The sequence below is a fragment of the Solimonas aquatica genome (genome assembly GCF_900111015.1).
Lineage (GTDB): Bacteria > Pseudomonadota > Gammaproteobacteria > Nevskiales > Nevskiaceae > Solimonas > Solimonas aquatica.
On the sequence record NZ_FOFS01000001.1, the window covers coordinates 57,672 to 284,110 of the forward strand.

Consider the following 226,439-nt stretch of genomic DNA (forward strand, 5'->3'; position numbering starts at 1 on the left):
CTTGTTGATGGCCTGCGCCGGCACATTGCCGGCGCTGCCGCCGCCGTAGCGATAGCCCAGCACGCGCACCCGCTCGCCCAGCTGCGGGAAGCGTTCGCCGAACATCACCGTGCCGGCTTCGGCATCGATCATGAAGTGACGATCATCCGCGCCGCTGGCGTCGAGATCGTCCTGCTGCTGCCAGTCGGTCCAGACCTTGTTCTCTTCCACCTGCAGCTGCACGGGATGCAGTGCGTCGCTGAGCAGCGGCGTGTTGGCGAGCTGGAAGCCCTGTCGCGGCTGACCGTTGCCGCTGCCCAGCAGCTCGGCGCTGGCCGGCGTCACCGCGCTGAACTGACGGCATTGCACGGCGTTGACGCAGATCAGCCGCGTGGCGCCGATGCGGCTTTCATCGCTGCGCCAGACGCGCAGCCAGAACCACAGCTGCTTGGCGCGGGCCTCGTCCAGCTGCGGCGGGAATTCGCCGCTGCCGGCCAGCGCCGGATCGTCGGCCTGCGGCACGCCCAGCAGCGTCAGATCCTCCGGCAGCTCCACGCGCACCACGCCCTCCTGCGTGAAGCCGGCACTGGAATCACCGGACACGCGCAGGTTCAGATAGCGTGGCTGCTGCTGCGCGTCGAGCGCCGCCAGCGAGGCGCGCCATTGCAGGCCCGGACCGCGCGCCGATGGGCCATCGCAGGCGCTGATCTGCGCCAGCGTCGGCGTGACGGCCGCCGGTGAATAACCGATGTTGAGCCGCACCGCGCGGCCCTGCGGCGGCGTGAGCGTCAGCGCCGGGTCCTTGAGCACCGCGATCCACACGCAGCCATCGACGCTGGCGGAGAAGTCCAGCGCCGGCGAGCTGCCGTCGGCTTCCAGCAGCACATTGCGGTAGGCCGCCACCTTCTTGAGCTGCGCATCGCGCTGTGCCAGCGCATCGATGCTGGCCTGCACGGCCGCGTGCAGCTCCGGCTCGCTGGCCTCGTCGGGCAGGGTGTCGGCCTGACGCGAGACGCTCACGCAATCCACCGGCCAGATCTGCGTTTCGGTCTCGACGGTGAAGGGCAGCTTGCCGGCCTTGAGCTGATCGCCCACGGCCAGCGCCACGCCGCCGGGCAGCTTGCCCGTGCAGCGCAGCAGGGCGCTGGCGGCCTGCGCCGGACGCAGCGGCAGGTTCAGCAGCTTGAGGAAGGCCAGCTGCGTGGCTTCGGGAATCTGGTTGAAACGGAACTGCAGGCCCTCGCCGAGATAGGCATACAACTCCAGCAGCGTGATCGCGGGATCACTGCGGTTGTAGTCAGTCCACTCGGGGTTGTAGACGCGGATGCGATCCACCAGCTCCTGGCGGAGCTGATCGAAGCTGCGGTCATCGAGGACTGGGGCGATCAGCGGCATGGGCGCATCACTCCAGGTAGAAGGGGTAAACCAGGGAATCGCGACGGCCGCTGTAGACGTGCAGGTACTGCACATCGATCTGGATCAGCGCGGCATCCGCGCCGGGCAGCACGTCCACCTGCTCCAGCTGGATGCGCGGCTCCCAGCGCTGCAGGGCCAGACGCACCTCGCGCTCGATCTGCGCGCGCGTGGCGCCGTTGTTGGGCTGCATCAGGAAGCGGCGCAGGCCGCAGCCGAACTCCGGCAGCATCACGCGCTCGCCGGGCTCGGTGTCGAGAATGATGAAGATGGACTGGCGCACCTTCTCCGGTCCTTCCACGCGCGCCATGCGCCCGCCTTCCAGCGGAAACAGCGGCAGGCCCTGGCCGCGGCCGAGCAGTTCCAGACGATCCCCGGCGCTCATCCGCGGCCTCCCGGGTTCAGCTGCCACTGCGCGATGCGCGTCGGCTCGTAGATCAGCGGCTCAGGCGTGCCCAGGCTCGCCGGCGCTTCTTCCGGCGCAGCGGGCAGACGCGCGGCATCGTCATAGCTCTGTGCCAGCGCCGCCAGCTGCGCGTTGTCCACGCTGTCCAGGCCGCTGCCGGCTTCGGCGCCGGGAAAGCCTTCGGCGATCAGCTGCAGCTTGAGATCGTCCTTGAGCTGCGCATGCAGATCGGCGGCGCCGACCATCACGCCATTGATCTCCACGCCGAGCGCGGCATTGAAGTCCACGCCCGGCGGCTGCGCGGCGATGTCGGCGCTGATGCCGCCGCCCACCTCGATCTGCGGCGGGATGCAGAAGCGCAGCGCCAGCAGGAACCAGAGATTGAAGATCAGCACCACGATGGGCAGAAACAGATTCAGCACGAACATCGCAATCAGGGTGATCAGCGGAATCGAGAAGAAGCAGATCGCCGCGCCGCCCATCATGCCGCCGCTGGCGGTGCCGGCTTTGACGGAGGGCGACAGGTGCTGTGGCTGCAGGAATTTCACCGGCGAGAACTTGCCGCGCGGCCGCGAGGCCACCTGCGCCGCCAGCTCGCGCAGATCCGGCATCTGGATACTGATCGGCCGCTGCGAGCTGCCGATCAGATCGAAGGGCGGGGCCAGGCGATACGGCTCGCTGGGCAGGCTCCAGGTGACGCTGCCGCAGCAGTCCGGCACCCCCTTGCGCAGGCGCGTGACATCGTGACGGCGCACGAAGCAGCGGATCTCGTAGGTGCTGTGCGAATCGAAGCAGGCCTGGCCATCGGGGTCGTGCTCGGCCAGCACCGTGGGCACCACGCCGAAGTAGATCGTGCGGCCGGCCGCATCGTGCGCGGCATCACGCGGGTCGGGCACCAGCGGCAGCAGCGGATAGAAGCGCTCGCCCAGATGGTGCGTGCTGTCGGCGTGGATCTGCTCGGGCGAAAGGGTCTGCCAGCGCATGCCGCCATGCTCGGCATCGGGCAGCCAGGCCTGCAGCTGCGCATCGAGCTTCTGTTCGATGAACCATTGCTGCAGCTCCTCGCGCTGCTGCGCCAGGCTGGCGCGCTGTGCCTCCAGATACTCGCGCCAGTCCTGCGCGCCAGCCAGCGCGCGGCGCCTGGCTTCGCGATTGGCTTCTTCACTCGCGCGCTGCGCGACACTCGCGGCATAGCGCGCGGCATCGCTTTGCGCCGGCACCGGCGGCAGCGTCTCGTCCAGCGCTTCCAGATCGGCGAGCGCGGCCTCGGCCTGGATCAATGCCTCGTTCTTCGCTTGCGCCTGCGCCTGCAGCGCGGCGGGTATCGGCAGCAGGCGGCGGCGGATCACGAAGCCGGCCTGACAGACTTTCTGTCTGGGCACGCTGGGAAAGCCGGCGCTTTCGCAGTGCAGCTCGCAGACGATCAGGTAATGCCGGTCGTGCGCGGGCAGGAACAGCTTGCGCAGCGCACTCGGCGCCAGGCGTGCGGCCGCGATTTCGGCCTTGGCCTGCGCCTGCGCCGCCGCGTCCTGTGCGGCCTTGCCCGGCGCCGCTGCAGCCGGCACGGCGGCCGGCAGGCCCAGCACTTTCTGCAGGGGCAGGGCGAAGCGCAGCTTGCTGGCCAGGCGGCTGGCCCAGCGCGTGGCATTGCCGGCGGCGTCCAGGCGCGAGACCACATCGGTCTGCGCATCGAAGACCAGGGAATGCTGCGGCCGCGCCAGGAAGCTTTCGATGAAATCGGTGCCGGCGAATTTCTGCAGCACCGGCGCGCTGCAGCGTCCGTCGCCGGGCAGCGCGGCACGCGTCCAGCGATACCAGGGCGCGACCAGCTGCCAGCGATGGCTCTGCGTGAGGGGCGCGTTCACCAGATGTTCCCCGCGCCCGGCGTGTAGCTGGAGGACACCACCGAGTTGGCGATCAGGGTGCTGCACTGAACCACGCTGTCGGCCTTCACCATCGGCGACTTGAGATTGATCAGCGGCGCGGTGACATCCACCGAGACATTGGCATTGAGCGTGACCTGGCCGGCGGCATTCATCTTCAGGATGCAGCCATTGCTGTGCGTGAAGGTCACCTCCTGCGCGGCATCGTCCAGCACCAGCTGATGCCCGCTCTGCATCGACAGGGTGATCCTGGCCGCGCCCTCGGTATCGTCGAATTCCAGCTGGCTGCCGCTGCGGGTCTTGAGCGTGCGCTTGTTGTTGGCGGCCTCGGCGTTCTGCGGCAGCGTGGCCTGGCCGTTCCAGCAGGCGCCGACGATGTAGGGCCGCATCGGATCGCCGGCCTCAAAGGCGATCACCACCTGGCTGTCCACCTCGGGAAGAATCTGCAGGCCCTGATCCTGATCGGCATAGGGCGTGAGCAGCGTGGCCCAGGCGAACACTTCCGCGCCGGCCTCGCCGAAGCCGGGGAAGCGCACCTTGATGCGGCCACGGCCATCCGGATCGACCAGATCGGCGACCAGTGCCGGATACAGGCCGAACCAGCGCTTGCGTTCCACGGCCAGCGGCGCATTCATGTCGCGTTCCCCAGATAGCAGCGCTCGGCGCAGAACTGCGTGCGAAAGCCGCTGCTGGTGTCGTACTGATGGCGCAGCTGGGTGACGATGTAATCGCCGCCTTCGAACAGCGCGCCGACGCGCTGCAGTTCGAGCGTCGCGCCCACGGTCATGGTCGGAGAGCCCGTGGTGATGCCGCGCACCTGCACGAAGCTGCGTGCGCGCGCCTGCAGCGCGGCGCGTGCCCAGCTCTGCGCCTGCTCGCCGGCGAAGGGCACGTCGTTCACGCGGTAGCTGTCGCGCGTGCCGAAGGCGCGCTCCAGCACCTCGATGCCATGACGATGACCCGCCGCCTCGCCGGCGATGTCGCTGGCCTGTGCCGACTCGTCGATCTGCGCCTTGGCGATCTCGTCGTAACCGCTGGCATGCACGCTGCTGCGCTGATGCGCGAGGTCGGCGCTGATCTCCAGGGCCAGCAGCTCGTTGCCCTGCACCAGGGTCAGGCGCGGTGCGCTGGCGGCGCGCTGCGTGCGCGAGGAGAAGTGCAGGGTGCCGTCGTCGATCCAGAGCTGCGCGCCGATGCGCTGCGCGCGCTCGCGCAGAAAGGCCAGGTCGGTCTGGTTCCACTGCTGCACCAGCGCGTGCGTGGGGCCTTCGGCATCGGCGGCCGCGCGCAGGCCGTGCTCGCTGGCCAGCTGTTCGGCGATTTCGGCATCGCGCAGGTTTTCGTAGGTCTTGAAGCGCCGGGTCATGCGAAAGTCCATCAGCGCGTCCTCGGCGCAGATGCGCACTTCCGGCACGCTGCCCTGCGTGGCGCTGAGCGCCAGACTGCTGAGCCGGCCCTTGAACACGGTGCGCGATTGCGCGTGCGGGCCCATGGACACCTGAATCTCGGTGCCGTAGTCGAGAATGCGGCCATCGAGATAGAGCAGGGTTTCATCCGGCACACCGCGCTGCGGGCCGATGGCGCCCAGCGACAGGCGCAGGCGCTTCAGGCCGCAGCCGTCCTCTTCGATCTCCAGGCTCTGCGCATCGCGGGCAAGCTCCTCATGCTCGCGGCCGGCGATGAAGAACTGCGGACGGGTACTGTCGTAGAGCGGGCTGCTGGCGTCGGCCATGGCTCAATCGTCCTGATCGTGGTCGGCGTAGCGCGCCTGCAGCTGCCGGCGCAGCTCCCGCAGCAGCTGCGCGCGCTGCTGCTCGCTGAGCGCCGGCAGCGGCGCGGCCGCCGCGCCGCCCGCCGCACCATCACCGCGCGGCGCCTCCACGCTGATGTCTGAATTCACCTCACCGATATGCACGGGCATGGTCAGCGGCTCCGTTCAGCGCTTGGGCTTGTCGCTGCAGCGGCAGCGGCAGTTGTCGCGCGGTTTGCTGCTGCCGGGCGCGCGCACGGGGCTGCTGCGGCGCGGCGGCAGGGCTTGCCAGGACGGCACGCTGGGATCACTGCTGCTCGGTGCGCTGCTGCCGGCGGCGCCGCGTGTGGCGCGCAGCGGCACGCCGCTGCCATAGGGACGCAGATTGGCGCCGGCATCGGGATCGCTGGCGGGCGCGCTCTGCGCGATGCCGAAAGCCTGGAAGCTGGCGCCCACCGCGCGGGTCTGTGCGGCGCCCCGGACCTGCGCGATGCTGGCGTTCACACCGCCCTGACGCGCGAGGCTCTGCGCGCTGCCCAGGGCATCGCTGCTTTTCCGGCTCAGCGGGGCATTGCCGGCGTCGGGCAGGGCCGCGCTCTGCACCAGGGGCAGACCGGCGCTGGGATCGGGCCGCGCCGCGGCGCTGTTGCTTCTGGCCACGCCGCTGCTGCCGCGCAGTGCGCCGGGCAAGGCCACTTCCACACCGTCTGCGAGCGACAGCGGATTGGCGATGCCATCGGCCAGCGCGCGCCAGGCATTGGGGTCCAGGCCCTTGCGCGCGGCGAGCTGCTGCAGGCTTTCGCCGGGCAGGGCCGGCACCACCTGCGAGGGCGTGGGGGCGCCGCCGCGCGTGCCGGGCGCGCCGGGTGGCGAGTCCCTGGGCCCGGGCGGTGGCTGCGCGCTGGGGCCGCCGCCGGAGACGATGGGATCGTAGCGATAGCTCGGATCCTGGCCCTTGATCGAGACCGCGACCTTGGCGCGCAGCGGCGTGCCGTCCTGCGCGAACAGATCCAGATCGATGTTGGCGCTTTCCATGATGCCCTGCACCAGGAAGCTGCCCCATTTGAACTGCACGCGCGGCGGTGCGGCGGAGGCACTGCCGCCGCTGGGCGGCCGCACGAACTTCTCCACGATCTGGGTCTTGCGGGTGACCGGCACCGGCGTGTCGGTTTCGCCTTCGTCGGCGCTGTCGAAGACCAGATCGAAGCTCACCGAGATTTCGCCGGTGCCCGGACTCTGCCGCGCCTGGCTGCCGCCCTGCTGACCACCGGCGGACTTGTTGCTGATCGCCACGCGCAGCGTGGTGGGATTGAACTGCACATCGATGGGCGTGCCGATCTCGCGGCCGCGATCATCGCCGGAGACTTCGCAGAGCTGCGCCTTGACCAGACCGCCGCTCATGCGCCGGCTCCCGGCAGCAGCAGATGCAGGCCTTCATGCGCGATGCTGAGTTCTTCGATGGCCAGCTCGCCGGTCTTGCCATTGAGTTCCGGGCCCTTGATCTTGGCCGGCAGGCCGCGCTCGAACACCCAGGTGGCGCGCACCTCGCCTTCGGCGCTCTTCACATAGATCAGGCCGTCGTAGCGCACGATGGGCCGCACGCCGCTGATGGTGGCCTGCATCCAGCGCCACAGCTCGACATTGGCCTGGCCCGCGTCTTCGAAGAACATGCCGCGCTTGAGCACCAGCAGCGGAAACTTGCCGCGCCCGGCGCGCTTGATCACGCCGTTGTTGCGTCCGCCTTCCTGGTATTCCTGCACGTCCATCTCGATCTCCAGACCCGCGCATTCCTGGAAACCGCCATTGCCCAGCAGATCGCCGCCACTCGGTGCCGGTGGCGCCGCGTCCAGGGCCTGCGCGCCGGAGACCAGCGTGGCGGCGCGGATCAGGCTCACTTCAAACTTGAAGGCGGGCAGCAGCTGTTCCACCGGCTATTCCTCCAGGCTCAGCGTGCCGTCGCCGCTGCGGCGCAGGCTCAGCAGAATGAATTCGATGGGTTCGGCCGGCGCCACGCCGATCTCGGCGATCAGCTCGCCGCGATCCTGGTTGCGCGTGTCATGGCGCAGGCGCACGAAGAAGGATTCGGCCTCGGTGGCACCGGCAAAGGCGCCCAGGCGGAACAGCTGGCGCAGCAGGTTTTCGATGGCGCGCTGCAGATCACGCCAGAGCTTGGGGCCGTTGGGTTCGAACACCGCCCACTGCGTCTCCTGCAGCAGGGTCCGGCGCAGCATCAGCACCAGGCGCCGCACCGAAAGCTGCCGCCACTGCGGGTCCTGCGAGAGCGTGCGCGCCGCGATCAGATAAATGCCGTCGCACTCGCGGCGGTAACAGTTCAGATGCAGGGGATGAAAGACCTCGGCGCGCTGCGCGGGCACGCTTTCCGCAAACGACACGATCTCCGCCGCCAGCTCATTGGCCGGACCGTGTGCGATGCCGCGCGCCAGCTCCTTGCGCGCAATCAGGCCGGCGGCGGTGGCGCTGGGCGGGATGCGCCGCGGCGTGTCGCTGCCGCCCTGCGGCGTCAGCAGCCAGGGGTGATAGGCGGCGGCCCAGGCGCTGTCGAAGCGCGCGCGCCAGCGCTCGGCCTGCTGCTGCGACAGCCCCGGCGGTACATCCAGCAGGGCAATCAGATCATGCGTCTGCTCGCAGAAGTCGATGATCTGCTGCTGGCGACGGATGATTTCATCCAGCTCGGTGCTGTTGCGCGGATCCAGCACCAGCTTCTGGAGCAGGGCCGGCGCCGCGGCGGTGCTCACGGTCTGGCCCACACTCACGCAGCTGGCGAACACGCCGCCGGCACTGGCGGGATCGGCCTGCGCGGTGCTGCCCTGCCGCGCCCATTGCGCGGGCAGGTACAGGTCCGGCACCAGCAGCTGCGTCAGATCGCTCAGCTGCGCCAGACAGCAGAGGCCTTCGCCCGGCTGCTCCTCGGCGGCCGACCAGTTGGTATCGAAGAAATCATCGATGACGATGTTTTCGTAATCATCGACACCGGCTGTCTGCAGAACCGCCGTGCCGCGCAGCGCCTCGCAGTTGGCGCTGGCCGGCAGCAGTTCGGCCGCCGCCCAGTCGTAATGCGGCCAGACCAGCTCCGACTCATTGCAGAGCACATCGGCCAGATAGCGCGGATGCGCGGGCGTCAGGCCCAGCTGCGAGTGCGTTTCGCGATAGCCGGCGGCGTCGCGCAGCATGAGGCTGGCTTCGATCACCTCGACCCGCTCGGGCGTGAGCGCCAGCGGTGCGTCGAACTGGATCAGCCAGCGTGAACCCGGACCGTCGGCATCGCGCCGCTGGCTCAGGCCACGGCACCAGCGCAGCTCCGGATCGGCGCCCGCATACCAGAGCCGCAGCAGGCTGCCGGCGCAGAGCTGGGTGTTGCGCGCCAGGCTCAGCCCGCCGGCTTCATTGCGGCAGGCCAGGCCGCGCGCGGCGAAGCGCAGCTCGATCTGCAGGCCGTCGCCCCAGCTGCCTTCATTGCGCGCGTAGAAGCCCAGGCTGCGGTTGGCGGCGAGCAGACCATCGAGACGATGCAGGGCGAGCTTCTGCAGATGATCCGGTGCGCTCAGCGGCGGCGTGGCTGGCGGCTGCGCGTGCACGATGCGCACGATGTAGGCGCGCTTGCCGCCCTGCTCGAAGAAGCTCGCCACCGCATGAGGCAGAAAGCCCGGCCCTTCGTAAGTGCCGTAGAGGCGGCGGTACTCATCGAAGCTGTTCACCGCCACCGCCACGCTGCGTTTTCGCGGGCGCGCGAACTCGCGCATCATCGCTGCGCCATCGGCATGCGACTGATCCACCAGCGGCACATAGGCCGGGCCGCGCGGCGCCACGCCGACGAAGGCGCAGACATCCATGCGCTGCGCGGACAGGCGCGGTGCGCTGCGCTCCGGCAAGGTGTAGATGCCGGGCGCGCCGAGCGGCAGGCGGGCGGAGACGAGCATGAGCGGCAGGTTCTTATTCGTAGGTGATGCCTTCGTGCACCAGATGCAGCTCTTCCATCGCCACCTCGCCGCCGCCCTTGGCGGCCAGGGTCGGGCCCACCCATTTCTTGGGCTGGGCATTGCGCAGACGGAAGGAGGCCACCGGCGCGCGTGCCTCATCGAGCAGGGTGATGGTGACCTGGCGCTTGTCGTCGCCGCCTTCACGCACCTTCTTCATCCAGGCGAACAGGTCGGTGGAGCCCACCAGGCCGCGCTTGAGCGTCACATCCTCCTGCTTGAAGGTGTTGGCGATCTTGCGCACGGTGTTGAAGGACTCGTTGCCGTTGCGGTATTCGGAGTAGTTGATTTCCGTGCCCAGACCGCTGGCATCGGAGAAACCGGCGACCACGCTGGTCTCGTCGCCGCTGCCGAGCGAGACCAGGAAGTTGAAGGCGCCGTAAGGGTTGTCGCGTTGCGTGGCCATTGCGTCGTGCTCCTAGCAGTTGGTAAGCCTCAGGCCTTGGCGTCGGCGGTCCACTGGCCGACGCGGAAGATCACGTACTCGGCCGGACGCGAGGGCGCGATGCCGACCAGACAGATCATGCGACCGTTGTCGAGATCGTTCTGGGTCATGGTGCTGCGGTCGCAGCGCACGAAGTAGGCCTGCTCGGGCTTCTCGCCGATCAGCGCACCGTCACGCCACAGCACCAGCAGGAAGTCCTCGATGGTCTGGCGGATGTTCTTCCACAGGCGGTCGTTGTTGGGTTCGAACACCGCCCATTGCGTGGCCTTGTCCAGCGAGTGCTCCAGGTAGATGAACAGGCGCCGCACGTTCACGTACTTCCATTCCGGATCGGAGCTCATGGTGCGTGCGCCCCAGACCCGCGAGCCGCGCCCTTCGAAGAAGCGCAGGCAGTTCACGCCTTCAGGGTTGAGCACGTCCTGGCGCGGCTTGTTGATGTTGGCCTCGAAGCGCGTGAGGCCGCGCACCACCTCGTTGGCCGGCGCCTTGTGCACGCCGCGCTGGATGTCGCTGCGCGCGTAGATGCCGCAGACGAAACCCGAGGGCGGCAGCAGCAGCTTGCGCGGCGGAATGCCCGGTGCGGTGGGCACCAGCGGATCGAGGATTTCGATCCAGGGGTGATAGAGCGCGGCATAGCTGCTGTCGAACTTGCCGCGGAATTCACGGATCTGGGTGATCGAGCTGTTCTTCGGGCCGTCCACCACGGCGATGCGGTAGCGCGCGGTCTCGGCGTGCGCGATCAGGCGGCCGGCGGCGTCGATGATCAGATCGTCGCTGGCAAAGCCGGACATGTCGGGCATGGCAACGATGGCGATGTCATCGATCTCGCCCAGGGCCTTGAGGCCGGTGGCCTTGACCTCGGCGTGATCGGGATCGGCATCGGCGCCTTCGAAGCTCGCCGGGCCCGGCACCGCCGTGCCGTCATTGCCGCCGGCGAGGCGCTTGGGCGCGTCGCGCAGTGCCTTCATCAGCCGCGCCGGTGCAAACGGATCGGTGGTGAGATCGGGCGTCCAGTCCAGCCAGACGATGGCGTTCTCGTCCTCCGGATGATCGGCTTCCAGCACCTTGCCGATGTGGCGATGCTGATCGGGATGCGCCGCCAGTTCGGTGTAGCTGTCCAGGCGGCCGTTGTCGGCATAGACCTGCACCGCCATCTCCACCAGATACACCTGCATATTGCCCAGGTCATCGGGCAGCGCCGCCGCCGGTCCGCCGGCGCTGCTGTAGAAACGCTGCTGGCCATTGCTGTCCACGCTCACCACATAGAGCCTGGATTCGGTGAGCGGGTCATTGCTCTTGGGCAGGGTGCTCAGGTCCGCCGGCAGCGGCCGGATCAGCTCGATCACCGAGCCGTTCTTCACACGCTGCAGCTGCACGCCCCAGCTGGCGCGGTTGAGGATGTCGCTGGGATCGGCCGAATACTTGAACGCCAGATTCTTGCTGCGGCTCAGGCGCACATCCACCAGTGCATTGCCGTAGGCGCCGGGCCAGCGCGCGCGCCAGGTGGCCTTGCTGCCATCGGACAGCGTGACCTGCAGCGAGGCGGTGTGGGCGCTGGCCGGGTCCGGCGTGGGCGGCGAGTTGTTGTCGGTGAAAACGCGCGAGACGTAGAGGCGCTGTCCGCCATTGGCGAAGAAGGCGCGCGCGGCATGCGCCAGATAATTCACGCGCTCGTCGCCGGCGATCTGCAGCGGCTCCAGGCCGCCGTAGACGCGCTCGAATTCCGTGAACGAGGTGATCAGGCGTGGCTCGGTGCTGGAGGGGCCGCCCGCGTACTGCACCGGGCCGAAGCGGGTGAGGCCGGCAAAGCCGGTGGTGCTGGTCGGTACGCCTTCGATCGACTTCGAGCGGAAGCTGACTTCTTCGACGTAGACGCCAGGGGCAAGATACTCAGGCATTGCGAATCTCCTTAGGTAAAGCCACGGCGAATCAGGTGAACAGAAGCGTGGTCCCGTCGCCGCTCAGGCATTCGCCCAGACGCAGCTGCGGGATGACGCGCGAGATGTTTTGCGTGTAAGCGGGCGGATCGCTCAGGCCGCGCAGCAGATCGCTCTGCGCGAAGCTGCCGGCGTCTTCCACCGGCAGCAGGCTGTCGAGCGCGGTGCCGGGCGCGGCGGGCGGCGCGAAGAAGGCCCACAGGCGCGCCGCGAAGGGACTGTTCAGCGCCGCGCCTTGTGCGGCCTTGCGATCCACGCAGAGCAGGAACTCGCCGCGTTCATCGCCATGACCGCGCGCAATGATGGTGGCGGCGGCAAAGCTGGCCTGCGTATCGGGCTGGGTCAGATACACGCGCGGCCAGGGAATCGGCTTGGCGCTGTTCAGGCTGGGCCCGCGCAGCACGCGGCCGCGCAGGGCGGTGACGCCGGGCGACAGCGGGTAGTCGGCGCCTGGCCAGAGCCAGGCTTCGCGGATGTTGGCGCCGCTGAGCACCGGCTGCTGCGCGGCGAGCAGCGGCGCGATGCGCAGACGGCGCGGCACGTAGCGACGCTGGCCCGGCGCCTCGATGCGCAGCAGATGCGCGTAGCCCAAGCCCTTGGCGATGGCGTGATCCAGCAGCTTGCCGGCGCGATCCCGATAGAGCAGGGCGTGGCGGTCGGGACCATGCGCCATCAGGGTCTGATCGCAGGCGTAATCGCCGATGCCTTGCAGCTGCACGCGCAGCGCACCGCCGGCACCGGCGCCGCTCTGCGCATCGATCAGGCGGATGCCCAGGGCCAGACGCTGACGCCAGTCGCCGACCGCGACGGTGTTGTCCTCGCTCAGCAGCGGCGTGGGCGGAATCATGCGCTCACGCGCTCCTGGAAGCGTGCGTCGATCACCGGCAGCGCGGCGCGCGCACGCGGCGTGTCGATGCGCACCACGCGCGCGACATAAGGCACGGTGAGACGGTAGTCGGTGGGCAGCGAGTCGAAGGTGCGCATCAGCGCTTCGGTGGAGATTTCCTCCAGCAGCACCTGCACCGCTTCGGTGGTCGCGGCCTGCGGCTCGTCGGCCAGATGCGGCGTGGCCTGCGCGTAGAGCAGGGGCCCGGACAGTACCGGCGTGTACTCCAGTGCCTGCATCGCGCGGCCGAGAATCATGTGCTCGTGTTCGGCGTTGTCGGCCCAGGCGGTGAGCAGGTAATGCAGATCCAGCGCCAGATGTCCCTTGCCGTCGGCGGTGCCCACCGCCGACCAGGCCGCGCGCATGGCCTTGTTGAAGTCGATGCGATAGAGAAAGATCGACAGCGCGTAAGGGCCGATGGCGGTGTGCGTGTTCTTCGGCATCAGATCGTCGGTCTTCACCAGCACCGCGCGCGTGGTCTTGCCTGACACCGGCGGACGTTCGCTGAACGCCTGTGCGAGCAGGCGCTCGATGCTCTTGCCGACATTGGCGATGGCGTCGTAACCGGACATGGCGATCAGGACTTGCGGCGCGCGCGCGCCGGCAGCGCTTCGTGATCGCGCAGGCTTTCGCCGAGCAGGCTGTGCAGCTCGCGCGCCGATTGCGGCGTCACCACCAGGCGCGCCACCAGCTGCGTTTTGCCGCCGGCCTCGTAGCGTTGTGCGAACTCGATCATGAATTCACTGGCGTTGTGTCCAATCCGGAAGTGATTGGCATAGCGCGCCACGGACTCGTCTGATAGCGCCACCCTCCACCCCCGGGTCTTGTGATTTGCAATACAGCGCCGCAAGCCCGGGGCCAGGTGCTTGCTGTCAATGCACTCAAGCACTTGCGTCTGCCGTTACTGGCATGACTTTGGCTCGTGTTACAGCGTGGCGAGACACATCCGCCAGAACTGATGATGGCGGCGGTACAAGGCGAGACACGTCGTTACGGTGCGGGTTTCAGTTCAAGTGAGACACAGGACTTACCGGGCGCTCGCCGATTGCGCTATGTTCGCCCGGCGCTTTGGTTCATCAGGGGATTAACGGCCGGCAAAGACCGGCAGCGGCATCAAGGCGCAGGGTTGGGGGCAGTCCAATACAAGGGGAAAGCCCATGAACGCGCAGCACCGGTCGGGAGGAGTGACGCTGCTGGCGGCCTCGCACAGCGACGCCGTGATTGCACAGGATGTGGCCAGCGCGCTGCGGCATCGGCGCGGTGGTGGCGTGAAGGTGATCTGCGAACCGGCGGGACGGCTGTCGGCCTGTGATGCACTGGTGACCGCCAAGCCGCCGGAGGAACTGGCGGATTTCCTGCTGACGCGGCGCGGCACGCGACAGCTGCCGGCCAGCGCGCTGCTGATTCATCCGGATCCGGATGCGCGTCTGTATGCCACCGCGCTGCGCGGCGGTCTGGCCGATGTGCTGGCCTGGCCTGCCGAGCGCGAACGCGTCTGCGAGCTGATCGTCGGCGGCGCGGCGGTCAAGACCGCGGCCGGTGCACAGGTGCTGCAGCCTTCGCCGCTGTGCGGCGAGTCACCGCGCATCCGCGAGTTGCGCCGGCGTATCGAGCGCGTTGCCGCCTTCGACAGCACGGTGCTGATTCAGGGCGAGACCGGCAGCGGCAAGGAATGCGTGGCACGCGCCATTCACGCCGGCAGCCGTCGCGCCGCACAGGCGATGGTCAGTCTCAACTGCGCCGCGCTGCCGGAGAACCTGATCGAGGCCGAGCTGTTCGGTCATGAGCGTGGTGCGTATACCGGCGCGCACGCCAGCGCCGCGGGCAAGTTCGAACTCGCCGACGGCGGCACGCTGTTTCTCGACGAGATCGGCGAGATGTCCAAGGCCGCGCAGGCCAAGGTGCTGCGCGTGATCGAAGGGCAGGAGTTTTATCGCATCGGCGGCACGCGTCCGCAGCGCGTCGATGTGCGCCTGATTGCCGCCACGCACCGCAATCTGGAACAGCTGTGCGCCAGCGGCGAGTTCCGCAGTGATCTCTACTTCCGGCTCAATGTCGCGCCCGTACAGGTGCCGGCGCTGCGTGAGCGCAGCGGCGACGTGCCCTTGCTGGCCGAATATTTCGTCGCCGAAATCTCGCGGCTGATGCAGCGCCCCAAGCCACAGCTGGGCGAGGACGCGCGCGCCGTGCTCTGTGCCCACGACTGGCCGGGCAATGTCCGGGAGCTGCGCAATGCCATCGAATCGGCATTGATCAATTGCGAAGGCGGTCAGCTGCGCGCCCACGATCTGCCGACGCAGCTGATGCGCTGGCGGCAGAGCCAGGTCAGCGGGCTCGACGAACTGCGCTGTCTGGAATCGGCGCTGCGGCGTTGCGGCTGGAACAAGTCCGAGGCCGCGCGGGCGCTGCAATGGTCGCGCATGAAGCTGTACCGCAAGCTGCGCGTCTACGAATCACAGCTGGGTACGCAGCACGAAACCTGAACGCGCACGACCGGGCTTGCGTGGCTTGCGCAAACCCGGTCGCGGTCCTGAGTGCTTCAGTGGTTCTGCAGCGAGCGCAGCAGGCAGAAGGGATCCACGCCGCGTTCATCGATCTGCTGCGGCTGATAGCCGGGCAGGCTGGCGGCCTCGAAGCCGAACACGAAGATGCGGTTCGGATTCTCGGCGCCGGCGGGATGGTTGCCGTCGGTGACGCTGGCTAGATAGTCGTTGTCGTTGGCGACGTAGAGCGTGTGCAGCGTGCGGTTGCCCGACTGCAGGTCCGGGCCGAAGGCGATGCCTTCGATCTTGGCGGGAATGTCCTTGACGTCGAAGCCGTGCGCCGTGAGCGCCGCGACCACATCGAGGAACAGGGTCTTGGCCGGCGCCTTGCCGGCCAGCTGATCGGCGCCGACCAGCTTGTCCACCGTGACCGCGCCATTGAGATCGATCAGATAGATGCGCTTGTAGGCGGCGCTGGAATCATCGCCCAGGCCCTTGCCGTCGCGCTCGTCCACCAGCAGCTGGTGATCGTTGACCGCCAGCACCTCGCTCACCGTCGGGTACTTGGGCTTGTTCTGGCTGCCGATGTTGCTCAGCTCATAGGCGTATTCCTGCGTGGCGCCGGTGAGGGTGTCGATGCGCACGATGCGCGTGTAGGCGGCGCTGGTGCCACCGTCCTGCAGCAGCGGGCTCTGCATGGCGCCGAACAGATAACGGCCATTGGGCGAGATGGCCAGGCCTTCCATGCCCTTGTTGGCGACGCGGCCGGCGCTGTTGCCGGCGATCTCGGTGTCGCCCTTGGCGCTGAGCGTGCGCACCGCAAACTTGGCGGGCAGCTTGAAGGCGCTGCGACGCTGGCCGCTGTCACGATCGAATTCGTAGACATAGGGGCCGTACTCGTCGGAGATGAACACGCTGTTGCCATGCGCCGAGACGCGGATGCCTTCCGGATCCAGGCGCGCGTTGTCGGCATTGCTGGAAGGCTGCGCGGGATCGTAGTTGTCGGAACGGCCGCTGAAGTAATAGTGCCGCGCATCGTTGAGCACCGGGGCGCCGTTGCCCAGGCCGTAGGCGCTGCCGCTGCCATAGACCAGGCGCGTGCGGCTGTAGAGCAGCGTGGTGTTCTGCAGCATCGGCGTCAGCGTGTAGGGCAGGGCCGCGCCGGCATCGCTGGGCGAGAGCGCCAGGTTCAGGGTATGGAAGCGCGGGATGTAGGAGGCGGTGTCGTCCACGCCGCTGTTGTAGGCCTTGGCGTTGGGGCCGCGATCCGGAAGCATGAGGAAGGTGCTGCCGCCGGCGTAGGCCAGGCCCGAGCCCATGCCGCCGAGGCGGTTGCCGGGAATGCCGTTTTCCAGCGCCGTGGCGCTGTCGCGGGCCAGGTCTTCATAAGCGCCGCTGATGCTGCCCACCGCAAGCAGATCGATACCAGATGCCTGTGCCGCACCGCCGCCGCCGAGCAGCATGGCGCCCAGCAGCATACGAGTCCCGTGCTTCATGAAAGATTCCCCCGTGTGAATTCATGCCGGAGTGCATGAGCCGTTCAGTGTCGGGGACGGTGATGACGGCAATTTGACGGGCAGCCGCATTGCCGCGCCGCTGCCGCATCGCGCAAGGAGGAGCAAGGGGAGAAAGCGGACGAAAAAAAACGCCACTTGAAGTGGCGTCCCCACGGGGATTCGAACCCCGGTACTTACCGTGAAAGGGTAATGTCCTAGGCCTCTAGACGATGGGGACGAGGCGAACCGCTTGCGAATGTCCAGTGGACATTCGCGTTTGCCGAGTCGCCACGCCATGGAGGGCGTGGCAGGCGGAGGCGCCAAGGACGGCACACCACCACTGCACCCGACAAAAACCAGAACCAACTAAAGAACAACATTTGGTGGAGCTAGTCGGGATCGAACCGACGACCTCTTGCATGCCATGCAAGCGCTCTCCCAGCTGAGCTATAGCCCCACACGCTAGGGGCGCGCATTATAACCAAAGCCGCCGGCTTGGGAAGGGTTTTTTTGGCGGCGCGCGATATTTGTTTTATTCGATGTTGCGACCGGGGCGGATGGTGATCTTGTCGCGGCATTTGTCCTCGACGTCGCGGCCACAGGCACGCGGTTCCAGATCGGCGTTGAAGCACACCCGCACCTCCCGCAGGAACTTGCCGTGGCACTGCAGCACCAGCGACTGATCGTCGAAGCTGGGGTTCACCGCCAGGAAGGCCTGCTTGATGTTGAAGGCGCTGTCGACCTGATACTGCTCCGGCGCCTGATACTGCTCGGGAATGGCGATGGCGCGCCGTGCCCGCTCCAGCTGCATGAAATACTCTTCCTGCGACAGGCCGGAGCAGCTGCCGTGCTTGTTCCATTCATACTGAATGAGCTCGCGCGTGGGCATGATCGGCTGCAGGCGCAGGACCATGTCCTCGGGCACCTGTTCACGCGGCGCGCAGTAGGCCGGATAGCCGCGCTCATACTGCGGCCAGAGGCCGTGCACATAGAAGCCATTGCTCGGGTATTTGCACTGCGAGTCGCCGGGTTCGATCTTGCAGAACTCCGGAATCCAGGACAGCGACAGCACCCAGTAGTCGAACTGGCCGGGCGTGCCGCCGGCCTCTGCGCCGCCGCCGGACGCGAGCCCGGCGGCGAGCAGCATTGCGGAACAAAGCTTGCGCATGAGGCGTGTTTTTAAGACTTCTGGCCGGCCAGGAACAGCCAGGTCTCGACCACCGTGTCCGGATTCAGCGAAATGGTCTCGATGCCTTCGTCGAGCAGCCACTTGGCCAGATCCGGATGGTCGGACGGTCCCTGACCGCAGATGCCCACGTACTTGCCGCGCTTGCGGCAGGCCTGGATGGCCATGTGCAGCATGGCCTTGACGGCATCATTGCGCTCATCGAACAGATGCGCGATCAGGCCCGAGTCGCGGTCCAGGCCCAGGGTCAGCTGGGTCATGTCATTGGAGCCGATCGAAAAGCCGTCGAAGTGATCGAGGAACTGGTCGGCCAGCACGGCGTTGCTGGGCAGCTCGCACATCATGATCAGCTGCAGGCCGTTCTCGCCGCGCTTCAGGCCGTTGGCGGCGAGAATCTCGCCCACCTGCTGGGCTTCGGAGACCGTGCGCACGAAGGGGATCATGATCTTGACGTTGGTCAGGCCCATTTCGTCGCGCACGTACTTCAGCGCCCGGCATTCGAGTTCGAAGCAGGGGCGGAAGGAGGCGGCGATGTAGCGCGAGGCGCCACGGAAGCCGATCATCGGGTTTTCTTCGTGCGGCTCGTAGCGCTTGCCGGCGATCAGGTTGGCGTATTCGTTGGACTTGAAGTCCGACATGCGCACGATCACCGGTTCCGGCGCAAAGGCCGCCGCCAGCGTGGCCACGCCCTCGGCCAGACGCTTGACGAAGTAGTCCACCGGGCTGCCGTAGGGCGCGATCATCGGGTCGATGATGCGGCGCAACTCGGCCGGCTGCTGCTCCAGCTCCAGCAGGGCCTGCGGGTGGATGCCGATCTGGCGGTTGATGATGAACTCCAGGCGCGCCAGGCCCACGCCCTTGTTGGGCAGGGCGGCGAAGTCGAAGGCCTGCTCGGGCGTGCCGACGTTCATCATGATCTTGACCGGGATATCCGGCATCTTGTCGAGCGCGATTTCATCGACCGAGAAGTCGATGTTGCCCTCGTAGACGTAGCCGGTGTCGCCCTCGGCGCAGCTCACGGTCACGGCCTGGCCTTCCTTGAGCGTCTCGGTGGCGTCGCCGCAACCGACCACGGCGGGAATGCCCAGCTCGCGCGCGATGATGGCGGCATGGCAGGTGCGGCCGCCGCGATTGGTGACGATGGCGCTGGCGCGCTTCATCACCGGTTCCCAATCGGGGTCCGTCATGTCGGTGACCAGCACATCGCCGGCCTGCACGCGGTTCATTTCCTCGATGGACTTGAGCAGGCGCACGGCGCCGGCGCCGATCTTCTGGCCGATGGCGCGGCCTTCGGCCAGCTTCTTGCCGGCCTTGCCCTTGAGCTTGTAGCGGCGCAGCACATTGGCGCTGGCGCGCGACTGCACGGTTTCCGGACGCGCCTGCAGGATGTAGAGCTGGCCGTCGACGCCGTCCTTGCCCCACTCGATGTCCATCGGACGCTGGTAGTGGTCCTCGATGATCAGGGCTTGCGCGGCCAGGGCTTCGACTTCGGCATCGCTCAGGCAGAAACGGTTGCGCTCGGCCTGGGTGACGTTCTGGAACTCGATGGTCTTGCCCACCGTGCGGTCGGCCGAATAGACCAGCTTCTTGGCCTTCTCGCCCAGGCCGCGCTTGAGGATCGCCGGGCGCTTGGCGCGCAGGTTCGGCTTGTAGACGTAGAACTCGTCGGGGTTCACCGAGCCCTGTACCACGGCCTCGCCCAGGCCGTAGGAGGCGGTGACGAACACCGCGTCGCGGAAGCCCGATTCGGTGTCCATGGTGAACATCACGCCGGAGGAGCCCTTGTCGGAGCGCACCATGCGCTGCACGCCGGCGGACAGCGCCACCACGGAATGCTCGAAGCCGTGGTGCACGCGGTAGGCGATGGCGCGGTCGTTGTACAGCGAGGCGAACACTTCCTTGATCGCGTGCAGCACGTTCTCGATGCCGTCGACGTTGAGGAAGGTTTCCTGCTGGCCGGCGAAGGAGGCGTCCGGCAGGTCCTCGGCGGTGGCCGAGGAGCGCACCGCCACCGAGATCGCCTGGCCGGATTCGGCCACCAGCTGCTCGTAATGGCTGCGGATCTCGTTTTCCAGGGCCACCGGGAAGGGCGCCTTGAGCACGGCCTCGCGGATCGCCTTGCCGGTCCTGGCCAGGGCGGTGACATCCTCGATGTCCAGGCTCTTGAGCATGCCGTCGATGCGCGCGGACAGGCCCTCATAGGCCAGGAATTCGCGGTAGGCCTCTGCGGTGGTGGCGAAGCCATTGGGCACGCGCACGCCGGACTGGGCGAGGTTGCGGATCATCTCGCCGAGCGAGGCGTTCTTGCCGCCGACGATCTCGACATCATGCATGCCGAGTTCGGAATACCAGAGGACGTTGCGGGTCACGATGGTCGCTTCTCTAATGGTCTATTGATGGGGTGTGTCTTGTGGCCCCGGCCGGCCAGTGCCGGCAGGGGGCGCTATTCTGACAAAAAAGCGAGCAAGCTTCGCGCCTACCCGGGCACACTGGCCAGCGGCGGCAAAAAAAACGACACTGCGCGCATGGCACAACGCATGGTCTTTTTCGTCTCCGACGGCACCGGCATCACCGCGGAGACCCTCGGCAACACCCTGCTCACCCAGTTCGACGGACTGGAAACCGAGAAAAACACGCTGCCGTTCATCAACTCGGCCGAGCGCGCGCGCAGCATCGTCGATTACATCAACTTCGTCGCCTCGCAGAGCGAGTACCGGCCGCTGGTGTTCAGCACCACGGTCAACGACGAGGTGCGGCAGATCCTGCGCGGCGCCAACGCCCTGTTCCTGGACCTGTTCGATCATTTCGTGAACATCCTGGAGACCGAGATCGGGCAAAGCTCCACGCACGCCCAGGGCCGCGCCCACGGCGGCGCCAACACCGCGCGCTACAACGCGCGCATCGCGGCGATGAACTACGCCATGGAGCACGATGACGGTGCCTCCACCCGCGATCTGTCGCGTGCCGACGTGATCCTGATTGCGCCGTCGCGCTGCGGCAAGACGCCCACCTGCCTGTATCTGGCCCTGCAGCACGGCCTGTTCGCCACCAATTTCCCGCTCACCGAGGACGATCTGGAAAAGCTGGTGTTGCCCAAATCCCTGCAGGAACACGCCGGGCGCTGCTTCGGCCTGATCGCCGATCCGGAGCGCCTGCACCAGGTGCGCACCGAGCGCCGTCCCGGCTCGCGCTACGCCTCGCTGGCGCAATGCTCCTATGAATTGCGCCAGGCCGAGCGCCTGTATCAGCGTCAGGGCATCCCTTACATCGACTCCACCAATATGTCGGTGGAAGAGATGGCCTCGGTGGTGATGCAGGAAAAAGGTCTGCGTCGGCAGACCTTCTGAGGCAGGCGCTCATGAGCAGCTACAGTCCGCGCCTGCAGCGCCTGATCGACGCCCTGCGCCGTCTGCCCGGCGTGGGCCCCAAATCGGCGCAGCGCATGGCCTTCCACCTGCTGGACCGTGACCGCGAGGCGGCGCAGCTGCTGGGCGGCGCGCTGGGCGAGGCGCTGTCCGGCATCGGCCGCTGCCCGCAGTGCCGGATGTTCTGCGAGGACGAAAGCTGCCGCTACTGCAGTGCGGCGCGTAGCCAGGCCGGCCAGCTCTGCGTGGTGGAGGGGCCGGCCGATCTGATGGCGATCGACGCCGGCACCAGCTATCGCGGCCGCTACTTCGTGCTGATGGGGCGGCTTTCGCCGCTGGATGGCATCGGCCCCGAGGAGCTGGGCCTGCCGCAGCTGGAAGCGCTGCTGGATCAGGGCTGGGTGCAGGAGCTGATCATCGCCACCAATCCCACGGTGGAGGGCGAGGCCACGGCCTATTATCTCGCCGAGCTGGCCAAGTCGCGGCAGATCCGCGTCTCACGCATCGCCCATGGCGTGCCCATGGGCGGCGAGCTGGAGTACATCGACGGCGGCACCCTGGCCCACGCCCTGAGCGATCGCCGCGTCCTGTAGGCGCGGGGCTGCCCGCACGCGGGCCTTCACTGCAGAGGCAATCAAGCCAGCAGGGCGTCGATGCGCGCTGCGCAGATGAAGTCGTTCTCGGTCAGGCCGTTCACCGCGTGCGTCCAGTAGCTCACCGTGCAGTTCTTGTAGCCGAAGCTGATTTCCGGATGGTGATCGCTGGTGTGGGCGATCCAGACCACGGCGTTGACGAAGGCACTGGTCTGGTAATAGTTGTCGAAGGCAAAGACGGCCTCGATGGCCTTGCCCTCGCGGGCCCATTTCCAGCGGCCATCGAGTTGTTCCTTGAGCTTGGCGGCGGCGCCGAGATCCAGCGCCGGCACTCCGCCTTCACAGGGCTTGCAGCGTCGCGTGGCCAGTTCGCTCATGGTGGGCTCTCGCTCCGGTCTGATATTTGGGCCGGCATTCTAGCCGGCATCCCGCGCGTCCGTCGGAAGCCGCTACCATTGCCGGTCTTCAAGACCGGAACGGGGCACTGGACATGGCGGCGAGCGAGACCAATCTGATCTGGATCGATCTGGAAATGACCGGATTGATTCCGGAGCGGCACCGCATCATCGAGATCGCCACCATCGTCACCGATGCCCAGCTCAATGTGCTCGCCGAAGGGCCGGTGATGGCCCTGCATCGCAGCGAGCAGGAGCTGGCGGCCATGGATGACTGGAACACCCGGCAGCACGGCGGTTCCGGGCTCACCCAGCGCGTGCGCGAGAGCCGCATCGACGATGCCGCCGCCGAAGCCGCGACCCTGGCCTTCCTGCAGCGCTGGGTGCCGGCCGGCAAGTCGCCGATCTGCGGCAACTCGATCTGCCAGGACCGCCGCTTCCTGGCCCGCTGGATGCCGCAGCTGGAGCGCTACTTCCACTACCGCAATCTGGACGTGAGCACGCTCAAGGAGTTGTGCCAGCGCTGGGCGCCGGAGATCGCACGTGGTTTTGCCAAGGAGTCACGGCATCTGGCACTCGACGACATCCGTGATTCGATCGCCGAATTGCGCCATTACCGGCAGCACTTCCTAAAAGTGCCGCCGGTCGCCGCTTAGCGCTCAAGTCCTCGAACCATTCCTAGCATACGAGCGCGCAGCAAAGCTGCGGGCTTGGGGTCGGTTCGTCCTCGTTTTCCTGTCCTTGGGATTCCGGCGGTTCTGCGGAGTCAGCAGGCTGATGCGTCAGGCAAAGGCGGCAGGCGAGACACGGCCTCTCATATGCAAGGACCAGCGACAGGAAATTTCATGATCCCCCCGAAATCGCATCCCAAATGGGCGGCACTCGCAAAAGGCGAGGTCAAGGTGCAGTTCCGCGTGTTTGCCGGAAACATGATGCTCAATCAGTGCCAGCGCAAGCTGGCTGAAAACGGCTCGGCCGAGACGCTGCGGGCCTGCATCGACGAGGTGCACGCCTTTTTCACCAAGTACGAACGCATCTACGCCGCCGAGCTCGAGACGCTCTTCTAAGGATCGGAAAAGGAACCACGAACATGATGATGAAACCTGAAGAAGTGGCGGCCCGCCTGCGTGCAGGCGAGTGCCTGTACCTGGCCGGCGACGAGAAGCTGCTCGCACAGCTGCCGCAGGGCAACTGGATCGGCGGCACCATTCCCTATTTCATGGACGAAGCCGGCGGCTGCTTCAGCCGCGAACTGATTTTCGTGCAGCAGCAAATGCCACAGGTCAGCGGCGTGAGCATCCGCAGCTACGGTGTCGACCAGCTCAGCCAGATCGTCGCCGACTCGCCGGAGCACGGCTTCACCGTACTGATCATTCCGGGCATGAGCCAGGCGCATCTGCGCTACGGCCAGCATGCACCGGAGTTCCCGGGCCTGTTCATGAAGCAGATCATCGGCTGGATCGCCGGCATCGATCTCGCCGACCTGGGCAAGGCCGCGCCCAAGGTCTTCAACGGTGCCACCGGTGAGGTGCTCGGCGAAGGCGCCGTGGCGCTGCATGCGACGCTGCCGGAAGACAAGTTCGCCTGCATCGGCATCCTCAACCTGTTCAAGCAGGGTGACGGCGATGCGCTGCGCTTCGAGGACGAGGGCTTCACGGTCGGCGCCTGCACGGTCAACGGCGCGCCCGACAACTTTGCGCAGTACCTCACGCGCAACAAGATCGACACGCGCCTGCCGCTGGTCGCCAATTACCACGGCGAGATGATCAACGTCAGCGTCAAGAGCATCGACGCCGCCAGCGGCAAGGTGGAGCTTTATGCGCCGGTGTTCCGCAGCGTGGAATATCGTTTCGCGCAGCCGGTGGCGGACTATGAGCAGGCTTTTGCCCGGCAGATTCCGGAAGGCTTGGTGAACCCCGAGTTCTCCTGCAACTGCATTCTCAACTACCTGTACTCACAGCTCGAAGGCAAGAAGACCGGCACGCTGACCGGCCCGGTCACTTTTGGCGAGATCGCCTATCAGCTGCTCAATCAGACGCTGGTGTATCTGAAGATCTACGACGCCTGAGTCCTTGCGTGCTCGCCGGGTGACTATCCGGCGAGCATCTTCACCCGTTTCTCCCAGATCGCCAGCACCACGCAGCCGTCCTCGCTGTAAAGGCGGTGCTCGCTGCCGGGTTCCTGAATCAGCAGCGTGCCCACGCCGTGCCGGCCGCGCTCGTCGGTCTGGCTGCCGGATAGCACCAGGATGTGTTCGAAGCCCTGATGCAGATGCGGCGGCGCGTGCGCGCCGGCCTGGTAGCGCAGCAGCATCGCCGCCGGGCCTTGCTCGCCCTCGGCGTAGATCGGGTAGCAGTCGATGCCGCTGTGGAACGGCTGCCAACCCTGCGCCTCGGCCTGCGCCAGCAGTTGCGGCAGATTCAGCGGCGCGATGCGTTTCTTTGCCGCAGGGTCTGCACTCACGACAGCGCTTGCAGCAGCTGCTCGGACGTGGCCACCGCGCCGAACACGCCGCCCTGCATCTTGATCATCTTGATGGCATGCAGATGGTTCTGATAGTCCGTGGCGCCGCAGCAGTCCTCCAGCATCAGGCACTCGAAGCCACGGTCATTGGCCTCGCGCATGGTGGTGTGCACGCACACGTCCGTGGTGATGCCGGTGAGAATCAGATTGTCGATGCCGCGCACACGCATGATCAGTTCCAGATCGGTGGCGCAGAACGAGCCCTTGCCGGGTTTGTCGATGATCGGCTCGCCGGGCAGGGGCGCCAGTTCGGGAATGATGTCCCAGCCCGGCTCGCCGCGCACCAGGATGCGGCCACAAGGCCCGGGATCACCGATGCCGGCGCCGATGCGCTGCGAACGCCAGCGCTTGTTGGCCGGCAGATCGGCGAGATCCGGGCGATGGCCTTCGCGGGTGTGGAAGACATGGAAGCCCAGCTTGCGGAAGCGCGCCAGCACGCGGCCGATCGGTTCGATCGGCGCGCGTGTGAGTGAGAGGTCATAGCCCATCTTGTCGACGTAGCCGCCGGGCCCGCAGAAATCGGTCTGCATGTCGATGATGATCAGCGCGGTGTTCTCCGCACGCAGATCGCCGTTGTACGGCCAGGGATAGGGTTCGGAAACCAGATGACGTGAACTCATGAGTCTCTATGCTCTGGGAAAGATGAGGACGGCTTTCAGGCCGGCTCGGCGCCGCTGGGCATCGCCGGTCTGGGCGCCGCAGCCGTGGCCAGCGAACGTGCGCAGATCTGCAGGGCGACGGCGACGATCAGATAGGCGCCCGCCACCGGCAGGGTCTTGGCGATGCCGATGGCCTCGCCGTGCATGAAGCCGAAGAAGGTCAGCACGCAGCCGGCCAGGGCGAAGGCCGCCGCCTTGCTGAACTGGCGGTCGATCACCAGCGCCGTGATCGCTGCCAGGATCAGGCTCACCAGAATGGCACCGCCACCCAGCAGTTCCAGGCCGTGGTAGAGCACACCGGTCTGGCCGAGCTTGTCGAAGCCGACGGTCGCGGCATTGGTGCCGGCCGCGCCCAGGGCATTGTCGATCTGCAGCTTGCCCCAGGCCGCGACCTGCGGAATCAGCGCCACGATCACCGCCGGGGCGTGATTGCGCGGCGTTTCCTGGAAGGCCTGTGCGCCGATCAGCATGCCGATGTAGAGCAGGATCGGTGAGATCGCCACCACCGGAATCAGCGCCATCATCACCGCCAGGATGCCGAACCAGGACAGGATCAGCACCATCACGCCGGTGGCGGCGGAATAGCCGATGCGCCCGCCGATGGCCTTCCAGCCGGGATGGCCGATGTACACGGCATTGATGAAGGGATTGCCGAGCAGGCAGCCGACCAGACTCACCACGCCATCGGCGGTGAGCACGCGCGTGGTGGGGAAATGATCGCCGCCGGCCTCCGCGCTCTCGACGTTATCCATGGCCTCGACCAGGTCATAGATGCCGAAGGGAATGGCGGTGACCAGAATCACACCCAGGTATTCAAAGCCGCAGAAGACATGACTGACTGCCGGCAGCGGCACCGAGAAGCCGAAGCTGGCGAAGGAGCTGCCGAGCTTGTCCAGGCTCATGCCGCCGAAGGAGAAGCCCAGCGCGCTGCCGCCCCAGGCGATCAGGCTGCCCACCGCAATCGCCACCAGTCCCGCCGGCATGCCCTTGAAGTAGCGCATGCCGCCGAACCAGCTGGCAATCAGAATCGCAAAGCAGACCAGGCCGATCACCGGATCCAGATACATGTCCAGCGCCGGCTTGAGCGAGATGAAGGCGATGGACACGCCGGCCAGCGCGCCGAGCAGGGCCACGCGCGGCGTGATCTTGCGGATCGCGGGGGCGATGAAGCCGCCGGCCATCAGCACGAAGCTCTGCACGAACACCCAGGTGAGGCCAGCCTCCCAGCCCTTGATCGGATCGCCGCTGGCAGCGGCGATCGGCATCATGATCACGAACACCACCACGAACATATGCGGCACGCTGATGCCGGAGGGCAGGGCGCAGACATCGTTGCGGCCGGTCTTCTTCGCCAGCTGGTAGGCCAGATAGGCGTAGTAGATCGTGGATAGAAACAGCATCAGGCCGGTGGCCGGCAGGATGCGTCCGAACACCAGCGCATCCGGCAGCTTCAGCACATAGCGCAGCAGCGCCGTGAGCGTGAGCATGTTGACCAGGATGTTGGTGCCGAAGCCGAAGAAGGCATTCCAGTCGCCGGGCACCCAAAGCTTGGGCGTGGCGCTGACCGTGTTGCTGCTCGTCATGATGACCCCCTTATCTCAACTCAATGCGGCGATGACTTTGGCCGAGTCGGACACCCAGCCGAAAATGCCACCCTGCGCCTGAATCATGCGCAGCGCGACCTCGTGGAACTCCGGGAAGTAGGAGGCCGCGCAATCGCTCGGCACCAGGCATTCGAAACCGCGGTCGTTGGCCTCGCGCACCGTGGTGTGCACGCAGACCTCGGTGGTCACGCCGCACACGATCAGGGTGCGGATGCCGCGGTTCTTCAGAATCAGTTCCAGATCGGTCTGGCAAAAGGATCCCTTGCCGGGCTTGTCGATCACCGGCTCGCCAGGCAAGGGATACAGCTCGGGAATGATGTCGTGGCCGGGTTCGCCACGAATGAGGATGCGGCCCATGGGGCCGGCATCGCCGATGCGCTGGGGGCCGCCGCCACGGCTGAGCTTGGCAGGCGGCGCATCGCTCAGGTCCGGGCGATGGCCCTCACGGGTGTGCAGGATGAACAGGCCGGCCTTGCGGGCGGCGGCGAGCAGCTGGCGGATCGGTTCGATGGCCACGCGCAGCTTGCCGACATCATTGCCCAGCATCGCGCCAAAGCCGCCGGGCTCCACGAAGTCGCGCTGCATGTCGATGATCAGCAGCGCCGTGCTCTCCGGCGCAAAAGCCAGGTGGTAAGGCTGTGCCTCGATCTGCCGCGCCATGGCGCCCCCGCTGCCCGTTTTCTTGTATACAAGCAGCATTCATGCCGCCCCCGGCGGACGCGGCGGCGGCACAAAACCTTGGGATTTGCTCAGCGGGAGGGCAGCACCAGGCTGATTCTTGCACCGCCCAGGGGCGAGTGGCCGAAACGCAGCTCGCCGCCGTAGGCCTGCACGATTTCGTGCACGGCGGCCAGACCGATGCCCTGGCCCGGCTTGCGGGTGTCGGCGCGGACGCCGCGCTGCAACAGCTTCTGGGGTTCATCCGGCCAGCCGGGACCATCGTCGTCGATGTGCAGCAGCGTCAGACGCGCCTCGTTCTGCGCGGACAGGCGCACGCGCTGCTGACCGTACTTGGCAGCGTTCTCCAGCAGATTGCCGAGCATCTCGTACAGATCACCTTGATCGGCGCGCTGGCGCAGATTCACATCGAGTTCGTTCTCGAAGCGGATCGCGCGTTCGGAATAGACCTTGGCCAGCGCCTGCATGATCTTGTCAGAAAGCGGCTTGAGCGCCACCGGCTCGGTGAGCGTGCGGCTGCCGACGGCGGCCGCGCGGCGCAGCTGATGATCGACGATGTGGTGCATGCGGCTGAGCTGCTCATCGAGCTGCAGGCGCTGCGGATCGGGAATCTCTTGATCGCTGCCCAGGCCGCGCAGCACGGCCAGCGGCGTCTTCAGGGAGTGGGCGAGATCGCCCAGAGCATTGCGGTAACGCGTCTGCTGGCTGCGCTCGCTGACGATCATGGCGTTCAGATCGCGGGTGAGCGGTTTGAGTTCGTCGGGGTACTCGCCCAGGATTTCGCCTTGCTCGCCTTTCTCGATGCGGTGCAGCTCATCGCCGATCCGGCGCAGCGGCAGAAGGCCCCAGCGCAGGATGACGAGCAGGCCGATGGACAGACTCGCGGCGGTGGCGCCCAGCCATCCCCAGAGCGTGCGCCGGTACACCTGGGCCTGACGCTCGTACGAGGCGGTGTTGTCGATCACGCTGACCGTGAACAGGCGCGGCTCGTTGCCGTCGCTGTCGATCCAGCGCAGGCCGAAACTCAGGCGAAAGGCGTCGGGCTTGCGCAGGTGTTCGAAGCGCCATTCGCCGACCGCCGGCTTGCTCGGCGGAGTGGCCTGCAGCTCCTGGGTGGAGGCCCAGACCATCACACCGCGCTCGTCGAACAGCGCCGCCTGCAGGCCGGAAAGGGGTTCGCGCAGGCGCCGGTCCGGCACCGCGTCGAGGGTGATGGTGAGTTCCCCCTGGCGGTTGGTGGAGGCGGCGGCCAGCAGGGCGTAGATCAGGCCTTCGAGCTTGTCCTGCTGCGACTGCAGCAAGGCGCTCTCGAAGGCTTTTTCCAGGGCCACGCCGCCCAGGACGACGAAACCCAGCAGCAGGGTCGCGGTGGCGGCCAGCAGCCGCGACCGGAAGGAGCGCAGCTGGACTCGCGGCAGCGCCGCGATCAGGCGCGCGGCAAATCCCACCGGTAACCGGAGCCGCGCAGCGTGGTGATCGGGTTGTACTGGCTGTCCGGGTCGAGCTTGGCGCGCAGACGACGGATGAAGACCTCGATCACATTGCTGTCGCGTTCTTCGCTCTCGGTATAGAGATGCTCGGTGAGCTCGCTCTTGGAGATCACCTTGCCGGCGTGGGTCAGCAGGTAATCCAGCACGCGGAATTCATAGCTGGTCAGTTCCACCGGCTTGCCGTCCACGCTCACCGACTTGGCGCCGATGTCGACGATGTAAGGTCCGCTCTGCAGCTGCGACTGCGCCCAGCCGCCGACACGGCGAACCAGGGCACGCACGCGCGCCAGCAGCTCTTCCTTGTGGAAGGGCTTGACCAGGTAATCGTCGGCACCGGCCTCCAGGCCCTCGACCTTGCTCTGCCAGCCATCGCGGGCGGTGAGAATCAGGATCGGGTATTTGCGTCCGGCCTTGCGCACCTGGCGGATCAGCTCGATGCCGGACAAGCCCGGCAGACCCAGATCGACCACCGCGATATCGGCCGGATATTCCTGCGCGATGTAGGCGCCGTCCTTGCCGTCGGCGGCACTGTCCACGGCAAAGCCTTCCGCACTGAGAAAGCGGCTGACCTGCTCGCGCAGATCGGGATCGTCCTCAATGACCAGAGCCCGCATGCTTGTTTCCCCTTGGTGACCGGATCAGATGCGCATGCTATCAGGGGTAGACCTGATAAATGCGCACCTCGCCATCCTTGAGCGTCTTCACCCGGTAGCCGGAACCGTCCGGCTGCACCGACAGCACGCGGCCGCCGTGGCGCGACTGCACTTCCCGTGCCGCCTGATCGGAGTTCATGCCGCCGTAGCCGTCCTGGCGCGAGTCGCGCTGGCGCGGGGCCAGCAGGCCGGGCAGCAGCGAGCGGCTGCGATTGTCATCGACGGAAGCGCGCGGTGCGGCGTAACGCGGATCCTGATAGCCGCGACCGTCATTGTCGTAGCCGCGGGCATAGGGATCATTCCGGTAGCGGCCATCGTTGCGCGGGTCCTGCGGCGTCTGGGCCTGACCGTAGCCGCCATAACGCGGATCGGCATAGCGCGGCTGCGCGTAGCGGGGCTGGGCGCGCGGATCGGCCTGCGGATAGCCGTAGCCCTGATAACGGCGCGGGTCCTGGCCGTAGTCCTGGTAAGCGCGCGGTGCGTCCTGGCGCTGCTCGTATGGTGGCGCGGCCTGCTGACGCTGCTGCGACTGTGGCGGCAGGATGCCAAACAGGCGGCGCTGCTGCGGCTGGTCCTGATTGTCACGCGCCCATGCAGCATGGCCGGCGAGCATCAGCGCGCCGGCCATGATGAGCGTCGTGATTCGGGTCAACCTGGACATCGCTGCGGACTTTAGTAGGCCCTCGGCTGCACGTCCACATCCACGGCGATGTGGTCGCCCGGGTCGTAGGGCAGGCGGGTGGTGTAGCTGCGGCCGCCGTAGCGATAGGTGACGTCGTAGCCGATCACGCGGTCCTCGACATGCGAGTTGGGCACCACGCGACAGCGCTGCTCGTAACCTTCGTGCGCCACGTACGGCGTGTTGGCGGCGGCGGCACCGGCGCCGACATTGGCGCCCACCACCGCGCCCAGCGCGGTGGCCGCCACGCGGCCCGCGCCGCCGCCGAACTGGTTGCCGATCACGCCGCCGGCGATGGCGCCGATCAGGCCGCCCGCGGTGACGTTGTTCTGGTAGCGCGGGTCGGCGTAGGACACCGGTTCGTCCCAGCACTCCTGGCGCGGCTCGTCCACGCGCACGCTCTGGTAGACGGGCTGGGTGCGGATCACCCGGGCATATTCGGGACGATCATTGCCGTCGTCGTAGCCGTAGGGCTGCGCAAAAGCCGGTCCGGCGAGCAGGCCGGCGCAAACACCGGTGACCAGAAGAGACTTGTACATGGCGGGCTCCACCCCTGCCGGCGGGATGCCGGCTTCGTGATGCCTGAAAAACTACGCCAAGTAACTGAATTGACCCTGAAGACAGAGCCCGTGGCGGTCGGGCAAATCCTGACTTTTCGCGTTTCAGTTGGCCTGCGCGGTAGCGAAGCGCTTGAGCGTGGCCGGGGTGTAGTCACCGGGTTTGCCGGCCAGGTCGAACTCCATCATTTTCGGCTCTTCATTGCTCATGTTGATGATCACGTAACGCCGCGACTGCAGGTCGTAATGCACCTGCACGCCGTTGATCATCACCGGCAGGTTGGCGAAGTTGATGGAGTGCGATTCGGCGCAGCGCCAGAACTGCTCGCGCTCGTCGTAGATGTCCTCGGCGTGCACGATCCAGGAGTCCTCATCCAGATAGAAGCGCCGGCGCTTGTAGCGGTGCGCAAAGCCCTGCCGCACCTCGGCGTCGATCACCCAGACACGGTGCAGCTCGTAGCGCGCCAGCTCCTGGTTGATGTGGCCCTTGGCGACGATGTCGCGGTACTTGAGCCTGGGATCGTAGAGCTTGTAGCTGTTGTAGGGGATCAGCATTTCCTTCTTGCCGATCAGCTTGATGCTGTAACGGTCCAGCGGGCCGTTGAACATGTCGAGCTGGTCGTGCGTCATCAGGCCATCGTAGAGCGGGTTGTCATAGCCCACCTCCCCGATGCGGCGCGCGCGGCCGACGGTGTTGTTGTAGACCCAGACGCCGGTCTGGTCCTTGATGCGGTCGATGGGCACGTGCAGCAGATGTGCCTCGCCGGCCAGATTCGGCGGCGCGACGGTTTTCTGCAGGGCGTAGAGATTCATGCCCTTGAGCGAGTCCACCGTGGCCTCGCGGTCGTTGTAGACGAAGCTCAGCTGCACATAGTCGCGCTGAATCACATAGCTGCCGTCGGCAGCGGTGGCGGCGGAATCCAGGTAGCCGCGCAGGCCGCGCGTGTTGTAGCGCATGATGTGATTCCACATCACCTCGGTGCCGTTCTTCGGAATCGGAAACGGATAGCCCTGCGCGGCGCAGCAGAAGCCGTAGCCTTCGTTGGTCAGTTCCACGCGCGTGGCGTTCTGCCTAGTGGCCTCGTAAAACCAGGGCGGGTAAGAGGCGCTGCGCCGGGTCGGATAGACCTTCATGCGGTAATCCGGGAAGGTGGCGAACAGCGCCTTGTGGCCTTCGCTGAGGATGTCCGCGTACTTGGCCATGTTCTGCGCGGTGATGGTGTACAGCACCGCATCGGCGGCGTAGGGGTTGTCGCCGCGCTGCATGCTCTGCTGCGAAAGGCCGCCGCTCCATTTCGGAATGGTGCCGGCGGCATTGCCCGCGACTTCGGCGCCGATGGGGCTGAGGTTCTGGCCCAGCTGCGCGGCTTCCGCCGTCGGCACCTTGGCGGCGGCGGAAGCCAGTGGCGCCAAGGCCAGGACGGTGAGCAGCCAGGATGCGGAGGTCTTCATCGGTTTGGCTCGTCTAGATACTTTGGACGCCGTCGCGCGGGCCTTGGTTCAGTGCTCGATGCCGGAGCAGCAGCCAGGCCAGTGCCGGCAGCAGCAGTATCGCGCCGAACAGATTGGCGCTGAACATGAACAGCAGCAGCAGGCCCATGTCGGCCTGGAACTGCAGGCTGGACCAAAGCCAGGTGCAGACGCTGAGCAGCAGCGAGGCAGAGGTGAAAATCACCGCCTTGCCGGTATGGCAGAGCGCCTGGAAATAAGCCTCGCGCAGGCCGTGGCCGGCGCTCAGTTCGCGTGCGAACACGCTCCATAAGTAGATGCTGTAGTCCACGCCGATGCCGACACCGAAGGCGGCCACCGGCAGCGTGGCCGGTTTCATGCCGATGCCCAGTTGCGCCATCACGCCATAGGTGAGCAGAGAGCACAGTATCAGCGGCGTGAGAATGCTGCACACGGCCACCAGGCTGCGAAACGAGAGCCAGGCGAACAGGCCCAGCGTGGCGTGCACCCAGATGATCACCAGCAGCTCGCGGGCGCGGATTTCGGCATTGGTGGCGGCCATCACGCCGACATTGCCCGAGGCCAGTTCGAACTTCAGGCCCGGCGCTGGCGGCGTGCGGTTCACAGTGGCAATCACCTGATCGATGCTGTCGGCGCGATGGTCGCGCATGAACACCAGCAGCGGCATCACGCTGCAATCGGGGTTGGCCAGGCCCAGGGAACCGGGAATGGGGGAGACCAGCTGGCCCAGGGCTTCGCGATTGCGCGGCAGCACCCGCCACTTCGGGGCGTTCTCGTACCAGCCGGCGCGCACCTGCTTGGCGAGCTGCGGCAGGGCCAGCACCGATTGCACGCCGGGCGTGTTGCGCAGGCGCCAGGCCAGATCGTCCACGGCTTCCATGCTGGCGCTGTCCACGCAGGCGTAAGGCGCGCCCACCGCCATCACCTTGAGCACATCCACGCCGATGGCGAAGTTCTGCACGATGGCGCGCGAGTCCTGGTTGTAGCGGCTGTCGGGGCGCAGCTCCGGCACGCCGGCCTGACGATCACCGACGGTCAGCTGCGGATACTCGATCAAGGCCCAGGCCAGGGCGAGGCCGGCCAGCAGCAGCGCGGGGATTGCGCCGCGCGCGCTGGCGAATACCGACAGCGGTCGCCACAGGCGCTCGCCGAAAGTCTCGCGCCGGCACTGCGCGGCGACGAAGCGGTTCACCGAGGGCAGGCGCAGCCAGGACAGCACGATGGGCAGCATCAGCTTGTTGGTGACGATCACCGCTGCCATGCCCAGCGCCGCGTGTATCGCCATCTCGCGCACGATCTCGATCTGGATGAAGGCCAGGGTGGCGAAGCCGATCACATCGGTGAGGATCGCCACCGTGCCGGGGATGAACAGCTGGCGGAACGTGGCCAGCGAGGCGTCCAGCGCCGAAGGCGAGCCGCGCGCGATCTCATGGGCCCAGCTGTTCACGTACTGCACGCCGTGTGAAACGCCGATGGCCAGAATCAGGAAGGGCACCAGAATCGCGAAAGGGTCCAGGCCAAAGCCGGCCAGATGCAGCAGACCCAGTTCCCACACCACGGCGGTGAGCGCCGCGGCCAGCGGCAACAGCGCCAGGCGCAGCGAGCCGCAGAACAGCCAGAGCAGCAGCAGGGTGGCCAGCAGCGCGATGGCAAAAAAGCCCAGCACCTCGTGGCTGGCCTCGGAGACATCGCCCAGCACCTTGGCAAAACCGATGATGCGCACTTCGAAGGCCTCGCTCTGGAAGCGCTGACGGATCGCTTCCAGCTGTTGCGCCACCTGCGCATAGTCGAGCCTGGCTCCGGTCACGGGGTTGTGCTCCAGCAGCTCGGCCACCACCAGCGCGCCGCGCTGGTCGAGCGATACCAGACGGCCGATCAGGCCCGCCTTGCCGACATTGCTGCGGATTTTTGCCAGCATCTCGGGTGTGGGCGCGTAATTGCGCGGCACCACATCGCCGGCGGCAAAGCCGCCTTCCACCACTTCCAGATAACGCACGCCGGGCGTGAACAGGGACGTGACCCGCGAGCGGTCCACGCCGGGTAGAAAGAACACCGCATCGCTGAGCGCATGCAGCGCGGCCATGAATTCCGGGGTGTAGATATCGCCCTGTGCATCCTTGCGCATCAGGGCGATCGAGATCAGGTTGGCGCCGCCGAAGCTCTGCTCATAGCGCTTGAACACCTGCATGTAGGGATGATCGAGCGGAATCTGCTTGTCGAAGCCGGCATCGGGCTTGAGCTGCGCGGCCTGCCAGGCCATGAACAGCGTGAACAGTGCCAGCACCGTGAAGCTCAGCGTGCGGCGCGCATAGACCAGCGGGATGACGGCGTGAAGGATGCGGTCGGTGGTGCGCGTCACGAAAAGGCCTGGGATCCTGGTGAGGGCCGGTCCGCAGCGCGCGGCTCAGACGCTGCGTGCCAGTGCCAGCAGTTCTTCGGAGCGCGCGTAGGCGCGGAACAGGGTGCGTGCCAGCGCCGCGAGGATGCCGCGCATCTCCTCGGGTGTGTACTGGCGCATCGGCACCACGCAGGCTTCGATCAGGGCGATGATCGCGCGCGCCATCGGCTCGACTTCGCCGGCGATATCGAACTGACCCTGCTGCTGGGCGCGCGCCAGCGTCGCGCTCAGGGTCTCGATGCAGTTCTGTTCGAAGGCGCGCTGCGCGGCCATCAGCGGCGCGGTTTCGGGACGCGAGGGGATCAGCCAGTAACCGGCCACGCCCTTGCCGATGCGCGGGTCCTGCATCAGCGTCTGCAGGCCGGTGAACACATGCAGGACGCCGCGCACCGGATCGGTCTCGCTGCGCATCGGGGTGAACACATACTGCTCGAAGATGGCGTGCAGCTGCTGCAGGCAGCTCAAGTACAGCGCATCCTTGCCGGAGAAGTGCCAGTACAGGGCGCCCTTGGACAGACGCGCGGCCTTGGCGATATCGCCGATGGACACGCCTTCGTAACCGAAGCGGCCGAACAAGGAAAAGGCCTGCTCCTCGATGACTTTCTGCGTGTCGAATTGTTCGTGGGCGGGTTTGCGCGGCATGGTGGTTGGCGATTTTCCTTGAACTGGCTGCGACACGCCAGCACAAAGAAAAAAAGCCGGCGTGAACGCCGGCTCTTTCTTCCACGGTCGGGGCTGTTTTCAGGTTTCCAGATTGCGGAACTGGCGGCGCAGATCCAGCTCCTCCTGCGTCACACAGGCTTCGATCTGCTGCAGGCGGCGTTCCAGTTTTTCGAAGCGTTGCCGCACGTCGCCGGGGCTGATGTTCAGGGTCGCCAGACGCACGCCGTCGCTGCGATGCGAAGGCTGCTGCTCCGGGCGGCCATCGGCCGGATCCATCAGGAACCAGAGCGCCAGGTACACCACGCCGGCCGGAAAGAAACCGGTGAACACCAGCGCCAGCACCCACAGCACGCGAATCAGCTTGAGGTTCCAGCCGAAGTAGTCGGCGATGCCGGCGCAGACACCGGCCACCCAGCCGGCGCCCGGATAGCGGCGGATCTTCGACAGCGTGCCGTCGCTGTCACGCGGGGCGTTAGGCTTGCTCACGGTGCTTCTCCCGCCAGCCCGGGACTTCCACGTCCAGCAGCTTCTCCAGGGCCTCGATGCGCTGTTCCATGCGCTGCGCCAGTTCCAGCAACTGCGGATCGGCGACCTGCGGACGATGCTTGAGCTCCAGCTCGCGCTTGTGCGCGGCGTGGCGCAGGAACAGATAAGGCAGGACGACGAAGAGGCCGATGATGGCGGTCATCGGAACCAGAATGTCGGTCAGGGCTTCCACCGTTTACTCCCGATTGCTTTCCGGCTTCTGTTGTTTGCCGGTCTTTATTTTCAATTGTGCCAGCTCGGATTCCAGCTGGTCCTCGGACAAGCGTGCGAACTCGTCGCGCAGGCGATCCGCGCCCAGATCATAGGCATCGACGCGCGCTTCCAGCTCATCGGTGGCGCGTTCGGCCTCGTCCAGCGCCGCGCGCGTGCTGGCGAGGCGGCCATCGTCCATCTGCTCGCGCAGTTTCAGGCGCGAACTGGCACTCTGGTTGCGCACGCTGATCGCCTTCTGGCGCTGGCGGGCCTCGCTGAGCTTGGCGCGCAGGCGCGCGATGTCACCGTCGAGCTTGCCGATTTCCTCATCGACATGCTTGAGCTCCTGCCGGGCTTCCTGGCTGCGCGAGACGGCGCGGGCCTTGGCGGCCAGGGCGCCGCGCGCCAGGTCCTCGCGGTCCTTGCGCAGCGCGAGCTCGGCCTTGGCTTCCCAGTCGGCGGCTTCGGTGTTCAGGGTCTCGCTCAGGCGTTGCAGCTCGCGCTTGCGGGCCAGGAAGCGCACCGCCGTCGAGCGCACTTCCACCAGCGTGTCTTCCATTTCCTGGATGATCAGACGCGCCATCTTCGCCGGATCGTCGGCCTTGCTGAGCAGGCTGCCCAGGTTGGCGTCGATCACATCGCGCGTTCTTGAAAAAATACCCATCCATTGGTCCTCGGTTGAGCGGGTTTGGCGGCCGGCCGTGCTCATCGGCCTCGTTTTCAGCGCTGCGCCACCTGACGCTGCTGGGCCTCGATCGCAAACTCCGGCAGCTGCGCAAGCGTCTGCGCCAGCATATTGTCCTTCAGTTCACGGCGCTCGTTTTCCAGTGCCTGGCTCAGCTCGTTCTGGAAGCCGGCTTGCGGCGCGGTCTGCGTGCTGCCCTGCAACGGCGTGCGCGCCAGATTGGCGGCATAAGCCTCGATACCGGTGAACAGGGCGAGCGTCAGGCTCAGAGAGCTGGCGGCGCTGATCAGATGCTTGTTGAACATGGTGAAACTCCCGTGTGAGTGATTGACGGGAGGGATATAGCCAGGGCCGTGCCAGGCTAAAAAATTTAAATAACATCATGATTTGAAAGATATTAAATTTTCTGCGTTCGGGCCTTGGTCCGGCTTCCCCGGGTGATTAAGCCAGGTATTGGTATAAATCGCCACTTTCTAGCAGAATGCCGCCATGGACCTGCGCGAAGCACCCGATGCGATTCTCGGTGAATCCGATAATTTCCTGTCGGTGCTGGAAAAAGTCTCGCGCATCGCGCCCTTGCGCAAACCGGTGCTGATCATCGGCGAGCGTGGCAGCGGCAAGGAGCTGATTGCCGCGCGCGTGCACTATCTCTCCGAGCGCTGGGCGCGGCCCTTCGTGAAATTCAACTGCGCGGCGCTGAATCAGGAGCTGCTGGAATCCGAGCTGTTCGGCCATGTCTCCGGCGCCTTCACCGGCGCGGCCAGGGCACGCACCGGCCGCTTCGAGCTGGCCAGCGGCGGCTCGCTGTTTCTCGATGAGCTGGCCTCGATGTCGCTGCAGCTGCAGGAGAAGCTGTTGCGCGTGGTGGAGTACGGCGAGTTCGAGCGTGTGGGCTCCAGCGAGACCATCAAGGTCGATGTGCGCCTGATCGGCGCCGCCAATGTCGATCTGCCGGCGCTGGCGCAGGCCGGACGCTTTCGCGAGGACCTGCTGGATCGCCTGTCCTTCGACGTGATCACGGTGCCGCCGCTGCGCGAGCGGCGCGAGGACATCCTGTTGCTGGCGCAGAAGTTCGCCGAGGGCATGGCGCGTGAGCTGGGCCGCGAATACTTTGCCGGCTTTGCGCCGGCGGCCGAGCGTGCGCTGCTGGCGCATGAATGGCCGGGCAATGTCCGCGAGCTGCGCAATGTGGTGGAGCGCGCGGTGTATCGCCTGGAGAACGAAAAGCGCGTGGTGGAGGAGATCGAGTTCGATCCTTTCCGGTCACCGTTTCGTCCGCGCGCAGCACTCTCGCCGGGGCTGGCGGGCACGGGGGTCAGCGCGCCGGTCCTGCGTGAAGCGCCGCCCGAGACCCCGGCGAGCAAGCTGCCGCAGAACTTCGAGAATGCGGTTTCGGAATACGAGGTGAGTCTGCTGCGTCAGGCGATGGCCGAGGCACGCTACAACCAGCGCAAGGCCGCCGAGCTGCTGCAGCTGAGCTATCACCAGCTGCGCGGCCTGCTGCGCAAGTACAAGCTGCTGGACGCCGAAGCCGCCGGCGGCGCCTGAGCGATCAGCCTTCCAGCAGGCGCCGCTGCGCCACGCCCCGCTCGTCGATCAGCAGATATTCCATGCGCTGCGGATGCCAGTCGGCCAGCACCAGCCGCTCGCCGCGCTGCGTGCCCAGGTGCACGCGATGGTCCGCCGGCCGATGCGTGTGGCCGTGAATCAGGCGCGTGACCTGATGCTCGCGCATCGCAGCGGCGATGGCCTGTGCGTTCACGTCCATGATCGCCTCGGCCTTGTTGCGCTTGTCGCTGTTGCTGCGCGCGCGTAGCGAGGCAGCGATTTTGCGCCGGCGCTGCCGTGACAGCAGGCCGAAGATGGCCAGGCCGAAACGGTTGCGCGAGATGCGCCGCCAGCGCTGATAGGCGCGATCATCGCTGCAGTAGCGGTCGCCATGCGAGAGCAGGGTGGCGCGTCCGCCCAGCTCGATGCGCAGCGGATCGGGCAGCAGCTGCACGCCGGTGGCCTGCGCAAAGCGCTTGCCCACCAGGTAGTCGCGATTGCCGCCCATGAAGTACACCGGCACCCCGCTGGCAGTGAGCGTGCGCAGCGCGGCGGCTTCCTCGGCGTAATCGTCCAGGCCCAGATCGTCACCGACCCAGTACTCGAACAGATCGCCGAGGATGTAGACCGCCTGCACCTGCCGCGCCGGGCCTTGCAGCAGACGCCGGAAGCCCTCGCGCAGCGGCGAGGGCGTACTCGGCAGGTGCAGATCGGAGAGCAGCAGAATCATGCTGCCGACGGCGGCTTACTTCAGCACGCTGACCTTGTTGATCACCACCGGCGTCAGCGGCACGTCGCGACCGAAGGGCGGCAGCGCGCCGGTGGGCGTCTCGGCAATCTTGTCGACCACGTCCAGGCCCGAGGTCACGGCGCCGAATACGGTGTAGCCGTAGCCATCCTGGCCGGGATAGTCGAGGAAGTCGTTGTCGCTGTGGTTGATGAAGAACTGCGAGGTGGCCGAGTTGGGATTGTTGGTGCGCGCCATGGCGATGGTGCCACGCGCGTTCTTCAGACCGTTGCTGGATTCGATGGCGATGGGCGCGCGGGTCTTGCGCTGGCTGTTGCGCTCATCGTAGCCGCCGCCCTGAATCATGAAGCCGCGGATCACGCGATGGAACACCAGGCCCTCGTAATGGCCGTCTTCGGCGTACTGCACGAAGTTGGCGACGGTGAGCGGGGCGCGGGCGGCGTCCAGTTCCAGGCTGATGCTGCCCAGGTTGGTGTCGATCTGGACGCGGACGGGGCTGGCGTTGCTCATGAGAATTCCTCGTTGAAGAGTTTGTGATGAAAGGTTCGGTCGGCGGGCGGTTCCCGCGCTGGCGGCTTCAGGCCGGGGCGGCGGGACTGCGCTGCGCGCTCTGGTTTTCGGGCGGCGATAGTAACCCGTCCATGGCGGCGCGTGCCTCGCCCAGCAGGCGCGCATCGCTGCCCGGGCGGCAGGCGCGCTCCGACAGCACGCGGCGGAAGGCGCGGCCGCCGGGCTGATTGCGGTACAGGCCCAGGATATGGCGGCTGATGTGATTCAGCGCCGCGCCCTGCGCGAGCTGCCGCGCCGTGTATTCCTGCACTGCGGCCAGCACCTCGTCGCGGGTCGGCGGCGTCTGCGTGTCACCGAACAGCGCGCCGTCCACCTGCGCCAGCAGATAGGGGTTTTCGTAGACCTCGCGGCCCAGCATCACGCCGTCCAGATCCCGCAGATGCTCCGCGCAGAGGGACAGATCGCGCAGGCCGCCGTTGAGCACGATGGTGAGCTGCGGGAATTCCTGCTTGAGGCGGTGCACGGCCTCATAGCGCAGCGGCGGAATCTCGCGGTTTTCCTTCGGCGACAGACCCTGCAGCCAGGCCTTGCGGGCGTGGACGATGAACACCGTGCAGCCGGCCTCGGCCACGCTCGATACGAAGCGGCGCATGAATTCGTATTCATCGGAGTCATCGACCCCGATGCGATGCTTGACGGTGACCGGCAGCGCCGTGGCGGCACGCATCGCGCGCACCGCGCTGGCGACCTGGGCGGGGTCGTTCATCAGGCAGGCGCCGAAGCCGCCGCCCTGCACGCGGTCGGAAGGGCAGCCGCAGTTCAGATTGATCTCGTCGTAGCCGAACTGCTCGCCGATCGCCGCGCAGCGCGCCAGTGCTTCCGGATCCGAGCCGCCCAGTTGCAGCGCCACCGGGTGTTCGGCGGCGTCGAAACGCAGGAAGCGCTCGCGATCGCCGTGCAGGATCGCGCCGATGGTGACCATCTCGGTGTACAGCCGCGCATGGCGCGACAGTTGCCGGAAGAAAAACCGGCAATGCCGGTCGGTCCAGTCCAGCATCGGGGCGACGCAGAAGCGCCAGGGTGAGGAGGGCGTATCGATGGCGGGCAGCCGTGAGATGAAAAGGCCGTGCATTTTAGCCCGAGCGAGGCATCGTCCCGCGTGCCCTGGCGGTTTGCGAGCACAGCCGCATCAGAAAAAGGCGCTACCGGGGCCGGGTCCGGCCTGTTCATGATGAAGGCAAGGCAGGCGGGGGCAAAAAGCAGACATGAAGATCACGATTCTGACGCTGGGCTCGCGTGGCGACGTGGAACCGTTCCTGGCGCTGGCCGTCGGTCTGCAAAAAGCCGGACATCAGGCCAAGCTGGCCTGTTCGCCGCGCTACAGCGACTGGGTGCGTGCTTATGGTGTCGCGGCGTATCCGGTCAGCTTCGATCTGGTGGCGGCGCTGCGCGAGGCGGAACAGGCGCGCAAGCAAGGCCGCAAGCCGCTGCCCGGCGCGCCCAAGCCCAAGGAAAAGCTCCTGGCGGACCTGGTCGGCCTTTGCGAGGACTATCTGGCTGCTGCGCAGGATGCCGACTTCGTGCTGCAGACCGGCATTGCGCCGGGTGGCGTGGAGATCGCCGATGCCCTGGATCTGCCGATGGCCACGGCCTTCCTGCATCCGATGCTGCCCACGGCCGAGTTCCCCAGCTTCTATCTGCCGCTGCGCCGCTCGCTGGGCGCCGGCTACAACCGTTTCACGCATCGTCTGGCCCTGAAGATCATCGGTCACAACATCGGTCCGGCGGTCAGTCGCTGGCGTGCACAGCGTTTCGCCTTGCCGCCCTGGGACAGCTATGCGGCGATGCTCGCCGCGCGCCAGCCCAGCGGCGCGCCGGTTCTGCATGGCTACAGCCCCTCGATCCTGCCGAGCCCGGCAGACTGGGACGCCAGCTGCCACGTCACCGGCGCCTGGCAGCTTGATCCGGCCCCGGGCTGGCAGCCACCGCAGGCGCTGCTGAATTTTCTCGCCGCCGGTCCGGCGCCGGTTTACATCGGCTTCGGCAGCATGCGCGGCGAAGATCCGCAGCGCATGACCCGCGAGGCCGTGCAGGCCCTGCGTGAGGCCGGCCAGCGTGGGGTCTTGCTCTCGGGTGGCGGCGGCGGCTTGAGTGCGGATGATTGCGGCCGCGATGTGTTGTTCATCGATGATGTGCCGCATGCCTGGTTGTTCCCGCGCATGGCGGCCGTGGTGCATCACGGCGGCGCCGGGACCACCGCCAACACCGTGCGCGCCGGTGTGCCGGGCATCATCCTGCCGCGGGTGGTGGATCAATTCGCCTGGGGCGACTGCATCGCCAGGCTCGGCATCGGGCTGCGGGGTCCCCGCATGTCCAAGCTCAGCGCCAAGGTGCTGGCGCCCGCGCTGCGGCGCGTGGCGAGCGACACCGTGATGCGCGACAAGGCCGCGCAATTCGGCCGCTGCATCGCAGCCGAGCAAGGTGTGGCGCGCGCAGTGGCGCTGATCGAAGCGCACGCCGCGCAATACCGCAGACGCGGACACCGCACCGTCGCGACGATGCCCGCCTGAGCGGCCAATGTGCCTTGCCGCGCCGCATACCGGCAGGCGCTGAGCCGGAATTTGCCTCTGAGCGCAGTGCCATCATTCGCGCCATTGAATCAGCTTGACGTGCCCTCGAAATAGCAGGCAATGTCCTGACACTAATTATCGGCTGCCGGGTCTGATGCGCTGGCATCAAGCCGCAGCACCAGTCGCTTGTAAGCCGGTGCCGGGCAGCAGCAAAGGACGTGTCATCGACACGGACCACGAGGGGAGGAGAGCATGAACGCATGGAAATCCGTGCTGGGCACGGGGCTGGCTGTTGCCCTGGGTTCGCCGGCCTTGCAGGCACAGTCCACCGCTGGTGAAGACCCGGCGCCTTTGAACACCATCGCCGTGCCGCAGGCGCCGCCGCCACCGCCGACACCATCGACGACGCGTGATACGGGCGCCAAGCTGGAAGAGGTCATTGTGTCCGCACAGCGCCGCGATGAAAGCGCGCAGGAAGTGCCGATCTCGATCACCGTGTTCGACGCCAAGCAGCTGGCCAACGCCAATATCACCAACTCATCGGATCTGGCGGCGTACACACCTTCACTGTCCACCAATCAGCGCTTCGGTGCCGACAACGCCACCTTCTCGATCCGCGGCTTCACGCAGGAGCTGCGCACCACTTCTTCGGTGGCGATCTACATGGCCGAGGTGGTGGCGCCGCGCGGCCAGAGCTCGCAGACTTCGGGCGATGGTGCTGGTCCCGGCTCGATGTTTGATCTGGCCAACGTACAGGTGCTGAAAGGACCGCAGGGCACGCTGTTCGGCCGCAACACCACGGGCGGTGCGGTGCTGCTGGTACCCAACAAGCCCAGCAACGAATTTGGCGGCTACCTGGAACTCACCGGCGGTGAATGGGATGCGCGCCGCGCACAGGGTGTGATCAATGTGCCGGTCACCGAGCACTTCAAAACGCGCCTGGCCATCGACCGCAATGTGCGCGACGGCTATTTGCGCAACATCACCGATATTGGCGCAGATCATCTCGGCAGTACGGATTATCTGGCTGGACGTTTCAGCATGCTCTGGGACATCGGCGAGGCGCTGCAGAACTACACCATCGTCTCGTACATCGATTCCGACAGCACCGGCTACAGCTCGCAGCTCTACGCCTGCAATCCCAATACGGTCACCAGTGATTTCTTCCTGGCGTTCTCCGGGCTGCTGCAGGCCCAGCCCTGCCAGCAGCAGCTGGACCGGCAGAAGGCTGCCGGACAGGACGGCTTCTACGATCTGGTGAGCACCATCAAGACGCCGGTCACCGCGATCAAGGAGAAGCGCCTGATCAACACCCTGAGCTGGGACATCAACGATGATCTCAAGCTCAAGAACATCCTGGCCTACGCGCATCTGCACACCGAGAATGGCTCCGACATCTTCGGCACGCAGTTCCGCTACAGCCTGGCCGGTGTGCCCATCGATCCGAACCCGGCCCGCGAGTTCAAGACCGGCATCTCGGTGCCGAATCCGGACATCCCCGTCACCAGCCAGAAAACCTATGTGGCGGAGCTGCAGTTGCAGGGGAGTTCCTTCGATCACGCGCTGGAGTGGCAGACCGGCGTTTACTACGAGCACAGCCTTCCCGACGGCTTTTCCGGCAACAACTCTGCAGGTCTGGTGTCCTGCGAAGTGGCCACCATCGAGGGCGCCCCGTCCGGCTTCAACTGCTATGACCCCCTGGCGGGTGCTGTCGGCGGCGTGCTGGTACAGCACTACAAGACCGAATACCTGAACCGCGCGGTCTACTCGCAGACTACCTGGCACATCACCGACGAGTTCAATCTCACCGGCGGCCTGCGCTACACCTGGGATCACACGGAGGGTTACGGCATCAAGACCCGCTACGCCTGGGCGCTGGCGACGCCGCTGGCGCCCACCGAGCAGATCAGCTCGCCGCATACCAGCAGCAAGGCACCGACGGGCGTGCTCGAGTTCGACTACAAGCCGTTTCGCGGCAATATGGCCTACGCCAAGTATGTGCGTGGCTATCGCCAGGGCAGTGTGATTCTCGCCGCCGATCCGGGCGTCGACACTTTCAAGCCCGAGCGCGTGGACACCTACGAGGTGGGCATCAAGACCCAGTTCGGCGGGCCGGTTCCCGGCCGCTTCAATCTCTCGGTCTTCTACAACGACTTCACCGACCAGCAGCTGCAGCTGGGCTATGTCTCGCCCACCGCCTTGCAGACCACCACCATCGTCAACGCCGGCAAGTCGCGCATCAAGGGCATTGAAGGCGAGGCTTACTTCCAGCTGCTCGACAGCCTGAGCCTGGCGCTGTCGTTCTCGCTGCTCGACACCAAGCTGCTGGAACAGGAGGACCAGACCGCGCGCGTGCGCGATGCCGGCGGCCCGATTGCGGGCTTCTCGGTGACGCCGATTGCCGACGTCGGCGACGAGCTGCCTTATGCGCCGAAGCAAAGCTATGTTGCGTCGCTGAGCTGGCGTGTGCCGACAGCGGCGGAAATCGGCGATATCGACGCCGGCGTCACGTACTCCTACATCGGTCGGCAGCGCTCTGCTGCATCCAGCTCGGGCCCCTATGGCCTGCTGGATGCGTTCAGCCTGCTCAATCTGAATCTGAGCTGGAGCCACATCCTGGCCTCACCCATCGACTTCGTGATGTTCGGCACCAATGTGCTCAACGAGAAATACACGACCTACACCAGCGGCACTTACAACCTGCTGGCCTTCGAGTCCCGCGTGGTGGGCGCGCCACGCATGATTGGCGCGAGGTTGCGGTACAACTTCTGAGCGATGCGGCCTACGGCGTCGCACACCACCAGCCGCTGCCGCCATGCCAGTGCGCAAAGGCCAAGGCCACGGTGAGCAGGCCGCTGGCCATCAGCAGGCCACCGGCGACGCGGCCGGCGGCCAGGCGGGTGCCGAAGTGCTGCAGCAGGAAGTTGCTGCCCCCCAGGGCCGGCATGGTGGCGAGGCCAAAGGCGGCGAGGCTGATGCCGCCGTAGAGCGGATCACGTGAGACAGCGGCGAGAAACAGCATGCTGTACAGCGGTGCGCAGGGCAGCAGCACGCGCAAACCGCCCCAGGTGAACAGGGCACCGGCCTGACGGTTTGGCGCCGGGCAATGACAGCTGCCGGCGCAGACGGCGTTCCGTGGCGTCTGCCAGTAACGCAGGCCCATGGCCAGCAGCACGGCGGCGGACAGGGCTTGCAGGATCAGACCCCATTGCGGCGAGGGCAGGGTCTGCAACAGCGCCAGGCCCAGCGCGCCGGCGAGCAGGCCCGCGAGGCTGTAGCCGAGCACGCGACCACCATGCAGCCACAGCGTGCCGGCGGCTTGCGCGCGACGCAGCTGGATGGCCTGCAGCGGCGCGCACATGGCCACGCAGTGCGGGCTCGCCGCCATGCCGGCAGCGGCACCGGCGCTGATCGCCAGCAACAGATTCATTCGTCGTCCAGACCCAGGCGTTCGGCCTGCTCCAGGTTTTCGAACTGGCCGCTGTGGATCGCCCAGATCAGCGCCGCGCCGGCGGCGAAGATGATGGTGAGGCCCAGCGGGATGAGGATATAGAGCGCTTCCATCACGAACTCCTTGTGGCGCCGCCCGCGCCCAGGCGCAGGGCATTGCTCACCACGATCAGCGAGGACAGCGACATGCCCAGGGCGGCCAGCCAGGGTGTGAGCAGACCGCCCAGCGCCAGCGGCAGCATGACGAGGTTGTAGACGAACGCCCAGCTGAGATTTTCCCGTATGCGCTTGCGGCTGGCCGCAGACACCTGGCGCAGCGCGACGATGCCTTGCAGGCTGTCGCCGATCAGGATCGCGTCGGCGCGGGCCTGGGCCAGCGCCGTGCCGGAGGGCATGGCCAGCGCTACGTCGGCGGCGGCGAGAAACGGCGCGTCATTGCTGCCGTCGCCCACGGCCATGACTTTTTCCTGGTGCTGCTGCAGCTCGCGCAGACGCGCGAGTTTCTGCTCCGGCGTCTGGCGCGCGCGCCAGGCGCCGATGCCGACGCGCTGGGCGAGGGCTTCGGTCGGGGCCTGACCATCACCGCTGAGCAGTTCCACACGCAGGCCTTCGCTCTGCAGCGCGGCCACGGTTTCGCGGGCCTCGCTGCGCAGCACGGCGGACAGCGCCAGCAGCGCCAGCGGCTGCTGGTCCCGGCGCAGCAGCAGCCAGGTGGCTTCGGGCTGCGCGTCGAGCTGCGCGCGATAGGCGGACAGCTCGCAGCCGGAATGTTCCGGCGCGCCCAGCCAGTAGTCGGCGCCATCGACACTGCCGCTCACGCCGCCGCGTGCATCCAGGCGCACGTCCTGCGCGCCGGCAACCTCGGGCTGCGCCAGGGCGCGGGCGATGGGATGCGGCAGATCGCGTTCCAGGGCGGCGACGATGCGCCGGCAGCTGGTTTCGTCCAGCGCGGCCAGCGGCTGCAGGATCTGCAGCTGCAGCGCGTTGTGGGTGAGCGTGCCGGTCTTGTCGAACAGCACCGCCTGCACTTCCTGCACGCGCTCCAGCGCGGCGGGATTGGCCAGCAGCACGCCGCGGCCGGCGAGACGGCTGGCGGCGGCGGCGAACACTGCCGGCGTGGCCAGCGACAGCGCGCAGGGGCAGCTTGCCACCAGCACCGCCAGCGCCACCGACAGCGCCTTGTCGGCACCGGCGTGCCACCACAGTCCGGCGCCGAGCAGGGCCAGGGCCAGAATGATCAGCACGAAGCGGCCGGCGATGCGGTCGGCAATCAGCTGCAGCTTGGGCTTGTGCGCCTGGGCCTGCGCCAGCAGGCGCGTGATGTGCGAGAGCATGGTGCCCTGGCCCAGGGTGCTGACGCGCAGACGCAGCACGCCGGCGCCGACATTGAGACTGCCGGCCGCCAGCACTTCGCCGCGATGATGCGTCACCGGCCGTGCTTCGCCGCTGAGCAGGGATTCATCCAGGGCCGCGAAATCATCGAGCAGCTCGCCGTCGGCGGGCAGGGTTTCGCCCGGCGCCACGCGCAGCACATCGCCCAGTGCCAGGCGCGCAATCGGCACGCTCTCGCCCTGGCCCTGCGCGTCCTCGCGCACGGCGGTGAGCGCGCGACGCGCGGCGAGCAGGCGCAAGCGCGCGCCGGCCACGGCGCGGGTGCGGCCTTCCAGATAGCGGCCGCCGCCGAGCAGCATCACGAACATGGTGGCGGCATCGAAATAGAGATCGCCCGCACCCAGCAGCACGCGCAGCGTGGAGGCGCCCCAGGCGATCAGCAGCGACGCGGCCACCGGCACGTCCATGTTGACGCTGCGCGTGCGCAGCGCCTGCCAGGCGCCCTGCAGGAAGGGCCAGCCGGAATAGAACACCACGGGTGTGGCCAGAATCAGTTGCGCCCAGCGCATCAGCATGGCGATGCCGGCGTCGTCCTGGCCTTCGCCGAAGTAGCCGGGCCAGGCCAGCATCATCACCTGCATGGCACCGATCACGGCGATGCCGATGCGCGCCAGCGACTGGCGGTTGGCCTTGGCTTCGCGCTGCGCGCCGCCATCCTGCGCCAGCACCTGCGGCGAGAAGCCGGCCTGATCCAGACGCTGCAGCAACTGCGACAGCGGCAGACGTGCCGGATCGTGACTCAGGCGCAGGGTGCGGCTGCTCAAATCCACCTGCGGATCGGGCACCAGGTCCTGGATGCTCTTGCGCACGCGCGCCACACAGGCCGCGCAATGCACATTATCCAGACCCAGCAGCACCTCGCTGCGTGATCCCGTGGCGACCGCGATGCTGCTGCGCAGCTCCTCGCGGTCGTATACCTGCCAGTCTTGCTGTGCTGTCTTAGGGCTTGTTGACATTTACTTTGTCCGCTGCGACGGAGGCTGTTTTGGCGCAGAGCAAGGCGGCAGACGCGCCGCTTGATGATTCCAAGCCAGCGGTTGCCAATGCCGCCCTGCGCCAAAACAGCCCCGTCCCGAAGGGTTGCGCCAGAAATCGCGCCATGCGGCGTTGCGAAACCTGGCTTTGGCACCACCCAGGCCTGCGTTTCGCGCCTTGCCTGGCGCGATTTCTGGCAGCAAGGCAGCGGGCAAAGTCAATGTCGACAGACCCTAGTGCTCATGAACGACCACGTGCGCTGCCGGCGACGCGATCTGGGTGAAGCCGCTGGTCGCCGCCACGCGCATCATGGTGATACCACCCGCGATGGTCAGCAAGGGCAGGGTCAGCGCGATCAGCAGTTCCAGCGACATCTGCATGCGCGCCGGGGCGCTTGGGGTCTGGGTCTCAGTGTTTGTTTTCATGCGGGTCTCCGGTGAGAAAGCGCGCGGTGCGGCTGCGCTTGAGTTGCGGCGCATCGGTGGCGGTGAGATTCAGCTGCAGGGTGGCCACGGCGTGTTCGGCACGCTCGTGCTCGTCCTCGCTGGCGGCCGGCAGGCGCACGCTGACGGTCTTGGCGACCGTGGCGCCGGGCGGGACATCGAACTCGTTGGGCACGATGGTGGCCACCGGGCCGTTCTGGAACTGACCGTCCACCTTGAAGTGATGCGGCCGCTCGTCCTCGTTGGTGATTTTCAGCACGTAGACGTTTTCCAGGCTGCCGTCCACCAGCTCGCGATACAGGGCGTGGCGGTCACGCAGCACGTCGAAGCGCAGCGGCGAGTGGGTGAGAATCAGCGTCGCCACGCCCACCAGCACCGCCAGCCACACCAGGCCGTAGCCGATCGCGCGCGGGCGCAGGATGTGATAGGGCTTGCCGGCATCGTGATTGGAACTGGTGTAGTGCACCAGACCGCGCGGCTTGCCCACCGAATCCATCACATTGTTGCAGGCGTCCACGCAGGCGGCGCAGGCGATGCATTCGTACTGCAGGCCCTTGCGGATATCGATACCCACGGGGCAGACCTGCACGCACAGCGAGCAGTCCACGCAATCGCCCGCCGGCTGGCCGACTTTCTTGGCCAGGGTCTTGCGCGGCTCGCCGCGCTTTTCGTCGTAGGCGATGATCAGGGTGTCGCGGTCGAACATCGCGCTCTGGAAGCGCGCGTAGGGGCACATGTACTTGCACACCTGTTCGCGCATGAAGCCGGCATTGCCCCAGGTGGCAAAGCCGTAGAACAGGCTCCAGAACGCCGGCCAGCCCGAGAGCTGACCATGGAGCAGATCGCCGAACAGTTCGCGCGCCGGCACGAAGTAGGCGACGAAAGTGAAACCGGTGAGCAGCGAGAACGCCACCCACGCGAAATGCTTGCCGCCCTTGCGCAAGACCTTCTCGGTATTCCAGGGCGACTTGTCGAGCTTCAGGCGCTGATGGCGATCACCTTCGATCAGATGCTCGAACCAGATGAAGGCTTCGGTCCACACCGTCTGCGGACAGGCATAACCGCACCAGAGGCGGCCGGCCAGGGTGGTGAAGAAGAACAGCGTCAATGCCGCGGCGAGCAGAATGCCGGTGAGCAGAATCAGATCCTGCGGCACCAGGGTCATGGTCAGGACATGGAAGCGCCGGTGCGGCAGATCCAGAAACACCAGGGGCTCGCCGTTCCAGGTGAACCAGGGCAGCAGGTAGTAGATGCCCAGCAGCGCGAGCATCGCCGCCAGACGCAGCGAGCTGTAGCGCCCGGTACTGCGCCGGGACTGGATCTTGACCGGCTTTTCGTACAGGAAGACTTCACCCTGGGCCTCTGAACTCGGCTTCGGGTCGGGATGGGCTTGCACTTTAGGCTCCACGGGGCCGGCACTCGAGCAGTGCCATCGCGCCAGCCGGAATCAACGCGAGCAGAAAACAGATGGCGAAGGCGCCGCCAACGCGGCTGAAGGCGATGGGCGTATGCAGACAGTCATCGCCCACCAGCAGCCAGACCGGCAGCATGCAGCTCGCACCCAGAAACGCCGACCAGCTGATCGCCGCGAGGCGGCGCAGACCTGGGCGACTGCCCAGGCCGCGCCGCGCCGCTTCACCGACGATGAGGTCGGCACCTGGCTCGGACAGTTCTTCTTGTCCTGGCTCGGTCATGATGGCTTCCGATTACGGCTGCGCCGGAGGCGTTGCCGCAGCCGCCACGCCGGTCGGATTCGAGAGGCTTTCCACATACGCCGCCACCACGCGAATCTCGTCGGCCGTCAGCACCGTCTCATGCGCCGGCATCTGACCATGACGACCGTTGGTGATGGTTTCACGCACGGTCTTGGCGTCGCCGCCGTAGAGCCAGGTGTCGTCGGTGAGATTGGGGGCGCCCAGCATCGGGTTGCCCTTGCCCTCGGGGCCATGGCAGGCCGCGCAGGTCTGCTGGAACTGCGCCAGGCCCGCTTCGCGCTTGGCCGCCGGCAGCGCCGGATCCGACCAGTGCGGCACGAAGGCCACCAGGGTCTCGATCTGTTCCGCCGACAGCGTGCTGCCGAAGGGCGGCATGGTGCCGCCGCGACCATTGGTGATGGTGGTCACCAGGGTGGCGCCGTCGCCGCCGTACAGCCAGTCATGGTCCGTGAGGTTGGGGAAGCCGCGCGCACCCGCACCGTCCGGACCATGGCAGCCCGCACAGTTGTTGAGGAACACGCTCTTGCCCAGGGCCAGTGCCGCCGGCACCTGCACCAGTTCATCGACGCTCTTGCTCTTGAACGTGGCAAAGGTCTCCTGACGGGCCTGCACGATCTTGTCGAGGTTCTGCTGCATCTCGCCGTGCGCGGTCCAGCCCAGGCGTCCGGCAAAGTTGCCCAGGCCCGGATAGAAGGCCAGGTAGCCCAGCGCGAACACCGTGGTGAGCACGAACAGGTTCAGCCACCAGCGCGGCAGCGGATTGTTGTACTCGCGCAGATCATCGTCCCAGACATGGCCGGTGCTCTCGCCCTTGGTGCCCTTGCTCTGGCCGAACAGCAGCCACATGCAGGCAGCGAGGCTGCCCAGCACGATGACGATGATGTAGATCGAAAAGCCGTTGCTCATGATGTTCATGATGTTTTGTTCCCCGTTTTGGCGGCCTGGTGGCCACGGCAGCAGGGCGGCAGTTCGTCATCGCCCAGCGGCAGCTGTGCCGCTTCGGCAAAACGCGCGCGGTTATGACGCGACCAGGCCCAGATGCAGATACAGATGAAGCTGACGAAAGAGATCAGCGTGAAGATGCCGGCGCTCATGACTGCTTCTCCTTGGCCTGAGCGGCCGCGTCCGCGGTCTTGGGCGCCTGCACGGCCTTGAGCGACTGCAGGAAGGCGATCAGCGCGTCCATCTTGGTCTTGCCCGCCACCTCGGCATCGGCGCCGGCGATGTCGGCGTCGCTGTACGGCACGCCTTCCAGCTTCAGCACCTTCATCATCGCGCCCACTTCACCCGGCGCGAAGCTCTGCTTGGCCAGCCAGGGATAGCCCGGCATGTTCGACTCCGGCACCACATCACGCGGGTTGTCCAGATGGATGCGGTGCCAGGTGTCGCTGTAGCGGCCACCGACGCGCGACAGATCCGGGCCGGTGCGCTTGGAACCCCACTGGAAGGGATGATCCCAGACCGACTCGCCGGCCTGCGCGGCCGGGCCGTAGCGCAGCACTTCCTCGGCCAGATTGCGCACCTGCTGCGAATGGCAGTTGTAGCAACCCTCGTGGATGTACACATCGCGGCCGGCGGTTTCCAGCGCGGTGCGCAGATGCAGACCCGGCGAGGGCTTGATGGTGGCGTTCTGGAACAGCAGCGGCACGATTTCCACCAGGCCGCCGAAGCTGATCGCCACGGCGATCAGGATGCCCATCAGGCCAATGTTCTTCTCTATGGTTTCGTGTTTCATGCCTTGGCTCCGGCAGCGGTATTGACAGTGACCGGCACGGCCTGGGCCTTGGGCATCGTGGTCATGGTGCGGAACACGTTCCAGGCCATGATCAGCATGCCCGAGAGGAACACCAAGCCGCCCGACAGACGCAGGGCGTAGAACGGGTAGGTGGCCTTCAGCGACTCGATGAACGAGTAGGTCAGGGTGCCGTCAGCCTCGGTGGCGCGCCACATCAGACCCTGCATCACGCCGGCGATCCACATCGCGGTGATGTACAGCACGGTGCCGATGGTGGCCAGCCAGAAGTGCAGATTGATGGCCGGCACGCTGTACATCTGCGGACGACCCGTCAGGCGCGGAATCAGCATGTAGACCGAGCCGATGCTGACCATGGCCACCCAGCCCAGCGCACCCGAGTGCACATGGCCGATGGTCCAGTCGGTGTAGTGCGAGAGCGCATTCACCGTCTTGATCGACATCATCGGACCTTCGAAGGTCGACATGCCGTAGAACGACAGCGACACGATCAGGAACTTCAGGATCGGGTCGTCGCGCAGCTTATGCCAGGCACCCGACAGGGTCATGATGCCGTTGATCATGCCGCCCCAGCTCGGCGCCAGCAGCACCAGCGAGAACACCATGCCCAGCGACTGCGCCCAGTCCGGCAGCGAGGTGTACATGAGGTGATGCGGACCGGCCCACATGTAGACGCTGATCAGCGCCCAGAAGTGCACGATCGAGAGGCGATACGAGAACACCGGACGGCCGGCCTGCTTCGGCACGAAGTAGTACATCATGCCCAGGAAGCCCGCGGTCAGGAAGAAGCCCACCGCGTTATGGCCGTACCACCACTGCACCATCGCATCCACCGCGCCCGGATAGACGCTGTAAGACTTGGTCAGCGACAGCGGAATCTCGGCGCTGTTGACGATGTGCAGCACCGCCACGGCGATGATCATCGAACCGAAGAACCAGTTGGCCACGTAGATGTGGCTGACGGTGCGCTTGACGATGGTGCCGAAGAACACCACGCCGTAGGCCACCCAGACCACCGCGATCAGCAGGTCGATGGGCCATTCCAGCTCGGCGTATTCCTTGCCGGTAGTGAGGCCCAGCGGCAGCGTCACCGCCGCGAGCAGGATCACCAGCTGCCAGCCCCAGAAGGTGAAGGCGGCCAGCTTGGGCAGGAACAGCGCAGTGCGACCGGTGCGCTGCACCGTCCAGTAGCTGGTGGCGAACAGTGCGCAGCCGCCGAAAGCGAAAATCACGGCATTGGTGTGCAAGGGCCGCAAATGACTGTAGGTCAGGAACGGCAGATCGAAATTCAGCTGCGGCCACAACAACTGCGCCGCGATGAAGACTCCGACCAACATTCCCACGATACCCCAGACGACGGTCATCACCGCGAACTGCAGGATGACTTTGTCGTCATATCGTGGCACCGCGCCGGGCGGTGCATGCACATCGACATTGCTCATGATTGATCTTCCTTATGAACGCTTGGAATCGGCGTAGCTGCGAGTGTCGTTTGCGTGAGTTTTCAAGGCATTGATTGGCGTCAATGGGCCTGTCCGATACGTGTTTTCCGCAGGCATGACATGGATCAATGCCCCGTCGTCACGTGGCGGTGACACTTGGCTCCGACCAGAAGAATCGTGATGAAAGCCAATGAGTCCGCACACGCGGTCCCGCCACCAGCGAGGGCCCCTGCAGCCCAGGTCCGGAACGTGAGCGCCACTCCGGCGCCGACCCCGGCCTTGATGCATATCGCCTGTCCGCGTTGCGGCAAGCTGCGTGATCTGCCGCACCGCGACTGGCTCAGCGGCGCGAACTGCAACTGGTGCGGCGGCGAGCTGCACCCGCTGACGCCCTTCGAGCTGAACACCGCGGGTTATGCCGCGCAGGTGAACCATTCGGACGGCATGATCGTCGTGCATTTTGCGGAACGAAACTGCACGCCCTGCATCTTCATGGATGCGGTGTTCGAGCAGGCGGCGAGGCATCGCCGCGATTTGCGTTTTGCGATTTGTCATGTCGAAGATGAAGCTGCCCTGGTCACGCAGCTGCGCATCCGCAACGCCCCCACGCTGGTGTGTTTCGATCGGGGGCGCGAGCTGGCGCGCATCAGCGGCACGCTGAGTCTGGGCCAGCTGCTGGACTGGTTGGATCGTCATCAGTACGCCGGTAGCGTGGTTCCGACCAGCGGTAACGACGTCCGTCACCGTCGCAGCTGAGCGCAGGGACGGTATTTCGTCCAGGGGCGCAGTCTGCGCCGCTCGTCGCTGCCGCCGCGCTCCGGTATAGTCAAAAAAATACCGGCCGCACGACCCGCCTTTTCCGAAGTCCGAGCCCCATGTCCAACGCCGATACCTTGAGCATCGCCGGCGACCCTTTGCGGGCCTTGCTGGACGCGGCGGTGGACGCGATCATCCTGATCGACACCCGCGGCCGGATCATCCGCTTCAGCAATTCGGCCGAGCGCCTGTTCGGCTATCGCGCCGAGGAGGTGCAGGGCCAGAACATCGGCATGCTGATGCCGGCGCCGGACGCCAACCGCCACGACGCCTACATGGAGCGCTATGCCAGCACCGGCGAGCGCCGCATCATCGGCATCGGCCGCGAGGTCCAGGCCCGCGACCGCGCCGGCCGGGTGTTTCCGGTGGATCTGTCGGTGGGCGAATATGTCAGCGGCAATGTGCACGGCTTCGTCGGCATCATCCGCGACATCTCCGAACGCAAGCGCCACGAGGCCCAGCTCAGGCAGAACACCGAAGAGCTGCGGCTGATTTTCGAGTACGCGCCCACCGCCATGCTGATCACCGATCTGCGCGGCATGATCCTGCGCGCCAACCGCGCCTGCGCCGAGCTGTTCGGCTACCAGATCGCGGCGATGCTGGGCGGCGCGCACCAGAGTCTGGTGTTCGCCGAGGACCGCGAGAACGCGGCCGAGCTGCTGGCCGATCTGCTGGAGCAGAGCGGCGAGTGCCGCTGCGAGCTGCGCTACTGCCGGCGCGACGGCAGTGTCATGCACACCATGCTCTACAGCGCGGTGGCCACTGATGCGCAGGGCCAGCAGCAGTTCGTGATCAGCGAGATCGTCGACCGCACCGCGCTGCTGGCCGCCAACCGCGAGGCCGAGACCCTGCGTGCGCGCCTGACCCATGCCACGCGCGTCGGCCAGCTCGGTGAAATGGTCAGCGGCATCGCCCACGAGGTGAACCAGCCCCTGACCGCGATCGCCAATTACGCCAGCGCCTGCCGGCGCCTGCTGCAGAGCGGACGCGCCACGCCCGAGGATCTGGTCGCGCCCATGGACAAGATCGCCGCGCAGGCCGAGCGCGCCGGGCAGGTGATCCGCGGCCTGCGCAATCTGGCGCGCCGCCAGGACGGCCAGCGCACGCAGCTGGATCTCAACGCGCTGGTGGGCGAGATCATGCCGCTGGTGGAGTTCGAGTCGCGCCAGGCCGGCATCCTGCTGCGCACGCATCTGCATCAGGCGCTGCCGCCGGTGAGTGCCGACGGCGTGCAGATCCAGCAGGTGGTGCTCAACCTGATCCGCAATGCCCTGGAGGCGATGAGCGAGCAGCGCCACGGCGAGGTGATCGACATCGAAACCGATATCCCCGAACCCGGCTATGTGGAGGTGCGGGTGTCGGATCGCGGTCCCGGCATCTCGCCGCAGGCGGCTTCGCGTCTGTTCGAGCCGTTCTACACCACCAAGCAGCAGGGCATGGGTCTGGGCCTGTCGATCTGCCAGTCGATCGCGCACGCCCATGGCGGGCTGCTGAGCTATTACCGCAATGAATTCCGCGGGGCCACGTTCGCCCTGCGTCTGCCGCAAGCGGAACCCAACAAGGGGAACGGATGAGCGAGGAAAAAGTCCCGGCCGAGAGCCAAGGCGTGGTCTATGTGCTGGACGACGAGGAGGCCATCTGCGACAGCGTCGAGCTGCTGATGAAGAGCGTGGCGCTGCCGACGCGCAGCTACCAGAGCCCCGCGCATTTTCTGGCCGACTGGCGCCTGGAATGGCGTGGCTGCCTGCTGCTGGACGTGCGCATGCCGGGCATGAGCGGCCTGGAAATCCAGCGCCTGCTCAGCGAGCGCGGCAGCCGCCTGCCGATCATCTTCATGACCGGGCACGGCGATGTGCCGATGGCGGTGGAGGCCATGCGTGTGGGCGCCTTCGATTTTCTGCAGAAGCCCTTTCATGACGAAGACCTGATCGAGCGCGTGCAGCGCGCCATGCAGCAGGACGCGCGCGATGCCGAGCGCGATACGCAGCGCGCGCAGATCAAGAGCCGTTATGAAACGATCACGCCGCGTGAGCGGGAGATCGCGCAGCGCCTGATGTCAGGCGCCGCCAACAAGCTGATTGCCTACGATCTGAAACTTTCGGAGCGCACCGTGGAGCTGCACCGTGCGCACATCATGCAGAAGATGGGCGTGCGCTCGCTGGCCGAACTGGTGCGGATGCTGCTGGAGGTGGGTTCCGCCTAGCAGGGTGATGCAAAACTCGTTTTGCATCACCCTGCGCTTGGCACAGGGATGTGCCAACGACCATCGGGCGCTGTAAGTGCTTGATGGTCGGGAGCGGAGAAAAGCCACGCCTTTTCGAAGCGACATGCAAAAGTGCAGGAATGTACTTTTGCATCAGCTGCTAGTCCGCTGTTCAGGCGGCCTTGGCCAGGGCAGGGGCGCGTTCCTCGGCACCGGCGCCGGCCATGGCTTCCAGCGCCGTGGCCTTGAGCACCTGCACGGCATTGCCATCGCAGCTGATCACGCCGTCCTGCTGCAGGCGGGTGAACATGCGCGACACCGTTTCGGTGGCCAGCGCCAGATAGCGGCCCAGGTCCACGCGCGTCATCGGCAGGGTGAAGCGGTCGATCTGCGCGCCGAACAGGCGCTGGCGGCGCTTGAGCTGGGCGAGCAGGAAGGCAGCGATGCGGGCCTGCGCCGGGCGGCGCTCGGTCTGCAGATGCTCGTGCAGACGCTCGAACTCGCGGCCGACGTCGTCGAACAGCATTTCCGAGACTTCCGGCGAGCTGCGCAGCTCGCGGTGCAGGGCTTCCAGCGGAACGCGGCAGACGCGGGTGCTGCACAGCGCCACCGCCTCGGTGTTCTGCATGCGCTGACCCAGGGCGTCCAGGCCGATGGCGTCGCCGGGCAGGCGGAAGGCGAGGATTTCCTCGTCGCCCTCGTAAGAGGTGCGGCGCGCCTTGAGGGCGCCGCTCTGCACCACGTACACCGCGTTGGCGGCATCGCCGGTGCGGAACAGGGGCTGGCCGCGCTGCAGCTGCACCACGGTGACTTCGCTGGCACGCTGGTGGTCGGCGCCGGCCTTCACCACCACGGAACCCAGGCAGCGTCCGCTGCGCAGGCAATTGTCGCAGGGGAACTGCGAGACCGTTTGCGTGTTGTTGACGTCCGTCATGGCGACCACTCCCTCGTTGTTAACCCGTGACGCCACTGTAGGGAAGCGTCGGCGCGGCCGGCATTCGGGATTCTGCGTAAGCTCGCCTGCGGGAACTACGTACTAGTGGTCTGTAACAGCCATTTCGATAGCGTCCGGCGGCGCCCCGCCACCGCTGCCTTCGTTGCTCGCCGTCACCATAGTCCAGGCTATGTCTCCTTCTCGCGCCTCGACAGCGGCGCCGGATGCGCTCGCCGGCTCGCTACCGAAATGACCGTTACAGCCCACTAGCAGCGTGCTGAAAAACGAAGGCTTCGGCACGCTGTGCTTGGCACATGGAGGTGCCAACGGCAGTCAAGCGCGCAAGCGCTTGATTGCCGGGAGCGTAGGAAAACCACGCTTTTCCGTAGCGACCTGAAAAACGCCAGGGATGGCGTTTTTTAGCAAGCTGCTAGGGTTCGTCCTCGTCGCCGCTCTCCACCAGCGCCCAGCGCATCTCGCCGCTGTGCCCGGGCCACTGCCGCTCCAGCACCAGGCGCCGGGCGCAGTGCGGGCAGACCAGGCCGCTGCCCTCCAGCGCGGAGGAGAAGCCCACCGGCTTGCCGCACAGCGGGCAGGGCAGGCTGGCCTGGGGCGCGGGCGCGGTGCCGAGCAGGCTGGCGGTGGCCTGGGCCAGCAGCGGCCGCACATCGATGGCATTGCTCGGATGCGCCACGCCGTTGCAGCTCAGCAGCTGCGTGGCGCCGGCCTCGCGCAGGGCGCTGTCCAGCGCTTCATCGCAGAGCGCGTGCACCACCACACACAGCGCCGGCGGATAGCCTCGCGCGCGCAGCAGGCGCAGCCCTTCGAGCAGGGTGGCGCCGGAGGCGGCGATGTCATCCACCAGCACCGGCTGCAGGCCGGCGTCCGGCGGCGGCAGCTCGCCCAGATCGATCTGCACCTGCCGATCACCCAGGCGTTTCTTGCCCAGCACCGCGCAGGGCACGCCCAGCTGCTGGGCCAGCGGCTGCAGCCATTGCGCGCTCTCGCGGTCCGGGCCGATCAGCAGCGGCCGGGTCAGACGCGGCCGCAGATGGGCGGCAATGGCCGGGGCCGCCGACAGTGCCACGCAGGGCACGGTGTAGATCTGGCTGAGACTGCGGATGCGGTGCAGATGCGGATCGAGCGTGACCAGGCCGTCGATCAGGCCGGACAGCCAGCTGGCGTAGTGGCGCGCCTGGATGCCCTGGCCGGACGCGAAGGCGCGGTCCTGGCGCAGATACGGCAGATAGGGCGCGGTCAGCAGGATGCGCCGCGCGCCCAGCTCGCGCAGCAGGCTGGCGGCGAAGTGCAGGGTCGCCATCTTCGCGTCCGGCTGCTCCAGGCTGCAGACCAGCACCGCATCGCGGCCCGCCACGCTGGCGCTCAGGCACAGACGCTGTTCGCCGTCGGGAAAGCGGTGGATCTCGGGGCGGCAGGGTTCACCGCCGCAGGCACTGGCGATGCCCAGGCCCAGGGCTTCATTGCCGGGGAGGATGCAAATCAGCGGCGCGGCTTGCATGGCATCAGGCCTCGATCAGCAGGATGTCGGGATGCGCCTGCGCGTAGGCGGCGGCGTAGGCCAGCTCGCCGGGCGATTCGGCATGCAGGGTGAACAGCAACTGGCCGCGCTGCAGCTGCGCGCCCAGATGCTGGTGCAGCTCCAGACCGGCCGCCGGCGAGCGCGGCGCACCGGCCAGCTTGGCGATGCGCGCCAGGCGGCGGTTGTCGATGCCGCGCAGCACGCCGCTGCGCGGCGCCTTGAAGATCTGCCGGTAGCTGGCCACCGGCGGCTCACGCAAACCACCCTGCGCCTCGCAGATGGCGAGAAACTTGGCGTAGGCCGCGCCGCTGTCCAGGGTCTGCTCGGCCAGGGCCAGGCCATTGCCGCCGGCCGCGCGCCCGCCCATTTCCAGCAGCCGGCCGGCCAGGCGCAGGCTGCGCTGACGCAGATCGGCGGGGGCGCCGGCGTCGCGGCGCAGCACCGCCAGCACATCCAGTGCTTCCAGCGCCGGGCCGATGCCGCGACCCACCGGCTGATTGCCGTCGCTGTACACGATCTCGATGCGCAGGCCGAAGGCCTGCGCCACCTCGCGCAGGCGCTGGCCCAGGGTCTGCGCGGCCTCATCGCTGCGCAGCTTGGCGGTCGGGCCCACCGGCACTTCCACCAGCAGGGCGGTGGCGCCGGCGGCGATCTTTTTCGACAGGATCGAGGCCACCAGCTGGCCCTCGCTGTCGAAGTCCAGCGGCCGCTCGACGCGGATCAGCACATCGTCGGCGGGGCTCAGGTTCATCGCGCCGCCCCAGGCCAGGCAGGCGTTCTCGCGCTCCACCACGCGGCGCAGGCTGGGCAGGTCCAGATCCACCGGCGCCAGCATCTCCATGGTGTCGGCGGTGCCGGCCGGCGAGGTGATGGCGCGCGAGGAAGTCTTGGGAATGGTCAGGCCGCAGGCCGCGACGATGGCCACCACGATCGGCGTGGTGCGGTTGCCGGGCAGGCCGCCGACGCAATGCTTGTCCAGCACCAGCTCGCGCTGCCAGTGCAGACGCTGGCCGCTGTCGACCATGGCCCGCGTCAGCTCGATGGTTTCATTCAGCGACAGGCGCTGACCGCCGCAGACGGTGACGAAGGCAGCCAGCTCCAGGCCCGAGTAGCGCCCGGCGGCGATGTCGTGCACCGCCGCCTGCAGGTCCTCGGCGCTGAAGCTGGCACCGAACACCTTGCCGCGCACCGCCGCGAAGGATTCGAGGGGATCGGGATGCGAGAGCGTCACCTCCTGATCCTCGTGCGCGTCCAGCGCGCGCCAGGCCGCTTCGGAGAGGCCGGCCTGGGTCTCGCCCAGCAGCGGCGGGTTCACGGTGTACAGCGTCGCCACCACGCTGCGGCCATCGAGCGAGAGCTTGACGCGCGACTGCGATTCGAAGCCTTCCGAACGGCACACCGGGCAGTCGCTGCGCAGGAACAGCACCGGTTCCTGGTAGGTGTCGATGCCGATGCGGTGCAGGCGCAGGGTCTGGCTCGGACGCGGCGCCGCCTCGCTGGCGGGCGCGCTGCCTTCCAGATTCACGCTCTGCAGATGTTCGGGCACGCTCACGCGCCAGCCGTAGCGCGCCTCGATCTGCTGGCGCAGCGCGTCGGCGGCCGCCGGTTCGCCGTGGGTGACGAAGACCTGTTGCGGCGCCTGGGTGAAGTGCGACAGCCAGTTCAGGATCTCGCCGGCATCGGCGTGTGCGGAGAGATTGCCGATGCTGGCCACTTCCGCGCGCACCGCCACGTACTCGCCGTGAATCTTGATGCTCTGCGCCCCCTCGGCGAGCGCGGCGCCGCGCGTGCCCGCGGCCTGAAAGCCGACCAGCAGGATGCTGTTGGCGGGATCGCCGGCGAAGGCTTTCAGGTGATGGATCACGCGTCCGCCCGTGGCCATGCCGCTGCCGGCGATGATCACCATCGGCCCCTTGCGGCGATTGAGCGCCTTGGAATCCTCCACGGTGTTGACGATCTGCGCGGTACGGCCCAGCGCCGCGCACTGCGCCTCGCTCAGGCGATGCTCGGTCTGATGCTGGCGGTAGAGCGTGGTGACATCCGCCGCCATCGGGCTGTTGAGATACACCGGCAGCGTGAGGGGCAGGCGCCCCGCCGCCTTCAGCTCGCCGATCGCCAGCAGCAGGGCCTGGGCGCGGCCCACCGCGAAGGACGGAATCACCACCACGCCGCCGCGCTCGATGCAGCGCGTGATCACCGCGCACAGCGCGTCCTGCGGGTTCTCGGTCTCGTGGTGGCGGTTGCCGTAGGTGGATTCCACCACCAGGTAATCGGCCTGTGCCACTGGTGTCGGCGGGCGCATGATCGGATCTTGCGCGCGGCCCAGATCGCCGCTGAACAGGATCGAGCCCTGCGCGCTGTGCAGGCGCAGCATCGCTGCGCCCAGGATGTGCCCGGCCGGCAGCAGCTGTGCGGTGAAGCCGCGCGCCGGCGTGAACTCGTGTTCGAAGTCCTGCGGCTCGAAACGCTCCAGGGCCTTGAGCGCGTCGGCCTCGGTGTACAGCGGCAGCGCGGGCTTGTGCCGCGAATAGCGGTGGCGGTTGGCGTACTCGGCCTCTTCCTCCTGCAGGCGGCCACTGTCCGGCAGCAGGATGCGGCACAACTCATAGGTGGCCTGGGTGCAGTACACGCGGCCGCGATAACCGTCGCGCACCAGCAGCGGCAGATAACCGGAATGATCGATGTGCGCATGCGTGAGCAGCACCGCATCGATCTCGCGCAGCGGCAGCGGCAAGGCGCTCCAGTTGCGCAGGCGCAGCTGCTTGTAGCCCTGGAACAGGCCGCAGTCCACCAAGAGCTGCGCGTGTTCGCCGCGCAGCAAGTACTTGGAGCCGGTCACCGTGCCGGCCGCACCGAGAAATTGCAGCTTCATGCGCGATCCTCTGCGAGCGGATACACAGCCTGCCGATGTGGCCGGCCTCAAGCCTTGATCATCATCATTTTGTTGCCGGCCTGCCGGGGCGGCCGGCCCGGCGGCCAGTGTCCTGCACGGTGGAACGCCCCGGCAAGGGCGGCGGCGACCGGAACGGGTGCGTGCGTCGCGGCTTGCTGTCGCGCTGGCCTTGAGGCTGTGACCCCGGCTCAGCTGGCGCGTCTGCCGGTTCTGGACGGGCGCGCGACGCCGAGCGTCTTGTTGCGGCCCGGGTCCGTCAGCTTGCCGAGCACCGGCATCACCACGACCTGGGCATGCAGCTCCGCCGCCTGACGGATCGGCATCGCCTGCGCCTCGCGCACCCACCAGGCCAGAAACTCGACGGTGCCGCCCACCAGCAGGCGTGTTGCCAGTTCGATGAGCGACCACTCGCTGGGCCGCGTGCGCGCCGCGGCGATGGCCAGCGCCGCCTTCAGCAGTGCCTCACGCAGCTTGCCGGCCGCGCCGCCGGTGAGAAAAGTCGCCCACAGCGCGCGATTCTGGTCCACATAACGGAACAGCGCCTCGGAGGCGGCCTTGGTGCGCCTGGCTTCCATCAGCGGCACCACCCGTTCATTCAGGCGCAGGATTTCCTCGGCGGCGAGGTCATCGAGCAGTGCTTCCTTGGTCTGGTGATGGCGATAGAAAGTGGCGTAACCGATGCCGGCCTGGGCGGCGATATCGCGAATGCCGATCTGATCCATCGTCCGGGTTTCGAGCAGCGTCAGCAGCGCCTGGCGCAGCGATGCGCGCGTGCGCACGGCGCGGGCGTCGCTGACGGTCGGAAGACGTTCGCGATAGGAATGGTTTCGGTGGGGCATCATGTATGGTTCGTGTCGAATGCCGCGCTTTCCGAAAGACCGCGAAGGCTCGGCGTTCACGGTCTGTGTGCCTGACGACATCCGTTGCCGGCGGCACTATAGGATGGCCACGGCAAGCCCAGCAATTCGCATGCGGTGCAAGAGGCGGGGCTCTATTCAGACAAGCAAGATGAGGGGCGCGATGTCCACGGCCGGCGTTTCGCGGCCGGCTGGCCTCGACGCCCCAAGGGAGATGTAAATGAGAGCAGTTGAAATCCTGCGTCAGGATCAGGACGGCGTGCTCAGCCCCTGTGAGCGGCCCAAGCCGGAGCCCAAGGCCGGCGAGGTGCTGCTGCGGGTCCGGGCTGCGGGCATCAATCGCCCCGATGTCCTGCAGCGCAAGGGTCTGTATCCGGTGCCGCCGGGCGTGACCGACATTCCCGGGCTGGAGGTCGCGGGCGAGATCGTCGCCGGTGATCTGGAGGACAGCGGCCTGAAGATCGGCGACAAGGTCTGTGCGCTGCTGCAGGGCGGGGGTTACGCCGAATACTGCACGGCGGCCACGGCCCTGTGCCTGCCGTATCCGCAGGGGCTCAGCGATGTCGAAGCCGCTTCGCTGCCGGAAACCTTCTTCACGGTGTGGAGCAATCTGTTTGATCGCGGCGAGCTGGCGCCGGGCGAGAGTGTGCTGGTGCAGGGCGGCAGCAGCGGCATCGGCGTGGCTGCGATCCAGCTGGCGCATGCGCGCGGTCATCGCGTGTTCGCCACTGCCGGTACCGCGGAGAAGGTCCGGGCCTGCGAGGCTCTGGGCGCCGAGCGCGGCATCAACTACCGCAGCGAGGATTTCGCGGCGGTGATCCGGGAAGCCACCGGCGGGCGCGGGGTGGACGTGATTCTCGACATGGTGGGCGGCGCTTACGTGCCCAGGGAGCTGTCCTGCCTGGCCGATGATGGCCGTCTGGTATTCATTGCACTGCTGGGCGGCGCCCAGGCGGAGATCGGCCTGGGGCCGATCCTGCTGCGGCGTCTCACCGTCACCGGCTCGACGCTGCGGCCGCGGGCGGTGGCCTTCAAGGCCAGGATCGCGCAGGCACTGCAGCGCGAAGTCTGGCCGCTGCTGGCCGCTGGCAGGATCAAGCCGGTGATCTACAAGACCTTCGCGCTGGAGCAGGCCGGTGAGGCGCAGCAGCTGATGGAGAGCAGCCAGCACATCGGCAAGATCGTGCTGACGCCCTGAAGGCTGTCGCGCGCCAGGCCAAGAAAGCCCCGCTGGTGCGGGGCTTTTTTTGCGCCGGCCAGGGATCCGCAGCGGCAGGCGAGCGGACTGCTTTGATCGTGGTCATGGTCCTCGCCCGGCGCGGCATGTTGCAGTGCCGGCTGGGAGACCGAGCGAGCCACTGGATGAAGCCCCTCAAAAAGATTCTGCTGGTTCTGTACCCGGAGCTGCGCAATTCCGCCGGACTGCGGCTGGCGCGTCAGCTCGCCGAGCGTTCCGGTGCGCAGTTGCAGCTGCTGCTCTGCGTCTTCGATCCGATGGTGGAGCTGGCCGCCGCGCGCGTCCAGCAGCTGGCCAAGGCGCAGCTGCTGCAGCAGCACAGCTTGTGGCTGGATCAGCTGGCCGCGCAGTGGCGCAATGCCGGCCTGCAGCTGCAGTGCGAGCTGTTCTGGACCGAGCACGCCGAGGAGGCGGTGGTGGCGCGCGCGCTGGAGCAGATGCCGGATCTGGTGATCCGCGATCTGGTCACGCCCGGCAACGAGCATGGTGAGCACGGCGAGCATGCGCCTGCGCTGAGCATGAGTGACTGGCGTCTGGCACGGCTGTGCCCGGCGCCCTTGCTGCTGCTGCGTCAGGATCGCGCAGGCCTGCCGCGACGCATTGCGGTGGCGGCCGACGTCGGGGTCGAGGCCGCGACGCCGACGCCCGCTGCCGGCAGCATCAACGATCTGCTTGCCACCACCGCGCTGCGCATGGCGATCTATGCGGGCGCCGAAACCCACGCGGTGTACAGCTTTCCGTATCGCCGTCCCAACCGCCGCCCGAGTGTGGTGGTGGGCATTTCCGCCAGCATCAGCCGTCTGCATCGCGAGGTGCACGATGCTGCGGTGGAAAACTTCCACCAGTTCGCGCGTGCCTATTCACTGCCGGAGGAGCGCGCGCACTGGCTCGATCCGCAGCAGGAACCGGCGCTGGCCCTGCAGCAGTTCGTGCGCGAGCAGCACATCGATCTGCTGGTGCTGGGCTCACGTCAGCACCGCCGTCTGGAGCGTCTGCTGCTGGGCAGTGTGTCGGAGTCCCTGCTGCGTCAGCTGCCCTGCAATCTGCTGCTGGTCAAGCCGCCGCAGTTCGCCGAAGACCTGCACCGCTATGTGGATGTGCCGGCGCTGCGCCAGCGTTACGATGAGCAGGCTGCGTCAGCCGACGTGGCCTGAACACGACTCATCTGGCGAGGGTTTATGTCCGGAATCAGAACGCTGGGCGTGCTGACCAGCGGCGGTGACTGTGCCGGTCTCAATGCGGTGATCCGCGCCGTGACCCATGCTGCGGTGCTGGAGCAGAACTGGCGGGTGCTGGGCATACTCGACGGCAGCCTGGGTCTGATCGAGCGGCCGCTGCGCTATCGCGAGCTGCACGCCGATGCCGGCGATCCGCTGTTGCTGCGCGGCGGCGGCACTTTCCTGGGCACCGTCAGCCACGGTGATCCTTTTCATTTCCAGATGCCCGATGGCAGCTTTCGTGATCGCTCGCAGGAATTCGCTGCCGGCGCCCGCGAGCTGGGGCTGGACGCGCTGGTGGTGATCGGGGGCGATGGTTCGATGCGGATCATGACGCCGCTGTGCCAGCGCGCCGGTCTGGCCATGGTCGGCATTCCCAAGACCATCGACAACGACGTCACCGGCACCGAATCCGCCGTGGGCTTCGCCACCGCCGTGCAGCTGGTGGCCGACTCGCTCGACCGTCTGCAGCCGACGGCGGCCAGCCAGCATCGGGTGATGGTGGTGGAGGTGATGGGCCGCAGCGCCGGACACATCGCCTTGCACGGCGGCATTGCCGGCGGCGCCGATGTCATCGTGCTGCCGGAGCTGGAGCTGAGCATCGAGGCGATGCTCGAACACATCGAAAACCAGTTGCAGGCGCGCCGCTATGGCGCGCTGGTGGTGATTGCCGAAGGCGCCCGTTTTCCGGACGCACCGGATCAGCCCGGCGCCGTCGGGCCCTGGCTGGCGCAGACCCTGCAGGCGCGCGGCGTGGAATCGCGCTGCACGGTGCTGGGCCATCTGCAGCGTGGCGGCGCGCCGGTGGCGCAGGATCGTCTGCTGGCCTCGGCCTTCGGCGTGCACGCGGTGAAGCTGCTGGCCGAAGGCCGCAGCGGACATATGGTGAGCTGGCAGCGCAGCGCGGTGACCGAGGTGGCCATCGGCAGGATCGCCAGCAGCGGGCCGCGTCTGGTCTGCGCCGACGATCCGCTGGTGCAGGTGGCGCGTCAGCTCGGCATCGCCATCGGGCGTGGCCGGGGCTGAAGCCCCGGCCACGCCGCACCTTCAGCCGCCGCGAACCTCGATGCGCTGCGCGCTGGGTTTCTTCACGGCGGCCTTGGGCAGCGCGACGGTCAGCACGCCGTCCTCGAACTCGGCGCTGATCTGCGCGATCTCGACGTCTCCCGGCACGGTGAAGCTGCGCGTGAAGCCGCCGTAGGCGCGCTCGATGCGATGGTGCTTCTGATCCTGCCCATCCTTTTCGAACTTGCGTTCGCCGGACAGGGTCAGCACGCCGATCTGCACATCGACTTTCACCGCGTCCTTGGCGACGCCGGCCAGCTCGGCCTTGACGGTGTCTGCTTGTCGGTTTCGGCGATATCGCGCCTTGCCTGGCGCGATTTCTGGCAGCAACGCAGCGGGTAACGTGAATGCCAACAGGCCCTCAGGGCATGATCGATCTCCGGTTCGATTGACGGGCCGTGGGGGTACGGCGCAGGCAGCATCCCGCGTGCCGGTGGTCATGGGGACGACCCCTGTCAATGACCTTCTTGGCCAGCGCAGTGACTGCACAGCGTGGCCTGCGGCAAGGCCTTCAGGCGCGGCTCCTCGATGACTTCGCCGCAGCGCTCGCAAATGCCGTAATGGCCTTCGGCCTCGCGGTGCAGCGCCCGCTCGACCTGGGCCAGATCGGCTGCAGTGCTTTGCTCCAGTCGGGCCAGCACATCCTCGTTTTCCAGCTCGGTGGCCTGTTCTGCGGAGTCGGCGCTCAAGGGTCCGGCGCGGCGCTGGCGGTCGGCACGGATGCGTTGCAGGCGGTCGTCGAGTTCACGGCGCAGGGTCTGCAGGCGGGGGCGGGGGTTGTCGATGGTGCTCATGGCAGTAGGTCCTGAAAATTGAGAAAGGCTCAGTCGCCAAGCCGTTCGCGCAGGCGCAGCAGTGCCTGGTTCTGAATCTGGCGGATGCGTTCGGCGGAGACGCCGTACTCGTCCGCCAGCTGCTGAAGCTCGCAGCGCTGCTGGTCTTCGCATAACCAGCGTCGCTGCACGATGTCGCGCGAACGCGCATCCAGGGCGCGCAGCGCCTTGTGCAGACGCGAGAGACGATGCGCCTGCCATTGCTGCCGCTCGACTTCGGCGGCGGTGTCCTGCGGCGCGGGCAGCACCTCGCCCCAGCTGCTGGCCTGTTCGTGATCCGCGCAGGGCGCATCGAGGGACAAATCGTGATGCGCCATGCGCGTTTCCATGCGGCGCAGCTCCTCGCAACCCACCTCCAGCTGCTGTGCAAGCGCCTCGGCCTGACTGAGCGTGAGCGCTGCCGTGCCGGACTTGGCGCTGCGCAGCCGGAAGAACAGCTTGCGCTGCGCCTTGGTGGTCGCGGTCTTGACGATGCGCCAGTTGGCAATCACGTAGTCGTGGATCGCGGCCTTGATCCAGTGCACGGCGAAGCCGATCAGCGCCACACCGCGCTGCGGATCGAAGCGCCGCACGGCTTTCATCAGGCCGATGTTGCCTTCCTGGATGAGATCTGCCAGCGGCAGGCCATAACCCCGATAGCCGCGCGCGATGTGCACCACATGACGCAGATTGCACAGCACCAGCTGGGTCGCGGCCTGCAGATCGTGGTGTTCGTGCAGCCGCTGCGCCAGTGCCAGCTCGGTCTGCCGGTCCAGTCGTGGCTGGCGCAGCACCGAGGCGATGTAGCTGTCCAGCGAGCGCGCCGACAGACCGGCGGCCAGGAACTCGGCCGGCATGTCGCAGCTCCTGCCCAGTGCCTCGATGCCCGCGCTCATCCATCGCTCTCCTGCAAAGGCCTGCTCCGTCATGTCCACAGGCTCGGTCAGCAGGCCGCTGCGGACATTGATGGCCATCAAACCCGGAGAGGCGATCATTGATGGCGGTCAGTACCGGCCCAGGGCGATGGGCGCAGGCTGGCCTTGGTGCTTTTTCCCGGAGTCACCATGCACTGCCAGCAGATCCTGCTCATCGTCGATCCCGGCATGTGCCGCACCCCGGCCTTCGACCGCGCGGTGCACCTGGCCTGCCGCAGCGGCGCGGCCCTGCATCTGCTGATGGTGGACTACCTCGGCAGCGTGGAAGCGGTGGGGCTGATCAATGCCGAGGTCATGAATCTGGCGCGAAGCGCGCATCTGGCCGAGCGCGAGGAATGGCTGCGCGAGCTGGCGCTGGAACTGCAGAGCCGGCATCTGCGGGTGAGCTGCCAGGTCCTGTGGGGACGACCGCTGCACGAGAAGATCGTTGCGCAGGTGCTGGCGTCCAAGCCTGATCTGGTGATCAAGGATCTGGCCACGACGCAGGGCCTGCGGCGCCTGCTGCTGAACTCGGTGGACTGGCAGCTGCTGCGCCTGTGTCCCGCGCCGCTTCTGCTCGTGCGTCAGGCCGCGCACAGTCCCAGCCATCGCATTCTGGCGGCGGTGGATCCATTGCATGAGGCGGAGCAGGCAGGCCAGCTCAACCAGCGCATCGTCGAAGCGGCGCAGTGGCTGTGCGCGATGGAACCCGCCGAGCTGCATCTGCTGCATGCCCACGGCGGCATGCCGCCGCTGCCCTTGCTTGATGCCACGGCCAGCACCGATCTGTTCAATCAGGCCTGTGAGCAGCTGCGGCAGATACGCCAGGAAAAGTTCATGGCGCTGGCGCAGCAGTACGCGCTGGGCCCCGAACAACTGCATCTGCTCGACGAGCTGCCGCAGGACGCCATCGTGCGCCTGAGTCAGGCGCTGAAGGCCGACACCCTGGTGCTGGGTACCGTGCAACGCAGCGGACTGGGCCGGGTACTGATGGGCAGTACCGCCGAGCGCGTGCTGTCGCAGCTGGACTGCGATGTGCTGGCGGTCAAGCCGCAGGGCTTCAGCGGCGATCTGCAGGCGCAGCTGCGCTGCGAGGCCGGCGCAAACACCTAGCAGGGCCCGCGGCGCACGGGGCGGACATCAGCAGATCCGGGAGCGGGCGGTCCGCCTGTTCCCGGGCATTCCCGCCAAGACAAAAACCCCAAAGAAAAACCCCCGCGGCTTCGCGCCGCGGGGGTTTATGTGCTGCGGGTACTGCTGCTTACTCGATGACGGTCAGTTCGACGCGGCGGTTGTTCTCGCGGCCGACCTCGGTCTCGTTGCTGTCGATCGGGCGCGTCTCGCCGTAACCCACCGGGCGCATGCGCTCGGCCTTGACGCTGTGCTCGGCGAGATAACGCTTCACCGAATTGGCGCGGCGCTCGGACAGGCCCAGGTTGTAGCTGTCCGAACCGATGTTGTCGGTGTGGCCGGACACTTCGACGTTGACGTTCGGGTAAGCCTGCAGGGTCTGCGCGACCTGATCCAGGATCGCCATCGCTTCCTTGGTCAGGCGGTCGGAGTCGAACTCGAACTTCACGCCCTTGAGGATGAAGCTCTGCTGCACGGCGCAGCCCTTGCTGTCGACCTGTTCGCCCGGACGCGGCTTGCGGCAGTCGCCGACCAGCGCGCAGCCGTTGGGCAGCACCTTGGCGCCCGGCGGCGAGTGCGGGCACTCGTCGAGATAATCCGGGATGCCGTCACCGTCGCTGTCCAGCGGGCAGCCGTTCGGACCCACGGCGACACCGGCGGGGGTGTTCGGGCACTTGTCGAGATCATCGGGCACGCCGTCGCCGTCGGCGTCGGCCGAGGAGCAGCCGTCGGCATTGACCTTGGTGCCGCGCGGGGTGCCCGGGCACTTGTCGAGGTAATCCGGCACGCCGTCGCCATCGCTGTCCAGCGGGCAGCCGCTCTGATCCACCTGCACGCCCTTGGGCGTGTTCGGGCACTTGTCGAGATAGTCGGGAACGCCGTCACCGTCCATGTCCACCGGGCAGCCGTTGGAATAGACCTGCACATTGGGCGGGGTGTTGGGGCACTTGTCGAGGCGATCCGGCACGCCGTCGCCGTCGCTGTCCTTCTCCTTGCCGCCGAAGGAGTAGCGCAGGCCCAGGCCGATGTTGTTGGCCTTGTACGAGAGCGTCTGCTTGCCGCCGTCGGTGGTGTCGAAGCTGGGGTCGTTGGCGCTGACGTAGCGATAATCCAGCGACAGCGTGGTGGTCTGGTTGATCAGGAAGCCCAGACCGGCGCCCAGCTGATAGGCAAAGCCGTTGTCATTGGAGCTGGCGCCCTGCGCGGACACTTCCGTGCGCTGATAGCCGAAGCCGGCGCCCAGATACGGCACCACGAAGCTGCCGAAGTCGAAGTCGTACCAGGCATTGAGCATCGCGCGGTACATCTTCTGGCTGGCATTGGAGCTCAGCTTGGTGGTGGCGCTGCTGCCGGTGAGCGTGATGCTGTCCCAGTCGGCCTGGGTGTACGAGAAATTGAATTCGGGGCGCAGGCCGCCTTCGAACAGATAACCGATGCCGAAGCCGCCACCGATGCCGCCCTTGTAGCTGACGCTGGTGTCGTAGATCTGCGCGGCGGTGCCCGGCGTGGCCGAGGTGCCGGGACCCAGCAGGCGCAACAGACAGCCGGTGCTGGTGGAGCCGGCGCCCAGCAGCGAGCCCAGGCCCAGCAGATTGCCCAGTGCGCAGCTGGTGGCGGAGGTGCCGGCCGTGGCCGGCTGCGTGGTGACGCCGTCGGCGTCCTGCGTCTGGGAGTAATAGGCGTCGAGATCGAAGTACCAGCCGGGCGAATAAGCATTGCCGACCGTACTGCCGAGCAGGCCGATGGCCGCAGCTCCCCCGAGCAACACATTGCGAACCTGTCTGCGCTTCATCAAAAAGCTCCCTGAATTTCGTGGTTTCTGCCCCAAGCCCGCGATTATGCCAACTCTGTTTTACGAACGACAGGCACGTGCCCGGATACAGTTCACACTGAAAACACTGCCGCTACGCAGGATGGCGAGGCTCGCATCTTCAAACCGCGTGCCCGCAGCGCTGTGCGCGGCCGCATTTTGCGCAAAAGGTGGTTCTGGCCGCTTCAGCGCGGCGCCGGGACCAGGGGTTGCGGGTTCACCGCCAGCCAGATCCGGCCATCGGCGCCCTGCTGCAGCTCGGTGTCCAGGCCGAAGACCTGCCGCATCCGCGCCGGCGTGATCACTTCGCGGGGCTGGCCGCAGGCCTGTACCCGGCCCTGGTGCAGCAGGCAGGCGCAGTCGGCATAGCTCAGCACCAGATTGGGATCGTGCAAGACCACGATGACCCCCACGCCGCGCGCCGCCCAGTCGCGCGCCAGGCGAAGGCAGGCGTGCTGATAGGCGAGGTCGAGGTGCGCGGTGGGCTCGTCCAGCAGCAGATAGCGGTCCGTGGCCGGATCGGCGTCCCAGATCTGCGCCAGCGTGCGCGCCAGTTGCACGCGGGCGCGTTCCCCGCCGGACAGCTGCGTGTAGAGACGCTGCTGCAGCGGGCTCACGCCGCAAACCGCCAGCGCCGCATCCAGCACGGCTTCGTCCTGACTGCGTCGTGCTGCATGCAGACGGCCCAGGCGCACCACCTCACGCGCCGTGAACGGGAAGGACAGGGCGTGCATCTGCGGCAGCACCGCGCGCTGGCGGGCCAGTGCGGGCAGCGGCCAGTCGCGCAGCTCGCGTCCGCTCAGGCTGACGCTGCCGCTGCTGCAGGGCCATTCGCCGGAGAGCAGGCGCAGCAGCGTGGATTTGCCGGCGCCATTGGGGCCGAGGATCGCATGCACTTTGCCGGGGGTGAATTGCAGATCGCAGGGTGCCAGCAGTTCGCGGCCTTGCTGACGGCAGGCGGCTTGCCGGGTGCTGAGCATCAGGCCAGCTCCGGGGCGTGGCGCCAGCGCAGCAGCAGGGCCAGGAAAAACGGTGCGCCGAGCAGGGCGGTGACGATGCCCACCGGCAGTTCGCCGGGCTGCATGGCCAGGCGTGCGGCCAGATCGGTGATCGAGAGCAGCAGCGCACCGCCCAGAAACGACAGCGGCAGCAGCGCGCGATGATCCGGCCCCACCAGCAGGCGCAGCACATGCGGCACCATCAGGCCGACAAAGCCGATCACGCCGGCGGCCGCCACTGCCAGGGCGCTGGCCAGTACCGCGAGCAGGATGCTGCGGCGCTTGAGCTGGCGCACTGCCACGCCGATATGCAGGGCCTCGGCCTCGCCCAGCAGCAGGGCGTTGAGCCCGGCGGCATGGCGCCAGAGCAGCAGGCCGGCGAGCAGGATGCCGCTCAGCGCAATCAGCACCTCCGTCCAGCCGGCGCGGCTCAGGGAGCCGAACAGCCAGAGCGTGATCACGCGCAGCGTGGGGTCGGCGCTGGCATAGGCAATCAGACCCAGCAGGCCGCCGGCCAGGGCGTTGACCGCCAGACCCGTCAGCAGCAGCGTCACCGGCTGGGTTTCGCCGTCCACCCGCGCCAGGCGCAGCACCAGCAGCGCCGCCGCCAGTGCGCCCAGCAGCGCTGCTGCCGGCACCAGCAGCTGCGCAGGCAGCAGGGGCAGCGCGGTCAGGCCGGCCAGCGCCGCTGCCGCCGCCACCGCCGCACCGCCGGAGACGCCGATGAAGCTGGGGTCGGCCAGCGGATTGCGCAGCACCGCCTGAAACGCGCAGCCGGCCAGGGCCAGGCCGCCGCCCACGCCGATGGCATTGAGCAGGCGCGGCAGACGCAGCTGCAGCAGCACCGTGTGTTGCAGCTCGGTGTGCGCATCGCCGCCGCGCAGGGCATCGAACAGCTCGCCGGGCGCCAGCGGCACCGCGCCGGCCAGCAGCGAGGCGGCGGCGGTGGCGAGCAAGAGCAGCAGCAGAACCAGCCCCAGGGCACGGGGCGGCAGTCGCATCGGGGAATTCATCCCGGCATTGTGCCAGTCCTGGTCCGGTTTGCCGGCACGATCCTCGCAAGTCGCTGATATACTGAGCCGCTTGTCGCGAGAGTGGCGGAATTGGTAGACGCACTGGATTTAGGTTCCAGCGCCGTAAGGCGTGCGAGTTCGAGTCTCGCCTTTCGCACCAACGCGAATAAAGACAGTCAATTCTTCAATCGGATTAGAGCCTTAAGAATGGAAGTTCATGTTGATTCCGCGGGCGGCCTGCGCCGCGAAATGCGTGTTCGCGTGCCGGCCGAGCAGGTCGCCAAGGCCGTCGACGAGCGTCTGAACAAGCTGGCCCGCCGCGCCAAGCTGCCGGGCTTCCGCCCGGGCAAGGCGCCGCGCAAGGTGATCGAGCAGCAGTACGGTCCGACCGCCCGCTACGAGGCGATCTCCGACGTGATTCAGGAGACCTATCCGCAGGCGGTGACCCAGGCCGGCGTCAATCCGGCCGGCCAGCCCAAGATCGACATCACGGCCGAGAAGGAAGGCGAGGCCTTCGAGTACGTCGCGCACTTCGAGGTGTATCCGGAAGTGCAGCTCAACGCCCTGGACCAGCTGGCCATCGAGCGGCCGCTGGTGACGGTGGGCGAGGCCGATGTGGATCGCCTGATCGGCAATCTGCGCAAGGCCCGTCGCACGTTCAACGAAGTCAGCCGCGCCGCGCAGAACGGCGATCAGGTCAAGATCGATTTCCTGGGCAAGGTGGACGGTGAAGCCTTCGCTGGCGGCGAGGGCAAGGACGTGCAGTTCGAGATCGGCGAAAGCCGCTTCCTGCCCGATCTGGAAAACGGCGTGGTCGGCCACAGCGCCGGCGAAAGCTTCGTGGTGGACGTGAAGTTCCCCGAGGACTACCGCGCCGAGAATCTCAAGGGCAAGACCGCGCAGTTCGAGGTCACGCTCAAGCAGGTCAACGAGCCCAAGCTGCCCGAGATCGACGCCGAGTTTCTCAAGGCGCATCAGGTTGAAGAAGGCGCGGGCGAAGCCGGTCTGCGTGCCAAGTGCCAGGCCGCGCTGGAGAAAGAGCGCGACAAGGCGGTGGCCAACCGCCTCAAGAGCCAGGCGCTGGAGCAGCTGCTGCAGCGCAATCCGCTGGAGCTGCCGCGTGCGCTCATCGAGCAGGAAATCCCGAATCTGCGCCGCGAAGCCGCCGCGCGCATGAACATGGCCAATGTCGATGCCGCCAAGCAGGCCGAACTGCTGCCGGACCAGCTCTTCGAGCAGACCGCCAGCCGCCGCGTGGCCCTGGGTCTTCTGATCGGTGAAGTGATCAAGGCCAAGGACATCAAGCTCGATGCCGCGCGCGTCGAAGCCGCCCTGGACGGCATGGCCGGTGATTACGAGCAGCCCGAGCAGGTCAAGGCCTACTACCGCTCGCGTCCCGAGCTGATGCAGGGCCTGCGCGCCATGGCGCTGGAAGACCAGGTGGTGGATGCCCTGCTCAGCGGCGCCTCGGTGACCGAGCAGACCCTGAGCCTGGAGCAGCTGCTGAACCCGCAGGCGCCGAACTAAGGGCCGTTCATCGGCGGGCCTTGCAACTCGCGCAGGCGTCTCCACTACGGTAGTGGGGACGCCTGCCAAATCCCCCCAGATTGTCACACCTACCGGACCTCAAGAAGCCTGCCATGACCGATATGCTGACCCGCTCCCAGCTGGTGCCGATGGTGGTCGAACAGACCGCCCGCGGCGAGCGCGCCTTCGACATCTTTTCGCGCCTGCTCAAGGAGCGCGTGATTTTCATCACCGGCCCGATCGAAGATCACATGGCCAATCTGGTGGTGGCGCAGCTGCTGTTCCTGGAATCGGAAAACCCGGACAAGGACATCCACCTGTACATCAACTCGCCGGGTGGTGTGATCACCGCCGGCCTGTCGATCTACGACACCATGCGTTTCATCAAGCCGGACGTCTCGACCATGGTGATCGGTCAGGCGGCCAGCATGGGCGCTTTCCTGCTGTCGGCCGGTGCCAAGGGCAAGCGTTATGCCCTGCCCAATGCCCGCGTGATGATCCACCAGCCCTCGGGCGGCGCCCAGGGCCAGGCCAGCGACATCGAAATCCAGGCCCGCGAGATCCTCTATCTGCGCGAACGGCTCAACAAGCTGATGGCCGAGCACACCGGTCAGGCGCTGGACAAGATCGAGCGTGACGTGGAGCGTGACTACTTCATGAACGCAGAGGCCGCCAAGGAATATGGGCTGATCGACCACATTCTGGCCCAGCGTAGCGGTTCGGCTGCCTGAACGGGACGCCCGAGGCTGAAGTTTTGCAGAAGAATGACGCTGTGCTATACAGAAGTCGCCGGACGTTAGCGGTCCGGACGAGGATGTGAAATGAGCAATGAAACGCGAGGTGGTGCCCACAGCGGCCGAGTGCTGTACTGCTCTTTCTGCGGAAAGAGCGAGCACGAGGTGCGCAAGCTGATTGCGGGCCCCTCGGTCTATATCTGCGATGAGTGCGTTGACCTGTGCAACGACATCATCCGCGAGGAAGTCCACGCCAAGCCGCAGACCAAGGGTCTGCCCAAGCCGCACGAGATCCGTGCGGTGCTGGATGAATACGTGATCGGCCAGGAAACGGCCAAGAAGATTCTTTCGGTGGCGGTGTACAACCACTACAAGCGTCTGTCGCTGAAAGGCACGGACGGGGTGGAAATCGCCAAGAGCAACATCCTGCTGATCGGTCCCACCGGCTCGGGCAAGACCCTGCTGGCCGAGACCCTGGCGCGCCTGCTCGATGTGCCCTTCGCCATCGCCGATGCCACCACGCTGACCGAAGCCGGCTATGTCGGCGAGGACGTGGAGAACATCATCGCGCGCCTGCTGCAGAAGTGCGATTACGACGTCGAGAAGGCACAGCGCGGCATCGTCTACATCGACGAGATCGACAAGATCTCGCGCAAGAGCGAAAACCCCAGCATCACCCGCGACGTCTCCGGCGAGGGTGTGCAGCAGGCCCTGCTCAAGCTGATCGAAGGCACCATCGCCAGCGTGCCGCCGCAGGGTGGCCGCAAGCATCCGCAGCAGGAGTTCCTGCAGGTCAACACGGCCAGCATCCTGTTCATCTGCGGCGGCGCTTTCGCGGGCCTGGACAAGGTCATCCAGCAGCGTTCCGAGCGCACCGGCATCGGCTTTGCCGCCGAGGTGAAGTCGGACAAGGACAGCAAGCACATCAACGAGCTGATGGCCAAGGTCGAGCCGGATGATCTGATCCGCTTCGGCATGATTCCGGAGTTCATCGGCCGTCTGCCGGTGGCAGCGGTGCTCGAAGAGCTGGACGAGGTGGCCCTGATGTCCATCCTGCGCGAGCCGAAGAACGCCCTGGTCAAGCAGTACGCCAAGCTGTTCAACATGGAAGGCGTGCAGCTGGAAATCCGCGACGACGCCCTGCGCGCCATCGCGCGCAAGGCCAAGGAACGCAAGACCGGCGCGCGCGGCCTGCGCACCATCATGGAAAACATGCTGCTGGACGTGATGTACGACCTGCCGTCGATGCAGAACGTCAGCAAGGTGGTGGTGGACGAGGCGGTGGTGAAGGGTGAGGCCAAGCCTTTCATCGTCTACGAGAACGCCGAAGCCAAGCGCGAGAAGAGTTCGGCGGCGTAAAGCCCGGCAAGCGCACGAAGCAGTCGCAAGAGCCCCGCAAGGGGCTCTTTGCATTTCAGGCGCCGCCGAGCAGACCCAGGAACGCTTTGAGCGAGGCGCTGGGGCTGCTGTTGCGCAGGCTCACCCGATACAGCGGCCGCTCGATCTTCAGATTCTTGACCGGCACCACCGTGAGCGTGTGCGCGCGCAGTTCGGTCTGCACCGCCACCGCCGAGAGAAACGCCAGGCCCAGGCCGGTGGCGACGGTCTGCTTGATCGCCTCGCTGCTGGCCAGGGTCATCGCCGGGCGAATGGCCAGACGCTTGCCGGCCAGGGCTTTTTCGGTGATCGCGCGGGTGCCGGAACCCACCTCATGCATGAACAGCGGAAACTCGCTCAAGGCCGACAGCGGCAGGGGCGCGCGCCGGCAGGCGGGATGCTTGGGCGCTGCGATCAGCACCAGCTCGTCCTGGGCGAAGACCCGGTATTCGAGCAGCTCGCTGCCTTCCACGCCTTCGGCAAAACCGATATCGATTTCGCCGGCCAGCAGCTTGGTTTCGATGGCACGGGTGTTCTCCACCTGCAGCGACAGCTCCACCGCCGGATGGCGGCGGCGGAACTCCGCGAGCAGCGGCGGCAGCAGATAGGCGCCGATGGTGCGGCTGGCGCCGATGGCGATGCGTCCGCGCGTGAGCTGGCGCAGGTCGCCGAGGGCCTGTTCGGCTTCGGCCTCCAGGGCGAACAGGCGGTTGGCATAGCCCAGCAGCAGCTTGCCGGCTTCGGTGAGCCGCACGCCGCGCGGCAGGCGGTCGAAGAGATTCACCTTCAGCGCACGCTCGAACTCGGCGAGCTGCTTGGACACCGCCGACTGGCTGATATGCAGCTGCGCGGCGCCGGCACTGATGCTGCCGCGCAGCGCCACGGCCTGGAAGATGGCGAGATGGTTGAGGTTCATGCCCGGCCATTCTGCCATGAAGAAAAGAGAAGGATCGTATCGCTATCTTGCCTTTTTCTTATGCGTGGCCCAGGCCTACAATCTTCAGTGGACTGTGAACCCGCAGTCGCCAAACAAACACCATCCTCAGGAACTCCCAGCGTGACCGAACAGAAAGCGACGAATGTGCATTGGCACGAAGGTGAAGTGAGCCGTGCCGACCGCGGCCAGCTGCTCAAGCAGAAGGGCGCCACGCTCTGGTTCACCGGCCTGTCCGGCTCCGGCAAGAGCACGGTGGCGGTGGCGCTGGAGAAAGTGCTCTATGCGCAGGGCCGTCTGGCCTATCGCCTGGACGGCGACAATGTGCGCCTGGGCATCAACAAGAATCTGGGCTTCTCGGCCGAGGATCGCGCCGAGAACATCCGCCGCATCGGCGAGATCGCCAAGCTGTTCGTGGACGCCGGCGTGATCGTGCTGTCCAGCTTCGTCTCGCCCTATCGCGCCGACCGCGATCTGGTGCGCAAGCTGCACGAGGATGCCGGCATGGACTTCATCGAAGTCTATGTCGATGTGCCGCTGGCGGAGGCCGAGAAGCGCGATCCCAAGGGCCTGTACAAGAAGGCCCGCGCCGGTCAGATCAAGAACTTCACCGGCATCGACGATCCCTACGAAGCACCCGAGAAGCCCGAGCTGGTGCTGCCCAGTCACCAGATGAGCCTGGAGCAGGAAGTCGAAGCCCTGCTCAAGCTGCTGCAGGCGCGCGGCATCCTGCCGGCCTGAGTTTTCCCCTTAAACGTCTCCGATTCGAGAATCCCCATGATCAAGCCGCACGGCTCTGACACCCTGCTGCCCCGTTTCGTCTACGACAACGCGCGTCATGCGCAGCTGGCCAAGGAAGCCGAGAGCCTGCCCAGCCTGCTGCTCAACTCCGCCGCCGCCGCCAACGCCGTGATGCTGGGCGCGGGCTACTTCAACCCGCTGGCCGGCTATATGGACAAGGCCGATGCGCTGGGCGTGGCGAAGAACCTCAAGACGGTTGGCGGCCTGTTCTGGCCGGTGCCGATCGTTAACCTCACCAAGGAAGCCGGGGTGAAGACCGGCCGCCTGGCGCTGCGCGACCCCAACGTCGAAGGTCACCCGGTGCTGGCGGTGATGGACGTGCAGAAGATCGAGACCGTCAGCGATGACGAACTCAAGCTGATGGCCAAGGAAATCTTCGGCACCCTGGACGAGAAGCATCCGGGCGTGCAGACCTTCCTGGCCCTGGGCAACACTCTGCTGTCCGGCCCCATCGACGTCCTGAACTTCAGCTACTTCCAGAGCGAGTTTCCGGACACCTTCCGCACCGCGGTGGAAATCCGCAACGAGATCGCCGAACGCGGCTGGAAGAAGGTGGTGGCCTTCCAGACCCGCAACCCCATGCATCGCGCCCACGAAGAGCTGTGCCGCATGGCGCACGAGCGCCTGGGCACCGACGGCATCGTGATCCACATGCTGCTGGGCAAGCTCAAGGCCGGTGACATCCCGGCGCCGGTGCGCGACGCCGCGATCCGGACCATGGTGGAAAACTACTTCCCGAAGAACACGGTGATGATCACCGGCTACGGCTTCGACATGCTCTACGCCGGCCCGCGCGAGGCCGTGCTGCATGCGGTGTTCCGCCAGAACATGGGCGCCGACTATCTGATCGTGGGCCGCGACCACGCCGGCGTGGGCGACTACTACGGTCCCTTCGACGGCCAGACCATCTTCGACGAGAAGGTGCCGGCCGGTGCGCTGGACATCCAGATCTTCCGCGCCGACAACACCGCCTACAGCAAGAAGCTCAACCGCGTGGTGATGATGCGTGAAGCGCCGGATCATGTGCCGGATGACTTCATCAATCTTTCAGGTACCAAGGTTCGCCAGATGCTGGGTCAGGGCATCGCTCCGCCGCCCGAGTTCTCGCGTCCGGAAGTGGCTAAAATCCTGATGGATTACTACCAGGAACTCGACCGCAAGGCATAATTACGGGCTGCCCGTAGCCGCGCAGGGTCGTCGGGCCCGCCGCCAGTTTCTGGCGGCGGGCTTTACTTTTGTATGGCCTGATTCCTGCGTAACGTCGGCAGTATCCCGTCCTCACGAACCGATAAACACAGAGATTCATCATGAGCAGCGTCAAGACCGGACCGATACGCAAACTGCTGGTGGCCAACCGCGGCGAGATCAGCATCCGTGTGATGCGCGCCGCCGCCGAGATGGGCATCCGCACGGTGTCGATCTACGCCCACGAGGATCGCTTCGCCCTGCATCGTTTCAAGGCCGACGAAAGCTATCTGGTCGGCAAGGGACAGAAGCCCATCGCTGCCTATCTGGATATCGCCGACATCATCCGCATCGCCAAGGATGCGCATGTCGATGCCATCCATCCGGGCTATGGCTTCCTCTCGGAAAATCCGCATTTCGCGGAGGCCTGCGCCGCCGCCGGCATCTTGTTCATCGGTCCTTCGCCGGAGGTGCTGCGCACCCTGGGCGACAAGGTGGCCGCGCGCAAGGCCGCCGAGGCCGCCAAGGTGCCGGTGCTGCGCGCCTCGCCGGCGCTGCCGCACGATCTGGAGGAGTGCAAGAAGCTGGTGGCCAGGGTCGGCTATCCGGTGATGATGAAGGCCAGCTGGGGCGGCGGCGGTCGCGGCATGCGCGTGATCGATTCCGAAGCCGAGCTGGCGGTGCAGATGGAGACCGCGCGCCGCGAAGCCAAGGCCGCCTTCGGCAATGACGAGGTCTACGTCGAGAAGCTGGTGCGCCGCGCCCGCCATGTCGAAGTGCAGGTGATGGGCGACACGCACGGCAATCTGATTCATCTCTTCGAGCGTGACTGCTCGGTGCAGCGCCGCAACCAGAAAGTGGTGGAGCGTGCGCCGGCGCCTTATCTCTCCGCTGCGCAACGTGAGGAGCTGTGCGGCGCGGCGCTGCGTCTGTGCAATCAGGTGAACTACTCGCATGCCGGCACCGTCGAGTTCCTGATGGACGCCGACACCGCCGAGTTCTATTTCATCGAGGTCAATCCGCGCATCCAGGTCGAACACACCGTGACCGAGCAGGTCACCGGCGTGGACATCGTCAAGGCGCAGATCCGCGTCACCGAGGGCGCGAAAATCGGCGATCCCGCCCACGATCATGTGCCGGCGCTGCCGACCCAGGATCAGCTCAAGCTCAACGGCCACGCCCTGCAGTGCCGCGTCACCACCGAGGACCCGGAGAACGGCTTCACGCCCGACTACGGCCGTCTGCTCGCCTACCGCAGCCCGGCCGGCTTCGGCATCCGCCTCGACGGCGGCACGGCCTACGGCGGCGCCGTGGTCACGCCTTACTACGACTCCCTGCTGGTGAAGGTCACCGCCTGGGCGCCGACCACGGGTGACGCCATCGCGCGCATGGACCGCGCCCTGCGCGAGTTCCGCATCCGTGGCCTGTCCACCAATCTGGCGTTCCTGGAAAACGTCATCAACCATGATCTGTTCAAGTCCGGCGAGTGCACCACGCGCTTCATCGACACCACGCCGGAGCTGTTCGTGTTCACGCCGCGCCGCGACCGCGCCACCAAGCTGCTGCGCTTCATCGGCGAGGTGACGGTCAACGGCAATCCGGAGATGAAGGGCCGCAAGCCGCCGCAGCTGCCGCTGCCCGAGCCGCTGCTGCCCAAGCTGGCGCTGTCGCAGCCGGTGCCCAAGGGCACGCGCGACATCCTGCTGGAGCGTGGGCCGGCGGGCTTTGCGCAGTGGCTGAAAGACCAGAAGCAGGTGCTGCTCACCGACACCACCATGCGCGATGCGCATCAGTCGCTGTTCGCCACGCGCATGCGTACCCGCGACATGGTGGAGATCGCGCCGTATTACGCACGTCTGGCGCCGAACCTGTTCTCGCTGGAATGCTGGGGCGGGGCGACCTTCGACGTGGCGATGCGCTTTCTGAAGGAATGCCCCTGGGATCGTCTCGCGCAGCTGCGCGCGGCGGTGCCGAACATTCCCTTCCAGATGCTGCTGCGCTCGGCCAATGCCGTGGGCTACACCAACTACGCCGACAACGTGGTGAAGTTCTTCGTGCAGCAGGCGGCGAAGAACGGCGTGGACATCTTCCGCGTGTTCGACTCGCTCAACTGGGTGGAGAACATGCGCGTGGCCATGGACGCGGTGATCGAGTCCGGCGCGGTCTGCGAAGGCACCATCTGCTATACCGGCGATCTGTTCGACGGCTCGCGCCCGAAGTACAACCTCAAGTACTACGTGGACATGGCCAAGCAGCTGGAGAAGGCCGGCGCGCACATCCTGGGCATCAAGGACATGGCCGGCGTCTGCAAGCCGCGTGCGGCGCGCGAGCTGGTCCGCGCGCTGAAGAACGAGGTGGGCCTGCCCATCCACTTCCACACCCACGACACCAGCGGCATCGCCGCCGCCAGCGTGCTCGCGGCGGTGGAGGCGGGTTGTGATGCGGTGGACGGCGCGCTGGATGCGATGTCGGGCCTCACCTCGCAGCCCAATCTCGGCGCCATCGCCGCCAGCCTCTCCGGCAGCGAGCGGGATCCGAAGATCGATTTCGACGCCTTGCAGCAGCTCTCCGATTACTGGGAAGGCGTGCGCCGTTATTACTCGCCCTTCGAGGCCGATATCCGTTCCGGCACCGCCGATGTGTACCGCCATGAAATGCCGGGTGGCCAGTACACGAACCTGCGCGAGCAGGCGCGTGCCCTGGGTCTGGAGTCGCGCTGGTCGGAAGTGTCCAAGGCTTATGCCGATGTGAACCGCCTGTTCGGCGATATCGTCAAGGTCACGCCCACTTCCAAGGTGGTCGGTGACATGGCGCTGTTCATGGTTGCCAACAACCTCACGCCGCACGAGGTGGAGGACGAGGGCAAGAGCATCGACTTCCCCGAGTCCGTGGTGCAGCTGTTCCGTGGTGAGCTGGGCCTGCCGCCGGACGGCTGGCCGAGTGCGCTGCAGAACAAGATTCTCAAGGGCAAGCCGGCGCTCAGCGAGCGGCCCGGCAAGAGCCTGCCGGCGGTGGATCTGGAAGCCGCGCGCAGCGATGCCGAGAAGGCTCTGGGCCAGGAGCTGTCCGATACCGAGCTGGCCTCCTACCTGATGTATCCCAAGGTCTACAAGGACTACGCCGAGCACGTGAAGCTGTACGGCGATGTCTCGCGCCTGCCGACCACGGCCTTCTTCTACGGCATGCGCGAGCAGGAAGAGATCAGCGTCGACATCGACAAGGGCAAGGTGCTGGTGATCCGCCTGCAGGGCCGCGCCGACGAGGACGCCTCGTCCAAGCTGTTCTACGAGCTCAACGGCCAGCCGCGTGCGGTGCGGGTCGCGCGTGCCGACGCCAAGGCCTCGGCCAGCGAACGGCCCAAGGCCGTGGACGGTGATCCCAGCCAGATCGGCGCGCCGATGCCGGGCATGATCTCGCGCGTGGCGGTGAAGGTGGGTGACGTGGTCGCGCAGAACGACCCGCTGATCTCGCTGGAAGCGATGAAGATGGAAACCGTGATCGCCGCGCCGCGTGCCGGTCGCGTCAAGCAGGTGCTGGTGACGGCTGGCAATGCCGTCAACACCAAGGATCTGCTGCTGGTGCTCGAAGACTGAGGCCAGGCCCTGCAAGGCTTGATCCCGATACGCGCCTGCCGCGGTATCGGGATCAGGCGCAGCCAGTTCCTTGTTTTCGCCTGGGCGTTCCCTGCGCCCTGGCGTGATGCTCTGGTCTTTGCCTGCTCGATGGGCTGGTCAGCGCCGCGCCAGGCCCTCGCTGCGCAGGGTCTCGGCGGCGATGCCGTGGGCCTTGAGCTTGCGGTAGAGCGTGTTGCGGCTGATCGCCAGCTGGCGCGCGGTATTGGTCATGTTCCAGGCATTGGCGGCGATGGCGCGCAGCAGCGCTTCGCGCTCGGCCACCATCAGCGGGTTCTCGGCCTCGGCGCCGGTGTTGATCGTGGTGGAGCTGAGCACCGGAACCTTGCTCAGCAATTCCATCGGCGAGGACATGGCGCGGCTCTGCAGCTCGGCCGGCAGATCGGCGACGCGAATCACGCCGGCCTCGGCAATCGCCAGCGCGGTGCGGATGACATTGCGCAGCTCGCGGACATTGCCCGGCCAGTCGTGCTGGGCCAGACGGCGGAAGGCTTCGGCCTCGATGCCGGCAGGGCGGCCCGGTTCGGCCTCCTCGGCCAGGATGCGATGGATCAGCGTTTCCAGATCCTCGCGCTGACGCAGCGCCGGCAGGCTCAGGGTGATGCCGTTCAGGCGATAGAAGAGATCCTCGCGGAATTCACCGCGCGCGATCATGTCGCGCAGCGGCCGGTGCGAGGCGCTGACGATGCGCAGGTTCACCTTCACCGGCGCCTCGCCACCCAGCGGGGTGACTTCCTGTTCTTCCAGCACGCGCAGCAGGCGGGTCTGCAGCGTCAGCGGCATGTCGCCGATTTCGTCGAGGAACAGCGTGCCGCCGCTGGATTGCGCGATCAGGCCGCGCATGCCTTCCCGGCGCGCGCCGGTGAAGGCGCCGGCGCGATAGCCGAACAGCTCGCTCTCGATCAGGGACTCCGGAATCGCCGCGCAATTGACCGCCACGAAGGGCTGATTCGCGCGATCGCTGGCCAGATGCAGGGCGCGGGCGAAGGCTTCCTTGCCGCTGCCGGTCGGGCCCTGGATCAGCACCGAGACCTTGGAGGCGGCGATGCGCTGCGCGCAGCGGGCATTGCGCAGCATGGTCGGATCCTGACCGGCGAGTTCTTCCAGGCTGTGCACCCGCGATTCGCCGCGACTGGGTTCGATGGCCAGCACCTTGCCGCTGATGTTGATGCGCGCGCTGCGCTGTTCCAGCTGCGGCGCGTGCAGGCTCATGTAATAGCGCCGGCCATGCGTCATATCGCGCACCGGCAGAATCGGCTGGCGCGGCATGACCATGCCGGATTCCAGTTCGCGATTGGAAACGTCGAAGATTTCATTGACCGGACGGCCGATCAGGTCGCTGCGGCAGTCCACCGAGAGCAGCGCCACGGCGGTGTCATCGGCGGCGGTGATGCGGCCGTCGGCATCCACCGCCAGGGCGCCGTCGTGCAGCAGGTTCACGAATTCCGGGCGGCTGTGGAAACGGATCACGCGCTTGTTGCGGAAGCGGCGCAGGAACAGGCATTTCTCGATCAGGCGCGCCGACATGCTCAGCAGCGCCACGGTGTGCATGCGGCTGGCCTTGCTGTCGTCGGAGCCGACGCAGGAAGCATCCAGCACCGCCATCAGCTCGCCGCCGGTGTCGCGGATCGGCGCCGCTGAGCAGGACAGGCCGATGTGGCGCGCGCGGAAGTGGTCGTTGCGATGGATGGTGATCGGCCGGCGCTCGGTGATGCAGGTGCCGATGCCATTGGTGCCCTCGTGCTGCTCGCTCCAGTTGGCACCGGCGATCAGTCCCGCCTTGCGGAAGCTGTCGCGCAGGGTGGGATCGACCTTTTCGCTGAGAATCACGCCGCTGGCATCGGTGAGCAGCAACGCATAACCGGAGCCGGAAATCTGCTCGTAGAGCGAGTCCATCTCGGCGCGGGCAATCAGCACCAGGTCTTCGATGCGCTGCTGGCGTTCGCGCAGCTGCACGTTCTCCACCACGGCGGTGTGCATGGGGCCATCGGGACGCAGATGGTGTTCCTTGGCACAGCGCAGCCAGGAATAGATGACGGGTTTGTCGAACTGTGTCGGCAGACGCGGAAACTCGCCGACCAGACTCATGACTTCGCGTGCGTGCTGCACCAAGCTTTGTGGTTCGCCCATCGCTCTCCTCATCGTCTTGCCACCGTGGCAGGCGTCACGCGCCTGGTACAGCCAGTGGACTATCAGTGCAGCAGACCGTATCTGCCGGGTAAAAAAGCGTCAATAAGGACAAACCGAAGCGCTCTGAAACTGTGTCAAGGTCGTGACAGCCATGCTGGCAAATGCGTCCCGGCTGTCACAGCCTGCCTTGGAGTGTGACGGCTCCAGGTATATAAGTTGATGAAAATCAGTGTGGTACATGCGGCGTCCGGTTTGGCGCGGGGCTTGCCATGATTTGTCCAAAAACAGCAGATGCCGGTGCTTTGCCGGCATCCGGAGAGCCCCAGATCATGAGCAATGCCCGAGTGTCCCGGGACCGCAGTCTGAATTTCTGGCGCCGCGCCGATCTGCGCTGGCGCCTGTCCGCCGGCATCGCCCTGGTTCTGCTGTCCAGCCTGAGTGTGGCCAGTCTGCTCGCGGTGCGTGAAGCGCGGCGCTCGGTGGGCGAGGAAATCCGGGCCAGCATGGCGGCGGCCGAGCGCAGCCTCGATATCAGTCTCGGCCTGCTGGCGAACCTGGACGAAGCCAGCGCCGAAGCGGCGCTGCACGATTGGGCGCAGGCCTACGCCTACAGCCGCCACCTCTGCGTGGTGCTGAGCCGCGTGGAGGCCGACGACTACAGCGGCCAGTGCGGCAATTCCGCAGCGCCGCGCGCACCCGCCTGGTTTGCCGAGGGCATCGGCCCGCTGCCGGCCACCGTGCAGCGCGGCTGGCCACAAGCACAGCCGCGTCTGCTGCTGCGCCTGCTGCCGATGCCGGGCAATGAGATCGGCGAAGCCTGGGCAACGGTGCGCGGCCTGTTGCTGCTGCTGATCGCGATGGCCTTCGTCATCAATCTGCTGGTGTTTGCCTGGTTGTCCTATGCCCTGCGTCCCCTGTCCGGCATCGTGCTGGCGCTGGAGCGTATGCAGGAAGGCGAGTTCGAACTGCAGCTGCCGCGGGCGCTGGATGGCACGCCGGAACTGCAGCGCCTGCTGGCGCAGGTGAGCGCCCTGGCGCGCCAGCTCGCACAGGCGCGCACCCAGAATCGTCGTCTCCTGCTGCAGCGTCTGGGCGTGCAGGAAGAGGAGCGGCGCTGGGTGGCGCATGAGCTGCACGACGAGATCGGACAGCACGTCGCCGCCATCGAAGTGGAAACGGCCTGTCTGCAAGGTCTCGCACAAGCCTCGTCGCAGGCGGCGCTGCGGGGCGGCCTGCAGCGCATCCACGGTCTGGTCGGCGAGGTGCATTGCATCAGCCGCCGCCTGATCCAGCGCCTGCGCCCGCCGGCCCTGGATCTGCTGGGGCTGGCGGCGAGCCTGCGCGCCATGGGCGAGCAATGGCAGCGTCACCATCAGGGCTGGACGCTGCAGCTGGAGATAGACGAGAGCTGCAGCCGCGTGCACGACGAGCTGGCGATTCATGTCTTCCGCATCGTCCAGGAAGCCCTGTCGAATGTTGCGCGTCATGCCGATGCCCGACAGGTGCTGGTGCGCGTGCAGATGCAGGCCACGCAGCTGCAGCTGTGCATTGCCGATGATGGTCGCGGCTTTGATGTGCACCGGCGGCGCAGCGGCATGGGCCTGGCCGGCCTGGGCGAGCGCGTGGACGCCCTGCGCGGCAGCCTGCAGGTGGACAGCGCGCGTGGTCTGGGCTGCCGGCTGCATGTGCAGCTGCCCTTGAGCGGCGAGCACGCCACGCGTCGCGACGAGCAGCTGCGCGCCTGCTCGCAGCTGGATGGCGTGGCCCGCGAGGCTTGAGAGCTGCGCTGCAAGCGCTGTGTCTCTCATCCTGAGCGGCCGGCTACGCGATGCGACGCAAACCCGTCTGTCTCAGCGCTCACGTCTCAGGGCCTGCGCCTCATCGCCGTGACAGTCTGCCGCGCCAGCGACGTGACACTTGCGTGTCAGCGCTCGCATGGTCGCCCGGGCCTGCGCCGTTTTTGAGTTTCCCCTGCTGACAAAACAATGACTTAAGGCAATGCCGCGAATGGCATATGGCTTGCGCTATCGGTGCCGGCCCGCGGCGGAGCTATGTCTGCGAACCAGGGCTGTACGAACCCGCCGCAGGTTCGTCAATCACATTCGAGGAGAGTAGGGGTTATGCGTTCTTCATTACCGAAGTACGGTCTGGCCGGCTTTGCGCTCACGCTGATCTCGGCACAGGCCGCCGCAATCGAACTCGATGCCGGCGACTGGAGCTTTACCGTCAACGGCAACGTCAACGTTCATTACATTCATTCCAGTTGTGAAAGCAGTCCGGCGAACATCATCACGGTGGGTGGCGCCTGCACCGTCGACAGCGGCGGGGAAAGCAGTGCGTCTTCGGTCAGCAACGGTCTGCTGCCGGCGGCGCTGAGCTTTGGCATCGCCACGCAGCAGAGCGGCTACAACATCGCGGCGCATTTCGGCCTGTATCCGGGCATCAGCACCAACGACGGCGGCAGCCCCAATCTGCAGAGCGGCAGCAGCAATACCGCGCTGGGCACCACGGGCATGGATGTGCGTCAGGTGTACATGACGGTCGGCAATGCCGATATCGGCACCTTCACGCTGGGCCGCAACTTCGGTCTGTTCGGCTTCGATGCCATCATCAATGACATGACGCTGCCGGGCGTCGGTGTCTCCGGTGCCGCGGGCTCCGGTGCGCCGGCCAATACCACGCTGGGTTCCATCGGCTTCGGCTATGTCTACACCGACACGCTGGCGCAGATGAACTACACCACGCCCAGCTTCTCCGGCCTGACGCTGACCCTGGGCGTGTTCGATCCGGTGGAGCCCTTGTTCCAGGCCTCCGCCACCGCCAAGAGCACGCCGGGCTTTCACGGCAAGCTGGCCTGGACCTATGCCGGCTACTATCTGTCGAGCGCCTTCATCAGCCAGAAGCAGCAGCTGCCCAGCAACGGCGGTGACTACAACAGCTTCGCGGCCGACGTGACCGCCAAGGCCAAGCTCGGTGCCGTTGATCTGCTGGCCAGCTATTACAAGGGTTCGGGGCTGGGCACCACCGCGCTGTTCGTGCTGGCCGACGATGGTCTGGGCAATGCGCGCGACTCCGACGGCTATCTGCTGCAGGCCACCTGCACCCTGGGCAAGACCAAGCTCGGTGCCAACTACGGCGTGTCCAAGCTCGACTATGCCAATGCCACGGACAAGGCAACCCGGCCGAACCTGCTGGAGAAGAACAGCAAGTACACCTTCGGCGTGTATCACGCGCTCACCGCCAACCTCACCCTGCTCAGTGAATTCAGCGGCGTGAAAACCGAGGCGCACAACGGCGCGGAGAATCAGAGCAGCAACTTCAACGTCGGCGCTTATCTGTCGTTCTGATCAGCGGTCCGGCGGCGTTTGTATCGTCGTCGTTGCGCACTGTCACGGCTTTGGGACAGTGCGTAACGCTCGGCGGTGCAGTCACGATGGACAACTGCGCATGAAAGCGCTTTGATGCAGGGCAAGGTGTGTAGAGCAAGACTGTCGTACGAGCCAAGCATCGTGATGACAGTGTTGCCGGACATCACAACAAGTATCGGCGTCTGCCGAAATTGATAAGACTAGAGGAGCTTCACCATGATGAGTCGTACCTTCAAGCAAGGGCATTGGCGTGGCACTGCCATGGCCACCTTCATGCTGGCCAGCTGCCTGCCGGCTTTTGCGGGCGTCACCGATCAGATGATCAGCAACGACGCCGCAAGCACGGACGATGTGGTGACCGTGGGCATGAGCCAGGGCGGCCAGCGCTACAGCCCGCTCAACAAGATCAACACCAGCACCGTGGCCGATCTGGTGCCGGTCTGGACGTTCTCCTTCGGCGACGAGAAGCAGCGCGGCCAGGAAACCCAGCCGCTGATCTACAACGGCAAGGTGTTCGTCACCGGTTCCTACTCGCGCATCTGGGCGCTGGACGCCAAGACCGGCGAGCGACTCTGGGCTTATCAGCATCGTCTGCCCGACGGCATCATGCCCTGCTGCGACGTGGTCAACCGTGGCGCCGCGCTGTACGACAATCTGGTGATCTTCAGCACGCTCGATGCGCATCTGGTGGCGCTCAACCAGGACACCGGCAAGGTGGTCTGGAATGAAACCCTGGGCGACTACAAGGCTGGCTACTCCAACACCGCGGCGCCGCTGATCGTCGATGGCAAGGTCATTACCGGTGTCTCCGGTGGCGAGTTCGGCATCGTCGGTCGCGTCGATGCCCGCGATGCCAGGACCGGCAAGCTGGTGTGGACGCGTCCCACCGTCGAAGGTCACATGGGCTATCTCAATGGCCAGGAGAACGGCATCACCGGCAAGCTCAATGCGAGCTGGCCCGGCGACATGTGGAAGTTCGGTGGCGCCGCCACCTGGCTGGGCTGCACCTACGGCGCCGACGTGCGCCTGATCTACTGTGGCACCGGCAATCCCGCGCCGTGGAACTCGCATCTGCGTCCCGGCGACAACCTGTACTCGTCCTCCACGCTGGCAATCACGCCGGACACCGGCAAGATCGCCTGGAGCTACCAGACCACGCCGCATGACGGCTGGGACTTCGACGGCGTCAACGAGTTCATCCCCTTCGACATGAAGAAGGATGGCAAGACCGTGAAGGCCGGTGCCAAGGCCGACCGCAACGGCTTCTTCTACGTGCTCGACCGCGGCAACGGCAAGTTCATCAGCGCCTCGCCCTTCGTCACCAGGCAGACCTGGACCAAGGGTGTGGATGCCAAGACCGGCCGGCCCATCGAGGCCGACACGCGTCCGGGCGATCCGGCGCAGGCCGAGCGCGGCAAGCAGGTGTTCTCGGCGCCTTCGTTCCTGGGCGGCAAGAACTGGATGCCGATGGCCTACAACCAGAACACCGGCCTGTTCTACGTGCCGGCCAATGAGTGGGGCATGGACATCTGGAACGAGCCCATCGCCTACAAGAAGGGCGCGGCTTATCTGGGTGCGGGCTTCACGATTCATCCGCTGTATGACGATTACATCGGCGCGCTGCGCGCGATGGACCCGGCCACTGGCAAGATCGTCTGGGAGTACAAGAACCCGGCGCCGCTGTGGGGTGGTGTGATGACCACCGCCGGCGATCTGGTGTTCACCGGCACGCCGGAAGGCTACTTCAAGGCCTTCGATGCCAAGACGGGCAAGGAGCTGTGGAAGTTCCAGACCGGTTCGGGTGTGGTCGGTCAGCCGGTCACCTGGGAACAGGATGGCGAGCAGTATGTGGCAGTGGCTTCGGGCTGGGGTGGCGCCGTGCCGCTGTGGGGCGGTGAAGTGGCCAAGAAGGTCAAGGACATCAGCCAGGGCGGCATGCTCTGGGTGTTCAAGCTGCATCGCGCCGCAGCGCCGTAAGCTGCACCCCATGTCGCGGCGGATGCGTGGCTGCGCATCCGCCGCGCTTTTTCACACCCCATACAACTGACCTCGCTCGAGTATCGTCATGCTTGCTCTCTTCAAGAAATCCGCTGCTGTCTCGCTCCCGGCCGCGCTGCTGTTCACCGGTCTGGCCCTGGCGCACGGCAATGTCACGCCGCAGGGCGTGAACACCGAAGGTCTGCCGCCGCTGTCCGGCGAGCTCACCGAAAATCCCTATCGCAAGGACCAGAAGGTTTACGCCAAGGCCATCGAGATCGGCTCTTCGGCCTTCAACCAGAATTGCGCACGCTGCCACGGCCTGGGCGCCGTGTCCGGCGGCATCGCCCCGGACCTGCGCAATCTGCCCGCCGGCGGCGAGGGCGATGAGTTCTTCCAGATGCGCATCCGTCATGGCTCGGTGCGCAATGGCGTGACCTATATGCCGCCGTTCGAATCCGTGTTCAGCGAACAGGCGATCTGGGCGATCCGCAGCTATCTGGATTCAGTCCGTGTCGATAACTGAGCTGCGCGGCAAGGCGCTGCGCGTTCTGCTCCTGCTGCTGGCGCTGCCGCTGGCCAGCGTGGCGGCAGCCGAGGACCGGCTCGACACCATCCGTGAGCGCGGCGAGCTGTCGGTCGCCGTGTATCGCGATTTCGCGCCGTATTCCTATGCCGATGCCGACGGACACTACGTCGGCATCGACGTGGATCTTGCCAAGGCCCTGGCGCAGGCCCTGGCGGTGAAACTGGATCTGCGCCCGGTGATCGCCGGCGAGGACAGCGACGACGATCTGCGCGTGAACATCTGGCGCGGACCGCTGATCAACGGCAGTCCCTCCGATCTGATGCTGCACATCGGTCTGGACCCCGAGTACATCAAGCGCACCGACAAGGCCGAACTGTTCGGCGCCTATCAGCGCGAGACCGTGTCGGTGATCTACCGCAAGCAGCAGATCGGCACCCTGGACACGCCGCTCAAGCTCGCCGGCCAGAAAGTCGGGGTGGAAGTCGATTCGATCAGCGACTACTACATGAGCGGCGCCTTCAACGGCCGCCTGCGTACCAGCGCCGTGCGCCTGCTCTCGGTCGACGAGGCGGTGGCGCGTTATCTGAAAGGCGAACTCGATGCCGTGATGGCGCCGCGTGGCCAGCTGGAGGGCGCGCTGTTTCGCGCGCACGCCGATGCCGCCGCCGTCACCATCGGCGATTTCGTCGGTCTGTTCCGCACGCAGTGGGACGTGGGCATGGCGATCAAGGCCGGCAATCCGGAACTCAAGGCCGCGCTGCAGGCGGCGCTGTCGCAGCTGCGCGAGTCGGGTCGCCTGCGCGAGATCTACGCGTCCCATGGCGTGACCCTGCAGGACCCGCTGCTGAGGCCCTGAACCGACATGGCCGCTTCCGCCTGGCGCCGGCTGGCGCTGCTGTTGATGCTGGTGACGGCCTCGGCGCAGGCGGAGATACCGGCCGATCCCCTGCAGTCGCCGGCCTGGCGTTATCTGGCACAGCGCTATTTCGGCGAGGCCGGTGTCGTCTTCGATCCGCGGGTGAAGCTGCTGCTGCCGGTGTCCGCTGAAAATCCCCTGTCGGTGCCGGTGCACGTGGATGCGCGCGCGCTGGCCGAGGTGCGCGAGATTCTGGTGTTTGCCGACCTGAATCCCATTCCGGTGATTCTGCGCTACCAGCCCGGCGCGCAAGCCGAGCCGAGCCTGGGCTTTCGCTTCAAGGTGCAGCAGGCCACGCCGGTACGCGCGGCCGTGCGCACCGGCGATGGCCAGTGGCATCTGGGCGGCGCCTGGATCGATGCTGCCGGCGGCGGTTGCACCACGCCGAGTCTGGGAACCGGCAGCGGTTTGTGGAAAGACCACTTCGGCGAAATCAGCGGCCATCTCTGGCCGCGCGAGAACGGCGTGCAGCGCCTGCGCCTGCGGGTGATTCATCCCATGGATACCGGCCTGGCCGGCGGCATTCCGGCGTTCTATCTCGATGAGTTGCAGCTGCAGAACGGCAAGGGTGAGTTGCTGGCGAAGCTGCAGGGCTTTGAGCCGCTCGCCGAAAATCCGCTGCTGAGCTTCGATCTGCGCAATGCCGGCGTGGTGCGGGTGCTGGCGCGCGATACGCAGGCCAACCAGCTGCGCGGGAGTGTGGCGCCATGAGAAGCCTGCCCGTCCTGCTGGCGCTGCTGGCCAGCCTCACGGCGCTGGCGGCCGGTCATGAGTATCACCTCAATGGCCAGAAGCTGGCCGATGGCGTGTATGTCTTCGTCGGCGCGAGGGAACACTTCAGTCGCGCCAACGGCGGCAACATCGTCAACACCGGCTTCATCGACACAACGGAGGGCGCGGTGGTGATCGACAGCGGCAGCTCGCGCCTGTACGGCGAGCAGCAGCGCGCCTGGATCAGCGGGCACAGTGCCAGCCGCCGCATCGCCCGCGTCTACATCACGCATGCGCATCCCGATCACTTTCTCGGCAGCCAGGCTTATGCCGAGGTGCCGCAGTATGCCTTGCCGGCGACGCGCGCCAGCATCGCCGAGAGCGGCGACCGGCTCAGCGACAATCTCTACCGGCTGGTGGGCGCCGCGATGAGCGGCACGCAGTCACGCACGCCGAATCTGCCGGCCGGCGAGGGACGCGTGCTGATCGGTGGCCGCGCCCTGCAGCTGATCGCCGGCAGCGGACACACCGAAGCGGATCTGGCGGTCTACGACGAGGCCAGCGGCACGCTGTTCGCCGGTGATCTGGTGTTCTATCAGCGCACCGCCACCACGCCCAATGCCGACATCCCGCGCTGGCTGGCGGCGCTGCAGCGCCTGGAAGCCATCCCGTACAAGACCCTGGTGCCCGGGCACGGCCCGGTGGTGCAGGGGCCGGAAGCCATCGCGCAGACCCGCGACTACCTGCGCTGGTTGCAGAGCACCCTGCAGGAGGCGGCACGCAAGGGCGTGGATCTGCCGGAGCTGTTCGAGCAGCCGCTGCCCGAACGCTTCCGCGACCTGGCGCTGGCGCGCGTGGAGTTCATGCGTTCGGCCGAGCACTTGTATCCGGCGCTGGAACTGGACACGCTTCAGGGGCAGGGCTCGCACTGAGCGGTATCGCGGTCCGCATCCACATAAAACTCAAGGGGAGAAACCATGCTGCAAGTCGGTATCTGGGCCGAGCACGGCGCAACGTTCCTGCGCGTGCTGGTGATTGCCACCACGCTGTTCTTCGCGCTGCCCATCTTTCTGGTGCCGCTGCACTGGGCGCGCCTGATGCGCTGGCGCATTCCGCAGGACACCGACCTTGCCGTCTATTTCGGGCGCTGCCTGGGCGCCTTCATCCTGATCTTCGAGGGCTTGGCCTGGCGCGCGGCCTCGGGCCTGGAAGACCTGCAGACGGTGTTCAAGATGCTGCTGGCCATCGCCGGCAGCATGGTGCTGGTCCACATCTATGGCGCGCTGCGCCGCATCCAGCCCTGGACCGAGACCCTGGAGATCGGCTTCTACGCGGGTTTGTTCTGGCTGGGGCTGCGGTTCTATCCGGTCGGTGTCTGAGCCGGCTCAACGTCCCTGCCAGACTGGCTTGCGCTTTTCCAGGAAGGCGCGCGGGCCTTCGGCGAAGTCGGCGGTGCCGAGCAGGGACATGAACTTCTCGCCCGAGAGCTGCGCCAGCTCGGCATCGCTCTGCTCGAAGGCCGAGGCGCAGATCAGGCGTGAGGCCTGCACCGCCAGCGGCGCGTTGTCGGCAATGCTCTGTGCCAGCGCCAGGGCGCGTGCACTCAGCTGCTCTTCATCGACCAGTTCGTTGATCAGGCCCAGGCTCAGGGCCTGCTCGGCGCCCACGGCCTCGCCGCTGAGAATCATCGCCATGGCCACGCGCGGCGGGATGCTGCGCGGCAGACGGTAAAGGCCGCCGGCCGCTGCAATCAGCGAACGCTTGACCTCCGGCAGACCGAAGCTGGCGCTGCGCGTGGCCACCGTCAGATCGCAGGCCAGCGACAGCTCGGTGCCGCCGCCCAGGGCGCTGCCGCTCACCGCCGCGATCCAGGGCTTGATGCGTTTGGCGTTGACGAAACCGGCAAAGCCATTGCGCGAGTGATTCAGTTCCAGGCCGCGACCGGCGGCAATCTCGCCCAGATCGGCGCCGGCGCAGAACACCTTGCCGCCGGCACCCTGCAGAATCGCGACGCGGATCTGCGGGTCTTCGTCCACCAGGCGCACATAGCGCGCCAGCAGGCGAGTGACCGCAGCGTTCACGGCATTGCGCTTTTCCGGTCGATCCAGGGTGATCACCGCGATGTGCGCGCCGTGCCGCTCGAAGCGCACCGGCGCCGGCGGCAGCTGCGCGGGCGGCTGCAGGCCAAAGTGCAGCCAGCCGTCGTTGCCGTCGTAGATGTGCCCCTCGCGGCCGATCGCTTCCTGTGTGCCGTCGATCAGGAACTGCAGGGTGTCGCGCTCCAGTTCGGTGACGCGCGTGACCACGCGCTGGCCATCCGGCGTGCGCGCCAGCACGATGCCGCGATCCGGCTTGCCGCCGGGCGTGAACGAGACCGTATAGGTCTCGATGCGGGCCGGGCCGCTGTAGTCTTCGAGCAGCGCCGGTGCCGGCGCCTGCTGCGCTTCCAGTTCCGCCTGCAGGTCTTCGTTGCGCAGCGGCTGCGTCGGGGGCCGCCGCGCCAGCACCGCCGCATGGTGCTTGGTGACGAACTCGCCATTGCCGTGCAACAGGCCCAGGCGACCTTCGCCGGCACGCAGGGCGCGCACCATCGCGGTGATGGCATGGGTCATGTAGTTGTTGCCCGGCCCGCCGAACATCGTCAGGCCACCGCAGACCGAGGTCTGCGCATCGGCCGCAAGGCCCAGCACGCGCCGCGCGAGCTTGGGCACGATGGGAAAGCAGGAATACAGCTCGAAGAGATCCAGATCGCGCGCCGCCAGGCCGTTGAGCGCCAGGGTGCGCTGCAGCACCAGCTCCAGGGCGGGCGAGTGCTGATAGTGGGCGCGCTGCAGGAAGTCATAAGGCTCGTGCGCGCCGGCGCCGGACCAGATGTAGACCAGCTGGTCTTCGGGCACGCCCATGGCCAGGGCGCGCTCGCGCGTGGTGACGATCACCGCCGCCGCCTGATTCACCGCGACATTGGCCACCATGTATTTCTGGTAGGGCCAGTACAGGGGACGATTGTCCTTGCTGGGCGTGACCACTTCCTCGGCGCTCATGCTGCGCCCGCTCCAGGAATAAGGATTGCGCGCCGCCGCCTCCGAGTTTTTGGCGAAGATCAGGCCGGACTCGGCCTGCGACTCGGCAAAGCTCTGCTGCCAGTGTGCGCGGCAGGCGTTTTCATACAGCGGATAGATCGCCACCGGCGAGGACAGGCCGTAGTCGGCCGCCAGGCGCGACACATGATCCTCGGCATTGAGCGGACCCTTGCTGGGATGCGGATCGCTCCAGGCCGGCTTGCGGCCCTGGCTCAGCAGCGCGCCCATGGTGCGCACGGCCTCGGCACCACAGAGCAGGGACACCTCGCTCTGGCCCCTGACGATGTCCAGGGCGGCGTCGAGCATCATGCGCACCGGCGTCTCGCCGCCGATCGGGCCCTGGATATGCTCGGCGCCGCGGATGCGCAGGCGCTGCGCCAGCAGCTCCGGCAGATTGCGATAGGCCCAGCAGAACAGATCGACCACGCGGATGGTGTCGATCTGCCGCAGCCAGCCGCCGCCGCCGTCGCGGTCTGCAGCCAGCACCGCCTCCTGCAGCAGTTCTACAGGCTCGCGGCCTTCGGCGGGATTGCGCGGCTTGTCGAGATATTCACCGATGGCAACGATGACGGGAACGCGTTCGCGGGCGGCTGTGTTCATGGCTTGTGGTGTGTGAGCTGCGCCAGTGCGCAGCGTAATCAGAATTGCAGCTGTCGTGCGGCCAGGTCTTTCATGATTTCGCTGGCGCCGCCGCCGATGGACAGCACCTTGGTCTCGCGAAACACGCGCTCCACCTTGGCGCCACGCAGGAAACCGGCGCCGCCGAAGATCTGCACGGCTTCGCCGGCGACCTCTTCCAGCGTGCTGGTGGCCAGATTCTTCAGCATGCACAGCTCGGCAATCGGTGCCTGCTGCCTGGAAACCTGCCAGGTGAGCAAGTCCAGCTGCGCCTTGACCGCGTCGATGCGCATCTTCATGTCCACCAGCTTGTGGCGGATCACCTGCCGCGTGATCAGCGGCTTGCCGAAGGTCTGGCGTTCGCGCGCATAGGCCAGGGCTTCGTCGTAACAGAGCTGCGCCGAGGCCCAGGCCTGTGCCGCCAGCATCAGGCGCTCGGAATTGAAGTTGCGCATGATCGCCAGGAAGCCGGCGTTTTCCGGACCCAGACGGTTGGCCACCGGCACGCGGCAGTTCTCGAAGTAAAGCGTGGCGGTGTCGGAGCAGTGCCAGCCCATCTTCTGCAGCGGGCTGCGGCTCAGGCCCTCGCAAGGCGCTTCCACCACCAGCAGCGAGATGCCGTTCAGTCCCGGCTCGCCGGTGCGCACCGCCAGGGTGATGAAGTCGGCGCGCAGGCCGGAGGTGATGAAGGTCTTGGCGCCATCGACGATGTAGACATCGTTCTCGCGGCGCGCACGCGTACGCAGATTGGCCACGTCCGAGCCACCACCGGGTTCGGTGATGGCCAGGGCCGCGATCTTCTCTCCCGCGAGCACGGGCTTCAGGAAGCGTGCCTGCTGCTCGGCATTGCCCATGTACAGCACCGGCGGACTGGCGATGCCGTGCGAGAGCAGGCTGGCAATCAGGCCGCCGGCGCTGCTGCGCGCCAGCTCTTCCACCACGATCTGCTGGTAGAAGTAATCCGCAACCTCGATGCCGCCCAGGGCCTCGGGAAAGCCGATGCCCAGCAAGCCGGCTTCGCTGGCCTTGCGGTGCAGCTCGCGCGGCAGCTCGCCGGCCGTCTCCCAGGACTCGATGTGCGGCAGGCATTCGCGTTGCACGAAACGCCGCACCTGATCGCGGAAGCTGTCGTGCTCGGCGGTGAAGAAGGGTGAGGCGGCGCTGCGCTTGCTCATGATGGCTTGAGTCGGCTCAGGCCAGCTTGGCGGCGTCGAAGAAGCTGCCCATGCGCTGCGCCAGCATCAGATCGCCTTCCACCTGCAGCTTGCCGGTCATGAACGCGCTCATGCCATTGAGCTCGCCCTTGAGCAGGGCAATCAGGTCTTCATCGGCCATGCTCACGGTCAGGTCGGCGGCGGGCGCCTTGCCTTCCACCGTGCTGCACACGCCGTCCTTGATCTGCACATAGGCAGGCGTGGAGGCATTGAACTGGATCACGCAGGCGCTGCTGCCGGCGGCGTTGGCATCGAAAGCGGCGGGCAGTTTCTTGAGGACATCGATCACGGACATGGGGTACTCCTCCAATCGTTGAAAAAATGATCTGCAGCGGATTCAATCGCGACGATAGAGCGTCACCACGCAGGCGCCGCCCAGACCCAGGTTGTGCTGCAGGGCGATGCGTGCGCCGTCCACCTGACGCGCATCGGCACAGCCGCGCAGCTGCCAGACCAGCTCGGTGCACTGTGCCAGACCCGTGGCGCCCAGGGGATGACCCTTGGACAGCAGGCCGCCGGAAGGATTGGTCACCACCTTGCCGCCGTAGGTGTTCTGCGCGTCCCAGATGAAGGCCTCGGCACCGCCTTCGGCACACAGGCCCAGGGCCTCGTAGGTGAGCAGCTCGTTGGCGGTGAAGCAGTCGTGCAGCTCCACGACATCCACTTCTTCAGGGCCGATGCCGGCGGCCTCGTACACCTGGCGTGCGGCGGCCTTGCTCATGTCGTAGCCGACCATCTTGATCATGCTCTTTTCCGAGAAGCTGCTGGCGAAGTCGGTGGTCATGGCCTGCGCGGCGATGTACACCGGCTGGGCAATGCCGTGCTTGCTGGCGAACTCATCGGAGCAGAGGATCGCCGCACCCGCGCCGCAGGTGGGCGGGCAGCACTGGAAGCGCGTCAGGGGATCGAAGACTTCTTCCGAGGCCATGATCTCGTCCAGGCTCAGGGCCTGCGAGAACAGGGCGTAAGGATTGCGGCTGGCGTGGCGGCGCGCCTTCTCGGCGATCTTGCCGAAGGTTTCCTTGCGCGTGCCGTGCTCATAACGGTATTCGCGGCCGGCGCCGCCGAACATCTGCGCAGCGGGCGGGGCGCTGTTGATGCCCTGTACCTCGTTCATCAGCTGCACCTGCGGCCCCAGCGGCGGTTCGCGGTCGTCGAACTTGCTGCCCAGCGCGCCGCGCTCCATCTTCTCGAAGCCCAGGGCCAGCACGCATTCGGCGGCGCCGCTTGCCACGGCCTGCCGCGCCAGCCACAGCGCGGTGGAGCCGGTGGAGCAGTTGTTGTTGACGTTCACCACCGGAATGCCGGTGAGGCCCAGTTCGTAGACCGCGCGCTGGCCGCAGGTGGAATCGCCGTACACATAGCCGACATAGGCCTGCTGCACTTCCTCGTAGGCAATGCCGGCATCCCGCAGCGCGATCTGACCGGCCTCGCGGGCCATCTCGTAGTACTCGGCACTGGCGCCCGGCTTGGCGAACCTGGTCATGCCCACGCCGATGACATTGACGCGACGTTTCATGCTTGTCTCCGATTCAAAGCGAAAGAGTCACAGCAGCTCGGCCAGCAGGGCGAGCTGGGGTGCCAGGCGCACATCGCCGTCCACGCGCAGGCGGCCCTGCTGATAGAGGCTGCGCACCGGCGCTTGGCGCTGCAGCAGGGCGTACAGGTCTTCATCGCGGATGCCGAACACGGCATCGGCCTGACCCGGTGCCTGCGCCTTCAGGCTGGGCTGCGCACCGCTGCAGTCCAGCAGCCAGCTGGCCTCGGGCTCGCGCAGGTTCAGGCGCAGCAGCTTGCCCTTGAGTGCAGCCAGGGCCGTCGAGTCCTGAGCCAGCTTCTGCTGCAGGCGTTCCAGCAAGGCTGCGCTGCGCGAGGCTGCCGGGCTCAGCGCCGATGCCGCGGCAGCCGGTGCACGCGGCGCCGCAGCCGCTGTGCCGCGCGCCTGCTGCAGCAACTTGGGATCGAGCTTCTGCAGGAAGCCCAGCTTCTGCGAGGCCATGACATTGCCGCTGACCTTCATCTTGCCGCCGAAGTACAGCTTGTTGGGATCGGCCTTGCCGCTGGCCATGGCCAGGAAATCCTCATCCGCCATCTCCAGCTTGACATCGGCCTGCTCGGCGACGCCGGCGAAGACGCGGCCATCACCGGACTTCAGATCGATGACCCAGCTGCTGTCGGGCTGCTTGAGCTGAAACTGGAACACGGTCTTGATCTGCGCGCCCATGCCCGGATGTGCCTGCAGATGCAGACCGATGGCGGCGAAGATCGTGGCGCTGCCACTGGCATCGGCGGGCGGCGCGGCTTCGGCAGCCGCAGCCCTTGTGCCGCGCGTCTGCTGCAGCAGTTTGGGATCGAGCTTCTGCAGGAAGCCCAGCTTCTGCGAGGCCATGACATTGCCGCTGACCTTCATCTTGCCGCCGAAGTACAGCTTGTTGGGATCGGCCTTGCCGGTGGCCATGGCGATGAAATCGGCATCGGCGAGTTCCAGCGTGACATCGGCCTGTGCCGCCAGGCCTTGCTGAACCGCGCCGTCGCCGGACTTCAGATCCAGATACCAGTCGCTGTCCGGAGACTTGAGGCGGAACTGGAACACGGTCTTGATCTGCTCGCCCAGACCCTTGTGCTGCTGCAGGTGCAGGGCGATGGCGCCGAACAGCTCGCCCGCGCTGGGGCCGGCATCGGCCGGCGGCTGCGCCGCAGCGGGCTTGGCGCTGGCCGCGACCGGAATCTGTTCGTAGAACTCGACGGCCGCGTTCTTGATCACGATCTTGTCGTTTTCCTTGACGCGGGTTTCGACGATGACGCGCGTGGCCGATTCGCGCCACATGCGCGTGACCAGGGTCTGTCCCGGAAACACATTGTCGGCGAAGCGCACGCGGATGCTCTTGAAGCGACGCGCATCGTTGCCGAGGAAAGCCTTGATCACATGGCGTGCGACATAACCATACGTGCAGAGGCCGTGCAGGATGGGCTTGTCGAAGCCGAAGGCCTTGGCGAAGGCCGGATCGGCGTGCAGCGGATTCCAGTCGCCGGAGAGCCGGTAGAGCAGGGCCTGGTTGGCATCGGTGCGTTCCTCGATCACGGCATCCGGTTCGCGCGCCGGTGGTTCCAGCGTTTCACCGGCCGGGCCGCGATCGCCGCCCCAGCCGCCGGCGCCGCGCACGAACATCGTGGTTTCGTTGTATGCCACTTCTTCGCCGGCCTGGTTGCGGCTCGTCACCGCGATCACCACCACGGCGTGCGGCGCCTTGTCATAGGCGGCTTTCAGCCTGAAGCTGTGCCGCAACTGATCCTGGCCCTTGAGCGGCTGCTTGATCTCGGTGTACTGCTCGCCGTGCAGCAGGCGCTCAAAACCGAAGTTGAGGCCCTTGAGCACCTGCTTGCCTTCCTTGGCCAGCGCCAGCATGGCATTGCTGGCCGGCATCACGGCGTAGGTGGGCAGCACCTGGAAGCGATCACCCTTGAGCTCGTAGACGTAGGACAGCTCCTGATCGTCGAGCGGGTCCGGTGCCGCGCCCACGCCGAGCGCATAGAGCGCGACATCGCGCTGATCGTACTGGCTGTCGATCACGGTCTCGCTGTTCATGGCCTGATCCAGGTCGATGAACTCGTTGCCGCCCAGCGACTTCGAATTCATGTTGGCCAGCAGCGGCGCCATGGATTCGTTGATGTTGCCGGGATGCTCGGCGTCGGTGAAGTCACCGATCTGCGCCCAGTGCCTGGCCACGTCCTCGGCGCTGAACGGGCGACCCAGTGGCAGCGAGCGGCCCTTGCTGCGCTCCCAGCGCAGCTTGCCGATGTAACCGGCGCCGACCTCGAACAGGCTGCCGGATTCCTTGCAGTCCTCGTGGCAGAGCCAGCCGAGCAGGGGGCTGACGTATTCCGGCTTGAGCGCGGCGATCAGTTCCGGCGGCAGCACGGTTTCGGTGAGGCGGCTGCCGGCGATCGGCGCGATGGTGTTGACGTGGATGTTCTTGGCGCGGCCTTCCTGCGCCAGGGTGTTGGCCAGCCCCACCAGCGCGAGCTTGGCTGCCGAGTAATTGGCCTGGCCGAAGTTGCCGTAGATGCCGGCGGCCGAGGTGGTCATGATGATGCGGCCATAGCCCTTGTCGCGCAGGATCGGCCAGGCCGCGTGCGAAACCCGGAACGCGCCATGCAGATGCACGCGCACGATCAGATCCCAGTCCGCCTGCGTCATCTTGTGGAAGCTGCTGTCGCGCAGGATGCCGGCGTTGTTGACCACGATGTCCAGGGTGCCGAAGGCATCCAGCGCGGTCTGCACGATCCTGTCGCCGTCTTCCACCGAATCGTAATTGGCTACTGCCTCGCCGCCGGCGGCGCGGATCTCCTCGACCACCTTGTCGGCGGCGGCGCTGGACTTGCCCTCGCCATGAATGCCGCCGCCCAGATCGTTGACCACCACCCGCGCGCCGCGGGCGGCGAACATCAGGGCATGCTGACGGCCCAGGCCATTGCCGGCGCCGGTGATGATCGCCACCTTGCCGTCGTAGCGCAGCTCGCTGCTCATCTTCGTCATTCTCCTGGTCTGTCGGCGCACGATCAGAGCGTGCGCGCGATCAGTTCTTTCATGATTTCGTTGGTGCCGCCGTAGATGCGCTGGGCGCGCGAATCGACGAAGGCACGCGCCACCGGGTATTCGAGCATGTAGCCGTAGCCGCCATGCAGCTGCACGCATTGATCGACCACCTTGCCGAGCAGATCCGAACACCAGTATTTGGCGGTGGCGGCGTCGTCCACGCCCAGCTTGTTCTGCATCACCAGCTCCGTGCAGCGGTCCACGAACACGCGGGCGATGGACAGCTCCGCCTTCATCTCGGCGAGCTTGAAGCGGGTGTTCTGGAACTGCGCCACCGCCTTGCCGAAGGCCTTGCGGCTGCGCGTGTATTCGATGGTGTGCTTGAGCACCGCCTCGCCGCCGGCCACCGAGGTGATGGCGATCATCAGGCGTTCCCAGGCCAGCTCCTTCATCAGCATGATGAAGCCCATGCCTTCCTTCAGACCCAGCAGATTGGCCTTGGGCACGCGCACGTTCTCGAAGAACAGCTCGCAGGTGTCCTGCGCTTTCATGCCGACTTTCTTCAGCGGTTTGCCCTTGGTGAAGCCCGGGCTGTCGGCCTCGACCAGCAGCAGGGAGATGTCCTTGGCGCCTTCGCCGCTGTTGCCGGTTCTGGCGACCACGATGGCGAGGTCGCAGAGATAACCGTTGGTGATGAAGATCTTCGAACCATTGAGGATGTAGTGGTCGCCGTCGGCCACCGCCGTGGTCTTGACCGCCTGCAGATCGGAGCCGGTGCCGGGCTCGGTCATGGCGATGGCGCCGACCATCTCGCCGCTGGCGAGCTTGGGCAGATAGCGCTGCTTCTGCTCGGGCGTGCCGAAGTTGTTGATGTAGGGCGCGACGATGTCGGAGTGCAGGGAGAAGCCCACGCCGGAGTCGCCGCTGTAAGCCTGCTCTTCCATCAGGATCACGCTGTAGCTGCGGTCCACGCCCAGGCCGCCGTAAGCCTCGGGCATGGTCACGCACAGCAGGCCCAGTTCGCCGGCCTTGTTCCAGAGCTTGCGGTCGACATGCTGCTGCTCTTCCCAGGCTTCGCGATACGGCAGCACCTCGGTTTCAAAGAAGCGGCGCACGGTCTTGCGGAAGTCCTCGTGCTCGGGCTTGAACAGGGTGCGGGCGATCATCCGTTGCTACTCCTCGTTGATTATTTACATACAGTCCGGACTGTATCTAATATCAAGACCGGAATCGCTGTCAAACGGCAGCGGCGCGGTGCTTGGCCAAGCGCTTCAACCATCAGGCAAGCAGGCTTGCGCTGCCGTGGTCGCCTAGCCAAACTGCCCGCCATTTATGAGCTCCGACAAAACACCAAAACGCCGCCGCCGCTCGCAGGAAGAACGCAGTGATGCCATGCGCAGGCGCCTCATCGAGGCCACGGTGGAGAGCCTGGCGCAGGAGGGTTACGCCGGCAGCTCGCTCAGCTCCATCGTGCGCCGCGCCGGGGTCTCGCGCGGCGCGCAGGTGCATCACTATCCGAACAAGCAGGCGCTGCTGCTCGATGCCGCCGAAGAACTGCTGAAGAACAATTACCGCCAGATCGGCGAGGCCCTGCTGGGCATGCCGGAAGGCGGCGACAAGCTGCAGGCGGTGGTCGATACCGTGTGGCAGCAGTTTTTCGAGACCGCGCAGTTTCGCGCCTACTGCGAGCTGCTCACCGCCGCGCAGCGCGACGCGGCGCTGATGACGGCGATGCGCACCATGGTGCGCCGAGTCTTCGATCTGTTCTCGCCGGCCTCCGCGCACTACTTCGAAACCAAGGACAGCGGCACGCGCTCGGCGGAATTGTTCCTGCAGCTGGGCTTCCTGCTGTCGGGGCTGGCGCTGCAGGCCGATCTGCTCGACAACCGCGCGATGATCCGCGCGCAGGTGCAGCTCTGGGTGGATCTGGTGCGGCCGCAGCTGCGCGCGCGCAAGGGTGTGCGCACGCCACCGCCGCGACCCGGGGTCTGGGATCAGCCGCTGCGCAATCAGCTGCCGGCGACGGCAGCGGTGCGCAAGCGCAAAGCCTAGTCCCGGGCCTGGAAGCTGTCGCGCAGCAGCTGGGCCTGAGCCGCCAGCGCGGCGCGCGCGCTCATGGCGCGTGCGCCACGATCGGCCTGTGCAGGACTGGCGCTTTCCTCGATGCGGTTGAGTCTGCCGCCGACACTGGCGAAACGGCTCTCGACGCTGAGGGCGTAATCGGGCGCCAGCAGGCTGTAGCAGGCATTGTGCAGAATCCCGGCGCCGCTCGATGCCTGCCCGGCGTAGCGCGAGGCGATGGCCTGGGCGCAGGCCCGGCCTTGCGCGTGGGCGGCTGAGGCGGACTTGGGCAGGGGCAGCGCCTGACTGGCGTCGCCCACGACATAGACATGCTCATGGCGCAGCGAGGCGAAGCTGTCGGCGGCCACCGGACACCAGAGGCTTTCGTCGCAGAGATCCGAGCGCTGGGCCAGGGCACCGGCGGTCTGCGGCGGAATCAGGCTGATCAGATCGGCCCGCACGCGCTCGCCGCTGTCCAGCAACACGCTGCCGGCGCGCGCATCCACCGCGCGCACACTGCCGCCGGCGGCGCGCGGCAGCCATTCGATGGTCTGCGGATACAGGGCTTCCCAGCCGGCCATGAAGGCGGCGCTCAGGGGGAAGTCATCCTTGGCGTCGGCAATCAGAATGCGCCAGCGCTTGCGCCGCCGCTGCGCATACCAGGCAAAGGCGGCAGCGCGTTCATAGGGCGCCAGCGGGCAGCGATAGGGCAGGGGCGGCGCGCTGATCAGCAGGGTCGCGCGTTCGGGCAGCGCGGCAAGGCGCCGCTGCAGCAGCGGCAGCTGTGCATCCAGCAGCCAGCCGTGCGGCATGCGCGAGCTGTTCTGCGCATCGAGCCCTTCAATCGCCTCATAACGCAGATCGATACCGGGTGCGATCACGAAGCAGTCCGCACGCAGACGGCTGCCATCGGCCAGATACAGGCAGCGATCCGGCGCGTCCAGGCGCTCGGCGCGCAGCGGCAGCCAGCGCAGTGACAGCTGCCGCACCAGAGGTTCGATGTTTGCCTGCAGACGTTCGGCGGCGATGAAGCCGGCCAGCAGGCCATTGGACAAGGGCCCGGTGATGAAGCGCGCGCGTGGTTCCACCAGGCTGATGCGGCAGTCCGGCAGCAGCTCGCGCAGTGCGCGTATGCAGCTCATGCCGGCAAAACCGCCACCGACCACCGCCACATGCAGGCTCGCGGCGCCGGCGCTCAGGCGCGGCAGCGCCAGGCCGCCGAGCATGGCGAGGTCGTGCAGGACTTGGCGACGGGTGCGCATCATTTCGCGCAATTGTCGCGCAAACCCCGCGTGATCGCTGTCCGGCCGCTCCTTCGCCATTTGCGCCTGTGTCGCAGGAAAAATGACCAGCGACGCAGGAAATCACCACCCCCCGAAGCCGCGTCCGGCGGCATTGATCCGGATCAATGTTGGGCGCCTGGGGGCGCTCCGCATCATGGTTTGCGCGGCGACGGACGCCCAGCGCAAAACGCCGCCGCAAGCGGCAGGACAGTCCGCCTGATGCGCAAGGCGCAGCGGCGAAAAACGGAGGAGAACGACGATGGCCAAGACCCTGTTCCTGGGCGCGCGCATCTGGGATGCGAGCGGTGCCCCCGCCTTCGAAGGCGATGTGCTGGTGGAGAACCAGTACATCCGCGCCATCTCGCGCACGCCCGGACAGCTGACTGCACCCGGCGCCACCGTGATCCAGGCGCGCGGCAAGACCCTGCTGCCGGGCATGACCGAAGGTCATGCGCATCTGTCCTTCGATGCCGCGACCTCCACGGAGGATCTGATCACCCCGCCGCCCGAGGAGCAGACCCTGGCCACCGCGCGCGGCGCCAAGGCCTTGCTCGATGCCGGCTTCACCAGTGCCTGGGGCGCTTCCGAGGCCAAGCTGCGTCTGGGTGTGGCGGTGCGCAATGAGGTCGATGCCGGGCGTCTGCCGGGGCCGCGCATCCGCGCCGGTTCGCTGGAGATTTCCGTGACCGGCGGCATGGGCGATGAAAGCCGTCTGCACAATCCGCGCAAGGGGCCTTCGATCATCATCGACGGGCCTGAGGAGATGCGCAAAGCCGTGCGCCTGTGCTGCCGCGAGGGCTGCGACAACATCAAGCTCGATGTCTCGGGCGACCCGTTCTATCCGAACACGCCGGCGCACCTCACGCCGATGGCGTACGAGGAAATCCGCATGGCGGTGGAAACCGCGCATGCCCTGGGCCGGCGCGTCAATGCGCACACGCGCTCCATCGCCGGCACGCAGGCCTGCATCAAGGCCGGTGTCGATGTGCTGTATCACCTGGAGTATTCCGACGAGCAGACCCTGGACCTGCTCGAGGAGGCCCGCGAGCGCGTGTTCGTGGTGCCCACCGTCAGCCTGTTCCACACCATCGTCAACAACGAGGCCGCGCCTTACGGCCTGAGCGCCGAAGTCGGCGCGCGCATGGGCGTCCCCGCTTTGCTGGAAGCCTCGTCGAAGACGCATACGGCGCTGCGCAAGCGCGGCATCCGCCATGTCATCGGCGGTGACTACGGCTTCGCCTGGAGCCGCAACGGCAGCAATGCCCGCGATCTGCAGTTCTTCGTGGACTACTACGGTTACACGCCGGCCGAAGCCCTGCGCTGCGCCACGCGCAATGGCGGCGCGATGATGGGCATCGACAGCGGCCAGAAGCTGGGCCAGATCCAGGAAGGCTATCTGGCCGATCTGCTGCTGGTGGCCGGCGATCCGCTCGCCGACCTGTCGCTGATGACCCAGGCCGAACGTCTGCTGGTGATCATGAAAGACGGCGCGCTTTACAAGAACCGCTGCGCAGCCTGAGCGCGGCATCGCATTGAATCCACCAAACCCTGGAGAAAACTCATGAGCGTGGCAACACCAGACCCAGTGCAGCTCGACCAGGGCGATGCCCGCTGTCCGGGCGCGCCCAGCACGCAGGACATCATCGCCGGCGACAAGGTGCCCGCGCCGGGCTGGGTGCGTTCCGAGGCCTATCAGTTCCTCGGCAGCGAGGATGTCTCCTCCGAGCGTTACACCGAAGCGGCGTTTGCGAAGCAGGAATTCGACAAGCTGTGGACGCGCACCTGGCAATTCGCCTGCCGCGAGGAACACATTCCGGAAACGGGCGACTACTACGTCTATGACATCGGGCCGTACTCCTTCATCGTCACCCGCGTCAGCGACCGTGAAATCCGCGCCTACTACAACGCCTGCCTGCATCGCGGCACCAAGCTGCGCGCCTCCGGCACCGAAGGTTTTGCCGAAGAGTTCAAGTGCAGCTTCCACGGCTGGAGCTGGAGCATCGACGGCAACTGCCGCGAAGTGGTCTGCGAATGGGACTTCCCGCATGTGGACAAGGCGAAGTTCAGCCTGCCGCAGGTGCGCGTCGAGACCCTGGGCGGCTTCGTGTTCATCAACATGGACGATCAGGCGCCGACACTCACCGAGTATCTGGGCGCCGAGGCGGTCTCGCACATCCGCGCCTGGAAGCTGGAAGACCGCTATATCTACGCGCACGTGGCCAAGAACCTGCCGGCCAACTGGAAGCTGTCCATCGAAGCGTTCATGGAGGCCTACCATGTGCTGGAGACGCATCCGCAGGTGGCGGTCTCCAACGGCGACGCCAACTCGCAGTACGACGTCTACGGCGAGCACGTCAACCGCTTCATCTCCACGCTGGGCGTGCTGAGCCCGCATCTGTACGGCAAGCACAGCGAGCAAGACATCCTCAATCAGTTCACGGTGGGCGACAGCAGCGTGCTCGCCGGCGCCAAGCGCTCGCTGGGCGAGGGCGGCAAGGCGCGGCAGGTGATGGCCGACATGCTGCGCAGCATGTTCGAGAAGGCCACCAATACCGATCTGTCCAAGGTTTCGGACTCGGAACTGCTGGACTGCTTCTCCTACACCCTGTTCCCGAACTGCTTCCTGTTCCCCGGCATCTCGCTGCCGATGGTCTACCGTTTCCGTCCGGACCCGCGCGATCACCGCAAATGCCTCTATGAAGTGTTCTTCCTGCGGCCCGTGCCCCAGGATGGCGTGCGTCCGCGTCCGGCCGAAATGGAACGCCTGAGCGATGCGCAGTCCTTCACCCAGGCCAAGACCATGGATCGTGGCTTCGGCGTGATTCTGGATCAGGACACCGACAACCTGATTCTGCAGCAGGAAGGCTTCGAGGCCAGCGCCAAGCGCGCCGAGACCCTGGGCAATTATCAGGAAATCCGCATCCGCCATTTCGAGCGCACGGTGGATCGTTACGTGAAATCCTGAGTGCGATCGAGGCCTATGCATTGCGGCTGCCGCCCGCTGCGGCAGCCGCAATGCGGCGCCGCGTGTGACTGGCTTGCCGTGACTGCCGCAAGCCACGCCGCGTTCAGGACAGGGTTTGCAGCAGCCTGCTAGTGTCGTGAGTCAGAAGTTCCTTGATGAAGTCGCCGAGGATTTTTCGTGGCTGGCAAGGCGCGCCGACGAGGCATAGTGGTGACTATGGCGAGGAGGCGCAACGCCGCCAGACGCGAAAAAGACCGGCGAATTCACATGCGAATTTCTGACTCACGACACTAGGGCGCGGCATGAATGTCGAGTGCGCCGATGGTTCGGGCCAGTCGCGTGCGGGCGGCGGCCCAGTTGCTGCGGGCCAGCACCAGTTGCTGGCGTGCATCGGCTGCGGCGTTCTGCGCGTTGATCAGATCCAGAATGATGCCGATGCCGGCTTCGTAGCGGGCACGGGCCAGAGATTCGGATTCCTGCGCGGCGTCGAGCAGTATCGCCGCGCTGCGCGCCGCCTGGGTCTGCGTGATCAATTCACTGTGCGCGAGATAGACCTCGGTGCTCGCGGCCAGACGCAGACGTTGCAGCTCGGCCTGTGCCAGATCGCGCTCGGCTTCGGCGGCGCGCACGCGGTTGTGATCCTCGAAGCCGCGAAACAGCGGCACGCTCAAGGTGAGGCCCAGCGCCGAACTTTCGCGCAGCTCGCCGGCGCTGCGGTTCCAGCGCTGCGTGACGGTGCTGGACAGTGTCGGCAGGCCGCTGGATTTCACGGCGCGCAGATTGGCTTCGGCAGCGCGCAGACTGGCTTCGGCGGCCAGCAGATCGGCGCGCGACTGCAGGCTCGCGGCAATCAGCGGTTCCAGCTGTTGTTCATAGTCGGCCGCCGGCTGCGCCGCTTCGACGGCCGCCAGATCGAGCGCCGCGTTGGCCGGCAGGCCCATGGCCGCCCTCAGCTCGCCGCGCGCCGCGCGGGCGCGGCCTTCAGCCTGCGCGCGCAGCAGCTGGCTGCGTGCATGTGCGGTCTGCGCCTGCAGACGATCCGCGCGGGTGCCCGAACCGACGGCTTCGCGCAGCACCGCCGCATCCAGGCTGGACTGCGCGGCGCGTTCGGACTCGCGCGAAGCGGCGAATGCCCCTTCGGCCGCCAGCCAGGCGTAGTAAGCCGTCACCGCGTCCAGGTACACCGCCTGCAGCACGTCAATGCGCGAAGCCTGCGCCAGATCGAGCCATGCGGCGGCGCGGTCCAGCGCGGCGCGACGTCCGCCGGAATCCAGCAGCAGATAGCTCAGCGTCGCGCTGTTGTTCAGGCGTGTACGCGTGCCGCTGCCGGAGTCGCTGCTGCTGTCGCTGCCCACCAGCGGGTCGCTGTACACGCTGCTGAAGTTCAGCGCCGGCAGATAGGGCGCATAAGCCGCGCTGTGGCTGGCCTGCGCCGCGCGCAGCCGGGCCCAGGCCTGCGCGCTGCGCGGATTGCGACACAGCGCGATGTCCACCACATCGCCCAGTTGCAGCGCGGTCTGCGGCAGCGCCGTGCAATCAGCCGGCGGGGCCTCGACCGGCGCGGCGCCGGCTGGCTGCGGCAACAGGGCGAGCAGCAGCAAGGCCGGCAGCGCGCGGGCGAATGCGTTCAAGAGCGGGTTCGGCAATGCCAAGGGTGCTGATCAGAAGCGGATCACATCACTGCCGAGCGCCGGCGTGTGCTTGGGCAGACGGATTGCCTTGCTGGCCTGCTCGAAGTCATAGCCATAGGAAATCAGCTTGGGCTCGGTCCAGGCCTGGCCGAAGAAGGAGATGGTCACCGGCAGACCTTCCGCCGTCATGCCGGCAGGCACGATCAGATCCGGATAACCGGTCTGGTTGGCGAAGTTGGTGGGTGAATCGCTGGGCGCGGGCGTCTTGGTGACGATGGGCTGCGCCGGACGCGGCGAGGTGGGATAGACGATGGCATCGAGCTTGTGCTTGGTGAACAGCGCGTCGATGGCGGCCTTGGTGGCGCCCACGCCCTGGTTCCGGGTCGCCAGGTACACCGGATCATCCACGGCCAGCGCGATGGAATTGGTGTAGTTCAGGCCCACGGCTTTTTCCGGACTGCGATAGCCGGTCCTGGGATCGTTGACGCGCGCCACGATCTCGTCCAGCGTCTTGGGAAAGCCGGGCCCGGTGGTCTTCAGGTAGGTGGCGATGTCGGCCTTGAATTCGGCGCTGACCACCAGGTTGTAGATGCCCTGGCGGTTCTGCAGGATGGGATCGGGATACTTCACGTCGATCAGCGTCGCGCCCTGCTTCTTGAGCGTGGCCAGCGCGCTTTCCATCACCTGGTCGGTGCCGGCGTCCTTGCCCATGAAATCACGCGCCACACCGATGCGCGCGCCCTTGAGCGAACCGGTTTTCAGATACGGCGTGTAGTCGGTCTTGAAATGAGCGGCGCTGGCGGCGGTGGCTGCATCGGCGGCATCGACACCGGTCATGGTGCCGAGCGTGATCGCCACATCGCGCACGCTGCGCGCCATCGGGCCGCCGGTGTCGAAGGACAGGCCCAGGGGGACGATGCCGTCGCGGCTCATCAGGCCGCGCGTGGGCTTGAGACCGGCGATGCCATTGGCCGAGCAGGGACCGCGCACCGAACCACCGGTGTCGGTGCCCAGACCGAAGGGCGCGAAGTTGGCGGCCACCGCTGCGCCGGTGCCGCCGGAGGAACCGGCCGGGCCGCGCGTGGGGTCATGCGGGTTGCGCGTCTGGCCACCGGCGGAGCTGAAGCCATTGGGCACGCGGCCCTTGGCGGCAATCTCTTCCGGCGCACCGCTCACCGAGCCGCCGCTGCCGGCGAACTCGGAAAGATTCACCTTGGCCAGCACGATGGCGCCGGCCTCGCGCAGCTTCTTCACCACGAAAGCGTCGTCCGGCGGCACATGGCCTTCCAGCAGCTGAGAGCCCGCCGTGGTCTGCAGATCGAAGGTGTCGTAATTGTCCTTGAGCACTACCGGGACGCCATGCAATGGTCCACGCAGCTTGCCGGCCTTGCGTTCGGCATCCAGCTTGCGCGCCTCGTCCAGCGCCTTGGCGTTGAGCAGAATCACCGCGTTGATCTGCGGCCCTTTCTTGTCGTAGGCCTCGATGCGCTTGAGGTACGCCTGCACCAGCGCCTCTGAACTCAAGCCCTGCTTGAACGCGGCCTGGATTTCGGTGATGCCGGCCTTGTCGATATCCAGCGTGCCGGCGTAGGCCTGCGGCAGCGTGGTGAAGCTGAGCAGGGCGGCCAGGGCGAGGGGACGTAAGCGGAGGGTGAGCGATGCGGACAAGGCGGGCCTCGGGATTGGCAGAGAAGTGGATGGTTCTTGTCTGCTAAGACGGCGCCGCCCGGCAGCGCCCTACGTGCTTCGCGCCAAGCATGCTGCGTAGACGCAACGCAATTCTGGCGAAGACGCGCACGCAGGAAGACCTGTGGGCCTGCAGGGCGGGTTAGGCGCGCCAGCGCCGCAACCCGCGATGGCTTTGCTGATCGTTGCTGCGTGTGATGCTCGATCTATTGGCTTCCGTAGCCCGGATGCAGCGAAGCGGAATCCGGGGGCTCATCGCTCACCGCCATCAACAGCCCCGGATTGCGCTTGGCTTCATCCGGGCTACACAAGCTTTGGCTTTGCTTTTCAAACCCCTTTGCGTCGCACGCAAGCAGCGCTTAGCTTCCGGCGCCGCGACTGCGGCGACGGATGCGACGCGTAGGGCGCGCTTCTGCTGCGGGCGCCTAAGGGCGCACGAAACCAAAGCCCAATCAAGAGATCAGCTAAGCCCAGAACAGCAAAACGATGGCGGGTTACGGCGCTGGCGCGCCTAACCCGCCTTACGGTTTTAGTGCTTCACCGGGCCGAAGTCTGGTGGCGGCTGGCGATGGTGCGTCGCGGCTTCATAGGCTGTGCCGATACGAATCAGCGTCGGTTCGGCGCCTTGGCCGGCGAAGAAGGTGATGGCAATCGGCATCGGCTTGGCCAGCTTGCCGGGCCTGGCATCAGGTGGCAGCGCGGATTCGTAGTCGCTGCGATCCTTGTTCAGCACGTACACCGGCTCCACGACGGTCTGCGTCATGCCGGCCGGAACCACCACGCGCGGAATCTGGAAGAAGGGCGTGATGCCATCCAGACTGATGCTGCCGACATTGGGCCCGAGAATCTTCGGCGTGGGCACCGTGTTCTCCGGATGCACGAAGGCATCGATGCGGTTCTCGCGCATCATCTTCTCCAGCGCCAGCCGCGCCACGTAACTGCGTGCCAGACGCTCGCTCTTGCCCTCGTCGAAATGGCCCTTGAAGCTGATCCAGTTCTCGGCGCCGGCACGCGACTCATCCTCACGGAACTTGGCATTGGCCACCCAGCTCGGCCAGTCGCGCACGCGGGCGTCGCCACGTTCCGCCAGATAACGGTCGATGTCGAAGCGCAGATCGGCGCAGAGGCTGTTCTGACAGGGCAGCGCGGCGAAGCCGGCGAAGTTGACCATGTTGATCTTGTCGGTCAGCGGCGCCTGATGTCGGCTCAAGGCCTTCAGATAATCGTAGGACGTGACGTCATGCCCCGGCACGGCAAAGTACAGCTCGCCCTTCTTGTCGCGACGCGTGAAGATCTCCGGCATCAGCCTCGGCAGGATTTCCGCCAGCGCATCGTTGAAGCTGAATTGCACATTGGCCACCTCGGGATCGTCCGGATACCCGGCCGTGACCGTTTCCACCAGTTCCGCGCCCAGCTGATCGCGCAACACGGTCTTGATCTCGCGGTCGATCTGATCGGAGATGGCGACATGATTGGCGGTCTTCTTCACCATGTGCTCGCGCAGAATCGCGATGCGCATGCCCTTGAGCGGCTTGCCGGCGCCGCTGGCCACCACATAGCGGGAATAGGGCTGCGGCGGCAGCAGCGCCTGCGGCACGGCGGTGAAGGGATCGTGCGGATCGAAGTAGCCTTGCTCGGCATCCTTCACGGCATCGAGCACGCGTACGGTGTCGGCCAGATGCAGGGCGTGCACACCAGCGCGGTCGTTGAACCACTGATAGCCGATGCCGCCGTTGTCCGGCAGCAGGCCCTTGGTGGTCAGCAGCGTGGCCACGCCATTGCGCGAGCCCGGTCCCTGGCAGGAGGCGCCGGACTGTTCGCAGATGCCGATGGTGGCGAGATTGGCGCCGATGGCCGCACCCGAGCCGCCACTGGAACCGCGCGTGACGCGCTCGGTGTCGTAGGGATTGCAGGCCTGTCCGCTCCAGGAGCCGAAAGCCTGACCGCCGTTGACCAGATTGGTCTTCGGCTTGGCGGCGCCGCCGGGATCACCCGGACCGCCGTTGAATTCATGTGCCACTGATTTGGCGTAGATGATGGCGCCCTTGTCGCGCAGGCGTGCGATGAGAGTGGCGTCGCGCGGCGGCGCATCCATTGCAAAATTCACATCGTTGTTGGCGGTGCTGCGCATGTCGCGGGTGTCGTAGACATCCTTGATCGCAACCGTCACGCAGTACAGCGGCAGCTTGTTCAAGTCGGGCTTGCGGCCGTATTGCGCATCGAGTTCGGCGGCGCGCTCCAGGGCATCGGGCTGGCGACGGAATTCCTCGCAGATCTTGGGCGCATCGGCCGGCAGCGGACCGCTGGAAGGATGCGCATCGAAGCGGCCCTTGCAGGTCACCGAGCGCTCGCCGCGCAGGTTCAGCGTTTCCAGGGCATTGACCTGGCCGGCGTTGGCCATGCCCACGCGCATGCCCATCTGCTGCATCACGGACGGGTCGGACACGGTCGCTTCCATGCGACCGTAATCCAGGGGCAGACCGCGATACTGATCCAGATCCGGCAGCAGCGATGAAGCCTTGACCGTGCGCGTCGGAAACTTCAGCACCGCGCCGGCACGGCGCATGCCGAAGGCCGGCGCGACATCGGCGCCGTCGGGGGTGAGCAGCGCGGTGCAGATGCCGTTGTAGGCGCGGGCGCGGGCCAGATAGGCCTCGACCACGCCCTTGCAGCTGGTGGCGCCGGAACGGATCGCGTCGTGGATCTGCGCGATGCTGGCCTCCTCGACTTGAAAAGGAGCCGCCTGCGCTTGTGCGCAGGCGGTGGACAACAGGAGGTTCAGGCTCAGAGCCTGTAAGCGGAAGGCAGACATGGCTTCACGGCTCTCCGGCGACCGGACCGAAGCCCGGCGGCGGACGGCGGTGATGCGTGGCCGCTTCATAGGCCGAGGCCACTTTCAGAATCACCGCCTCGTCGCCCGGCCCCGCCCAGAAGGCGATGTTGTAGGGCAGGGGATTTTTCAGCTGTGTGGGCTTGCTGCCGGCCACGGTCTCGTACTTCTTGCCATCGGCGCTGAGCTTGAACTCCGGCTCATAGTTGCTGCTGACGAAGCCGGCCGGCACGAACACTTCCGGCGTGCCCAGACGCGCGCCGTAGCCGAAGCCCGCGCGCAGCTCGCTGTTGGGCTGGCTGGGGCCACCCAGCTTGGCCGGCACCGTGGACAGCGTGGCATTGGCGAACACATCGATCTTGTTCTGCTCCAGAACCTTGATCACCGCCATGCGCATCACCTCGCGGCGCTTCATGGTGTAGGTGGTGTCGTAGGTGCGCGGGTCGATGGCCTTGTTCTCCCAGTTCTTCGCCGAGGCAGCCTTGGCGTCACTGAAGTACTTGGCATTGGCGTTGAGGCTCGTCCAGTCCTTGATTTTTGCGTCGCCGCGCAGGCCCAGGTACTGGTCCATGTTGAAGGCGAAGCTGTAGCCGGTGACGCTGTCCTCGTTGCTCGGCGGATTGCCGAAGATGCGCCGGAAGTTCAGGTTCTTCGGCAGCGGCGCCTGATGGTTGGCCACCGCCACCAGATACTTGCGGCTGCTGACATCCCAGCCTGGCACCTCGAATTCCGGCTTGCCGTCCTTGGTCTTCCAGGAGAACACCTCCGGCATGTGGAAGGGCAGCACCTCGGCCATCGCGTCCTGCATGGTGAAGGCCATGTTCGGAATCGAAGGATCGTCGGCCACCTGCGGATCGGTGGTCTCCACCAGTTCGGCGCCCAGCGCGCGCAGCACCTTGAGCTGCTCATTCACGCCATCGATCATGCCGGCGTCGCTGGGCGTGTGCTTCACATACAACTCGCGGATCACGCCGATGCGCACGCCCGCCAGCGGCTTGTCGCTACCTGCCGGACTGAGTGCTTCGACGAAAGACTTGGCATAGGGCAGGTTGCGTGGCAGCGCGGTGTAGGCGTCGCCGGCGTCGAAGTAGCGGCCGGTCTTGGTGTCGCGGAACGCATCCATCACCGTCGCCGCGTCCTTGACGCTGCGGCAGAGAATGCCGGGGCGATCCTGGTAGGGATTCGCACCGATGGCGCCGGCGTAGGAGATCATGCCCTTGGTCGGCACGAAGTTGACCACGTTGTTGTGCGTGGCCGGATTGCGGCAGGAGCCGCCGGTGGTTTCGCAGATCGAGCAGACCACCAGATTGGCCGCCACCGAAGTGCCGGAGCCGCCGGAAGAACCGCCGGTCTCACGCTCGGTGTCATACGGATTGCAGGTGGTGCCGCCCCAGGCTTCGCGTGCACCGGCTGCGCCGATGTACGGACGCTTGACCTTGGCATCGCCACCCGGATCGCCGCTGCCGCCGTTGTACTCGGAGTTCAGCGCATGGGCGTAGATGATGGCGCCGGCACTGCGCATGCGCGCGGTGAGCGTGCCGTCCTTGGGCGCAAAGTCGGTGGCGTAGGCGGCATCGCCGCCACCGGTGGAACGCATGTCCTTGGCGTCATACACCGCCTTGGTGGACATGGGCACGCAGTACAGCGGCATGGCCTTGAGATCCGGATTGCGTCCGTACTGACGGTCCAGGGCCGCGGCCTGCTCACGGGCGTCCGGCAGCTTGCGGAAGTCATCGCAGGCCTTGGGGCAGTGCGCCGGCAGCGCGCCGCCGGCGGCATCGCATTCGGCCTTGCAGCTCATGCTGCGTTCACCGCGCACATTGATGGTGTCCAGGGCATTGATGCCGCCGGCCTTGGGGATGCCGGCCACCATGCCGTACTGCTGATACACGCTCGGGTCCGACTTGGTGGGTTCCATGCGGCCGAAGTCGGGCGTGTCGCCCTTGTAATTCTTGTAGTCAGGCAGGTGCTTGTCGATTGCCACCGTCTTCTGCGCAAACTTCAAGGGCACACCGGCGCGCAGCGCGCCGAGCACCGACGGTGCGGCCTTGCCGTCCTCGGTGATCAGCGCGGTGCAGGAGCCGTTGTAGGCCTTGGCGCGCGCCAGATAGGCATCGACGATTCCGGCGCAAGTCACTTCGCCGGAGCGGATGCCGTTGTGGATGTTTTCGATGCTGGTTTCTTCCAGCTTGAACGAGGCTGCTGCGGCGCTGCCGGCACACAAGGCCAGCAGCGTCGTCAGCAGCGTTTTGGCAAGAATGCGTGAGCGCATGCGTTGTTGCTCCCCGAAGCGGATGCACGCCGGCTGGATCTGCCGGCTCCAGTTCAGACGCGGCACCAGCCGCATGCCCCTACGTCGGCGCCGCGATCAGTATTCGAAACGCTCGCCGGGCAGCGACGGCGTGCTCGCCGGCGGCTTGCGCACCTTGCTCAGCTGCTCGTAGGCATAAGCGATGCGAAACAGCGTGGGCTCGCTCCAGGGACGACCGAGGAATTCAATGGCGATGGGGCCGTTTTCCTTCCTGGTGTAACCCGCCGGCACCAGCAGCGCCGGCAGTCCGGTCACGGAGCTGAAGGGATTGTCCTGGTCCACGCCGCGCTCCAGATGCGGCGGTGGCGGCACGCTCTTGAAGGGATAGACCAGCACATCGAGCTTGTGGCGATCCATCAGCGCAATGGCCTGTTCCCTGAGCATCTCCTGCGTGTCGCGACGCGCGAGGAAGTCCGGCTGATGCATCAGCGAACGGAACTCGCCATAAGCCTGCACGATGCTGGGCTTCACCAGCTTGCCGCCCTTGGCAATCAGCTCGTCCATGTTGCGGATCGGCGCGGTCAGGCCCAGTCGCCGGAAATACAGATCGTAGGAGAACTGCGCCTCGTAGTAGTTGGTGCGGGTGTCGGCGAGCAGGCCGAACAGATCCAGGCCCATGCTCACCGGCTCCACGATCACCGCGCCGGCCTCCTTCATCTTCGCAATCGCCGCCTCGATCATCGCCACGCCCTCGGCATGAATGGGCCCCTGGCGGAACAGATCACGGAACACGCCGATGCGCGCGCCACGCAAGCCCCTGGCGTCGAGAAAATGCGTGTAAGGCTGGGCCGGTGCATGACCCGGCGCGTTGATGGTCAGCAGGTCTTCGGCATCGAAGCCGGCGATGGCCTCGGTGAGTGCCGCCACGTCATAGACGCTGCGCGCCATGGGGCCGGCGCGTTCCTGCGTGAACGAGGTCATCACCTGGCCGGCGCGCGGAATCAGGCCGCGCGTCGGCGCCAGGCCCACGATGCTGTTGTTGGAGGTGGGATTGCGGATCGACACGCCGGTTTCGCTGCCCAGTCCGACCTGCGCGAAGCCTGCCGCCAGCGCCGCACCGGTGCCGCCGCTGGAGCCGCCGGGCGTGAGCGCGAGATTGTAGGGATTGAGCGTGCGGCCCAGCACCGTGCTCTGATCGCCGGGCTTGGGCACGCCGAACCAGTCGCTCATATTGACCTTGGCCAGAATGATGGCGCCGGCCGCACGCAGGCGCGCGACCACGGTGGCATCGAGAATCGGCCGCGAGTCCTTCATCGGCAGAAAGCCGGCGCTGGTGGGCATGTCCTTGGTGTCGTACAAATCCTTGAGCACCACCGGCACGCCATGCAGGGGCGAGCGCGGCCCTTTGGCCTTGCGCTCGGCGTCCAGTTCGCGTGCGGTTTCCAGCGCAGCGGGATTGAGCGTGATCACGGCATTGATCTTCGGCCCGCTCTTGTCATAGGCGGCGATGCGCGCCAGATACAGCTGCGTGAGTTTTTCCGAACTCAGCGCACCGGCGTCCATGGCGGCGTTGATGTCGGCCAGCGTGGCGGTCTGCAGATCAAACGTGGCAGCCTGCGCCTTGAACGGCAGTGGCAGTGAAAGTGCCAGCGTCAGGGCGAGTGCCAGGCGGGTGCGGGAATGGCGAAGCGGAGACATGGTGGGATTCCTCGGCGAGCGGTCTTAGCTAGACTGCTTGCGAAAGCACGCGCCCCACCTCAGGTTTTTTTGCGCGGTGAGCCGCCTTTCATGCACGCACCGGCGCCGCAAGCCGCCATGGCGAGGCGCCGCGGCTTGCGCGGCGCCGCCGCCAGGCCGCCCTGGATGCTGAGCGCGCCACGGCCCGGCTGCGTTGCGTCTCAGCTCGATCCTGCGACCGCCACCGACTGCTGCGCCTGCAGTTCCGCCGTCAGCTGCCGCAGCCATTCGCCAGCCTGCGTGCGGGTTTCGTTGTAGCCCTGCGCCTTTTGCAGCGAAGCGACGGCGGACTTGAGATCGCCCAGGCGGTAATCCGCCACCGCGATACGGAAATGCACATCGCCCGGCCGCTTGAGATTGCCCTTGGCCAGCGCGAGCTCCAGCATCTCCCTGGATTCCTTCCAGCGCTCCTGATCGCCATACATGCCGCCGAGCCGGAAGTAGTATTCGCCGCGATCCGCCACCGCCGCGACCCGCTTGAGGGCGGCCTCGGCCTTGTCCGCTTCACGGGCATTGATCCAGGCATTGGCCACCGCTTCCAGCGACTTCTCGTCAGCCGGAATTTTCTCTTCGGCCAGCGCCTGCTCCATCAACAGACCGGCTTTCACCGGCACATCGATGATCATGTAGATGTTGTAGAGATTGAACAGATCCGCCGGCTTGTTGATGAAGCCCTGCCGTTCGGCCAGCGCCATCACCGCCAGCGCCTGGGCCTTGTCGTCCATCTCCAGCAGCACGCCGGAGAGCTGCTTCCAGTAGTCCGGCTTGTCGGGCTTGAGCGAGATCAGCAGCAGCAGGGTCTCGGCGGCCTCGCGGTACTGCTTCATTTCGTATTGCGCGCCGAGCTTGAACTGCAGCCAGTTCTCCTTCGGGGCCTTGACCTTGGACAAGGCCAGATCCACTTGCGGAATGGCTTCCTCGTAGCGCTTCTGCTCGGCCAGGGCGCTGGCCAGGAACATATGCGCCTCCGGCGCCACCGTGCCGCAGGCCTGCGCCAGATACTGCTGCAGGGCCTGCGTGCCTTTCTCGTACTGGCCCGCCGCGACATAGAGCTGGCCGAGATTGAACTGCAGCTGCTCGCTCTGGTTCTGCGGCAGCACCTTGAACGCCAGCGCCTTGGCAAAGGCTTCGGCCGCCGGCAGATACGCTTCCTTGGCGCTGTAGGCCACGCCCAGGTTGTACTGGATCATGGCTTTGTCGAAAGGCTCGCCACGCTCGGTAAAGGCGCTGAGCTTGGCGATGGCCTCATCCTGCTTCTTCTGCGCGAGCAGGTCGGTGGCGCGGCGCACGGCATCGTAAGTGGCATCGCTCATCGAGGCCACCGGCTGCGGCGGCGCGCCGCATTGTGCGGCGACCGGCTGTGCCTGTGCGTTGCCCGCGCAGGCCAGGCTCAGCAGCAGAGGAATCAGGCGGGACGAAAACGAAGGAAGCTTGCGATTGACGATCATGGCTGGTGCTCCGCCTACTTGTTCAGATCGAAGGCGATTCTTTGCGTGGCGACATAGTCCACCGGCACGCCATCGACGACCTTGGGCTTGAAGCGCCACTTGAGCACCGCGGTGACGGCGGACGCATCGAACAGGCCCTTGGGTTTGGACTCGATGACCTTGGCGGCGCGCACGCTGCCATCCGGCGCGATGGTCAGTTGCAGACGCACATAACCGGTGATGCCGGCGCGGCGCGCTTCGTTGGGATACATCGGGTTGACGCGCTGCAGCGGCACGGCATCGCTGTCGAACATATTGGCGCTGGCGCCGCCGCTGGCCGGGCCGCCGCTGTCGGCGCTGAGGTCCAGGCTGCCGGGCGCGGCGATGCCGGGGCCGCCCACCGGCGCATCGGTGGCCACCGACATCTTGGCGGGCGGCGGCGGCGACTTCGGCGGCGGCGGTGGCGGCGGCTTGCGGCGCTCGTTGGGCGTGACATCGCTGTCGCGCTTCAGGCGCACGAAGTCGATGGTCTGCAACTGTTCCTTCTTCTGCGGACCCATGCCGCTGACGTGAATCACCGTGTGCATCAGCCAGAACAGCCCCAGGGACAGCGCCAGCGCGCCGCCGAAGGCCGGCATCCAGCCGCTGGGCCGGCGCACATCCCTGGAGCGCAGGATCTCGGCAAAGGTCTTGTGCGAGCTGGGGTCGGAGGGCAGGGGCATCTGATTCATCGGAATGGACATGGCGGCATCAGCCTCCCGCCGGCGGTGCGGCGGCGATGGAGACTTCCTGGATGCCGCCCTGCTTGACCTGATCCATCACCTTGGTCAGCACGCCGGTCTGAGAGTCCTTGTCGGCGATGATCACCACCGTATCCTCGGGACGTTCGATGTGCAGACGCTCGATGGCGGTACGCACATCGCGCACGTCGATGCGCTGCTTGTCCATCCAGACATCGCCGTTGGGACGGATGGCGATCAGGATGTTGCCGTTTTCCTTGTTCTCGGCGGTCAGTGCCTCGGGGCGCGTGACGGTGATGCCGGATTCCTTCACGAAGGAGGTGGTGATGATGAAGAAGATCAGCAGATTGAGGACGAAGTCCAGCATCGGCGCGAGGTCGATGCCGGTGTCCTCGCTTTCATGTGCGGCGGCTCGGTGCGCTTGCATAATCGGCCTTTGAGTGGGTCTTCAGGAATTGGGTTGCGAAGCGGCGATGGACACGCCCATCACACCGCCCTGACGCACCTGGTCGATCACCGAGACCAGAATGCCGGTGGGCGCGTGGTTGTCGGCCACCACCACCACCGCGTCTTCGGGACGTTGGGCGTGCAGGCGTTCAATCGCGGCGCGCACCGAACGCTCGTCGGTGAGCTTGCGGTCCACCAGGATGTCGCCGCGCGCATCGATGGATACCACGATGCTGCTCGACTCCTTCTTCTCGGCGTTGGAGGCATTGGGCCGGCTGACCGTGATGCCCACTTCCTTGAGGAACACCGCCGTGATGATGAAGAAGATGAGCAGATTGAGCACGAAGTCCAGCATCGGCGCGAGATCGATGCCGGTCTCGTCGCCCATTTCCACTCCGAGTCTGCGCTTGCGCAATCGCATGATGGTTCCCGTTGATCAGAAGCTGAAGCGGTCCGCGAGCCGCTCCGTCTCCAGACGGACGCGGCGGCGGAAGTAGTGCACGGGGTAGAGGCCGGAGATGCTCACCGCAAGGCCGGTGAGCGTGCAGATCATCGCCTCCGACACGCCGTTGGCCATCGAGCGCGCATCGGCCGAACCGCGGGCGGCCATGGCGTCGAAGACATTGAGCATGCCCGAGACCGTGCCCAGCAGACCCAGCAGCGGACACAGCGGCACCAGCACGCGCAGCAGCTGGATGTTGGCCGACATGCCGGAGTTGAGCGTGGAGATCATCGCCTTGCGGATCTGGTGCGCGATCCAGCTGCTGCGCTCCGGACGCGCCTGCCATTCCATCAGCAGGCGCTCGGTCTGGCGCGGCAGCACGCCGGTGAAGAACCAGTAGCGCTCGATCACCAGGGTCCACATCACCAGGCAGGCGGTGAAGATCGCCATCACCACCGGCCCGCCCAGGTGGCGCATCTCCACCATGGCCTCGTAGGGGGCGAGCAGATCAGCCATGGCGCGCCGCCTCCAGGCGACCGGCCAGCAGGCCCGTGCTCTGCTCGTCGAGAATCTGCAGGATGGACTTGGAGATCGAGGTCAGCCAGGCGTTGGCGAACAGCAGCGGGATGGCGATGCCCAGGCCCAGCACGGTGGCGATCATGGCCTGCGAGATGCCGGCGGCCATCAGCTTGGGATCGGAGGAGCCCGATTCGGTGATGCTCTGGAAGGTCACGATCATGCCGACCACGGTGCCGATCAGGCCGAGCAGGGGACCCGCGGCCACCGCCAGGCGCAGGAAGGACTGGAAGCGTTCCAGCTTCGGCGCCTCCTTGAGCACGGCCTCGGAGATGCGCAGTTCCACGATTTCGGCGTCCTCTTCGAGCTTGGCGGCGCTCCCCTGGAAGGTGGCCAGCACGCGGCCCAGCGGGTTGTCCGTCTTGGGCGACTCGATGCTGGCGAGCTGCAGCTTGACCCGGGCACGCACCATCATCAGATAGGTGAACTGATAGATCGCAAGACCCGCGCCAATCAGGCCGACGAGGATGATGATGTAGCCCACCGCCTCACCACGGTCGATGCGCTCCTTGATGTTGGGACGCTGCGAGTAGATCGACAGCAGCACGCCGCGGGTGGGATCGACCATCGCGCGCACGAAGCCGGACTTGGCTTCCTCCACTTCCTCCGCCGCGTCGGTGAACTTGGACGTGGGCTGACGCGCCATGACCGCCAGCTGGCCCTGCGTGGACAGATAGCTCAGGTACTTGCCGCCGGTGCTGGCGGTGAACGGACCCACGCGCACCACGCTGGCCGGCACCGGCTTGCCGTCCGGCATCACCACCTTGGTCTGATAACGCACCACCTTGCCGCTCTCGGTCATCTCGCGCTGCATCTCGAACCAGAAGCGCTCCAGCACTTCGATCGAGGGCAGGGCCTTGCTCTGTGCCAGCTCGGTCACGAAGTCCTGACGCTTGGGGAACTGCGCGCTGATGATCGAGGTGCGCACCACGGAGGAAAAGTCGTTGGCCACCTGACGCACCACGCCGAACATCTCGCCGAGATTGCCGGCGCGCGCTTCCAGCTCCGCCGTCAGCTCGCCCAGGCGCTTCTCATTGGCGTCGAAGCCGCCGGTCAGCGCCGCGCCGCGCTTGCGCTCGGCGGCGAGTTCGGCCTTGGCCTCGGCCAGCAGTGCGGCCTGCTTGTCGCGGGCGGCGGCAAAGCGCGATTCGCGTTCGGCATTGAGGCTGGCTTCCTGATCCCGTGAGTTCAGGGTCTGCTGCAGGAGCTCGTCGAGATTGCCCGGCGCAGCGGCGGATGCACAGGTGCTGAACGCCGATGCACCGAAGGCGAGCGCGAGGCCGATGAGCGTCGCTTTGAATGGCGCGCGGAACATTACTTGATCTCCTTGGCAGCGGGAACGGCAACCGCGAGAAAGTCAGGCGCGGCTTGCTTCTTGGCGATTTTCAGACCGGCCTTGATGTCGTCGCCGTACTCCGGCGCGGCCACCCATTTGCGGGCACCGGCATCCCAGTAGCCGGTTTCCTTGCCGTCGAGCGTCTGGTAGAGCAGAGCGACACGGCCGGCGCGCAGGAAGTCCACGGTCTTCTCGCCCACCTTGCCCTGATAGGCCTCGATGGTGCGGCCGTACTCCATCTCGATCTGATAGGCCTCGACCACGCGCCGGTACTTCTCGGCCAGCGAGACGTCGGCGCGGCTCATCATCTCCTTGAGCCCGGCGATGCGCTTGGCGCGCTCCTCCGGCAGGAAGGGCATGTCCAGGCTCACGAACTTTTCCAGCGTGGCCAGCATGCGGGTGACCATGGGCAGTGCATCGCGCGCGGTCTGGCCCACCTCATCGAGCTGCTTCTGCAGCGAGGCCAGCTCTTCGTTCTGCGACTTCACCTGGATGGCGAGCTGATCGTTGTAGGATTTCAGGCTCTGCTGCTCAGCCAAAACCTGACGGTACTCCGCCAGCATGCCGCTGGCCTCGTCGTCGAGCTTGGTGACCTTGGCCTGCGAAGCCTTGGCGGCTTCCTCGTTGCGGGTCTGTTCGCTGATCACCGTCTTGACCTTCTCGTGCTCGACGGCGCCGGCGAGCTGCGAGGCGGACAGCGCGCATACCGCTGCTGCAATCAGACCGACACGATGTTTATGCATGAAAAACATGAAGTGCTGCTCCCGGATCAGAAATCCATCTTCAGGGTGAATTCGAGGCGACGGCCCGGCATTACCGATACAAGATTGGTGCCGGTATCGGAGTTGCGCGCGCGAAAGTAAATCTCGTCGAACAGGTTGTAGGCGTTGAGCTTGAACTGCCATTTGCGCCAGTCGTAGGTCATGGCGGCGTTGGCGGTGGTGGACTGCGGCAGCTTCATGCGCTGCAGGCGGTCGGCGTACACCGAGGAGAACCAGGTGCCGCCGAACATCAGGCCCACGCCGTTGTCGAAGTTGTAGTTGAGGTTGAGGCTGGCCTGCTTGTCCGGCGTGCCGGTGCGCTTGCGGTAGCCCTTCAGCACATCGGCCGGAATGTTCATCTGCACGCGGCCGCCGTAGAGGAAGGCCTCGGCCGGATAGACCAGATTGCCGGCGGAGTCGTAGACGTCCTGGAAGCCCAGATCGCGGCCGTTGAATTCATACGCGCCGGACTGATCGACGATGTACTCGGCCTTCTGCAGCACGGCATAGCCCTGCACCGAGAAATGCTTGTCCGGATTCCACTTCAGCTCCACCTCGGTGCCCTTGGTCTCGGTGCTGGAGACTTCGGCGCTGGCGGTGGGATCGGCGGCGCTGGAGATGTCGGTGCGGGTCTGCTTGTAGTTGGCGACGGTGAGGAACAGGCGGTCGTTGAACCAGCCCGCCTTCAGGCCGTACTCCACCAGGGTGGCATCGCCGATATGGCCGCCCGGTGCCGCGACGGTGTCGTAGACCATGATGTTGTTGGCGCCGTCCAGCGAGACGCTGGAGATGGCGCGGGTGAAGTAGGGGCGCAGGCCCAGCGGCAGCTTCTGCGAGATCGAGAAGCTCCAGGACTTGCCGCCGTCCCAGCCGTGAATCGTGCGTTCCGGCAGATAGCTCGCGGTGGTGGCGTTGCTGGCGTTTTCGTTGAATCGGCGGAAATCGGTGGCCTTGGCGCGCGAGCGGTCGTAACGCGCGCCCAGCACCACATTGGTGTTCTTGAAGATGTCGATGTCGAACATCAGGCCGGCGCCGAATTCGTTGAAGGCGCTCCAGCGCGCAGTGGTCACCGGTGCGCCGGTTTCGAAGCTTTCGTTGTCGAGCTGGTTCCAGAAGATGGTGTTGGGATAGTGATTGCCCTTGCGGAACATCACGTCCTGGCGATAGTCGAAGTCGCCGCCGGAGCTGCGGATCTCGCCGGCGGTGCGGCGGTAGTTGAGCGAGGCCAGGCTGTTGACGCGCAGCCACTGCGGCAGAATCTCGTCGGGAATGCGCTGCGTGAAGGTGATCTTCTCTTCCCACAGGCGGATGTCCTGCTTTTCGCCATAGGGCAGATAGGAGTTCTTGAAGGAATCGAGATGATCCATGAAGAACTGGCTCTTCACCGTCGAGTCCGGATTCTTGTCGTAGACCAGATCGAAGAACAGCAGGCCGAGCTTGGCGTCCTGGATGCGTTCGTAGGAGCCGTTGCGGTGATAGTTGACCGGCACCAGCGAGATGGTGCGCGGATCCAGCGCAAAGCCGATCGGCAGCTGCTGGGAAGAGGTGGCCGAACCCGGCTTGGGGCCGCCGCGACCGGCGGCGAGCATCGCCTGTCCCTGCGGGCTGGCAGCGAGTTCCGGATTGGCCTGAATGGCGTCGTAGAGCAGGGTGGGAATGCCCGGAATCTTCGGAAAGTCGTCGGGACGGCACAGACCGTAGGAGCAGGTCGGCCAGTTGAAGGTCTGGTTGAGCGGGCGGTTGCCGCCGCTGACGTTGCCACGGATCGGCGAGTTGGCATGCGTTTCACGAAAGCCCACCGCACCGTCGCCGGCGCCGAGCAGGCTGCCGTTGAGTGATGCGCCGGAATCGAGATTCACCAGCGGCTGGCCGGAGATGTACACGCCACGATCGATCAAGGCCTGCGTGGCGCGGTTCATGTACGCGCCGGAGGTGATCGAGTTCTGGATCTGCGTGCCGGTTTCCAGACGGAACGGACCGAGGAAATTGTCCAGCGAGAAAGTGGCCTGCAGGATGCGCTGCTGCGCGCCGACCTTGTCGACGAAGCTGCCGGAGTTTTCCACCAGACCGTAGATGTAGAAGCCGCCGTTGCGGTCCAGGACATTGATCGGGCCGCCCGCACCGGCGGAGATTTCCGACTTGGAGTAGTCGCCGCCCACCATCTGCGCAAAGCCGGTGAGCTTGTCGGCGTAGGCGCCCATCTTGGCGCGTCCGGACTTCGGTGTGAGATTGCTGTAACCGCCGATCTTGCCCATGCCGTAGATCGGCGAGGGCGGACCCTTGATGACTTCAATGGAATCCATCGCCGCCAGCGAGGTGCGTGCATGGCCCTGCATGTTGATGCGCTTCATGCCGCGGAAGTACATGTCGGCGGCCACACCGCGGACGTTGATGCCACCTTGCAGACCGTAGCGCGTGGTGGTGAAAGTGCCGGGCACCACGCGGGTGAGATCGTCCACGGAAGAGATGCCCATCAGGCTCAGCTGCTCGGAGCTGACGAAGGATACGGTGCGCGGCGTTTCCAGAATCGGCTTGGTGAAGCCGATCGAAGAGCCCGTGGACTCGTTGACCAGCGAACTCAAGGCATCCTCGGTGACCACCATGTCGCTGAGCGAAGAACCTTCCGTGGCGACGGGGGTGGCGGCTGCCTTGTCGGTCTGTGCCTGTACGGCGCCGCTTGCCGTGAACGCGGCAATCGCAAGGGCGATATCGCTCAGAGCGAAGCGGAATGTCCCTTGGCGGGGCTTACGCAGAGGTTGACGCATATCATCTCCGTTGAAGAGGCAGGCGCTTGTCACTGGTCAAGCGCTGTATTCGGAGAATCAGACGTGACCTTGCGTGGTCTCCCCTACCTGAGGGTGCACGTCGGCGCCGCTGCTCAGAAGCTGGCAGCCAGCGAAAACTGGAAGCGTCGTCCCGGCATCGCGGACACCGGCAGGTCGGCTAGCGTGTCGCCGTTGCGGGCGCGAAAGTATTGCTCGTCGAACAGATTGAAGGCGTCCAGGCGCAGCTGCCAGACGCGGCGGTCCCATTGCAGACCGGCGTTGAGCACCACGGCCTGCGGCAGGCGGATCAGGCGCAGGCGGCCGGCGTAGACGCTGGAAAAATAGTTGCCGCTGAGACTCGCGCCCAGACCGTTGTCGAGACGCGCCTGCAGGGTCATGCCGAGCTGGGTGTTGGGATTGCCTTGCTTTTCGCGATAGGCATTGAGATTCGGTGGCAGCTGCACGAAGGCGCGGCCGCCGAACAGGAAGGCTTCGGCGGGATACACCACGGCGCCGGTGGCGGGATCACGCACATCCTCGAAACCCAGGCTGCGTGCGTCGATCAGAATCGAGCCGCCGCGATTTGGCGCATACACGGTCTTCTGCACCAGGCCGTAGAGCGAGGTGAAGAAGTTGCGTGCCGGCACCCATTTGATCTCGGTTTCCCAGCCACGCGTGATGGTGGAGGAAACCTCGGCAGTGATGGTGGGATCATCCGGCACATGCACATTGATGCGGCGCTGTTCGTAGGCCGCGCTGCTGATGAACAGGCGCCGGTCCAGCAGCATGCCCTTGATGCCCACCTCGCTCAGTCGCGACTGGCCGATGTGTCCGGCCTGAATCACCGGATTGGGCAGGCGGTTGGCGTTGTTGTCGAGCGTCAGGCTGGCCTGCGCGATCGTGACATAGGGGCGCAGATCGTAGGGCAGATGCGGCGACACGCTCAGCGACCAGGACGCGCCCTGATCCCAGCCATGCACTGCACTGTTGCCCTGTGCCGGCATGCCGGGCGCCGCCGAGGTGCCGCCCACTGCGACGGTGTCGGCATATTCGATATTGCGCGCCAGCGAAACATCCTGACGAGCGCCGAGCATCACATCGAGCGATCGCAGCAGCTCGGCGTCGAACATCAGGCCCGCGCCGATCTCCAGCAGGCGGGTGCGGCCATGATCGGTGACCGGCGCGCCGTCCTTGTCGATATCGGAATTGACCAGGCAGTTGGTGAAGGTGCTGTTCGGTGTCATGCCGCCGCGCGCGTCCACCCAGGTGGCTGCCATGGCGTCGCTGCGGTGGGTGCTGAAATCGCCGAAGCACTGCCTGGAAGGCGAGTCGGTGTAACGCACATTGAGCGCGCCCAGGGTATTGAGGCGCAGCCAGGAGGGCAGCGCCTGCGCGCGGTGGGTCAGGGTCAGGCGGTCTTCGACCACCCAGGGACTCTGGTCGGTGCCGAAGGGCTGTTCGGAAATCTTGTACTGATCCATGCCGTCGAAGAACAGCTGGTTCTTCACGGTGAAATCCGGATCGTGATCGTCGATCAGGTCGATGAAGGCGGTGAACAGATCGGCGTGCAGATCACGTTCGAAGGCGGCGAAGCGGCGGCGGTCGAGATGGTCGAAGCCCACGGTGGCGGGATCCAGCACGAAGCCCACCGGCAGATAGCCGCTGGCGGGCAGCGGACCGCCCACGCCTTGCGCGCGCAGCGCACCGGTGGGATCGGCCTGCGGATGCGTCTGCAGATAGTCGTACATCGCCTGCGGAATGCCGGCCACGCGCGGAAAGTCGCGCAGCGGCAGCGGCTGCCCCTGGGCATCCAGCGGCCAGTTCCAGCGCTGCATCAGCGCCTGGTTGTAGGTGCTCAGCGCGCCGCGCGCCGGCGAGGCGGTGTTGTATTCCAGATAGCCGATGCTGCCGTTGCCGTTGAGATCCAGATTCACCAGCGGCACGCCGCGGATGTAGCGGCCGTGATCGGCCAGGTCCTGTGTGAAGCGGCCGATCAGCGCGCCGGCGCTGCGCGAGCTTTGCGCGCTGAAGCCGGTTTCCAGACGCACATGGCCCAGGACATCATCCAGGCTGATGGTGGCCTGCGCGAGCTTGGCATCGAGCGGCACGCCGCGCGCATAGCTTTCGGAGTTCAGCATCATCGCGAACAGCTGATAGCCGCCATGCAGGTCCAGCAGGCTCAGCGGGCCCTGCACATTGGCGCTGAGTTCGCTGCGCTCGTAGCTGCCGACCACCGCGCGCATGCGCAGGCGCGAGCTGTCCAGATAGCGGCCGTCGGCGGCCCGCCCCGAGCGCGGCATGACATTGGTGTAGCCGCCGATCTTGCCCATGCCGTAAATCGGCGAGGGCGGCCCGCGCACCACCTCGATGGAATCCAGCGCCGACAGCACGGTGGGCGTGTGGCCCTGCAGGTTGAGCCGCTTCATGCCGCGAAAGAAGGTGTCCGCCGGCACATTGCGCACGTCCACGCCGCCCTGGATGCCGAAGCGCGTCGGTGTATAGGTGCCGGGCACCACGCGCACCAGATCCTCCACGGCGGAGAGCCCGAACAGATCGATGCTCTCGTCGCTGATGAAGCTCACCGAACGCGGCGTCTCCAGCAGTGATTTGTTGAAGCCGAAGGCGGAGCGGCTGAGTTCGGCGGGCAGCACCCGGCTGGGGTCCTCCACCACCGTGATATCGCTCAGCTCCATGCGCCCGGTCTGAAGTGCCGGTGGTGTGTAGGCCGGCGGCAGCACGGGCGAGGGCCGTGTGATGCCCGGTGCCTGGGGCGGTTCGCTGCCGGGACGCTGGATGGCGACGGTGCGGCCGTCGAGCAGACGCCAGCGCAGACCGGTGCCGGCCAGCAGACGGTTGAGCACCTCGGCGGGCGGCATGGCGCCCACGGTTTCCGGTGTCGGGCGCTGTCGCGGCAGATCGGCGCCGTAGATCAGCTGCAGGCCGCTTTGCTCGCTGAAGCGGTCGAGCGCATCGGCCAGCGTGCCGCCGGGAATCCGGAAATAGGGATTGAGCGTGTCGGCTTCAACCTGCGCACAGGCCGTCGGCGGATGGCCGCCGCCGGCCGCCAGCAGCGCCGCCAGCAGCAGGCGCAGCGGGCGGCGGCGCCAGCGGCTGAATTCAGATTCGAACGGCTCGATCATCGACATTGCGATCACGCCGGCCTGTTTGCGCGGAATATGGCCATGCAACAGCGCGCAGGGCTGTTACCGGTCTGGATGCGCGCGGCGTCCGCCCTCCCGCGATGACAGTTTGCAGATGCCGGTGCCGCGCACGCGCGCCGGCACGGCTTCAGCCATCCGGGTCATGTGCGTGACGCAGGAACAGCACGAGTTCGCCGCCGCTTTCGACCACGCGCAGCGGCAGAACCTCGGCGAAGGCGGCGGCGATGGCCGCGCCATCGCCGGGAATGAAGTTGCCGCTCACCGCCAGATCGGACAGCGCCGGATCGGCGATCACCAGGCGGGTCTTGGAGTAACGGTTGATTTCGGCCACCGCCTGCGCCAGCGGCGTGGCACGGAACACCAGGCGTCCGCGCGACCAGCTGGTGGCGACCTCGGCATCGATGTCCTGCTTGATCCAGTCGGCTTCGCCGCGCGCGGCGGCCAGAATCGCCTGGCCCGGGCGCAGCCGCGTGCTGCGCGCGATGCCTTGATCCAGGCGCTGATCCACTTTCACCGAACCTTCGCTCAACACCACGGACACCGCGTCGTCGGGCGCGATGTCCACCTGGAAGCGTGTGCCCAGGGCGGTGGTGACCAGACCCTTGGCATCGACGCTGAAGGGACGGTTGCGGTCGTGTGCCACCTCGAACAGCACGCGTCCGGACAACAGCTGCAGGCGCCGCTCGTGCGCGCCCAGTTGCACGCTCACGCGCGCGCCGGTGTCCAGGCTCAGTTGCGAGCCGTCTTCCAGCAGCACTTGGCGTACGCTGTCACCGGCGGCGTAAATCTGCGCGGCCGGTTCACCGCCGCTGCCCGGCATGGCGCCGTGCTGGCCCAGCAGCGTGAAGATCGCCAGCACTGCAGCCAGCCCGCCGCCGATCACCCAGCGCGGCCTGAATCGCGGCAGGGGACGCGCCGCCGTGCTGCCGGCAGCGGTGCCCATGGCATAGGCCTCGTCCGCCATCGCACTCAGGCGCGGGTCCAGGCGCGTGAGTTCGCGCAGACCATCCGAGACCAGCATGGCCGCCGCGAAGGCGTCGGCGTGAGCCGGATCGTCCTGCAGCCAGCGCTGCAGCTGCTCGCGCTCGGATTCGGAAAAATCGGGTGCGCAGGCGCGAGCCGACCACTGCGCGGCCTCCTCCATCAGCTTTTCGATATTTTTGTTCTCCATTGGCCTCAGGACGTGTCGGCGTCGGCTCCCCCTACCTTCTTCAGACAAACGGCGAGTGCATGGCTGATGTGCTTCTCCACCATTTTCACCGATATGCCGCAGTGCCGCGCGATCTGCGGATAGGTCATGCCGCGTGCGCGGCTGAGCAGAAACACCTGCCGGCACTTGGGCGGCAGGTCCTCGACCGCGCGCAGCAGCACCGCCAGATCCTGCTGGCCCGACACCTGCCGCTCCGGCGAGGGCACATCGGAAACCAGCTCCACGTCATCGATGGGGCACTGGTCGGAAGCACGGCGCACCTGCTCGGCACGCTCCAGATCATTGGCGACGTTGATGGCGATACGAAACAGCAGCGAGGACGGCGAATGAATCTCGCGCGAGCCCTCGTACTGCATCATGCGGATATAGGCTTCCTGCGCGACGTCGTAAGCGTCTTCGCTGCGACGCAGACGCTGGCGGAGAAACTGCAGCAGCGAATGATGGTAGCGGCGGATCAGTGCCGGCACCGAGACTGCGTCGCGCGACGGCGCCAGCCGCAGCCCGTCGGAGAGAATCTCTTCAGTCGTCGCGCTCATGAGCATCCCAAAATTGACCAGCCCGCAATGAACTTGCGGTGCCCCCGATGGTCATGACACTGCAAGCACTGTGCCGTTTGTGAAAGGACGGTGAAAGTAAGCGCTGCAGGGCAAAAATGCGGCGGCGGAGGCCCGGCCGGGCCTGGGTCCGAATTGCGCCCAGTAGTCAGGACGTTGCCGCGGCATTACCCCCTACCTGTACGGAAATCTTCTGCACTTGCTTTCGGTGCACTCATTCACGGTCGCGCCCTTGTATGGCGCGCACGCGCGGGGCTGATTCGGTGCGTGGATGCTGGCGCGCAGCGCGTTCTGTCAGGGGCGCCCCGACACGATGAAGACTCAAGCGATGTCAGCGGGCGTGACAGCCGTCCGGCACCGGGCGCCGCGGGCAAAAACAAAGGCGCAGCGCGCTGGGCGCTGCGCCTTCGCGATGAACGCAGCCAGGTTCCTGGTGCAGCGCGCGCAACGGAGCCTCAGGTGATGGCCGCAGGCCTTTCGTGCAGATCAAGGCGCGAATCGGAGGCGTAGCGGGCACTCCGGCGACGATGAGCAACGCAGAGCTGCGCGAAGAGCCTGCGGCCAGGACTAGCGGTCTGTGGTGCGCGTTGCGCTAGGGCTTGAGCGGGCCGAAATCCGCAGGCGCGCGGCGATGATGCGTGGCGCCCTCATAGGCCGAGGCGATGCGCAGCAGCAGCGGCTCGTCGAAGGGCCGCGCGAGAAAATCCACGCCCACCGGCAGCTGCACCGCCAGCGGGCCGAGCAGGCGCGTGCCACCTTCGGCGCTGGCATCGGGCACGCGGTCATAGATCTCGCGGGTGAAGCCGGCCGGCACGCTGATCGCCGGGAAACCATTGGCGCCGAGCAGCGTCCAGGCCAGGGCCGAGCGGCCGTTCTTGTTGGGCTCGGTGGGTGCGCCGAGCTTGGGCGCCGGAATATTGCCGGTGGGATAGACCAGGGCATCGAGCTTCTGCTCGGCCATGCATTGCAGCACGATCTGCTGCAGGGCGAAGCGCTGCTGCAGACGGTTGGAGAGGTCCAGACTCTTGTCCTTGAACTTCTCCTCCAGTGTCTTTTTTTTGTCGGAAAAGCCTGAGCCTTCGCGCACATCACTGAAGAAGCGTGACTTCGCGATCAGGTCTTCGGTGTTGCGGATATTGGCATCACCGCGCTGCGCCAGATACTGATCGAGCACGAAGCGGCCTTCACCGACCGTGCGATCCGCCCCCAGGCCGCGCACGCTCATGCCGGCCTCATCGGGAAACGCGGCCTGGCCGCTGTGCATGGCCAGCAGCAGCGGAATGTGGTCGGCTCCGGCCGGGAACTGTTTGGGCAGCTGCCTGATCAGGCCGGCGGAATAGGCCGAGGGCACCAGATGTGCGACGCAACTCTGGAACAGCGCGCCGCCGGGGCCGGGGTCCACGAGCGTGGCGCCGAGCTTCTTCAGGTCTTCGCCGGCGCGCTCCACCAGCGCAATGCTGTCGAGATCGGCCTGCGTGAACAGCTTCGGGTCCATGTATTCACGCAGCACGCCGATGCGCAGGCCATCGAGGCGGCCGCTGCCGACGTAGCCGCTGTAAGGCTGCGGAGGCAGACGACCGACCGCGAACGCGGTCAGCTCGTCCTTGGCATCGTAGCCGGCAATCACGTCCAGCACCGTGGCCACGTCCTTCACCGAGCGGCACAGCGGCGCGACACGATCATTCATCGCGCTCGCGCGGATCATGCCGGCACGGCTCACCAGCTCCTGCGTGGCGGCCAGGGCCACGGCATTGTTGTTCTTGGCCGGATTGCGGCCGGAAGGGCCGGATTCCTCGGCGATCGAACACACCGCCAGGCTCGCGGCCACCGAAGCGCCGGAGCCACCGCTGCTGCGGCCGGGGCTGCGCTCGGTGTCATAGGGATTGCAGCTCACGCCGCCGAAGCTGCTGCGATCACCGCCGGCATACTCGCCCATGTTGGCCTTGCCGATGATGATGGCGCCGGCCTTGCGCAGCCGCGCCACGAACTCGGCGTCGTGCGGCGGACGGTCATTGGCATAGGGGGCATCGGCGCCCGAGGTGGTGCGCAGATCGGCGGTGTCGTACTGATCCTTGATCGAGATCGGCACACCATGCAGCGGTCCCGCCAGCTTGCCGCTGTGCGCAAACCCGGCGTCCAGCGCGCGGGCCGTCTCCAGGGCGTCAGGCAGTGCCGGATCGTCGTCCGCGCTGTCGGTGAGACTGCGCGCCTTGTGCGGATCAAAGCCCCATTCCGCCAGCGCCGCCGGGCGCAGGTTCAGCGAGGTATAGGCATTGATCTGTCCGGCATGGGCAATGGTCTCCACCGGCCCCAGCACACCCTGCGGCTGCTTCACGCAGACGCCGTCATAGGCCTTGATGCGGCGCAGATGCTGCTCCAGCACTTCCGTGGCCGTGGTCTTGTGCGTGCGGATCGCGTTCTGGATCGCGCTAATGCTGGTTTCCTCCACGGCGAAGGGCGCGGCCTGCGCCGGCAGCGCGGCGATGCAGAGCAGAGCGGGGCAGAGCAGACGCAGGTGCTTGATCATGGCAGGGGCGAGGGCAGCGGGTGGGCAGCGCTGGCGGCTGTGTTGACGGTGGCGCCGGCAGGCTTGAGGCGGCCCAGCAGCAGATACATGGCGGGCACCACGAACAGGGTCAGCGCGCCGCCGAAGATCAGCCCGCCGATCACCGCGATGCCCATCGACACGCGGCTTTCCGAACCGGCGCCCAGAGCCAGGGCGATGGGCAGGATGCCGAGAATCATCGCCAGCGTGGTCATCAGGATCGGACGCAGACGTGCGCAGGCCGCTTCCAGCACCGCCTGACGCAGGGTGGCCGCGCCGGCGCGCAGACGCTGGTTGGCGAACTCCACGATCAGGATGCCGTTCTTGGTGATCAGACCGATCAGCATGATCAGACCGATCTGCGAAAAGATGTTGAGGGTCTGATTGAAGTACCACAGCGCCAGCAGTGCGCCGGCCAGGGCCAGGGGCACGGTGAGCAGAATCACCAGAGGGTCGATGAAGCTCTCGAACTGCGCGGCCAGCACCAGATAGATCAGCACGATGGCCAGTGCAAACACCCAGCCCAGGGCCGAGGAGCTTTGCACGAAGTCGCGCGCCGCGCCGGTGAGGCTGGTGATGAAGCGCGCATCCAGGGTCTCACGTGCAATCGCCTCGAAGGCACGGATGCCTTCCAGCATGGTGTGGCCCTCGGCCAGGGTGCCGGAGACGGTGGCGGCGTTGTAGCGGTTGTAGCGATACAGTTCCGGCGGTGAACTGCTCTCTTTGAGCGAGACCAGATTGTCCAGACGCAGCAGGCGCGCGCCGTCGCGGCTGAGCACGGCGATGTTGCCCAGATCATTGGGCCGCGAGCGGAAGTCGCGCGTGAACTGGCCGATCACGTCGTACTGCTTGCCGTCGAGGATGAAGTAACCGTAGCGCTGCCCGGACAGCGAGGCCTGCAGGGTCTGTGCAATCTCCTGCGCGCTCACGCCCATGGTCTGCGCCTTGTCGCGATCCAGGGTCACGCGCACTTCCGGCTTGCTGAACTTCAGATCCGAATCCACGAAGCTGAACACCGGGCTCTTGCGCGCCTCCTCCAGAAAATGCGGCAGCACCTCTTCCAGATCCTTGAGTTCCGGGCCGCCGATCACGAAACGCACGCCGCTCTCCGTGGCGCGACGCTCGCCGATGCTGGCTTCCTGCGTGATGTTGACGCGTGCTCCGGTGTACTGGCGCTGCAGCGCGCGCAGATCGTCGGCGATCTGGCCCTGGCTGCGCTGACGCGCTTCCTTGTCCTTGAGAAACACGCGCACGAAACCATTGTTGACCGGCCCCTGGATGCCGGGGCCGCCACCGGCGCCGGGCACCTGCGTCATCATCAGATGCGCCTCCGGCACGCGCTCGGCGGTGGCCTGCGTGATGCGGTCCATGAACTCCTGCATGTATTCATAGCTCGCGCCTTCGGGACCGGTGGCGCGCACCCAGATGCGGCCGCGATCCTCCATGGGCGAGAGTTCGCGCGGCAGGCTGGCCAGCAGCAGCGCGATCAGTGCCCCGGCGCCGGCCAGCACGCCCAGCGCCAGGCCGCGGCGATCCACGAAGCGGCCGATGGCGCGCGCATAAGCCTGTTCCAGCGCCGCGAACAAGGGCTCGGTGCGCTGGAACAGCCAGCCGTGTCCGGCATGCGGTCTGAGCAGATGCGCGCAGAGCATGGGCGTGAGCGTGAGCGCCACCACGGCGGAGATCAGCACCGCACCGGCGATGGTCACGCCGAACTCGCGGAACAGACGCCCGGCCAGGCCACCCATCAGCAGCAGCGGCATGAACACCACGGCCAGGGTGATGGTGGTGGAAATCACCGCCACGAAAATCTCGCGCGTGCCGGCGATGCCGGCCGCCATCGGCGCCATGCCGTTTTCGATCTTGGCGTAGATGTTTTCCAGCACCACGATGGCATCGTCCACCACCAGGCCGATGGCCAGCACGATGCCCAGCAGGGTCAGCACATTGATGGTGAAGCCGGCGAGCTGCATGATCGCAAAGGCGCCGATGATGGACACCGGAATCGCCAGGATCGGAATCAGCGTGGTGCGCCATTCGCGCAGGAAGGCGAACACCACCAGCGCCACCAGCATGAAGGCGATGAAGATGGTTTCCGTCACTTCCAGCAGCGAGCGGCGCACGTACTCGGTGTTGTCGTAGGCGATGTCCACCTTGATGTCGGGCGGAATCTCGTGCGCGATGGCCTTGAGCCGCGCGCGCAGGGCATCGACGATCTCGATCTGGTTGGCGCCCGGCTGCTGCTTGAAGTACAGGCCGGCGATGGGTTTGTCGCCCATCTTCAGCGCGCCGCGCTCGTTCTGCGCGCCCAGTTCGGCATAACCGATGTCGCGCAGACGCACGATGCGGTCGCCCTCGCGCTTGACCACCAGGGCGTTGAACTCCTCGGCGGTGTTGAGCCGTGACAGGGTCTTCACCGGCAGCTCCACGCTCTCGCCCTCGACGCGGCCGGAAGGCAGCTCGACGTTTTCGCGTGCCAGGGCCTGGCGCACTTCCAGCGGCGAGATGCCATAGGCCAGCAGCTTCTCGGGGTCCAGCCACAGGCGCATGGCGTAGCGCTTCTCCGCCGGCTGATCGACGCTGGCGATCCCGGGTACGGTCTGCAGGCGTTCCTTCAGTGAATTGGCGTAAGCGCCCAACTCCAGCTGCGTGCGCGTGGGGCTGCTCAGCGCCAGTCCGAAGATCGGCGAGGAGTCGGCGTCGGCCTTGTTGAGTACGGGCGGATTGATGTCCGGCGGCAGATTGCGCACCGCGCGGCTGAGCTGATCGCGGACATCGCTGGCGGCGGTTTCCAGATTGGTGTCGAGAGAGAACTCGGCATTGATCTGGCTGGCGCCCTCGCGGCTCACCGAGGTGAGATTGACGATGCCGGCCACGGTGTTCACCGCCTCTTCGATGGGCTCGGTGATCTGCGCCTGCACCACTTCGGCGGCTGCGCCCGGATAACTGGTGGTGATGGAGATGGAAGGCGGATCCACCGCCGGATACTCGCGCACGCCCAGCTCGGCGATGCTCAGCGCGCCGGCCAGGGTGATCAGCACCGACAGCACGATGGTGAGCACCGGGCGGCGGATGCTCAGCTCGGCGAGGCCGTGACTGAGGCTGCTCATGGCGCGCTCGGCGTCGGCGCCGTGGCGCCGGCAGCATGGCGGGCGCGCTTGCCGCCGCCCTCATCGGTGCTCACCGCCTGACCATCCTTGAGTTGCTGCAGGCCGGAGGTGATCACCGTGTCGCCGGCATTGAGGCCCGAGAGAATCAGCACCTGGGTGGCGGTGCGCGTGCCGGTGTCCACCGCCCGGCGCTCGGCCTTGCCCTGATGACCGAGCACGTACACGTTCTTCTTTTCCAGTCCCGGAATCACCGCCGCCGCCGGCACCAGCAGGGCATCGCCGATTTCATCCAGCACCAGCTCCACGCTGGCAAAAGCGCCGGGCAGCAGCTGGCCCTTGGGGTTGGCGCAGACCGCGCGGATCAGCACCGTGCGCGTGGCGGCGTCGATGCGCGGGTCCACGGCATAGATGCGGCCCTGATGCCGGCCCGGCGTGCCGGCCACGCTGAACTGCACGGCGGCACCGCTGCGGATGCGCGAGGCATATTGCTCGGGCACCGAGAAGTCGATCTTGAGCTTGTCCAGACGCTGCAGCGTGGCCACACGCGTGGCGGCGTTCACATAACTGCCTTCGCTCACATAGCGCAGGCCCACCACGCCATCGAAGGGGGCGCGGATCTCGGTGCGCGCGATCTGCGCCTCGGCCAGATCGATCTCGGCTTTCTGCACCGCGACCTCGGCGCGCACATTGTCGTATTCCTCCGGCGAGACCAGGCCGCGATCCACCAGCGGCGCCACGCGCTGCTCGCGGGACTGTGCCAGCACCAGACGCTGGCGAGCGCGCTCGCGGGTGGCCTGCAACTCGGCGTCGTTGAGCTTGAGCAGCAGCGCGCCCTTGCGCACCGGCGTGCCTTCCGCAAAGTTGATGCGCACCACCTTGCCGCTGGTTTCGGCCTGCAGTTCCACGGCCTCTTCGGCGATCAGCGTGCCGGTGGAACTCAGGGTCTCGGTGAAGCGGGTGGGCTGCAGCTTGAGCGTGGATACCTTCAGCGGCCTGCCTTCGCCCTTGCCGCTCTTGCCCTCTCTGCTCTTGCCGCCGCCGTCCTGGCCGGCGCTGGCGGCGTTGCTCTCGCCGCCTTTGCCTTGCGCGTGCAGCAGCGGCAGCAGCTTGGGTACGGCCAGCAAGGCCAGCAGCAACACGAAGGCGGTGATCCAGGAAATCTTGCGCATGCGAAAAAAGGCTCAGGGCGAAGCAGGCAAGGGCGGCACACTGGCCGGCGCGCGGCGGTAATGCGTGGCCTGCTCGTAGGCATAGGCATAGGCCAGGATGCGCGCCTCGTCCCAGGCGCGGCCCAGAATCTGCAGGCCGGCGGGCAGGCCTTCACCCAGATAGCCGTTGGGCACCGACAGCGCCGGCCACTGCAGGGTGCTGCCGACGAAAGTAAGGCTGCTGCCCAGCGCGGTGGGGCCGGCCTGCGTGCCGGTCCGCGGCTCGGCCACCATCAACTGCGTGTTGCGATCGCCGTTGATCGCCGGCAGCTGCGCCCAGGTGGGAAACACCAGGGCATCGACCTTGGCGGCGTCCATCGCACGCGTGAAGGCCTCGCGATAGGCCTGTTCGGTTTTCAGGCCCTCGATGGTTTCCGGATCTTCCTTGACCGGTCTGGCGGCGGCGGCCTGATCGAAGCCGGCCTGATGCAGGGGATGCAGCAGCCTGGATTCGGCGATGGCCTGCACCGAAGGATAGGGAATGCCGGGATGCCGGGCGATGAACTGCGTCAGATCATCCTTGAAGCGCGCGGCGGTCTGCGGCGCGCGCGGCAGCGTGTCCAGTTCCGGCACCTGGAAGTCTTCCACCAGCACCGCTCCGGCGGCGCGCAGCTCCGCCAGGGTGCGCTGGAAATTGGCCAGCACGCGCGGATCGGTCTTGTCGGGCGTGAACACCTGCCGCAGCACCCCCAGGCGCGCGCCCTTGAGCGCATCGGCTTTCAGCCCCTTCGTATAGCTCGCCGCGATATGACCCTGCGCACGCGCGGTGGCGGGGTCTTGCGCATCGACGCCGGCCAGCACGTCGAGCAGCAAGGCTGCCTCATACACGCTGCGTGCCATCGGCCCGGCGGTGTCGCGCACGCTGTTGAGCGGCACCATGCCGCTGCGCGAGACCAGGCCCACGGTGGGACGCAGCCCCACCAGCGCGTTATGCGCTGCCGGCATGCGCACGCTGCCGCCGGTATCGGTGCCGATGCCGAGGATGGCGAAGCTCGATGCCAGACCCGCGCCGGTGCCGCCGGAAGAACCGCCGGTGGCGTAGGCGGTGTTGTAGGGATTGCGCGCGAAGCCCGCGACCACCGAGTTGATGTTGTCACCGCCGCCGCGCGCGAATTCGGAGAGCGAAGCCTTGGCGATGATGATGGCGCCGGCGGCGCGCAGCTTGCGCACCAGCGTCGCATCGCTGGCGGGATAGAAATTCTTCCAGCCCTGGAAGCCGGAACTCATCGGCAGGCCCAGGACATCGATGTTGTCCTTCACCAGCACCGGAATGCCGTGCAGCGGCCCGCTGAGCCTGCCGCTGCGCTTGAGCTGCGCGTCCAGCGCCGCGGCTTCCTCCAGGGCCTGGCCATTGACCGTGACCAGGGCGTTGATCAGCGGACCCTGCTTGTCATAGGCCGTGATGCGCGCCAGATGCGCGCGGGTGACTTCCACGGCCGTGGTCTTGCCGCTCAGATACGCGGCCTGCACGGCAGCGACACTGGTTTCCTCCACGGGAAACGCGGCGCGGGCGCTGGCGCTGAGCAGGATCGCGGCTGCCAGACACAGCCAGTTCGCCAATCGCGGGGTTCTCATGAAGGCCGGGAGCAGGGGTACAGTCAGTCAGACGGCCTGCGGGCCGCGCCCCCCCACCTCGCAGGCCACGGTCGGGGCCGCCGGCTGCGGCACGTCTGAGCAGGCATCGCCATCACCGGTGCCGCTCATGAACCGCTCTTTTCTCCGCTTCCTGTCCGGCGCCGGCCTGCTGGCGACGGCTGCCGCGCACAGCGCCATCGCCGCGCCGCCGTTTGCGGTGGAGGAGGCCGGCATCGCGCAGATTCAGGCGGCGGTGGCCGGCGGCACGCTCAGCTATGCGCAGCTCACGCAGGCTTATCTCGAACGCATCGCAGCCTACGAGGACGGCGGCCCGCGCCTGAATGCCATCCTCACGCTCAACCCCAAGGCGCAGGCCGAGGCAGCGGCCCTGGATGCGGAGCGCAAGCGCAAGGGCGCACGCGGACCGCTGCACGGCATTCCGGTGCTGCTCAAGGACAACATCGACACTGCGGATATGCCCACCAGCAATGGCTCGGCGATTCTGCGCAACGCGATTCCGCCGGATGATGCCTACATCACCCGCGCGCTGCGCGAAGCCGGCGCGGTGATTCTGGGCAAGGCGGCGATGGGTGAATTCGCCGGCGGCAGCTATAACTCGGTGGGCGGGCAGACCCTCAATCCCTACAACTTCAAGCGCCACACCGGCGGCAGCAGCAGCGGCTCGGGCGCAGCGCTGGCGGCCAACTTCACGGTGCTGGCGGTGGGCACCGACACCAGCACCTCGGTGCGCGGTCCTTCTGCCTACAACGGCGTGGTCGGCATCCGCCCGACCACGGGCCTGATCTCGCGGGATGGCATCGCGCCGAAGAATCTCAACTTCGATTCGGCAGGCCCGATGGCGCGCAGCGTCAGCGACGCCGCGGCTCTGCTCAGCGTGATTGCGGGCGAAGACGGCGGTGCCGATCCGCTCAATGCCAGCGTGTGGCAGGAAATGGCCAGGCGCTATCCGGTGAAAAGCGGCCACATCGACTGGACGAAGTATCTGCAGGCCGGTGCACTCAAGGGCAGGAAGCTGGGCGTGATCCGCGACTTCTTTGGCGGCGATCCGCAGATCGATGCGCTGGCCGAGCAGGCCCTGGCGCAGATGCGCAAGCTCGGCGCCAGCACCGTGGACATTCATCTGGATGCGGCGTTTCTGGAGAAGTACGTGGGCGAGGGCAATCGCAACATCCGGCGCCTGTCGGATTATCGTTTCCGCCAGGACTGGGAGGCTTATCTGGCCAAGTTCGCCGATCCCACGCTGCCCAAGACCGTGGCGCAGATGGTGGAGATTTACGAAAAGGAGGTGATGAAGTCGCCGCTGCCGGTGGAAGACAGCGTGATGCGTCTGCTCAAGGCCTCGCTCACGACCTCGCCGGAGGCGCCCGAGTATCGCGAGTTCATCGAAAAGACACTGCCGCAGGCCACGCAGGACAAGCTTGCGCTGTTCAGCCGTTATGGTGTCGATGCGCTGGTGTTTCCGTACTTCGCCAGCTTCGCGCCGCCGATCAGGAATCCGGCCTACAGCATCGACGATCCCAGCTTCGTGAAATCGGAGGTGCCACAGCCGGCGACGCTGGCTGGCTACAGTTCGGTGGGTTTCCCGTCGGTGGTGGTGCCCATGGGCTTCGGCAGTCAGGGTTTGCCGATGGACATTGGGTTTCTGGGCAAACCTTATGAAGAGGGACAGTTGATCGGTTTTGCCTATGCCTACGAGCAGGCCACGAAGTGGCGCAAGCCTTCGCCGCTGCTGCCGCCGTTGAAGCGCTGAAGCTGAGGCGCGGGCCGTGTTGACTCTTGTCGATGCCGGGCCATAACTGTACGGCGGGTTACGGCGCTTCGCGCCTAATCCGCCCTACGGTGCCGATTTGAGGCAGTGGTGCCCAGCGCGCTTCGGTTCACTCGCGTGTGCGGAACCTGCTGTGGCAGTTCTTGCAGGTTTCGCTGAGCCTGGCGAACTGTTGCTTCACCGCCGCCAGATCATCGCCGGCCGCGATGCGCGCAAGTTCATTGGCCTCCTTGTTGAAGGCGCCCGCCAGCTGCGCGGCTTCGGCCTGCTGCTGGAAGAACTCGGGCTTGAGCCGGCTCGGCCTCCAGCCGGTGCCTTGATCCGTGCCGGGGCCATAGAGTGAACCCAGGCCCGCGTTGGCGGCTGCAGCAATCGCATTGGCGGCGGCGCTGACCTGATCCTTGTTGTAGCGCTCGGCAGCATCGAGCTGGGCCTTGATGCGGGCGGTGTTCCAGCCGATGAAGGCATATGCGGACTGCCGGTAGCGGATCTGGTCTTCGAGCGGACCGGCCAGCGAGGCGCTGCTCAGCAGCGCAGCGCAGAGCAGCAGACCGAGGGATTTTTTCATGGCGGGAATCCAGGGCTTCATCAGAGGAAAGAGATGCGTCGCTCACCAGGCCGGTGTGGCCACCGAGGCTTGCGGGGCAGGCGTACGAACCTGGCCCAGCTGCTGCACGAAATAGACGCTGGCCAGCGCCAGCAGCAGCGCCAGCAACAGACGCCAGGCGGGCGCGGCTGCGACCCGCTCGCGGTTCAGGCGCTTGCGCAGACTGAGCATGGCCAGCAGCAGACGATGCTGGAACAGCAGTTCGTAACAGGCGATGGCCAGCAGATGCAGCATGATCATCGCCAGCAACGCGGAGGACAGGCGCTGATGCCAGAGGCTCAAGGCATCGCTGTCGGCCTTGCTGAGCCAGGCGGCGAGCGGCCCGGCGAAGGCGATGTCGTCATTGGCACCCAGACCACTGAGCACCTGCGCGCCGAGCACAAAGAGCAGGCCCAGCACCGCCAGACCGGCCAGCGGGCTGTGGCCGACGCCTTGCCATTGCCCGGAGAAATAGCGGCGCAGCCGCGCGGGCGTGGGCCAGAAGCTGAGAAAGCGCGCGCTGCGCGTGCCGACCAGGCCCCAGAGCAGGCGAAAGCTCAGCAGCCCCAGAATCAACAGGCCGATGCGGCCGTGCCAGAGCGCATACGCGGCGCCGCCCCATTTGCCGCTGACGATGGCCGCCGTCACGCTCAGCAGCAGCAACCAGTGAAACAGTCGCAGCGGCAGATCCCACACGGTGCGCCGCGAGCCGGACCCCGGACTCATGGATCCGCGCTGAGCTTCTGCACCGCAGCCAGCGAGGCGGCGACATTTTCCGCCGCGCCCATGCCGCCGATCACCGAAGCGATGCGGCCCTGGCGATCGACAATGAAAGTCGTGCGCTCGGCAAAACCGTGGCCGATCTCGATGCCGCGCGTGTCCTTGCGTCCCGCCTGCGCCTCGCGAATGCTCAGCTCATAGCGCCGCGCGATGCGGCCATCGGCATCGGAGGCCACTGCCAGTTTGCCGGCGCAGTATTCGGGATCGGCGGAAAAATCATTCAGGCGTTCGATGCTGTCGAGCGACACGCCGATGACGCTGGCGCCGGCTGCCGCAAACTTGTCGAGGTTCACGGCAAAGCTGTGTGCCTGGACATTGCAGCCGCCGGTGTAGGCGGACGGATAGAAGTACACCACCACCGGGCCTTTCTTCAGCGCTTGCGCCAGCGAGTAATCGAAGGCCTCGCCGGCCATCGAGGCGCGTGCCTCGAACATCGGCGCGCTGGCGCCGACCGGCAAGGCGGCGAAGGCGGGCGCCGCAAGCAGCAGCGCGCAGAGCGTCAGGCAGTAGCGCCATGCGTTCATTGCGAATCACCCCTGGTTCAGAGCGCAGGTTTCTGCCAGCCGCCGAAGCGGCGTTCGATCTCGGCCATCGCCGCCAGCACCACATCCTCGCGCCAGGGCTGGGCGGTGAACATCACGCCCAGCGGCATCTTCTCCGGCGAGGTGCCGGCGCGCAGCACACCGCTGGGCCAGCCGGTGAAGTTGTAGGTGGAGGTGAAGCTGTTGCCGCGCTTGCCTTCGTACTCGCGCGAGCCGATCACCGGCGCCGGCCCCAGTTGCACGGGGCTGACGATCAGATCGTAGTCCTTGACCCAGGCGATCATCTTCGCGCGCCAGGCATCGCGTTGTTCCAGCAGTTCGGTGTAATCCTCGGTCTTGAGCAGGGGATAATCGAAGCGGCGTGCCGGCCCGGGCACGGTGGTCTTGTACTTTTCCACCAGGCGCTTCTGCCAGGCATTGCCATCGCCCTCGCGCAGGCGCGTGGAAATATCGTTGATGGCCAGCAGTTCGGGCGGTCGCGCCTCGCTCACCTGGCAGCCCAGGCTCTGCAGATGCTTCACGCAGGACTGCACGGTGGCGATCATTTCCGGCGTAGGCTTGGCGGCTTCACCTTTGTCATCGGCGCCGAAGTCGGTGTACCAGGCCACACGCAGTGATTTCACATCCACCTTCGCCGGATCCGGCCAGGGCATGGGCGCGATGAGCGCGTCCTTGTCATCGGGGCCGGCGATGATCGGCAGCAGCAGCACCAGGTCTTCCACATAGCGCGCCAGCGGGCCGCCTTGCTGATAAGCGTCGAACACGCCGCCGTAATCGACGATGTGTCCGGTGCGCGGCACACGGCCGGTGGTGGGCTTGATGCCGGCGATGCCATTGGCATGCGCGGGGCCGCGGATGGAACCGCCGAAGTCGGTGCCGATATCGAAGGGCGAGCCGCCCGCCGCGACGATGGCGCCGCCGCCACCGGTGGAACCCAGCGTGGAGCGCGTCACGTCGTAGGGGTTCTTCGACATGCCGTAAATCAGGTTCGCGGTGGTGCCCAGGCCGGCGATGCCGCCGATGGTGAACTCCGACGTATTGGTCTTGCCCAGCAGAATCGCGCCGGCGGCGCGCAGACGCGCGACCACCGTGGCGTCGTGCTCGGGAATGAAGTTGGCGCGGCCCTGTGTGCCGCCGGTGGAGATCACGCCGGCGGTGTCCCAGGAATCCTTGATGGTCATCGGCACGCCGTGCAGCGGACCCAGCAGCTGGCCGCGCGCCAGCGACGCATCGGCGGCATCGGCTTCCTGATAGGCGCGTTCGCGGCAGAACTGCACCACGGCATTGATCTTGGGATTCACCGCGTCGATGCGCGCGTAGAACGCCGCCACCAGTTGCCGCGCGCTGACGCGCTTGTCGCGGACCAGCTGCGCGAGCTTGCTCGCCGACAGGAACACCAGATCGTCCGGCGCCGCCGGCAGGCTCAGCGTCGGCGCTGCCGCACTGCCGCCCGGCGCAGGCTTGTCGCAGGCGGCAAGGCTCAGGGCGCCGACACCGGCGGCGCCCAGCAACAGCGCGCGTCGTGAAGGATTTCCTGCGTGCGGCGTCTGCGCCGTGCGCGCGGCCGCGGTCTGGGCGGGCGGCGCGGCGGGCGTCTGCGTATCGGTGATGGCCGGGGCTTCTTGCGTGTGCATGCGCGTCTCCTTCAGATCGCCGGTTTCTGGTAACCGCCGGTGCCGGCTTCGACGAAGGCGGCGGCGGCCAGCGCCAGGTCTTCGCGAAAGGGCTTGGCAATCAGCTGCACGCCAATCGGCAGACCTTCGGGCGAGCTGCCGGCGCGCACCACCACGCCGGGCCAGCCGGTGTTGTTGTAGGTGGTGGTGTAGCCGAAGTTGTCGGGCTGCGGCGGCAGCGCCTTGGGATTGTCCGGCCAGGGCTGTGCGGGTTCGCCGTTGACAGGGCAGATGATCAGATCGTAGTTCTTGAACCAGCCGAGGAACTTCGCACGGTTGGCGTCCATGGCCTCGGCCAGGCGCGTGAACTCGGCGGCGTCGGCGCGCGGCGTGTCGAGCAGGCTGATCACCGGCGAGACTTCCTCGGTGCCGTACTTGCGCAGCATGCGTTTGACCCAGGCGCGACCGTCGGCCGTGGACAGGGCATTGCGCAGCTCCTGCGATTCCCTGATCAGGGCCTTGGGGCAGTCTTCGGTGACGGTGGCGCCCAGGGATTTGAACAGTTCCACGGTTTTCTTCACCGCCGCCTCGGTGGCCGGTGTCGGCGGTTTTGCGCTGCCATTGCCCACATACCAGGCCACTTTCAGCGCTTTGACATCGACCTTGGACGAAGGCGACCAGGGCATGGGCAGGATGGCGGCGTCCTGATAATCGGGGCCGGCGATGATCGGCAGGATCAGTTCCAGATCCTCGGTCCAGCGCGCCAGCGGACCCACCACCTGGAAGGCATCGAAGTAACCGCCGTAATCGACGATATGCCCGGTGCGCGGCACGCGGCCGGTGCTGGGCTTGAGGCCGGTGATGCCGCAGAAATGCGCGGGCCCGCGGATCGAGCCGCCGAAATCGGTGCCGATGTCGAAAGGCGTGCCGCCGGCGGCAATCATCGCCGCGCCGCCACCGGTGGAGCCGCCGGGCTGATAACCCAGCTTGTAGGGATTGTGGGTCTTGCCAAAGATCAGATTGGTGGTCATGCCGGACAGCGTCAGTTCCGGCGTATTGGTCTTGCCCATCACGATCACGCCGGCCTCGCGCAGCCGCGCCACCACGGTGGCATCGCTGGACGGCACATGGTTCTTGCGGCCCAGGGTGCCGCCGGTGCTGCGCACGCCTTCGGTGAGCAGCGAATCCTTGATGGTGCAGGGCACGCCGTGCAGCGCGCCGCGGGTCTTGCCGGCGGCGAGCATCTCGTCGGCGATCCGAGCTTCACTCAGCGCGCGCTCGGCGCAGAGCGTGACCACGGCATTGAGCTTCGGATTCACCGCCTCGATGCGCTGGAGGTAGAGCGTGGTGAGTTCCACGGCGGAGATTTTCTTGTCGCGGATCATCGCCGCCAGGCGTGTGGCCGAGGTGTAGAGCGGATCATCCGGAATCGCGGCCTTGGCTGCCGAAGCCTCGGCGCGCAGCGTGCCTGCAAGTGCCGCAGCGGCAGCGGCGGCGGCGCTCTGAATCAGAAACTGTCGGCGTGTGCTGCGATAGCCGCCGATGCCGGCTGTGATCTCGTTCATGCGATGCACCGTCCCCTGCCCATGCGCCGCGCGCGGCGGCTGTCCAGAGCTAAGACGGCGCGCGCGGGCGCGGCCCCACCTTCATGACGCGAGTTTGCGTAAGTCCTGCTGCCGAGCCCCCGTCGGCGCGCATGCCGCGGGCAGAGCGTCATCTGCAGGCACGGGCAGGTCCTGGCGCTGAGCGGGAGGCGTGCCGGCGCTCTGGTTCACTCCAGCAGTTGATGGCGCAAACGTGCCAGCGCCTGCGCATCGAAGCCCACGGCTTCGCGCAGGTAGCGTTCGGTGTTGCCATGCTCTGCGCGCAGCGCATCGAGCGCGGCCTGCAGGTATTCCTCGTGCACGGTGGCCAGGGCCTGCAGGGACTGCAGGGCGTGCGCGGGCAGGGGTTCGCCGCGTGCGGCTTCGGCGCGGCGCTGCAGGGATTCGAAGCGGTAGTGACGGGCGCTGAGCAGATAGTCCGCAAACACCTGGTCTTCCTCGACGCCCAGGGCCAGCAGCAGCAGCGCGCAGACGAAACCGGTGCGGTCCTTGCCGGCCTCGCAGTGGATCAGCACCGGTCCGGCATCGTCCCGCGCCAGATGCCGCAGCACCAGCCCCAGATGCGCGGCGAAGTCTTCCGGCATGCGCCGGTACAGCTCCAGCATCCAGGCCCGCGCCTGCTCGGGCTTGAAATCCGGATGCGCGATGGCCTGCACCCATTCGGAAGGATTGGCCTTGCGTGCGCCGGCCTCGGCCGGACGCGGCGGTGCGATCAGCAGCGGCTCGGCGCCCGCCGGCCAGCGGTTGGGTCGATGTCCGGCCTCGCGCCGGCCGCGCAGATCGCAGACCGCGCCAATGCCAAGCTCCGCCAGCACTGCCAGATCGCGTTCGTCGATCTCGGCCAGCACCTGGGAGCGATACACGCGGCCGCGACGCAGGCGCCGGCCCTCATGGCCGAGATGGCCGCCCAGATCGCGGAAGTTGGGGGCGCCGTTGAGCAGAGGGGCATCCGATTCAAAAGGCGACATGGGGCGACGGGGCGGCAGAAAGAGGGTACGGCATTATCCCTCAAGCCCGCGGCCGGCGGCCTCGTACCCGGCGAGGATCAGCAGCGCCAGGGTTTCGCTCAGCTCTAGCAGGGCGCCGGCGGTGTCGCCGGTGAAGCCGCCCAGGCGACGCAGCATCGCCATGCGCAGCAGCAGGAACAGCGCCGTCACGCCGAGCAGGACCAGCAGACCGCGCCGCCCGGCCAGGGCACAGGAGGCGGCGACCAGCAGGCAGACGAGCCGCGCCGCACGGCGCGGCAGCTGCGCGGCCAGCGTGCTGCCCAGCCCTGCCTCGCGCACATAGGCGGTGCTGAGGAACAGCGCCGGCATCGCGCCGCGCGCCAGATACGGTGCCAGCCACAGCAGAGTGCTGTGCGTGCGCAGCAGCGTCTGCAGCGCCGCGTACTTGAGCAGCAGCACCAGCACGATGGCGATCACGGCCATGGCCCCGGCGCGCGGGTCCTTCATGATCGCCAGGGTGCGCGCGCGATCCTGCCCGCCGCCCACCCAGGCATCGGCGCTGTCGGCCAGACCATCCAGGTGCAGGCCGCCGCTGGCCAGCACCCAGACCGCCAGCAGCAGGGCGGCGAGCAGGTTCGCGGGTAGCGGCAGCAGACTCAGCGTCTGCAGCAGCGCGCCGAACAACAGACCGATCAGCGGATACCAGAGCAGGGAGGCGCCCAGCGCCGGCGGTGACGGTGCTTCCCGCAGCGACAGCGGCAGGCGGCTGAGAAACTGCAGGGCGATGCAGAAAGGATGCGCGGGCAGGCTCATCGCCCGCTCAGCATTCGATCAGGCGCAGGCTGGCCAGCGGCACTTCCATCTGCAGGCATTGGCCCAGCGGCAGGCCGCGCTGCTGCGCGAGCAGCACGCGCAAGGGGCCGCCGTGCGTGACGATCAGCAGGTTTTCCTCGCGCGCCTGGGTCAGCGCTTCCTCCCAGGCGGCGCTCACGCGTGCCTGCAGGGATTGCAGACGCTCGCCGCCGGGTGGCGGGTTGGCCAGCGGATCGCGCCAGAAGTCGCCCAGGCGCTGCGCATCGCGCGCCTGCAGCTCGGCGGCACTGCTGTTCTCCCATTCGCCGAAGTCCAGCTCGCACCAGCGCGCATCGAGTGCGCAGGCGATGCCGTGGTCGGCGGCATAAGCCTGCGCGAAGTGTGCGCAGCGCGACAGCGGCGAGCTGATCACGCGCTGCCAGCTGCTGCCAGCCAGCACCGCGCTCATCGCGCTGTGACCCTGCTCGCTGAGCAGCACATCGGTGCGCCCGCAGTAGCGTCCGGGCAGCAGCGTCTCGCCGTGTCGCAGCAGGCCGACGTGCATCAGTCGCGTCCGCTGACGCCGGCCTGCGCAAAGCTGGCCATGTTCGCGTGCAGGCGGCAGGCCAGACGCAGCAGCGGCAGGGCCAGCGCCGCGCCGCTGCCTTCGCCCAGACGCAGCTGCAGGTCCAGCAGGCCGCGCGCGCGCAGGGCCTCCAGCAGGCGCGCATGGCCGGCCTCGGCGCCGCAATGCGAGAACAGCAGCCAGTCGCGCACGCCGGGCTGGAGGCGGCAGGCGGCCAGCGCTGCGGCGCTGCAGATGAAGCCGTCCACCAGTACCGGCAAGCCCGCCTGCGCGGCGGCGATGTAGGCGCCGCACAGCGCCGCGATTTCAAAACCGCCGACCCGGGCCAGCGCCTCCAGCGGCGTGCCGCAGTGCGGGCGATGCCGGTCCAGGGCGTGGCCGATCACGCTGATCTTGTGCGCGAGGCCGGCATCGTCCAGGCCGGTGCCGCGACCGACGAGCGCTTGCGGCTCGGCGTCGAGCAGCAGGCAGGCCAGGGCGCTGGCGGAAGTGGTGTTGGCAATGCCCATCTCGCCGCCGATGAACAGCTGCGCCTGCTGTGCCCGCGCGCGCTGCACGGCGGCGTGGCCGCTGCCCAGGGCGCTGGCCAGCTGCGCCGCGCTCATCGCCGCGTCCTGAGCGAAGTTGGCGGTGCCGGCGGCGATGCGTTCGCGGCGCACGCGCGCATGCGGCGCCGAGGGCAGCATCGTGCCCAGGTCGATCACTTCGAAATGCGCATCCAGCTCGGTGGCGAGCACGCTGATCGCCGCGCCGCCGCGCGCGAAGTTGTCCACCATCTGTGCGGTCACGGCTTGCGGAAAGGCCGAGACATTTTCCGCCGCCACGCCGTGATCGGCGGCGAAGATGCTGATCTGCACCCGCTCCAGCGTCGGTCGCAGGCAATGCTGCATGGCCGCGAGTTCAATGACCAGATCTTCCAGCAGGCCCAGCGCGCCGGCGGGTTTGGTCAGCTGCGCCTGATGTGCGCGCGCCTGCTCGCGCAGTGCGGCGCTGGGCGCGGCAACCGCATGATGCAGCCAGCGCAGGGGGGCGTTCATTGCGGGCCTGCTGCGGATTTGAGGGTCAGCGGCAATCCGGCCACACACAACAGGACTTCATCGCAGCGCCGCGCCAGCTGCTGATGCAGGCGGCCGGCTTCATCCACGAAGCGTCGCGTCAGCGCGCCCAGCGGCACCACACCCAGGCCGGTTTCATTGGCGACCAGAATGATGCGGCCCGGCAGTTGCGAGACGCTCTCGCCCAGCGCCGCGCATTCACGCGCCAGCGTCTGCTCGCTCTGCTGCAGCAGATTGCTCAGCCACAGCGTCAGACAGTCCACCAGCAGGCAGCGTTCGGGCGCGGCCAGCGCGCGCAGCGTTGCGCTCAGCTGGTGCGGACATTCCACGGTCTGCCAATGCGCGGGCCGGTCTTCGCGATGACGGGCGATGCGCGCCGCCATCTCCGCATCGCCGGCGCCGGCGGTGGCGATGTACGTGACGGCCAGCGCGCTGTCGGCGGCCAGCTGCTGCGCCAGGCGCGTCTTGCCTGAACGCGCGCCGCCGAGAATCAAGGTCCTCATGCCGGCAGCTCCAGCAGTGCGAAGATCGCGCGCAGATCCAGCTCGGCTTCCAGGCAATCGGCCAGACGCGCCAGCGCCGCCTCGCGCAGCGCGCCGCGATCCAGGGCCTGCGGCCGCGCCAGTCCGGCCCAGCGCAGCAGCGCGGCGCAGGCCTGCGGATGATCGAACAGGCCATGCAGATAAGTGCCGAGCACACGGCCGTCGGCGCTGATGGCGCCGTCCTCGCGTTCACCCAGTCGTATTGCCGGACGCGCCAGCGCCGGGCCGCGGCTCACGCCGGCGTGAATCTCGTAGCCCGTCACCGGCACGCCGCCCTCGAGCCGCAGCTCGCCCTGCACATTGCGCAGCTGCTTGTCGGCGGCGAGCGTGGTGTGCAGGTCCAGCCAGCCGAAGCCCTCGCTCGTGCCGGCGCTGCCTTCCAGGCCCAGGGGATCGGCGATCACGCGGCCCAGCATCTGCAGGCCGCCGCAGATGCCGAGCAGGCGGCCGCCATAGCGCAGATGGGTGTTGAGATAGTCCTCCCAGCCTTGCGCGCGCAGCCAAGCCAGATCGCTGCGCACGGCCTTGGAGCCCGGAAGAATCACCAGATCCGCCGCGGGTGGTTCCTCGCCGGGGCCGACGAAGCGCAGGCGCAGCTGCGGATGCTGGCGCAGGGCGTCGAAGTCGTTGTGATTGCTGATATGCGGCAGTGCCGGCAGCACCACGCGCAGCAGGGCCTGGGGCTTGGCGGGCTGCTCGCGGTCGATGGCGTCCTCGGCGTCCAGATGCAGGCCGTGCAGATAAGGCAGCACCCCCAGCACCGGCTTGCCCGTGTGCTGCTGCAGCCACTGCAGACCGGATTCGAGCAGGCGGCGCTCGCCACGGAAGCGGTTGATGACAAAGCCGCGCACGCGCGCGCGTTCGCTGTCGCTGAGCAGGGCCAGGGTGCCGACCAGCTGCGCGAACACGCCGCCGCGACCGATATCGGCAATCAGCAGCACCGGACAGTCCACGGCCTCGGCAAAACCCATGTTGGCGATGTCGTGTTCACGCAGATTGATTTCCGCGGGCGAGCCGGCGCCTTCGACAATCAGGGCGCGATAGCGGGCGGACAGCCGCGCATGCGATTCCAGCACCGCCGCGCGGGCGATGCGCTTGTATTGCTGATAGGCCAGCGCGTCCATATTGCCGAGCACGCGGCCCTGCACGATGACTTGCGCGCCGCAATCGCTGTGCGGCTTGAGCAGCACCGGATTCATGTCGGAGCTGGCTTCGATGCCGGCAGCCTGCGCCTGCAGCGCCTGCGCGCGGCCGATCTCGCCGCCGTCGGCGCTGACCGCGCTGTTGAGCGCCATGTTCTGCGGCTTGAAGGGTGCCACCGCAACACCGCGCCGATGCAGCACACGACACAGGCCCGCCACCAGCGTGCTCTTGCCGGCGTCCGAGCTGGTGCCTTGAATCATCAGTGTGCGGCTGCGCATGGTCTGAACAGGCTGGCAGCCGCCGGCGGGCAGGACGGCAGGTAGAAATGCAGATAGGAAGCGGTGAGGCCGCGCGTCTGAAACACCGCTTCACCCGGCTGGTTCTGCGCGGTGCGCGCCTGCCGCGCGGCCGGCTGCCTGGTCTGGAGTGTCGAGTAGTGAAAGCTGTGTCCGCGCAGCTCGCCGTCCGGTAGCGCCAGGCTCTGCAGTGACAGCGCCTGCAGTCGCGGCTGCATCAGCGCGCGGGCCGGCAGCAGGCCGGCCATGGGGTGCGCCTGATGGTCGGCGTCCACCAGTTGTTCGCAGAGCAGCATCATGCCGCCGCATTCGGCGAGCAGCGGCTTGCCGCGCGCATGGTGTTCGCGCAGCGCCGTCAGCAAGGCGGTGTTCCGCGCCAGGCGCGAGGCATGCAGTTCCGGATAGCCGCCGGGCAGATACAGGGCATCGACCTGCGGCAGACCGGCATCGTGCAGCGGCGAGAATTCGCTGAGCCTCGCGCCCATTGCCTGCAGCAGTTCGGGATTGGCGGGATAGACGAAGGCAAAGGCTTCATCGCGTGCGATGCCGATGCGCAGGTTTTCGAGCATCGCGTGCTGCGCCGGCGCGGCCGGCGCGGTGAAGTCCAGCAGCGGCAGGGTGTCGAAGGCGGGCAGCGCCTGCAGCGCGCGGGCCAGCGCGTCCAGGCGCCGATCCAGATCCGGCAGCTCGCGGGCCTGCACCAGGCCCAGATGCCGCTGCGGCAGGCTCAGCTCGGCCGCATGCGCCAGCCAGCCGCATAGCGGCAGATCGGCGGGCAGCGCGTCCTGCAGCAGCTGCGCGTGCGCGGCGCTGCCGACGCCATTGGCGAATACACCATGAAAGCGCAGGCCGGTGCGGAAGCTGCGCAGACCGTGGGCGAGGGCGGCGAAGGTCTGTGCCATGGCGCCGGCCTCGATCAAGGCCAGCACCGGCAGATCGAAGCACTGCGCCAGATCGGCGCTGGAAGGCTCGCCGTCGTACAGGCCCATCACGCCTTCGACCAGAATCAGCTCGGCCTCGCGCGCGGCCTCGGCCAGCAGGTGCCGGCACTGCGCCTCGCCGCACATCCACAAATCCAGCTGGTGCACCGGCGCGCCGCTGGCGGCTTCCAGCAGCATGGGATCGAGAAAATCCGCGCCGGTCTTGAACACGCGCACGCGCAGGCCCTGCTGTCGCGCCCGTCGCGCCAGGGCCGCGGTCAGCGTGGTCTTGCCCTGACCCGAGGCCGGCGCGCTGATCATCAGGGCGCGACAGCGGCTCACGGTGGCGGGCCTGCTTGCACGCACATGCTCAGCGCTTCTGCACCCACGGCAGGCGCAGCGCCGGCAGATAGTGCGCGGCGACGCCGTGCAGCAGCGCGATCAGCGCCAGATAGCCGGCCGGCACGATCTGGAAATTGGCGTAGTAGCGCGCGTAGTTGTCCAGATACTGCGCCCAGTTCGGCGCGCTGATGCGCCCGCCCAGCCAGTAGAAGCTGCTGTTGCTGAGCAGATAGGCGAAATTCACGGCGAGGCCGGCGCTGATCACCAGGCGCAGCAGATCGGCCGGTTCATGGTGGTAACCCCGCCGCAGCCACACGCCGCCGTACCAGAGCGCCGCATGCGCCGGCACCAGGAAGGCATAGGCCGGGGTGATGCAGTAATCGCTGATGCCCAAGTGGCGGGTGACGATGAAGTCGATGGCCACCGCCTCCAGCATCAGCAGCGGGAAAGCCCAGCGACTGTGTCCGGCGCAGTAGAAACCAGCGGCGAAGAACACCGCCCAGGAGGCATCGGGCAGGGTGAAGAAATGCGCAAAGCGCGTGCTGAGCATGAGCAGTGCCAGCAGCGCGAAAATCCACAGCGTCGTGCCGCGATTCAGGTTCATGGTCAAGGCTCCGGTTCAGCGCGCGGCCGGCGTGTAGCGCAGCGTGGCGAAGTAGGTGGCGCCGGGCAGGGCAAAGCCGGCGGCGGTCTGGTACTGCTTGTCCAGCACGTTGGCGGCCTTGAGCTGCAGCTGCCAGGCGCTGTCCAGCTGCAGGCTGGCGCGCAGGTCGAGCGTGGTGTAGCCGCCCAGGCGCGTGCTGTTGGCTGGATCCTCGTAGCGCGCGTCGCTCAAGTTGAGCGTGCTGCCGGCGGCGTAGCGGCTGCCCTGGTAGTCCAGATCCAGGCGCGCGTTCTGCTTGCTGCGTCGCGCCAGCTGCTTGCCGTGATTGGCGTCGTCGTTGTCGTTCTGCGGATCGAGCCAGTTGTAGTAGAGCTGGGTGCGCAGCGACTGCCACTGTCCGCCCAGCTGCAGCTCCACGCCCTTGATCCGGGCGCGGCCGAGATTCTCGGGACCGAAGATGCTGGGGTTGTAGGTGATCAGTTCATCGACCTTGCTGCGATAGGCGCTCAGCGCCCAATCCCACTGCGCGATGGCCAGTGTTCCGCTGCCGCCGAGATTGAGTTCGTAGCTGCGCGAGGTCTCGGGCTTGAGATCGGGGATGCCGTAGAACGGGTAATACAGATCATTGAAGCTCGGCGCCTTGAATGCCGTGCCGTAGGACAGGCCCGCGCGCAGCGCCGGACTGAAGCGATAGCCGTACTGCGCGCTGCCGGTGTTGTGCGTGCCGAACTGCTGGTTGCGGTCGCGACGCAGGCTGCCCTGCAGCTCGTGTGCGCCGAAATGGCCCTGGTACTGGCCGAACACACCGGCATCATCACGCTTGCGCACTGCGTAATCGGTGTTGCCGCTGACGGTGTCGTGCTCGTAGTCGAGGCCGGCGGTGAACAGCTGGCCGGGGAGCAGCTGGAAGTCGTTCTGCCAGGAGTAGAGATTGCGGCGCGTGTTGATGATGCCGCGGTTGTCGGTGTAGACCGCCGGATCGCTGAAGGAGGGCACCAGCGGATCGTGGGAGTTGTCGGAGAGGTCCTGGCTTTGTCCGGCGCGCAGGTTCACGGTCCAGAACGACAGCGGCAGAAAGCGCGCATAGGCGCCCAGGGCCTGCTGACCGTTTTCCGATTCGTTGGTGTAGCTGCTGTCGTATTCGTTGTGACTGCGCGCCAGCAGACCGCTGAGGCCCAGTTCCGCACCGCTGGCAAAGCGCCAGCCGGCGCTGGCCGAACTGGCGATGCTGCGGTAGCCGTCACGATCCGGCTCGCCAGCGGCGGGCTGCACATCGACGCCATCGGTGTTCTGCCCGGAGATGCCGAGGTTGTACCAGCCGCCGCTGCCGGCGCTGCCGCGCACGGTGGTTTCAAACTTGCCGCTGCCCTGGCTGCCGCCGCCGATGGCAAAGCTGCCAGTGGTGGCCTCGCCGGGCTGGCTGCGGCGCGTGAAGATCTGCATCACGCCACCGATGGCTTCCGAGCCGTAGAGGCTGGAGCGCGGACCGCGCACGATCTCCACACGTTCGATCTGGTCCACCGGAATCTGTTCGAAGGCCGTGGTGCCCAGGGTCACCGAGCCGATGCGCACGCCGTCGAGAAGCACCACCACATGATCGGCATTGCCGCCGCGCAGCAGCAGCTGCGTGGCCTTGCCGGAGCCGCCGTTGCTGGTGAGGTTCACGCCGGGCAGACCGACCAGCAGTTCCTGGAAATCGCGAGGCTGCAGGCGCTCGATGTCCTCGCGGCTGATCACGGTGACCGGCGCCAGGGTTTCATCGAGTTTTTCCGGGACGCGGCTGGCCGTGACGATCACGGTGTCGAGCAGCGCCACCTCGGTGGCTTCGGGTTGGGCAATGACAGAACCGCTGGCGGCCGACAGCGCGGCCAGCGTCGCAGCATGACGCAGACGCATCTTGTATCCCTATCCGCGCCCCACGCGCGGGCTTGTGGTCGAATGGCTTGACCCGTGGGAGCGAAGGGAAGGGCAGCGTGGACAGGGCAGCAGCAAAGCGCGGTCCGCACCGACCGGCCACGCCCACCGCGAGCCAATGTGCATGCCATCAGGCCGGTCTCCGGGCTTGCGAGTGACCGGCCTTGTGGGGCTGGTCGGGTGCGGCGCCTTCCCGGGTTTTGACACCCAGTGGCGGATGGCCGCGTACCGTCTCGCTTACCGTTGCGGGGGCAGCGCCGGAATTGCAGGCTGAGGGATCAGACTTCTGCGCACCGGCTTCCCGTTTCACCCGTCCCAAAAGCTGGCCGGGCACCTGAAAGCGCGGCGACTGTATGCCGGCCGGCGGTGCACTTGCAAGTGTTTGCAAGCTGTGGTCGGTTGCCGTCCGTACCGTCTTGCGTTACCGCTCGCCGTCCTGACCTTCGGAAAATACGTAATTGGATCAAAGTCTCTTGAACTAACACAACCTGTTAGGTTACAGTTTCGGCATGAACTTCAGCGTGCACTTCGACGACCTCACCCTCGAGCGCCTCAATCGCGCGGTCGAGCGCGTGGGTCTGAGCCGTAACCGGGTCATCACCCAGGCGGTGCAGGAGTGGCTGGAGCGCAATGAAGAGAAGGACTGGCCGGCGGCGCTCAAGCAGCATTTCCGCAATCCGGCGCCGGAGCTGGGCGAGGAGGCCCTGGATTTTCAGGCCTGGCGCGCGGCCCTGCCGGATCAGAACGGCACGCGCTGGTAGCCGTCATGAAATACCTGCTCGATTCGGACGTGCTGGCGGCGGCGATCAAGGGTCGTCTGCCGGTGGTGCTCAAGCTTGCCGAGCTGCGTCCCGGCGATGTCGCGGTCTCGGTGTTCAGCCGCGTCGATGCCGAAACCGCGCTGCGTCTGCAGCCGCGCGCGCAGGTGCGTTACGGCAAATTGCTGAAAGAATTTCTGGCTACCGTGCCGGTGCTGGACTTCGGCGCCGCCGAGGCGCAGCAGGCGGTGCAGACCGGCGTGTATCTGCAGGCCGCCAGCGAGAAGCTGGCGCCGATGGATTTGTGGCTGGCGGCAACCGCCCTGACGCGCAAGCTGGTGCTGGTCACCGAGCGCGTCAATGTGTTTGCGTCGGTGCCGAATCTGGAAGTTGAACGCTGGGCATAGTGCTTTGCGAATGCCTTGAATGGCATTCGCAAAGCACTATGCGACCGGCCAGGGATGGCCGGGCCGGGGGTGGCAGAAGGAGTGGAGGCCGCGCCATGGATGGCTTCGACACAGGATTTGGAGTGGATTGCGAATGCCTTGAATGGCATTCGCAAAGCACTATGCGACCGGCCAGGGATGGCCGGGCCGGGGGTGGCAGAAGGAGTGGAGGCCGCGCCAGGGATGGCTTCGACACAGGATTTGGAGTGGGTTGCGAATGCCTTGAATGGCATTCGCAAAGCACTATGCGACCGGCCAGGGATGGCCGGGCCGGGGGTGGCAGAAGGAGTGGAGGCCGCGCCATGGATGGCTTCGACACAGGATTTGGAGTGGATTGCGAATGCCTTGAATGGCATTCGCAAAGCACTATGCGACCGGCCGGGGATGGCCGGGCCGGGGCTGAATCTGGAGAGACAGTCCCGCCATGGATGGCAGCAGGAAACTTGGAAGTGTTGTCGTTTAGATCATTCAAAGGAAACTTGTCATGACCCGTATCGTCAATTTCAGCGCCGGCCCGGCGACCTTGCCCCTCGAAGTGCTGCAGCAGGTGCAGAGCGAGCTGCTCGACTGGCACGGCTCCGGCATGTCGGTCATGGAGATGTCGCACCGTGACAAGGAGTTCATGAGCATCGCCGCGGATGCCGAGAAGGATCTGCGCGAGGTTGCGAACATTCCGGCCAACTACAAGGTGCTGTTCCTGCAGGGCGGCGCCACGGCGCAGTTCAGCTTCATTCCGATGAACCTGCTGCGCGGCAAGACCGGCGTGGACTTCGTGCTCACCGGCGACTGGGGCAAGAAGGCGGCCAAGGAAGCGGCGCGCTATGCCAAGGTCAATGTCGCGGCGACGAGCGAAGCCGAGAAGTTCACGCATATTCCGGATCGCGCCAGCTGGAAGCTCGACCCGAATGCCGCCTATCTGCATATCACCTCGAACGAGACCATCCACGGCGTGGAGTTCTTCGCCGAGCCCGATGCCGCCGGCGTGCCGGTGGTGGCAGACATGTCCTCGGACATCCTCTCGCGTCCGCTGGATGTGTCGAAGTACGGCCTGATCTATGCCGGCGCGCAGAAGAACATCGGCCCGGCGGGTCTCACCATCGTCATCGTCCGCGAGGACCTGATCGGCCAGACCCTGCCCAACACGCCGGGCATCTTCGACTACAAGCAGATGGCCGACAACGAGTCCATGCTCAACACGCCGCCCTGCTTCGCCTGGTATGTCTCGGGCCTGGTGTTCAAGTGGATCAAGAACAACGGCGGCCTGGCGGCCGTGGCCGAGCGCAATGCCGCCAAGGCGGCGGCGCTGTACGACTACATCGACAGCCAGGACTTCTATCGCAACCCGGTGAAGAAGGAAAACCGCTCGCGCATGAACGTGCCGTTCACGCTCGCCAATCCCGAGCTGGACGCGGAGTTCCTGAAGGGTGCCAAGGCCGCCGGCCTCTCGGGCCTGAAGGGACATCGCTCGGTGGGCGGCATGCGTGCCTCCATCTACAACGCCATGACCCTGGACGGCGTGCAGCAGCTGCTCGCCTACATGAAGGAATTTGCGCGGACGCGCGGGTGAGCCGGATCAGCCGAGTGCCTTGAATGGCACTCGGCCCGGCCCCTGCCCGGCCAAGGATGGCCGGGCAGGGGCCGGATCAAGAGACACAGTCGCGGCAAGGATGCCCTACCCAAATTTTGCAGAGAAAGAACATGTTCAAGATCCAAACGCTCAACAACATCTCGGTCAACGGCCTGGAGCGCCTGCCGCGCGAGAACTTCGAGGTTGCCTCGGAAATCCAGAATCCGGACGCGATTCTGGTGCGCTCGGCCGATATGCATAAGCTGGATATCCCCGGCTCGGTGAAGGCCATCGGCCGCGCCGGTGCCGGCACCAACAACATCCCGGTCGCGCAGATGAGCAAGCGCGGCGTGCCGGTGTTCAATGCCCCCGGCGCCAATGCCAATGCCGTGAAGGAACTGGTGCTGGCCAGCATGCTCATGGCCTCGCGCAATCTCGCGCAGTCCCTGGACTTCGTGCGCAAGCTCGACGGCGACGACAAGGCCATGCATGAGGCCGTGGAAGCCGGCAAGAAGAAGTTCGTCGGCATGGAACTGCCGGGCCGCACCCTGGGCGTGATCGGCCTGGGCGCGATCGGCGTCAAGGTCGCCAATGCCGCGCTGGAACTGGGCATGACCGTCTACGGTTACGACCCGGCGATGACGGTGCAGAACGCCTGGCAGCTGAACTCGGGCGTGCGTCAGGCGGTGTCGGTGGACGACCTGATCTCCAAGTCGCAGTTCCTCTCGGTGCATGTGCCGCTGATCGACGCCACGCGCGGCCTGATCAATGCCGAGCGCATCCGGCTGATGAAGAAGCAGGGCGTGATCCTGAATTTCGCCCGCGATGCCATCGTCGATCAGGCGGCGGTGATCGAGGCGCTCAACGCCGGTCAGCTCTATGCCTATGCCTGCGACTTCCCGTCCAATGCGCTCAAGGGCCATCCGCGCGTGATCGCCACGCCGCATCTGGGCGCCTCGACCGGTGAGGCCGAGGACAATTGCGCGGTGATGGTCGCCGACCAGATCCGCGAGTTCCTGGAGCAGGGCACCATCCGCAACTCGGTGAACTTCCCCGAGGCGCAGATGCCGCTGCTGCCGGGCAAGACCCGTCTGTGCATCGTCAACGAGAACGTGCCGAACATGGTGGGCCAGATTTCCACCACCCTGGCCAAGCACCAGCTCAATATCGCCGACCTGCTCAACAAGTCGCGCGGTGATCTGGCCTACACCATCGTCGATCTCGATGCGCAGGTGCCGGACGTGGTGGAACGCGAGATTGCCCAGATCAAGGGCGTGCTCGCCACGCGCACCATCGCCGCCCGCTAAAAACGGCGCCGCGGTACCGAAAACGCCGTCGTCCGCGTCGCGGGCGGCGGCGTTTTGGCCTTACAATTCGCGGTCGCCGTTTTCGAATACCCGAGACCCGCATGAAGGTGCCGCAGACCCTGCCCGAAGCCCGGCAGCAGATCGATGCGCTGGACGAACAGATCCAGACGCTCATAAGCCAGCGCGCGCGTATCGCCCAGCAGGTGGCGCGCATCAAGGAGCGCTCGGGCGCCGGCGACGGCAATCATTACCGCCCCTCGCGCGAGGCCGAGGTGCTGCGCCGGGTGATCGAGCGCAATCACGGCCCCAATGGCGGTCCCCTGAGTGATGAATCCATCGCGCGGCTGATGCGCGAGATCATGTCGGTCTGCCTGTCGCTGGAATCGCCGCTGACCATCGCCTACCTGGGGCCGGAAGGCACCTACACGCAGGCGGCGGTGCAGAAGCATTTCGGCGACAGCGTCACCGCCAAGCCGATGCGCGCCATCGACGAAATCTTCCGTGATGTGGAAACCGGCGCCGCCGATTACGGCGTGGTGCCGGTGGCCAATTCCATCGGCGGCGTGGTCAACAACACCCTCGACGAGCTGGTGCACACGCAGCTGCGCATCTGCGGCGAGGTGACCCTGGCCGTGCATCACCATCTGCTCTCGCTGACCGGCGACACCGAGACCATCACCAAGGTCTATTCGCATGCGCAGTCCTTTGCGCAGTGCCGCAAGTGGCTGGACGCGCGTCTGCCGCGCGCCGAGCGCGAGGTGGTGTCCAGCAATGGCGAGGCGGCGCGGCGCGCGGCGGAGGAGGGCGGCGGCACCGCGGCCATCGCCTCGCTGCAGGCCGGCCGCATCAACAAGCTCAATGTGCTGGCCGCCAATATCGAGGACGAGCTGAGCAACGAGACGCGCTTTCTGATCGTCGGCAAGCACGATCCGGAACTCAGCGGCGACGATCTCACCTCCATCGTGATGACCGCGCATCGCAACCAGCCGGGCGCGCTGTTCAAGCTGCTGCAGCCCCTGGCCGAGGCGGGCCTGGACATGACGCGCCTGGAGTCACGCCAGGTGCGCGGCTCGGTGCTGCCGGACTTCTACTTCTTCATCGACTTCGCCGGCCACGCCACCGATCCCAAGGTGCGCGAGGTGCTCGACACCGTGCGCGGCGAAGCGGCCTTCTTCAAGATTCTCGGTTCCTATCCGCGCGCGGTGATGTAAGGCGCGCCGTTTCACACTCGATCGACATGACGGATCAGACCTTAAAAAACGCGGCCAGCGGTGTGCTGAGCCTGGAAGCCTACTCGCCGGGCATGCCCATCGAGGAGCTGCAGCGGCGCCTGGGCGTGAGCAACGCCATCAAGCTCGCCTCCAATGAGAACCCGCTGGGGCCCAGCGCCAAGGTGCGCGCGGCGCTGGCGGCTTCGGTGGCGCAGGACAATCTGGCGCTGTATCCGGATGGCAGCGGCCACCGCCTGAAGAAGAAGATCGCGGCGCTGCATGACATCGCGCTGGATCGCATCACCCTGGGCAACGGCTCCAACGACATCATCGAGCTGCTGGGCCGCGTGTTCCTGGGGCCCGATCGCGCCGCGCTGTACTCGGCGCATGCCTTCGCCGTCTACGAAATCATCACCCAGGCGCAGTGCGCGCGCGCGGTGGTGGTGCCGGCGCGCAGCGCCAGCGATGCGCAGCCTTACGGCCATGATCTGGCCGGCTTCGCGCAGGCGCTGCAGGCCAATGCCGATGTGGCTCTGGTGTTCATCGCCAACCCCAACAATCCCACCGGCACGGTGCTGGCGCCGCAGGACATCGAGGCGTTTCTCAAGAAGGTGCCGCCGCAGGTGATCGTGGCCCTGGACGAGGCCTACTACGAGTACATGGACCCGGCGCTGCGCGGCGACACCCGCGCCTGGCTGGACCGTTACCCGAACCTGATCGTGTTCCGCACCTTCTCCAAGGCCTATGGCCTGGCGGGTCTGCGCGTGGGTTACTCGCTGTCCAGTGTGGCGCTGGCCGATGTGCTCAACCGCGTGCGCCAGCCCTTCAACAACAACAGCATGGCCCTGCTGGCCGCCGAAGTGGCGCTGGACGATCAGGACTATGTGCAGCGCAGTGTCGAGCTCAACACCCGCGAGCGTGCGCGCCTCAGCGAAGCGCTGCGCGGCATGGGGCTCACCGTGCTGCCTTCGCAGGCGAACTTTCTGGCCATCGGTTTCGGCCGCGACGCCAAGCCCGTACACCAGGGCCTGCTGGAGCAGGGCGTGATCGTGCGCCCCATCGCCTCTTATCAGCTGCCGCATTACCTGCGCGTGAGCATCGGCACCGAAGCCGAGAACGACCGCTTCCTGGCGGCGCTGCGCAAGGTACTGGCAGCCTGAGTACGCGAGCGTGAGCGTCCGACATCTGGCGGTCATCGGTCTGGGCCTGATCGGCGGCTCGCTGGCGCGCGCGCTGCGCGCGGCCGGCGAGGTGGGCCGCATCTCGGGCTACGATCCCGATCCGGTGCAGCGCCAGCAGGCGCTCAAGCTCGGCGTGATCGACGAGGTGCACGAGCAGGCGCCCGAGGCCGTGGCCGATGCCGATCTGGTGGTGCTGGCGGTGCCGGTGCTGCGCACTGCCGAGGCTTATGCCGCCTGCCTGCCGGGCCTGCGTCCGGAGACCGTGGTCAGCGATGTGGGCAGCACCAAGCAGTCGGTGCTGCGTGACATCGCGGCGGTCTGCGGCGGGCAGCTGCCGCCGCGCTTCGTGGCCGCGCATCCGATTGCCGGCACCGAGAAGAGCGGCGTGGCCAACAGCCAGACCGAGCTGTTCCGCAATCATCGCGTGATCATCACGCCGCACGAACATCAGGACGCTGCCGCGCGGCAGCTGGTGGCGCGGCTCTGGCAGGCCATCGGTGCGCGCGTGGTGGAGATGAGCCCGGCGCAGCACGATGCGATCTTCGCGGCCACCTCGCATCTGCCGCATGTGCTGGCCTACAGCTTCGTGGACATGCTCGCGCGCCTGGAGCGCAGCGGCGAAATCTTTCCCAATGCCGGCGGCGGCTTTCGCGACTTCACACGCATCGCCTCCAGCTCGCCGCAGATGTGGCACGACGTGCTGCGCGCCAACGAGGCGGCGGTGGCGGATCTGCTGGACCGGCAGATCGAAGAGCTGCAGCAGATCCGGCGCATGATGGCCGAGTCGCGCTGGGACGAGCTCAAGGCTCTGTTCGAACGCGCGCGCGCCGCACGCGAGCGTTATCTGAGTCAGATCGAGTAAACGAATCATTGCGGCGCCGCGCCTGCGACGCCGCCCGTGCAAGGAAGTCGACGTGAGTTCCAGCGAACTGAGCTATACCGTTATCCCCGGCGGCAGGCTGGCCGGCCGCCTGCGCGTGCCCGGCGACAAGTCCATCTCGCATCGCTCGATCATGTTCGGTGCGCTGGCAGAGGGCTTGACCACGGTGGAGGGCTTTCTCACCGGCGAGGACTGCCTGTGCACCATGAAGGCTTTCCAGGCCATGGGCGTGCGCATCGAGCGTCCGGCCGAAACCTCGCTGCGCATCCACGGCGTGGGCCTGCACGGGCTGCAGTCGCCGCGCGAGCCCCTGGACCTGGGCAATTCCGGCACCTCCATGCGCCTGATGGCCGGCCTGCTCTCCGGCCAGCACTTCACCAGCAATCTGGTGGGCGATGCCTCGCTGTCGCGGCGGCCGATGAAACGCATCATCGCGCCGCTGGAACAGATGGGCGCGCGCATCGAATCCAATGAGGGCAAGGCGCCGCTCAACATCCTGCCGCACCGGAATCTCAAGGCGATCTCGTATCACTCGCCGGTGGCCAGCGCGCAGATCAAGTCCGGCATCCTGCTCGCCGGTCTCTACGCCCAGGGCAAGACCGAGGTCTTCGAGCCGGAGGCCTCGCGCGATCACACCGAACGCATGCTGCGCGCCTTCGGCGTGAAGGTGGAGGCGCGCGCCGGTTACGCGGCGCTGGAGGGCGGGCAGAGCCTGAAGGCCACCGCGATCCAGGTGCCGGCGGACATTTCCTCGGCGGCCTTCTTCATGGTCGGCGCCGCCATCGTGCCCGGCAGCGAGATCGTGCTCAGTGACGTCGGCGTGAATCCGACGCGCACCGGCATCATCGACGTGCTGCGCCTGATGGGCGCCGACATCCGCCTGGAGAACGAGCGCCGCTTCGGCGACGAGCCAGTGGCCGATATCCGCGTGCGCGGGGGCGGCCTGCGCGGCGTGCGCATCGGCAAGGAACTGGTTGCCGCCAGCATCGACGAATTTCCCATCATCTTCATCGCCGCCGCCTTCGCCCAGGGCGAAACCGTGGTGGAAGGCGCCGAAGAACTGCGCGTGAAGGAATCCGACCGCATCCAGAGCATGTGCGACGGCCTGCGCGCCCTGGGCGTCGCCGCACAGGCGCTGCCCGACGGCATGCGCGTGATGGGCGGGCGCATGCGCGGCGGCACGGTGGATTCACGCGGCGATCACCGCATCGCCATGTCCTTCGCCATCGCCGCCCTGCGCGCCGAGCAGCCGATCCGGATTCTGGACTGCGCCAACGTCAACACCTCGTTCCCGGGCTTTGCGGCCCTGGCGCGCGCCGCAGGACTGGGCATACGCGAGGCATGAGGCGGGCAAGCCTCAGGCTGCGCGCAAAGGCCGGTCTTTTGCTTGTCTCCCCGCAGCCTCAGGCCTGAGGCGCAGCCCTTTACGGTCACCAATATGAACACATCACAAGACTCATCCCAGACAACTCAGGCTGCGCCTGTCATCGCCGTCGACGGCCCCAGCGGCGTCGGCAAGGGCTTGGTCACGCGCTACCTGGCCAAGCGCCTGGGCTTCCATCGCCTGGACAGCGGCGCGCTGTATCGCATCCTGGCGCTGGCCGCCCATCATCGTCATCTGGATCTGCACGATGCGCAGGCAGTGGCGGCGCTGGCGCCGGCCCTGGACATCCGCTTCATCGGCGAGACCGAGGACGACGAAGCCATCCTGGTCGACGGTCATGACTGGACGCACGAGATCCGCAAGGAGTCCACCGGGGCGCTGGCCTCGATCATCGCCACCGCCCCGGTGGTACGTGCCGCGCTGCTGCAGCGCCAGCGCGATTTTCGGGTGGCGCCGGGCCTGATCGCCGACGGCCGCGACATGGCCAGCATCGTGTTCACCGACGCGGTGCTGAAAATCTTCATGGACGCCAGCGTCGACGAGCGCGCCCAGCGCCGGCTCAAGCAGTTGAGCGCAAAGGGAATCGGGGCTACACTCGCGCCCCTTCGTGAAGAGATACGCGCCCGTGACGAGCGCGACCGCAACCGTCCCATCGCCCCTCTGAAGGCCGTCGATGGCGCGGAAGTCGTTGATACGACAGGTCTTTCGCCAGACGCCGTGCTGGCTGTGATGGAAGGTCTGCTGCGGCGCTACGCGCTGGTTTGAACGCTTTGGCCCTCGCGCACGAAGACAGAACATTGCTGCGAGCTGCTCGCTCGTGACTTTGGCCGGATCGCAAGGATGCGAGCCGTTTTTCAATAGACAGGTCCCCAAGTTCGGATGCGAGGGGAAATCCATTTGACAAGAGTAAGTAATGAGCGAGAGTTTCGCTGAGTTGTTTGAGGCCAGCCTCAAGGGCGGCCAGTCCATGCAGTCCGGCACCATCGTCAACGCCCGCGTGCTGGCTGTGAAGCCCGACGTCGTGATCGTCGACGCCGGTCTGAAATCTGAAGGCGTCATCCCCCTGGCCGAGTTCGCCGTCGACGGCGAGATCAAGGTTGCCGTGGGTGATGAGGTCGAAGTCGCGCTGGAAACCGTCGAAGACGGGTTCGGCGAGACCAAGTTCTCCAAGGAAAAGGCCGAGCGCATCAAGACCTGGGAGCGCCTGGGCAAGGCCTTCGAGGGCAAGGAAACCGTCATCGGCATCATGACCGGCAAGGTCAAGGGCGGTTTCACCGTCGACATCGGCACCGTCCGCGCGTTCCTGCCCGGTTCGCTGGTCGACGTGCGCCCGGTGCGCGACACCTCCTACCTGGAAGGCAAGCCGCTCGAGTTCAAGGTCATCAAGCTCGACAAGCTGCGCAACAACGTCGTGGTCTCGCGCCGCGAAGTGCTGGAAGCCGAGTACAGCGCCGAGCGCGACTCGCTGCTGGCCAACCTGCAGGAAGGCGTGATTCTGCGCGGCGTGGTCAAGAACCTCGTCGAGTACGGCGCGTTCGTTGACCTGGGCGGCATCGACGGCCTGCTGCACATCACCGACATGACCTGGAAGCGCGTGAAGGATCCCGCGGAAGTGGTGCAGGTCGGTCAGGAAATCGAAGTCAAGGTGCTCAAGTACGACCGCGAGCGTCGCCGCGTCAGCCTCGGCCTCAAGCAGCTGGGCGCCGATCCCTGGAGCGACATCGAGCGTCGTTATCCGGAGCGCACCCGCCTGTTCGGCAAGGTCACCAACATCACCGATTACGGCGCGTTCGTGGAGATCGAAGCCGGCGTCGAGGGTCTGGTGCACGTCTCCGAAATGGACTGGACCAACAAGAACGTCAACCCGGCCAAGGCCGTGCAGATCGGCGACGAGGTCGAGGTGATGATTCTCGACATCGACGGCGAGCGCCGCCGCATCTCGCTGGGCATGAAGCAGTGCAAGCCCAATCCCTGGGAAGAGTTCGCGCAGAACCACCAGAAGGGCGACCGCGTGCATGGCGCGATCAAGTCGATCACCGACTTCGGCATCTTCATCGGCCTGGACGGCGGCATCGACGGTCTGGTGCATCTCTCGGATCTGGACTGGAACGAGGCCGGCGAAGCTGCCGTGCGCCGCTACCAGAAGGGTCAGGAACTGGACGCCGTGGTGCTGGCCATCGACGCCGCCCGCGAGCGTATCTCGCTGGGCGTCAAGCAGGTGAGCCAGGACCCGCTGTCCGAGTTCATCGCCAAGACCACCAAGGGCACCGTGGTGCAGGGCACCATCCGCTCGGTGGACGCGCGTGGCGCCGTGGTGGACCTGGGCAATGGTGTGGAAGGCTATATCCGCGCCAACGACCTGTCCCGCGAGCGCGTCGAAGACGCCACCAAGCTGGTCAAGGAAGGCGACCCGCTGGAATCGCGTTACGTCGGCGTGGACCGCAAGAACCGCACGGTGCAGCTGTCGGTGCGTGAGAAGGAAATCCAGGAAGAACAGGAGACCATGGCGGAGTACAGCCGCAATGCCTCCACCGGCCGTACCTCCCTGGGTGACCTGCTCAAGGAACAGATCGGCGGCGGTAACAATTAAGTTTTACGCCTATCTTCCCGGATTTTCAGGGAAAAATGAGAGGGCCGCGCTTGCGCGGCCCTTTTTTTTTCACTATCGTTGGCGGGAAGACTAAAACGCTTACCGATCCGGTACTTATGACGAAGTCGGAACTCATCGAGCTGCTTGCCGCCAAGCAGACCCATTTGATGCACAAGGACGTCGAGCTGGCGGTCAAACTGGTGCTGGATCAGATCAGCAACGCCCTGGCCCGCGACGAGCGCGTCGAAATCCGCGGTTTCGGCAGTTTTGCCTTGCATCACCGCCCCGCACGCGTGGGCCGCAATCCCAAGACCGGCGAACCGGTGCACATTCCCCCGAAGCGCGTGCCGCATTTCAAGCCGGGCAAGGAAATGCGCGAGCGCGTCAACGCCGCCGCCGCCGGCCTGCCGCTGCCGCCGATGAGCGAGCACGACGATGATGGCGACGACGACGAGTCGCTCGAATGAGCCGCGCCTTCAGCCTGATCGTGCTGCTGCTGGTGCTGGTGCTCGGCGCCTCGATCGGCTACTTCAATGCGCAGGCGGTTGAATTCAATTACCTGATCGGCAGCCGTCAGCTGCCCCTGATCGGCGTGCTGATGCTGGCTTTTGCGCTGGGTGTGGCGCTGAGCCTGCTGGCCGTGCTGGCGCGTCTGCTCGCCGCGCGCGTCGAGCTGCGGCGCCTGCGCCGGCAGCTGCGCGAGGCCGAAGGCGAGCTGCGCACCCTGCGCAATCTGCCGGTGACGGCAAACCCCGAAAAACCCTGACCATGCTGGACTCCCTTTTTCCCTGGCTGCTGGTGCCGCTGGGTCTGGCCCTGGGTTGGGCCCTGGGCCGGCGGCAGTCGCTTGCTGCCACCGCGCCGGCGGCGGTGCTCAATCCCGAGCAGATCGGCGGCTTGCTGCGTCAGCTCGCCTCGGACGATCCGGATCAGGCCATCGCCGCGCTCACACAGGTGACACAGCTGGACGAGTCGGCCATCGAGCTGCATCTGCAGCTGGGCAATCTGTTCCGCAAGCGCGGCGAGGTGGATCGCGCGCTGCGTGTCCATGAGACCCTGCTGGCGCGGCCGAACCTGTCGCCGGCGGTGCAGGGGCAGGTGCGTCGCGAGCTGGCCTACGACTACATGCGCGCCGGCATCATGGATCACGCCGAGCAGCAGTTCGAACGCCTGATCAGCGACGGCCATTACGTGGCCGAGTCCCTGGACCAGATCCGCCAGATCGCCGAGCAGATTCACGACTGGCGCGCCGCCATCGCCGCCGCGCGTCGCCTGGAAGCGGCGCAGGGGGAGTCCAAACGCGCGCTGATTGCGCAGTACTGGTGTGAGCTGGCCGAGGAAGCCCGCCGCGCCAAGAAGGCCGAGGAAGCCCTGCAGCTGGCGCAGCGCGGCACCGAAGAGGATGCCGACTGTGTGCGCGCGCATCTGCTGCTCGGCGGCCTGCAGGAGGCCGCCGGTGACAAGCCGGCAGCGGCGAAGAGCTATCTGCGCGCCTTTGCGCTCGACGCCCGTTATCTGCCGGATCTGCTGGAGCCGCTGTATCGCTGCCTGCTGGGCAGCGGTGACAGCGAAACCTATCTGCAGTTTCTCAAGGATGCCAAGGAAATCTCGGCCAGCAGCCTGCCGTTCATCGCCGAGGCACGATTGCTGGCCGATGAAGGCATCGATCCGCTGGATCATCTTGCGCAAGGCCTGGAGGTGCGGCCCAGCCGCGCGGTGCTGGCGCAGTTTCTCGAAGTGCTGGAGAAGCAGCCCAATGTCATCGCCGCCGGCCTCGACAAGCCGGCCGCCAGCCTGCGCCTGGCGCTGCGCCGCCTGATGGAAAGCGCGCCGCGCTACCAGTGCAGCCATTGCGGCTTTTCGCCGCGTCAGCAATTCTGGCAATGTCCGAGCTGCAAGCGCTGGGGCAGCATCGCACCCATCGACGAGGCGATGCGGCTGCCGGGCTAAGATCAGCGGCAAGAGTCCTGGCCTCGATGCCACGGGCACACAAAACCAAGAGGAGCAACAGGCAAGGTGAAAACCGCCTTCGTCACCGGGTCCACTGGCTTTGTCGGCATCAATCTGATCGACGAGCTGGTCGCGCAGAACTGGCGTGTGATCGCGCTGCATCGCGTCGATTCCGATGTGCTGCCGCTGGCGCGCCATGCCGGCGTCGAGCGCGTGGTCGGCGACGTCACCGATGTCAAAAGCCTGCTGAAGGTGCTGCCGCCGGAAGTGGACTGCGTGTTTCACGTCGCCGGCAACACCAGCCTGTGGAACCGCCGTCATGTCGAACAGCTGAAGGTCAATGTCCGCGGCACGCGCAACATGGTGCGCGCGGCGCTGGAGGCGAGGGCCAGGCGCTTCGTGCACACCTCCAGCATCGTCGCCTACGGCCTGCATGGCGGGCAGATCACCGAGGACACGCCCACGCGCGGCAGCACCTCGCAGATCAATTACATCCGCAGCAAGGCCCTGGCCGAACGCGAGGTGCGCAAGGGCATCAGCGACGGACTGCCGGCGGTGATCATCAATCCCTCCAACATGATCGGTCCGCACGACACCGAGAGCTGGTCGCGGCTGTTCGGCCTGGTGCAGCGCGGGCGTGTGCCGGCGATGCCCTCCGGCGGCGGCAGCTTCTGTCATGTGCGCGCGGTGGCGCGTGCCCATATCGCCGCCGCCGAACGCGGCCGGCTCGGCGCCAATTATCTGCTGGGCGGCGCGCAGGCCACCTACGCCGGACTGGCGCTCGAGATCGCGCGGTTGCTGGGCATCCGCCGCCGGCCGCTGCAGCTGCCGGTCAAGCTCCTGCAGGGCTACGCGGTGCTGGAGGAATGGGCTGCGCCGCTGCTGGGCCGCCGGCCCGACATCACCCGCGATGCGGTGGCGCTGATGAGCGAGAACTTCTACTGCAGCAGCGAACGCGCGGTGCGCGAGCTGGGCTATGCGCCGGAGACGCTGGAATGCATGCTCGGTGACTGCCGTGACTGGCTGCTGCGCGAGGAGTTGCTGCGGCCGCTGCCGAAGTCCGCTCAGACCGGCCGGTAGTTACTGGGCAGGGAGTCGCGCACTTCCTTGCGCTTGGCCATCAGCCGCGAACGATCCTGCGGCGTGAGATTGGGCAGGCGCAGGGCCGCGTCGAGCTGCGCCAGCGCGCTGCCGGCATCGCCGCGCAGGAAGAAGTAAGTGCTCATCTGATACGCCGACTCGGCGATGTTGTTGCTCTCGCGCGCCGCCTGCGCCAGCAGGCGATAGGTCAGCATCTGCGTGCCCTGACCCTGATCATGCGAGATCAGGTACTGGCGCGCGGTTTCCGGATGTCCGGCGTTCATCAGCGCCTCGGCATAGGCCAGAATCGCCGGCGCGTAGCGCGGGAACTGCTTGAGCACCGCCTCATAGGCCTGCAGCGATTGATCGCGCTTGCCGGTCTGCGCCAGCAGTTCGGCATTGAGCAGCTGGATGTTGGCCTGGCGCGGATAGCGGCTCAGCAGCGGCTGCAGTGTATCGGCGGCCTTGCTGTAGTCATTGTGTTCCTGCTGTGCCAGCGCCAGACCGTAACGGTTCTCCGGCGTGTCGCGACCGCCGCTCACCTGGCCGGCGAAGTAATCCAGGGTCTCGCCCGGCACCTCGGCGCTGAACACGCGCGCGCGGCTGCGCATCAGCGAAAACTCGATCGAGTCGAGATGCTTGTGCGCCGGCATCTCCGAGGCGCGGGCGGCGGCTTCGGCGATGCGGTTGGTGCTCAGGGGATGGGTGAGCAGAATCTCCGGCAGGCGATTGCCGTAGAGGCGGGTCTGCTGCTGCAGCTTGCCGAAGAAGCTGGCCATGCCGTTGGGGTCGAAACCCGCCGCCGCCATGGTCTGGATGCCGATGCGGTCGGCTTCCTGCTCGTGCGAGCGCGTGTAACTGACCTGACGCTGATAGTTGATCGACTGGCCGATGGCCAACGCGCCCATCACCACGTCGGGATTGGAGGAGCCGGCGATGATCGCCGCAATCACCGCCAGCCAGGTGGCGATGGTGCCCACCTGCGTGTCCTCGGCGGCGCGCGCGATATGGCGCTGCGTGACGTGCGCCAGCTCATGGCCCATCACGCCGGCGAGCTCGCTTTCATTGTCGGCGACCAGCAGCAGACCGGCGTTGACGCCGATGAAGCCGCCGGGCAGGGCAAAGGCGTTGATGCGCGGGTCCTGCACCACGAAGAAGGTCAGCTGCGGCGGCTGCGTGGCGCTGGCGGCGGCGAGCTGGTAGCCGATGTTGTTGAGATAGTCGCTCAGCTCCGGGTCTTCCAGCGCGTAGCCGTCGCGGTAGAGCTCTGCCATCACGCGCTTGCCCAGGTCTTTCTCCTGCAGCGGCGAGAGCATGTTGTCGGCCGGCTCGCCGATCTGCGGCAGGTCCAGGGCGGCGCTGCCGGTGGCGGCAGCAACCGCGGCACTGAGTAGCAGCAGGACGGCGGCGCTCGCGGCACCGAAGCACTTCCGAAAGGTCAGCAGAGCGTTCATTCGCCGTCTTGGAGTTGCCGGCCGCGCTTAAAGTTCGCCGCCGGTCTTGCCGGGCTGCCACTGTCCCAGCGTCTGACCCATGCGCACCGGCTGACCCGGTGCGAGTTGCGCGGCCCAGCGCAGGCTGCCGGCAGGGGCGAGCAGGATCACGGTGGAGCCCATGTTGAAGCGGCCCATCTCGGCGCCGCGTGACAGCGACAGGGCCTGCGTCGGCCGCTGTGCCTGCGGCGCGATGCCGCGACGGTGCGGGGGCGTGACCTGGCCGCTCCACACGGTCTCCAGCGAGCCCACGAACAGCGCGCCGATCATCGACAGCACGAAGGGGCCGGCACTGGTGTCGAAGCAGGCATTGAGCCGTTCATTGCGCGCGAACAGGCGCGGCAGCGCGCGCGCGGTGGCGGCGTTGACCGAGAACAGCCGGCCCGGCACATACGTCCATTGCTTGAGCGTGCCGCTCACCGGCATGTGGATGCGGTGGTAGTTGTAGGGCGCCAGATAAATGGTGCAGAACTCGCCGCCCTCGAACTGCGCCGCCAGGGGATCGCCGGCCAGCAGTTCGGCGACGCTGTAATCATGCCCCTTGGCCTGGATCAGGCGGCCGCGCTCGATGCGTCCGAACTGGCTGATGGTGCCATCCACCGGCGAGACGAAGGCCAGCGGATCGCCGGCCAGGGGCCGTGCGCCGGGCTTGAGTGCGCGGGTGAAGAAATGATTGAAGCTCTGATAAGCCTCGATGTTCTCGTGCTCGGCTTCCGTCAGATCGATGGTGTAGCCGCGCAGGAACGCGCGGATCAGCGCGTTCTTGAAGGCCGGGTGACGGATCTGCGTCAGCCGGTACACCTGCAGCGACAGCCAGCGCGTGGGCAGTGCACGTTGCAGCAGGCCGAACAGGGTATCGCCCAGGCCGGCATCGGAAGCGGCGCTCATGCGCCGCTCTTGAGCAGCTTGCGGAAATCCTGAACCAGCGCATCCACGGTGAAGGGCGGGGTGAGATAGCCGGCGAGCCGGCCCTGCGGATCCAGCAGCACCAGGGCTGCGGAATGATCCATGGTGTAGCTGCCGCTTTCGCCCGGCACTTTCACATACACCACGCCCAGGGTCTGCGCCACACGCTTCAGGTTCGGCTCGGGCGTGATCAGGCCGAGGAAATGCGGGTTGAAGTAATGCAGATACTGGCCCAGCCGCTCCGGCGTGTCGCGCTCGGGATCCACGGTGAGCATCGCCACCTGCAGTTGCTCGGCCTGCGGCCCCAGCTGGATCAGCACCTGCTTGAGCAGGGCCATGGTGGTCGGGCAGATGTCGGGGCAGGAGGTGTAGCCGGGGAAGATCAGCGTCCAGTGTTTCTGGAGACGCGACTGCGCATAGGGCTGATTCTGGTCATCGAGCAGATTGAGTTCCGGCAGCGCGCGTGGCTGCGGCAGCAGGGTGCCCGACTGCAGCACCACGGCATCGGGGCGCATGGCCAGGGCCAGCAGCAGACCGCCGGCCAGGGCCACGGCGGCGACGGTCAGCAGCAGCAGGGAACGGTTCGAGGAAGGAGCGGGCAAGGGCGTTCAAGCGGCTCTGCGGCCGTCGGCAGGTGGTGGGCAGGGCCGTTACGGCCCATAATTCGCGCCCATTATTTCACAGACCCGCACCCCGCCGATGCCACGCCCGTTTGAGACCGAAGCCCTGCGCAGCGTGCGTGATCTGGTGCGCTGGGGTGCGAGCCGTTTCCAGGAGGCCGGTCTGCACTACGGCCACGGCAGCGACAACGCCCTGGACGAAGCCTATGCCCTGGTGCTGCACGCCCTGCGTCTGCCCGGCGATCTGCCCACCGTGTATCTGGAGGCCGCGGTCACCGCCAGCGAGCGCGGTCAGGTCCTGAAGCTGCTGCGTGAACGCATCAGCACGCGCAAGCCGGCGGCCTATCTGATGGGCCACATCCAGTTCGCGGGCCTGGACTTCGAGGTCAATGAAAACGTCCTGATTCCGCGCTCGCCGATCGCCGAGCTGATCGAGCGCGGTTTTGCGCCCTGGCTGCAGGAGCCGCCGGCACGGGTGCTGGATCTGTGCACCGGCAGCGGCTGCATCGGCATTGCCTGCGCGGTGGCCTTCGAGGAGGCCGAGGTGGATCTGGCCGACATCAGCGGCAAGGCGCTGGAAGTGGCGCGACGCAATATCCAGCGCCATGTGCTGGGCAATCGCGTGCGCGCGATCAGGTCCGATCTGTTCAGCGCCCTGGCCAATGACAGCTACGATCTGATCGTCAGCAACCCGCCTTACGTGCCGAACGCCGAGTGGCGTGAACTGGCTGCCGAGTACCAGCACGAGCCCAAGCTGGCGCTGGCCGCCGGCCGCGACGGCATGGATCTGGTGGCGAAGATTCTCGAACAGTCCGCACGGCATCTGAATCCGAACGGCTGGCTGGTCTGCGAAGTCGGCGGCAGCGTCGCCGAGTTCGAGACGCGCTGGCCGGACCTGCCGGTCACCTGGGTGGAATTCGAGCGCGGCGGCGACGGCGTCTTTATCATTTCGCGCGAAGAACTCGCGGCACGGTTTTAATTTTCTATGTCCGGCAACTCCTTCGGCAAACTCTTCTGCGTCACCAGCTTCGGCGAGAGCCACGGCGCCGGCATCGGCTGCGTGGTGGACGGCTGTCCGCCGGGCCTGGAGCTGAGCGAGGCCGACATCCAGCCGGAACTGGACCGGCGCAAGCCCGGCACCTCCAAGTACGTCACGCAGCGCAAGGAAGCCGATCAGGTCGAGATCCTCTCCGGCGTGTTCGAGGGCAAGACCACCGGCACGCCGATCGCCATGCTGATCCGCAACACCGATCAGCGCTCCTACGACTACGCCAAGATCGCGCAGGTGTTCCGGCCCAATCATGCCGACTACGCCTACATCCAGAAGTACGGCATCCGCGATCATCGCGGCGGTGGCCGTTCCAGCGCGCGTGAAACCGCGGTGCGTGTGGCGGCGGGCGCCATCGCCCGCAAGTATCTGCGTCAGCGCCTGGGCATCGAGATCCGCGGCTGCGTGGAGCAGGTGGGCGATATCGTCTGCGCGATCCGCGACTGGGATGCGGTGAATGCCAATCCCTTCTTCTGCGCCGATCCGGCGCGCGTACCGGAACTCGAAGCGCTGATCGATCAACTGCGCAGCGAGGGCGATTCCATCGGCGCGCGCCTGTACGTGGAAGCGCGCAATGTGCCGCCGGGTCTGGGCGAGCCGGTGTTCGACCGCCTGGATGCCGACATCGCGCAGGCGCTGATGTCGATCAACGCGGTCAAGGGTGTGGAGATCGGCGACGGCATGGCGGTGGCCGGCATGCGCGGCACCGCGCATCGCGACGAACTCACGCCGCAGGGCTTTCTCGCCAATCACTCCGGCGGCATCAGCGGCGGCATCTCCACCGGCCAGAGCATCGTCGCGCGCTACGCCATCAAACCCACTTCCAGCATCACCACGCCGGGGCAGAGCATCGACGAGACCGGTGCGGCGACCAGCATGCGCACCACGGGCCGTCACGACCCCTGCGTGGGCCTGCGCGCCACGCCCATCGGCGAGGCGATGCTGGCCCTGGTGCTGATGGACCACTTCCTGCGCAACCGCGCGCAGAACGCCGACGTGGTGCCGGCCACGCCGCGCATTCCCGGCGAGATATAAATCCATGCCCGGCCCCACCGCAGGCGCCGCGCACAGCCGCCTGCAGTGGCGGCTCGCCGCGTTTTATTTTTTCTACTACGGCACGGTCGGCGCGTTCATGCCGTACTGGTCGCCGTATCTGGCCGCGCGCGGTTTCACGCCGGTGCAGATGGGCATCGTCTACGCGGCCATGGGCATTCTGCGCTGCGTGGTGCCGCTGGGCTGGGGCTGGTACGCGGATCGCAGCGGCCGGCGCATCGGCCTGATCCGCGTCGGCAGTCTCGCAGCGCTGGCGCTGTTCATGCTCATTCCCTTTGTGCCCGGCGTGTTCTGGGTGAGCGTGTGCATGCTGTCCTATGCGCTGTTCTGGCACGGGCTGCTGGCGCAGTTCGAGGCGGTGGCGCTGACGCATCTGGAAGCCATCAATGCCGACTACGCCCATGTGCGGCTCTGGGGCTCGCTGGGCTTCATCGTCTCGGTGCTGGGGCTGGCGCCGCTGCTGGATCGCACCGGTGCGCTGTGGCTGCCGTATCTGGTGGCGGTGTTCTGGATCGGCATGGCGGCGAGCAGCTGGCTGGTGCCGGAGGCGCCGAAGCTGCCACAGCACCGCGAGCGCGAAGGCGGCCTGCTGCGGGTGCTGCGCGATCCGGGCGTGATCGCCTTGCTGCTGGTCTGCCTGTGTTCGCAGACCAGCTTCGCGCCGTACTACAACTTCTTCACGCTGTTCGTGGAACGCGAAGGGCACAGCCATACCCTGATCGGCTGGCTGTGGGCGGTGGCGGTGACGGCGGAGATCGGCTTTTTTCTCTACGCCTCGCGGCTGATTCCGCGCCTGGGCGAACGGCGCATGATGATCATCGCGCTGGCCGCCACCGCGCTGCGCTGGGCGCTCACCGCGATCGGCGCGGGCTCGCTGCCGCTGCTTCTGCTGCTGCAGCTCGGGCACGCCTTGAGCTTTGCCGCGTTTCACGCGGTGGCCATGCGCTACGTGCAGCATTACTTCCCCGGCAGCCTGCAGGGTCGCGGGCAGGCGCTGTACAACGCCATGGCCTACGGCGTGGGCGGCTCCATCGGCAGCATCGGCGGCGGTTACATCTGGCAGCTCTGGGACCCGCAGGCGGTTTTTTATGCTGCGGCGCTGATCGGCGCGGGCGGTTTCTGGCTGGCCTGGCGGCGACTGCCCGGCATTGTTGTTTCAGACAGGCCCCATAGCGCAAAAGTCATAGGTTAGGCGCGCAAGGGCGTAACATAATCGCAGCGTTCTACGGACCCCTGCGTATGCGCCTTCTCCTCATTGCGATGCTGGCTGTTCTCACGCTGCTCAGCGCGGGCGTGCAGGCAGCGTCCAATCCGCGTGAGGCCTTGCATGCGCTGGACCGCCTCAGCTACGGCCCGGCGCCAGGCGATCTGGAGCATGTGCTGAAGATCGGCGTGCAGGCTTATATCGCCGAGCAGCTGAATCCGGAAAAAATCGAGGAATCCGAAGCGCTGCTCGCGCAGTTGGCGGAGCTCGATACCCTGTCGCGCACGCCGGCCGATCTGTTTACCAAGCTCAGCTGGCCGGCACTGAAGAAAGTGGCCAATCAGCCCGACGAGGTGCGCAAGCTGCAGCAGGAGCAGGATCGCGTGCGCCTGCAGGCGGCGCAGGCGCGTCTGCTGCATGCGCTGTACAGCCCGGCGCAGCTGCGCGAGCTGATGGTCGAGTTCTGGTTCAATCACTTCAACGTCTTTGCCGATCGCAGCCAGGAGACGCGGCTCTGGGTCTGGTCCTACGAGCGTGACGCCATCCGTCCCTACGCCCTGGGCAAGTTCCGCGACCTGCTCGGCGCCACCGCGCATCATCCGGCCATGCTGTTCTATCTGGACAACTGGCTGAGCAAGGCGCCGGGCAGCCCCGGTGGCGGACTCAACGAAAACTACGCGCGCGAGCTGATGGAGCTGCACACCCTGGGTGTGGACGGCGGCTACACGCAGGATGATGTGGTGGCGCTGGCGCGCATCCTCAGCGGCTGGACCTACCGCCCGCACGATCTGGAACGCGGCGTCGATCCGGCGTTTTATTTCGACGCCGCCACGCATGATCGCGGCGCCAAGCAGTTCCTCGGCCGTTACTTCGGGCCCGATGGCGGTCTGCAGGAAGGCGAGCAGGCGCTGGACATGCTGGCGGCCAGTCCGCAGACCGCGCGGCACATCGCCTACCAGCTGGCGCAATACTTCGTCGCCGACCAGCCGCCGCCGAATCTGGTGCGCAAGCTGGCCTGGCGTTTCGAGACCAGCAAGGGCGATATCCGCGAGGTGCTGGCCACGCTGTTCGCCAGCAGCGAGTTCTGGGATGCACAGAACACCGGCAACAAGTTCAAGACCCCGCTGCAGTATCTGCTGTCCAGCCTGCGCGCCAGCGGCCTGCCGCCGGTGCAGGATGTGCGGCCGCTGCTGAATGTGCTGCAGTCCTCCGGCCAGCCGCTGTACGGCTGCCTCACGCCCGACGGCTACGCGCACACGCGCGAGGCCTGGTTCAATCCCGACGCGCTGCTCTACCGTCTCAACTTCGCCAGCGCTTTCGGTCTGGGCCTGGTGCCCTTGTGGAAGGGCGAAGCCCTGGGCAGCAAGCCCGATGCCTTCATCGTGCAGGCCAGTCAGGGTCAGCGCTTTTCGCTCAACACCCTGGAGTCGCTGGCCGATGCACACGAGCAGTTGCGCGCCGGCATGCTGCTGGCCAGCCCGGAGTTCATGCGGCGATGAAAGCCCGGTCCGTCAGGCGTCGTGAAGTCCTGGGCGCACTCGCGGCGCTGGGTGGCCTGGGTCTTGGCGGGCGCGTGTTTGCCGCGCCGCCCAGCGAAGCCGGCCCTCGGCTGGTGACGATTCTGCTGCGCGGCGCGGTGGACGGGCTCAACGTGGTCACCCCGTACACCGATGCGCGCTACTACCAGGCGCGCAGCAGCATCGCGCTGGCGCCGCCCGGCAAGGAGCAGGGCTTGCTGGATCTGGACGGGCATTTCGGCCTGCATCCGGCCTGCGCGCCGCTGCTGCCCCTGTGGCAGAGCCGGCGGCTGGCGGTGATCCATGCCGCCGGTTCACCCGATCCTTCGCGTTCGCACTTCGACGCACAGGACTTCATGGAAACCGCGCGTCCCGGCGAGCGCGAGGCCAGCGACGGCTGGCTCAACCGCGCGCTGCGCGCCATGCAGAGCCGCCAGCCGCAGGTACAGGCCTTGAGCAGCGGGCCCACGCTGTCGCGCATCAGTCGCGGCGATGAGCGCATCACCGCCGCCATGCTCGGCGCCGACGGCGGGCGCCGCGCCACCGTCGATCAGCCGCCGGTGGCCGAAGCGCTGGCGCAGCTCTACCAGCAGGCCGGCGAGCTCAGCGGGGCCTACCGCGAAGCGCGCCAGACCCGCGAGCGCATCCTCGACGATCTGCAGCCGGCCGATGCCATGGCCCGCGCCAGCCTCGCGCAGCGTCGCGGCTTTGCGCTGGAGGCCGCGCAGCTGGCCACGCTGCTGCGCCGCCAGGCCGAGCTGCGCCTGGTGTTCACCTCGATCAACGGCTGGGATACGCATGTGCGCCAGGGCGGCGCGCAGGGCGAGCTGGCGGGGTTGCTCGACGGTTTCAGCCAGGGCCTCGCGCGGCTGGCCACCGATCTGGACAGCCTGCTCGACGACACCCTGATTCTGGTGATGTCGGAATTCGGCCGTACCCTGCGCGAGAACGGCAGCGGCGGCACCGACCATGGCCACGGCAACATCATGCTGCTGCTGGGTGCCGGTGTGGCCGGCGGCAAGGTCTACGGGCAATGGCCGGGGCTGGACGATGCCGCGCTGTTCGAGCAGCGCGATCTGGCGGTGACCACCGATTTCCGCAGCGTGCTGGCCTATGTCGGCGAACGCCATCTGCGCTTGAGCGACAAGCAGCTGGCGGACGTGTTCCCCAAGGCGCCGCCCGCGCCGGCGGGCCTGGGCGGCTTGCTCAAGGCCTGATTCAGATCGCCTGCTCTTCCTGGCGCACGAAGGGCCCGAAGCAGCTCTTCAGGTCTTCCTTCTCGCAGAGCACGAACAGCTTGCCGGAGGGATGGAAGCGCAGGAACAGTGTGACTTTCTTGCCCGGCTTGGTGACCTGGCCGCTGCAGTCCTTGCCGCCGTTGTCCTTCACGATCTTGTCATCCCACTTGTAGAAGCCCTTTTCGCTGGGCTTGTCGGAGATGGTGAATTCCGACACCGCAATCTCGTTGGCGCTGGTCACCAGCGTGGTGCCGTCGGCGCGGATCTCGTAGGTCTCCACGCAGGCGCGGTTGGGAATCTGCAGCGCCCAGGTGCCGAGCAGGGGATGATCAGGGCGCAGCGCGTCGGCTGCCGGGGCGGCGCTGCTCAGGCACATCAGCACGACAGAGCAAAACAAAGGCAGGCGCATGGCGATCCGGGGGAATGTGAAAGGTCAGGACTAGGGCTAGCTTATTCCAGATCGACCGTCTTCACCGGCGGCAGTTCCACCGCGCCCTGCTCATGCCAGTGGCGGTGATTGAACACCTGGCCCTCGTTGCGCACGCGCAGCACGGCGGCGGGGTCGATCTCGGCGTACAGCCACTGCGGCTGATTGAGCGTGCCGATGCCCAGCACGCCGTCATCGGGAAAGCCGCGGTCCGGCGGGCCGTAGACGGCGGCGGCACCGACATTCACATCCACCGCCTGCGACCAGGGCGCTTCGCCCACCAGCGGCGCCTGCGCCACATAGCACTGGTTCTCCAGCGCGCGCGCCTGTGAACCGACGCGGACGCGGTGATAGCCGCCCAGGGTGTCGGTGCAGCTGGGCACCAGAATCAGCTCCGCCCCGGCCTCGCACTGCGCGCGCGCCAGCAGCGGGAATTCGCTGTCGTAGCAGATGTTCACCGCCAGCATGCCCAGCGCGGTGCGGAACACCTTCAGGCCGCTGTCCTCGTGGTCCGTGGCGCTGCTCACGCCCCAGCTCTCGCGCTCGAAGCGGGTCATGATCTGCTTGTCCTGCCAGTCCACCGCACCGCTGGGCGCGCACAGGAAGGCGCGGTTGACGGTGCAGGCCTCGTCCAGCTGCCAGGGAAAGCTGCCGGCCAGGATGTACACGCCGTGACGCTGCGCCAGCTCGCGATGCAGCGCCAGATAGTCCTCGCGCAGGCCCTGCAGGGCTTCCAGCTGCGCGCCCAGGTTCTGCTGCAGCGCCGGATCGAGCAGGGCGCTGAAGCTCATCGAGGCGTATTCGGGATAGACCAGCAGACGCGCGCCGGCCGTCACCGCCTCTGCGCTCCAGGCGCTGATCAGCGCGGCCTGTTCGGCAAAGCTCTGCGGCTGGCTGACCGGGAACTGCGCGGCGGCGAGGCGAAAGCCGCTCACAGCGTGCGCATCCAGAAGGTCATGGGCTTGGCGGTGGTCACGGTGGCGCCCACGTCCAGCCAACTCAGGGACGTGCGCAGCTGCGGCTGCTTTTCATACCCGCGCCGGGCCCAGAAGGTGTCATTGGGCACGTAGTCCACGGGCTTGCGCGGATGATCCTGCGGACGGTCCACGGCGCAGAACGCGCAGCGCTTCAGGCCCAGGCGCTGCGCATGCGCCTCGCGCAGCTCGAAGAACTTCACGCCCAGGCCGCGGCCGCGATACTGCTTGAGCAGCACCGACTCGCCGAAGTAGTCGATATCGTCCAGGGCCATGCCGGCGTCGACGAAGGGTTGCTGCATCTCGTGCGGCGCGTCGGCCAGCGGCAGCACCGTGGAGGCGCCCACGCAGCGCTCGCCGTCCCAGACCAGAACCGCGAGACTGCGCGGACACTTCAGGTACATATCGAGATAGTGCATCTCGTAGTCCAGCGTGCCCTCGTAGAGATACGGCCAGTCGTGGAAGACCTGGATGCGCAGCGCCGCCAGCGCCTGCAGCTGCTGACGGATCGCTTCGCCGCTGAGTGGTTCGATGCGCAGCTCGCTCATGGCCGGCTCCTGGCGCGTGGTGGGATCAGTCGCTCAGGCGCCGACCTGATGCAGCCAGTCCTGCAGGTTGTAGTAGTTGGTGACGCGCGCCACCAGACCGTTCCTGATCTCGAAGAAGGCGCCGCCGGGCAGGCGATAGGTCTGGCCCTTGGCCGGCGGCAGACCTTCGTCGGTGTTGAGATAGGTGCCCAGCACCACGTACTCGGCGGCGGCGCGGCTGCCGTCCTCGCTGACGCTGACCACGATGTCCACGATCTGCTCGCGGTAGCACTTGTTCATGCGCTCGATGAACCTGTGAAACGCGGCCTTGCCGGTTTCCCGTCCGCCCTGGTTGATGTCGTGGGCGATGTCTTCGCTGAGCATCGCGAAGAACTTGTCCCATTCGCTGGCGTTGAAGGCGGCGTAGTAGCGGCGGATCAGATCGGCGGTGGTCTGGGACATCGGAATGCTCCGGGAAGGGGAACACCGATTTTATCCGCGATACACCGCCGTCTGCGCGTCGGGGTTTTCAGAAGCCCAGTTTCAGGCGTGCCCAGAAGAAGCGGCCCGGTTCGTAGACGCGGCTGGCCGTGGGATAGCCCGCCACCGCCGAGCCGCCCCGGCTCAGGTGTTCGGCATAGGCTCGGTCCAGCACATTGTCCACGCCCGCGCTGGCCAGCAGCTTCGGCGTGGGCTGCCAGGCCAGGTTCAGCGCCAGCGTGGTGAAGCCTGCGGTCTGGCCCAGGTCCTGACCGACCACATTGCCGTAACCGGGCTGCACGCGGTGCTGCGCGGCCACCAGGCGCCAGGTGCCGGCGATGCTGTAGGGCCCATGGCGATAGTCCAGGCCGACGCGGCCGTCCAGCGGCGGGGTCTGTGCCAAAGCGTTGTGCTGGGTCTGGTCCTGCGCATGCACATAGGCCAGGGCGCCCCGCGCGTTCAGACCCGAACTCAGCGCCCAGGCCAGATCAGCTTCGCCGCCCCAGCGCGTGACATCGACGTTGTAGGCGCAGCTGCTCAAGCCCGCAGCACAAGAGGCGCCCAGCGCGGTGCTGGCGGTGAGCAGGTAGTCATCGACGCGACCATAGAAGGCCGACAGCGAGGCGCGCAGGCGCTCGCCGCGCCACAGCGCGCCGGTATCCAGCTGCGTGAGCTTCTCCGGCGCCAGCTGCGCCGTCGGCAGCAGGCCGGCATAGGTGGTGGCTTCCCAGTAGTCCAGCGGCCGTTCGGCATGGCCCAGGCCCAGATAGGCCAGCACCGGCCGCTGTGCGAGCTGCTGTTCGTAGCGCAGGAAACCGCTCTTGAGACTGTCGCTGCGCTGCGCGTCCACGCCGCCGTAGGCATTGACGCTGCGCTTGCCCAGATAGGCGTCATAGCGCGCGCCGGCCAGCAGGCGCGACTGCGGGCTCAGCGTCTGCCGCAGCTCGGCGTAGGCGCCGCTGATGTGCGCGTCCATGTCGCGGCCCCAGGCGTAGCTGCCGATACCGGCCTGCGTGCCGGCGCTGTACTTGCGCAGGCTGTGAATGTTCTGCTGATGATCCAGGCCCAGGTTCAGCAGCGTGGCCTCGCCCAGCGGCAGATCGCTGGACAGGCGAAAGCCCTGCGTCTCGCGCTTGGGATTGCCGACCATGTACATCATCGCCGTGCGCGTGCGCAGGCTGAAGTTGTCCATGACATGGTCGATGTCGGTGTAATAGAGCTGCGCCTTGAGCTTGCGCAGCGGACCAAGCTGCTCGCGCTCGTAGCGCAGGTTGTAGCCGATGCGGTCGAACTTCACGCCGTCCATGCTGCGGTCGGCGTAAGCGGCTTCGGCCGAACTGCTCACCGCCGACAGCTCGATGCGATCACCGCTGCCGCCTTGCCAGCCGGCGAGGCCGGTGGCGTTCTTGCGCGTGTACGCCGAGTGCACGCGGCGGCCGGCGCCGTCTTGGTAATCCTCGGCATCGGCGTAGCTGGCGATGGCCTCGCCATAGAACTGCTCGCCGGCGGCGCGCAGATCGAGATGGCTGTCCAGGCGCTGCCAGCTGCCGGCCAGCAGGCTGGCATCGGCATGCAGGCCGCGCTCGCGCTGGCGCTGCGGGTCACGCTCGAAGCTGACCACGCCGGCGAGATTGCCGTTGCCGTAACGCACGGTCTGCGGACCCTTGATCACCGTCACCAGATCGTAGGCTTCCGGAAACACGTAAGCGGTGGGCGGGTCCATGCGCATGCCGCAGCCGCCGAGCAGTTCGGCGCCGTCCACCAGCAGATTCAGACGCGAACCGGCCAGGCCGCGCAGCACCGGATCACCATCGGTGCCGCCTTTGCGGATCATGCTGAAGCCCGGCACGTTCTTGAGGTAACTGGCGCCATCGTTGGCCGGCACCGGCTGCTGCGGCGCCTTGGCGTCGAGATTCAGCTGCAGCGGCTCGCTCATGCGCGGCGAGCTGACGATCACTTCCTCCAGGGCATCGCGTTCGGCGGCGACGCCGCGGCTGGCATACAGGGCGGCGGCGAGCGCCAGGGGGGTCAGCACAAAGGTGCAGGCCGCGCGACCTGCGCGCAGCTCAAATGTCGTGGACATGGGAAAACGCTCCGCGCTCGCCGGACGGCGAGCAAGCCAATCTCAACTCGTTTGTTCAGAAGGCGCCCGCCGAGGCATTGCGTACTTCGGCGGGCGAATCAGTTAAGGAAGATCCAGCGGTGAGCGTTCAGCGGAGGGGCACGCAGCGGCGGCAGTACCACGAGTTGCACACGCGGATACAGGCGTGCCAGAACAAAAGCGGGAACGGCCCAGACGGCGAGAAAGCCCGGCACCGCCAGCAGCGCCGGTGCGGCGGCGGCCGGTGCGTGCAGGCTGGCGCAGAGCGCACAAGGCGCATCCGCCATCTTCGACTGCGTGAGTGTGCGGGTATCCAGCGAATCCGGCACCGGCACTTGCGACAACACACTGGCCGGCGTGCCGCAGAAGGCGTACAGCAGCGGATTGCCGCTGCGCTGCGCCATGTCCTGTGCATGCAGCAGCGGCAGGACGAGCTGCGCCAGCAACGCCAGAACGGCGAGCGCGGCGGGCAGCTGGCGGTGGCGCAGGACTTGTAGCACAGCCGCATTGTGCAAATGCGCGCGCCAAACCGGCCCGGCGCAGGTCATGGCTATTTGCTGGAAAATGCGCTAGCCGCTGCGCTGCACGGTCAGGGCTCGTGCAGTTTGCGGTTGCCGCAGCCGCGTCGCGAGTCAGCTCGCGCCCTGGCCTGGCGAAACGCCACGCTTTCGACAAGTACACCACCCGGATCATCGCCATGGACATCGCGCACTTCGCCAGACTGGCTGCCTACAACCGCTGGATGAACGACAAGGTCTTCGACGCCGCACAGGCCCTGGGCGAAGACGCAGCGCACGAAGCCATGGGCGCCTTCTTCGGTTCCATCCTCGGCACGCTCAACCACCTGGCCGTCGCCGACACCGTATGGCTGCAACGCCTGGCCCGTCACCCCGCCGCATTCGCGAGCCTGGCGCCGGTGCGTTCCCTGCCGACGCCCAGCGCGCTGAACCAGATGCTGTTCGACTCGCTGGCCACGCTGCGTCCCTATCGACAGCTGCTGGACGAGACCTTGATCGGCTTCTGCGAAGAGCTGAAGGGGGAACAGCTCGACGCGCCCTTCGATTATCAATCCATGAAAGGCCAGCCGTATCGCAAACGGCTATCGGATGTGCTGCTGCATGTGTTCAATCATCAGACGCATCATCGCGGGCAGGTCACGACGCTGCTGATGCAGCGCGGGGTTGATCCGGGAGCGACGGATTTGATTTTGATGGTGCCGGAGTGGGGGTGAGGGGCGGGTGGGCGAGTAGGGCGGAACTGCTTCGGCTGCTTTGTGCCAGAAGCGGACGGTCGCGACCCCTGCGTACATGCGCCCATTTTAAAGCTGTACAAGGCAAGACGGCGCGGGTTGGCGAATTCGTTCTTTTCACTCACACGATACTTACTGTCCACAACACTCGACTAGCCTCATGGCGCTTACACGCGCACGCTTAAAGCGATTAGATGTAGTAGCGAAAGGGCAATGGCGGTAACTTCTCATCCATAGGGCCAGCCGTCAGAATCTCGCCTACCGCATCGGCGAAACGCAGCGTGACCGGTGAGCCGTCGCCGAATATGCAGGCGTTGTAGTTGAGCTTGGTGAGCCCCAATATGTCCTTTATAACTTGGATGATGTCCGCGTCCCCCAAGCTGACTTCGACTTCCAACGGTGTCGGAACCTCCCAGCCCGGATAAGTCTGCAAGCGTGGGGTGTAACCAAGCGACCAAAGAAAAGCCTTCTTCGGACTCACTACGTAGGCGGTTCCTCGGAGCACCGGCGTCTTTCCTTCTGCGCGAAAAAGTTTGGTCTCAAAGGCCCGGCGGATGCGTACTGCCACAACTGACGTACCGGCTGGCGCCGCTGACAAAAAGCCGTTCCATTCCTCCTCATTGAAGCGAGTGCGGCCGTGCACGAACACCTCCCGAGGCGCAACTCCGTGCTCGTCGCGATATGCGGCAATCACAGTGTCGATTATCTCAGCGGCCTTCTCCCCTGAAAGATGGTACTGGCGTGAATCTTCCGAGTACCACTTGCCGATGGCGCCCCGGAACACCACACCATCGCCAGAATCGAGAAACATCTGGGCGCCACAACATGCATTGTCCCCGTTGGGCTGCGTGGTGATCTGTTTGAAGACTAATCCCACATAGCACACCCCCGGGCGCACGCCTTTCAGTATCCAGGGTTTTCCTTCGTTCTTGAAGAACGCAGTCGTGCAGATATTCCAGGCGACCGTCGCAGGGTCGTCAATCCGCCGCACCGGTTGTCCGCGTTTATCAACCTGCACCCAAGGCGCCAAGGTCGTCTCGCGCAACACTTGTACAGCAATCCGCGAACTAAGAAGCCGACGTTTGAGCTGATGATGGAAGTTCACCTCGTATGCTTCCACTGCCAGAGTCTTCTGTGCTTCTTCCTGCACCTCGTCGAAGAGAAACCCGGCACCACCTGACATCAAAGCCTGCGCCTGTTTGGCCCGCATCGGCAGGCGGCTCTTCGTACGCTGCTTGTGCGGGATATCCTGCTTGGGCCGTCCCCACTTGAATACTTCTTCGGGCACGACTACGAACCAGAACATCGGCGTAGCTTCCTGCTCGCGGTGATAGCGCAGGAGCGGCTCTTCGAATAGCGTGACCGCCTCGTGAACCCCTTCGTGACGGTTCTCTCGGCGAATGGCCTCGGACAGGGCGTTGGCTTCGACTGAGATCTGCGCCATTGGCCTCGCAGGCATTGCGCAGCCGAATACCGCTTCGAATCCCGGCCACGCCATCCGATGGGCACGATCAGTTTCCGTCGAAATTTGGCCGCGAACCGTGCCGACCCATTCGTCGAATCGCGCCAATCCTGCTGCAGTCCCAATCACCCCGAAGCGTAGATTCCCACCGCCGGGAATCGGCTTGAAGGGGCCAAAGAAGAAAAGTCCATCCTTGGCATACTCGCACTCCTGTCCGTACCCGAACTCCAATGCGGGCTCGTCAATGTGCAAGGTATATGGTTCGAAGGGCTGATTGATCATTCGTGCTCCTCCTCGACCTGCTCCGAGCCGCCCTCGACCAATTCTTCTGCCTCTTCTTCGGTGTTCGGCACGAAGGCCGCCTCCGTGTCATAGCTGCGCTGCAAAGTTAGTTGTACGAGGCGCGGATCGATGGTCATGGACGCTCCTCCGCCGAGGGGGACTTCCGCGGTCTCGGCATCGAAACCGAAGAGTTCTGCCAGCAGGGCCGAGAGCAGGTCGCGCCAGCGGTCATTCCACCATGCCTTGCAGTGCTTGCGCCGGTACTGCTTCTGATCCTCGAAGGGCTTCACGCCGTCGGCGGAAAAGACTACCTCGGCGCGCAGGTCGATCCGCGGACGCAGGCCCGCAGCAACACGGAACGAAAGGCCAAAGTGCCAAGTGAGTTCCTTCGCCCTCCCCACTAATACGCGATCCCCCCGCTTGCCGTTTAGCTTTCGATAATGGCCAACGTTCGCTGGCCTCCAGTTAGCGGGCACGAACCAGCGGTGCTCCCCAAACCGCACAAGCCCGGCTCGGGCCAAAGTATTTTCGAAGCCTTGCCGCAGTATGCTCGCAAGCATGCGCCGCGCATCACCCCCGTCGATGTCTGGCACTCCTACCGCAGTGCCACCAGCGAACTCCGTTGTTGTAGCTCGATAGGCCGGCACCAACTCGAAACCTTCCGGTGTCATCGAGCCTACCGCGCCAGGCTCTATGAACCCGAGTACAAGCCGCATATAGGGCGCATGCGGCCACGGGAGCTTGTCATGGTGGTTCAGCAGCTCCGGCGCAGTGAGCGCGGTCCGGTAGTAGTGAAGCTCACTCGGCAGCCGTAGAATCTGCACACGGTTGAGGTAGGCCACCTCCGGCTCGTCATTTACGCGCAGCGTCGAGGTCGCCAGATGCCGCGCCACCTTTAGTACGTCGGGATTGCCAGCGAAACAGGCGATGGAGTCGCGGTCAAAGGCATCGATAACCTGCATCAGCCCTTGGTGCCATGACGTGCTGAAGTCGATCCCGTTTAGCCTTTTAAGTTGGATGGGAAACTCATCCCAGGATATTTCGTCGCCCCGGATCGGAATGATGAAACGCGAATCCCGGATGGCTTTAGCCACACTGCTGGCTTCCGCGATTTCGTTGAGTACGCCTTGGCGGTCCACCGAATTCCGGGTCACGATGCATAGAACCCGATTCGACTCATTTCGAATCGCCGCCTGAATGTCGCCCCAGAAGGGATCTCCGCCCTTGAGTTGTTTCAGGTCCACCCAAACGCGGTAGCCCATCGACGACAGCCGCGCAGCCAGCCATCCTGCGATAGCGTTGTCGTCTGGTGTCGCGTGACTGATGAAGATCGTTTCCCGCTTTGGCATCCCCAATGCCTCCTCGGTAGCTTTGGCTCAATTAGCATACTGCACACGCGGTTCATTCTCGGAAGTTTGCTTTGCCGCGCAGCCAGATGCCGCTCGCGCGAGGCCATTCGGGCGTTTGAGCAAATAAAGTGCGTGATCAAACAGCAGGCGTACGTCACCACCAGTCGGCCAATAGCCGGCGACTATATATGCCAAGTCATGCTTGTTTGAGAAAAGGAGAGCCCGACAGATGCGCGGCTGGCTCAAAAAGCGAATAGGCCATCGAGATGGTATGTCCATGCCCCCCCTTTCGTCTGTCCGCTTAGGGCTGAAAGCTGCCAATCCCCCTCCCACAATGTCAGGCTCTTCCCGGCATCAATCGCCTCATGCGCCAAAAGTCCCGCAGCTACTCCCCAAACCTCACCCGATGCGCCCGCCCAATCATACTGCGCTGCGCCTTGCTCACGCCCGCCTGCTTCGCAAACGCCGGCCAGCGCTTCACGGCTGCCAGCACCTCTTCCAGCAGCAGCTTGTCGCGTCCGCGCTTGAGACCGGCGTGCTTGGCGCAGGCGCGGAAGTCGGCGAGGGTGAAGCCGTCGCTTTTGCCGTTGAGCGTCATCTGGTGGCGCGCGGTCCAGGCGCCGTCGGGGTTGTAGCTGTAGGTGAGATCGAAGGCGGGCGCCAGTGACCATTGCCCTTCGCGGTTCATGAGAAAGGCGATGTTCTTCACGTGGTCGTCCTGGTTGCGTGCCACCACGTTGAACAGCATGCGGCGGAATTGTTGTTCCAGATCGGCCATCGGCAGGTTCAGGGCGCGGATTGCGAGCAGGGCCTGTTCATAGCTGTAGGCGCCGGGCAGGTTGTAGTCGTAGTGCGCCAGCGCGGCCAGGGATTGCATGTGCAGCTTGCCGCCCTCGGCGGTGCGGTCGAAGCGTCGCGTCATGAAGTGGCGACGGCCGTTTTCTTCCAGCAGACGGCATTCGCTCATGGTGATGCCCGCCGCCTGCGCCATCAGCGCGTAGGCGTATTCGATGGCGCCGTAGCCCTTGGGGTCTTCCAGTTCCTTGTCCTTGTTGCCGCTCACGCCGTCGAACTTCAGCAGCCAGTAGCCGAAGCCGGCACCGGCCGGCACCTGGCCGGAGCGCACTTCGTTGCTGTCGGGGTTCCAGGCGATGAGGGCCTTGGCGCGCGCGCCGCCGGCGGACGTGCCGACGCGCAGGATGTCCTGCAGCGCGGCCTGACGCCGGGCGCTGCGAAAGCTCGCTTTCAGATTCTTGCGCTGGGTGAGGATTTCCGAGGCCAGCGCGACCAGTGCGCCCACGTCCACGGCTTCGCTCTGACGTGGTGTCGCGGGGCCGATGGCCGGCAGGAATTCCAGCGCGCCCATGCCGCGCGCGCCGGTGTAGCAGAGGCGCTCCACGGCATTGAAGCTCTGCGGGCTGCGGCCCTGCGTGGCCAGCCAGGCGTCGATCAGCGCGTTGCCGAACTTGTCCGGGAGGCTGTCTGCCAGCAGGCCCGGCAGACCATGGAAGCTGATGCGGGGCAGGGCGGGGAACTCATACACCCGCGTATCCAGCGGCATGGTCAGGGGTGAAAGCTGGATGCCGCTTTCAACAAAGGCCGGGTCGTATTCAAAGGCGGCGTGGTCACGACCGGCCACCATCGACACCGCGCCGATGCGGCGCCCCCAGAGCCGCACCTCGGCGATCACGTCTCATCACCCCAGGCCCAGCCTGCGGCCTTGCTGGTGCTGCGCGGCGGCGTCTTGGTCTTGCGCACGCGCTGGCGTTGCGGCCCCTGCTGCGCCAGCTGTGCCAGCGGCCCCGGCCTGACTTCCGGCAGCAGCAGCTCAAGACGATCCAGCAGGCCCAGCACGCGGCACACGCGCAGGAAGCCGGAGAGTTGGGTGGCGGCTTCGCCCTGCTCCAGGCGCTGCACCGTGCGCAGCCCCAGCCCGGCTTGCTCCGCGAGCTGCTGCTGCGTGAGATGGCGAGACAGACGCTGCTGCATCAGCCGCTGTCCCAGCAGCTTCAGCAGCGCTTCGTCCGTGAGCTGGGCGTCGATCTTCATATGCGCCAAAAATGGCGTATAAAACACCTGGAGTCAAGTTAATACGCCATTTATGACGTATTAACTTGAGCCGAAACAGGCGCCTTGTGCGGGCGTTCCGTCAGGCGCTTGCGCCCTGATAGCAGTGCTTCTCCGCCACAATCGCCTTGTAGAACTGCACGTAGGTGATGAGCAGGAATGGCACGTAGGAGCCCACCGGCAGATAGAAGCCGATGGCGCCGTTCCAGGCGAAGGGGCCCGAGAAGAAGATCGCCAGGATGCCGGTGGAACCGAGCAGGGCCATCCACAGGTTCAGGAACAGGAACCAGCGCGGAAACACCTTGGGCCCCTGACGCTGCGTCAGGCCGGCCATGCCCACGCAGATCAGCTGCATGCTGAAGGTGGGGAAGAACAGCAGGAACTCGATCCAGGTCATGTCATTGATCAGCTGCACGAGTTCGGGCGAGCGATCAGGACGGTAGAACGCGCCGGCCCAGAAGATGAAGGGCAGGATGAACGCCACGGCATTGACGATGCCGGCGCCGAAGCAAAACATCGTCCACAGCGGATAGCGCCGGCCCTGTTCCATGCGCGCCACCTGCAGGGCCACCATCGCCGACCAGGGCACCAGCAGGCAGGCGCCCAGCAGTCCCATCACGATGCCAGCCTTCACGCCCGTCAGGTGCGGTCCGAACTTTGCCATCAGCTCCGCGCCGCTCAGCTGCGGCGAAGGCGGCGGGATGAAGCCTGACAGCGGCATCAGGCCGCCGAAGAACAACAGGCCAAAGCCGATGCCGCAGGCCCAGAGCTGCAGCCGCTCGTGGGCGATTTGTGAAGGCGTCATCCAGATTCCCCTTAAGTATTGTCTGATGACTGTGTTCTAGCGTACCAATCGCGCAGGTGAACGATATTGGCCGGATTCGTCGATCAGCGGCGCCCCGTGCGCTCGCGATGTTCGGGCAGCAGGGCAATCAGGGCCTGCGCCGCCGCCGAGATCGCGCGCTTCTCGTGCCAGACCAGGCCCAGCTCGCGTTGCACGCTCAGCTCGGGAATCTTCAGCACGCAGAGACTGTCGTCGAGCATGGACGCCGGCAGCACGCTCCAGCCCAGGCCGATGGCGGCGAGCATCTTCAGCGTCTCCAGATAATTGGTGGCCAGGCGCACGCGCGGCGTGGCGCCCAGGCGCTGCAGCTCGGCGGTGACGATGCGGTGGGTATAGGTGGCCTGATCGGGCAGCACGGCGGGATGTTCGGCCAGTTCACGCAGGCTCAGCTTGCGCCGGCCAGCCAGGGGATGGTGCCGGCCCACGACCACGGCCAGCGGGTCGGGCCAGACCATTTGCTGCTGCAGCTGCGGCAGCGGCTGCGTGGGCAGGGTGACGATGCCCAGTTCCAGCTTGCCGGCCAGCACCGCTTCACAGGCAACTTCCGAATCCATGAAGTGGATGTCCAGGTCCACACTCGGATAGTCCTGCGTGTACCGGCGCAGCACCGGCGGCAGGCGGTGCAGGCCGATGTGGTGACTGGTGCCGATGGACAGGCGCCCGCCGATCTCTTCGTGCAGGTGCGAGAGCGCGCGCTTGCCGTCCTCGATCTGCTGCAGCACCTGCCGCGCATAGGGCAGCAGCATGCGGCCGGCATCGGTGAGGCTGATGCGCCGGCCCACGCGGTCGAACAGGGCGTGGCCGATCTGCTCCTCCAGCGCCGTGACGCGCTTGCTGATCGCCGGCTGCGAAAGATGCAGGCGCTCGGCAGCCTGGGTGAAGGAGCCGCAGTCGGCGATTTCGACGAAGGCCTTGAGAAACTGGGTGTCCATGGCTTGGTTGATTGGCGAGTGGCGAATGGTGGTCGCTTTCATTCCGAAGCGGAATGCTACACATAAAAACCATTCATTGGAGTTATCGAGCGCCGCTCCCTACAATCGCCGCCGTTTTCATGCTCAGCCATTGCTTCGGAGCCCGGCCATGACCGCTCGCACGCTGTATCAGAAGATCTGGGATGCCCACGTCGTCGAGGATTTCGGCAATGACTCGGCGCTGATCTACATCGACCGCCATCTGGTGCACGAAGTCACCAGCCCGCAGGCCTTCGACGGTCTGCGTCTCAACAAGCGCCAGCCTTGGCGGCTGAGCGCCAATCTGGCGGTGGCGGATCACAATGTGCCGACCACGCCGGATCGCGCGCAGGGCATCAGCGACCCGATCTCGCGCGCGCAGGTCGATGCCCTGGACGCCAACTGCGCCGAGTACGGCATCACCGAGTTCCGCATGAACGATCCGCGTCAGGGCATCGTGCATGTGATCGGGCCGGAGCAGGGCGCCACGCTGCCGGGCATGACCGTGGTCTGCGGCGATTCGCACACCTCCACGCACGGCGCCTTCGGCGCGCTGGCCTTCGGCATCGGCACCTCGGAAGTCGAGCACACCCTGGCCACCCAGACCCTGGTGCTGAAGAAGGCCAAGACCATGCTGATCCGCATCAAGGGTCAGGTCGGTCCCGGCGTCACCGCCAAGGACATCACCCTGGCCGTCATCGGCCGCATCGGCACCGCCGGCGGCACCGGCCATGTCATCGAGTACGCGGGCGAGGCCATCGAGGCCCTGTCCATGGAAGGCCGCATGACCCTGTGCAACATGGCCATCGAAGGTGGCGCGCGCGCCGGCCTGGTGGCGGTGGACGACAAGACCATCGACTACGTGAAGGGCCGTCCCTACGCGCCCAGGCCCGAGCAGTGGGAGGGCGCGGTCGCGGCCTGGCGTCAGCTGCGCAGCGATGCCGGTGCCAGGTTCGACACCGTGGTGGAGATCGAGGCGGCCAGCATCGCGCCGCAGGTCACCTGGGGCACCTCGCCGGAAATGGTGGGCCCGGTCTCGGCGCGCACGCCCGATCCCGCGCAGGAAGCCGATCCGGTGAAACGCGGCAGCATCGAGAAGGCCCTGGCCTACATGGGCCTGTCCGCCAACCAGCCCATCGAGTCGATCCAGATCGACAAGGTGTTCATCGGCTCCTGCACCAACTCGCGCATCGAAGACATGCGCGCCGCCGCAGCGGTGGTGAAGGGTCGCCAGAAGGCCGCGAACGTGAAGCTGGCGATGGTGGTGCCGGGCTCGGGTCTGGTGAAGGCGCAGGCGGAAGCCGAAGGCCTGGACAAGATTTTCCGCGCGGCGGGTTTTGAGTGGCGCGAGCCGGGCTGCTCCATGTGCCTGGCCATGAACGCCGACCGCCTGGAGCCGGGCGAGCGCTGCGCCTCCACCAGCAACCGCAATTTCGAAGGCCGTCAGGGCCAGGGTGGTCGCACGCATCTGGTGTCGCCGGCCATGGCCGCCGCCGCCGGTGTGATGGGTCACTTCGTGGACGTGCGCAGCCTGTAAGCAGCCTGTAAGGGGACAACAAGCCAATGAAAGCTTTCAATGTGGTGAGTTCGAAGGTCGCGCCGCTGGACCGCGCCAATGTCGACACCGATGCCATCATCGCCAAGCAGTATCTGAAGTCCATCTACCGCACCGGCTTCGGACCTTTCCTGTTCGATGACTGGCGCTACCTGGACCCGGGCACCCTGGACATCGATCCGGCCACGCGCCGCGTCAATCCCGAGTTCGTGCTCAACCAGCCGCAGCACCAGAACGCGCAGATCCTGATCGCGCGCGACAACTTCGGCTGCGGCTCCTCGCGCGAGCACGCGGTCTGGGCGCTGGACGACTACGGCTTTCGCGCGGTGATCGCGCCCAGCTACGCCGACATCTTCTTCTCCAACTGCTTCAAGAACGGCGTGCTGCCGGTGGTCCTGAAGACCGAGGAAGTGGACGCGATCTTCAAGGCCGTGGCCGCCGATGCCGCCGCGAGCTTCAGCATCGATCTGCCGGCGCAGGAAGTGCGCGGCCCGAACGGTCTGCTGTTCAAGTTCCAGATCGATCCGCTGCGCAAGGACAAGATGATCCGCGGCCTGGATGAGATCGGCGAGACGCTGCAGCACGCCGAGAAGATCAAGGCCTACGAGGCGTGCCGCCGCAGCGAAGCGCCCTGGCTGTTCAACTGACAAAGGTCGCAACGATGAGCAACAAGAAGATCCTGATTCTGCCCGGCGATTACATCGGCCAGGAAATCATGGCCGAGGCCGTGAAGGTGCTGGAACTGTTCAAGGCCGAGGGCGTGGCCATCGAATGGTCCTTCGGTCATCTGGGCGGCGCGGCGTACGACGCCGAAGGTCATCCCTATCCGCCGTCCACGCAGAAGGCCGCACGCGAGGCCGATGCGATCCTGATGGGCGCGGTCGGCGGCCCGAAGTACGACAGCCTGCCGCGCGCGGTGCGTCCGGAGCAGGGCATTCTCGGCATCCGCAAGGATCTGGGCCTGTTCGCCAACCTGCGTCCGGCCCTGGCTTATGAAGAACTGTCGGCGGCGTCCTCGTTCAAGCCGGAAGTGATCGCCGGCCTGGACATCCTGATTCTGCGTGAGCTGACCGGCGACATTTACTTCGGCCAGCCGCGTGGCCGTCGCCAGAACGCCGAAGGCTTCGAGGAAGGCTACGACACCATGCATTACAGCGTGCCGGAGATCGAGCGCATCGGCCATGTCGCCTTCCAGGCCGCGCGCAAGCGCAGCAAGCGCCTGTGCTCGGTGGACAAGGAGAACGTGCTGGAGACTTCGCGGCTGTGGCGCGAGGTGATGATCCGCGTCGGCAAGGAGTATCCGGACGTGGAGCTGACGCATATGTACGTGGACAACGCGGCGATGCAGCTGGTGAAGAAGCCCAAGCAGTTCGACGTGATCGTCACCGGCAATATCTTCGGCGACATCCTCTCGGACGAGGCCTCGATGCTGGCCGGCTCCATCGGCATGCTGCCTTCGGCCTCGCTGGACGCCAACAACAAGGGTCTGTACGAGCCGATCCACGGCAGCGCGCCGGACATCGCCGGCCAGAACAAGGCCAATCCGCTGGCCACGCTGCTGTCGGTGGGCATGATGTTCAAGTACAGCTTCGGCCGCGCGGATCTGGCCGGGCGCATCGACGCGGCGGTGAAGAAGGTGCTGAAGGCCGGACATCGCACCGGCGATATCGCGCAGCCCGGTGACAAGATCATCGGCACGCGCGAGATGGGCGATGCCTTCGTGGCGGCGCTGAAGCACTGAGAACGGCATGGTCAAAATTCCCTCTCCCCTGACAAGAGGAGAGGGCCAGGGTGAGGGGCTGTCAGCGGCAAGAGCGGAAGGCGCCCCTCACCCCATCCCTCTCCCCGCAAGCGGGGAGAGGGAGCAACAGCAAATTGAAGAGGCACTGACATGAAGAAGCTGGGAATGGTGGGTTGGCGCGGCATGGTCGGCTCGGTGCTGATGCAGCGCATGCAGGAAGAAAACGACTTCGCGCAGGTGGAGCCGCATTTCTTCAGCACGTCCAGCGCCGGCGGCGCCGGCCCGCAGCTCAATGGCAAGGCCACGCCCGCGCTCAAGGATGCCAACAGCATCGACGCGCTCAAGGGCATGGACGTGATCATCAGCTGCCAGGGCGGCGACTACACCAATGAGATCTTCCCCAAGCTGCGCGCCAGCGGCTGGGATGGTTACTGGATCGACGCGGCCTCGGCCCTGCGCATGAAGGATGATGCGGTGATCATCCTCGACCCGGTGAACCGCAACGTCATCGACGCGGCCCTGGCCAGGGGCGTGAAGAACTACATCGGCGGCAACTGCACCAACTCCATCCTGCTGATGGGCGTGGGCGGCCTGTTCCGCGAGGGCCTGGTGGAATGGGTCAGCTCCATGACCTATCAGGCGGCGTCCGGCGGCGGCGCCAATCACATGCGCGAGCTGCTCAAGGGCATGGGCGTGATTCATTCCGCCGTGGCCTCGGAGCTGGCCACGCCGGCCTCGGCGATTCTCGACATCGACCGCAAGGTCGCGGCCAGCATCCGCGAGGACGTTCCCACGGAATTCTTCGGCGCGCCGCTGGCCGGCGGTCTGATTCCCTGGATCGACGCGCAGCTGGAAAACGGCCAGTCCAAGGAAGAATGGAAGGGTCAGGCCGAGGTCAACAAGATTCTCGGCAACACCACGCCGATCCCGGTGGACGGCCTGTGCGTGCGCATCGGCGCCATGCGCTGCCACAGCCTGGCGCTGACGCTCAAGCTCAAGCGCGATCTGCCGCTGGCCGAGATCGAGCAGATCATCAAGAGCGGCAATGACTGGGTGAAGTGGGTGCCCAACGAGCGCGCGATCAGCGTCAAGGAACTCACCCCGGCGTCCATCACCGGCGGCCTGCAGGTGGGCGTGGGCCGCGTGCGCAAGCTCAATCTGGGGCCGGAGTACCTCTCGGCCTTCGTGATCGGCGATCAGCTGCTGTGGGGCGCCGCCGAACCGCTGCGCCGCATGCTGCGCATCGTGCTCGAACGCTAAAGCTTCCCGCTGATCTGTATCATCCCGCCCGTCCGCAGCCTTTTCGCTGCGGACGGGTTTTTCTTTTGCTGATCAGCTTCAGAATCTCGGCCGCCAGCTGTCATTCCCGCTCGCGCAGGAATCACTGGCAGCGCAGGTGCTGTTTGCCGAGACTCGTGCCTGATCGCATTTCTTCGAGGCGAAGCTTTCATGTCCAAACGTGTGGATGTCGCGCTGATTGGCGCCAGCGGACCGCTGGCCGAGGCGGTGCTGGAGCTGCTGGGCGAGCGGCGCTTTGCGATGAACGAGCTTTCGGCGCTGGCGCTGGACCCGGAGGAAGACGCCACCATCGACTTTCTCGGCCGCCCGCTGCTGGTGGAAGACGCGCGACAGTTCGAGTTCTCGCAGGTGCAGCTGGCCTTTCTCTGCGACGGTGATGCGCAGCTCGCCGCCGCGGCCGAGCGTGCCGCCGATGCCGGCGTGGTGGTGATCGACGCCAGCGGCCAGGACTGGCAGGACAGCGCGATTCCGCGCGTGCTGGCCACGCTCAATCCGCAGGCCCTGGCGCAGTTCAACGAGCGCGGCATCATCGCCGCGCCGGATCGTCTCAATATCGCGCTGGCGCCGGTGCTGGCGGCCCTGGATCAGGCCTTCGGCTTGCGCGAGCTGGACCTCACCGCGCTGCTGCCGGCCTCCGATTTCGGCCGCGCGGCGCTGGAGGATCTGGCGCGCGAGACCACGGCGCTGCTCAATGTCCGCGCCTATGAGCGTCGCCACTACGCGCAGCAGATCGCCTTCAACCTGATTCCCCAGGATGCCGATGCCGGTGGCGACGGCCGCACCGAGCGTGAACGGCGCATCGCCGATGAGCTGGGCACGCTGCTGGGCAATCCGGCGCTGGCCAGCAACATCAGCCTGGTGGCGGCGCCGGTGTTCTACGGCTTCAGCGCCAGTATCAGTGCGCGCTTTGCCGGGGCGCCGACGCTGGAGGCCGCGCGCACCGCGCTGGCGGGTTTCGTGCTGGAAGACAGCCTGCTGGCCGGCGAGCTGCCCTCGCCGGTACGCGATGCCGCGCTGGAGCCGGCGATCCGCATCGCGCGCCTGCGTCTGGGTGCTGATGGCCGCAGCCTGCAGTTCTGGCTCAGCAGCGACAATCTGCGCGGCGCCGCCGACAATGCCGTACGCTGCGGCGAAACCCTGCTGCGCGACTATCTATAATCCCGCCATCGGCGCGGCAGCGCCGCCCAACCAAGGCCCAGGCTCTTCAGGCATGACCGGACGATTCAGGCAGTCCCTGCTCGATGTGCGTTGCCACGCGCGCGGTGTCACGGCCTTGCTGATGCTGCTGGCCGCGACGAACCTCGCGCAGGCCCAGGACGCGGCGCAGCCGGCGCCGGCAGAGCAGGACAGTGCCGCCGCAGCCAAGGCCGCCGCGCCGGAAGCGGCGAAGGCCGCGCCGGCGGCGCCCAGCAATCCGGTGGGCGAGTTCTATGGTCCGGTGAAGCCCGCCGAGACCCTGTGGAGCATCGCCAATCGCATGCGCCCGGACAGCAAGGTGGTGACCGAGCAGGTGCTGGTGGCGCTGTATCGCGCCAATCCGCGCGCCTTCGAAGGCACCATCAACAAGCTCACCAAGGGTGCGGTACTGCGCGTGCCCACGCGCGCGGAGATCACCGGGCTGAGCGCCAACGAGGCGCGCGCCGAGCTGCGGCGCCTGTGGAAAGGCGGCGAAGCCACCGAACCGAGCCGGCCGGTGATCGATCCCCTGCAGATCGCGCCGCCGCCGCCGGCCGGGCAGCCGGTGTCGGTGGCCCAGGTCGAGGCCGACGCCAGCGATGTGCCCAGCGCGCCGCCCGCTGACAAGCCGGCCGAGCCGGCCGCCGAGCCGCCTGCGCAGACCGAGCCGGCGCCCAAGCCGCAAGCCAGCCAGCCGGTGCTTGCGCCGCCGCCTGCGGTCAAGCCGGCGGGCAGCGCGCTGCCGGGCTGGCAGACACTGCTGGCGCCGCTGCTGCTGGTGTTGTTCGTGGCCGTGCTGGCGCTGTCCCTGAGCCGCCGCCGGCGACGTGCACAGCAGGACGCAGAGCCCAGCTTCAAGGTGCCGCCGCCACCGGCGCCCGAGCCGCAAGCCAAGCCCGCCGAGGCACCGCCCGCGCCTGCGGCGGCGCCACCACCACCTCCGCCGCCCTCACCACCACCAGCGGCAGAAGCGCCGCCATCGGCACCGGCGCCCGTGCCGCCGCCCGTGGTCGAGCCGGCGCCTGCGCCGGTGCGGCACGCCGAATCGCTGACGCTGGCCAATCCGCCGCTGGCCACCGATCCGATCAGCACCGACGAGATCGGCACCAAGCTGGATCTGGCGCGCGCCTATATCGAGATGGGCGAGCCGATGCTGGCGCGCGTGCTGCTGCGCGAGGTGCTGCAGCAGGGCGATCGCCAGCAGCAGAGCGATGCCGAGGCGCTGCTCGCGCGTCTGCCTTGAAGCCCGGCTCGGGCGGCTGAGGCGCCTGGATTCAGCACATGCGCTACGCGGTCGGTATCGAATACATCGGCACGGCTTATTCCGGCTGGCAGGCCCTGAGCGGTCGCCAGACCGTGCAGGGCGAGCTGGAGCGCGCCCTGGGCAAGGTGGCCGATCACCCGCTGGAAGTGGTGGCGGCCGGACGCACCGATGCCGGCGTGCATGCCCTGCAGCAGATCGCGCACTTCGACAGCCCGGCGCGGCGCAGCGATTACGCCTGGCTGCTGGGCACCAACACCAATCTGCCACCCGACATCAGCCTGCGCTGGGTGCAGCCGGTGGCGGAGAACTTTCACGCGCGCTACGCCGCGGTGGCGCGGCGCTACCGCTATGTGATTCACAACCATCGCGCGCGCAGCGCGCTGTGCCGGGAGCGCGCCGCCTGGTGGCCGCAGCAGCTCGATGCGCAGGCCATGCACGAGGCCGCGCAATGCCTGCTGGGCGAGAACGACTTCTCGGCGTTTCGCGATTCGCAGTGCCAGTCGCCCACGCCGATGCGCAATCTGCATCGCCTGACGGTGCAGCGGCGCGGCGAGTTCGTGGTGATGGACGTGATCGGCAATGCCTTTCTGCACCACATGGTGCGCAACATCGCCGGCACGCTGTTGCCGGTGGGCATGGGCGAGCAGCCCGTGGCCTGGGTGGCGCAGGTGCTGGCCTCGCGTGACCGCAAATGCGCCGGCATGACCGCGCCGGCGGCGGGGCTCTATTTCGTAGGGGCGGAATATCCGGCAGAATTCGCCCTCCCTGAACCGCCCGCGCCCTGGTTTCCAGGCTGAAGCCGGGCGCTGTCACGAGTAAAAATTGCTACGCACACGCATCAAGTTCTGCGGTCTGCGCCGCGCCGTCGATATCGCCAGCGCGGTCGATTGCGGTGTGGATGCCATCGGTTTCGTCCTGGTCCCGGCCAGCCCGCGCTTCATCCGCGCCGAGGACGCCGCCACGCTGCGCACGCGCCTGCCGCCCTTCGTCAGCGCGGTGGCGCTGTTCAAGGATCAGGACGCCGCCAGCGTGCAGGACGCCATCGATACCCTGCGTCCGGATCTGCTCCAGTTTCACGGCGGCGAGCCGGCCGGTTTCTGCGCGAGCTTCGGTCTGCCGTATCTCAAATCCGTGGCGATGCGCGGCAAGGTTTCATTGAAAGCCGAGGCCCGCCGCCACGCCGGCGCCGCCGGCCTGCTGCTCGACGGTCACGCGCCGGGCGAGATGGGCGGGCAGGGCGAGACCTTCGACTGGGCGGCACTGCCGGCAGTGAACAAGCCGCTGATTCTCGCCGGCGGCCTGACTCCCCGTAACGTCGCCAAGGGCATCGCGCTGATGCAGCCCTATGGCGTGGATGTTTCCAGTGGCATCGAGTCGCGGCCCGGCGTGAAGAACGCCACGGCCATGCGCGATTTCGTTGCCGCCGTGCGCCGCGCCGATGCGCGTCGCGCCAAACCATGAGCAAAGCCATGACTTATCAGTACCCCGACGCCCACGGCCATTTCGGCATCTACGGCGGACAGTTCGTCGCCGAAACCCTGATGCAGCCGCTGCGTGAACTCGCCGAAGCCTATGAGCGCCTGCGGCGCGATCCGGGTTTCATCAAGGCCTTTCACGAAGACCTGCGCGATTACGTGGGCCGTCCCAGCCCGCTGTATCACGCGCAGAACCTGACGCAGCGCTGGGGCGGGGCGCAGATCTGGCTCAAGCGCGAGGATCTCAACCACACCGGCGCGCACAAGATCAACAACACGGTGGGGCAGGCGCTGCTGGCCAAGTATCTGGGCAAGCCGCGCATCATCGCCGAGACCGGCGCCGGCCAGCATGGCGTGGCCTCCGCCACCATCGCCGCGCGCCTGGGCCTGAAGTGCGTGGTGTACATGGGCGCCGAGGACGTGGAGCGCCAGTCGCCGAACGTGTTCCGCATGAAGCTGCTGGGCGCCGAGGTGCGGCCGGTGCACAGCGGCACCAAGACGCTCAAGGACGCCATGAACGAGGCGATGCGCGACTGGGTGAGCAATGTCGATGACACTTTCTACGTGATCGGCACCGTCGCCGGCCCGCATCCTTACCCGATGCTGGTGCGCGACTTCCAGTCGGTGATCGGCAGCGAGGTGATTGCGCAGAGCCAGGAGAAGTTCGGCCAGCTGCCGGACGCGCTGGTGGCCTGCGTGGGCGGCGGCTCCAATGCCATCGGCATGTTCTATCCCTTCATCGACCACCCGCAGGTGGCGATGTATGGCGTGGAGGCGGGCGGCAAGGGCGTGGCCAGCGGCGAGCACGCCGCGCCGCTCACCGCCGGCAAGCCCGGCGTGCTGCACGGCAACCGCACCTACATCATGGCCGACGAGGACGGGCAGGTGATCGGCACGCACTCGATCTCGGCGGGCCTCGATTACCCCGGCGTGGGCCCCGAGCATTCCTGGCTCAAGGACCTGGGCCGCGTGCGTTACGTGGACGCCACCGACGACGAGGCCCTGGCCGCGTTTCATGAGCTGACCCGTGCCGAAGGCATCATCCCGGCGCTGGAATCGGCGCACGCCGTGGCCTATGCCAAGAAGCTCGCACCCACCCTGCGCCCGGATCAGCGCATCGTTGTGAACCTCTCCGGTCGCGGCGACAAGGACATTTTCACGATTGCCAAGCTGGAAGGAATCTCGCTGTCATGAGCGCCGCCAACACGCGTCTTTCGCAACGCCTGCAGCAGCTGCGCCAGGCTGGCCGCAAGGCCCTGATTCCCTACATCACCGCCGGTGATCCGGCGCCCGAGCACAGCGTGGGCCTGATGCACGCCCTGGTGCGCGGCGGCGCCGATGTCATCGAGCTGGGCGTGCCGTTTTCCGATCCGATGGCCGACGGCCCGGTGATCCAGCTCGCTTGCGAGCGCGCCCTGGCGCATCACACGGGCTTGTGGAAGGTGCTGGACATGGTCGCCGAGTTCCGGCGCCAGGACAGCCAGACGCCGGTGGTGCTGATGGGCTATCTCAATCCGGTGGAAACGCGTGGCCTCAAGGCTTTCGCCGAGCGCGCGCAGGCCGCCGGCGTGGACGGCGTGCTGCTGGTGGACCTGGCGGTGGAAGAGGCCGATACCTATCTGCCGACGCTGCGCGCGCACGGCCTGGACTGCATTTTCCTGATCGCGCCGACCAGTCCGGCGGAGCGCATCGCCGCCATCGCCCGCGAGGCCAGCGGCTATCTCTATTACGTCTCGCTCAAGGGTGTGACCGGCGCCGCCAGCCTGGACGTGGCCAGCGTCTCGGCCAAGCTCGCCGAGATCCGCCAGCACAGCAGCCTGCCGCTGGTGGTGGGCTTCGGCATCCGCGACGCGGCTTCGGCCAAGGCGGTGGGTGCGGTGTCCGACGGCGTGATCGTGGGCAGCGCCCTGGTTTCGGAAATCGAAAAAAACCAGCAGAACCCGTCGGCTTTGCCGGCGATCCTGCAGGAAAAACTCCATTCCCTGCGCCTGGCGCTTGACAGCCTGGCCGCTTAAGCGGCACAAGAAGGTCTCAAGGTCCCGGCCGGCGCCGGACGTCCTCCGGAACCGCTACACTGGGCAACCTCCACATGGCTTCCACCGACTCGATGAGCTGGCTCGACAAAATTCACGGTTCCAAGCTGCTGACCATGGGTGCGCGCAAGCGCAATGTGCCGGAGGGACTGTGGACCAAGTGCGACAGCTGCCAGTCCGTGCTGTACCGCGCCGAGCTGGAGCGCACTCTGGAGGTCTGCCCCAAGTGCGGCACGCACCGGCCCATCGGTGCGCGTGACCGTCTCAACCATTTCCTCGACCCGGAAGCGCGCGAGGAGATCGGTGCCGAGGTCGGCCCGATCGATCCCTTGAAGTTCAAGGACAGCCGCAAGTACACCGACCGCATCAGGGAAGCGCAGACCGATACCGAGGAAAAGGACGCGCTGGTGGTGATGCGCGGCCGCGTGCAGGGTCTGCCTCTGGTGGCGGCGGCCTTCGAGTTCAGCTTCATGGGCGGCTCGATGGGCAGCGTGGTGGGTGAGAAATTCGTACGCGGCGTCAATGCCTGCCTGGAATACGGCACGCCCTTCGTGTGCTTCTCCGCCACCGGCGGCGCGCGCATGCAGGAATCGCTGTTCTCGCTGATGCAGATGGCCAAGACCTCCGCGGCCCTGGCCAAGCTCGGCGAGCGCGGTCTGCCCTTCATTTCGGTGCTCACGCATCCGACCATGGGCGGCGTCTCGGCCAGCTTCGCGCAGCTGGGTGATATCCAGATCGCCGAACCGCGCGCCCTGATCGGCTTCGCCGGTCCGCGCGTGATCGAGCAGACCGTGCGCCAGAAGCTGCCGGAAGGCTTCCAGCGCGCCGAGTTCCTGCTCGAGAAGGGCGCCATCGACCTGATCGTCGACCGCCGCGAGATGCGCGAGAAGATCTTCAACATCCTGGCCATGCTCACGCATTTCGGGCCCGCCGAGACCAAGTCCGGCGCCTGATCCGCAGCCGCCGTCATCGCCCCCTAGCTTGCAGGTGTCCGAACCCGCCGCACGCAGCCTCGACGAGTGGCTGCGTCTGCAGGAGCGTCTGCATCCGCGCAGCATCGAGCTGGGCCTGGGCCGCGTGCGCGCAGTGGCGCAGCGTCTGGCGCTGCCCGCCAAGAGCATCTTCACCCTCGCCATCGCCGGCACCAACGGCAAGGGTTCCAGCGCGCATCTGGCCGCCGGCATCTACCGCGCCGCCGGCTACAGCACCGGGCTCTACACCTCGCCGCATCTGCTGCATTACACCGAGCGCGTGCAGATCGATGGCGCGCCGGTGTCCGAGGTCGCGCTGTGCCGCGCCTTTGCCGCCATCGAAGCCGCGCGCGGCGAGATCTCGCTGACCTATTTCGAATACGGCACCCTGGCCGCGCTCTGGCTGTTCCGCGAGGCCGGCGTGCAGGTGCAGGTGCTGGAAGTGGGCCTGGGCGGACGCCTGGATGCGGTGAATCTGGTCGATGCCGATGTCGCGCTGATCACCAATGTGGGGCTGGATCATCAGGATTATCTCGGGCCGGATCGCGAGAGCATCGGCCGCGAGAAGGCCGGCATCCTGCGCAGCGCCCGTCCGGCGGTGCTGGTCGAGCGCGCGCCGCCGGACTCGGTGAGTGCCGCTGCGCAGACGGCCGCGCCCGCGCTGCGCCTGGGCCGCGATTTCGACTACGAGCGGCAGGCCGATGGCCGCTGGTGCTGGCAGCGCGGCGAGACCCGCCTGCGCGAGCTGCCGGCGCCGGGACTGCCCGGGGCGATCCAGTACCAGAATGCCGCCGGCGTGATCGCGGCCGTGCTGGCCGGTGCAGCCAGTCGCCCGGTGGCGGAAGAGGCCATCCGCAAGGCGCTGCCGCAGCTGCGTCTGCGCGGACGCTGCGAGATCTATCGAGGCCTGCTGCTGGACGTGGCGCACAATCTGGAATCCGCGCAGGTGCTCGCGCAGCAGCTCGCCGCACAGCCACGGCCGCGCGTGCTGCTGCTGGGCATGCTGTCCGACAAGCCGGTGGCGGCGGTGGCGCAGTGTCTGGCGCCGCATCTGCAGCGCATCCTCACTGTGGGCCTGCCGGGTCCGCGCGGCCTGAGCGCGGCGGCGCTGGCGCAGCAGCTGCAGGCGGCGGGCATCGCCGCGCAGGGCTGCGAGAATATGGCCGAGGCTCTGCAGGCGGCGCGAGCGGCGCTGCCGGCCGAGGGACAAGTGCTGGTGGCCGGTTCCTTTCTGACCGTGGCTGCCGCGATTGAAGAACTGGATCGCCATGGATGAAAAGCTGAAGAAACGTCTGGCCGGGGCCGGCGTGGTGCTGCTGCTGGGCTTTGCGCTGGTGTCGCTGCTGCCGGGGCCGGGCGAGAAGACACCGCCCGACATCCAGCAGGTCACCATCCCCTTGCAGGCGGAGGCGGAGGCGGAGGCGCCGGTTGCGATACCGCCTTCGGATCAGACCACGCCGCCGACGCTGCAGGCTGCGCCGGAGCCGGCTGAGGCCGCGCTCTCGCCCGCCGAGATGGAGGCGGCTGCGGGCGGCGATGTCGATGCACCACCGGAGCCGGCAGGCAAAGTGCCCGATCAGCACAAGCCCGAAGCGCCGCCGGCAGCGCCCGCGCCGCCAGCCGGCAGGCCCGTGCCGGCGAAAACGGTGGCGAGCAGCAAACCCGCTACCGCCGAGGAGCCGGCGCCTGCCGCCAAGGCGCCCGTCGACAAGCCCAGTGCCGACAGCAAGAGCAGCGCGGAGAAGCCTGCAGTCGCGAACAAGCCGGCGCTCGCGCCTGCACCGCCAGTGCTCAAGGCGCCGGCTGCGCCCACTGGCGGCAACTGGTTCGTGCAGCTGGGCGGCTATGCGGACATCGACAACGCGCGGCAGGTGCAGAAACAGGTGCAGGGCAGGAACCTGGGCTGCATCATCGCGCCGGTGGACACCAACAAGGGCACCATCTATCGCGTGCGCGCCGGTCCGTTCAAGGATCGTGAGCAGGCGCAGGCCGCGCAGACGCGCCTGAGCGCGGCGGGCTATGCCGCCGCGGCCCTGGTCGCGCCCTGAAGGGAAGTCCCGACCGCGTCGGCGGTCGCGCAGTGGTAAAATCGGCGTCGCCGTTTTTTGCCACCCCACGCACCGCGCAATGACCTGGGTCGACTACTGCATCGCTGCCGTTGCGCTTATCTCCGTCCTGATCGGACTGATGCGCGGTTTCACCCGCGAAATCCTGAGCCTGCTCACCTGGGTGGCCGCGTTTGTGTTCGCGGCCTGGCACGGCGGCAAGCTGGCCGTGCACCTGGAGCGCTACATCAGCGATCCGGCCCTGCGCGAGCTGGCCGGCTGCGCCCTGGTGTTTCTGGGGGTGCTGCTGGTGGGCTCGCTGCTCACGCATCTGGCGACCATGCTGGTGCGCGACAGCCTGTTCTCCACCTCCGACCGCATGCTCGGCGGTGGCGTGGGCGTGCTGCGCGCCGTGCTCTTGCTCTTGCTGTTCATGATCGTCGCCGGCCACTACGAGGCGCAGCGTCGCCCCTGGTGGAAGGACTCCATGATTTTTCCGCATTTCACGGCGGCGGCGCAGGGCCTGGAAGCCATGCTGCCGCAGCGCTGGCTGCAATGGCTGCACAGCGTGCCGCAACCGTCTTCACCTTCGGACTCGTAAACTCATGTGTGGAATTGCAGGCATCGTTTCGCAGCAGACCGCCGTCAACTCCGAGCTTTTTGACGCGCTGACCATGCTGCAGCACCGTGGCCAGGACGCTGCGGGCATCATCACCAATGAAGGCCACCGCCTGTTCCTGCGCAAGGAAAACGGTCTGGTGCGCGACGTCTTCAACAACGACGATCAGATGCAGAAGCTCAAGGGCATGATGGGCGTGGCGCACGTGCGCTATCCCACCGCCGGCACCTCCACCTCCGCCGAGGCGCAGCCCTTCTACACCAACACGCCGTTTGGCATCTCGCTCTCGCACAACGGCAATCTCACCAACGCCGAGGAGCTCAAGCAGGAGCTGTTCCTCGAAGACCGCCGCCATCTCAACACCGAGTCCGACTCGGAAGTGCTGCTCAACATCTTCGCGCACGAGCTGCTGCAGCGCGGCGTGCTGCGCCTGACCCCGGAGGATGTGTTCGCGGCGGTGTCGGGCGTGCACCTGCGCTGTCGCGGCGCCTACGCCTGCGTGGCGATGATCACCGGCTTTGGCGTGGTGGGCTTCCGCGATCCCTTCGGCATCCGTCCCGCCGTCTACGGCGTGCGCGAGACCGCCAAGGGCAAGGACTACATGATCGCATCCGAATCCGTGGCCATGGACGCGCTGGGCTACGAGATGATCGACGACATCGCGCCGGGCGAGGCGGTGCTGATCACGCTCGACGGCAAGCTGCACAAGCGCCAGTGCGCGGCCAATCCCATGTACTCGCCCTGCATCTTCGAGCACGTGTACCTGGCGCGCCCCGACTCGGTGATGGACAACATCTACGTGTACAAGGCGCGTCTGCGCATGGGCGTGAAGCTCGCCGAGAAGATCCTGCGCGAGTGGCCCGAGCACGACATCGACGTGGTGATTCCGATTCCCGACACCTCGCGCGTGGCCGGCGCCGAACTCGCCGCGCGCCTGGGTGTGCTGTACCGCGAAGGCTTCATCAAGAACCGCTACATCGGCCGTACCTTCATCATGCCGGGCCAGGCGCAGCGCAAGAAATCGGTGCGCCAGAAGCTCAATCCGGTGGACATCGAGTTCCGTGGCAAGAACGTGCTGCTGGTGGATGACTCCATCGTGCGCGGCACGACTTCCAAGGAGATCATCGAGATGGCGCGCGATGCCGGCGCCAAGAAGGTGTACTTCGCCTCGGCCTCGCCGCCGGTGCGTTATCCGAACGTGTACGGCATCGACATGCCCACCTCCAGCGAGCTGGTCGCCTACGGCCGCAGTGTGGAGGAACTGGAGAAGATGCTGGGCGCGGACCGCCTGATCTACCAGGATCTGCCGGATCTGATCGAGGCCGTGCGCGCGGGCAATCCGGCGATCACGCGCTTCGACTGCTCGGTGTTCACCGGCGAGTACATCACCCAGGACATCACCTCCGAGTACCTGAGCCAGCTCGAACTGTTCCGCTCCGACGCCGCGAGGGCCGCTCGCAGCAAGAGCCAGACCGCCATCGAGCTGCCGAATGCCTGAAGCCGGCGCCCCGGCGGCCTTCCGCAATCCGGGGCTCGATACGCTGCGCGCACTGGCGATCACCCTGGTGTTCGCCTATCACTACCGCGTCTTCGTCAGTCATGAAGCCACGTTCGGCTGGGCCAGCCAAATCGGCTGGACCGGGGTCGATCTGTTCTTCGTGCTCAGCGGCTATCTGATCGGGCATCAGCTGCTGTCCGGCCTGCAGCGCGGCGAGGGTCTGTCGCTGCCGCGTTTCTACCGGCGTCGCGCGCTGCGCACCTGGCCGGCGTTCTGGGTGATGCTGGCCTTGTACTTTCTTCTGCCGGCCTACATGGACGGCCGGCCCGGCCCGGAGCTGTGGCGCTTTCTCAGCTTCATGCAGAACTTCCAGCTGCAGCCCGGCACCGCTTTCTCGCATGCCTGGTCGCTAGGGCCTGTTAACAATTACTTTGCGCGCTGCGACGGAGGACGTTTTGCCGCAGGGCAAGGCGGCAGACGCGCCGCTTGGTGATTCCAAGCCAGCGGCTGCCAACGCCGCCCTGCGGCAAAACGGCCCCGTCCCTTCCGGGTTGCGCCGGAAATCGCGCCATGCGGCGTTGCGAAACTTGGCCTTGGAACCACCAAGGCCTGCGTTTCGCGCCTTGCCTGGCGCGATTTCTGGCAGCAACGCAGCGGGCAAAGTAATTGTTAACAGGCCCTATGCATCGAAGAGCAGTTCTATTTCGTGCTGCCGCTGCTGGTCTTGCTGGGCCTGCGCCTGCGCGCGCCGCGCTGGAGCGCCTGGCTGCTGATCGCGGCGCTGATGACGCTGGCCATCGTCGCGCGCAGCCTGCTCTGGCAGCGCTACGGCCGCGAAGCCGATGCCGCCGGCTATTACCCGAACATCTACTACGCCACGCTGTGCCGCTTCGATGAGTTCCTGCCGGGCGTGGCGGTGGCCCTGCTGCGCAGCTTTCATCCCGCGCTCTGGCAGCGCCTGATGGCGCGGGGCAGAACGCTGCTGCTGGCCGGTGTACTGGGCAGCAGTGCGATGTTCTATGCCCTGGGCCGCTGGTATTACATCGACGGCCATGGCTACAGCTTTTTTCTCACCGCCTTCGGCTACACGCTGATGGCGCTGGCCTTCGCGCTGCTGCTCTGCGCCGCGCTCAGTCCGGTCTCGCCGCTGCGGCACTGGCGCATCCCCGGCGCCTATCCGCTGGCCCTGGCCTCGTATTCGATCTATCTGAGCCACAAGCCCATCGCCCACGCGCTGTCGCAGGCGCTGGCACCGTATGCACTACCGTCCTGGCTGCTGGCGGTGGCCATCACCGCGAGCTGCCTGGCCGGCGGCGCCCTGCTGTACTGGAGCGTGGAGCGGCCCTTCCTGCGTCTGCGCGAGCGTGACGCGCGCGCGGCCCCGGCTCAGGCCAGCGGCGTCGCCAGTCCCGCGTAGGCCTTGTTCAGCCAGAGCTTCACGCGCTGGCGTTCCAGCAGGCCCAGGCCGGAGAAGGCGCGTTCGCCGCCATGGGCGGCGGCCCAGAAGCTGGCGCTGTGCGCGTCGATCTTGCTCATCGCCTGTTCGTGCAGGCGCGGCAGATTGACCAGCTTGGCGCCGAGCCGCCAGGCGCGTTCGCGCAGGCCGGAGAGTTCGAACAGGCCGAAGTCGTCGCCGCGCAGCTGGTTGAGCACCAGCACGTAGTCCAGCTGCGACTCGAAGCGGTCGAACAGCTTCTGCAGCAGATCCACGGAGTCCTTGCCGGCATCCATCACATGCCAGTAGCGCACGGTGATGCCGAATTCGCGCGCCAGCTCCAGCATGCCGGACTCTTCCATCCACTGGACCAGGGCCTGATGCGTCTGCGCGGCGAGATCCACCAGCACCGTGCGATCGGTCTGGTCGATGGCGGCTTCGACCACCTTGTCGAGCTGGTCATAGCGGTCGATGACCACCGGCGAGGCGTGGCCGGGATAGAAGCGCAGCAGCGCGCCATGCGAGCGGTCGGAGTCGAAGCCGAGGAAAGGGCGCTGATGGTCGATCAGGTATTGCGCCGCCAGGCGCGCGACCAGGGATTTGCCGACGCCGCCTTTTTCGCCGCCGATGAAGTGAATCGTGGACATGCTGTTTACCGCTCCGGTTGAGCGGGACCCGAACGCAGGCCCCGGGGCGATGGCCTGAGGCCATCGGCAGATGAGTGAGAAAGCAGGGCAGGGCCGCGTCACGCGTGCAGAGGCGCAGGACGGCCAGAGGCGGGCAGGGCTTGCGTCCTTCGCAAGCGGCAGGGCCGCGCAGTCTACGCGAGCGTGGCCGTCGGCGCGCCGCTGGCGCCGCCATTAAACTCGCCGGGAACTTGCCGCAGCTGCGGATTCAGCGTAATTTTCGCGCCGCGCCGATTTGATCCCAGCTTGCGGGCGCTTAATAAATGCAGCTAAACGGTCGATGAGCCCGTTTCAGCATTTTCAAGCTGGCGGGCTTTTTTGTTTGGGCAGGAGTGTGCTGTGAAGGAATTCTTCGATCCCGACTGGGGGCCGGCGACGCTGGGCGTGCGCGCGGCCGAGCCGCGCGGCGAGAACGGCGAGCATTCGGCTGCGATCTCGCTGACCTCCAGCTACGTGTTCCGCAATGCCGCCGAGGCCGCCGCCCGCTTTTCCGGCGCGCAGGATGGCTACATCTATTCGCGCTTCAGCAATCCCACGGTCGAGGCCTTCGAGCGACGTCTGGCGGCCATGGAAGGCGGTGCGAGTTGCGTGGCCACCGCCAGCGGCATGGCGGCGGTGCTGAGCCTGTGCCTTACCGTGCTCAAGGCCGGGGACCACATCCTGTCCTCGCGTGGGCTGTTCGGCTCCACCATCAATCTGTTCAACAACTATCTGACCAAGTTCGGCATCAGCGTGAGCTATGTCGATCAGACCGACCTTGCGGCCTGGGAAGCGGGCCTGCGGCCCAACACGCGCCTGCTGTTCGCCGAGACGCCGACCAATCCCCTGGTGGAGCTGGCCGACATCGCGGCGCTGGCCGACATCGCGCATCGTCATGGCGCGCTGCTGGCGGTGGACAACTGCTTCCTGACGCCGGTGCTGCAGCAGCCGCTGAAGCTGGGCGCCGACTTCGTGGTGCATTCGGCCACCAAGTACATCGACGGCCAGGGTCGCTGCGTGGGCGGCGCCATCGTCGGCGACGCGCAGCGCGTGGGCAAGGACGTGTTCGGCTTCATGCGCACGGCCGGTCCTTGCCTGAGCCCCTTCAATGCCTGGGTGTTCCTCAAAGGCCTGGAGACGCTGTCGGTGCGCATGAAGGCGCATTGCGCCAATGCCCAGGGCCTGGCCGAATGGCTCAGCGAGCAGGTGGCGGTGCGTCGCGTGCATTACCCGGGCCTGCGCGAGCATCCGCAGCATGCACTGGCGCAGCGTCAGCAGGCGGGCTTCGGTGCGGTGCTGGCCTTCGAGGTCGAAGGCGGTCGCGAAGAGGCCTGGCGCGTGATCGACGCCACGCGCCTGCTGTCCATCACCGCGAATCTGGGCGATGCGCGCAGCACCATCACCCATCCGGCCACCACCACGCACGGCCGCATCAGCGCCGAGGCGCGCGCCCAGGCCGGCATCGGTGAAAACCTGCTGCGCATCGCGGTGGGCCTGGAGGATCTGAAAGACCTGCAGGCGGATCTGGCGCGCGGTCTTTCGGGATGAACGCGCAGCAGCGCGCCGCCTGGCGTGCGGCGCTGGCGATCTGCGATCCGCAGGCCAAGTGCGAGGCGGTGGCGGCGCTGGCGGCCGGGGATTTCGCTGCACCGGCCGATGCAGCGCAGGCGCCGCTGCCGGGACGGCCGGACAAGCCCGCGCTGGTGCATCCGCGCGAGGTCGCGCATCGCGGCCTGGGCACTGTGGCCGGTCGCATCGCGCTGCTGCACGCGGTGGCGCACATCGAGTTCAATGCCATCAATTTGGCGCTCGACGCCGGTTTTCGTTTCGCCGACATGCCGGAGGCCTTTCACGCCGACTGGTTGAGCGTGGCGGTGGACGAGGCGCGGCACTTCCAGCTGCTGCGCACGCGCCTGCGCGAACTGGGCGCCGACTACGGTGATCTGCCCGCGCACAACGGGCTCTGGGAAGCCGCCGAGAAGACCGCGCACGATCCGCTGCTGCGCATGGCCCTGGTGCCGCGCGTGCTGGAAGCGCGTGGCCTGGACGTGACGCCGGGCATGATCCGGCGCCTGCTCGACGTGGGTGATACGGCGACGGTGGCGGCGCTGGAGGTGATTCTGCGCGAGGAGGTGCGGCATGTGGCCATCGGCACGCACTGGTTCCGCACGCTCTGCGCACAGCGTGGCCTGGAGCCGGAGGCGGCCTTCGCGCAGCTGCTGGCCGAGCATCGCGTGCGCCTGCAGCCGCCGCTGAATCTGGATGCGCGTCGCGCCGCGGGTTTCACCGAACCCGAGTTGTCCCTGGCAGGCTAAACTTGCGCCATGGCCCACTCCGCCCACGACCACGCGCACGACCACGATCATGCTCACGAGCACGAGCACGAGCACGAGCATGACCACGACCACGACCATGGACACGGTCATCCGCACAGCCATGGCCACGGCGGCCATGGCCATCACGGTCATCACCACGGCCCGCCGGCCTCCGAGCGCAAGCTGTTCTGGACCCTGCTGCTGACCGGCGGCTTCATGATCGCCGAGGCCATCGGCGGCGTGATGGCGGGTTCACTGGCGCTGCTGGCCGATGCCGGGCACATGCTCACCGATGCCGCCGCCTTGCTGATGGCCTTCACGGCGGTGCGCGCCGCGCGCCGTCCGGCGACGCCGCACCTGAGCTACGGCCATCATCGCTGGCAGGTGCTCGCCGCCTTCGTCAACGGTCTGGCGCTGCTGCTGCTCTCGGCGGTGATCGTCGCCGAATCGCTGCAGCGTCTGCTCAGTCCCGTGCCGGTGCAGGGCGCTGCGGTGATGCTGATTGCCGCCATCGGTCTGCTGGTGAATCTGGCCGCGTTCGGCATCCTTTCCGGCGGCGAACAGAACCTCAATGTGCGCGCGGCGCTGGCGCATGTGCTGGGCGATCTGCTGGGCAGCGTCGCGGCGCTTGCTGCCGGCGCCCTGATCTGGGCCTTCGGCTGGATGGCGGCCGATCCGCTGCTGTCGATTCTGGTGGCGCTGCTGATGGTGCGCACCGGCTGGAGCGTGGCGCGGCAGTCTGCGCATGTGCTGCTGGAGGGCGCGCCGGAGGGCCTGCATGAAGAAGCCATCGCCAGCACGCTCAGCGCCGAGCTGCCGATTCTGCACAGCGTGCACCATGTGCACGTATGGTCGCTGAGCGACGACAAGCCGGTGGTGACCCTGCACGCCGTCCTGAAAGACCATCGCGATCACGATGCCAGCCTGCGCCAGATCGAAGCCGTGCTGCGCCAGCGCTTCGGCATCACGCACAGCACCATCCAGCTCGAAGAACGCGACTGCACGCCGCAGGCGGCCTGTCGTACCTAGCCTCCGCTCACGCATTGCCTGCGGCGTGGGCTGTCCCGTAAAGTTCTGGGCATTCCGCGCCGGGGGCGCGGCCCTGTGCCCAAGCGCGTATTGATGATCCGCCGTCGCCTGCAAATCTGGCTGTGGTGTTTGCTGCCCTTCCTGGCGGCACACATGCTGGTGCCGGCCGGTTTCATGCCGCAGTTCGCCAATGGTCATGCGCAGTTGGTGCTGTGCAGCCTGCACGCCGATCTGCAGATGCAGACGACGGCCACGCCCGCGAGCCTGCGGGCGCTGCTCAGCAAGCAGCAGGGCGGGGCGCCCGGGTCGCACTGCCTGTTCTCGCAGGCCGCCGCACCGGCCTTGGCTTGGCTGCCGCCGCCGGCAGCACCGTTGCAGCTACTGTTGTGTGGCGTGCAGCCCATGCTGGTTGCTGCGCTGCCACGCGACTGCACACCCACTAGCCATCGCGCTCGCGGTCCTCCCTCCACGCTCTGAGCTGTGACATACAGCGGGCAGGCCGCCGAGCGGCGTGCCCAGGGCTCGATCGTGCTTCTGAACAACGCTGCGCAGTCCTCATGGCTGCTGCGTGCAGCGTGCGCCGGCCACAGGCCGGACCGCGACCGAGCGCCTCTCTGGCAACTTCAGCAGCAGCCGGATCGGATGGATTCATGAACACTCGTTTTCACATCAGGCTGGGCCTGCTGCTGGCCGGCCTCTACGGCGCGCAGGCGCAGGCGCAGACCACGGCGACCAGTACTGCGGAACATGACAGCAGTCCTGCCGCTGGCGTCGGCGACGCCAGCTTCGTGGTGGAGGAAGTGCTGGTCAGCGCGCGGCGCCAGGGCCTGGCTCAGGCTTCGGACATGCTCACCTCTGTCGATGTCGCCGGGCCGGGCCTCGTTGAGCACGCCAATGCCGGCTACGCCTGGGAACTCTTCGGGCGCATGCCCGGCGTAATGCTCACGCAGTTCAACCAGGGCACCACCTCCGGCAAGCTTTCGCTGCGCGGCTTCAACGGCGAGGGCGAGGTCAATGCCGTGAAGCTGTTGATCGATGGCGTGCCGTCCAATAGCAATGACGGCAACATGCCGTATATCGACAGCGTGATGCCCTTGGAAATCGCTGCGCTGGAAGTGGTGCGCGGTACCAACGACCCTCGGTACGGCCTGTACAACATTGCGGGCGATGCCAACATCGTGACGCGCAGCGGTGGCAGCTATCAGCAGGTGCGCGGTGGCTACGGCGGCTGGGGACGCTACGACCTGCAGGCGGTTTCCGGCTACGAGCGTGGCGGCTTCACGCAGAACTACGTGCTGGGTTATGTCGACGGAGACGGCTACCGGCATCACTCACATTCCCGCAAGCACAGTATCAGCGGCCAATGGGCCTATGACTTCGGCGGCGGCCAGCGTCTGGCCTTCCACGCTCGCCGGTATCGCGCCGAGGCGCAGGAGCCGGGTTATCTCACCGATGCCGATGCCTATGCCAATCGTCGCGAGTCCTATGCGTTTTCCGCATCCGACGGCGGCGAACGTGGCATTGCTCAGCTGAGCCTGCATCTGGACTTGCAGCCCAGCACGCAGCTGTCCTGGAGCAGCCTTCTGTATCGCAACCAGCTGGATGATCAGCGCTTCGTGCGTTTCTCTGCCGGGGTCTCGCAGCAGGAGCGCGACACCGACGAAACCCACTACGGCGCACGCAGCGGCATGACTTGGCGTCCGGACTGGGGGCTGCTGCCGCAGACACTCGTCGAGTGGGGCGTGGATGCCGAATGGCAGCGCAACGAGAGCGAACGCTACAGCACGGCCCAGCGTCAACGCCAGACGCAGACCCGCGACCAACACTTCGCCTTCAATGTCTACGGCGCCTACGCGCAGGCCAGCTTGCGGCCGCTGGACTGGCTGAAGCTGGTGCCAGCCTGGCGCGTGGATCGCGTCACCGGCAATTTCCACAATCAGCTCAACGACAGCCGCTATCCGGTCAATGACTACGGCCTGATCCAGCAACCGAAGATCAGCGCGGTGGCCTCGCTGGGCCAGCGCGCGAACCTCTACGCCAACTACGGCCGCAGCTATCAGGTGGGCATTGGGTCCGCCAGCTACAAGATTCCGCCGCGCACCACCGACCTCAAGCCTTCGATCAACAATGGCGTGGAACTGGGCAGCAAGTTCGTTCCCGCCAGCTGGCTCAATGGCCGCATCGCGATCTGGCGCCAGACCGCCAGCGACGAGGTACGCCGCAAGCTCAATGATCCCTTGGGCGACTCCGAGAATGTCGGCAAGACCCGGCGTCAGGGCCTGGACCTGCAGGCCAACGTCAAAGCCCTGGAGCAGCTAAGCGTCTGGCTGGCCTATGCCTATCAGGATTCGGAGATTCTGGTGCCGGATCCGGCGGCGCCTGCCACGCGCGGCAAGCAGATTGATCACGTGCCGCATCAGCTGATCACCGGTGGCGTCGACTATATGCCGATGCCCGCGCTGAGCCTGTCGCTGGAACTCAACACGCAGAGCAACTACTACCTGGAGAGGACCAACAACACCGGTCAATACGGTGAGCTGTTCAATCTCAATCTCGGTGCCACATATCGGCCTTGGCCGCAGCTGCAGCTGGAAGCGCAGGTGGCCAATCTCACCAACGAGCATCACGAATACGTCTGGTGGGACGGCACGCAGGCCTTGCATGCGCCGGCCGCGACGCGTGCGTACTACGGTGCCGTGAAACTGAGCTTCTGATGGACCTGCAGCACCGCACCCGGGCGACATCCAGCTCGCGCCTGACGGCGCGCCGCGTCTGGTGGCGGCTGCATCGCGATCTGGGTTTGAGCGTGGGTCTGGTGTTCGTGCTTCTGGGCCTGAGCGGCAGCCTGCTGGTGTTTTATCCGCGCCTGGATCTCTGGCTCAATCCGCAGCTCCAGGTTGCGCCACAGCCAGGGCCGGAGCAGAGCTATCAGCAAATGCTGGAAACGGTGCAAAAGGCTTATCCGCAGTGCGGCGGCAGCTGGCAGCTGGAGCTGCCGCTGCGCGCGGAGGATCGTGCCTACACCGCGCGCTGCCGGCGCACGGCTGCTGCCATGAGTGGCGAGTTCGCGCCGCAAATGGTGACGGTGAATCCCTACACCTTGCAGGTGCTGGGCAATCGGCAGTGGGGACAGACCGTGATGAGCTGGATCTACGATCTGCATCTGACCCTGCTGCTGGGAACGACAGGTACCTTGCTGCTCGGCGGCATCGGCCTGCTGCTCTGCCTCTCCCTGGTCAGCGGCTTCTATCTGTGGTGGCCGCGGCAGCTGGCTTTCGCCAAGGCCTTGCACTTCAAGCGCGGCGCGGCGGCGGCGCGACGCAACTATGATCTGCACAAGCTGGCTGGCGTGTGCGGACTGGCATTCACGCTGATGTTGACGGTAACGGGCGCGCTGCTGGCGACACCACAATGGTTCAAGCCGACGATTGACGCGCTCTCCCCGCTGGCAAGGATGCCGATGCTGCATTCGGCTCCGGCCGCCGGCCGGGCGATGCTGGATGCCGATACCGTCGCCGGGTTGGCGCGTGCTGCGTTTCCTGATGCCGAATTGCGCTGGCTCGACACCCCCGAGGACGCGCAAGGCGTGTACAGCCTGAGACTCTGGCAGCGCGGCGAGCCCAGCCGCCGTTTCCCGAAGACTTTCGTCTGGCTGGACGCCTACAGCGGTGCGTTGCTGGCCACTCGCGACGCGCGCCAGCGATCGGCAGGCGATGCCTTGTTCGCCTGGCTGCATCCACTGCACAACGGTGAGGTGCTGGGCCTGGCTGGACGCTGGCTGATTCTGCTGGCCGGTGTCCTGCCGCTACCGATGTACGTCACGGGATTCATCCGCTGGCGTCAGAAGTGCAGGGCGGCACGCGGCCGATAGCCTGCACCTCGTTACCGAGCAGATTCGCGATCCGGGCTGCGCTGGCTGCAGCGGCGGCGCGATACGCGGCTCAGACTCGGCCCAGGATCGGAATGCAGGCGCCGCTGATGGCCTCGGCCTGGGGTGAGAGCAGGAATACGATCAGATCCGCAATGGCTTGCGGACTGACCCAGCGGCTGAAATCCGCATCCGGCATATCGGCGCGATTCACCGCTGTATCGATGATGCTCGGCAGTATCGCGTTGACGGTCACGCCGCGATCCTTGAGTTCTTCGGCCAGCGCCTCGGTGAGCTTGGCGACGCCGGCCTTGGAGGCGGTGTAGGCGCCCATGCCGGCGGCGGCCTTGGCCGCAGCGGCGGCGCCGATGTTGACGATGCGCTTGCCCTGGCCGGGCGCGCCGACCAGATGCGGCAGTGCGGCCTTGCTGGTCAGCAGCGCAGTGCGCAGGTTGACGCGATACAGCAGATCCCAGCTGTCCACACTGCCGCCTTCCACGGTTTCCCAGCGGAAGGTGCCGGCGATGTTGATCAGGCCGTCGATGCGGCCGAAGCGGGCGAGCACGCGCTGCAGTGCGGCTTCGGCGGCACCGGCTTGGTTCAAGTCCAGTCCACCCAGACGCAGGAGCTTGTCATCGGCGCTGGCGGCTTCCTTGTCCGGCGCCTGGTCCAGCAGCGCGACGCGACCGCCCGCCGCCAGCACCGCCGCGCCGACCGCGCGACCCAGGCTGCCGAAACCGCCGGTGATCACATAGCTCTTGGCATCCAGCATGAAACACTCCTGAAAGATTTTGTCTGCGCCACGCAGGCGCGGACCGAGGATCGATTATTGAAAATGCCTTGTACGCCGGTAAACCGCAGGCTTGTCCTGTCGCGCAGTGTCAAACATTGCCTGCGCGCAGATCGGGAATGATGTTGGGCAGATCGAGCACGGTCCGGATGCCCGGCGCCGCGGCGCAGACGTAGGGCACGGCGTTGACGGCGCGATGCGCGGTATAGCCCGGCGTCACCGCCGCCTTGTCCGCCGCCGCCGTGGTGAAGCGCAGGCTCAGCTCGAAGGGCGCATCGCCCTGCACCTGGATTTTCCAGCCGTCGGGCAACAGCTCCCAGTCGGCCGCGAGGTCCTGGCCGCAATACCAGGTGGCGGTGAAGCTCAGCAAGGGTCTGCCCGCGTGCAGCGCCTGGACCACGGTGCGCTGCGCGGCCACGGTGCCGGCCTTGATCACGCCGGCGGCGATGTGCAGATCATGGCGCGCCAGCGCCACCTCAGCGTGCACCTCGAGGCGCTCGAAGCTCAGGCCCAGGGCATCGGCGAGGAGTTGCAGCGAAGGTCCGAAGGCGTGACGCAGATGCTGCGCGCGGCCCTCATTGGCCTGCGCAAGCGAAGGCCCCCCGAAGCCCATCAGCGTGAACAGCATCTCCGGCGAATTGCGCGTGGACAGGTCGGCGAATTCGGCGATGTGCAGCGCATCGAGCCGGCGCTGCAGGGAACTGAGCACCAGGGGCAGGGCCTCGGTGGCGAAACCCGGGCTGCTGCCGGTGGCGTGAATCGAAGACTGTCCCTGCGCACAGGCGGCTTCGATGCGCGCGCGCTGCGCGGCCGGCATGGCGGCGGGATGCTGCAGCTCGTTGCGGGTGGTGACGATATTGATGCCGGCGGAGAGCAGCGTGCACAGCTCGTCGAAATCGCAGCCCTGCGGCATGTACAGCACGCAGTCGGGCTTGAGCGCGACGATGTCCTCGATGCGTCGCGTGGCCGCCACGCCCAGCGGCGCGATGCCGCAAAGCTCACCGGCATCGCGTCCGGCCTTGGCGGCGGAGTGCACATGCAGACCCACCAGCTGCATGCGCGGGTGCCGCACCACGGCGCGCAGGGCATGGCTGCCGACATTGCCGCTGGCCCATTGCGCAACGCGCCAGGGACGCAGGGACAAGAGGGGACGGGCAGGCAAGGTTTCGATCATGGCGATGGCTCCTGAAAAGCTCTCACGAATCCTGACGAAGCCGCCTCGTCTGCTCGGATGTGGTGGCGGCAGCAGCCGGCATGCTGACATGCGCTAGCGCAATCGTCAGATGGTTTCAATGGCTTGAACGTCCGGCGCGCGGCCATTGTTTCGATGCGGTACCGCCGCCATGCTGAGATTCCCGGGGAGGAGAGAGACCATGTCGAAACCAGCGTTCATTGCACACAGCCTGTGCCTGGGCAGCGTGCTGCTGCTTGGCGCCTGCAACAGCAGCAGCGAAGTGACGCAGGCGCTGCCGGCTTCCTCGGTGGCGCTGGCCGATTGTGGCGCCGGCTCGCAGCCGGAAACCGGGCTGCAGGGGCAGGTGCCGCTGGCGGACCGCCAGAGCGGACGCAATCTGTCCGCCTACAGCTGCAATCTGAAGCTCGTCGGCCAGTACCAGGGCCACGGCGCCAGCGTGGTCAGTCCCTCGCAGAGCCACTGCGCCTATCTGTCCACCAGCGGCGCGCTGCTCGATCCGCTGCAACTGCTGGAGAGCAATCCCGGCGTGTATGCGGTGGATGTCAGCGATGCCACGCAGCCGCGCTTCAGCGCCAATCTCCCCGGACCGGCGATGAACATCGGCACCTGGGAATCGCTGAAGACCAATGCCCCGCGGCAGCTGCTCGGCGGCGCGGCGGTGGGCCCGCTCACCGGCGTCGGATTCTTCGATGTCTATGACATCTCGCAGTGCGAAAGCCCGGTGCATCTCAACGGCATCGGCGACAGCTCGCTGGAAGTGCCGGACAATCTCTTCGGCCATGAGGGCAACTGGTCGCCGGACGGCATGACCTACTGGTCCACCGGCAACGCCCTGGGCACCATCACCGCCATCGATGCCAGCCAGCCCGCATCGCCGCGCATCGTCTACGCCGGCATCGCGGGCTTTCCGGTCAACCATGGCCTGGAATTCAGCGCCGACGGCAACACCATGTATCTGGCCACCTGCTTCCCCGGCGGCGTGGCGATTTACGATGTCAGCGAAATCCAGAGCCGGCAGAGCACGCCCAGCATCCATCCGATCGGTTCCGTGCACTGGAACGCCTTCAGCTGCGGCCAGCATGCGCTGCCGGTGAGCTGGAACGGCAAGCCTTATCTGATTGCGCCGGATGAGTTCGATTCCGAAGGCATCCATATCCTGGACATCAGCGATCCCGGCGCGCCGAAGATCGTCAAGCAGATCCAGCTGGAGATCCAGCGCAAGGAAAACGCCGCGATCCGCAGCGCCGACACCGCCGGCAGCGGCCTGTTCGGTTACGAATCGCACTACTGCACGGTGGACCGCACGGACAATCCGCGCGCGCTGGCCTGCGGTTACTTCCAGTCCGGCATCCGCGTCTTCGATGTGCGTGATCCGCTGCAGCCGCGCGAGATCGCCTACTACAACCCGGCCGCGCAGACCGGCAAGGGTCTGAGCCTGCAGCACTCGCTGCACGCCTGGATCGGCGGCCTGCTGCCCACCATTTCCGATCTCTACACCTCGGACTCCGGCATCAGCGTCGGCACGCTCAGCATCGATGCGCGCTACGTGGGCAATTACGTCGCGCAGCTGCCCAGCCTGCTCACCAATCTCGGTGACGGTGGTCCGGTGTCCGGCAATCTCAGCGCCGACTGGTGCAGCTCGCCGCCGCGCTTCGTCGGCAATCAGCTCTGGGTGAGCTGCATGGACAACGGCTTGCTGGTGCTGGAGTTCACCAACGGCGTGTACTCGCCTTCGTGAAGTCGCGTCTGGTCTGGCTGCTGAGCCTGGTGCTGGCCTTCGCGGCGGGCGCGAGCCTGCATTGGGTCTGGCAGCGGCATCCGGCGCAGCCTGCGCTCGCCGCGCCGAATGCGGTGGACCTGGGGTTCACGCAAGCCATGCTGGTGCATCACCAGCAGGCAGTGCTGATGACGCAGCTGCTGCTGGCGCGCGGCGAGACGCGTTTTCCGGGGCTGGCCCGTTCCATCCAGACCGCGCAGCTGGTGGAACTGGGGCAGATGAAAGGCTGGCTGCAGCTCTGGCAGGCACCGCTGCTGCCCTCGCGTCACGGCATGGACTGGATGCGCCTTGGCCGTAGCCCGCCCGATGAGGCGCTGCAGCGCTATCTGCTCGACTGCCAGCGCGCGCCCGGCGGCATGCCGGGTCTGGCCAGTTCCGATGAGATCGATCAGCTGCGTCGCCTCGACGGCGCGGCGCGCGATGCGCTGTTTCTGGAGCTGATGATCCGTCACCATCAGGGCGCGCTGCCGATGGCACGCTTCGCCGCCATCAATGCCGACACCCCGGCACTGCGCGGTCTGGCCACGCAGATTCTCGCGCAGCAGGCCGAAGAGCTGGCGCAGATGAGCCTGCTGCAGCGTGCACTGGGCGCGGCTCCGCGCTAGGCGCGTTTTTACCTTCCGCCGCTGCCCGCGCGTTTCCGCTGATGCGTGTCCGGGTGTTACGCGAAAGTCTCGGCGCGCCGGTCTCGACTTTCATCGATGGCGATCACCTTCTGCCGATGCGCTTTGCCTGGGCCTGAAGGTCCAAACCAAAGACGGGTGCGGATAGCTCCGGCCTGTGGCATAAGCCTGGACTCCATTCGGATCAGCACAAGGAGCAATCTGTCGTGAACATTCAAGGAGTGGCCGCCATCGTCACCGGTGGCGCCTCGGGTCTGGGCGGCGCCACCGCCGAGCGTCTGGCGCGCGCCGGTGCCAAAGTCACCATCTTCGATCTCAATGCCGAGCTGGCCGCTGCCAAGGCGCGCGAAATCGGCGCGCATCATGCCGCACTGGATGTCTGCGACGAGGCCGCCGTGGCCAAGGCCATCGCCGATGCCGAGGGCGTGAACGGCAAGGCACGCATTCTGGTCAACTGCGCCGGCATCGGCCCGCCGGCCAAGGTCATCGACCGCAATGGCCAGGCGCTGCCGCTGGCGGCCTTCGCCAGGATCGTGCAGATCAACCTCATGGGCACCTTCAATGTGCTCTCGAAGTTCGCCGCACGCCTGCACGATGCCGAGCCCATCGGCGAAGAGCGCGGCGTGATCATCAACACCGCGAGCGTCGCCGCCTATGACGGCCAGATCGGTCAGGCCGCCTATGCCGCCTCCAAGTCCGGTGTGGTGGGCATGACCCTGCCCATCGCCCGCGAGCTGGCGCGCTACGGCATCCGCGTGATGACCATCGCCCCCGGCATCTTCTGGACGCCGCTGCTGGCCTCGCTGCCCAAGGACGCGCAGGACTCGCTGGGCAAGCAGGTGCCGTTCCCCAGCCGTCTGGGGCAGCCCGACGAATACGCGCAGCTGGTGGAAGCCATCGTGAGCAATCCCATGCTCAACGGCGAAACGATCCGCCTGGACGGCGCGATCCGCATGGCGCCGAAGTGAAGCAAGCCGTCCGCGAGCGTTCGCAGTAGGGCGCGGCGCGTGTCGAAGAGGCCGTGCGCCGCGAGGCGCACGGACCCGGCGACGCGATGGCGTGTGCATTGCGCGTGCGGCCAGTGCGCTCAGACCGCGCATCCATCGCTGATGGCAACCATCAGATGCAGCGGTAGATGGCGTGCGCACAGATCTGCAGCGGCCTCCCGCCGCCGGGAATGCCGGTGGTCCCATGATGCCGATCGGCCGTCCGGTATCCAGCGTCCGGCGCCGCCACGCGCGGCAAGCAAGCGTAGCCCGGATGCAGCGCAGCGGAATCCGGGACCCAATCCCGGAATCCAGAATCGGGATCGACCCCACTACCAGCCCAGTCATTCGGCAGCAGGCGATGCAAGACTTCGCAATGAAACGACGGATGCAGCCCGTCGCAAACCCGTCGTACTCAGCCGTGCTCCACGGGGTTGAAGTCCATGCTAGTCACATGCCTTTGTAGGTCGACTTGGTTACGGATGCGGCGCGCTGCGAGCCAGGCCCGCGACGGCTTTGCCGCCATCCGCGAGATTCTGGAGCGCACCACTGAAGACGGCCTCGCAGACCCGTGACCGCAGCTGATTTCAGGGGGCGAGCCCCCTCACCCCCGCTCCCCCGTCAACTTCGCATTCCCGAAAATCCCCATCTTCACCTTGCCGCTCAGCTTGTCGCCTTCAATCAGCACGTCGTACTTGAGCGTCACGGACACCGGCTTGGTGACTTTCAGATCCCAGCGCAGGCGGTTGCCTTCGACCACGCCGCTGAAGGCTTGTGAGCCCATGTCGCTGTCGAGCGTACCGCTGACTTTGTCGCCGTCGGTGACGAAGTTGCCGTTGAATTTCTGCGGGCCGATGGGCGTGGCGAGCACCAGCTTCCAGATGCCGTCGATGCGGGTTTGCGTCGCGATCACCGGCGGCGCTTCGAGCACGGGCGCAGGTGCTGCGCTGGGGACGGGCGCGCTGGGCACTGGCACGGGCGCGCTTTCCGCAGGGCGGGGCGCCATGGAGCGGCCTTCGATCACTTCCAGCAGCTTGCTCGGCGTCAGCGGCAGGTCCAGCGGGATCGCGCCGAAGGGCGAGAGCGCATCGGCAATGGCATTGACCAGCGTGGGCGGGCCGACGATGCAGCCGCCTTCACCCACGCCGCGGAATCCGCCCACGGATTGCGAGGGCGTGCAGAGGTGGTGGTATTCGAAGTCCGGCACGTCGCTGATCGCCGGCAGCATGTAGTCCTTGTAGGTCACGGCGGTGGGATTGCCACGCGCATCGAAGCTGACGTGTTCCAGCAGCACGGTGCCGATGGCCTGCGCCAGACCGCCGGCGATCTGGCCTTCGACCACGGCGGGATTGATCATCACGCCGCAGTCCTCGCTGGAGATCCAGCGCAGGATTTTCACGAAGCCGGTGTCGGCGCTCACGTCCACCACGCACAGATGCGCGGCGCTGCTCAGGGTGAGCGGCGGCGGACGATAGCGGTACTGCGCTTCAAGGCCCGCTTCCATGCCTTCCGGCAGTCGCTCGGGTTCGCCGTAAGCCACTTCGGCAATCTCGCGCAGGCTGCGGCTTTTCTCCGGCTCGCCATCGACCAGGATGCGGCCGTTTTCGATCCGCACGCGCTGTGCATCCGTCTCCAGCAGGTGCGCGGCCACGCGCCTGAGCTTGTCGCGCAGCAGCTCGGCGGCCTTGATGGACGCACCGCCGCCGGCCACGGCCTGGCGGCTGCCGGAGGCGCCGGCCCCGAAGCCGCCGCGTGAGCTGTCGTCCTCGTGCACGGAGACATCCGCCAGCGGCACGCCCAGGGTTTCGGCAATCACCTGCGCCATGGTGGTCTGCGTACCATGGCCTTGCGAGTGGGTGCTGAGCACGGCGCTGACCTTGCCGGTGGGCTCGATGCGGATCTGCGCCACATCGCTGGCCAGCACGCTGATGCCGGCGCTGCCGGCGGTGGGTTCGATGTAGGCGGCAAAGCCCAGGCCCAGGTAACGGCCCTGCTTGCGCGCCTGCGCCTGCTCGGCGCGGAAGGCGGCGACATCGAACTTCTGCAGCAGCAGCTCAAGGCATTCGGCCGGCGTGATGTCTTCCAGCGGAATGCCGAAGGGCGTGGTGCGCGGCTGATCGGCCTTGTAGACCAGATTGCGGCGGCGGATTTCGATGGGGTCGATGCCGATCTGCCGCGCTGCGATGTCGAGCAGGGTTTCGCGCGCCAGCGATTCCATGGCCCAGGGGCCGCGATACGCGGCCAGACCCACGGTGTTGGTGAACCAGCCCTTGGTGTAGAAGTTGAACTGCGGCATCTTGTACGCCGCCCACAGGAACATCGACACCGCGATATTGCAGTCGGCGCCGTGCGGATAGGCGCCGTTGTCCAGGTCGTAATCGGAATGCGCGGCGAGCATACGGCCTTCGTTGTCGAAGGCGGCGCGGATGCGCATCTGCTGATCGCGGGCCTGATTGGACGCGGTGAGATTTTCCAGGCGGTCTTCGATCCACTTCAACGGCCGGCCGAAGATCAAACCGGCGGCGATCACCGCGATTTCCTCACGCCAGGGCTGCACCTTCAAACCAAAAGAGCCGCCCACGTCCTTTGAGATCACCCGGATGCCGGTCGGCGGCAGGCCGAAAGCCTGGGCGATATAGCGCGCCGCCATCTGCGGACTCTGGCAGGCGAGGTACACCGTCAGCTCGCCCTCACCATGCTTGGCCACCACCACGCCGCGCGTCTCGATGGGCGACTGCGCGACGCGCTGGTGATGCACCGTGGTGCTGACCACATGCGGCGCCTGCGCCAGCAGCGCTTCGATGGCTTCGTCGTGCTCCTCGCCCATGGCCACGGCGATATTGCTGTCGCTGTCGGGATGCACCAGCGCGCCTTCGCGCGCGGCGTCGATGCCGACCACCGGGGTTTCTTCTTCGTAATCCACCTGCACCAGACCGGCGGCGTCTTCGGCGATGTAGCGGTTCTGCGCAATCACCAGCGCCACCGGATCGCCCACGTAGGCCACGCGGCCGCTGGCCAGCGGCGTGATCTGCACGGCGGGCGCGGCGAGAAAGAAGCTGAGCATGTCGATCTTGAAGCGCGCCAGATCCTGCGCGGTGTAGACCGCATACACGCCGGGCAGGGCGAGGGCCGGGCTGGCATCGAGACTGCGGATGCGGCCGCGTGCGATGGGGCTGCGCACGAAGGCCACGTGCAGCATGCCGGGCAGCGAGACGTCGTCCACGTACACGCCGCGTCCGGTGAGCAGGCGCGCGTCTTCCTTGCGCTCGACGCGCTGGCCGATGTAACGGCCGGCTTGCGGCGGATGCTGAGCG

General features: G+C 66.6%; 198 protein-coding genes, 3 tRNA genes, 1 pseudogene and 1 riboswitch (2 of these 203 cut by a window edge). Of the genes and pseudogenes, 81 read left to right on the forward strand and 121 right to left on the reverse strand.

All coding sequences use genetic code 11. From position 1 onward, the window contains the following. The 14 genes in view from BMY12_RS00210 to BMY12_RS00275 are tightly spaced (at most 31 nt apart) and all read right to left on the reverse strand, a layout consistent with a single transcriptional unit that may run on beyond the window. On the reverse strand, positions 1 to 1,374 hold the 5' portion of the coding sequence (locus BMY12_RS00210; RefSeq protein WP_177188764.1) for a putative baseplate assembly protein. The gene continues 843 nt to the left of window position 1, outside the view; 1,374 of the gene's 2,217 nt are visible here — the first part of the coding sequence; its start codon is at positions 1,372 to 1,374; its stop codon lies beyond the left edge, outside the window. 7 nt (positions 1,375 to 1,381) lie between these two features. Further along, complete coding sequence (locus BMY12_RS00215; protein WP_093280533.1) at positions 1,382 to 1,777, reverse strand: GPW/gp25 family protein; 396 nt, start codon at positions 1,775 to 1,777, stop codon at positions 1,382 to 1,384. Then, positions 1,774 to 3,663 carry a hypothetical protein gene (locus BMY12_RS00220; RefSeq protein WP_093280534.1) on the reverse strand — a complete coding sequence of 630 codons (1,890 nt, stop codon included), beginning with the start codon at positions 3,661 to 3,663 and terminating at the stop codon, positions 1,774 to 1,776. Before BMY12_RS00220 ends, BMY12_RS00215 begins: the two co-directional genes overlap by 4 nt. Further along, positions 3,660 to 4,316: a phage baseplate assembly protein V gene (locus tag BMY12_RS00225; protein ID WP_093280535.1), complete on the reverse strand. Its 657-nt coding sequence runs from the start codon at positions 4,314 to 4,316 to the stop codon at positions 3,660 to 3,662. The genes BMY12_RS00220 and BMY12_RS00225 overlap by 4 nt, the downstream gene beginning before the upstream one ends. Continuing rightward, positions 4,313 to 5,413, reverse strand: a complete 1,101-nt coding sequence (locus tag BMY12_RS00230; protein ID WP_093280536.1) for a phage late control D family protein — start codon at positions 5,411 to 5,413, stop codon at positions 4,313 to 4,315. The genes BMY12_RS00225 and BMY12_RS00230 overlap by 4 nt, the downstream gene beginning before the upstream one ends. 3 nt (positions 5,414 to 5,416) lie before the next feature. Further along, positions 5,417 to 5,602: a hypothetical protein gene (locus BMY12_RS00235; RefSeq protein WP_093280537.1), complete on the reverse strand. Its 186-nt coding sequence runs from the start codon at positions 5,600 to 5,602 to the stop codon at positions 5,417 to 5,419. 15 nt (positions 5,603 to 5,617) lie between these two features. Then, on the reverse strand, positions 5,618 to 6,832 hold the full coding sequence (locus tag BMY12_RS00240; RefSeq protein ID WP_093280538.1) for a CIS tube protein: 1,215 nt from the start codon (positions 6,830 to 6,832) through the stop codon (positions 5,618 to 5,620). Further along, the gene (locus BMY12_RS00245) at positions 6,829 to 7,359 is read right to left on the reverse strand and encodes a phage tail protein (protein ID WP_093280542.1); all 531 of its coding nucleotides are present in this window, start codon (positions 7,357 to 7,359) and stop codon (positions 6,829 to 6,831) included. Before BMY12_RS00245 ends, BMY12_RS00240 begins: the two co-directional genes overlap by 4 nt. A 3-nt stretch (positions 7,360 to 7,362) precedes the next feature. Then, positions 7,363 to 9,369 (reverse strand): phage tail sheath family protein, encoded by a 2,007-nt coding sequence (locus tag BMY12_RS00250; protein WP_177188765.1) that lies wholly within the window; start codon positions 9,367 to 9,369, stop codon positions 7,363 to 7,365. 13 nt (positions 9,370 to 9,382) lie between these two features. Then, positions 9,383 to 9,832, reverse strand: a complete 450-nt coding sequence (locus tag BMY12_RS00255) for a phage tail protein (protein ID WP_093280544.1) — start codon at positions 9,830 to 9,832, stop codon at positions 9,383 to 9,385. A 29-nt stretch (positions 9,833 to 9,861) separates the two neighbouring features. Then, positions 9,862 to 11,769: a phage tail sheath family protein gene (locus BMY12_RS00260; protein ID WP_093280545.1), complete on the reverse strand. Its 1,908-nt coding sequence runs from the start codon at positions 11,767 to 11,769 to the stop codon at positions 9,862 to 9,864. Between the two features lie 31 nt (positions 11,770 to 11,800). Next, positions 11,801 to 12,655, reverse strand: a complete 855-nt coding sequence (locus tag BMY12_RS00265; protein WP_093280546.1) for a hypothetical protein — start codon at positions 12,653 to 12,655, stop codon at positions 11,801 to 11,803. After that, a complete protein-coding gene (locus BMY12_RS00270) occupies positions 12,652 to 13,266 on the reverse strand; it encodes a Pvc16 family protein (RefSeq protein ID WP_093280547.1) in 615 nt (204 codons plus the stop codon). Before BMY12_RS00270 ends, BMY12_RS00265 begins: the two co-directional genes overlap by 4 nt. A gap of 5 nt (positions 13,267 to 13,271) precedes the next feature. Beyond that, positions 13,272 to 13,502, reverse strand: a complete 231-nt coding sequence (locus tag BMY12_RS00275) for a DUF3467 domain-containing protein (protein ID WP_177188766.1) — start codon at positions 13,500 to 13,502, stop codon at positions 13,272 to 13,274. A 349-nt stretch (positions 13,503 to 13,851) separates the two neighbouring features. Between BMY12_RS00275 and BMY12_RS00280 the strand changes: the two genes are divergently transcribed. After that, the gene (locus tag BMY12_RS00280; protein ID WP_093280549.1) at positions 13,852 to 15,177 is read left to right on the forward strand and encodes a sigma-54 interaction domain-containing protein; all 1,326 of its coding nucleotides are present in this window, start codon (positions 13,852 to 13,854) and stop codon (positions 15,175 to 15,177) included. A gap of 56 nt (positions 15,178 to 15,233) precedes the next feature. Here the strand turns inward: BMY12_RS00280 and BMY12_RS00285 are convergent, their stop codons facing one another. The 5 genes from BMY12_RS00285 to ppsA form a co-directional block, all read right to left on the reverse strand. Then, positions 15,234 to 16,673, reverse strand: a complete 1,440-nt coding sequence (locus BMY12_RS00285) for an esterase-like activity of phytase family protein (protein ID WP_093280550.1) — start codon at positions 16,671 to 16,673, stop codon at positions 15,234 to 15,236. Between the two features lie 162 nt (positions 16,674 to 16,835). Further along, positions 16,836 to 16,911: transfer RNA gene (locus tag BMY12_RS00290), tRNA-Glu, on the reverse strand. 143 nt (positions 16,912 to 17,054) lie between these two features. Next, positions 17,055 to 17,130 (reverse strand) — tRNA-Ala (locus tag BMY12_RS00295). A gap of 75 nt (positions 17,131 to 17,205) precedes the next feature. Further along, positions 17,206 to 17,820 (reverse strand): ribonuclease T2 family protein, encoded by a 615-nt coding sequence (locus BMY12_RS00300; RefSeq protein WP_177188767.1) that lies wholly within the window; start codon positions 17,818 to 17,820, stop codon positions 17,206 to 17,208. Positions 17,821 to 17,852: 32 nt separating this feature from the next. Beyond that, complete coding sequence (gene ppsA / locus BMY12_RS00305) at positions 17,853 to 20,231, reverse strand: phosphoenolpyruvate synthase (RefSeq protein ID WP_436278850.1); 2,379 nt, start codon at positions 20,229 to 20,231, stop codon at positions 17,853 to 17,855. Between the two features lie 153 nt (positions 20,232 to 20,384). Here ppsA and ppsR point away from each other — a divergent pair, with 153 nt between their 5' ends. Continuing rightward, a complete protein-coding gene (gene ppsR, locus BMY12_RS00310; RefSeq protein WP_093281572.1) occupies positions 20,385 to 21,206 on the forward strand; it encodes a posphoenolpyruvate synthetase regulatory kinase/phosphorylase PpsR in 822 nt (273 codons plus the stop codon). Positions 21,207 to 21,217: 11 nt separating this feature from the next. Beyond that, the gene (gene recR, locus BMY12_RS00315) at positions 21,218 to 21,817 is read left to right on the forward strand and encodes a recombination mediator RecR (RefSeq protein ID WP_093280554.1); all 600 of its coding nucleotides are present in this window, start codon (positions 21,218 to 21,220) and stop codon (positions 21,815 to 21,817) included. Between the two features lie 41 nt (positions 21,818 to 21,858). Here the strand turns inward: recR and BMY12_RS00320 are convergent, their stop codons facing one another. Continuing rightward, on the reverse strand, positions 21,859 to 22,194 hold the full coding sequence (locus BMY12_RS00320) for a 4a-hydroxytetrahydrobiopterin dehydratase (protein WP_093280556.1): 336 nt from the start codon (positions 22,192 to 22,194) through the stop codon (positions 21,859 to 21,861). 113 nt (positions 22,195 to 22,307) lie between these two features. On the opposite strand from BMY12_RS00320, the gene orn reads away from it, so the two are divergent. The 3 genes from orn (at position 22,308) to BMY12_RS00335 (ending at position 24,280) form a co-directional block, all read left to right on the forward strand. Further along, a complete protein-coding gene (gene orn / locus BMY12_RS00325; RefSeq protein ID WP_093280558.1) occupies positions 22,308 to 22,868 on the forward strand; it encodes an oligoribonuclease in 561 nt (186 codons plus the stop codon). A gap of 189 nt (positions 22,869 to 23,057) precedes the next feature. After that, on the forward strand, positions 23,058 to 23,279 hold the full coding sequence (locus BMY12_RS00330; protein ID WP_093280560.1) for a hypothetical protein: 222 nt from the start codon (positions 23,058 to 23,060) through the stop codon (positions 23,277 to 23,279). A gap of 23 nt (positions 23,280 to 23,302) precedes the next feature. Further along, positions 23,303 to 24,280 (forward strand): DUF6976 family protein, encoded by a 978-nt coding sequence (locus BMY12_RS00335; protein WP_093280562.1) that lies wholly within the window; start codon positions 23,303 to 23,305, stop codon positions 24,278 to 24,280. A 23-nt stretch (positions 24,281 to 24,303) separates the two neighbouring features. Here the strand turns inward: BMY12_RS00335 and BMY12_RS00340 are convergent, their stop codons facing one another. The 15 genes from BMY12_RS00340 to BMY12_RS00410 all read right to left on the reverse strand — a co-directional run bounded on the left by BMY12_RS00340 (position 24,304) and on the right by BMY12_RS00410 (position 37,314). Then, positions 24,304 to 24,675: a cupin domain-containing protein gene (locus BMY12_RS00340; RefSeq protein ID WP_245732275.1), complete on the reverse strand. Its 372-nt coding sequence runs from the start codon at positions 24,673 to 24,675 to the stop codon at positions 24,304 to 24,306. After that, positions 24,672 to 25,355, reverse strand: coding sequence for a biuret amidohydrolase (biuH, locus tag BMY12_RS00345; RefSeq protein WP_093280567.1), 684 nt, complete (start codon positions 25,353 to 25,355; stop codon positions 24,672 to 24,674). Before biuH ends, BMY12_RS00340 begins: the two co-directional genes overlap by 4 nt. A 35-nt stretch (positions 25,356 to 25,390) precedes the next feature. Then, complete coding sequence (locus BMY12_RS00350) at positions 25,391 to 26,977, reverse strand: regulator (protein ID WP_093280568.1); 1,587 nt, start codon at positions 26,975 to 26,977, stop codon at positions 25,391 to 25,393. Positions 26,978 to 26,992: 15 nt separating this feature from the next. Continuing rightward, entirely contained in the window at positions 26,993 to 27,658 is a 666-nt protein-coding gene (locus BMY12_RS00355; protein WP_093281576.1) for a cysteine hydrolase family protein, read from the reverse strand. A gap of 89 nt (positions 27,659 to 27,747) precedes the next feature. Beyond that, positions 27,748 to 29,124 (reverse strand): ATP-binding protein, encoded by a 1,377-nt coding sequence (locus tag BMY12_RS00360; RefSeq protein ID WP_245732277.1) that lies wholly within the window; start codon positions 29,122 to 29,124, stop codon positions 27,748 to 27,750. Next, the gene (locus tag BMY12_RS00365; protein ID WP_093280569.1) at positions 29,103 to 29,780 is read right to left on the reverse strand and encodes a response regulator transcription factor; all 678 of its coding nucleotides are present in this window, start codon (positions 29,778 to 29,780) and stop codon (positions 29,103 to 29,105) included. Before BMY12_RS00365 ends, BMY12_RS00360 begins: the two co-directional genes overlap by 22 nt. Before the next feature lie 40 nt (positions 29,781 to 29,820). Continuing rightward, a complete protein-coding gene (locus BMY12_RS00370; RefSeq protein ID WP_143068786.1) occupies positions 29,821 to 30,471 on the reverse strand; it encodes a hypothetical protein in 651 nt (216 codons plus the stop codon). A gap of 20 nt (positions 30,472 to 30,491) precedes the next feature. Next, complete coding sequence (locus tag BMY12_RS00375; protein WP_093280574.1) at positions 30,492 to 31,037, reverse strand: glycine zipper 2TM domain-containing protein; 546 nt, start codon at positions 31,035 to 31,037, stop codon at positions 30,492 to 30,494. 123 nt (positions 31,038 to 31,160) lie between these two features. Further along, on the reverse strand, positions 31,161 to 32,507 hold the full coding sequence (locus BMY12_RS00380) for a DUF1329 domain-containing protein (RefSeq protein ID WP_093280575.1): 1,347 nt from the start codon (positions 32,505 to 32,507) through the stop codon (positions 31,161 to 31,163). Between the two features lie 13 nt (positions 32,508 to 32,520). Next, the gene (locus BMY12_RS00385) at positions 32,521 to 34,884 is read right to left on the reverse strand and encodes an efflux RND transporter permease subunit (protein ID WP_245732278.1); all 2,364 of its coding nucleotides are present in this window, start codon (positions 34,882 to 34,884) and stop codon (positions 32,521 to 32,523) included. Between the two features lie 45 nt (positions 34,885 to 34,929). Beyond that, positions 34,930 to 35,565, reverse strand: a complete 636-nt coding sequence (locus tag BMY12_RS00390; protein ID WP_093280576.1) for a TetR/AcrR family transcriptional regulator — start codon at positions 35,563 to 35,565, stop codon at positions 34,930 to 34,932. Between the two features lie 99 nt (positions 35,566 to 35,664). Next, on the reverse strand, positions 35,665 to 36,072 hold the full coding sequence (locus BMY12_RS00395; RefSeq protein WP_177188768.1) for a PspC domain-containing protein: 408 nt from the start codon (positions 36,070 to 36,072) through the stop codon (positions 35,665 to 35,667). Continuing rightward, the gene (pspB, locus tag BMY12_RS00400; protein ID WP_093280580.1) at positions 36,059 to 36,304 is read right to left on the reverse strand and encodes a hypothetical protein; all 246 of its coding nucleotides are present in this window, start codon (positions 36,302 to 36,304) and stop codon (positions 36,059 to 36,061) included. The genes BMY12_RS00395 and pspB overlap by 14 nt, the downstream gene beginning before the upstream one ends. A gap of 3 nt (positions 36,305 to 36,307) precedes the next feature. After that, positions 36,308 to 37,033, reverse strand: a complete 726-nt coding sequence (locus BMY12_RS00405; RefSeq protein ID WP_366516764.1) for a PspA/IM30 family protein — start codon at positions 37,031 to 37,033, stop codon at positions 36,308 to 36,310. A gap of 11 nt (positions 37,034 to 37,044) precedes the next feature. Beyond that, on the reverse strand, positions 37,045 to 37,314 hold the full coding sequence (locus tag BMY12_RS00410; protein ID WP_093280583.1) for a hypothetical protein: 270 nt from the start codon (positions 37,312 to 37,314) through the stop codon (positions 37,045 to 37,047). Positions 37,315 to 37,504: 190 nt separating this feature from the next. Between BMY12_RS00410 and pspF the strand changes: the two genes are divergently transcribed. Then, entirely contained in the window at positions 37,505 to 38,557 is a 1,053-nt protein-coding gene (pspF, locus tag BMY12_RS00415; protein ID WP_177188807.1) for a phage shock protein operon transcriptional activator, read from the forward strand. Between the two features lie 4 nt (positions 38,558 to 38,561). Here pspF and BMY12_RS00420 read toward each other — a convergent pair whose 3' ends face one another. From BMY12_RS00420 to dusA, 3 genes are all read right to left on the reverse strand, one after another. Then, positions 38,562 to 39,287 (reverse strand): UDP-2,3-diacylglucosamine diphosphatase, encoded by a 726-nt coding sequence (locus tag BMY12_RS00420; protein WP_093280585.1) that lies wholly within the window; start codon positions 39,285 to 39,287, stop codon positions 38,562 to 38,564. Between the two features lie 15 nt (positions 39,288 to 39,302). Beyond that, positions 39,303 to 39,815: a peptidylprolyl isomerase gene (locus tag BMY12_RS00425; protein WP_093280586.1), complete on the reverse strand. Its 513-nt coding sequence runs from the start codon at positions 39,813 to 39,815 to the stop codon at positions 39,303 to 39,305. A 67-nt stretch (positions 39,816 to 39,882) separates the two neighbouring features. Beyond that, positions 39,883 to 40,872 carry a tRNA dihydrouridine(20/20a) synthase DusA gene (dusA, locus tag BMY12_RS00430; protein WP_436278851.1) on the reverse strand — a complete coding sequence of 330 codons (990 nt, stop codon included), beginning with the start codon at positions 40,870 to 40,872 and terminating at the stop codon, positions 39,883 to 39,885. Positions 40,873 to 41,080: 208 nt separating this feature from the next. On the opposite strand from dusA, the gene BMY12_RS00435 reads away from it, so the two are divergent. Then, positions 41,081 to 42,385: a glycosyltransferase gene (locus BMY12_RS00435; protein ID WP_093280589.1), complete on the forward strand. Its 1,305-nt coding sequence runs from the start codon at positions 41,081 to 41,083 to the stop codon at positions 42,383 to 42,385. 252 nt (positions 42,386 to 42,637) lie between these two features. Further along, complete coding sequence (locus tag BMY12_RS00440; RefSeq protein WP_093280591.1) at positions 42,638 to 45,157, forward strand: TonB-dependent receptor; 2,520 nt, start codon at positions 42,638 to 42,640, stop codon at positions 45,155 to 45,157. A gap of 10 nt (positions 45,158 to 45,167) precedes the next feature. Here the strand turns inward: BMY12_RS00440 and BMY12_RS00445 are convergent, their stop codons facing one another. The 10 genes from BMY12_RS00445 to ccoN all read right to left on the reverse strand — a co-directional run bounded on the left by BMY12_RS00445 (position 45,168) and on the right by ccoN (position 53,555). Continuing rightward, a complete protein-coding gene (locus BMY12_RS00445; protein ID WP_093280593.1) occupies positions 45,168 to 45,815 on the reverse strand; it encodes a sulfite exporter TauE/SafE family protein in 648 nt (215 codons plus the stop codon). Continuing rightward, positions 45,812 to 45,949, reverse strand: a complete 138-nt coding sequence (gene ccoS / locus BMY12_RS00450; RefSeq protein WP_093280595.1) for a cbb3-type cytochrome oxidase assembly protein CcoS — start codon at positions 45,947 to 45,949, stop codon at positions 45,812 to 45,814. Before ccoS ends, BMY12_RS00445 begins: the two co-directional genes overlap by 4 nt. After that, positions 45,949 to 48,183, reverse strand: coding sequence for a heavy metal translocating P-type ATPase (locus BMY12_RS00455; protein WP_093280596.1), 2,235 nt, complete (start codon positions 48,181 to 48,183; stop codon positions 45,949 to 45,951). Before BMY12_RS00455 ends, ccoS begins: the two co-directional genes overlap by 1 nt. Positions 48,184 to 48,435: 252 nt before the next feature. Beyond that, positions 48,436 to 48,627: a hypothetical protein gene (locus BMY12_RS19825; protein WP_143068787.1), complete on the reverse strand. Its 192-nt coding sequence runs from the start codon at positions 48,625 to 48,627 to the stop codon at positions 48,436 to 48,438. Next, the gene (gene ccoG, locus BMY12_RS00460) at positions 48,611 to 50,041 is read right to left on the reverse strand and encodes a cytochrome c oxidase accessory protein CcoG (RefSeq protein WP_245732282.1); all 1,431 of its coding nucleotides are present in this window, start codon (positions 50,039 to 50,041) and stop codon (positions 48,611 to 48,613) included. The genes BMY12_RS19825 and ccoG overlap by 17 nt, the downstream gene beginning before the upstream one ends. A gap of 1 nt (position 50,042) precedes the next feature. Further along, positions 50,043 to 50,339, reverse strand: coding sequence for a hypothetical protein (locus tag BMY12_RS00465; RefSeq protein ID WP_093280598.1), 297 nt, complete (start codon positions 50,337 to 50,339; stop codon positions 50,043 to 50,045). Positions 50,340 to 50,351: 12 nt separating this feature from the next. Then, on the reverse strand, positions 50,352 to 51,275 hold the full coding sequence (ccoP, locus tag BMY12_RS00470; protein WP_245732284.1) for a cytochrome-c oxidase, cbb3-type subunit III: 924 nt from the start codon (positions 51,273 to 51,275) through the stop codon (positions 50,352 to 50,354). Beyond that, positions 51,272 to 51,454 carry a cbb3-type cytochrome oxidase subunit 3 gene (locus tag BMY12_RS00475; protein WP_093280599.1) on the reverse strand — a complete coding sequence of 61 codons (183 nt, stop codon included), beginning with the start codon at positions 51,452 to 51,454 and terminating at the stop codon, positions 51,272 to 51,274. The genes ccoP and BMY12_RS00475 overlap by 4 nt, the downstream gene beginning before the upstream one ends. Next, the gene (gene ccoO / locus BMY12_RS00480) at positions 51,451 to 52,095 is read right to left on the reverse strand and encodes a cytochrome-c oxidase, cbb3-type subunit II (protein WP_093280601.1); all 645 of its coding nucleotides are present in this window, start codon (positions 52,093 to 52,095) and stop codon (positions 51,451 to 51,453) included. The genes BMY12_RS00475 and ccoO overlap by 4 nt, the downstream gene beginning before the upstream one ends. Then, the gene (gene ccoN / locus BMY12_RS00485) at positions 52,092 to 53,555 is read right to left on the reverse strand and encodes a cytochrome-c oxidase, cbb3-type subunit I (RefSeq protein ID WP_093280602.1); all 1,464 of its coding nucleotides are present in this window, start codon (positions 53,553 to 53,555) and stop codon (positions 52,092 to 52,094) included. Before ccoN ends, ccoO begins: the two co-directional genes overlap by 4 nt. A 249-nt stretch (positions 53,556 to 53,804) precedes the next feature. Here ccoN and BMY12_RS00490 point away from each other — a divergent pair, with 249 nt between their 5' ends. The 3 genes from BMY12_RS00490 (at position 53,805) to BMY12_RS00500 (ending at position 56,574) form a co-directional block, all read left to right on the forward strand. Further along, on the forward strand, positions 53,805 to 54,311 hold the full coding sequence (locus BMY12_RS00490; protein WP_177188769.1) for a thioredoxin family protein: 507 nt from the start codon (positions 53,805 to 53,807) through the stop codon (positions 54,309 to 54,311). Positions 54,312 to 54,430: 119 nt separating this feature from the next. Beyond that, the gene (locus BMY12_RS00495) at positions 54,431 to 55,945 is read left to right on the forward strand and encodes a PAS domain-containing sensor histidine kinase (RefSeq protein WP_093280605.1); all 1,515 of its coding nucleotides are present in this window, start codon (positions 54,431 to 54,433) and stop codon (positions 55,943 to 55,945) included. Beyond that, entirely contained in the window at positions 55,942 to 56,574 is a 633-nt protein-coding gene (locus BMY12_RS00500; RefSeq protein ID WP_093280606.1) for a response regulator transcription factor, read from the forward strand. The genes BMY12_RS00495 and BMY12_RS00500 overlap by 4 nt, the downstream gene beginning before the upstream one ends. 172 nt (positions 56,575 to 56,746) lie before the next feature. On the opposite strand, the gene BMY12_RS00505 is transcribed toward BMY12_RS00500, so the two are convergent. The 5 genes and pseudogenes from BMY12_RS00505 to BMY12_RS00520 all read right to left on the reverse strand — a co-directional run bounded on the left by BMY12_RS00505 (position 56,747) and on the right by BMY12_RS00520 (position 62,783). Then, on the reverse strand, positions 56,747 to 57,508 hold the full coding sequence (locus BMY12_RS00505; protein ID WP_143068788.1) for a Crp/Fnr family transcriptional regulator: 762 nt from the start codon (positions 57,506 to 57,508) through the stop codon (positions 56,747 to 56,749). Between the two features lie 430 nt (positions 57,509 to 57,938). After that, positions 57,939 to 59,027 carry a ribose-phosphate diphosphokinase gene (locus BMY12_RS00510; protein WP_093280610.1) on the reverse strand — a complete coding sequence of 363 codons (1,089 nt, stop codon included), beginning with the start codon at positions 59,025 to 59,027 and terminating at the stop codon, positions 57,939 to 57,941. Positions 59,028 to 59,031: 4 nt separating this feature from the next. After that, a complete protein-coding gene (locus BMY12_RS20850; RefSeq protein WP_177188808.1) occupies positions 59,032 to 60,567 on the reverse strand; it encodes a thymidine phosphorylase family protein in 1,536 nt (511 codons plus the stop codon). Further along, positions 60,565 to 61,920: pseudogene (locus BMY12_RS20855) on the reverse strand (MBL fold metallo-hydrolase RNA specificity domain-containing protein); the annotation flags it as partial. The gene BMY12_RS20850 and the pseudogene BMY12_RS20855, both read right to left, overlap by 3 nt. A 209-nt stretch (positions 61,921 to 62,129) precedes the next feature. Then, a complete protein-coding gene (locus tag BMY12_RS00520; protein WP_177188770.1) occupies positions 62,130 to 62,783 on the reverse strand; it encodes a TetR/AcrR family transcriptional regulator in 654 nt (217 codons plus the stop codon). A 235-nt stretch (positions 62,784 to 63,018) separates the two neighbouring features. Here BMY12_RS00520 and BMY12_RS00525 point away from each other — a divergent pair, with 235 nt between their 5' ends. From BMY12_RS00525 to BMY12_RS00535, 3 genes are all read left to right on the forward strand, one after another. Continuing rightward, positions 63,019 to 63,996, forward strand: coding sequence for an NAD(P)H-quinone oxidoreductase (locus BMY12_RS00525; RefSeq protein ID WP_093280612.1), 978 nt, complete (start codon positions 63,019 to 63,021; stop codon positions 63,994 to 63,996). Positions 63,997 to 64,160: 164 nt separating this feature from the next. Next, on the forward strand, positions 64,161 to 65,189 hold the full coding sequence (locus tag BMY12_RS00530; RefSeq protein ID WP_177188771.1) for a universal stress protein: 1,029 nt from the start codon (positions 64,161 to 64,163) through the stop codon (positions 65,187 to 65,189). 24 nt (positions 65,190 to 65,213) lie between these two features. Further along, positions 65,214 to 66,278, forward strand: a complete 1,065-nt coding sequence (locus tag BMY12_RS00535) for an ATP-dependent 6-phosphofructokinase (RefSeq protein ID WP_093280621.1) — start codon at positions 65,214 to 65,216, stop codon at positions 66,276 to 66,278. Between the two features lie 21 nt (positions 66,279 to 66,299). Here BMY12_RS00535 and BMY12_RS00540 read toward each other — a convergent pair whose 3' ends face one another. The 3 genes from BMY12_RS00540 to rpoH are packed head-to-tail and all read right to left on the reverse strand — an operon-like array spanning position 66,300 to position 68,025. Next, positions 66,300 to 66,758 carry an Hsp20/alpha crystallin family protein gene (locus BMY12_RS00540; protein WP_093280623.1) on the reverse strand — a complete coding sequence of 153 codons (459 nt, stop codon included), beginning with the start codon at positions 66,756 to 66,758 and terminating at the stop codon, positions 66,300 to 66,302. A 14-nt stretch (positions 66,759 to 66,772) separates the two neighbouring features. Further along, complete coding sequence (locus tag BMY12_RS00545) at positions 66,773 to 67,111, reverse strand: TraR/DksA family transcriptional regulator (protein WP_093280624.1); 339 nt, start codon at positions 67,109 to 67,111, stop codon at positions 66,773 to 66,775. Positions 67,112 to 67,140: 29 nt separating this feature from the next. Beyond that, the gene (rpoH, locus tag BMY12_RS00550) at positions 67,141 to 68,025 is read right to left on the reverse strand and encodes an RNA polymerase sigma factor RpoH (protein WP_245732286.1); all 885 of its coding nucleotides are present in this window, start codon (positions 68,023 to 68,025) and stop codon (positions 67,141 to 67,143) included. A 168-nt stretch (positions 68,026 to 68,193) separates the two neighbouring features. Between rpoH and BMY12_RS00555 the strand changes: the two genes are divergently transcribed. Beyond that, complete coding sequence (locus tag BMY12_RS00555) at positions 68,194 to 69,156, forward strand: universal stress protein (protein WP_093280625.1); 963 nt, start codon at positions 68,194 to 68,196, stop codon at positions 69,154 to 69,156. A 148-nt stretch (positions 69,157 to 69,304) separates the two neighbouring features. Here BMY12_RS00555 and BMY12_RS20745 read toward each other — a convergent pair whose 3' ends face one another. The 3 genes from BMY12_RS20745 to BMY12_RS00570 form a co-directional block, all read right to left on the reverse strand. Further along, the gene (locus tag BMY12_RS20745) at positions 69,305 to 70,966 is read right to left on the reverse strand and encodes an OmpA family protein (RefSeq protein WP_177188772.1); all 1,662 of its coding nucleotides are present in this window, start codon (positions 70,964 to 70,966) and stop codon (positions 69,305 to 69,307) included. Positions 70,967 to 71,169: 203 nt separating this feature from the next. Further along, positions 71,170 to 71,964, reverse strand: a complete 795-nt coding sequence (locus tag BMY12_RS00565; protein WP_093280626.1) for a heme ABC transporter ATP-binding protein — start codon at positions 71,962 to 71,964, stop codon at positions 71,170 to 71,172. Next, entirely contained in the window at positions 71,964 to 72,983 is a 1,020-nt protein-coding gene (locus BMY12_RS00570; protein ID WP_218140016.1) for a FecCD family ABC transporter permease, read from the reverse strand. Before BMY12_RS00570 ends, BMY12_RS00565 begins: the two co-directional genes overlap by 1 nt. 87 nt (positions 72,984 to 73,070) lie before the next feature. Between BMY12_RS00570 and BMY12_RS00575 the strand changes: the two genes are divergently transcribed. The 4 genes from BMY12_RS00575 (at position 73,071) to clpX (ending at position 76,615) form a co-directional block, all read left to right on the forward strand. Further along, positions 73,071 to 73,155, forward strand: a tRNA-Leu gene (locus tag BMY12_RS00575). A gap of 47 nt (positions 73,156 to 73,202) precedes the next feature. Next, entirely contained in the window at positions 73,203 to 74,522 is a 1,320-nt protein-coding gene (tig, locus tag BMY12_RS00580; protein WP_093280633.1) for a trigger factor, read from the forward strand. A 113-nt stretch (positions 74,523 to 74,635) separates the two neighbouring features. Then, positions 74,636 to 75,253, forward strand: coding sequence for an ATP-dependent Clp endopeptidase proteolytic subunit ClpP (clpP, locus tag BMY12_RS00585; protein WP_093280634.1), 618 nt, complete (start codon positions 74,636 to 74,638; stop codon positions 75,251 to 75,253). Positions 75,254 to 75,343: 90 nt separating this feature from the next. Next, a complete protein-coding gene (gene clpX / locus BMY12_RS00590; protein ID WP_093280635.1) occupies positions 75,344 to 76,615 on the forward strand; it encodes an ATP-dependent Clp protease ATP-binding subunit ClpX in 1,272 nt (423 codons plus the stop codon). A 55-nt stretch (positions 76,616 to 76,670) separates the two neighbouring features. On the opposite strand, the gene BMY12_RS00595 is transcribed toward clpX, so the two are convergent. Further along, positions 76,671 to 77,549, reverse strand: coding sequence for a LysR family transcriptional regulator (locus BMY12_RS00595; protein ID WP_093281597.1), 879 nt, complete (start codon positions 77,547 to 77,549; stop codon positions 76,671 to 76,673). 141 nt (positions 77,550 to 77,690) lie between these two features. On the opposite strand from BMY12_RS00595, the gene cysC reads away from it, so the two are divergent. From cysC to BMY12_RS00610, 3 genes are all read left to right on the forward strand, one after another. Beyond that, complete coding sequence (gene cysC / locus BMY12_RS00600) at positions 77,691 to 78,308, forward strand: adenylyl-sulfate kinase (protein WP_093280636.1); 618 nt, start codon at positions 77,691 to 77,693, stop codon at positions 78,306 to 78,308. 36 nt (positions 78,309 to 78,344) lie between these two features. Next, a complete protein-coding gene (gene sat / locus BMY12_RS00605) occupies positions 78,345 to 79,535 on the forward strand; it encodes a sulfate adenylyltransferase (protein WP_093280637.1) in 1,191 nt (396 codons plus the stop codon). 140 nt (positions 79,536 to 79,675) lie between these two features. Further along, positions 79,676 to 83,146 carry a pyruvate carboxylase gene (locus BMY12_RS00610; protein WP_093280638.1) on the forward strand — a complete coding sequence of 1,157 codons (3,471 nt, stop codon included), beginning with the start codon at positions 79,676 to 79,678 and terminating at the stop codon, positions 83,144 to 83,146. Positions 83,147 to 83,284: 138 nt separating this feature from the next. On the opposite strand, the gene BMY12_RS00615 is transcribed toward BMY12_RS00610, so the two are convergent. After that, a complete protein-coding gene (locus tag BMY12_RS00615; RefSeq protein WP_093280639.1) occupies positions 83,285 to 85,315 on the reverse strand; it encodes a sigma-54-dependent Fis family transcriptional regulator in 2,031 nt (676 codons plus the stop codon). Positions 85,316 to 85,644: 329 nt separating this feature from the next. On the opposite strand from BMY12_RS00615, the gene BMY12_RS00620 reads away from it, so the two are divergent. The 8 genes from BMY12_RS00620 (at position 85,645) to BMY12_RS00655 (ending at position 94,195) form a co-directional block, all read left to right on the forward strand. Then, entirely contained in the window at positions 85,645 to 87,093 is a 1,449-nt protein-coding gene (locus tag BMY12_RS00620; protein WP_143068789.1) for a sensor histidine kinase, read from the forward strand. A 342-nt stretch (positions 87,094 to 87,435) separates the two neighbouring features. After that, the gene (locus tag BMY12_RS00625; protein WP_093280642.1) at positions 87,436 to 88,662 is read left to right on the forward strand and encodes a porin family protein; all 1,227 of its coding nucleotides are present in this window, start codon (positions 87,436 to 87,438) and stop codon (positions 88,660 to 88,662) included. A 294-nt stretch (positions 88,663 to 88,956) separates the two neighbouring features. Continuing rightward, positions 88,957 to 90,660, forward strand: a complete 1,704-nt coding sequence (locus tag BMY12_RS00630) for a methanol/ethanol family PQQ-dependent dehydrogenase (RefSeq protein WP_436278852.1) — start codon at positions 88,957 to 88,959, stop codon at positions 90,658 to 90,660. Positions 90,661 to 90,748: 88 nt separating this feature from the next. Further along, on the forward strand, positions 90,749 to 91,186 hold the full coding sequence (pedF, locus tag BMY12_RS00635; RefSeq protein WP_093280644.1) for a cytochrome c-550 PedF: 438 nt from the start codon (positions 90,749 to 90,751) through the stop codon (positions 91,184 to 91,186). Next, positions 91,173 to 92,045 carry a substrate-binding periplasmic protein gene (locus BMY12_RS00640; protein WP_245732287.1) on the forward strand — a complete coding sequence of 291 codons (873 nt, stop codon included), beginning with the start codon at positions 91,173 to 91,175 and terminating at the stop codon, positions 92,043 to 92,045. The genes pedF and BMY12_RS00640 overlap by 14 nt, the downstream gene beginning before the upstream one ends. A 6-nt stretch (positions 92,046 to 92,051) precedes the next feature. Beyond that, positions 92,052 to 92,816: a quinoprotein dehydrogenase-associated SoxYZ-like carrier gene (locus BMY12_RS00645; protein ID WP_245732288.1), complete on the forward strand. Its 765-nt coding sequence runs from the start codon at positions 92,052 to 92,054 to the stop codon at positions 92,814 to 92,816. Continuing rightward, positions 92,813 to 93,748 (forward strand): quinoprotein relay system zinc metallohydrolase 1, encoded by a 936-nt coding sequence (locus BMY12_RS00650; protein WP_093280645.1) that lies wholly within the window; start codon positions 92,813 to 92,815, stop codon positions 93,746 to 93,748. The genes BMY12_RS00645 and BMY12_RS00650 overlap by 4 nt, the downstream gene beginning before the upstream one ends. A 45-nt stretch (positions 93,749 to 93,793) precedes the next feature. Continuing rightward, on the forward strand, positions 93,794 to 94,195 hold the full coding sequence (locus BMY12_RS00655; protein WP_093280649.1) for a hypothetical protein: 402 nt from the start codon (positions 93,794 to 93,796) through the stop codon (positions 94,193 to 94,195). A gap of 6 nt (positions 94,196 to 94,201) precedes the next feature. Here BMY12_RS00655 and BMY12_RS00660 read toward each other — a convergent pair whose 3' ends face one another. Genes BMY12_RS00660 through BMY12_RS00685 form a run of 6 tightly spaced genes read right to left on the reverse strand, consistent with a single transcriptional unit; the run spans position 94,202 to position 103,431 of the window. Then, positions 94,202 to 96,496, reverse strand: a complete 2,295-nt coding sequence (locus BMY12_RS00660; RefSeq protein ID WP_093280651.1) for an enoyl-CoA hydratase-related protein — start codon at positions 96,494 to 96,496, stop codon at positions 94,202 to 94,204. A 38-nt stretch (positions 96,497 to 96,534) separates the two neighbouring features. Then, on the reverse strand, positions 96,535 to 97,689 hold the full coding sequence (locus BMY12_RS00665) for an acyl-CoA dehydrogenase family protein (RefSeq protein WP_093280652.1): 1,155 nt from the start codon (positions 97,687 to 97,689) through the stop codon (positions 96,535 to 96,537). A 16-nt stretch (positions 97,690 to 97,705) separates the two neighbouring features. Then, positions 97,706 to 98,023 carry an SCP2 sterol-binding domain-containing protein gene (locus BMY12_RS00670; protein ID WP_093280653.1) on the reverse strand — a complete coding sequence of 106 codons (318 nt, stop codon included), beginning with the start codon at positions 98,021 to 98,023 and terminating at the stop codon, positions 97,706 to 97,708. Between the two features lie 42 nt (positions 98,024 to 98,065). Continuing rightward, positions 98,066 to 99,247, reverse strand: a complete 1,182-nt coding sequence (locus BMY12_RS00675; protein WP_093280654.1) for a lipid-transfer protein — start codon at positions 99,245 to 99,247, stop codon at positions 98,066 to 98,068. Positions 99,248 to 99,274: 27 nt separating this feature from the next. Next, a complete protein-coding gene (locus tag BMY12_RS00680) occupies positions 99,275 to 102,256 on the reverse strand; it encodes a peroxisomal multifunctional enzyme type 2 (protein ID WP_093280656.1) in 2,982 nt (993 codons plus the stop codon). 32 nt (positions 102,257 to 102,288) lie between these two features. Next, complete coding sequence (locus BMY12_RS00685; protein ID WP_093280659.1) at positions 102,289 to 103,431, reverse strand: acyl-CoA dehydrogenase family protein; 1,143 nt, start codon at positions 103,429 to 103,431, stop codon at positions 102,289 to 102,291. Between the two features lie 226 nt (positions 103,432 to 103,657). Between BMY12_RS00685 and BMY12_RS00690 the strand changes: the two genes are divergently transcribed. Next, positions 103,658 to 104,317 carry a TetR family transcriptional regulator gene (locus BMY12_RS00690; protein ID WP_177188773.1) on the forward strand — a complete coding sequence of 220 codons (660 nt, stop codon included), beginning with the start codon at positions 103,658 to 103,660 and terminating at the stop codon, positions 104,315 to 104,317. On the opposite strand, the gene BMY12_RS00695 is transcribed toward BMY12_RS00690, so the two are convergent. Then, positions 104,314 to 105,591, reverse strand: coding sequence for an FCSD flavin-binding domain-containing protein (locus BMY12_RS00695; RefSeq protein WP_177188774.1), 1,278 nt, complete (start codon positions 105,589 to 105,591; stop codon positions 104,314 to 104,316). The two genes, BMY12_RS00690 and BMY12_RS00695, sit on opposite strands and share 4 nt — an antisense overlap. 277 nt (positions 105,592 to 105,868) lie before the next feature. Between BMY12_RS00695 and BMY12_RS00700 the strand changes: the two genes are divergently transcribed. Both BMY12_RS00700 and BMY12_RS00705 read left to right on the forward strand, forming a co-directional pair. Beyond that, complete coding sequence (locus tag BMY12_RS00700; RefSeq protein ID WP_093280668.1) at positions 105,869 to 107,128, forward strand: metal-dependent hydrolase family protein; 1,260 nt, start codon at positions 105,869 to 105,871, stop codon at positions 107,126 to 107,128. 42 nt (positions 107,129 to 107,170) lie between these two features. After that, a complete protein-coding gene (locus tag BMY12_RS00705; protein ID WP_093280671.1) occupies positions 107,171 to 108,574 on the forward strand; it encodes an aromatic ring-hydroxylating oxygenase subunit alpha in 1,404 nt (467 codons plus the stop codon). Between the two features lie 290 nt (positions 108,575 to 108,864). Here BMY12_RS00705 and BMY12_RS00710 read toward each other — a convergent pair whose 3' ends face one another. The 20 genes from BMY12_RS00710 to BMY12_RS00810 all read right to left on the reverse strand — a co-directional run bounded on the left by BMY12_RS00710 (position 108,865) and on the right by BMY12_RS00810 (position 140,551). After that, complete coding sequence (locus BMY12_RS00710; RefSeq protein WP_177188775.1) at positions 108,865 to 110,205, reverse strand: TolC family protein; 1,341 nt, start codon at positions 110,203 to 110,205, stop codon at positions 108,865 to 108,867. Positions 110,206 to 110,235: 30 nt separating this feature from the next. Then, positions 110,236 to 111,873, reverse strand: coding sequence for an amidase family protein (locus tag BMY12_RS00715; RefSeq protein ID WP_218140017.1), 1,638 nt, complete (start codon positions 111,871 to 111,873; stop codon positions 110,236 to 110,238). Positions 111,874 to 112,420: 547 nt separating this feature from the next. Continuing rightward, a complete protein-coding gene (locus BMY12_RS00720) occupies positions 112,421 to 114,703 on the reverse strand; it encodes an amidase family protein (RefSeq protein WP_177188776.1) in 2,283 nt (760 codons plus the stop codon). A 4-nt stretch (positions 114,704 to 114,707) separates the two neighbouring features. Next, complete coding sequence (locus tag BMY12_RS00725; protein ID WP_245732289.1) at positions 114,708 to 116,993, reverse strand: amidase family protein; 2,286 nt, start codon at positions 116,991 to 116,993, stop codon at positions 114,708 to 114,710. 96 nt (positions 116,994 to 117,089) lie between these two features. Then, positions 117,090 to 118,670 (reverse strand): amidase family protein, encoded by a 1,581-nt coding sequence (locus BMY12_RS00730; protein WP_093280680.1) that lies wholly within the window; start codon positions 118,668 to 118,670, stop codon positions 117,090 to 117,092. Between the two features lie 200 nt (positions 118,671 to 118,870). Then, positions 118,871 to 120,157, reverse strand: coding sequence for a tetratricopeptide repeat protein (locus BMY12_RS00735; protein WP_093280683.1), 1,287 nt, complete (start codon positions 120,155 to 120,157; stop codon positions 118,871 to 118,873). 14 nt (positions 120,158 to 120,171) lie between these two features. Then, on the reverse strand, positions 120,172 to 120,879 hold the full coding sequence (locus BMY12_RS00740) for an energy transducer TonB (RefSeq protein ID WP_093280686.1): 708 nt from the start codon (positions 120,877 to 120,879) through the stop codon (positions 120,172 to 120,174). 7 nt (positions 120,880 to 120,886) lie between these two features. Next, positions 120,887 to 121,303 (reverse strand): ExbD/TolR family protein, encoded by a 417-nt coding sequence (locus tag BMY12_RS00745; protein ID WP_093280689.1) that lies wholly within the window; start codon positions 121,301 to 121,303, stop codon positions 120,887 to 120,889. 21 nt (positions 121,304 to 121,324) lie between these two features. Continuing rightward, on the reverse strand, positions 121,325 to 121,711 hold the full coding sequence (locus tag BMY12_RS00750) for an ExbD/TolR family protein (RefSeq protein ID WP_245732290.1): 387 nt from the start codon (positions 121,709 to 121,711) through the stop codon (positions 121,325 to 121,327). A 48-nt stretch (positions 121,712 to 121,759) separates the two neighbouring features. Next, on the reverse strand, positions 121,760 to 122,281 hold the full coding sequence (locus BMY12_RS00755) for a MotA/TolQ/ExbB proton channel family protein (protein WP_093280694.1): 522 nt from the start codon (positions 122,279 to 122,281) through the stop codon (positions 121,760 to 121,762). Next, positions 122,274 to 123,656, reverse strand: coding sequence for a MotA/TolQ/ExbB proton channel family protein (locus tag BMY12_RS00760; RefSeq protein ID WP_093280697.1), 1,383 nt, complete (start codon positions 123,654 to 123,656; stop codon positions 122,274 to 122,276). The genes BMY12_RS00755 and BMY12_RS00760 overlap by 8 nt, the downstream gene beginning before the upstream one ends. Further along, positions 123,656 to 124,420, reverse strand: coding sequence for a DUF3450 domain-containing protein (locus tag BMY12_RS00765; protein WP_177188777.1), 765 nt, complete (start codon positions 124,418 to 124,420; stop codon positions 123,656 to 123,658). The genes BMY12_RS00760 and BMY12_RS00765 overlap by 1 nt, the downstream gene beginning before the upstream one ends. Positions 124,421 to 124,446: 26 nt before the next feature. After that, complete coding sequence (locus BMY12_RS00770) at positions 124,447 to 127,203, reverse strand: TonB-dependent siderophore receptor (protein WP_093280703.1); 2,757 nt, start codon at positions 127,201 to 127,203, stop codon at positions 124,447 to 124,449. A 113-nt stretch (positions 127,204 to 127,316) separates the two neighbouring features. Beyond that, positions 127,317 to 130,349 (reverse strand): TonB-dependent receptor, encoded by a 3,033-nt coding sequence (locus BMY12_RS00775; protein ID WP_143068790.1) that lies wholly within the window; start codon positions 130,347 to 130,349, stop codon positions 127,317 to 127,319. Positions 130,350 to 130,491: 142 nt separating this feature from the next. Beyond that, complete coding sequence (locus BMY12_RS00780; RefSeq protein ID WP_093280709.1) at positions 130,492 to 131,535, reverse strand: FecR family protein; 1,044 nt, start codon at positions 131,533 to 131,535, stop codon at positions 130,492 to 130,494. 5 nt (positions 131,536 to 131,540) lie between these two features. Next, positions 131,541 to 132,110 (reverse strand): RNA polymerase sigma factor, encoded by a 570-nt coding sequence (locus BMY12_RS00785; protein WP_177188778.1) that lies wholly within the window; start codon positions 132,108 to 132,110, stop codon positions 131,541 to 131,543. Between the two features lie 610 nt (positions 132,111 to 132,720). Further along, complete coding sequence (locus tag BMY12_RS00795) at positions 132,721 to 134,655, reverse strand: amidase (protein WP_093280717.1); 1,935 nt, start codon at positions 134,653 to 134,655, stop codon at positions 132,721 to 132,723. Next, positions 134,652 to 137,783: an efflux RND transporter permease subunit gene (locus tag BMY12_RS00800; protein WP_093280719.1), complete on the reverse strand. Its 3,132-nt coding sequence runs from the start codon at positions 137,781 to 137,783 to the stop codon at positions 134,652 to 134,654. The genes BMY12_RS00795 and BMY12_RS00800 overlap by 4 nt, the downstream gene beginning before the upstream one ends. Further along, positions 137,780 to 138,952 carry an efflux RND transporter periplasmic adaptor subunit gene (locus BMY12_RS00805; protein ID WP_093280722.1) on the reverse strand — a complete coding sequence of 391 codons (1,173 nt, stop codon included), beginning with the start codon at positions 138,950 to 138,952 and terminating at the stop codon, positions 137,780 to 137,782. The genes BMY12_RS00800 and BMY12_RS00805 overlap by 4 nt, the downstream gene beginning before the upstream one ends. 12 nt (positions 138,953 to 138,964) lie before the next feature. Next, the gene (locus BMY12_RS00810) at positions 138,965 to 140,551 is read right to left on the reverse strand and encodes an amidase family protein (RefSeq protein ID WP_245732291.1); all 1,587 of its coding nucleotides are present in this window, start codon (positions 140,549 to 140,551) and stop codon (positions 138,965 to 138,967) included. Between the two features lie 142 nt (positions 140,552 to 140,693). Between BMY12_RS00810 and BMY12_RS00815 the strand changes: the two genes are divergently transcribed. Then, complete coding sequence (locus BMY12_RS00815) at positions 140,694 to 142,337, forward strand: amidase family protein (RefSeq protein WP_177188779.1); 1,644 nt, start codon at positions 140,694 to 140,696, stop codon at positions 142,335 to 142,337. A 127-nt stretch (positions 142,338 to 142,464) separates the two neighbouring features. Here the strand turns inward: BMY12_RS00815 and BMY12_RS00820 are convergent, their stop codons facing one another. The 14 genes from BMY12_RS00820 to BMY12_RS00885 all read right to left on the reverse strand — a co-directional run bounded on the left by BMY12_RS00820 (position 142,465) and on the right by BMY12_RS00885 (position 156,603). Further along, positions 142,465 to 142,923 carry a cytochrome c gene (locus BMY12_RS00820; protein WP_093281612.1) on the reverse strand — a complete coding sequence of 153 codons (459 nt, stop codon included), beginning with the start codon at positions 142,921 to 142,923 and terminating at the stop codon, positions 142,465 to 142,467. Between the two features lie 42 nt (positions 142,924 to 142,965). Further along, on the reverse strand, positions 142,966 to 143,667 hold the full coding sequence (locus BMY12_RS00825) for a cytochrome b/b6 domain-containing protein (RefSeq protein WP_093280730.1): 702 nt from the start codon (positions 143,665 to 143,667) through the stop codon (positions 142,966 to 142,968). Next, the gene (locus tag BMY12_RS00830; RefSeq protein WP_093280733.1) at positions 143,664 to 144,245 is read right to left on the reverse strand and encodes a peroxiredoxin; all 582 of its coding nucleotides are present in this window, start codon (positions 144,243 to 144,245) and stop codon (positions 143,664 to 143,666) included. The genes BMY12_RS00825 and BMY12_RS00830 overlap by 4 nt, the downstream gene beginning before the upstream one ends. Before the next feature lie 17 nt (positions 144,246 to 144,262). Beyond that, a complete protein-coding gene (locus BMY12_RS00835; RefSeq protein ID WP_093280736.1) occupies positions 144,263 to 145,897 on the reverse strand; it encodes an amidase in 1,635 nt (544 codons plus the stop codon). 11 nt (positions 145,898 to 145,908) lie between these two features. Next, positions 145,909 to 147,441 carry an amidase gene (locus tag BMY12_RS00840; protein WP_093280739.1) on the reverse strand — a complete coding sequence of 511 codons (1,533 nt, stop codon included), beginning with the start codon at positions 147,439 to 147,441 and terminating at the stop codon, positions 145,909 to 145,911. 206 nt (positions 147,442 to 147,647) lie between these two features. Next, complete coding sequence (locus BMY12_RS00845; RefSeq protein WP_093280742.1) at positions 147,648 to 148,448, reverse strand: tyrosine-protein phosphatase; 801 nt, start codon at positions 148,446 to 148,448, stop codon at positions 147,648 to 147,650. A gap of 33 nt (positions 148,449 to 148,481) precedes the next feature. Continuing rightward, the gene (locus BMY12_RS00850) at positions 148,482 to 149,240 is read right to left on the reverse strand and encodes an adenosylcobinamide-GDP ribazoletransferase (RefSeq protein WP_093280744.1); all 759 of its coding nucleotides are present in this window, start codon (positions 149,238 to 149,240) and stop codon (positions 148,482 to 148,484) included. A gap of 7 nt (positions 149,241 to 149,247) precedes the next feature. Beyond that, complete coding sequence (locus tag BMY12_RS00855; RefSeq protein ID WP_093280747.1) at positions 149,248 to 149,784, reverse strand: histidine phosphatase family protein; 537 nt, start codon at positions 149,782 to 149,784, stop codon at positions 149,248 to 149,250. Continuing rightward, the gene (gene cobT, locus BMY12_RS00860) at positions 149,784 to 150,842 is read right to left on the reverse strand and encodes a nicotinate-nucleotide--dimethylbenzimidazole phosphoribosyltransferase (RefSeq protein WP_093280749.1); all 1,059 of its coding nucleotides are present in this window, start codon (positions 150,840 to 150,842) and stop codon (positions 149,784 to 149,786) included. The genes BMY12_RS00855 and cobT overlap by 1 nt, the downstream gene beginning before the upstream one ends. Beyond that, the gene (cobU, locus tag BMY12_RS00865; protein WP_093280752.1) at positions 150,839 to 151,363 is read right to left on the reverse strand and encodes a bifunctional adenosylcobinamide kinase/adenosylcobinamide-phosphate guanylyltransferase; all 525 of its coding nucleotides are present in this window, start codon (positions 151,361 to 151,363) and stop codon (positions 150,839 to 150,841) included. The genes cobT and cobU overlap by 4 nt, the downstream gene beginning before the upstream one ends. Continuing rightward, positions 151,360 to 152,823, reverse strand: coding sequence for a cobyric acid synthase (locus tag BMY12_RS00870; protein ID WP_093280755.1), 1,464 nt, complete (start codon positions 152,821 to 152,823; stop codon positions 151,360 to 151,362). Before BMY12_RS00870 ends, cobU begins: the two co-directional genes overlap by 4 nt. After that, positions 152,805 to 154,082, reverse strand: a complete 1,278-nt coding sequence (locus BMY12_RS00875; protein ID WP_093281614.1) for a cobyrinic acid a,c-diamide synthase CobB — start codon at positions 154,080 to 154,082, stop codon at positions 152,805 to 152,807. Before BMY12_RS00875 ends, BMY12_RS00870 begins: the two co-directional genes overlap by 19 nt. 49 nt (positions 154,083 to 154,131) lie before the next feature. After that, positions 154,132 to 154,707, reverse strand: coding sequence for a hypothetical protein (locus BMY12_RS00880; RefSeq protein WP_093280757.1), 576 nt, complete (start codon positions 154,705 to 154,707; stop codon positions 154,132 to 154,134). 15 nt (positions 154,708 to 154,722) lie between these two features. Then, complete coding sequence (locus BMY12_RS00885) at positions 154,723 to 156,603, reverse strand: TonB-dependent receptor domain-containing protein (protein ID WP_093280760.1); 1,881 nt, start codon at positions 156,601 to 156,603, stop codon at positions 154,723 to 154,725. Between the two features lie 134 nt (positions 156,604 to 156,737). After that, a riboswitch (cobalamin riboswitch) is annotated at positions 156,738 to 156,974 on the reverse strand. A 156-nt stretch (positions 156,975 to 157,130) separates the two neighbouring features. On the opposite strand from BMY12_RS00885, the gene BMY12_RS00890 reads away from it, so the two are divergent. From BMY12_RS00890 to BMY12_RS00955, 14 genes are all read left to right on the forward strand, one after another. Beyond that, complete coding sequence (locus tag BMY12_RS00890) at positions 157,131 to 157,382, forward strand: ribbon-helix-helix domain-containing protein (protein WP_093280763.1); 252 nt, start codon at positions 157,131 to 157,133, stop codon at positions 157,380 to 157,382. Positions 157,383 to 157,387: 5 nt separating this feature from the next. Next, the gene (locus BMY12_RS00895) at positions 157,388 to 157,786 is read left to right on the forward strand and encodes a type II toxin-antitoxin system VapC family toxin (RefSeq protein WP_093280765.1); all 399 of its coding nucleotides are present in this window, start codon (positions 157,388 to 157,390) and stop codon (positions 157,784 to 157,786) included. Between the two features lie 523 nt (positions 157,787 to 158,309). After that, positions 158,310 to 159,392 (forward strand): 3-phosphoserine/phosphohydroxythreonine transaminase, encoded by a 1,083-nt coding sequence (gene serC / locus BMY12_RS00900; protein WP_093280768.1) that lies wholly within the window; start codon positions 158,310 to 158,312, stop codon positions 159,390 to 159,392. 131 nt (positions 159,393 to 159,523) lie between these two features. Further along, complete coding sequence (locus BMY12_RS00905) at positions 159,524 to 160,699, forward strand: phosphoglycerate dehydrogenase (protein WP_093280770.1); 1,176 nt, start codon at positions 159,524 to 159,526, stop codon at positions 160,697 to 160,699. 101 nt (positions 160,700 to 160,800) lie between these two features. Continuing rightward, complete coding sequence (pheA, locus tag BMY12_RS00910) at positions 160,801 to 161,910, forward strand: prephenate dehydratase (protein WP_093280773.1); 1,110 nt, start codon at positions 160,801 to 160,803, stop codon at positions 161,908 to 161,910. Between the two features lie 26 nt (positions 161,911 to 161,936). Continuing rightward, positions 161,937 to 163,070 carry a histidinol-phosphate transaminase gene (hisC, locus tag BMY12_RS00915; protein WP_093280776.1) on the forward strand — a complete coding sequence of 378 codons (1,134 nt, stop codon included), beginning with the start codon at positions 161,937 to 161,939 and terminating at the stop codon, positions 163,068 to 163,070. Between the two features lie 10 nt (positions 163,071 to 163,080). Continuing rightward, positions 163,081 to 163,953 (forward strand): prephenate dehydrogenase, encoded by an 873-nt coding sequence (locus BMY12_RS00920; RefSeq protein WP_093280779.1) that lies wholly within the window; start codon positions 163,081 to 163,083, stop codon positions 163,951 to 163,953. Between the two features lie 52 nt (positions 163,954 to 164,005). Beyond that, the gene (gene aroA, locus BMY12_RS00925) at positions 164,006 to 165,316 is read left to right on the forward strand and encodes a 3-phosphoshikimate 1-carboxyvinyltransferase (protein ID WP_093280782.1); all 1,311 of its coding nucleotides are present in this window, start codon (positions 164,006 to 164,008) and stop codon (positions 165,314 to 165,316) included. Positions 165,317 to 165,409: 93 nt separating this feature from the next. Beyond that, complete coding sequence (gene cmk, locus BMY12_RS00930; RefSeq protein WP_093280784.1) at positions 165,410 to 166,120, forward strand: (d)CMP kinase; 711 nt, start codon at positions 165,410 to 165,412, stop codon at positions 166,118 to 166,120. Between the two features lie 148 nt (positions 166,121 to 166,268). Beyond that, positions 166,269 to 167,945, forward strand: coding sequence for a 30S ribosomal protein S1 (gene rpsA, locus BMY12_RS00935; RefSeq protein WP_093280787.1), 1,677 nt, complete (start codon positions 166,269 to 166,271; stop codon positions 167,943 to 167,945). Between the two features lie 116 nt (positions 167,946 to 168,061). Continuing rightward, complete coding sequence (locus BMY12_RS00940; RefSeq protein WP_245732294.1) at positions 168,062 to 168,412, forward strand: integration host factor subunit beta; 351 nt, start codon at positions 168,062 to 168,064, stop codon at positions 168,410 to 168,412. Next, positions 168,409 to 168,711 (forward strand): LapA family protein, encoded by a 303-nt coding sequence (locus tag BMY12_RS00945; protein ID WP_093280790.1) that lies wholly within the window; start codon positions 168,409 to 168,411, stop codon positions 168,709 to 168,711. Before BMY12_RS00940 ends, BMY12_RS00945 begins: the two co-directional genes overlap by 4 nt. Positions 168,712 to 168,713: 2 nt before the next feature. Then, entirely contained in the window at positions 168,714 to 169,895 is a 1,182-nt protein-coding gene (locus tag BMY12_RS00950; RefSeq protein ID WP_093280792.1) for a tetratricopeptide repeat protein, read from the forward strand. Between the two features lie 66 nt (positions 169,896 to 169,961). After that, positions 169,962 to 170,975 (forward strand): NAD-dependent epimerase/dehydratase family protein, encoded by a 1,014-nt coding sequence (locus BMY12_RS00955; RefSeq protein ID WP_093280795.1) that lies wholly within the window; start codon positions 169,962 to 169,964, stop codon positions 170,973 to 170,975. Here BMY12_RS00955 and BMY12_RS00960 read toward each other — a convergent pair. From BMY12_RS00960 to BMY12_RS00970, 3 genes are read right to left on the reverse strand one after another with little or no spacing between them, the layout of a single operon-like run. Next, a complete protein-coding gene (locus tag BMY12_RS00960) occupies positions 170,960 to 172,429 on the reverse strand; it encodes a M48 family metalloprotease (RefSeq protein WP_093280797.1) in 1,470 nt (489 codons plus the stop codon). The genes BMY12_RS00955 and BMY12_RS00960 overlap by 16 nt on opposite strands. Positions 172,430 to 172,456: 27 nt before the next feature. Beyond that, the gene (asd, locus tag BMY12_RS00965; protein ID WP_093280799.1) at positions 172,457 to 173,356 is read right to left on the reverse strand and encodes an archaetidylserine decarboxylase; all 900 of its coding nucleotides are present in this window, start codon (positions 173,354 to 173,356) and stop codon (positions 172,457 to 172,459) included. Beyond that, positions 173,353 to 173,976, reverse strand: a complete 624-nt coding sequence (locus tag BMY12_RS00970; RefSeq protein WP_245732295.1) for an SCO family protein — start codon at positions 173,974 to 173,976, stop codon at positions 173,353 to 173,355. Before BMY12_RS00970 ends, asd (BMY12_RS00965) begins: the two co-directional genes overlap by 4 nt. A 97-nt stretch (positions 173,977 to 174,073) precedes the next feature. On the opposite strand from BMY12_RS00970, the gene prmB reads away from it, so the two are divergent. The 5 genes from prmB to BMY12_RS00995 are packed head-to-tail and all read left to right on the forward strand — an operon-like array spanning position 174,074 to position 180,033. Continuing rightward, positions 174,074 to 174,973: a 50S ribosomal protein L3 N(5)-glutamine methyltransferase gene (gene prmB, locus BMY12_RS00975; protein ID WP_093280801.1), complete on the forward strand. Its 900-nt coding sequence runs from the start codon at positions 174,074 to 174,076 to the stop codon at positions 174,971 to 174,973. 6 nt (positions 174,974 to 174,979) lie between these two features. After that, on the forward strand, positions 174,980 to 176,077 hold the full coding sequence (gene aroC, locus BMY12_RS00980) for a chorismate synthase (RefSeq protein ID WP_093280803.1): 1,098 nt from the start codon (positions 174,980 to 174,982) through the stop codon (positions 176,075 to 176,077). Between the two features lie 4 nt (positions 176,078 to 176,081). Continuing rightward, on the forward strand, positions 176,082 to 177,287 hold the full coding sequence (locus BMY12_RS00985) for an MFS transporter (protein ID WP_093280805.1): 1,206 nt from the start codon (positions 176,082 to 176,084) through the stop codon (positions 177,285 to 177,287). A gap of 47 nt (positions 177,288 to 177,334) precedes the next feature. Then, on the forward strand, positions 177,335 to 178,798 hold the full coding sequence (locus BMY12_RS00990; protein WP_093280807.1) for a DUF1800 domain-containing protein: 1,464 nt from the start codon (positions 177,335 to 177,337) through the stop codon (positions 178,796 to 178,798). Further along, positions 178,795 to 180,033 (forward strand): DUF1501 domain-containing protein, encoded by a 1,239-nt coding sequence (locus BMY12_RS00995; protein WP_093280809.1) that lies wholly within the window; start codon positions 178,795 to 178,797, stop codon positions 180,031 to 180,033. The genes BMY12_RS00990 and BMY12_RS00995 overlap by 4 nt, the downstream gene beginning before the upstream one ends. A gap of 1 nt (position 180,034) precedes the next feature. On the opposite strand, the gene BMY12_RS01000 is transcribed toward BMY12_RS00995, so the two are convergent. The 6 genes from BMY12_RS01000 to BMY12_RS01025 form a co-directional block, all read right to left on the reverse strand. Beyond that, positions 180,035 to 180,463, reverse strand: a complete 429-nt coding sequence (locus BMY12_RS01000) for a hypothetical protein (RefSeq protein ID WP_177188780.1) — start codon at positions 180,461 to 180,463, stop codon at positions 180,035 to 180,037. Between the two features lie 41 nt (positions 180,464 to 180,504). After that, a complete protein-coding gene (locus tag BMY12_RS01005) occupies positions 180,505 to 181,416 on the reverse strand; it encodes a carbon-nitrogen hydrolase family protein (RefSeq protein WP_093280813.1) in 912 nt (303 codons plus the stop codon). Then, positions 181,413 to 182,003 carry a GNAT family N-acetyltransferase gene (locus BMY12_RS01010; protein WP_093280815.1) on the reverse strand — a complete coding sequence of 197 codons (591 nt, stop codon included), beginning with the start codon at positions 182,001 to 182,003 and terminating at the stop codon, positions 181,413 to 181,415. Before BMY12_RS01010 ends, BMY12_RS01005 begins: the two co-directional genes overlap by 4 nt. Positions 182,004 to 182,036: 33 nt before the next feature. Next, positions 182,037 to 182,444: a ketosteroid isomerase-related protein gene (locus tag BMY12_RS01015; protein WP_093280817.1), complete on the reverse strand. Its 408-nt coding sequence runs from the start codon at positions 182,442 to 182,444 to the stop codon at positions 182,037 to 182,039. Positions 182,445 to 182,511: 67 nt separating this feature from the next. Further along, complete coding sequence (locus BMY12_RS01020) at positions 182,512 to 184,545, reverse strand: TonB-dependent copper receptor (RefSeq protein WP_093280819.1); 2,034 nt, start codon at positions 184,543 to 184,545, stop codon at positions 182,512 to 182,514. A gap of 98 nt (positions 184,546 to 184,643) precedes the next feature. After that, positions 184,644 to 185,111: a DUF2946 family protein gene (locus BMY12_RS01025; RefSeq protein WP_093280822.1), complete on the reverse strand. Its 468-nt coding sequence runs from the start codon at positions 185,109 to 185,111 to the stop codon at positions 184,644 to 184,646. Between the two features lie 149 nt (positions 185,112 to 185,260). On the opposite strand from BMY12_RS01025, the gene BMY12_RS01030 reads away from it, so the two are divergent. Further along, complete coding sequence (locus tag BMY12_RS01030) at positions 185,261 to 185,794, forward strand: DinB family protein (RefSeq protein WP_093280824.1); 534 nt, start codon at positions 185,261 to 185,263, stop codon at positions 185,792 to 185,794. Positions 185,795 to 186,002: 208 nt separating this feature from the next. On the opposite strand, the gene BMY12_RS01035 is transcribed toward BMY12_RS01030, so the two are convergent. From BMY12_RS01035 to BMY12_RS01060, 6 genes are all read right to left on the reverse strand, one after another. After that, a complete protein-coding gene (locus BMY12_RS01035; protein ID WP_218140018.1) occupies positions 186,003 to 187,556 on the reverse strand; it encodes an argonaute/piwi family protein in 1,554 nt (517 codons plus the stop codon). After that, positions 187,553 to 188,905, reverse strand: coding sequence for a toll/interleukin-1 receptor domain-containing protein (locus BMY12_RS01040; RefSeq protein WP_093280827.1), 1,353 nt, complete (start codon positions 188,903 to 188,905; stop codon positions 187,553 to 187,555). The genes BMY12_RS01035 and BMY12_RS01040 overlap by 4 nt, the downstream gene beginning before the upstream one ends. A 385-nt stretch (positions 188,906 to 189,290) precedes the next feature. Continuing rightward, complete coding sequence (locus BMY12_RS01045) at positions 189,291 to 190,595, reverse strand: type II toxin-antitoxin system HipA family toxin (RefSeq protein ID WP_218140019.1); 1,305 nt, start codon at positions 190,593 to 190,595, stop codon at positions 189,291 to 189,293. Further along, positions 190,592 to 190,954, reverse strand: coding sequence for a helix-turn-helix domain-containing protein (locus tag BMY12_RS01050; protein ID WP_093280829.1), 363 nt, complete (start codon positions 190,952 to 190,954; stop codon positions 190,592 to 190,594). Before BMY12_RS01050 ends, BMY12_RS01045 begins: the two co-directional genes overlap by 4 nt. Positions 190,955 to 191,054: 100 nt before the next feature. Then, a complete protein-coding gene (locus BMY12_RS01055; protein WP_093280832.1) occupies positions 191,055 to 191,777 on the reverse strand; it encodes a hypothetical protein in 723 nt (240 codons plus the stop codon). 83 nt (positions 191,778 to 191,860) lie between these two features. Continuing rightward, positions 191,861 to 192,748 carry a LysR family transcriptional regulator gene (locus tag BMY12_RS01060; RefSeq protein WP_093280834.1) on the reverse strand — a complete coding sequence of 296 codons (888 nt, stop codon included), beginning with the start codon at positions 192,746 to 192,748 and terminating at the stop codon, positions 191,861 to 191,863. 148 nt (positions 192,749 to 192,896) lie between these two features. On the opposite strand from BMY12_RS01060, the gene leuC reads away from it, so the two are divergent. The 17 genes from leuC (at position 192,897) to BMY12_RS01145 (ending at position 209,859) form a co-directional block, all read left to right on the forward strand. Next, on the forward strand, positions 192,897 to 194,303 hold the full coding sequence (leuC, locus tag BMY12_RS01065) for a 3-isopropylmalate dehydratase large subunit (protein ID WP_093280837.1): 1,407 nt from the start codon (positions 192,897 to 192,899) through the stop codon (positions 194,301 to 194,303). Positions 194,304 to 194,329: 26 nt separating this feature from the next. Next, the gene (gene leuD, locus BMY12_RS01070) at positions 194,330 to 194,968 is read left to right on the forward strand and encodes a 3-isopropylmalate dehydratase small subunit (RefSeq protein WP_093280839.1); all 639 of its coding nucleotides are present in this window, start codon (positions 194,330 to 194,332) and stop codon (positions 194,966 to 194,968) included. A 14-nt stretch (positions 194,969 to 194,982) separates the two neighbouring features. Next, positions 194,983 to 196,062: a 3-isopropylmalate dehydrogenase gene (leuB, locus tag BMY12_RS01075; protein WP_093280842.1), complete on the forward strand. Its 1,080-nt coding sequence runs from the start codon at positions 194,983 to 194,985 to the stop codon at positions 196,060 to 196,062. Positions 196,063 to 196,212: 150 nt separating this feature from the next. After that, a complete protein-coding gene (gene asd, locus BMY12_RS01080) occupies positions 196,213 to 197,322 on the forward strand; it encodes an aspartate-semialdehyde dehydrogenase (protein ID WP_093280844.1) in 1,110 nt (369 codons plus the stop codon). A 189-nt stretch (positions 197,323 to 197,511) separates the two neighbouring features. After that, a complete protein-coding gene (locus tag BMY12_RS01085) occupies positions 197,512 to 198,519 on the forward strand; it encodes an aspartate-semialdehyde dehydrogenase (protein ID WP_093280847.1) in 1,008 nt (335 codons plus the stop codon). A 52-nt stretch (positions 198,520 to 198,571) separates the two neighbouring features. Next, positions 198,572 to 199,780 carry a FimV/HubP family polar landmark protein gene (locus tag BMY12_RS01090; RefSeq protein WP_177188781.1) on the forward strand — a complete coding sequence of 403 codons (1,209 nt, stop codon included), beginning with the start codon at positions 198,572 to 198,574 and terminating at the stop codon, positions 199,778 to 199,780. A 38-nt stretch (positions 199,781 to 199,818) separates the two neighbouring features. After that, positions 199,819 to 200,598 (forward strand): tRNA pseudouridine(38-40) synthase TruA, encoded by a 780-nt coding sequence (truA, locus tag BMY12_RS01095; RefSeq protein ID WP_093280852.1) that lies wholly within the window; start codon positions 199,819 to 199,821, stop codon positions 200,596 to 200,598. Positions 200,599 to 200,623: 25 nt separating this feature from the next. Next, entirely contained in the window at positions 200,624 to 201,262 is a 639-nt protein-coding gene (locus tag BMY12_RS01100; protein ID WP_093280854.1) for a phosphoribosylanthranilate isomerase, read from the forward strand. Between the two features lie 8 nt (positions 201,263 to 201,270). Beyond that, positions 201,271 to 202,470: a tryptophan synthase subunit beta gene (gene trpB / locus BMY12_RS01105; RefSeq protein WP_093281624.1), complete on the forward strand. Its 1,200-nt coding sequence runs from the start codon at positions 201,271 to 201,273 to the stop codon at positions 202,468 to 202,470. Continuing rightward, complete coding sequence (gene trpA / locus BMY12_RS01110; RefSeq protein ID WP_093280857.1) at positions 202,467 to 203,291, forward strand: tryptophan synthase subunit alpha; 825 nt, start codon at positions 202,467 to 202,469, stop codon at positions 203,289 to 203,291. The genes trpB and trpA overlap by 4 nt, the downstream gene beginning before the upstream one ends. Positions 203,292 to 203,365: 74 nt before the next feature. Then, the gene (gene accD / locus BMY12_RS01115; protein WP_301331411.1) at positions 203,366 to 204,262 is read left to right on the forward strand and encodes an acetyl-CoA carboxylase, carboxyltransferase subunit beta; all 897 of its coding nucleotides are present in this window, start codon (positions 203,366 to 203,368) and stop codon (positions 204,260 to 204,262) included. Positions 204,263 to 204,296: 34 nt separating this feature from the next. Beyond that, positions 204,297 to 205,556: a bifunctional tetrahydrofolate synthase/dihydrofolate synthase gene (gene folC, locus BMY12_RS01120; protein ID WP_093281625.1), complete on the forward strand. Its 1,260-nt coding sequence runs from the start codon at positions 204,297 to 204,299 to the stop codon at positions 205,554 to 205,556. After that, positions 205,549 to 206,328: an SPOR domain-containing protein gene (locus BMY12_RS01125; protein WP_093280862.1), complete on the forward strand. Its 780-nt coding sequence runs from the start codon at positions 205,549 to 205,551 to the stop codon at positions 206,326 to 206,328. Before folC ends, BMY12_RS01125 begins: the two co-directional genes overlap by 8 nt. Before the next feature lie 79 nt (positions 206,329 to 206,407). Then, a complete protein-coding gene (locus BMY12_RS01130; RefSeq protein ID WP_177188782.1) occupies positions 206,408 to 206,926 on the forward strand; it encodes a CvpA family protein in 519 nt (172 codons plus the stop codon). A 4-nt stretch (positions 206,927 to 206,930) separates the two neighbouring features. Further along, positions 206,931 to 208,442 (forward strand): amidophosphoribosyltransferase, encoded by a 1,512-nt coding sequence (gene purF, locus BMY12_RS01135; protein ID WP_093280867.1) that lies wholly within the window; start codon positions 206,931 to 206,933, stop codon positions 208,440 to 208,442. Next, a complete protein-coding gene (locus BMY12_RS01140; protein WP_093280870.1) occupies positions 208,435 to 208,935 on the forward strand; it encodes an acyltransferase family protein in 501 nt (166 codons plus the stop codon). The genes purF and BMY12_RS01140 overlap by 8 nt, the downstream gene beginning before the upstream one ends. A gap of 213 nt (positions 208,936 to 209,148) precedes the next feature. After that, positions 209,149 to 209,859 carry an acyltransferase family protein gene (locus BMY12_RS01145; protein WP_093280872.1) on the forward strand — a complete coding sequence of 237 codons (711 nt, stop codon included), beginning with the start codon at positions 209,149 to 209,151 and terminating at the stop codon, positions 209,857 to 209,859. Here the strand turns inward: BMY12_RS01145 and BMY12_RS01150 are convergent. Next, the gene (locus tag BMY12_RS01150) at positions 209,829 to 210,524 is read right to left on the reverse strand and encodes a P-loop NTPase family protein (RefSeq protein WP_093280875.1); all 696 of its coding nucleotides are present in this window, start codon (positions 210,522 to 210,524) and stop codon (positions 209,829 to 209,831) included. The two genes, BMY12_RS01145 and BMY12_RS01150, sit on opposite strands and share 31 nt — an antisense overlap. Before the next feature lie 378 nt (positions 210,525 to 210,902). Between BMY12_RS01150 and BMY12_RS01155 the strand changes: the two genes are divergently transcribed. The 6 genes from BMY12_RS01155 (at position 210,903) to BMY12_RS01180 (ending at position 217,757) form a co-directional block, all read left to right on the forward strand. Continuing rightward, the gene (locus BMY12_RS01155) at positions 210,903 to 212,090 is read left to right on the forward strand and encodes an O-succinylhomoserine sulfhydrylase (RefSeq protein WP_177188783.1); all 1,188 of its coding nucleotides are present in this window, start codon (positions 210,903 to 210,905) and stop codon (positions 212,088 to 212,090) included. Further along, positions 212,087 to 212,857: a ferritin-like domain-containing protein gene (locus tag BMY12_RS01160; RefSeq protein WP_093280880.1), complete on the forward strand. Its 771-nt coding sequence runs from the start codon at positions 212,087 to 212,089 to the stop codon at positions 212,855 to 212,857. Before BMY12_RS01155 ends, BMY12_RS01160 begins: the two co-directional genes overlap by 4 nt. Before the next feature lie 9 nt (positions 212,858 to 212,866). Next, positions 212,867 to 213,886 carry a cation diffusion facilitator family transporter gene (locus BMY12_RS01165; RefSeq protein ID WP_093280883.1) on the forward strand — a complete coding sequence of 340 codons (1,020 nt, stop codon included), beginning with the start codon at positions 212,867 to 212,869 and terminating at the stop codon, positions 213,884 to 213,886. A 93-nt stretch (positions 213,887 to 213,979) separates the two neighbouring features. Beyond that, entirely contained in the window at positions 213,980 to 214,363 is a 384-nt protein-coding gene (locus BMY12_RS01170) for a hypothetical protein (RefSeq protein ID WP_093280885.1), read from the forward strand. A 173-nt stretch (positions 214,364 to 214,536) separates the two neighbouring features. Next, positions 214,537 to 216,600, forward strand: a complete 2,064-nt coding sequence (locus tag BMY12_RS01175; protein ID WP_177188784.1) for a TonB-dependent receptor — start codon at positions 214,537 to 214,539, stop codon at positions 216,598 to 216,600. Further along, a complete protein-coding gene (locus BMY12_RS01180; protein WP_093280890.1) occupies positions 216,600 to 217,757 on the forward strand; it encodes a PepSY-associated TM helix domain-containing protein in 1,158 nt (385 codons plus the stop codon). Before BMY12_RS01175 ends, BMY12_RS01180 begins: the two co-directional genes overlap by 1 nt. Before the next feature lie 70 nt (positions 217,758 to 217,827). Here the strand turns inward: BMY12_RS01180 and BMY12_RS01185 are convergent, their stop codons facing one another. After that, a complete protein-coding gene (locus BMY12_RS01185; RefSeq protein WP_093280893.1) occupies positions 217,828 to 218,526 on the reverse strand; it encodes an SDR family NAD(P)-dependent oxidoreductase in 699 nt (232 codons plus the stop codon). Positions 218,527 to 218,635: 109 nt separating this feature from the next. Beyond that, positions 218,636 to 219,718: an NAD(P)H-dependent amine dehydrogenase family protein gene (locus BMY12_RS01190; protein ID WP_093280895.1), complete on the reverse strand. Its 1,083-nt coding sequence runs from the start codon at positions 219,716 to 219,718 to the stop codon at positions 218,636 to 218,638. 199 nt (positions 219,719 to 219,917) lie between these two features. Here BMY12_RS01190 and BMY12_RS01195 point away from each other — a divergent pair, with 199 nt between their 5' ends. The 3 genes from BMY12_RS01195 to BMY12_RS01205 all read left to right on the forward strand — a co-directional run bounded on the left by BMY12_RS01195 (position 219,918) and on the right by BMY12_RS01205 (position 223,107). After that, positions 219,918 to 221,477 carry an LVIVD repeat-containing protein gene (locus BMY12_RS01195; RefSeq protein WP_093280898.1) on the forward strand — a complete coding sequence of 520 codons (1,560 nt, stop codon included), beginning with the start codon at positions 219,918 to 219,920 and terminating at the stop codon, positions 221,475 to 221,477. Further along, positions 221,474 to 222,121 carry a DUF305 domain-containing protein gene (locus tag BMY12_RS01200; RefSeq protein ID WP_093280900.1) on the forward strand — a complete coding sequence of 216 codons (648 nt, stop codon included), beginning with the start codon at positions 221,474 to 221,476 and terminating at the stop codon, positions 222,119 to 222,121. Before BMY12_RS01195 ends, BMY12_RS01200 begins: the two co-directional genes overlap by 4 nt. A gap of 224 nt (positions 222,122 to 222,345) precedes the next feature. Next, positions 222,346 to 223,107: an SDR family NAD(P)-dependent oxidoreductase gene (locus BMY12_RS01205; RefSeq protein WP_093280903.1), complete on the forward strand. Its 762-nt coding sequence runs from the start codon at positions 222,346 to 222,348 to the stop codon at positions 223,105 to 223,107. Positions 223,108 to 223,729: 622 nt separating this feature from the next. Here BMY12_RS01205 and BMY12_RS01210 read toward each other — a convergent pair. Beyond that, a protein-coding gene (locus tag BMY12_RS01210; RefSeq protein ID WP_093280905.1) for a xanthine dehydrogenase family protein molybdopterin-binding subunit crosses the window boundary here: on the reverse strand, positions 223,730 to 226,439 show its 3' portion. Its footprint extends 8 nt past the window's final position; 2,710 of the gene's 2,718 nt are visible here — the last part of the coding sequence; its start codon lies off the right edge, out of view; its stop codon occupies positions 223,730 to 223,732.

What these genes read in the sequence shown, in the direction of transcription:
- BMY12_RS00755 (WP_093280694.1), bottom strand. Translation starts at nt 122,281, where the DNA reads ATGGCTGATCTGCTCGCCCCCTACGAGGCCATGGTGGAGATGCGCCAC.
- BMY12_RS00420 (WP_093280585.1), bottom strand. Translation starts at nt 39,287, where the DNA reads ATGATTCTGCTGCTCTCCGATCTGCACCTGCCGAGTACGCCCTCGCCG.
- ccoS (WP_093280595.1), bottom strand. Translation starts at nt 45,949, where the DNA reads ATGGAAGCGCTCTATATCCTCATCCCGCTGGGCCTCACCATCATCTTC.
- BMY12_RS00785 (WP_177188778.1), bottom strand. Translation starts at nt 132,110, where the DNA reads ATGAGCGCGACGACTGAAGAGATTCTCTCCGACGGGCTGCGGCTGGCG.
- BMY12_RS00625 (WP_093280642.1), top strand. Translation starts at nt 87,436, where the DNA reads ATGCGTTCTTCATTACCGAAGTACGGTCTGGCCGGCTTTGCGCTCACG.
- BMY12_RS00610 (WP_093280638.1), top strand. Translation starts at nt 79,676, where the DNA reads ATGAGCAGCGTCAAGACCGGACCGATACGCAAACTGCTGGTGGCCAAC.
- BMY12_RS01190 (WP_093280895.1), bottom strand. Translation starts at nt 219,718, where the DNA reads ATGATCGAAACCTTGCCTGCCCGTCCCCTCTTGTCCCTGCGTCCCTGG.
- BMY12_RS00520 (WP_177188770.1), bottom strand. Translation starts at nt 62,783, where the DNA reads ATGATGCCCCACCGAAACCATTCCTATCGCGAACGTCTTCCGACCGTC.
- BMY12_RS00825 (WP_093280730.1), bottom strand. Translation starts at nt 143,667, where the DNA reads ATGAGTCCGGGGTCCGGCTCGCGGCGCACCGTGTGGGATCTGCCGCTG.
- BMY12_RS00595 (WP_093281597.1), bottom strand. Translation starts at nt 77,549, where the DNA reads ATGAACCTCAACCATCTCGCCATCTTCCAGGCCGTGGCGCTGCGCGGC.
- BMY12_RS00660 (WP_093280651.1), bottom strand. Translation starts at nt 96,496, where the DNA reads ATGAACACAGCCGCCCGCGAACGCGTTCCCGTCATCGTTGCCATCGGT.
- BMY12_RS00775 (WP_143068790.1), bottom strand. Translation starts at nt 130,349, where the DNA reads ATGTCGATGATCGAGCCGTTCGAATCTGAATTCAGCCGCTGGCGCCGC.
- sat (WP_093280637.1), top strand. Translation starts at nt 78,345, where the DNA reads ATGATCAAGCCGCACGGCTCTGACACCCTGCTGCCCCGTTTCGTCTAC.
- BMY12_RS00780 (WP_093280709.1), bottom strand. Translation starts at nt 131,535, where the DNA reads ATGGAGAACAAAAATATCGAAAAGCTGATGGAGGAGGCCGCGCAGTGG.
- BMY12_RS01165 (WP_093280883.1), top strand. Translation starts at nt 212,867, where the DNA reads ATGGCCCACTCCGCCCACGACCACGCGCACGACCACGATCATGCTCAC.
- leuD (WP_093280839.1), top strand. Translation starts at nt 194,330, where the DNA reads ATGAAAGCTTTCAATGTGGTGAGTTCGAAGGTCGCGCCGCTGGACCGC.
- BMY12_RS01010 (WP_093280815.1), bottom strand. Translation starts at nt 182,003, where the DNA reads ATGAGCGAGCTGCGCATCGAACCACTCAGCGGCGAAGCGATCCGTCAG.
- BMY12_RS00555 (WP_093280625.1), top strand. Translation starts at nt 68,194, where the DNA reads ATGCACTGCCAGCAGATCCTGCTCATCGTCGATCCCGGCATGTGCCGC.
- BMY12_RS01015 (WP_093280817.1), bottom strand. Translation starts at nt 182,444, where the DNA reads ATGTCCCAGACCACCGCCGATCTGATCCGCCGCTACTACGCCGCCTTC.
- clpP (WP_093280634.1), top strand. Translation starts at nt 74,636, where the DNA reads ATGACCGATATGCTGACCCGCTCCCAGCTGGTGCCGATGGTGGTCGAA.
- BMY12_RS00410 (WP_093280583.1), bottom strand. Translation starts at nt 37,314, where the DNA reads ATGTTCAACAAGCATCTGATCAGCGCCGCCAGCTCTCTGAGCCTGACG.
- BMY12_RS01040 (WP_093280827.1), bottom strand. Translation starts at nt 188,905, where the DNA reads ATGCCAAAGCGGGAAACGATCTTCATCAGTCACGCGACACCAGACGAC.
- BMY12_RS00240 (WP_093280538.1), bottom strand. Translation starts at nt 6,832, where the DNA reads ATGAGCGGCGGTCTGGTCAAGGCGCAGCTCTGCGAAGTCTCCGGCGAT.
- BMY12_RS00235 (WP_093280537.1), bottom strand. Translation starts at nt 5,602, where the DNA reads ATGCCCGTGCATATCGGTGAGGTGAATTCAGACATCAGCGTGGAGGCG.
- BMY12_RS00905 (WP_093280770.1), top strand. Translation starts at nt 159,524, where the DNA reads ATGTTCAAGATCCAAACGCTCAACAACATCTCGGTCAACGGCCTGGAG.
- ppsR (WP_093281572.1), top strand. Translation starts at nt 20,385, where the DNA reads ATGGCACAACGCATGGTCTTTTTCGTCTCCGACGGCACCGGCATCACC.
- BMY12_RS00380 (WP_093280575.1), bottom strand. Translation starts at nt 32,507, where the DNA reads ATGAAGACCTCCGCATCCTGGCTGCTCACCGTCCTGGCCTTGGCGCCA.
- BMY12_RS01180 (WP_093280890.1), top strand. Translation starts at nt 216,600, where the DNA reads ATGGACCTGCAGCACCGCACCCGGGCGACATCCAGCTCGCGCCTGACG.
- BMY12_RS00875 (WP_093281614.1), bottom strand. Translation starts at nt 154,082, where the DNA reads ATGATCAGCGCGCCGGCCTCGGGTCAGGGCAAGACCACGCTGACCGCG.
- BMY12_RS00815 (WP_177188779.1), top strand. Translation starts at nt 140,694, where the DNA reads ATGAACCGCTCTTTTCTCCGCTTCCTGTCCGGCGCCGGCCTGCTGGCG.
- BMY12_RS00260 (WP_093280545.1), bottom strand. Translation starts at nt 11,769, where the DNA reads ATGCCTGAGTATCTTGCCCCTGGCGTCTACGTCGAAGAAGTCAGCTTC.
- BMY12_RS00285 (WP_093280550.1), bottom strand. Translation starts at nt 16,673, where the DNA reads ATGAAGCACGGGACTCGTATGCTGCTGGGCGCCATGCTGCTCGGCGGC.
- BMY12_RS00995 (WP_093280809.1), top strand. Translation starts at nt 178,795, where the DNA reads ATGAAAGCCCGGTCCGTCAGGCGTCGTGAAGTCCTGGGCGCACTCGCG.
- BMY12_RS00880 (WP_093280757.1), bottom strand. Translation starts at nt 154,707, where the DNA reads ATGAACCTGAATCGCGGCACGACGCTGTGGATTTTCGCGCTGCTGGCA.
- BMY12_RS00445 (WP_093280593.1), bottom strand. Translation starts at nt 45,815, where the DNA reads ATGAATCTGTTGCTGGCGATCAGCGCCGGTGCCGCTGCCGGCATGGCG.
- BMY12_RS00650 (WP_093280645.1), top strand. Translation starts at nt 92,813, where the DNA reads ATGAGAAGCCTGCCCGTCCTGCTGGCGCTGCTGGCCAGCCTCACGGCG.
- BMY12_RS00985 (WP_093280805.1), top strand. Translation starts at nt 176,082, where the DNA reads ATGCCCGGCCCCACCGCAGGCGCCGCGCACAGCCGCCTGCAGTGGCGG.
- rpoH (WP_245732286.1), bottom strand. Translation starts at nt 68,025, where the DNA reads ATGAGCGCGGGCATCGAGGCACTGGGCAGGAGCTGCGACATGCCGGCC.
- BMY12_RS00870 (WP_093280755.1), bottom strand. Translation starts at nt 152,823, where the DNA reads ATGCGCAGCCGCACACTGATGATTCAAGGCACCAGCTCGGACGCCGGC.
- BMY12_RS00680 (WP_093280656.1), bottom strand. Translation starts at nt 102,256, where the DNA reads ATGAGCAGCGAGCTGCGCTACGACGGCAAGGTGGCGATCATCACCGGC.
- BMY12_RS01085 (WP_093280847.1), top strand. Translation starts at nt 197,512, where the DNA reads ATGTCCAAACGTGTGGATGTCGCGCTGATTGGCGCCAGCGGACCGCTG.
- ccoN (WP_093280602.1), bottom strand. Translation starts at nt 53,555, where the DNA reads ATGAGCAATGTCGATGTGCATGCACCGCCCGGCGCGGTGCCACGATAT.
- BMY12_RS01125 (WP_093280862.1), top strand. Translation starts at nt 205,549, where the DNA reads ATGGATGAAAAGCTGAAGAAACGTCTGGCCGGGGCCGGCGTGGTGCTG.
- BMY12_RS00255 (WP_093280544.1), bottom strand. Translation starts at nt 9,832, where the DNA reads ATGGCCACGCAACGCGACAACCCTTACGGCGCCTTCAACTTCCTGGTC.
- BMY12_RS00500 (WP_093280606.1), top strand. Translation starts at nt 55,942, where the DNA reads ATGAGCGAGGAAAAAGTCCCGGCCGAGAGCCAAGGCGTGGTCTATGTG.
- BMY12_RS00990 (WP_093280807.1), top strand. Translation starts at nt 177,335, where the DNA reads ATGCGCCTTCTCCTCATTGCGATGCTGGCTGTTCTCACGCTGCTCAGC.
- BMY12_RS00740 (WP_093280686.1), bottom strand. Translation starts at nt 120,879, where the DNA reads ATGTCCATTCCGATGAATCAGATGCCCCTGCCCTCCGACCCCAGCTCG.
- BMY12_RS00645 (WP_245732288.1), top strand. Translation starts at nt 92,052, where the DNA reads ATGGCCGCTTCCGCCTGGCGCCGGCTGGCGCTGCTGTTGATGCTGGTG.
- BMY12_RS01170 (WP_093280885.1), top strand. Translation starts at nt 213,980, where the DNA reads ATGATCCGCCGTCGCCTGCAAATCTGGCTGTGGTGTTTGCTGCCCTTC.
- BMY12_RS20745 (WP_177188772.1), bottom strand. Translation starts at nt 70,966, where the DNA reads ATGAAGCGCAGACAGGTTCGCAATGTGTTGCTCGGGGGAGCTGCGGCC.
- BMY12_RS00525 (WP_093280612.1), top strand. Translation starts at nt 63,019, where the DNA reads ATGAGAGCAGTTGAAATCCTGCGTCAGGATCAGGACGGCGTGCTCAGC.
- truA (WP_093280852.1), top strand. Translation starts at nt 199,819, where the DNA reads ATGCGCTACGCGGTCGGTATCGAATACATCGGCACGGCTTATTCCGGC.
- BMY12_RS00225 (WP_093280535.1), bottom strand. Translation starts at nt 4,316, where the DNA reads ATGAATGCGCCGCTGGCCGTGGAACGCAAGCGCTGGTTCGGCCTGTAT.
- BMY12_RS00435 (WP_093280589.1), top strand. Translation starts at nt 41,081, where the DNA reads ATGAAGATCACGATTCTGACGCTGGGCTCGCGTGGCGACGTGGAACCG.
- BMY12_RS00770 (WP_093280703.1), bottom strand. Translation starts at nt 127,203, where the DNA reads ATGCGTCAACCTCTGCGTAAGCCCCGCCAAGGGACATTCCGCTTCGCT.
- BMY12_RS00705 (WP_093280671.1), top strand. Translation starts at nt 107,171, where the DNA reads ATGAGCGTGGCAACACCAGACCCAGTGCAGCTCGACCAGGGCGATGCC.
- BMY12_RS00665 (WP_093280652.1), bottom strand. Translation starts at nt 97,689, where the DNA reads ATGAGCAAGCGCAGCGCCGCCTCACCCTTCTTCACCGCCGAGCACGAC.
- BMY12_RS00335 (WP_093280562.1), top strand. Translation starts at nt 23,303, where the DNA reads ATGATGATGAAACCTGAAGAAGTGGCGGCCCGCCTGCGTGCAGGCGAG.
- BMY12_RS00440 (WP_093280591.1), top strand. Translation starts at nt 42,638, where the DNA reads ATGAACGCATGGAAATCCGTGCTGGGCACGGGGCTGGCTGTTGCCCTG.
- BMY12_RS00570 (WP_218140016.1), bottom strand. Translation starts at nt 72,983, where the DNA reads ATGCGACTGCCGCCCCGTGCCCTGGGGCTGGTTCTGCTGCTGCTCTTG.
- BMY12_RS00945 (WP_093280790.1), top strand. Translation starts at nt 168,409, where the DNA reads ATGAGCCGCGCCTTCAGCCTGATCGTGCTGCTGCTGGTGCTGGTGCTC.
- BMY12_RS00845 (WP_093280742.1), bottom strand. Translation starts at nt 148,448, where the DNA reads ATGTCGCCTTTTGAATCGGATGCCCCTCTGCTCAACGGCGCCCCCAAC.
- BMY12_RS00375 (WP_093280574.1), bottom strand. Translation starts at nt 31,037, where the DNA reads ATGTACAAGTCTCTTCTGGTCACCGGTGTTTGCGCCGGCCTGCTCGCC.
- BMY12_RS01090 (WP_177188781.1), top strand. Translation starts at nt 198,572, where the DNA reads ATGACCGGACGATTCAGGCAGTCCCTGCTCGATGTGCGTTGCCACGCG.
- cobU (WP_093280752.1), bottom strand. Translation starts at nt 151,363, where the DNA reads ATGAGGACCTTGATTCTCGGCGGCGCGCGTTCAGGCAAGACGCGCCTG.
- BMY12_RS00720 (WP_177188776.1), bottom strand. Translation starts at nt 114,703, where the DNA reads ATGTCTGCCTTCCGCTTACAGGCTCTGAGCCTGAACCTCCTGTTGTCC.
- BMY12_RS00350 (WP_093280568.1), bottom strand. Translation starts at nt 26,977, where the DNA reads ATGACGAGCAGCAACACGGTCAGCGCCACGCCCAAGCTTTGGGTGCCC.
- BMY12_RS01160 (WP_093280880.1), top strand. Translation starts at nt 212,087, where the DNA reads ATGAACGCGCAGCAGCGCGCCGCCTGGCGTGCGGCGCTGGCGATCTGC.
- BMY12_RS00230 (WP_093280536.1), bottom strand. Translation starts at nt 5,413, where the DNA reads ATGGCCGACGCCAGCAGCCCGCTCTACGACAGTACCCGTCCGCAGTTC.
- BMY12_RS01185 (WP_093280893.1), bottom strand. Translation starts at nt 218,526, where the DNA reads ATGCTGGATGCCAAGAGCTATGTGATCACCGGCGGTTTCGGCAGCCTG.
- BMY12_RS00355 (WP_093281576.1), bottom strand. Translation starts at nt 27,658, where the DNA reads ATGGCGCGGCAGATCGAGGCACAGCCTTACCACCTGGCTTTTGCGCCG.
- BMY12_RS00390 (WP_093280576.1), bottom strand. Translation starts at nt 35,565, where the DNA reads ATGCCGCGCAAACCCGCCCACGAACAATTCGACACGCAGAAAGTCATC.
- trpA (WP_093280857.1), top strand. Translation starts at nt 202,467, where the DNA reads ATGAGCGCCGCCAACACGCGTCTTTCGCAACGCCTGCAGCAGCTGCGC.
- BMY12_RS00960 (WP_093280797.1), bottom strand. Translation starts at nt 172,429, where the DNA reads ATGAACGCTCTGCTGACCTTTCGGAAGTGCTTCGGTGCCGCGAGCGCC.
- cobT (WP_093280749.1), bottom strand. Translation starts at nt 150,842, where the DNA reads ATGAACGCCCCCCTGCGCTGGCTGCATCATGCGGTTGCCGCGCCCAGC.
- pedF (WP_093280644.1), top strand. Translation starts at nt 90,749, where the DNA reads ATGCTTGCTCTCTTCAAGAAATCCGCTGCTGTCTCGCTCCCGGCCGCG.
- BMY12_RS00950 (WP_093280792.1), top strand. Translation starts at nt 168,714, where the DNA reads ATGCTGGACTCCCTTTTTCCCTGGCTGCTGGTGCCGCTGGGTCTGGCC.
- BMY12_RS01140 (WP_093280870.1), top strand. Translation starts at nt 208,435, where the DNA reads ATGCCTGAAGCCGGCGCCCCGGCGGCCTTCCGCAATCCGGGGCTCGAT.
- trpB (WP_093281624.1), top strand. Translation starts at nt 201,271, where the DNA reads ATGACTTATCAGTACCCCGACGCCCACGGCCATTTCGGCATCTACGGC.
- BMY12_RS00760 (WP_093280697.1), bottom strand. Translation starts at nt 123,656, where the DNA reads ATGTTCCGCGCGCCATTCAAAGCGACGCTCATCGGCCTCGCGCTCGCC.
- BMY12_RS00795 (WP_093280717.1), bottom strand. Translation starts at nt 134,655, where the DNA reads ATGATCAAGCACCTGCGTCTGCTCTGCCCCGCTCTGCTCTGCATCGCC.
- biuH (WP_093280567.1), bottom strand. Translation starts at nt 25,355, where the DNA reads ATGAGTTCACGTCATCTGGTTTCCGAACCCTATCCCTGGCCGTACAAC.
- BMY12_RS00800 (WP_093280719.1), bottom strand. Translation starts at nt 137,783, where the DNA reads ATGAGCAGCCTCAGTCACGGCCTCGCCGAGCTGAGCATCCGCCGCCCG.
- BMY12_RS01175 (WP_177188784.1), top strand. Translation starts at nt 214,537, where the DNA reads ATGAACACTCGTTTTCACATCAGGCTGGGCCTGCTGCTGGCCGGCCTC.
- orn (WP_093280558.1), top strand. Translation starts at nt 22,308, where the DNA reads ATGGCGGCGAGCGAGACCAATCTGATCTGGATCGATCTGGAAATGACC.
- BMY12_RS00745 (WP_093280689.1), bottom strand. Translation starts at nt 121,303, where the DNA reads ATGCAAGCGCACCGAGCCGCCGCACATGAAAGCGAGGACACCGGCATC.
- BMY12_RS00940 (WP_245732294.1), top strand. Translation starts at nt 168,062, where the DNA reads ATGACGAAGTCGGAACTCATCGAGCTGCTTGCCGCCAAGCAGACCCAT.
- BMY12_RS00730 (WP_093280680.1), bottom strand. Translation starts at nt 118,670, where the DNA reads ATGTCTCCGCTTCGCCATTCCCGCACCCGCCTGGCACTCGCCCTGACG.
- BMY12_RS01025 (WP_093280822.1), bottom strand. Translation starts at nt 185,111, where the DNA reads ATGACCTGCGCCGGGCCGGTTTGGCGCGCGCATTTGCACAATGCGGCT.
- BMY12_RS00830 (WP_093280733.1), bottom strand. Translation starts at nt 144,245, where the DNA reads ATGAACGCATGGCGCTACTGCCTGACGCTCTGCGCGCTGCTGCTTGCG.
- BMY12_RS01060 (WP_093280834.1), bottom strand. Translation starts at nt 192,748, where the DNA reads ATGGACACCCAGTTTCTCAAGGCCTTCGTCGAAATCGCCGACTGCGGC.
- BMY12_RS00330 (WP_093280560.1), top strand. Translation starts at nt 23,058, where the DNA reads ATGATCCCCCCGAAATCGCATCCCAAATGGGCGGCACTCGCAAAAGGC.
- BMY12_RS00425 (WP_093280586.1), bottom strand. Translation starts at nt 39,815, where the DNA reads ATGAGCAACGCCAGCCCCGTCCGCGTCCAGATCGACACCAACCTGGGC.
- BMY12_RS00215 (WP_093280533.1), bottom strand. Translation starts at nt 1,777, where the DNA reads ATGAGCGCCGGGGATCGTCTGGAACTGCTCGGCCGCGGCCAGGGCCTG.
- BMY12_RS00695 (WP_177188774.1), bottom strand. Translation starts at nt 105,591, where the DNA reads ATGATGCGCACCCGTCGCCAAGTCCTGCACGACCTCGCCATGCTCGGC.
- hisC (WP_093280776.1), top strand. Translation starts at nt 161,937, where the DNA reads ATGACGGATCAGACCTTAAAAAACGCGGCCAGCGGTGTGCTGAGCCTG.
- BMY12_RS00765 (WP_177188777.1), bottom strand. Translation starts at nt 124,420, where the DNA reads ATGCATAAACATCGTGTCGGTCTGATTGCAGCAGCGGTATGCGCGCTG.
- BMY12_RS01130 (WP_177188782.1), top strand. Translation starts at nt 206,408, where the DNA reads ATGACCTGGGTCGACTACTGCATCGCTGCCGTTGCGCTTATCTCCGTC.
- BMY12_RS00630 (WP_436278852.1), top strand. Translation starts at nt 88,957, where the DNA reads ATGCTGGCCAGCTGCCTGCCGGCTTTTGCGGGCGTCACCGATCAGATG.
- BMY12_RS00890 (WP_093280763.1), top strand. Translation starts at nt 157,131, where the DNA reads ATGAACTTCAGCGTGCACTTCGACGACCTCACCCTCGAGCGCCTCAAT.
- BMY12_RS00735 (WP_093280683.1), bottom strand. Translation starts at nt 120,157, where the DNA reads ATGATCGTCAATCGCAAGCTTCCTTCGTTTTCGTCCCGCCTGATTCCT.
- BMY12_RS01030 (WP_093280824.1), top strand. Translation starts at nt 185,261, where the DNA reads ATGGACATCGCGCACTTCGCCAGACTGGCTGCCTACAACCGCTGGATG.
- BMY12_RS19825 (WP_143068787.1), bottom strand. Translation starts at nt 48,627, where the DNA reads ATGAAAACAAACACTGAGACCCAGACCCCAAGCGCCCCGGCGCGCATG.
- BMY12_RS00620 (WP_143068789.1), top strand. Translation starts at nt 85,645, where the DNA reads ATGAGCAATGCCCGAGTGTCCCGGGACCGCAGTCTGAATTTCTGGCGC.
- asd (WP_093280844.1), top strand. Translation starts at nt 196,213, where the DNA reads ATGAAGAAGCTGGGAATGGTGGGTTGGCGCGGCATGGTCGGCTCGGTG.
- BMY12_RS01000 (WP_177188780.1), bottom strand. Translation starts at nt 180,463, where the DNA reads ATGCGCCTGCCTTTGTTTTGCTCTGTCGTGCTGATGTGCCTGAGCAGC.
- BMY12_RS00565 (WP_093280626.1), bottom strand. Translation starts at nt 71,964, where the DNA reads ATGCTCAGCACCCGGCAAGCCGCCTGCCGTCAGCAAGGCCGCGAACTG.
- BMY12_RS00280 (WP_093280549.1), top strand. Translation starts at nt 13,852, where the DNA reads ATGAACGCGCAGCACCGGTCGGGAGGAGTGACGCTGCTGGCGGCCTCG.
- BMY12_RS01150 (WP_093280875.1), bottom strand. Translation starts at nt 210,524, where the DNA reads ATGTCCACGATTCACTTCATCGGCGGCGAAAAAGGCGGCGTCGGCAAA.
- clpX (WP_093280635.1), top strand. Translation starts at nt 75,344, where the DNA reads ATGAGCAATGAAACGCGAGGTGGTGCCCACAGCGGCCGAGTGCTGTAC.
- BMY12_RS00690 (WP_177188773.1), top strand. Translation starts at nt 103,658, where the DNA reads ATGCGCAGGCGCCTCATCGAGGCCACGGTGGAGAGCCTGGCGCAGGAG.
- BMY12_RS00510 (WP_093280610.1), bottom strand. Translation starts at nt 59,027, where the DNA reads ATGCAAGCCGCGCCGCTGATTTGCATCCTCCCCGGCAATGAAGCCCTG.
- BMY12_RS00850 (WP_093280744.1), bottom strand. Translation starts at nt 149,240, where the DNA reads ATGAGCCTGCCCGCGCATCCTTTCTGCATCGCCCTGCAGTTTCTCAGC.
- BMY12_RS00885 (WP_093280760.1), bottom strand. Translation starts at nt 156,603, where the DNA reads ATGCGTCTGCGTCATGCTGCGACGCTGGCCGCGCTGTCGGCCGCCAGC.
- pheA (WP_093280773.1), top strand. Translation starts at nt 160,801, where the DNA reads ATGAAGGTGCCGCAGACCCTGCCCGAAGCCCGGCAGCAGATCGATGCG.
- BMY12_RS00250 (WP_177188765.1), bottom strand. Translation starts at nt 9,369, where the DNA reads ATGCTCGTCTCCGCCCGCCTGCCGCTCGGCGCGCCCGGCATCTACACC.
- BMY12_RS00530 (WP_177188771.1), top strand. Translation starts at nt 64,161, where the DNA reads ATGAAGCCCCTCAAAAAGATTCTGCTGGTTCTGTACCCGGAGCTGCGC.
- BMY12_RS00465 (WP_093280598.1), bottom strand. Translation starts at nt 50,339, where the DNA reads ATGACCGAGCCAGGACAAGAAGAACTGTCCGAGCCAGGTGCCGACCTC.
- prmB (WP_093280801.1), top strand. Translation starts at nt 174,074, where the DNA reads ATGCCACGCCCGTTTGAGACCGAAGCCCTGCGCAGCGTGCGTGATCTG.
- BMY12_RS00545 (WP_093280624.1), bottom strand. Translation starts at nt 67,111, where the DNA reads ATGAGCACCATCGACAACCCCCGCCCCCGCCTGCAGACCCTGCGCCGT.
- rpsA (WP_093280787.1), top strand. Translation starts at nt 166,269, where the DNA reads ATGAGCGAGAGTTTCGCTGAGTTGTTTGAGGCCAGCCTCAAGGGCGGC.
- BMY12_RS00475 (WP_093280599.1), bottom strand. Translation starts at nt 51,454, where the DNA reads ATGAGCGCCGGCATCTTCACGCTGATCTCTTTCGTCAGCTTCATCTGT.
- BMY12_RS00725 (WP_245732289.1), bottom strand. Translation starts at nt 116,993, where the DNA reads ATGCGCTCACGCATTCTTGCCAAAACGCTGCTGACGACGCTGCTGGCC.
- BMY12_RS00670 (WP_093280653.1), bottom strand. Translation starts at nt 98,023, where the DNA reads ATGTCCGTGATCGATGTCCTCAAGAAACTGCCCGCCGCTTTCGATGCC.
- ccoO (WP_093280601.1), bottom strand. Translation starts at nt 52,095, where the DNA reads ATGAAACACGAAACCATAGAGAAGAACATTGGCCTGATGGGCATCCTG.
- ccoP (WP_245732284.1), bottom strand. Translation starts at nt 51,275, where the DNA reads ATGAACATCATGAGCAACGGCTTTTCGATCTACATCATCGTCATCGTG.
- accD (WP_301331411.1), top strand. Translation starts at nt 203,366, where the DNA reads ATGGCTTCCACCGACTCGATGAGCTGGCTCGACAAAATTCACGGTTCC.
- recR (WP_093280554.1), top strand. Translation starts at nt 21,218, where the DNA reads ATGAGCAGCTACAGTCCGCGCCTGCAGCGCCTGATCGACGCCCTGCGC.
- dusA (WP_436278851.1), bottom strand. Translation starts at nt 40,872, where the DNA reads ATGCTGGACTGGACCGACCGGCATTGCCGGTTTTTCTTCCGGCAACTG.
- BMY12_RS00495 (WP_093280605.1), top strand. Translation starts at nt 54,431, where the DNA reads ATGTCCAACGCCGATACCTTGAGCATCGCCGGCGACCCTTTGCGGGCC.
- BMY12_RS00895 (WP_093280765.1), top strand. Translation starts at nt 157,388, where the DNA reads ATGAAATACCTGCTCGATTCGGACGTGCTGGCGGCGGCGATCAAGGGT.
- BMY12_RS00505 (WP_143068788.1), bottom strand. Translation starts at nt 57,508, where the DNA reads ATGACGGACGTCAACAACACGCAAACGGTCTCGCAGTTCCCCTGCGAC.
- BMY12_RS00750 (WP_245732290.1), bottom strand. Translation starts at nt 121,711, where the DNA reads ATGGGCGACGAGACCGGCATCGATCTCGCGCCGATGCTGGACTTCGTG.
- BMY12_RS00455 (WP_093280596.1), bottom strand. Translation starts at nt 48,183, where the DNA reads ATGTCAACAAGCCCTAAGACAGCACAGCAAGACTGGCAGGTATACGAC.
- BMY12_RS00700 (WP_093280668.1), top strand. Translation starts at nt 105,869, where the DNA reads ATGGCCAAGACCCTGTTCCTGGGCGCGCGCATCTGGGATGCGAGCGGT.
- BMY12_RS00840 (WP_093280739.1), bottom strand. Translation starts at nt 147,441, where the DNA reads ATGAACGAGATCACAGCCGGCATCGGCGGCTATCGCAGCACACGCCGA.
- cmk (WP_093280784.1), top strand. Translation starts at nt 165,410, where the DNA reads ATGAACACATCACAAGACTCATCCCAGACAACTCAGGCTGCGCCTGTC.
- leuB (WP_093280842.1), top strand. Translation starts at nt 194,983, where the DNA reads ATGAGCAACAAGAAGATCCTGATTCTGCCCGGCGATTACATCGGCCAG.
- BMY12_RS00535 (WP_093280621.1), top strand. Translation starts at nt 65,214, where the DNA reads ATGTCCGGAATCAGAACGCTGGGCGTGCTGACCAGCGGCGGTGACTGT.
- BMY12_RS00270 (WP_093280547.1), bottom strand. Translation starts at nt 13,266, where the DNA reads ATGTCCGGTTACGACGCCATCGCCAATGTCGGCAAGAGCATCGAGCGC.
- BMY12_RS00320 (WP_093280556.1), bottom strand. Translation starts at nt 22,194, where the DNA reads ATGAGCGAACTGGCCACGCGACGCTGCAAGCCCTGTGAAGGCGGAGTG.
- BMY12_RS01055 (WP_093280832.1), bottom strand. Translation starts at nt 191,777, where the DNA reads ATGACGCCTTCACAAATCGCCCACGAGCGGCTGCAGCTCTGGGCCTGC.
- BMY12_RS00540 (WP_093280623.1), bottom strand. Translation starts at nt 66,758, where the DNA reads ATGACCACCGGCACGCGGGATGCTGCCTGCGCCGTACCCCCACGGCCC.
- BMY12_RS01050 (WP_093280829.1), bottom strand. Translation starts at nt 190,954, where the DNA reads ATGAAGATCGACGCCCAGCTCACGGACGAAGCGCTGCTGAAGCTGCTG.
- BMY12_RS01035 (WP_218140018.1), bottom strand. Translation starts at nt 187,556, where the DNA reads ATGATCAATCAGCCCTTCGAACCATATACCTTGCACATTGACGAGCCC.
- BMY12_RS01195 (WP_093280898.1), top strand. Translation starts at nt 219,918, where the DNA reads ATGTCGAAACCAGCGTTCATTGCACACAGCCTGTGCCTGGGCAGCGTG.
- leuC (WP_093280837.1), top strand. Translation starts at nt 192,897, where the DNA reads ATGACCGCTCGCACGCTGTATCAGAAGATCTGGGATGCCCACGTCGTC.
- aroC (WP_093280803.1), top strand. Translation starts at nt 174,980, where the DNA reads ATGTCCGGCAACTCCTTCGGCAAACTCTTCTGCGTCACCAGCTTCGGC.
- BMY12_RS00405 (WP_366516764.1), bottom strand. Translation starts at nt 37,033, where the DNA reads ATGAGCACGGCCGGCCGCCAAACCCGCTCAACCGAGGACCAATGGATG.
- BMY12_RS00685 (WP_093280659.1), bottom strand. Translation starts at nt 103,431, where the DNA reads ATGATCGCCCGCACCCTGTTCAAGCCCGAGCACGAGGACTTCCGCAAG.
- BMY12_RS00615 (WP_093280639.1), bottom strand. Translation starts at nt 85,315, where the DNA reads ATGGGCGAACCACAAAGCTTGGTGCAGCACGCACGCGAAGTCATGAGT.
- BMY12_RS00820 (WP_093281612.1), bottom strand. Translation starts at nt 142,923, where the DNA reads ATGAAAAAATCCCTCGGTCTGCTGCTCTGCGCTGCGCTGCTGAGCAGC.
- BMY12_RS00675 (WP_093280654.1), bottom strand. Translation starts at nt 99,247, where the DNA reads ATGAAACGTCGCGTCAATGTCATCGGCGTGGGCATGACCAGGTTCGCC.
- asd (WP_093280799.1), bottom strand. Translation starts at nt 173,356, where the DNA reads ATGAGCGCCGCTTCCGATGCCGGCCTGGGCGATACCCTGTTCGGCCTG.
- BMY12_RS00265 (WP_093280546.1), bottom strand. Translation starts at nt 12,655, where the DNA reads ATGATTCCGCCCACGCCGCTGCTGAGCGAGGACAACACCGTCGCGGTC.
- BMY12_RS00855 (WP_093280747.1), bottom strand. Translation starts at nt 149,784, where the DNA reads ATGCACGTCGGCCTGCTGCGACACGGCGAGACGCTGCTGCCCGGACGC.
- BMY12_RS00835 (WP_093280736.1), bottom strand. Translation starts at nt 145,897, where the DNA reads ATGCACACGCAAGAAGCCCCGGCCATCACCGATACGCAGACGCCCGCC.
- BMY12_RS00365 (WP_093280569.1), bottom strand. Translation starts at nt 29,780, where the DNA reads ATGCGGGCTCTGGTCATTGAGGACGATCCCGATCTGCGCGAGCAGGTC.
- BMY12_RS00805 (WP_093280722.1), bottom strand. Translation starts at nt 138,952, where the DNA reads ATGCGCAAGATTTCCTGGATCACCGCCTTCGTGTTGCTGCTGGCCTTG.
- serC (WP_093280768.1), top strand. Translation starts at nt 158,310, where the DNA reads ATGACCCGTATCGTCAATTTCAGCGCCGGCCCGGCGACCTTGCCCCTC.
- purF (WP_093280867.1), top strand. Translation starts at nt 206,931, where the DNA reads ATGTGTGGAATTGCAGGCATCGTTTCGCAGCAGACCGCCGTCAACTCC.
- BMY12_RS00300 (WP_177188767.1), bottom strand. Translation starts at nt 17,820, where the DNA reads ATGCTGCTCGCCGCCGGGCTCGCGTCCGGCGGCGGCGCAGAGGCCGGC.
- BMY12_RS00655 (WP_093280649.1), top strand. Translation starts at nt 93,794, where the DNA reads ATGCTGCAAGTCGGTATCTGGGCCGAGCACGGCGCAACGTTCCTGCGC.
- BMY12_RS01020 (WP_093280819.1), bottom strand. Translation starts at nt 184,545, where the DNA reads ATGTCCACGACATTTGAGCTGCGCGCAGGTCGCGCGGCCTGCACCTTT.
- tig (WP_093280633.1), top strand. Translation starts at nt 73,203, where the DNA reads ATGGAAGTTCATGTTGATTCCGCGGGCGGCCTGCGCCGCGAAATGCGT.